This is a genomic window from Hymenobacter sp. HDW8 (genome assembly GCF_011305775.1).
Taxonomy (GTDB): Bacteria; Bacteroidota; Bacteroidia; order Cytophagales; family Hymenobacteraceae; genus Hymenobacter; species Hymenobacter radiodurans.
This window is the reverse complement of the sequence record NZ_CP049907.1, coordinates 1,605,172-1,835,857: the sequence shown is the minus strand read 5'-3', so window position 1 is coordinate 1,835,857 and position 230,686 is coordinate 1,605,172. Positions and strand designations below refer to the sequence as shown.

General features: G+C 52.7%; 175 protein-coding genes, 1 tRNA gene and 6 pseudogenes (2 of these 182 running past the window's edge). 87 read left to right on the top strand and 95 right to left on the bottom strand.

The genetic code is table 11. The features are described 5' to 3' along the window. The 4 genes from G7064_RS07510 to G7064_RS07495 form a co-directional block, all read left to right on the top strand. Positions 1-338, top strand: partial view of a winged helix-turn-helix domain-containing protein gene (locus G7064_RS07510; protein ID WP_166073109.1) — the 3' portion only. Its footprint begins 22 nt before the window's first position; the window shows 338 of its 360 coding nt (coding positions 23-360); its start codon lies beyond the left edge, outside the window; it ends in the stop codon at positions 336-338. A gap of 72 nt (positions 339-410) precedes the next feature. Beyond that, positions 411-674 (top strand): hypothetical protein, encoded by a 264-nt coding sequence (locus tag G7064_RS07505; protein WP_166073108.1) that lies wholly within the window; start codon positions 411-413, stop codon positions 672-674. A gap of 45 nt (positions 675-719) precedes the next feature. Next, on the top strand, positions 720-3,389 hold the full coding sequence (locus G7064_RS07500) for a TonB-dependent receptor (protein ID WP_205711192.1): 2,670 nt from the start codon (positions 720-722) through the stop codon (positions 3,387-3,389). Between the two features lie 179 nt (positions 3,390-3,568). Beyond that, positions 3,569-4,996: a glycoside hydrolase family 30 protein gene (locus tag G7064_RS07495; protein WP_166073107.1), complete on the top strand. Its 1,428-nt coding sequence runs from the start codon at positions 3,569-3,571 to the stop codon at positions 4,994-4,996. A 13-nt stretch (positions 4,997-5,009) separates the two neighbouring features. Here G7064_RS07495 and G7064_RS07490 read toward each other — a convergent pair whose 3' ends face one another. After that, complete coding sequence (locus G7064_RS07490; protein WP_166073106.1) at positions 5,010-7,004, bottom strand: OmpA family protein; 1,995 nt, start codon at positions 7,002-7,004, stop codon at positions 5,010-5,012. Between the two features lie 318 nt (positions 7,005-7,322). Here G7064_RS07490 and lon point away from each other — a divergent pair, with 318 nt between their 5' ends. The 4 genes from lon (at position 7,323) to G7064_RS07470 (ending at position 13,486) form a co-directional block, all read left to right on the top strand. Beyond that, positions 7,323-9,782 carry an endopeptidase La gene (gene lon, locus G7064_RS07485; RefSeq protein ID WP_133271899.1) on the top strand — a complete coding sequence of 820 codons (2,460 nt, stop codon included), beginning with the start codon at positions 7,323-7,325 and terminating at the stop codon, positions 9,780-9,782. 152 nt (positions 9,783-9,934) lie between these two features. After that, positions 9,935-11,008, top strand: coding sequence for a type IX secretion system protein PorQ (gene porQ, locus G7064_RS07480; RefSeq protein WP_166073105.1), 1,074 nt, complete (start codon positions 9,935-9,937; stop codon positions 11,006-11,008). Between the two features lie 226 nt (positions 11,009-11,234). Next, on the top strand, positions 11,235-12,653 hold the full coding sequence (gene hslU / locus G7064_RS07475) for an ATP-dependent protease ATPase subunit HslU (RefSeq protein ID WP_166073104.1): 1,419 nt from the start codon (positions 11,235-11,237) through the stop codon (positions 12,651-12,653). Between the two features lie 155 nt (positions 12,654-12,808). Then, positions 12,809-13,486, top strand: coding sequence for an SDR family NAD(P)-dependent oxidoreductase (locus tag G7064_RS07470; protein ID WP_166073102.1), 678 nt, complete (start codon positions 12,809-12,811; stop codon positions 13,484-13,486). A 135-nt stretch (positions 13,487-13,621) separates the two neighbouring features. Here the strand turns inward: G7064_RS07470 and G7064_RS07465 are convergent, their stop codons facing one another. The 13 genes from G7064_RS07465 to G7064_RS07405 all read right to left on the bottom strand — a co-directional run bounded on the left by G7064_RS07465 (position 13,622) and on the right by G7064_RS07405 (position 40,931). After that, positions 13,622-14,179, bottom strand: coding sequence for a hypothetical protein (locus G7064_RS07465; RefSeq protein WP_166073101.1), 558 nt, complete (start codon positions 14,177-14,179; stop codon positions 13,622-13,624). 49 nt (positions 14,180-14,228) lie between these two features. Continuing rightward, on the bottom strand, positions 14,229-15,848 hold the full coding sequence (locus G7064_RS07460; protein WP_166073100.1) for a SusD/RagB family nutrient-binding outer membrane lipoprotein: 1,620 nt from the start codon (positions 15,846-15,848) through the stop codon (positions 14,229-14,231). A gap of 36 nt (positions 15,849-15,884) precedes the next feature. Beyond that, a complete protein-coding gene (locus G7064_RS07455; protein ID WP_166073099.1) occupies positions 15,885-19,118 on the bottom strand; it encodes a SusC/RagA family TonB-linked outer membrane protein in 3,234 nt (1,077 codons plus the stop codon). 523 nt (positions 19,119-19,641) lie between these two features. Beyond that, positions 19,642-21,075, bottom strand: coding sequence for a RagB/SusD family nutrient uptake outer membrane protein (locus G7064_RS07450; protein ID WP_133271906.1), 1,434 nt, complete (start codon positions 21,073-21,075; stop codon positions 19,642-19,644). 20 nt (positions 21,076-21,095) lie between these two features. Beyond that, a complete protein-coding gene (locus G7064_RS07445) occupies positions 21,096-24,278 on the bottom strand; it encodes a SusC/RagA family TonB-linked outer membrane protein (RefSeq protein WP_166073098.1) in 3,183 nt (1,060 codons plus the stop codon). Between the two features lie 312 nt (positions 24,279-24,590). Continuing rightward, positions 24,591-25,952 (bottom strand): RagB/SusD family nutrient uptake outer membrane protein, encoded by a 1,362-nt coding sequence (locus G7064_RS07440; RefSeq protein ID WP_166073097.1) that lies wholly within the window; start codon positions 25,950-25,952, stop codon positions 24,591-24,593. Between the two features lie 22 nt (positions 25,953-25,974). Next, on the bottom strand, positions 25,975-29,073 hold the full coding sequence (locus G7064_RS07435; RefSeq protein WP_166073096.1) for a SusC/RagA family TonB-linked outer membrane protein: 3,099 nt from the start codon (positions 29,071-29,073) through the stop codon (positions 25,975-25,977). Positions 29,074-29,395: 322 nt separating this feature from the next. Next, positions 29,396-29,833: a hypothetical protein gene (locus G7064_RS07430; RefSeq protein ID WP_133271910.1), complete on the bottom strand. Its 438-nt coding sequence runs from the start codon at positions 29,831-29,833 to the stop codon at positions 29,396-29,398. A gap of 72 nt (positions 29,834-29,905) precedes the next feature. Next, positions 29,906-31,396 (bottom strand): SusD/RagB family nutrient-binding outer membrane lipoprotein, encoded by a 1,491-nt coding sequence (locus G7064_RS07425; protein WP_166073095.1) that lies wholly within the window; start codon positions 31,394-31,396, stop codon positions 29,906-29,908. A 19-nt stretch (positions 31,397-31,415) separates the two neighbouring features. Beyond that, complete coding sequence (locus tag G7064_RS07420; protein WP_166073094.1) at positions 31,416-34,565, bottom strand: SusC/RagA family TonB-linked outer membrane protein; 3,150 nt, start codon at positions 34,563-34,565, stop codon at positions 31,416-31,418. Between the two features lie 287 nt (positions 34,566-34,852). Further along, positions 34,853-36,112: a cytochrome c gene (locus G7064_RS07415; RefSeq protein ID WP_166073093.1), complete on the bottom strand. Its 1,260-nt coding sequence runs from the start codon at positions 36,110-36,112 to the stop codon at positions 34,853-34,855. Between the two features lie 163 nt (positions 36,113-36,275). Beyond that, entirely contained in the window at positions 36,276-37,784 is a 1,509-nt protein-coding gene (locus G7064_RS07410; protein ID WP_240935803.1) for a SusD/RagB family nutrient-binding outer membrane lipoprotein, read from the bottom strand. A gap of 21 nt (positions 37,785-37,805) precedes the next feature. Further along, positions 37,806-40,931, bottom strand: a complete 3,126-nt coding sequence (locus G7064_RS07405; RefSeq protein WP_133271915.1) for a SusC/RagA family TonB-linked outer membrane protein — start codon at positions 40,929-40,931, stop codon at positions 37,806-37,808. A gap of 388 nt (positions 40,932-41,319) precedes the next feature. Here G7064_RS07405 and G7064_RS07400 point away from each other — a divergent pair, with 388 nt between their 5' ends. Further along, the gene (locus G7064_RS07400; protein ID WP_166073092.1) at positions 41,320-44,337 is read left to right on the top strand and encodes a SusC/RagA family TonB-linked outer membrane protein; all 3,018 of its coding nucleotides are present in this window, start codon (positions 41,320-41,322) and stop codon (positions 44,335-44,337) included. Positions 44,338-44,360: 23 nt separating this feature from the next. Next, positions 44,361-45,776: a RagB/SusD family nutrient uptake outer membrane protein gene (locus G7064_RS07395; protein WP_166073091.1), complete on the top strand. Its 1,416-nt coding sequence runs from the start codon at positions 44,361-44,363 to the stop codon at positions 45,774-45,776. Between the two features lie 66 nt (positions 45,777-45,842). Here G7064_RS07395 and prfB read toward each other — a convergent pair. From prfB to G7064_RS07355, 8 genes and pseudogenes are all read right to left on the bottom strand, one after another. Next, positions 45,843-46,920, bottom strand: a protein-coding gene (prfB, locus tag G7064_RS07390) for a peptide chain release factor 2 (RefSeq protein WP_166073090.1) whose coding sequence is annotated in 2 segments (ribosomal slippage) — positions 45,843-46,859 and positions 46,861-46,920 — 1,077 coding nt in all. Because the reading frame shifts where the segments join, the coding sequence is not laid out codon by codon here. Between the two features lie 118 nt (positions 46,921-47,038). After that, complete coding sequence (locus tag G7064_RS07385; RefSeq protein WP_166073089.1) at positions 47,039-48,103, bottom strand: branched-chain amino acid aminotransferase; 1,065 nt, start codon at positions 48,101-48,103, stop codon at positions 47,039-47,041. Positions 48,104-48,289: 186 nt separating this feature from the next. Next, positions 48,290-48,837 (bottom strand): annotated as a pseudogene (locus G7064_RS07380) (cob(I)yrinic acid a,c-diamide adenosyltransferase). Positions 48,838-48,914: 77 nt separating this feature from the next. Next, on the bottom strand, positions 48,915-49,643 hold the full coding sequence (locus G7064_RS07375; RefSeq protein WP_133271920.1) for an ABC transporter ATP-binding protein: 729 nt from the start codon (positions 49,641-49,643) through the stop codon (positions 48,915-48,917). A 15-nt stretch (positions 49,644-49,658) separates the two neighbouring features. After that, the gene (locus tag G7064_RS07370; protein WP_166073088.1) at positions 49,659-52,718 is read right to left on the bottom strand and encodes a tetratricopeptide repeat protein; all 3,060 of its coding nucleotides are present in this window, start codon (positions 52,716-52,718) and stop codon (positions 49,659-49,661) included. A 6-nt stretch (positions 52,719-52,724) separates the two neighbouring features. After that, complete coding sequence (gene gatC, locus G7064_RS07365) at positions 52,725-53,012, bottom strand: Asp-tRNA(Asn)/Glu-tRNA(Gln) amidotransferase subunit GatC (RefSeq protein ID WP_133271922.1); 288 nt, start codon at positions 53,010-53,012, stop codon at positions 52,725-52,727. A 25-nt stretch (positions 53,013-53,037) separates the two neighbouring features. Beyond that, positions 53,038-53,934 (bottom strand): lysophospholipid acyltransferase family protein, encoded by an 897-nt coding sequence (locus tag G7064_RS07360; RefSeq protein WP_240935801.1) that lies wholly within the window; start codon positions 53,932-53,934, stop codon positions 53,038-53,040. Positions 53,935-54,119: 185 nt separating this feature from the next. Continuing rightward, positions 54,120-54,698 (bottom strand): NUDIX domain-containing protein, encoded by a 579-nt coding sequence (locus tag G7064_RS07355; protein ID WP_166073087.1) that lies wholly within the window; start codon positions 54,696-54,698, stop codon positions 54,120-54,122. A gap of 418 nt (positions 54,699-55,116) precedes the next feature. On the opposite strand from G7064_RS07355, the gene G7064_RS07350 reads away from it, so the two are divergent. Both G7064_RS07350 and G7064_RS07345 read left to right on the top strand, forming a co-directional pair. Continuing rightward, positions 55,117-55,362, top strand: a complete 246-nt coding sequence (locus tag G7064_RS07350; RefSeq protein WP_133271923.1) for a hypothetical protein — start codon at positions 55,117-55,119, stop codon at positions 55,360-55,362. Between the two features lie 136 nt (positions 55,363-55,498). Continuing rightward, positions 55,499-56,074 (top strand): ribonuclease HII, encoded by a 576-nt coding sequence (locus tag G7064_RS07345; protein ID WP_166073086.1) that lies wholly within the window; start codon positions 55,499-55,501, stop codon positions 56,072-56,074. 38 nt (positions 56,075-56,112) lie between these two features. Here the strand turns inward: G7064_RS07345 and G7064_RS07340 are convergent, their stop codons facing one another. From G7064_RS07340 to G7064_RS07330, 3 genes are all read right to left on the bottom strand, one after another. Beyond that, positions 56,113-56,559, bottom strand: coding sequence for a response regulator (locus G7064_RS07340; RefSeq protein ID WP_166073085.1), 447 nt, complete (start codon positions 56,557-56,559; stop codon positions 56,113-56,115). 65 nt (positions 56,560-56,624) lie between these two features. After that, entirely contained in the window at positions 56,625-58,157 is a 1,533-nt protein-coding gene (locus tag G7064_RS07335) for a sensor histidine kinase (protein WP_166073084.1), read from the bottom strand. A 21-nt stretch (positions 58,158-58,178) separates the two neighbouring features. Next, positions 58,179-58,559 (bottom strand): CZB domain-containing protein, encoded by a 381-nt coding sequence (locus G7064_RS07330; protein ID WP_166073083.1) that lies wholly within the window; start codon positions 58,557-58,559, stop codon positions 58,179-58,181. Between the two features lie 217 nt (positions 58,560-58,776). On the opposite strand from G7064_RS07330, the gene gcvT reads away from it, so the two are divergent. Together gcvT and G7064_RS07320 are read left to right on the top strand one after the other, a co-directional pair. Then, complete coding sequence (gene gcvT / locus G7064_RS07325; protein WP_166073082.1) at positions 58,777-59,880, top strand: glycine cleavage system aminomethyltransferase GcvT; 1,104 nt, start codon at positions 58,777-58,779, stop codon at positions 59,878-59,880. A gap of 177 nt (positions 59,881-60,057) precedes the next feature. After that, complete coding sequence (locus tag G7064_RS07320; RefSeq protein ID WP_166073081.1) at positions 60,058-60,771, top strand: 2-phosphosulfolactate phosphatase; 714 nt, start codon at positions 60,058-60,060, stop codon at positions 60,769-60,771. Between the two features lie 82 nt (positions 60,772-60,853). Here the strand turns inward: G7064_RS07320 and G7064_RS07315 are convergent, their stop codons facing one another. Further along, positions 60,854-61,180, bottom strand: coding sequence for a nucleotide pyrophosphohydrolase (locus tag G7064_RS07315; RefSeq protein ID WP_166073080.1), 327 nt, complete (start codon positions 61,178-61,180; stop codon positions 60,854-60,856). Between the two features lie 24 nt (positions 61,181-61,204). After that, positions 61,205-61,654 carry a D-aminoacyl-tRNA deacylase gene (gene dtd / locus G7064_RS07310; protein WP_166073079.1) on the bottom strand — a complete coding sequence of 150 codons (450 nt, stop codon included), beginning with the start codon at positions 61,652-61,654 and terminating at the stop codon, positions 61,205-61,207. 129 nt (positions 61,655-61,783) lie between these two features. Between dtd and G7064_RS07305 the strand changes: the two genes are divergently transcribed. Then, complete coding sequence (locus G7064_RS07305; RefSeq protein WP_166073078.1) at positions 61,784-62,815, top strand: hypothetical protein; 1,032 nt, start codon at positions 61,784-61,786, stop codon at positions 62,813-62,815. Next, the gene (locus G7064_RS07300; RefSeq protein ID WP_166073077.1) at positions 62,797-63,255 is read left to right on the top strand and encodes a hypothetical protein; all 459 of its coding nucleotides are present in this window, start codon (positions 62,797-62,799) and stop codon (positions 63,253-63,255) included. Before G7064_RS07305 ends, G7064_RS07300 begins: the two co-directional genes overlap by 19 nt. A gap of 97 nt (positions 63,256-63,352) precedes the next feature. Here G7064_RS07300 and mltG read toward each other — a convergent pair whose 3' ends face one another. Genes mltG through G7064_RS07285 form a run of 3 tightly spaced genes read right to left on the bottom strand, consistent with a single transcriptional unit; the run spans position 63,353 to position 66,761 of the window. Then, positions 63,353-64,426, bottom strand: a complete 1,074-nt coding sequence (mltG, locus tag G7064_RS07295) for an endolytic transglycosylase MltG (protein ID WP_166073076.1) — start codon at positions 64,424-64,426, stop codon at positions 63,353-63,355. 39 nt (positions 64,427-64,465) lie between these two features. Then, on the bottom strand, positions 64,466-65,245 hold the full coding sequence (locus tag G7064_RS07290) for a class I SAM-dependent methyltransferase (protein WP_166073075.1): 780 nt from the start codon (positions 65,243-65,245) through the stop codon (positions 64,466-64,468). Positions 65,246-65,273: 28 nt separating this feature from the next. After that, positions 65,274-66,761, bottom strand: coding sequence for a helix-turn-helix domain-containing protein (locus tag G7064_RS07285; protein ID WP_166073074.1), 1,488 nt, complete (start codon positions 66,759-66,761; stop codon positions 65,274-65,276). A gap of 180 nt (positions 66,762-66,941) precedes the next feature. Between G7064_RS07285 and aceB the strand changes: the two genes are divergently transcribed. Both aceB and aceA read left to right on the top strand, forming a co-directional pair. Then, positions 66,942-68,570: a malate synthase A gene (gene aceB, locus G7064_RS07280; protein WP_166073073.1), complete on the top strand. Its 1,629-nt coding sequence runs from the start codon at positions 66,942-66,944 to the stop codon at positions 68,568-68,570. 104 nt (positions 68,571-68,674) lie between these two features. Continuing rightward, positions 68,675-69,961, top strand: a complete 1,287-nt coding sequence (gene aceA / locus G7064_RS07275; protein WP_166073072.1) for an isocitrate lyase — start codon at positions 68,675-68,677, stop codon at positions 69,959-69,961. 85 nt (positions 69,962-70,046) lie between these two features. On the opposite strand, the gene G7064_RS07270 is transcribed toward aceA, so the two are convergent. The 4 genes from G7064_RS07270 to argB form a co-directional block, all read right to left on the bottom strand. Next, positions 70,047-71,240 (bottom strand): ribonuclease D, encoded by a 1,194-nt coding sequence (locus G7064_RS07270; protein WP_166073071.1) that lies wholly within the window; start codon positions 71,238-71,240, stop codon positions 70,047-70,049. A gap of 107 nt (positions 71,241-71,347) precedes the next feature. After that, entirely contained in the window at positions 71,348-72,667 is a 1,320-nt protein-coding gene (argH, locus tag G7064_RS07265; protein ID WP_166073070.1) for an argininosuccinate lyase, read from the bottom strand. Positions 72,668-72,670: 3 nt separating this feature from the next. Further along, a complete protein-coding gene (locus G7064_RS07260) occupies positions 72,671-73,738 on the bottom strand; it encodes a M20 family metallo-hydrolase (RefSeq protein ID WP_166073069.1) in 1,068 nt (355 codons plus the stop codon). After that, on the bottom strand, positions 73,726-74,508 hold the full coding sequence (gene argB, locus G7064_RS07255; RefSeq protein WP_166073068.1) for an acetylglutamate kinase: 783 nt from the start codon (positions 74,506-74,508) through the stop codon (positions 73,726-73,728). The genes G7064_RS07260 and argB overlap by 13 nt, the downstream gene beginning before the upstream one ends. A 583-nt stretch (positions 74,509-75,091) precedes the next feature. On the opposite strand from argB, the gene G7064_RS21905 reads away from it, so the two are divergent. The 12 genes from G7064_RS21905 (at position 75,092) to G7064_RS07205 (ending at position 90,488) form a co-directional block, all read left to right on the top strand. Continuing rightward, positions 75,092-75,673, top strand: coding sequence for a GNAT family N-acetyltransferase (locus tag G7064_RS21905; RefSeq protein WP_205711191.1), 582 nt, complete (start codon positions 75,092-75,094; stop codon positions 75,671-75,673). Further along, positions 75,670-76,860 carry an argininosuccinate synthase gene (argG, locus tag G7064_RS07250; RefSeq protein WP_205703535.1) on the top strand — a complete coding sequence of 397 codons (1,191 nt, stop codon included), beginning with the start codon at positions 75,670-75,672 and terminating at the stop codon, positions 76,858-76,860. Before G7064_RS21905 ends, argG begins: the two co-directional genes overlap by 4 nt. Continuing rightward, the gene (argC, locus tag G7064_RS07245; RefSeq protein WP_166073067.1) at positions 76,847-77,830 is read left to right on the top strand and encodes an N-acetyl-gamma-glutamyl-phosphate reductase; all 984 of its coding nucleotides are present in this window, start codon (positions 76,847-76,849) and stop codon (positions 77,828-77,830) included. Before argG ends, argC begins: the two co-directional genes overlap by 14 nt. After that, positions 77,830-78,993, top strand: a complete 1,164-nt coding sequence (locus G7064_RS07240) for an aspartate aminotransferase family protein (RefSeq protein WP_166073066.1) — start codon at positions 77,830-77,832, stop codon at positions 78,991-78,993. The genes argC and G7064_RS07240 overlap by 1 nt, the downstream gene beginning before the upstream one ends. Positions 78,994-79,118: 125 nt before the next feature. Further along, positions 79,119-80,195, top strand: coding sequence for a glutamine-hydrolyzing carbamoyl-phosphate synthase small subunit (gene carA / locus G7064_RS07235; RefSeq protein WP_166073065.1), 1,077 nt, complete (start codon positions 79,119-79,121; stop codon positions 80,193-80,195). A 125-nt stretch (positions 80,196-80,320) separates the two neighbouring features. Then, positions 80,321-80,686 carry a hypothetical protein gene (locus G7064_RS07230; protein WP_166073064.1) on the top strand — a complete coding sequence of 122 codons (366 nt, stop codon included), beginning with the start codon at positions 80,321-80,323 and terminating at the stop codon, positions 80,684-80,686. 98 nt (positions 80,687-80,784) lie between these two features. Beyond that, positions 80,785-81,063, top strand: coding sequence for a hypothetical protein (locus G7064_RS21900; RefSeq protein ID WP_205711190.1), 279 nt, complete (start codon positions 80,785-80,787; stop codon positions 81,061-81,063). Positions 81,064-81,077: 14 nt separating this feature from the next. Beyond that, positions 81,078-84,014 carry a carbamoyl-phosphate synthase (glutamine-hydrolyzing) large subunit gene (carB, locus tag G7064_RS07225; protein WP_205711189.1) on the top strand — a complete coding sequence of 979 codons (2,937 nt, stop codon included), beginning with the start codon at positions 81,078-81,080 and terminating at the stop codon, positions 84,012-84,014. A 244-nt stretch (positions 84,015-84,258) separates the two neighbouring features. Further along, complete coding sequence (locus tag G7064_RS07220) at positions 84,259-84,492, top strand: hypothetical protein (RefSeq protein WP_166073063.1); 234 nt, start codon at positions 84,259-84,261, stop codon at positions 84,490-84,492. Positions 84,493-84,538: 46 nt separating this feature from the next. After that, positions 84,539-85,483, top strand: coding sequence for an N-acetylornithine carbamoyltransferase (locus tag G7064_RS07215; protein ID WP_166073062.1), 945 nt, complete (start codon positions 84,539-84,541; stop codon positions 85,481-85,483). A gap of 591 nt (positions 85,484-86,074) precedes the next feature. Further along, positions 86,075-89,053 carry a SusC/RagA family TonB-linked outer membrane protein gene (locus G7064_RS07210; RefSeq protein ID WP_166073061.1) on the top strand — a complete coding sequence of 993 codons (2,979 nt, stop codon included), beginning with the start codon at positions 86,075-86,077 and terminating at the stop codon, positions 89,051-89,053. A gap of 19 nt (positions 89,054-89,072) precedes the next feature. Then, positions 89,073-90,488 (top strand): RagB/SusD family nutrient uptake outer membrane protein, encoded by a 1,416-nt coding sequence (locus tag G7064_RS07205; protein ID WP_166073060.1) that lies wholly within the window; start codon positions 89,073-89,075, stop codon positions 90,486-90,488. 69 nt (positions 90,489-90,557) lie between these two features. On the opposite strand, the gene G7064_RS07200 is transcribed toward G7064_RS07205, so the two are convergent. Together G7064_RS07200 and G7064_RS07195 are read right to left on the bottom strand one after the other, a co-directional pair. Next, positions 90,558-91,466 carry a prohibitin family protein gene (locus G7064_RS07200; RefSeq protein ID WP_166073059.1) on the bottom strand — a complete coding sequence of 303 codons (909 nt, stop codon included), beginning with the start codon at positions 91,464-91,466 and terminating at the stop codon, positions 90,558-90,560. A 125-nt stretch (positions 91,467-91,591) separates the two neighbouring features. Further along, the gene (locus G7064_RS07195; RefSeq protein ID WP_166073058.1) at positions 91,592-92,074 is read right to left on the bottom strand and encodes a hypothetical protein; all 483 of its coding nucleotides are present in this window, start codon (positions 92,072-92,074) and stop codon (positions 91,592-91,594) included. Between the two features lie 224 nt (positions 92,075-92,298). On the opposite strand from G7064_RS07195, the gene G7064_RS07190 reads away from it, so the two are divergent. From G7064_RS07190 to G7064_RS07175, 4 genes are all read left to right on the top strand, one after another. Next, the gene (locus G7064_RS07190) at positions 92,299-92,562 is read left to right on the top strand and encodes a hypothetical protein (RefSeq protein WP_133271955.1); all 264 of its coding nucleotides are present in this window, start codon (positions 92,299-92,301) and stop codon (positions 92,560-92,562) included. Positions 92,563-92,922: 360 nt separating this feature from the next. Then, on the top strand, positions 92,923-93,558 hold the full coding sequence (locus G7064_RS07185; RefSeq protein WP_166073056.1) for a (2Fe-2S)-binding protein: 636 nt from the start codon (positions 92,923-92,925) through the stop codon (positions 93,556-93,558). Further along, the gene (locus G7064_RS07180; RefSeq protein ID WP_166073055.1) at positions 93,555-94,544 is read left to right on the top strand and encodes an FAD binding domain-containing protein; all 990 of its coding nucleotides are present in this window, start codon (positions 93,555-93,557) and stop codon (positions 94,542-94,544) included. The genes G7064_RS07185 and G7064_RS07180 overlap by 4 nt, the downstream gene beginning before the upstream one ends. A 55-nt stretch (positions 94,545-94,599) precedes the next feature. After that, on the top strand, positions 94,600-96,885 hold the full coding sequence (locus tag G7064_RS07175) for a xanthine dehydrogenase family protein molybdopterin-binding subunit (protein WP_166073054.1): 2,286 nt from the start codon (positions 94,600-94,602) through the stop codon (positions 96,883-96,885). A gap of 79 nt (positions 96,886-96,964) precedes the next feature. Here G7064_RS07175 and G7064_RS07170 read toward each other — a convergent pair whose 3' ends face one another. Next, positions 96,965-97,417, bottom strand: a complete 453-nt coding sequence (locus G7064_RS07170) for a DUF2721 domain-containing protein (RefSeq protein ID WP_166073053.1) — start codon at positions 97,415-97,417, stop codon at positions 96,965-96,967. 43 nt (positions 97,418-97,460) lie between these two features. Next, a complete protein-coding gene (locus G7064_RS07165) occupies positions 97,461-99,359 on the bottom strand; it encodes a CocE/NonD family hydrolase (protein ID WP_166073052.1) in 1,899 nt (632 codons plus the stop codon). 210 nt (positions 99,360-99,569) lie between these two features. Here G7064_RS07165 and G7064_RS07160 point away from each other — a divergent pair, with 210 nt between their 5' ends. After that, on the top strand, positions 99,570-102,182 hold the full coding sequence (locus tag G7064_RS07160; RefSeq protein ID WP_240935799.1) for a M14 family metallopeptidase: 2,613 nt from the start codon (positions 99,570-99,572) through the stop codon (positions 102,180-102,182). Between the two features lie 79 nt (positions 102,183-102,261). On the opposite strand, the gene G7064_RS07155 is transcribed toward G7064_RS07160, so the two are convergent. From G7064_RS07155 to G7064_RS07145, 3 genes are all read right to left on the bottom strand, one after another. Then, positions 102,262-102,591, bottom strand: coding sequence for a hypothetical protein (locus G7064_RS07155; protein ID WP_133271959.1), 330 nt, complete (start codon positions 102,589-102,591; stop codon positions 102,262-102,264). 103 nt (positions 102,592-102,694) lie between these two features. Next, the gene (locus G7064_RS07150; RefSeq protein ID WP_240935797.1) at positions 102,695-104,047 is read right to left on the bottom strand and encodes an S-adenosylmethionine:tRNA ribosyltransferase-isomerase; all 1,353 of its coding nucleotides are present in this window, start codon (positions 104,045-104,047) and stop codon (positions 102,695-102,697) included. A gap of 6 nt (positions 104,048-104,053) precedes the next feature. Further along, positions 104,054-104,836 (bottom strand): class I SAM-dependent methyltransferase, encoded by a 783-nt coding sequence (locus tag G7064_RS07145; RefSeq protein ID WP_166073051.1) that lies wholly within the window; start codon positions 104,834-104,836, stop codon positions 104,054-104,056. Between the two features lie 226 nt (positions 104,837-105,062). On the opposite strand from G7064_RS07145, the gene G7064_RS07140 reads away from it, so the two are divergent. Further along, complete coding sequence (locus G7064_RS07140; protein ID WP_166073050.1) at positions 105,063-105,665, top strand: hypothetical protein; 603 nt, start codon at positions 105,063-105,065, stop codon at positions 105,663-105,665. Between the two features lie 81 nt (positions 105,666-105,746). Here the strand turns inward: G7064_RS07140 and priA are convergent. The 6 genes and pseudogenes from priA to rpsF form a co-directional block, all read right to left on the bottom strand. After that, positions 105,747-108,283: pseudogene (gene priA / locus G7064_RS07135) on the bottom strand (primosomal protein N'). 159 nt (positions 108,284-108,442) lie between these two features. Further along, positions 108,443-110,482, bottom strand: a complete 2,040-nt coding sequence (locus tag G7064_RS07130; protein WP_166073049.1) for a thioredoxin domain-containing protein — start codon at positions 110,480-110,482, stop codon at positions 108,443-108,445. Positions 110,483-110,547: 65 nt separating this feature from the next. After that, positions 110,548-112,371 (bottom strand): GSCFA domain-containing protein, encoded by a 1,824-nt coding sequence (locus G7064_RS07125; protein ID WP_166073048.1) that lies wholly within the window; start codon positions 112,369-112,371, stop codon positions 110,548-110,550. A 222-nt stretch (positions 112,372-112,593) separates the two neighbouring features. Next, on the bottom strand, positions 112,594-113,037 hold the full coding sequence (gene rplI / locus G7064_RS07120; protein WP_166073046.1) for a 50S ribosomal protein L9: 444 nt from the start codon (positions 113,035-113,037) through the stop codon (positions 112,594-112,596). A 109-nt stretch (positions 113,038-113,146) separates the two neighbouring features. After that, positions 113,147-113,398 (bottom strand): 30S ribosomal protein S18, encoded by a 252-nt coding sequence (rpsR, locus tag G7064_RS07115; protein ID WP_086593116.1) that lies wholly within the window; start codon positions 113,396-113,398, stop codon positions 113,147-113,149. A gap of 7 nt (positions 113,399-113,405) precedes the next feature. Next, entirely contained in the window at positions 113,406-113,783 is a 378-nt protein-coding gene (gene rpsF / locus G7064_RS07110; RefSeq protein ID WP_133271966.1) for a 30S ribosomal protein S6, read from the bottom strand. 451 nt (positions 113,784-114,234) lie between these two features. On the opposite strand from rpsF, the gene G7064_RS07105 reads away from it, so the two are divergent. The 18 genes from G7064_RS07105 (at position 114,235) to G7064_RS07020 (ending at position 138,908) form a co-directional block, all read left to right on the top strand. Continuing rightward, the gene (locus G7064_RS07105; RefSeq protein WP_166073045.1) at positions 114,235-115,584 is read left to right on the top strand and encodes a c-type cytochrome; all 1,350 of its coding nucleotides are present in this window, start codon (positions 114,235-114,237) and stop codon (positions 115,582-115,584) included. Positions 115,585-115,729: 145 nt separating this feature from the next. After that, positions 115,730-118,771 (top strand): TAT-variant-translocated molybdopterin oxidoreductase, encoded by a 3,042-nt coding sequence (locus tag G7064_RS07100; RefSeq protein ID WP_166073044.1) that lies wholly within the window; start codon positions 115,730-115,732, stop codon positions 118,769-118,771. Positions 118,772-118,842: 71 nt separating this feature from the next. Continuing rightward, a complete protein-coding gene (gene nrfD / locus G7064_RS07095) occupies positions 118,843-120,309 on the top strand; it encodes an NrfD/PsrC family molybdoenzyme membrane anchor subunit (RefSeq protein ID WP_240935795.1) in 1,467 nt (488 codons plus the stop codon). Continuing rightward, a complete protein-coding gene (locus G7064_RS07090; protein ID WP_133271969.1) occupies positions 120,302-120,829 on the top strand; it encodes a DUF3341 domain-containing protein in 528 nt (175 codons plus the stop codon). The genes nrfD and G7064_RS07090 overlap by 8 nt, the downstream gene beginning before the upstream one ends. After that, a complete protein-coding gene (locus G7064_RS07085) occupies positions 120,829-121,554 on the top strand; it encodes a c-type cytochrome (RefSeq protein WP_166073043.1) in 726 nt (241 codons plus the stop codon). Before G7064_RS07090 ends, G7064_RS07085 begins: the two co-directional genes overlap by 1 nt. Positions 121,555-121,559: 5 nt before the next feature. Next, positions 121,560-122,876 (top strand): quinol:cytochrome C oxidoreductase, encoded by a 1,317-nt coding sequence (locus tag G7064_RS07080; RefSeq protein ID WP_166073042.1) that lies wholly within the window; start codon positions 121,560-121,562, stop codon positions 122,874-122,876. Between the two features lie 94 nt (positions 122,877-122,970). Next, complete coding sequence (locus G7064_RS07075; RefSeq protein ID WP_166073041.1) at positions 122,971-124,038, top strand: cytochrome c oxidase subunit II; 1,068 nt, start codon at positions 122,971-122,973, stop codon at positions 124,036-124,038. Positions 124,039-124,065: 27 nt separating this feature from the next. Continuing rightward, positions 124,066-125,922 carry a cbb3-type cytochrome c oxidase subunit I gene (locus G7064_RS07070; RefSeq protein WP_240935794.1) on the top strand — a complete coding sequence of 619 codons (1,857 nt, stop codon included), beginning with the start codon at positions 124,066-124,068 and terminating at the stop codon, positions 125,920-125,922. 162 nt (positions 125,923-126,084) lie between these two features. Then, complete coding sequence (locus tag G7064_RS07065; RefSeq protein WP_166073040.1) at positions 126,085-127,161, top strand: COX15/CtaA family protein; 1,077 nt, start codon at positions 126,085-126,087, stop codon at positions 127,159-127,161. 52 nt (positions 127,162-127,213) lie between these two features. Next, positions 127,214-128,065, top strand: a complete 852-nt coding sequence (gene cyoE / locus G7064_RS07060; protein WP_166073039.1) for a heme o synthase — start codon at positions 127,214-127,216, stop codon at positions 128,063-128,065. A gap of 12 nt (positions 128,066-128,077) precedes the next feature. Beyond that, positions 128,078-128,665, top strand: coding sequence for a heme-copper oxidase subunit III (locus G7064_RS07055; protein ID WP_166073038.1), 588 nt, complete (start codon positions 128,078-128,080; stop codon positions 128,663-128,665). Positions 128,666-128,686: 21 nt separating this feature from the next. Further along, the gene (locus G7064_RS07050; protein WP_133271975.1) at positions 128,687-129,460 is read left to right on the top strand and encodes a cytochrome c oxidase subunit 3; all 774 of its coding nucleotides are present in this window, start codon (positions 128,687-128,689) and stop codon (positions 129,458-129,460) included. Between the two features lie 82 nt (positions 129,461-129,542). Further along, a complete protein-coding gene (locus G7064_RS07045) occupies positions 129,543-129,884 on the top strand; it encodes a cytochrome C oxidase subunit IV family protein (protein ID WP_133271976.1) in 342 nt (113 codons plus the stop codon). 3 nt (positions 129,885-129,887) lie between these two features. Further along, positions 129,888-130,565, top strand: a complete 678-nt coding sequence (locus tag G7064_RS07040; protein WP_166073037.1) for an SCO family protein — start codon at positions 129,888-129,890, stop codon at positions 130,563-130,565. After that, on the top strand, positions 130,537-131,094 hold the full coding sequence (locus G7064_RS07035) for a DUF420 domain-containing protein (protein ID WP_166073036.1): 558 nt from the start codon (positions 130,537-130,539) through the stop codon (positions 131,092-131,094). Before G7064_RS07040 ends, G7064_RS07035 begins: the two co-directional genes overlap by 29 nt. Positions 131,095-131,134: 40 nt before the next feature. Then, positions 131,135-131,386, top strand: a complete 252-nt coding sequence (locus tag G7064_RS07030; protein WP_166073035.1) for a hypothetical protein — start codon at positions 131,135-131,137, stop codon at positions 131,384-131,386. A 118-nt stretch (positions 131,387-131,504) separates the two neighbouring features. Continuing rightward, entirely contained in the window at positions 131,505-135,230 is a 3,726-nt protein-coding gene (locus tag G7064_RS07025) for a sensor histidine kinase (protein ID WP_166073034.1), read from the top strand. Between the two features lie 126 nt (positions 135,231-135,356). Next, positions 135,357-138,908: a hypothetical protein gene (locus G7064_RS07020; protein WP_166073033.1), complete on the top strand. Its 3,552-nt coding sequence runs from the start codon at positions 135,357-135,359 to the stop codon at positions 138,906-138,908. A gap of 6 nt (positions 138,909-138,914) precedes the next feature. Here G7064_RS07020 and G7064_RS07015 read toward each other — a convergent pair whose 3' ends face one another. From G7064_RS07015 to G7064_RS06985, 8 genes are all read right to left on the bottom strand, one after another. Then, positions 138,915-141,014, bottom strand: a complete 2,100-nt coding sequence (locus G7064_RS07015; RefSeq protein ID WP_166073032.1) for a beta-N-acetylhexosaminidase — start codon at positions 141,012-141,014, stop codon at positions 138,915-138,917. Between the two features lie 200 nt (positions 141,015-141,214). After that, the gene (locus G7064_RS23005; RefSeq protein WP_317172840.1) at positions 141,215-141,637 is read right to left on the bottom strand and encodes a hypothetical protein; all 423 of its coding nucleotides are present in this window, start codon (positions 141,635-141,637) and stop codon (positions 141,215-141,217) included. Further along, entirely contained in the window at positions 141,634-142,563 is a 930-nt protein-coding gene (locus G7064_RS07010) for a DUF58 domain-containing protein (RefSeq protein ID WP_317172839.1), read from the bottom strand. The genes G7064_RS23005 and G7064_RS07010 overlap by 4 nt, the downstream gene beginning before the upstream one ends. Before the next feature lie 50 nt (positions 142,564-142,613). After that, positions 142,614-143,675, bottom strand: coding sequence for an AAA family ATPase (locus G7064_RS07005; protein WP_166073031.1), 1,062 nt, complete (start codon positions 143,673-143,675; stop codon positions 142,614-142,616). A gap of 104 nt (positions 143,676-143,779) precedes the next feature. Then, complete coding sequence (locus G7064_RS07000; RefSeq protein ID WP_166073030.1) at positions 143,780-145,054, bottom strand: DUF4350 domain-containing protein; 1,275 nt, start codon at positions 145,052-145,054, stop codon at positions 143,780-143,782. Then, a complete protein-coding gene (locus G7064_RS06995; protein ID WP_166073029.1) occupies positions 145,051-145,776 on the bottom strand; it encodes a DUF4129 domain-containing protein in 726 nt (241 codons plus the stop codon). Before G7064_RS06995 ends, G7064_RS07000 begins: the two co-directional genes overlap by 4 nt. Positions 145,777-145,829: 53 nt before the next feature. Then, complete coding sequence (locus G7064_RS06990; protein WP_166073028.1) at positions 145,830-146,840, bottom strand: hypothetical protein; 1,011 nt, start codon at positions 146,838-146,840, stop codon at positions 145,830-145,832. A 19-nt stretch (positions 146,841-146,859) separates the two neighbouring features. After that, the gene (locus tag G7064_RS06985; protein WP_166073027.1) at positions 146,860-147,813 is read right to left on the bottom strand and encodes a stage II sporulation protein M; all 954 of its coding nucleotides are present in this window, start codon (positions 147,811-147,813) and stop codon (positions 146,860-146,862) included. A gap of 268 nt (positions 147,814-148,081) precedes the next feature. Between G7064_RS06985 and G7064_RS06980 the strand changes: the two genes are divergently transcribed. Beyond that, entirely contained in the window at positions 148,082-148,687 is a 606-nt protein-coding gene (locus tag G7064_RS06980; RefSeq protein ID WP_166073026.1) for an RDD family protein, read from the top strand. 179 nt (positions 148,688-148,866) lie between these two features. On the opposite strand, the gene G7064_RS06975 is transcribed toward G7064_RS06980, so the two are convergent. Further along, positions 148,867-150,576, bottom strand: a complete 1,710-nt coding sequence (locus tag G7064_RS06975; RefSeq protein WP_166073025.1) for a carbon-nitrogen hydrolase family protein — start codon at positions 150,574-150,576, stop codon at positions 148,867-148,869. A 325-nt stretch (positions 150,577-150,901) separates the two neighbouring features. Here G7064_RS06975 and G7064_RS06970 point away from each other — a divergent pair, with 325 nt between their 5' ends. Beyond that, positions 150,902-151,150, top strand: a complete 249-nt coding sequence (locus G7064_RS06970) for a hypothetical protein (RefSeq protein ID WP_166073023.1) — start codon at positions 150,902-150,904, stop codon at positions 151,148-151,150. A gap of 78 nt (positions 151,151-151,228) precedes the next feature. On the opposite strand, the gene G7064_RS06965 is transcribed toward G7064_RS06970, so the two are convergent. The 9 genes and pseudogenes from G7064_RS06965 to G7064_RS22285 form a co-directional block, all read right to left on the bottom strand. Continuing rightward, a complete protein-coding gene (locus G7064_RS06965; protein ID WP_410505549.1) occupies positions 151,229-151,888 on the bottom strand; it encodes a 3-oxoacid CoA-transferase subunit B in 660 nt (219 codons plus the stop codon). A gap of 22 nt (positions 151,889-151,910) precedes the next feature. Beyond that, positions 151,911-153,218: a serine hydrolase domain-containing protein gene (locus G7064_RS06960; RefSeq protein WP_166073021.1), complete on the bottom strand. Its 1,308-nt coding sequence runs from the start codon at positions 153,216-153,218 to the stop codon at positions 151,911-151,913. Between the two features lie 84 nt (positions 153,219-153,302). After that, positions 153,303-154,004: a CoA transferase subunit A gene (locus G7064_RS06955; protein ID WP_166073020.1), complete on the bottom strand. Its 702-nt coding sequence runs from the start codon at positions 154,002-154,004 to the stop codon at positions 153,303-153,305. 70 nt (positions 154,005-154,074) lie between these two features. After that, complete coding sequence (locus G7064_RS06950) at positions 154,075-155,028, bottom strand: bifunctional riboflavin kinase/FAD synthetase (RefSeq protein ID WP_166073019.1); 954 nt, start codon at positions 155,026-155,028, stop codon at positions 154,075-154,077. 27 nt (positions 155,029-155,055) lie between these two features. Next, positions 155,056-155,871 (bottom strand): tRNA pseudouridine(55) synthase TruB, encoded by an 816-nt coding sequence (gene truB / locus G7064_RS06945; protein ID WP_166073018.1) that lies wholly within the window; start codon positions 155,869-155,871, stop codon positions 155,056-155,058. Continuing rightward, the gene (locus tag G7064_RS06940) at positions 155,868-156,656 is read right to left on the bottom strand and encodes an undecaprenyl-diphosphate phosphatase (RefSeq protein WP_133271997.1); all 789 of its coding nucleotides are present in this window, start codon (positions 156,654-156,656) and stop codon (positions 155,868-155,870) included. The genes truB and G7064_RS06940 overlap by 4 nt, the downstream gene beginning before the upstream one ends. A 3-nt stretch (positions 156,657-156,659) precedes the next feature. Continuing rightward, positions 156,660-156,929 (bottom strand): DUF3098 domain-containing protein, encoded by a 270-nt coding sequence (locus G7064_RS06935; protein ID WP_240935791.1) that lies wholly within the window; start codon positions 156,927-156,929, stop codon positions 156,660-156,662. A 113-nt stretch (positions 156,930-157,042) separates the two neighbouring features. Continuing rightward, positions 157,043-157,942 carry a cell division protein FtsX gene (locus tag G7064_RS06930; protein WP_133271999.1) on the bottom strand — a complete coding sequence of 300 codons (900 nt, stop codon included), beginning with the start codon at positions 157,940-157,942 and terminating at the stop codon, positions 157,043-157,045. Between the two features lie 120 nt (positions 157,943-158,062). After that, a pseudogene (locus tag G7064_RS22285) lies at positions 158,063-160,482 on the bottom strand (translocation/assembly module TamB domain-containing protein). Between the two features lie 2,453 nt (positions 160,483-162,935). Here G7064_RS22285 and tsaD point away from each other — a divergent pair. The 6 genes from tsaD (at position 162,936) to G7064_RS06890 (ending at position 167,798) form a co-directional block, all read left to right on the top strand. Then, positions 162,936-163,946, top strand: coding sequence for a tRNA (adenosine(37)-N6)-threonylcarbamoyltransferase complex transferase subunit TsaD (gene tsaD, locus G7064_RS06915; protein WP_166073014.1), 1,011 nt, complete (start codon positions 162,936-162,938; stop codon positions 163,944-163,946). Positions 163,947-164,115: 169 nt separating this feature from the next. Next, complete coding sequence (locus tag G7064_RS06910; RefSeq protein WP_166073012.1) at positions 164,116-164,529, top strand: thioesterase family protein; 414 nt, start codon at positions 164,116-164,118, stop codon at positions 164,527-164,529. A 28-nt stretch (positions 164,530-164,557) separates the two neighbouring features. Next, positions 164,558-165,028 carry an SsrA-binding protein SmpB gene (gene smpB / locus G7064_RS06905; RefSeq protein ID WP_133272003.1) on the top strand — a complete coding sequence of 157 codons (471 nt, stop codon included), beginning with the start codon at positions 164,558-164,560 and terminating at the stop codon, positions 165,026-165,028. Between the two features lie 138 nt (positions 165,029-165,166). Beyond that, complete coding sequence (locus tag G7064_RS06900) at positions 165,167-165,958, top strand: C40 family peptidase (RefSeq protein ID WP_240935789.1); 792 nt, start codon at positions 165,167-165,169, stop codon at positions 165,956-165,958. A 141-nt stretch (positions 165,959-166,099) separates the two neighbouring features. After that, positions 166,100-166,591, top strand: coding sequence for an HNH endonuclease (locus G7064_RS06895; protein WP_166073011.1), 492 nt, complete (start codon positions 166,100-166,102; stop codon positions 166,589-166,591). A 142-nt stretch (positions 166,592-166,733) separates the two neighbouring features. Then, positions 166,734-167,798 carry a fatty acid desaturase family protein gene (locus tag G7064_RS06890; protein ID WP_166073010.1) on the top strand — a complete coding sequence of 355 codons (1,065 nt, stop codon included), beginning with the start codon at positions 166,734-166,736 and terminating at the stop codon, positions 167,796-167,798. 82 nt (positions 167,799-167,880) lie between these two features. Here the strand turns inward: G7064_RS06890 and G7064_RS06885 are convergent, their stop codons facing one another. Continuing rightward, a complete protein-coding gene (locus G7064_RS06885; RefSeq protein WP_166073009.1) occupies positions 167,881-168,792 on the bottom strand; it encodes an exostosin family protein in 912 nt (303 codons plus the stop codon). Positions 168,793-168,972: 180 nt separating this feature from the next. After that, positions 168,973-169,812: an alpha/beta fold hydrolase gene (locus G7064_RS06880; RefSeq protein ID WP_166073008.1), complete on the bottom strand. Its 840-nt coding sequence runs from the start codon at positions 169,810-169,812 to the stop codon at positions 168,973-168,975. Positions 169,813-170,210: 398 nt separating this feature from the next. Here G7064_RS06880 and rpsA point away from each other — a divergent pair, with 398 nt between their 5' ends. The 3 genes from rpsA (at position 170,211) to cphA (ending at position 175,550) form a co-directional block, all read left to right on the top strand. Beyond that, on the top strand, positions 170,211-172,349 hold the full coding sequence (gene rpsA, locus G7064_RS06875) for a 30S ribosomal protein S1 (protein WP_240935786.1): 2,139 nt from the start codon (positions 170,211-170,213) through the stop codon (positions 172,347-172,349). A 196-nt stretch (positions 172,350-172,545) separates the two neighbouring features. Further along, a tRNA-Cys gene (locus G7064_RS06870) sits at positions 172,546-172,616 on the top strand. A 294-nt stretch (positions 172,617-172,910) separates the two neighbouring features. Beyond that, positions 172,911-175,550 (top strand): cyanophycin synthetase, encoded by a 2,640-nt coding sequence (gene cphA, locus G7064_RS06865; RefSeq protein WP_166073007.1) that lies wholly within the window; start codon positions 172,911-172,913, stop codon positions 175,548-175,550. A gap of 86 nt (positions 175,551-175,636) precedes the next feature. On the opposite strand, the gene G7064_RS06860 is transcribed toward cphA, so the two are convergent. Then, on the bottom strand, positions 175,637-176,584 hold the full coding sequence (locus G7064_RS06860; protein ID WP_133272007.1) for a hypothetical protein: 948 nt from the start codon (positions 176,582-176,584) through the stop codon (positions 175,637-175,639). A 131-nt stretch (positions 176,585-176,715) separates the two neighbouring features. On the opposite strand from G7064_RS06860, the gene G7064_RS06855 reads away from it, so the two are divergent. Both G7064_RS06855 and kdsA read left to right on the top strand, forming a co-directional pair. After that, positions 176,716-177,315 (top strand): methyltransferase domain-containing protein, encoded by a 600-nt coding sequence (locus tag G7064_RS06855; protein ID WP_166073006.1) that lies wholly within the window; start codon positions 176,716-176,718, stop codon positions 177,313-177,315. A 16-nt stretch (positions 177,316-177,331) separates the two neighbouring features. Further along, positions 177,332-178,156 carry a 3-deoxy-8-phosphooctulonate synthase gene (gene kdsA / locus G7064_RS06850; RefSeq protein WP_166073005.1) on the top strand — a complete coding sequence of 275 codons (825 nt, stop codon included), beginning with the start codon at positions 177,332-177,334 and terminating at the stop codon, positions 178,154-178,156. Positions 178,157-178,175: 19 nt separating this feature from the next. On the opposite strand, the gene G7064_RS06845 is transcribed toward kdsA, so the two are convergent. Both G7064_RS06845 and apaG read right to left on the bottom strand, forming a co-directional pair. Further along, positions 178,176-179,006: an O-methyltransferase gene (locus G7064_RS06845; protein WP_166073004.1), complete on the bottom strand. Its 831-nt coding sequence runs from the start codon at positions 179,004-179,006 to the stop codon at positions 178,176-178,178. Between the two features lie 58 nt (positions 179,007-179,064). Further along, complete coding sequence (apaG, locus tag G7064_RS06840) at positions 179,065-179,451, bottom strand: Co2+/Mg2+ efflux protein ApaG (protein ID WP_133272011.1); 387 nt, start codon at positions 179,449-179,451, stop codon at positions 179,065-179,067. Positions 179,452-179,558: 107 nt separating this feature from the next. On the opposite strand from apaG, the gene G7064_RS06835 reads away from it, so the two are divergent. Then, positions 179,559-180,224 carry a uracil-DNA glycosylase gene (locus G7064_RS06835; RefSeq protein WP_166073003.1) on the top strand — a complete coding sequence of 222 codons (666 nt, stop codon included), beginning with the start codon at positions 179,559-179,561 and terminating at the stop codon, positions 180,222-180,224. Between the two features lie 86 nt (positions 180,225-180,310). On the opposite strand, the gene lepB is transcribed toward G7064_RS06835, so the two are convergent. From lepB to G7064_RS06805, 6 genes and pseudogenes are all read right to left on the bottom strand, one after another. After that, positions 180,311-181,471, bottom strand: a complete 1,161-nt coding sequence (gene lepB / locus G7064_RS06830; protein ID WP_166073002.1) for a signal peptidase I — start codon at positions 181,469-181,471, stop codon at positions 180,311-180,313. Between the two features lie 149 nt (positions 181,472-181,620). Next, positions 181,621-182,340 (bottom strand): 4-hydroxy-tetrahydrodipicolinate reductase, encoded by a 720-nt coding sequence (gene dapB / locus G7064_RS06825; RefSeq protein WP_166073001.1) that lies wholly within the window; start codon positions 182,338-182,340, stop codon positions 181,621-181,623. Next, positions 182,337-182,945, bottom strand: coding sequence for a DUF5683 domain-containing protein (locus G7064_RS06820; RefSeq protein ID WP_166073000.1), 609 nt, complete (start codon positions 182,943-182,945; stop codon positions 182,337-182,339). Before G7064_RS06820 ends, dapB begins: the two co-directional genes overlap by 4 nt. Before the next feature lie 55 nt (positions 182,946-183,000). Beyond that, positions 183,001-183,946, bottom strand: a pseudogene (locus G7064_RS06815) (ParB/RepB/Spo0J family partition protein). 170 nt (positions 183,947-184,116) lie between these two features. Continuing rightward, positions 184,117-184,923 carry a ParA family protein gene (locus G7064_RS06810; protein WP_133272017.1) on the bottom strand — a complete coding sequence of 269 codons (807 nt, stop codon included), beginning with the start codon at positions 184,921-184,923 and terminating at the stop codon, positions 184,117-184,119. Positions 184,924-185,022: 99 nt separating this feature from the next. Beyond that, on the bottom strand, positions 185,023-185,703 hold the full coding sequence (locus G7064_RS06805; RefSeq protein WP_166072999.1) for a metal-dependent hydrolase: 681 nt from the start codon (positions 185,701-185,703) through the stop codon (positions 185,023-185,025). A 93-nt stretch (positions 185,704-185,796) separates the two neighbouring features. Between G7064_RS06805 and G7064_RS06800 the strand changes: the two genes are divergently transcribed. Then, positions 185,797-187,464 (top strand): ABC transporter substrate-binding protein, encoded by a 1,668-nt coding sequence (locus G7064_RS06800; protein WP_166072998.1) that lies wholly within the window; start codon positions 185,797-185,799, stop codon positions 187,462-187,464. 75 nt (positions 187,465-187,539) lie between these two features. Here G7064_RS06800 and yidC read toward each other — a convergent pair whose 3' ends face one another. Both yidC and G7064_RS06790 read right to left on the bottom strand, forming a co-directional pair. After that, positions 187,540-189,387, bottom strand: coding sequence for a membrane protein insertase YidC (gene yidC / locus G7064_RS06795; protein ID WP_166072997.1), 1,848 nt, complete (start codon positions 189,385-189,387; stop codon positions 187,540-187,542). A 254-nt stretch (positions 189,388-189,641) separates the two neighbouring features. Next, complete coding sequence (locus G7064_RS06790) at positions 189,642-191,291, bottom strand: CTP synthase (RefSeq protein WP_133272020.1); 1,650 nt, start codon at positions 191,289-191,291, stop codon at positions 189,642-189,644. A gap of 259 nt (positions 191,292-191,550) precedes the next feature. Between G7064_RS06790 and G7064_RS06785 the strand changes: the two genes are divergently transcribed. Then, positions 191,551-192,927: a D-alanyl-D-alanine carboxypeptidase/D-alanyl-D-alanine-endopeptidase gene (locus tag G7064_RS06785; protein ID WP_166072996.1), complete on the top strand. Its 1,377-nt coding sequence runs from the start codon at positions 191,551-191,553 to the stop codon at positions 192,925-192,927. 3 nt (positions 192,928-192,930) lie between these two features. Here G7064_RS06785 and serA read toward each other — a convergent pair whose 3' ends face one another. The 5 genes from serA to G7064_RS06760 form a co-directional block, all read right to left on the bottom strand. Further along, positions 192,931-194,832, bottom strand: a complete 1,902-nt coding sequence (gene serA, locus G7064_RS06780) for a phosphoglycerate dehydrogenase (protein ID WP_166072995.1) — start codon at positions 194,830-194,832, stop codon at positions 192,931-192,933. A 160-nt stretch (positions 194,833-194,992) separates the two neighbouring features. Beyond that, complete coding sequence (locus G7064_RS06775) at positions 194,993-195,709, bottom strand: DUF421 domain-containing protein (RefSeq protein WP_166072994.1); 717 nt, start codon at positions 195,707-195,709, stop codon at positions 194,993-194,995. A gap of 87 nt (positions 195,710-195,796) precedes the next feature. After that, a complete protein-coding gene (locus tag G7064_RS06770) occupies positions 195,797-196,696 on the bottom strand; it encodes a YitT family protein (protein WP_166072993.1) in 900 nt (299 codons plus the stop codon). A gap of 124 nt (positions 196,697-196,820) precedes the next feature. Further along, complete coding sequence (locus G7064_RS06765) at positions 196,821-197,993, bottom strand: serine hydrolase domain-containing protein (protein ID WP_166072992.1); 1,173 nt, start codon at positions 197,991-197,993, stop codon at positions 196,821-196,823. 75 nt (positions 197,994-198,068) lie between these two features. Beyond that, on the bottom strand, positions 198,069-198,560 hold the full coding sequence (locus G7064_RS06760; RefSeq protein ID WP_166072991.1) for a DUF1440 domain-containing protein: 492 nt from the start codon (positions 198,558-198,560) through the stop codon (positions 198,069-198,071). Between the two features lie 195 nt (positions 198,561-198,755). On the opposite strand from G7064_RS06760, the gene G7064_RS06755 reads away from it, so the two are divergent. The 5 genes from G7064_RS06755 to G7064_RS06735 all read left to right on the top strand — a co-directional run bounded on the left by G7064_RS06755 (position 198,756) and on the right by G7064_RS06735 (position 203,139). Then, a complete protein-coding gene (locus tag G7064_RS06755; protein WP_166072990.1) occupies positions 198,756-199,955 on the top strand; it encodes a helix-turn-helix domain-containing protein in 1,200 nt (399 codons plus the stop codon). A 152-nt stretch (positions 199,956-200,107) separates the two neighbouring features. Next, entirely contained in the window at positions 200,108-200,614 is a 507-nt protein-coding gene (locus G7064_RS06750) for a hypothetical protein (protein ID WP_166072989.1), read from the top strand. A gap of 68 nt (positions 200,615-200,682) precedes the next feature. Continuing rightward, positions 200,683-201,252, top strand: a complete 570-nt coding sequence (locus tag G7064_RS06745) for a YceI family protein (RefSeq protein WP_166072988.1) — start codon at positions 200,683-200,685, stop codon at positions 201,250-201,252. Between the two features lie 71 nt (positions 201,253-201,323). Beyond that, positions 201,324-202,514 carry a serine hydrolase domain-containing protein gene (locus G7064_RS06740; protein WP_166072987.1) on the top strand — a complete coding sequence of 397 codons (1,191 nt, stop codon included), beginning with the start codon at positions 201,324-201,326 and terminating at the stop codon, positions 202,512-202,514. 46 nt (positions 202,515-202,560) lie between these two features. After that, positions 202,561-203,139, top strand: a complete 579-nt coding sequence (locus G7064_RS06735; RefSeq protein WP_166072986.1) for a YdeI/OmpD-associated family protein — start codon at positions 202,561-202,563, stop codon at positions 203,137-203,139. Between the two features lie 142 nt (positions 203,140-203,281). Here the strand turns inward: G7064_RS06735 and G7064_RS06730 are convergent, their stop codons facing one another. Together G7064_RS06730 and G7064_RS06725 are read right to left on the bottom strand one after the other, a co-directional pair. Then, on the bottom strand, positions 203,282-204,238 hold the full coding sequence (locus G7064_RS06730; protein ID WP_166072985.1) for an aldo/keto reductase: 957 nt from the start codon (positions 204,236-204,238) through the stop codon (positions 203,282-203,284). A 150-nt stretch (positions 204,239-204,388) separates the two neighbouring features. After that, complete coding sequence (locus tag G7064_RS06725; protein WP_166072983.1) at positions 204,389-207,190, bottom strand: TIM-barrel domain-containing protein; 2,802 nt, start codon at positions 207,188-207,190, stop codon at positions 204,389-204,391. A gap of 385 nt (positions 207,191-207,575) precedes the next feature. Here G7064_RS06725 and G7064_RS06720 point away from each other — a divergent pair, with 385 nt between their 5' ends. Further along, on the top strand, positions 207,576-207,926 hold the full coding sequence (locus G7064_RS06720; protein WP_133272030.1) for a hypothetical protein: 351 nt from the start codon (positions 207,576-207,578) through the stop codon (positions 207,924-207,926). A 98-nt stretch (positions 207,927-208,024) separates the two neighbouring features. Next, positions 208,025-208,366, top strand: coding sequence for a hypothetical protein (locus tag G7064_RS06715; protein WP_133272031.1), 342 nt, complete (start codon positions 208,025-208,027; stop codon positions 208,364-208,366). Between the two features lie 87 nt (positions 208,367-208,453). Here the strand turns inward: G7064_RS06715 and ggt are convergent, their stop codons facing one another. Then, the gene (gene ggt, locus G7064_RS06710; protein ID WP_166072982.1) at positions 208,454-210,205 is read right to left on the bottom strand and encodes a gamma-glutamyltransferase; all 1,752 of its coding nucleotides are present in this window, start codon (positions 210,203-210,205) and stop codon (positions 208,454-208,456) included. A 249-nt stretch (positions 210,206-210,454) separates the two neighbouring features. Between ggt and G7064_RS06705 the strand changes: the two genes are divergently transcribed. Together G7064_RS06705 and G7064_RS06700 are read left to right on the top strand one after the other, a co-directional pair. Beyond that, a complete protein-coding gene (locus G7064_RS06705; RefSeq protein WP_166072981.1) occupies positions 210,455-212,497 on the top strand; it encodes an alpha-amylase family glycosyl hydrolase in 2,043 nt (680 codons plus the stop codon). A gap of 150 nt (positions 212,498-212,647) precedes the next feature. Next, positions 212,648-213,082, top strand: a complete 435-nt coding sequence (locus G7064_RS06700) for a VOC family protein (protein ID WP_133272032.1) — start codon at positions 212,648-212,650, stop codon at positions 213,080-213,082. 76 nt (positions 213,083-213,158) lie between these two features. Here the strand turns inward: G7064_RS06700 and G7064_RS06695 are convergent, their stop codons facing one another. Continuing rightward, the gene (locus G7064_RS06695) at positions 213,159-213,644 is read right to left on the bottom strand and encodes a DUF1905 domain-containing protein (protein WP_133272033.1); all 486 of its coding nucleotides are present in this window, start codon (positions 213,642-213,644) and stop codon (positions 213,159-213,161) included. Between the two features lie 41 nt (positions 213,645-213,685). Next, positions 213,686-214,615, bottom strand: a complete 930-nt coding sequence (locus tag G7064_RS06690) for a glycosyltransferase (protein ID WP_166072980.1) — start codon at positions 214,613-214,615, stop codon at positions 213,686-213,688. A 194-nt stretch (positions 214,616-214,809) separates the two neighbouring features. Between G7064_RS06690 and G7064_RS06685 the strand changes: the two genes are divergently transcribed. The 3 genes from G7064_RS06685 (at position 214,810) to G7064_RS06675 (ending at position 218,752) form a co-directional block, all read left to right on the top strand. Next, the gene (locus tag G7064_RS06685; protein ID WP_240935784.1) at positions 214,810-217,239 is read left to right on the top strand and encodes a TIM-barrel domain-containing protein; all 2,430 of its coding nucleotides are present in this window, start codon (positions 214,810-214,812) and stop codon (positions 217,237-217,239) included. Between the two features lie 164 nt (positions 217,240-217,403). Next, positions 217,404-218,195, top strand: a complete 792-nt coding sequence (locus G7064_RS06680; RefSeq protein ID WP_166072979.1) for a hypothetical protein — start codon at positions 217,404-217,406, stop codon at positions 218,193-218,195. Between the two features lie 173 nt (positions 218,196-218,368). Next, the gene (locus tag G7064_RS06675; RefSeq protein ID WP_166072978.1) at positions 218,369-218,752 is read left to right on the top strand and encodes a GNAT family N-acetyltransferase; all 384 of its coding nucleotides are present in this window, start codon (positions 218,369-218,371) and stop codon (positions 218,750-218,752) included. Positions 218,753-218,901: 149 nt separating this feature from the next. Here G7064_RS06675 and G7064_RS06670 read toward each other — a convergent pair whose 3' ends face one another. From G7064_RS06670 to G7064_RS06650, 5 genes and pseudogenes are all read right to left on the bottom strand, one after another. Next, positions 218,902-220,008 (bottom strand): esterase/lipase family protein, encoded by a 1,107-nt coding sequence (locus tag G7064_RS06670; protein WP_166072977.1) that lies wholly within the window; start codon positions 220,006-220,008, stop codon positions 218,902-218,904. Next, positions 220,005-220,958, bottom strand: coding sequence for a T9SS type A sorting domain-containing protein (locus G7064_RS06665; protein ID WP_166072976.1), 954 nt, complete (start codon positions 220,956-220,958; stop codon positions 220,005-220,007). The genes G7064_RS06670 and G7064_RS06665 overlap by 4 nt, the downstream gene beginning before the upstream one ends. 164 nt (positions 220,959-221,122) lie before the next feature. Further along, positions 221,123-221,281: pseudogene (locus G7064_RS23230) on the bottom strand (rhomboid family intramembrane serine protease); the annotation flags it as partial. 122 nt (positions 221,282-221,403) lie between these two features. Continuing rightward, positions 221,404-221,735 (bottom strand): annotated as a pseudogene (locus G7064_RS23225) (rhomboid family intramembrane serine protease); the annotation flags it as partial. A gap of 247 nt (positions 221,736-221,982) precedes the next feature. After that, positions 221,983-222,807, bottom strand: a complete 825-nt coding sequence (locus G7064_RS06650; RefSeq protein WP_166072972.1) for a hypothetical protein — start codon at positions 222,805-222,807, stop codon at positions 221,983-221,985. A 139-nt stretch (positions 222,808-222,946) separates the two neighbouring features. Here G7064_RS06650 and G7064_RS06645 point away from each other — a divergent pair, with 139 nt between their 5' ends. The 4 genes from G7064_RS06645 to G7064_RS06630 all read left to right on the top strand — a co-directional run bounded on the left by G7064_RS06645 (position 222,947) and on the right by G7064_RS06630 (position 225,992). Further along, on the top strand, positions 222,947-223,270 hold the full coding sequence (locus G7064_RS06645; RefSeq protein WP_166072971.1) for a hypothetical protein: 324 nt from the start codon (positions 222,947-222,949) through the stop codon (positions 223,268-223,270). Positions 223,271-223,320: 50 nt separating this feature from the next. Further along, on the top strand, positions 223,321-223,641 hold the full coding sequence (locus tag G7064_RS06640; RefSeq protein ID WP_166072970.1) for a hypothetical protein: 321 nt from the start codon (positions 223,321-223,323) through the stop codon (positions 223,639-223,641). 123 nt (positions 223,642-223,764) lie between these two features. After that, positions 223,765-225,066, top strand: a complete 1,302-nt coding sequence (locus G7064_RS06635) for a serine hydrolase (RefSeq protein WP_240935780.1) — start codon at positions 223,765-223,767, stop codon at positions 225,064-225,066. A 311-nt stretch (positions 225,067-225,377) separates the two neighbouring features. Further along, positions 225,378-225,992 (top strand): M15 family metallopeptidase, encoded by a 615-nt coding sequence (locus G7064_RS06630; RefSeq protein ID WP_166072969.1) that lies wholly within the window; start codon positions 225,378-225,380, stop codon positions 225,990-225,992. Positions 225,993-226,010: 18 nt separating this feature from the next. Here the strand turns inward: G7064_RS06630 and G7064_RS06625 are convergent, their stop codons facing one another. After that, positions 226,011-226,433: a response regulator gene (locus G7064_RS06625; RefSeq protein ID WP_166072968.1), complete on the bottom strand. Its 423-nt coding sequence runs from the start codon at positions 226,431-226,433 to the stop codon at positions 226,011-226,013. Positions 226,434-226,460: 27 nt separating this feature from the next. Then, a complete protein-coding gene (locus tag G7064_RS06620) occupies positions 226,461-229,307 on the bottom strand; it encodes a PAS domain-containing protein (RefSeq protein ID WP_166072967.1) in 2,847 nt (948 codons plus the stop codon). Between the two features lie 554 nt (positions 229,308-229,861). Between G7064_RS06620 and G7064_RS06615 the strand changes: the two genes are divergently transcribed. Then, positions 229,862-230,686, top strand: the start of a protein-coding gene (locus G7064_RS06615; protein ID WP_166075063.1) for a glycoside hydrolase family 10 protein. It continues 837 nt past the right edge of the window; 825 of the gene's 1,662 nt are visible here — the first part of the coding sequence; its start codon is at positions 229,862-229,864; the stop codon falls past the right edge of the window.

Here is a 230,686-nt window from a genome sequence, read left to right as displayed (position 1 = left end):
GCGTGCCGTTTCGCTTTGATGGCCGGCTGTGGCTGCAAGGCCCCGACGACCGGTTTATGGGCATTGGCCGCTTGGAGCTGCTGGAACACATCGCGGCCCTGGGCTCTATCTCGCAGGCGGCCCGCGCTATGAACATGTCCTACAAGCGCGCCTGGGACCTAGTAGCTTCCATGAACGCACAAGTGCGTACGCCCCTAGTGCAGACCCAGACTGGCGGCAAGCGCGGCGGCGGGGCAAGCCTCACTCCGGCGGGAGAACAGGCGGTGGCCGATTTTCGCGCTATGCACGCCCGGTTCGCCGCATTCCTAGCCGACGAGACAGCTCGACTATATTCTTAGCCCCTCCCCAAAAAGTAGACAAGTTTAAGGCGTGGTCATCGTTATATTTATTTAAATATAACCGTTAACTGCATGTCGAAACGATACCCTTGCCGCGTGAGCTTTCAAGTACTGGCTACCGGCTGGCTGGTGTTGATGGGTGGCGCCGACGGTTACCAAGCCGTGTGTGCCCTGCCTGAAATTGACACTGCCTTTGCGGTCCAAACCATCCTGCTGGCCGATCAGCTCGACGGGCAGCCCTTGCCAGCCAAAAATGCCCCCTACCAGCTTGTCGTACCCTTGGAAAAGCAGCCCCGTCCGCTGGGTGCTTCAGCTCACGGGTCTGCGCGTGGTTAATGTGCACGAACCAGTAGCTCCCCCACGTTGCCCTACCTCGAGCTAATGAAAAAGACGTTACGTTTCATTCCCCAGGTGGCGCTCGGCCTAACGGCGCTGGCCCTGGCGCCTGTCGCGGCGGCTCAGACCCCGGCTCCCGCCCGCCGCACTACCCCGACGGATACCGTGCGCAGCACCCTGAATGAGGTGGTGGTGTCGGCCTCCCGGGTGGAAGAAAGCTTTCTGCAGTCGCCAGTCACGGTGGAGAAGCTAAATGCCCGCGCTATCCAGCTGACGCCCGCGCCCTCGTTTTTCGACGCCTTGGAGCATCTAAAAGGCGTGCAGGTCCTGACGCCCAGTTTGGGGTTTCGGGTCCTCAATGCCCGTGGCTTCACCAACACGACCAACGTGCGCTTCGCTCAGCTCGTGGACGGCGTCGACAACCAGGCCCCGCACATCGGCGGGCCCATTGGAAATGTATTGGGTCCCAGCGACCTGGATATCCAGAGCGTGGAAGTGGTGCCCGGCACGGCCGCGGCCCTCTACGGCCTTAACGCCATCAACGGGCTGGCTAATTTTCAGACCAAGAACCTGTTCTCCTTCCAAGGGCTGAGCGTGCGCCAGCAAACAGGGCTCAACCACCTGAATGACCCCAATGTGCGGACCCTCGGTCTGGGCGGTTCGTCGGAAAAACTCTACTCGGAAACCAGCGTGCGCTACGCCCAAGTGCTGGTGCCCGAGAAGCTAGCCTTTAAAGTCAACGGTACCTACCTGCGCGCCAACGACTGGATTGCCAACGACAAGACCGACCTGTTTGCCCAGGGCAACGCGACGACCGGGCTCTTCGGCGTCAACAACCCGGCCCGTGACCCGGTGAACAGTTACGGCAATGAATCCTCGGACCGCAGCACGCTCACGCTCGGGGGGCGGCAGTACACAGTGGCCCGTACCGGCTACGACGAGCGGGATTTAGTGGACTATACCATCAAAATCCTGAAGGCCGACGCGGCACTGCACTACCGTTTCGAGCCCGGCGTGGAGCTGGCTTACACCTACCGGGTGGCCGGCTTCGACAACGTGTACCAGCGCTCGAACCGCTTCCGCCTGCAGGACTACTTGTTGCAGCAACACGCATTAACCCTGACCACGCCCGTGGTGCAGGCCCGGGCCTATGCCACGCTGGAAAATACCGGCAAGAGTTACAACCTGCGCTCCATGGGCGAGAACCTAGACCGCAGCTTCCAACCCGACGCGGTTTGGAACAACGAGTATGCCATGGCGTGGAACGAGGCGGTAGTGGCCGGGCAAACCGTGGCCCAGGCCCACGCCAGCGTCCGCTTCGCCGCCGATGCCGGCCGCTTGCAACCCGGCACGCCGGCCTTCAACCAACGCCTCGGCGAGCTGCAGGACATCAACAACTGGGATCAGGGCGCGGCCCTGCGTGTGAAGGCTAACCTGCTGCACGCCGAGGCCCAGGCGAACCTGGCCGAAGCCTGGCGCCGGAAAAGTGGGAAGCTGCCGGCAAATATAGATTTGTTGGCTGGGGCAGACCACCGCACCTATGTAGTGGTGCCCGACGGCAATTACTTTATCAACCCCGCGCCGGGCCAGGACCCACTGCAAGACGACCTGATCTATTCGAAGAACGGCGGCTTCGTGCAGGCCGGCGGCCGTTTCTTGGCGGAAAAGCTTCGCCTCACGGCCACGCTCCGCGTGGACAAAAACGACTACTTCGACGTGAAATTCAACCCGCGCTTTACGGCCGTGTTCTTGCCCACCCAGCAGCAGAACTTTCGCCTCAGCTACCAGAGCGGCTACCGCTTTCCCAGCTTGTTCGAAGGGTTCTCCAACGTGAACAGCGGCCAGGTGAAGCGCATCGGCGGGTTGCGGGTCATGTCGGACGGGGTGTTCGAGAACAGCTACCTGCGCACTAGCATCGACGCGTTTAATACGGCCGTGACGGCGGCCATCAACGCTAATACTTCGGCGCAGACAGCCGCCCAGAAGCGCCAGCAGGCCATCGCCGACAACCAGGACCGCCTAGTGAAGAATCCCTATTCCTACCTTAAGCCGGAGTACATCCGCTCGCTGGAAATCGGCTATAAAGCAGGCCTGCTGCCCCAGGGCCGGCTGCTAGTCGATGTGGATTTCTACTATAACGCCTACCGCGACTTCATCGCCCAGGTGGAAGCCTACGTGCCGGTCACGGCCACTGGGGAGCTCCTGACCACGGCGGACCTGAACACCGTGGCCACAACGCTGAATGCCCGGGCTGGGCAGGCCCGCTACCGCCTCTGGACTAACTCGCAGAGCCGGGTGACCAACTACGGGAGCTCGGCCGGGGTGCGCTACGAGGTGGGCCGTGGCTACCTGCTGGGCGCCAATACCACCTACACCCGCCTGCGCCGCACCCAGAACGGGGACGGCCTGGAAGACGGCTTCAACACCCCGGTTTGGGCCTATAACCTGAGCGTGGCCAACGAGAACATCGTCGGCAACGTCGGCTTTGGGCTTCACTATCGCCACCAGAATCGCTACTTCTCCCAGACGTTTCTAGTGGTGGGTACCGTGCCGGCCTATGGGACGCTCGATGCTCAACTTAGCTACCACATTCCCGCCGCGCAGGTACGCCTGAAGCTGGGCGCCAGCAATGTGCTCAACAACTACTACGTCTCGTACCTGGGCGGGCCGAGCGTGGGCGGTCTGTATTACCTAACCGTGGCCTACGGACTATGAATCAGCCCGGTATGGCGAGCAACAACCTAGTAAGTATAACCCATCGGGTTAAGTAGCTTGGTTATGCCAGAGGAGATAATTTGCGGTAGGGCTTAGAGTAGTTTTATTCCCCCGCTGCGATAATAAGACCGTAGAGGAGTAGTGAGTAGTCCAGCTGGTTATTTACTACTTTCACCACTATGCGGTATTCCTTAACTCTGATTATTCTAAGTGCCGGGCTACTGGCCTTTGCCGTTGGTTGCGGTGTGTTGCCTGGCTCAAATAGTGGCCGTGCCACTACTGGTTCCGTGCAAGTATGGCTGACCAATCCGACACAGTCGGAGCGCTTCGCCGCGCAACCTGATTTGCGGGTGGAAGCAACGCTTGCCCCTGATATTCCCGTCATTAGGATTGATGAGCAGCAGCGCTTCCAAACCATGGATGGCTTTGGGTATACCCTTACGGGTGGCAGCGCCATGCTCCTGCATAAAATGGCCCCCGGTGCCCGCAATAAGCTATTACGTGAGCTTTTTAGCACCAATGGCGACGCAATCGGTGTAAGTTACCTGCGCTTGAGTATCGGTGCCTCCGACCTCGACGACCGGGTATTTTCCTACAATGATTTGCCCCCCGGCGAGACCGATCCGACGCTGGCACGCTTCAGTCTGGCCCCTGACCAAGAGCATCTGCTTCCGGTGCTGAAGGAGATTCTGGCCATCAGCCCAGCTATTAAACTACTTGGCTCGCCCTGGTCGCCGCCCACCTGGATGAAAACCAATGGTGACTCCAAAGGTGGCAGCCTTAAGCCCGAATGGTATGATGCCTACGCGCGCTACTTCGTGAAATATGTGCAGGGCTACGCGGCGCAAGGTATTCGCATTGATGCCATTACCGTGCAGAACGAGCCGCTGCACCCCGGCAATAACCCAAGTTTGCTGATGCTGCCTGAGCAACAAGCCAGCTTCATCAAGAACAATCTGGGCCCCGCCTTTAAAGCCGCGAAGCTGGATACCAAAATTATCATTTACGACCACAACGCCGATAAGCCCGAGTACCCACTTACCGTTCTTAACGACCCACAGGCGCGCGCTTACATCGATGGCTCGGCTTTCCACCTGTATGGGGGGCAAATTGAGGCGCTGAGCAAGGTGCACGATGCCTACCCCGAAAAGCACATTTACTTCACTGAACAGTGGGTAGGCTCCAAAACGAAGTTTGCCGATAACTTCGGCTGGCACATCAAGAACCTCGTTATCGGGGCGCCGCGCAACTGGGCACGCACCGTGCTGGAATGGAACCTAGCCGCCGACTCTCAGCAAAACCCACACACGCCCGGCGGCTGCACGGAGTGCCGGGGGGCAATTACCATCGACAAAGATTCGGTACGGCGCGAAGACGCGTACTATATCATCGCTCACGCCAGCAAATTCGTGCTCCCTGGTTCGGTGCGCATAGCTTCCTCGGAAGTGTCTGGCTTACCAAACGTGGCCTTTCGCACACCTGCCAACAAAGTTGTACTTATCGTCCTGAACGAAGGCAGCGAGCCTAAGACTTTCGGTGTCCGCCGCGGGCAGCAAACCGTGAGTCATACGTTACCGGCTGGCGCTGCTGCTACGTATGTGTGGTGAGGCAGGCCGCGAGCTACCAGCCCGCGCCCGCGTCTTTACTTTCTTCGGGCTTAATCAATCGAAACTCCACTCGGCGGTTAAAGCGGCTATCTTCTTCGGTTTTCTCTTCTCGTAAGGGCTGCGTGCTACCGTACCCCGTATTATCGATGCGGTTGGGCTTGAGCTTGCCCTTCTGCTCAATGTAGTTGCGAATGGCCTGGGCTCGATCCTGCGAAAGGGCCACATTCACATCAGGGTCGCCGCTGGAGTCGGTGTGGCCTGAAATGCTGAGTCGGAACGTGGGATGATCGACCATATACAACGTAATCTGATCCAGCGTCTTATGCATGGATGGAAGGATCGTAGATTTACCCTGGTCGAACTCAATATTGCGGAAAATTAGGGGCAGGCGATAGTCAATCGAGTTGGTAAGCAGGCGCATCAACGTGTCACCTTTCAATTCAAATTGCTTCTCCACGCTGAAGAAATCTGGGCTTTGAATCAGCATTACATAGCGCGAGCCTTCAATTAAATCAAAATCGAATGAGCCGTCGGGGCGCAGGTATTTACTGGCTACCTCAATGCCATTATCCGTGTCGATAATGCTGACAATGCCCCCCAGCGGCTTCTTTGTAACAGAGTCGGCTAGCACGCCTTCCACGTGCGTAGTAGCCAGTGGTTGCGCCTCCATCGGGAGCGGGAAGGAGTAGAGGTCAAGGTTTTTGAGGTCTTTTACCTCCGAGCGGGCGTAGTACAGATTCTTGGAGTCGCCATCGATGGTGAAGTAATACTCCGAGCCTTTGCCATTCACTAGCGGCCCCACGTTGCGCGGCTCCTGCCAACGACCTTGCACACGGTAGCTCTTATAAATATCGAAGTCGCCGTAGTTTAATAATTGCCCCCTAGAGCTGAAATACAGCACATTATACATGGGGTGGTAAAAAGGACTGACTTCGCTTTCGCGGGTATTTATCACTGGCCCTAAGTTTTGCGCTTTTCCCCACTGCCCGTTTTTTTGCTTAGCTGTATACCAGATGTCCGATAAGCCAAAGCCCCCCAGCCGGTCGGAAGCGAAGTAAAGCGTGTCTTCTCCCCGCGACAATGTCGGCTGCGAATCCCATGCTGTTGAGTTCACATTGGCCCCCAAGCTCTTCGGCACCGACCATTGCCCATCCTGAAAGGTCGACTGAAACAGGTCGCAGTTGCCGTGGCAGTTTGGGCACTCACACCGGGCAAAGTAAATGGTGCGGCCATCCTTGGTAATACACGCCGACCCTTCGTTATAAGGCGAATTGATAGGCTTAGGCAGCGGTTCGGCATCGGTCCAATACTCGCCTTCCTTACGCGACGTGTACAAGTCTTCATCGACGACGGGGCTGGTAATGCCGCGGGTTTTGCGCTTGGAAGAGAAAATAAACAAGCCCGCTTCCGAATTCAGCGTCGGACCATAGTCTTCCACGTCGGAGTTGATGCCGTCGCCCATGCTCGTATACACTCCCTTGGGCGGGTGAAACGTGACGATGTTTTTGCGATATTCTACTAGGTCGTAATAGGTCTTCAGGGGTACGTACAAGTCCTGGGTTTTCTGCTCCAAGGAGTCGTAGTAGAGTTGAATTTTGGTAATATCCTGCCGATGATGCTTGAGCGCCAGACGGTAGTAGGCTTTGGCGCGCGCCTCATCACCGGTGCGCTCACAAAGCTGGGCTAAGCGCCAAAGCATCGGAGTATCCTTGATAAAGTTTTGAATGCCAAACTGATGGACGTAAGCTTCCAGCAGCTTTCGGGCCTGCGTCCAGTTTTTGCGTTTCTCCGCGCGCTGAATTTCTTTGAGCGCTTTCTTGTCCTGATAGTATGCTACCCGATTTACGTTGGGAAAGCTAGGTGTCGCATCGGGCCGTAGGCGTAGCTGGGGGGCTTTTTTGCCGGTGAGGGGCCGTACCTGCAAAGGCTTGTCCGTAGGCTGCTGCCCGTACGTAGCCGAAACGGCTAAAAACCAAAGCAGTAAAACCAGACCCGATAAGCGATGCATACGACGTTTTTTGAACCCTAAGAGCCGCTACAATTGCCGCGCCAGAGACCAAAAATAGAAGTTTTTCAATCCAAGTACTAAGCTTATTATCTGCCTCATTGGCTCGCCGCCATCTGGTATTTATGCCGATTTGTCGGCGCGAGGCCGATGGGGTTTAGTGGCATAGCACTTGTCAAAGCCGTACCTTCGGACTACCGTTGCCCCTGGGGAGCTACGGAGCGCTGCAATTCTGTCATTCTGGCGCCGCCAGCTTTCCCCTATTGTATTATTATGAGTGAAAACCGCAATTCGCGCCGTCCCAAATCATCCGTTTTGCTAATGGCTGAAGATCCCGCCGAGATGGTGTCCATCATTGCCACTGATCCAGATCAGACCCTTTCCGGGCAGGATGCGCCCGACGTATTGCCCCTGTTGCCCGTACGAAACACTGTGTTGTTTCCGGGTGTGGTATTACCCGTGACCGTAACGCGCAAAAAGAGCATCCGGCTGGTACGCAAAGCGTACCGCGGCAATAAGATTGTGGGCGTTCTGGCCCAAAAGAACACCCAAAGCGACGACCCCACGCTCGCCGACCTGTATGAAGTGGGCACAATGGCCCGCATCCTGAAACTGTTGGTGTTACCCGATGGCAACACAACCATCATTATCCAGGGGCAAAGCCGATTTAAGGTAGAAGAGGTGCAGCAGGACAGCCCTTACCTAACGGCTCGCGTCAGCTACTTCCCCGAAACGTTTCCTAACAAGACCTCTAAGGAGGTAAAAGGCTTGGTGGCGTCGCTGAAAGATGCGGCTGCGAAGATGCTCAAGCTCAATCCTGAAATTCCACAAGAGGCCCAGGTAGCGTTGGATAACATCGAGTCGCCGGCTTTCCTTACCCATTTTCTGTCCTCGAATATCAACGTGGAGGTGGGGTTGAAGCAGAAGCTGCTGGAAATCAATGATGGCGTGGAGCGGGGCACGCGCCTGCTGGAAATGATGATGAAGGAGATTCAGCTTTTGGAAATCAAGCACGAGATCCAGAGCAAGGTTCATACAGACATCGATCAGCAGCAGCGGGATTATTTCCTGCGCCAGCAAATCAAGGTGCTCCAGGACGAGCTTGGCTTTGATGGCCCCGACCAAGAGCTAGAGAAGCTGCGTGCTCGTGCGAAGGATAAAAAATGGCCCCCAGCCGTTGCCAAGCACTTTGCCAAGGAGGTAGATAAACTAAGTCGCGTAAACCCCGCAGCGGCTGAGTACCCGATGAGCGTGAACTACGTAGAGTTTCTCCTCGATTTACCCTGGTCGGAGTACACTAAGGATAACTTCAATCTGACTCGTACCCGTAAAATCCTTGACCAAGACCACTATGGCTTGGAAAAGGTAAAGGACCGCATCATTGAGTATCTGGCCGTGCTGAAGCTGAAGCAGGACATGAAGGCGCCGATTTTGTGCCTCTATGGCCCTCCTGGCGTGGGTAAAACCTCTTTAGGACGCTCGGTGGCGAAGGCACTCGGGCGTAAATATGTGCGAATGAGCCTGGGCGGTGTGCGCGACGAGGCCGAGATTCGTGGGCATCGCAAAACGTACGTGGGCGCCATGCCCGGCCGTCTTATTGCCCAAATTAAGAAGGCGGGAGCTTCAAACCCGGTTATTATTCTGGATGAGATTGATAAAGTAGGCGCTGACTTCCGCGGCGACCCACAGTCGGCGCTGCTAGAAGTACTCGATCCGGAACAGAACTCAACCTTCACTGACAACTATCTGGAGGTGGAGTACGACTTGTCGAAGGTGCTGTTCATTGCTACCGCTAATGCGTTGGATACCATTCATCCGGCCCTACGCGACCGGATGGAAATCATTGACTTGACAGGCTACACGCTGGAAGAAAAAACGCAGATTGCTAAAAAGCACCTGTGGCCCAAAGTGCTCCACGAAAACGGCTTGACGCCAAAGGATGTGAGCATCACCCAGCCCGCTTTGCAGCGTGTTGTCGATGACTATACCCGCGAGTCGGGAGTGCGTGGCTTGGAGCGCAAGCTTGGATCGGTAGCCCGCAACATTGCTAAAAGCAAAGCCTTGAAAGAAGCACACGTTGCGGTGCTAGAGCCGAAAGATATAAGCCGCATTCTCGGGGCCGCTACTTTCGACCGGGACCTGTATCAAGACAACGAAACGGCTGGCGTGGTGACGGGCTTAGCCTGGACGTCGGTAGGGGGTGATATTCTCTTTATCGAAAGCCTGCTGAGTCGTGGCCGGGGCAAAGTGACGCTTTCTGGTCAGCTGGGCGATGTAATGAAAGAATCGGCCGTTACTGCCTTGTCGTATTTGCGCAGCCGCGCCGATTCGTTGGGCATCGACCACCGGCTTTTTGATCAATACGATCTGCATATTCACTTCCCGGAAGGTGCCGTTCCCAAAGATGGACCGAGCGCGGGTATTGCTATTTTCACCAGCATTGCCTCGGTGTTTACGCAGCGTAAAATCCGTTCGCACCTAGCCATGACGGGCGAAATTACCCTGCGCGGTAAAGTGCTGCCGGTGGGCGGAATCAAGGAAAAGATACTGGCTGCCAAGCGCGCCGGCATCCGGGACGTGATTCTCTGCGATAAGAACCGGAAAGACATTCAAGAGATTTCGGCCGAGTATCTCAAGGATCTGACTATTCACTACGCTGCCCGCGTCGATGATGTGCTGAAGGTGGCGCTGCTGGACGAGTTGGTAGCTAATCCCATTAAGCTTACCGTGCGCGACGAGCCTGCGCCAGCCTTATATGGCCCAAGCGTAGAGGTATCATAAGAAAATAGAAAGAGCAGTGGCCCCAGAATGCTTCCTTACTGTGTCGGCGAGAAATCTCCAACTATTGTAAGGAAACATTCTGGGGCCACTGCTCTTTCCAATTCATACATTGAAGTAAAGCCAGAGTAGCCTAATCGCTGTATCTTGGAACGATGATTCGATTGCTGCCCTCTCGTTTATTGCTCGGCTTCTCTAGTTTGGTGCTGGGAGCAATCTTAGCCAGCCAGCCAGCGGCCGCGCAGATTGGGGGCCAGCAGGCGTTTACTTTTCTGAATTTGCCCCCCAGTGCCAAGCTAGCTGGGTTGGGCGGCGTAAACGTCAGCTCCCGCGACGCCGACGCGACCATGATTTATGGCAACCCCGCCCTGCTCAACGCTGACATGGATGGCCGCCTGGCGCTCGGCTACGTTGATTACCTGTCTGATATCAAGCAGAGTACGGCCGCTTACGTTTTCAATACCAAATCATTTGGCCGACTGGGCGTTGGACTCACGTATTTGAACTACGGCAGGTTCGAGCAGTTTGATGCTGCTGGTAATAGCCTAGGTGAATTCTCAGTCAATGAATACGCCCTCGGTGTGTCGGATGCTTACACCAGCGGCAACTTCACGCTGGCCGGTACGCTCAAACTCGCCGTGTCTGGTATTGCCGGCAATCATTCGCTGGCCGCTCTGGCTGATGTGGGGGGCATTTTTAAACATCCATCGCAGGATTTTACGGTCGGCCTCACGGTGCGCAATGTGGGCTACCAACTCCAGCCGTATGCCGGCGCCGACCGCGAACCCATGCCGCTGGACGTGCAACTGGGCGCATCCTTCAAGCCGGAATACATGCCTTTGCGCCTCTCTATCACGGCGCACCATCTCCAGCAGCTGGATATAGTATACCTCGACCCAAACCAGCGCGGACAGCTCGACGATAATGGCGTGGAAATCAAGCCTAAAAAGTCGCTGGGGGACAAAATAGCCCGCCACTTTGTGGTGGGGGGCGAAGTATTGTTCAGTAAGAACTTCCACCTGCGCGCGGGCTACAACCATTTGCAACGCCGGGAACTGCGCCTCGAAAACACGTCGGCGGGAGCAGGGTTGAGCTTTGGAGCGATGCTGCGTATCAGCGAGTTTCAACTCGATTATACCCGCGCTTACTATCACGCATCGGGGGCAGCCAACTACTTCACTGTGGCCCGTAATCTGGACTCGCTTTTTAATAAGCAGAATAGCAATTGACCTTGTTATCAAATTCTTACAACACCTTTTTATTTGCGCCAACAGGTAGCCCTTGACCAGTCGGCTTCTGAAGCTAGCTACACTCTTTTTCTACGGTAACTCGTTTGGTAAGCGGAGTAACGCCGATAGCCTAACCCGTTAGCACGACGTATAAGAGTCCCGCTCACAAGCAGCAGTCCAACCTCACCACCTGTGGGTTTACACCTGCCCACGTTTCTTCTATCCCATGATTGAATCAGCTTCTTTTCTTACTCCGGCGCAAATAGTAGCCGAACTCGATAAGTACATCATTGGTCAGCATGATGCCAAGCGCCACGTGGCTATTGCGCTACGCAACCGCTGGCGCCGTTTGCATGCCCCTGCTGATATGCAGCGTGAAATTGTGCCCAACAATATTCTTATGATTGGCTCGACTGGGGTAGGCAAAACAGAAATTGCCCGCCGCCTAGCCAGCATTGCCGACGCGCCCTTCACGAAAGTAGAAGCTTCCAAGTTTACGGAAGTTGGCTACGTGGGTCGCGACGTGGAAAGCATGGTGCGCGACTTGGTAGAGCAATCGGTGAATATGGTGCGCATGCGCCGCAAGGAAGAAGTAAAGGTGCAGGCAGCTCAGGTAGTAGAAGATATTATTCTGGATGCGCTTATTCCGCCTATTTCCAGCGGCGCCACTACTACGGTAGCTAAGCCTTCCGTCGGCTTTGGTGGTGAGGGCAGTGCCATGCCCGACAGTGACCATGAGCTAAACGAGCGTACCCGCGAGAAATTCCGTCAGAAAATTCGGGCCGGCGAGCTCGATGACCGCAAGATTGACATCAAGGTCCAGCAGAATAATACGCCCGGTATTGGCGTAGTAGGTGGACCCGGCGGCATGGACGAAGCCTCGATGGCCGGCCTTCAGGATATGCTTAGCAGCATGATGCCCAAGAAAACCCGCAAGCGTAAAGTCACTATTGCCGAAGCTCGAAAGATTCTGCTCGATGAGGAAGCAGCTAAGCTCATCGATATGGATGAGGTGAAGGACGAAGCCATTCGCAACGCCGAAAATGCGGGCATCATCTTCATTGATGAGATTGATAAAGTAGCTAGCCGCAACGGCAAAAGTGGGGGCGGTGGGCCCGACGTAAGCCGCGAAGGCGTGCAGCGCGATCTGCTGCCCATCGTGGAAGGCTCGGCCGTCAGCACCAAGTATGGCGTCATCAACACCGATCATATCCTGTTCATTGCCGCCGGTGCGTTTCACGTAGCCAAGCCCAGCGACCTGATTCCCGAGCTGCAAGGTCGCTTCCCGATTCGAGTAGAACTGCAAAGCCTCACTAAAGCCGACTTTTATCGCATTCTTAAGGAGCCGAAAAATGCCCTCACCAAGCAATATGAGGCACTCTTGATAGCCGAGGAAGTACAGCTAACTTTTGATGACGCCGCTCTAGAGCGCGTAGCCGAAATAGCTTTTGAAGTGAACGAGGAAGTCGAAAACATTGGGGCGCGGCGCCTGCACACTGTCATGAGCCGCTTGCTTAACGACATCCTGTTCGATGTTCCCGATCGTATCGGCGCCAATGCCCATATCCTCATTACCCGCGAGCTAGTGGAAGAACGCCTCAGTGATATGGTTCGCAACCGCGATTTATCGCAATATATCCTCTGATAAAAGGTAGCGCCGACTGGGCAAGCTATCGGCTTCATACTTACTGTAGAAAAGGCGGCTTCCAGGAGTCGCCTTTTTTGTTGGGTTTCCTCTGCAGATGATTTGCCCGTATAAGAACTTCCTTTCGACGGTCTCACCTCTACTTCCAATACCCAATGCATTATTACATCATTACGGGCGCAAGCCGAGGCTTAGGCAAAGCGCTAGCTGAAGAAGTGCTGCGCCAACCCGATACGACGGTCATAGGAGTATCACGTCATGCTACCATTGAGCATGCGCGTTACCACCATCGCCCCCTCGACTTATCGGATATTTTGGCCGTGGAGGCCAATTTGTACACCGTATTTGCCCCCCATCCCGATGCAGCTAGCCTCACGCTGATAAACAATGCCGCGGTATTAGGCCAAATCGGGTACGTGGGTGAGCTTCCCAATGAGCACTTCACCTTTGCCTTCAATGTGAACTTGGTGGCCCCGGCTATGCTCATGAATACCTTTCTGAGTAACTATGCTGACATGACTTGCCCGCGCACTATTCTCAATATTAGTAGCGGTGCGGCCCAGCGGGCCGTAGATGGTTGGGCAGCTTATTCGGCCTCCAAAGCGGCCCTCGATGCGTTGTCGCGCGCTATTCAGAAGGAGCAGGACTTGCGAGGTACGGGAGTGCGCGTGCAAACTATCTCCCCAGGAGTACTCGACACAGGGATGCAGGAGCAGATTCGGAACACCGACAACCGGCAGTTTAGTGAAGTCGATAAGTTCGTAGCGTTTCACACCGAAGACAAACTCGCAGACCCAGCCGAAGTAGCCCGCAAGATTTTATCCTCGTTATAAGTGCACTAGCTTCTGCATTATAGGCTCTACGAATCAGCCCTACCACGGCTATGAGCCGGTTCAACTCAAATAAGAAATAAAAAGCCCCCCAGATATCGTCTGGGGGCTTTTTTGCGACTAAACTTTCAGGCAGCATTACTGAATAGTTACGATGCCCGAGAAAGGAGCATTCAGGAAAGTGGGATTATACTCGATGCGTGTGCCATCTTTCAACAGCAAGGCATACGTGAAGCGGAAGCCTTCTCCGGTCCGCAACGACGCTCGGGTGAGGGCAGTGCGAGCACCTGCTTGCGTAGCGCCCGTAGCCCGCGTCAAGCCTTGAATTACCTCGTCAATTGTCAGTTCAATCGTGCCCGAAGTGGGCGGAACTGTACGAAGCAATACCGTAGGACCACCCACGCCTAGTGCGGGAGCCGTAGTGCCAGCGGGTACGTTGAACCCCACAAACTGGCGGTATACTTGAATGGCTTCCACCTCATTCGCATTGCCGCCTTGTACCTGTATATCAAAACGAGCGGCGGCATTGCCCGTGCCTTGTACCTCTGTGAGCTTAAAGGCATTCTCAGCCGTTACGTTGGTATAGATCTGCGGATATTCCTTGGTTTCCGGGAAAGGTAAGTCTGGATCATCCTCGCAGCCCGACGCGCCTAGCGCTGAAATCACTACCAGCAAAGCAAAAAGAACCTTTTTCATAGTCTTAGTGAAAAATGGTGATGCTACTACTTTATATAAAAGCAGGAGCTTATCTATCCCAGAAAACTTTGTCTGTGGTTACGTTTGGCTGCGCAGGAGCATTCTGATTCGTGAGCAGGTCGTTGTTACGATACGTGAGCCGAACCGGAAAAGCCCCCGTCTGCACAGTGCCAGGGTACGCAGGCAGGTCTGAATATGGAATGCGCGGGTAGCCCGTACGCCGGTAATCGGTGTACACATCAGTGCCCGTGCCATAGTTGGCAATGTACTTTTCCGTCATGATAACGTTGAGCTTAGCCTCATCCCCAACCGCCGCATCGTACCGAGCCAGCGCCGCCGTAACGTAAGCGGTGATGGTAGCCGCCGGAATTTGGGGTACAGTATAGGACTGCGCCGCATCCTGGGGGTTAGTCGTCGTGATGATAGAGTTGATCTTGTTGAATGAAGCCGTTACCGCGTCGCTAAAGGCCGTTCGGGCAGCAGCCTGGTTACCCAACACCATCAACTGCAACTCTGCCTCGATGAACTTACGCGCGAAGAAGGTGATAAAGCGCTGCGGTACGTTGCCTCGGGCTGAGGCACCCGTAGCACCAGCCGCCAAACCGGCACCATTGTCATAGCGGCCACCTATGGGGTACAAGCCCTGCAGTGTGCGCACGTTTGCATTGTTGGTGTTGGCCTGTGGGCCATTACTGCCAAACTGCACTGTAATGAAGCGACCTTCCTGGTAATCCGCAATGGCGGAGGGAGTGTTCAGCGTATACTGATTGAAGAAGTAGTAAGGAATCCGCGGATCTGGCGTAGCTCCTCCGGTAGTTCTCATCAGATCATAAAAGAACCGATTAACCCCATTCTCCCGGCCACTGCCCGCATAATCGCCTTGGAAGCCAGGATGGCGGTTTTCGGGGCCACTGCCTGTACTAAAGCGAAACTCAAAATCGTCGGCGGCGGTAATCAGGTTTTGTGCCAGCAAAGGCGTAACCTGCGCTCGAACGTCCTGCACAAGACGCACTTGGTTGTAGAGCTTCAGCTTCAGCGTATTGCCCAGCCGAATCCACTTGTCGCGATTACCTCCGTAAATCAGATCGTCGCCGCCCAAGGGCCGACTAGCATCGGTCCGCTGCAGATTGGCGATGCCCTCGTCGATTAGACGGAACAGGTCGGCATAGATTTCCGCGTCGTCGTCGAAGCGGGGGGCATTAAAATTGGTCGCTGATGTTTGGGAGCCACGTAGCGCTTCGGAGTAGGGAATATCACCCCACATATCCACCATTTGGCTGACTACATGGGCCTTTTGAATCTGTGCTACGCCCACGTGCGTCCAAGCATTGGTAGCGGTACCCTTTTCAATTATAGCCTCATTATTAGACAGTGTGCTGATGTACAAGCCCTGCCAAGAGTTATTAAAGGTCTCGCCCGTAAGGCCATAGGTACCAACCCGACCATTAATAATCTGCTGCATAAGAGCGGAAGTATACTGACTTAGGCCTAATACATTATGACCCAGGTAAATACCCATCGCCGTCTGAGTTGTCGTCATGAGCAGGTCGATGTTGACATCTACCGGGTTGATGGGATCAGTGTTGACATCCAAAAACTTTTCGCATCCAGCCCCACCTGCCAGCACCCCAAGCAACGCCAGGGTGACAGGGATTTTAGATATTTTCATGAGAAGTAAGTTCTAAGTTGAACAGGAGGAAAATGCCTAGAACGTCACGCGCAAGTTGACCCCATAGCGCCGCGAAGACGGAGCATTTGTGAAGTCAAAACCCTGCGCGTTGCCAGCGCCATACGAGCTGGTTTCTGGGTCAAAATTCATGTACTTAGGCAGGTTAGGCGTGATATAAAACAGGTTACGCCCCGACAAGCTGAGATTGGCCGCCCGGAATAACTTTGTTCTTTCGAGCAACTTGCTAGGCAAGTCGTACCCAAGCGTTATCTCGCGCAAGCGAATAGTAGTGGCATCGAAAACGACAAACTCGGATGCTGCACCACTAGCGAAAGAGCCCGCACCGAAGTACAAATCGTTATAGGAAATAGCGGTCGTGTTTGGAGTAGCACTGCCATCGCTATTCAGAATAGGCTGGAAGGTGTTTGGGTTGCCGTACACACCGTCAATCACTACCGTCTTCTCGCGGTCTTCGGTGTCTTTGGTTACCCCTCGCAAGAAATAGCTCTGGATTGTTTGAGACCAAATGTCCCCACCTTGGCGGTAGTCAATAACCCCTTGCAACGACAACCCTTTGTAGGTAAAGGTGTTGGTGAAGCCCAAGGTGAAGTCGGGGTTTGGATTGCCGATAACATCCACGGTGGGTGAAATAATCATCCGGCCCGTAGCCTGGTTGATGAGCACCTTACCCGACTGCGGGTCGCGGGCGGCCACTGAACCAACGAGCAGACCATAGGGCTGGCCAGGACGATGAATCGATTGGGGATCGGAGAAAAAGGCCCCCGTAACCCCATTCAACTGCTGCTGTACGCCCTCGGCTAGCTCCTCCACAATGTTGCGGTTACGGGTAAAAGCGGTGAACGTATTCCAGCGGAATCCGCCAGCATCAATGGGCACTACGGTCAGCGCAAGCTCAACGCCTTTGTTGGATACTTCCCCGGCATTCGTAAGGAAAGAGGTGAAGCCCGTGGCAAAGGGTAGCGTTAGGTTAATGATCTGATCGGTCGTACGACGGTCGTAATAGGTGCCACTCAGCACGATGCGGTCTGAGAAGAAGTTCAGGTCAGTGCCAAACTCCACCTCCTTGGTAAATTCGGGTGTCAACTCAGGGTTGCTCACTCGTCCGCCCCGCGCTGCACCAGCCACGCCATTGAAGGGGAATGTGATAGAGGCGGCGTTATTACCAAAAGTTGGGTTTACCGTGAATACATTGTTGAGGGCGTTAATGGGCGCGTCGTTACCTGCTTTGGCCCAGCTAGCCCGCACCTTACCCATGTTCAGTATGTCCGACTGGATACCAAAGGCTTCAGTGAAGATCAAGGAGCCGCTGAAACTCGGGTAGAAGAATGTATTGCTGCCAGGCGAGAGTGTCGATGACCAGTCATTCCGACCTGTCACGTTCAGGTACACAAAGTCTTTATACCCCAGGGTAACGTCTCCTAAGACGCCAAACAAGCGACGTCTTTGTTGAATCGTGCCGTTTTGGGATACGTTACGAGCATTCGTAATGTCATCGATATCAAACAGAATGTAATTGGTACCGAGTACGGAAGAGTTGTTGTAAACGCGCTGGTTCACATTGTAGCCGGCAATAGCGCGTAAGCTGATATCTTCCGTTAGGTTGTCATTGAACGTCAGCAACGCCGTGCCCTCGAGTTCAGTGTTAGTGATGTAATCCTGAATGATCTGGCCCGTACCGTTGGCTCCCGTTGAGCCAGGACGAATTACGGAGCGACGCTTATCATTATAGGTGTTCACGCCCCCAGTGAAGCTGAAGCTCAACCAATCAGTGAAGTCATAGCCCAGATTTAAGTTGCCCAGAACTCGGTCAACGCGCGAATTATATGTGTTGTAACGTACTGACCAATAAGGGTTATCTGCTCCTGTTTGCCCTGTTAGCCAGCCTAGCTCGGAGCCACGGGTGATGGGGTTTTCAGACGGTAGCCCTGAGAGGTCAAGGTTGCGGGGCAGGAATAGCAAACGGTTAAGGAAAGAAGCATTACCGACAGCGTTGGCGGCTCCCAGCGTCGGCCCATCCTGTTCGCTATTTACATAGGTTACGTTAGCGCCAATGGTGAACTTATTAAACTGGCCTGAGCCCCCTGTGCTGATGCTGGTGCGGTCAAAACTCGACTCTGGAATCATCCCATCCTGGTCGGAGCGCGATAGTACCGCAGAGAACTTCGCGTTTTCACCCGTACCAGCAACGGTGACAGAGTTTTCAAATAAGGTCCCTGTTTTAAAGAAATCCTTAACGTTATCATCAAAGGCCTGATAAGGATAACGTGCGCCAACGAACTCCGGAAATGCCTGATTGAGTCGTGGTACATCGAATGGGTGCGGTACATCAACGGGTGCTTGTATACTGCCAAATGCGGGCCCCCACGAGCCATTCGCTTGAGAGTAGACACCATTACCGCCTGAGCCATACTTGTTCTGAAACTCCGGTAGGCCCGATATCTGATCGGCCGAAAAAGAGGCATTATATGTTACCTGCAACCCTTTATCACCGCGGTTCCGACTGCCAGTTTTCGTTGTTATGACAACCGCGCCATTTGCTGCCCGCGAACCATAAAGAGCTGTGGCGGCAATGCCTTTCAGCACGTTGATTGACTCAATATTATTGGGGTCGATGTCAACGGCGCGGTTGGAGTAGGGGGCACTGTTGCCAAGGGAAGCAACCGATTGATCTGAACGGTTGTCGAACGGAATGCCATCAATAACGAACAGCGGCTGGTTTTCATTAAGCAGCGACGAGTTACCCCGAATCGTGATACGGGTCGAGGCACCCGGAGCGCCGCTGGAGCCGCCAATATTGACGCCAGGAACCTTACCTTGGAGAGTCCGCAGCACGTCCGGCTCCGATTTCTGGACTACTTGCTCGCTTTTAACCTCTGAGACGGCGTAGCCTAGTGCGCGCGACTCGCGCTGAATGCCTAGTGCCGTCACCACTACTTCACTCAATTGCTTGGTGTCGGTTGCTAAGGAAACATTAATCTGATTTTCAGTTCCAATTGGCTGGTTGACGGTGACGTAACCAATAGAGCTAAAGGTGAGCGTACCCCCGCTGGCTGGCACAGTCAACGAGTAAGAACCATCTGCATTAGTTGAGACGCCATTGGTTGTGCCCTGAAGCAGAACCGTAACTCCGGGTAGGCCATCCCCAGATTGTCGATCAGTGACTCGGCCGGAAATGCTCCGGTCCTGAGCCCAAACTTGCTGTAGCAAGCCAAACATGAGCAGTAAGCTCATGAGTAAGGTTTTTTTCATGCACCAAAGAGTTTAAAGTGAAAGCCTCTAGTGTGAATAGTATTTTGTTTTTAAAATATTTAAATTTTAGTTGATAATTTTGTGCCTTTTGCATAGCCATATTACCCGTCTTCAAGATGGTTTTTGCAATCATTTTTATTGAAAATATTTTTGTAATACATTATCGTTCAGCTTGTTTGGTAACAAGTTGTTAGGTTTTGAACCTATATGACACACAGGATTTCTTACCTGTTGCTTGGCTCGAAGAATAATTTTTGGAAAAAGTCTGGCACAATAAAAAAGCCCCCAGAGCATTCCGGGAGGCTTTTTTTATTGTGCCGCATTACTACAGAGTAGTTATGTGTGTTTTGCTTGTATTTTAAGGTATCATATAGTTGATTATAAGCGGTTTGATGATTTTAATTTCTATGTGTTGGCCCACTTAATTACCGCTTGCAGCCAGCTAATCAATACAGAAAAGAAACCAATGAAAATAAAAAAGCCCCGGCTATGCAGCCGGGGCTTTTTGTTGAACCTAACCTGATTAGTACCCAGGGTTCTGCACTAGATTGGGGTTCTGTTGAATATCTACCAAGGGAATGGGTAGAATTGCTCTTTCTGCACCATACGCAATACGGCTGGAGTTACGCTTATAGCGCATCAGGTCGTAGTAGCGGTGGCCTTCGAAAGCTAGCTCCAAGCGGCGCTCCAACAGGATAGCTTCAATCAAAGCAGCCTTATTAGCAAAGTCAGCAACTGTGTAAGAAGGCGCAGTTGCGGGCTTCGAACGGTTGCGTACCAGATTCAGGAGTGTAACAGCCTCAGCACTTACGCCAGTGGCTGTTTGAGCTAGTCCTTCAGCACGGTTGAGCAAGGTCTCTGCATATCTTACTATCGGCACATAGTCAGCCGAGGCTTCGTTGTACTTCTTGGTAAAAATCAGAGGGCTGCTGGTGGAAGCAGGAATAGTGGTAGGCGTGAGCAACAGCAAACGGCGACGGTCATCAGCAGGGAACTGGCTAGTCGGAATCAAAGCATAAGGGTTTACGCTTATGTCTGCGCGACGACCATAGTGCTGTCCCAAGGCGTTGTTCGTATTCGGGTTATCCGATACGTTCATGGCCACCGAGAAAATTGACTCAGCGTTTGAGAAGGTAGCAAGAGTAAACGGCACAGCGGGAGTAGCAGCCAAAGAATGACGTGCTCCGGTTACTACTTCACCTGCCAAGCGAGCAGCATCAGCATACTTACCTTCGTAGAGATACACGCGGGAAAGCAATGAGCGGGCGGCATCCTTAGTGGCACGCGCCGTCTTATCGAAGTTGGTGGTGTAAGTTTCTGGCAGCCCTGCAATGGCATCTGTCAAATCCGCCTCAATTTGAGCATAAACTTCCCGTACTGTAGAGCGAGGCTTGGCTTGGGTTGCATCGAAAGCAGATACAGCATCAGGTGCATCAAGCTGTAGAATTACGCCAGGGTGAGAAGCATCAGCCGTGAAATTGTAGGGTTGAGCAAACAGATTCACTAAGTGAAAATACACCAGCGCCCGAATGAACTTGGCTTCACCTATGTATTGCGCCTCTAGCTCTGGTGCCACTTTGCCCGTGTTCTTCGTCATATTTTGTATGAAGAAGTTAGCACCGTACAGGCTCCGATAACCGCCTGTCCAAGCGTTGGTTACAGTACCATCGTTGGCCAGCGCATTCAAAGTGCCAATACCACCGAAGAAGCCGGTGGGATTGGTGTCATCACTGCGTATATCACTATAGATTAGTGCGCGGCCACCCAAGAACTCGGCGTTCTGTAACTGGTCGTACATGCCAGTTGCGGTTTTTTGAATGCGGTCGGGGTTTGCGAAAGCATCTTCCTGAGTTAATGCTTGCGGTGGAGTTTGTTCTACAATATCCTCACAGCTGGTAGCCGTGGCTAGCAGCAAGGTGCAAAGTACAAGCTGCCGTAGAGTGGAGTTATTAAACATGATTCTAAGAGAGAGCAAAATTAAATACCCAAGTTGATGCCGAAGGTGAAGCTCCGCGTAGGAGGAACAGAGCGGCCATCTGTGCCATAGGCAATGTTGGAAGTGATGTTAGAGTTCACCTCAGGGTCAAGGCCACTGTATTTCGTGAACGTATACAGGTTTTGCACAAGGCTATAAATCCGCACGTTGTTTAAACCTAAACGCTGAGCCACAGAAGCAGGCAAGTTGTAGCCTAAGCTAACCTGACGTAAACGCAGGAAATCACCTTTCTCCAACCAGCGAGTAGAAGCCTGAGTTGATACTACGTCACGTAATACAAGCTTTTGGATATCCGTCTCTTGACCAGGAGTAGTCCAACGATCCTTGATCTCTACGATATTATTCTGGAAGCTATTGCTTAGCATAGCAGAGCGGTAACCATTGTAGATATAGTTGCCAGCACTGTATTGCATGAAAATACCCAACTCAACGCCCTTGAAGGCAAATGTGTTGTCAAAGCCACCAAAGAACTTGGCATAGCCTGTTTTGCCATCCTGATACTTAAAGTCAGCTGCACCAATAGGAGTGGTAGCCTCGCCATTTGCATCCAGCCAACGACCAGTTGTAAATACAGTACCGTTGCGAACAGTATAAGCAGCATCATACTGCTTAATGTTACCATCCTTATCGTAGAACTGCGCATTGCCATTCTCAGGGTTTACACCGGCCCACTCAGGCAGATAATAGATACCAAGTGCCTTATCAACGCTGGCGCGCTGAACACCAGAGATAATATCGTTTGGCGTTGCCAACTCAGTTACGCGGTTCTTGATAATCGAGCCATTGAAGGAGGAACTCCAAGAGAAGCCATTATCCAACTTTACGTTTACCGTGTTCAATGTCAATTCGAAACCACGATTATACATCGAGCCGATGTTCCGGTTGATAGAGGCTCCGGGTACGCCCGTGCTACGCAATACAGGGGCTGCTAAGAGCAGGCCGCTGATATCATTGTTGAAGTAGTCAAAAACGACATTCACCCGATCATTGAATAGAGAAGCATCGAGGCCGATGTCAAGCTTCTTAGATGTTTCCCATCCCAAAGCCGGATTGCCTACCTGCGAGATAGTGAAGCCGTTTACGTCAGCATAAAGACCTCCACCCACTAGGGTACGAGAAGCATAGTTGCCTATACCATTAGAGTTACCTACCAAGCCATAGCTAGCGCGGACTTTCAAATCGCCAATTGCAGAAATATTCTGTAAAAAGCTCTCTTCTGAAATACGCCAGCCTACAGAACCACCTGGGAATACACCACGACGGTTGTCTTCTCCGAATGCAGACGACTCATCTGCACGCAGCGAGAAGTTAGCATAGTACTTATTGCCGAAGCTGTAGTTTGCGCTACCGTAGTAGGATTTGAAGCCAAGATTAGACAGCTGTCCTCCACCGGGAGCCTGTGAGGTGAAAACGTTGTCGATGATAGACTGGAACTTGTCGTCAGAGAAACCACCGGCAACCGTGTAAATACGACGGAGCTTCGTCTCTTGGTATTCAACACCAGCAATCAACCCAACAGTATGGTTTTCACCAAAAGTGCGGTCGTAGTTGGCGTAGTTTTGCCAGTTATACTGAGTACGGTCTGTGTTGTAGTCCTGTACCAAGCCAAGCTGACCCGCGCCGAGAATGTTCCGGCCTAAGCCACCTAGAATACCGCTGCTATACTGCTCCTCAAAGTTGGTAGTATAGTCAATACCGTACTTTGTGGTTAGGTAGAAGCCTTTAAAGGGCTCAACCGTCAGATAGCCGTTGCCTAATGTACGCTGCGACGTGTTGTCGTTTTTGTTTAGCGAGAGCGTACCTGGGATATGATAGTAAGCGTTAGGAGCAATAGCAGCATTTGGAATAGCGTTATTGCCATTGCCTAAGTTGCCCAAGTTGTTCAGATAATACGTGCCGTCAGGATTGAATACGGGTACGTTTGGTGGAGCAGTGTAGCCCGATACCGTAGCACCTGCTAGAGCACCCTCGCCGTTGATGCCTTGGTTATACGTCTTAGCATAGCTAAGGCTAACACCCGACTTCAACCATTTCTTCGGAGTTAGATCAAGATTCAAACGTCCGGAGCCGCGACGCAGACGGTTTTTCATGATAATACCTTTCTGGTCATTCCAGTCGCCTGAACCGTAGTACTTAGCGAATTCATTGCCGCCTGATAAAGCTACTTGGTAGTTCTGCTGAGTACCAGTTTGGAAAATCTCATCAATCCAGTTTGTCTCATCATCGATACCATCACCATTTACGTCAATTGGCTTTGCGATGTCGATAGGGAAGGTAGTATTGGCGACGCCGTTTGAGCTGCCGAAGCGGCTGTTATTAGCCTTTTCGTTGCTGATAGTAGCGAAGTCAGCTCCATTCAGTACTTCAGGCTTGCGGATAGCTTGCTGAAAACCATAGAATGAATTCAGCGAAATACGGTTTTGACCCGATTTACCACGCTTAGTAGTAATTACAATTACGCCGTTAGCCGCGCGCGAACCATAGATAGCTGCTGCTGAGGCGTCTTTCAATACGTTAACTGACTCAATATCATTAGGGTTGATATCGGCCAGGGGATTGTATCGCGTGCTGAGTACGTTGCCTTGGTTAGAAGTATTCAATGGAATACCATCAACCACATACAGCGGATCGGAGCTACCTGAAATAGAGTTGGCACCCCGGATACGAACTGCTGCCTGGTCGCCTAGGGTTCCGCTGGTTGTGTTAACGTTTACACCGGCCATACGGCCTTGCAATGTCTGGTCAACACTCTGTACAGGCTGGAGAAGCAATTTCTCTTCCTTAACCTGAGCAACGGAACCAGTGATGTCTTTCACTTCCTGTGAACCGCCATAGCCTGTTACAACTACTTCGCTCAGTGCTTTAGTATCAGCGGCCAACCCTACGTTGATCTGGTTGTTTGTGCCAATTGACTGCTCTTGTGTAACAAAACCAATCGAGCTGAACGTTAATATTCCGCCTGAAGCCGGGACGGATAATGAAAAAGTACCATCCGAGTTGGTTGAAATACCATTGGTGGTACCTTTAAGTAATACAGTTACGCCGGGTAGACCTTCACCTGTCTGCCGATCTGTAACCCGACCGGAAATGCTCCGATCTTGTGCGCTCACCTGCTGCAACAGAGTGAGAATGAGTAAAAAACTCATTAATAGAATTCTTTTCATGCAATAGATTTGTTAATGAAGGGTGAATACTAAAGACCAAGATATGCATAATTCAAATCTCATAACATTCTCATAACATGCTTTATGCAGAACGTTATATCGTATATGTTATATTTATTAGCTACATATGTATGATATAAGTGCTTTGCTAATTTTGTAGTTAATACATATAGTTGTGATTAACAATGATTTAAGTTAAGGAATTGACTTCCAGACTTTGGCTAGAATCAAGAATCGCTACATAGAGTTGGGTATAAATAAAAAAAGCCCTCCATAAATTATGGGGGGCTTTTTTTACAATCTGATCAAACTCTAATAACCAGGATTCTGAGTTATGTTCGGGTTATTAACAGTTTCGCGGAACGGAATGGGGAAAAGCAATCGGTTAGGGTCTACAATACCTAGTAGCGATTGGGCTCTACCTGTACGCACTAAGTCAAACCAGCGGTGTCCTTCCATGGCCAACTCTACTCGGCGTTCCTGCGCAATAGCATCCAATAGTGCTGGTTGAGTTAAACCAACTCTGGGGGCTAGACCTGCACGTACTCGTACTCGGTTTAAGAGTGTAAGCGACCCTGGTAGGTCTCCAAGCCGAGCTTTTGCTTCTGCTCCAATCAGCAGGATTTCGGCAAAACGGATAGCACGGAAGTTATCAGTACCTGTACCTGGGTCGGTATATTTAATACCCACGCCTGCTGCAACAGGTCGTGTGCCTAGTATGAAAGTGCCGTTAGAAATTGATGCATCCTTGCGCTGGTCGCCGGTTTCGTACGCTGTTGGCAGTGTACTGGCTGGGCCAGTGGGGCTCACCTCATTTCGTCCGCCATTTATACCGGGTAGAAAGAAAAAAGCAAGAGAGCTCTGCGTATTGGCATCAAACTGAATTTCCCAAATAGACTCCGCCGAATTCTCAGTTGTAAAGACGCTCCTGTAGCTGGGTAAAAGTTGAAAACGATTACTAGCTATAATCTGATCAGCTGCTGCGGCTGCACCTTGCCAGTTTTCACGATACAATTCTACACGTGCTCGTAGCGCTGTAGCAGCCGATTTTGTAGCTCGGCCTACATTTACCTCAGGTAAAGATGGTTCCGCGGCCGTTAAATCAGCAAGAACTTGCTCGTATACAGCAGCACGGGGCGAACGGGCTACATTTAATGTAGCGTCAGGCGTAGAGGTAGGGGTGAGTACCAACGCTACATCACCCCAATACCGAGTAGCATCAAAGTGGGCATAAGCTCGCAAAAACAAGGCTTCAGCCAGAAATGCATTGCGCTGCTCTTCGCTGATACTGGCTATAGCCGGAACCTGAGCGATGACGTTATTGGCGCGGTTGATCGTACGGTAGATGGCGAAGTATATATCCTGATTATTAACGTTATCGGTCAGAATATTACGGTTTTTGGTTTGAGCGTAAGTCGGGAAAGTACCGATATGAGCCAAATTATCGGCTGCTAGGTCAGCGAAAACCGGATAAAGAAGGCCTAGGTAGTTAGCGCTCGTCAGAGCACCGTAGATACCGATTACTGCCCCTCGCGCACCTTCTAAGTCAGTAAATACATCGTTTCGGTCAACGGAAGTTTGGGGAGTAGGTTCAAGAAAATCAGAGCAGCTACCTGCACTCAGGCCCAACAGCCCAAGCATTGCCAGCGTTGCAAATTTGGAACGAACAGTCATATGATCAGAGAGTAAAAACAAGTTAGAGACCCAGGTTAATGCCTACCTGAACGGTACGGGCTTGTGGGAAAGTGAGGAAGTCAGTACCCAGTGACGTGTTACTGCCACTGAAAGTATTGATCTCAGGATCTAGGCCAGAGTAGTCTGTAAAAGTTAATAGGTTCTGACCTGAGACGTAGATACGAGCAGTTTGCAACCGCATCACTTTAGTAATGCCTTCTGGAATGTTGTATCCCAACGTTAGCGTCTTTAAGCGTAGGTAAGACCCATCTTCTAGAAAGCGGTCAGAGGTACGACGGTTATTGTTGGGGTCCCCCTGAGCGGCCCGGGGCATCGTAGTGCTGGGGTTCGTAGGCGTCCAACGGTCATTCACAGTTGCAAGCTGTCCAAACTGTCCATTCATTCCTTCTGCAAACGAGCGGGTATTGCTGTATATCTCGTTGCCGTACTGAAACTGGAAGAAGAAGCCTAAATCGAAGCCCTTAAAGCTTAACTGGTTGTTAATGCCACCGAAAAAGTCAGGCTGTGCTGAACCAATTATAGTTTGGTCAGCTGCAGTAATAAGGCCATCAGGTTGTCCATCTGGACCCCCAGCAATATCGCGGAAGCGAATGTCACCAGGCCGAGTTCCTTGAACCTGATAAAAAACCGTTTGACGACCAGCCGCTTCACGGGCAGCAGCATTGTCAGCATCAATTTCCGCTTGGGTTTGATATATCCGGTCTACCTCATAGCCATAGAAGCTGCCTAGCGGGGACCCTACTTGGACGCGGTTAGCAAATCCAGAAAGGAAAGGTGCGTTATTCACCAACCCTGTTACTTCGTTACGAATAAAGGAAAGGTTGAAATTGGTAGTCCAAGAAAAGGCATCACTTTTTACGTTCTGCGAGGTCAACTCAAGCTCCAATCCTTTATTCTCAAGACTACCTATATTCTGGGTAACATCAGTAAAGCCAGAAGTTAGCGGTAGCTGGCGGTTGAGTAGCAAAGCATTTGCCTGCTTTTTGAAAACGTTAGCTGAAAACATCAGGCGGCTATCCAAAAAGCCTACGTCTAATCCAACGTTTGTTTCTTTCGACTTCTCCCAAGTCAAGTCACTTACGCCAATTTGCGTGGGTACCAAACCCGCGAGCTGATTGTAGTTGGCTAGGTTGCCTGAACCTACTCCATAAAGATTACGCGAAGCAAAGTTGCCAATTTCGAAGTTGCCTGTCTCACCATAACCGCCACGTAGCTTCAACTCGTTTACGAATATCTCTGGGAAGAAAGCTTCTTCTGAGATACGCCAGCTACCAGAAACTGCTGGGAATATGCCATACTTATTCTCCGAGCCAAAACGCGACGAACCATCGCGGCGTAAGGAGCCACTCAGGATATAGCGTCCCTTATAGTCATAGTTAGCGCGTCCAAAGTAAGAGAGCAGGGTCCAGAGGGTACCGTCCGACGAAGCTTCAGTTCTAACCGAGCCAGCCGCTAAGCGGGTGATTTTATTGGTCGCAAATCCCGAGACAGTAGTAGTAATACCTTCCTGAGTTGACTTGATTGCGCTTTGTCCGGCTAGCAACGTAAGGTTGTGGTCACCGAATGATTTATTAAAGGTCAACGTGTTTTCCGTCTGCCAGAGCACATCGTAGCGGCTGTTTGCATTACCTAAGCCATTACTACCTGTTGCCTGCAGCAAGGTGCTAGGTAAAAACCGGTCTTCTTTTAGGTTTAGATAGTCGGCCCCTAACGTAGTGCGAAACCGTAGGCTCTTTAGAATATCTGCTTCCGCATACACACTACCGATTAGACGATTGTTTCGCGCTTCCAGAATAGGAAGAGTAGCGGCTGCTACAGGGTTTTCAACGGAGGAAAAACGGTCACGACCAAAGCTGCCATCGGCGTTATAGATAGGCGTCTGGGCACCCAACAGAATAGCTGCACTAAGAACGCCGTATATATTATTATCGTTGGCAATGCGGTTGTTGAGCGAGCGGCTGCCTGTCACATTCATCCCGATTCGTACCCGATCCGAAATTTTGTTGTCAAGGTTAAAGCGTACGCTGCCACGCTTGAAGCCCGAACCAATGATGATACCTTCTTGATCAAAGTAGCTGCCCGTAACTAGAAAGCGCGTCCGCTCGTCGCCCCCAGATGCTGTTAGAGTATAACTGCCTATGCGAGCTGTGCGGAAAATTTCATCCTGCCAATTCGTGCTGGCTCCTGTGAACAAAGATTGATTTGCAGTAGGATTAGCTTCTACGTACAAAGGAGCCTGCCCTACGTTTGCGCGTTGTTCATTAATCAAATCCTGCGATTGTTGTCCGTCGAGAACATCCAAGCGCTTGATGGTCTGTTGCACCCCCTGATATGCATCAAGTGTGATTTTAGTGCGACCAGCTTGGCCACGCTTGGTTGTAATAAGAACTACTCCGTTCGCAGCCCGTGAGCCATAAATGGCGGCAGCTGCGGCATCTTTTAAAATTTCGATTGAAGCAATATCATTAGGATTGATATCCGACAGGGCGTTCAACTGCTGGTTGCCTACGCCAATATTGGAGTAACTACCAGTATTGATAGGTACACCATCTACTACATATAGCGGGTCGCTACTAGCTGATATTGAGTTATTACCCCTGATACGCACGGCAATGCCACCACCTGGTGTTCCTGAGTTGGCTGTAACCTGTACCCCCGACGCCCGACCTTGCAACGCTTGGTCAACTCCCGCGATTGGTTGCCCCTGAAATTCTTTCGCGTCAACCGATGTGATAGCGCCGGTAACAAGTGCCTTAGACTGACTGCCATAACCGACTACAACTACTTCGCTCAGAGCTTTCGTGTCACTGGCAAGCGCCATATTTACCTGGTTGCTTGTGCCAATAGCTTGCTCCTGGGAAACGAAGCCAATCGAGCTGAATGTCAGCACACCTCCAGAAGCCGGAACTGATAGCGCGAAGGTACCATCAGAGTTAGTTGATACACCATTGCTGGTGCCCTTAAGTAAGACCGTTACGCCAGGTAGTCCCTCTCCCGTCTGCCGGTCAGTGACCCGGCCAGAGATGCTTCGATCTTGGGCTGTCACCTGCTGCAACAGGGTGACAATGAGCAGAAAGCTCATAAGTAAGATTTTTTTCATGCAAAGGGTGAAATGGTTAATGAGGTGAGTATCTGACTAATATATAAATTAAGTATTGGTGTATAACATTAAAAAAATATGTTTTTTATTAATTGCCACAACTTTTTTTATATGTATAATTATATTTAGTGTAAAATTAAATTATTTTGATAAATCACATTTAACTTAGTGTCAGTACTTTGCTTAACGAGTATATCTATGTTTAATCGATATAAGTCACAGGTAACAGTAAAGCTTAGAAGTAAAAAAGCCCCCCAGGATATCCTGGGGGGCTTTTTTACTTCTAAGCTTTACTGTTACCTGTGACTTTCTATCCGCCTTACTATTGTACAATTACAGCAGTAAAGTAGCGTGTGGCCACGCTAGCATCTGGCATAGTTGCATCAACTTTAAAGGTATAAGTGTTCGCAGCACGAGTCGAGGTAGGATTAGATCCTGCACCCACCACAGTGCCAGTAGTACGCACCGATCTTGCAGGGATACTCAGTGTAGCGCTACCATTAGCTATGGCTAGTGTGCCCAAGTCCTTTGAGCCCCCGGTATAAGTGCTTAGAATACGCACAGTGCTCGCGCCAGGTGCAGAGATTTTCAAGTCAATATTGCCGGTTACTTTATAGTCAGCTGTGTTTTTGTCGATGAAGTCGTCAAAAATGATTTGAGTAGGAGGAGTAACTCTAAAGTTTTCTTCCTCTTTCTCGCAGCTGGCTAGTGTTATTGCTGTTACAAGCAGCAATAGCAGGTGATAAATGGTTCTTTTCATGAAATTAATCTTATTAAAGAGGAGGGAAAGTGCCTCGTGAATAGGTACATCTATTCACGAGGCGACTAATTATTAGCGGCCTGGATCCCAGAATACAGCTGGCGCCGTCAAGTCGGTGCGCTCAGGAGTGTTCGCTGGATTCGCAACGCGCTCCAAATCTGAGTAGGGCAGAACCCGGGGAATCTGAGGAATGACAGCGTTCGCAGCCGGGTTCAACGCAGGGTACTTAGTGCGGCGCCAATCAGTCCAAGGCTCCACAGCTACACCATAGTTGGCTACATATTTCTCCTCGATGATAGTGCGAAGAAGGCCTTCAGCTCCGCTAGAAGCAGTATTAGCAGCAATTTGAGCTGGTAAGCCCGCTACATACGTGTCGATTGCAGCAGTAGCTACGCCTGCCATTTGCATAGAAATGCGAACACCAGCCGTAAGTGAGGTAGTAGCACTGGCTACGTTACCCGTACGAGAATAGTATTCAGCCAGAATGAAATGATACTCAGGAGCAATCAACATTCGGATGGGAGCAGCTCCTGTATAGGTAGTCGTTGTTCCTGTTGTTGTTGCTTCACCCCGTAAGTAGGTATGCATCCGAGAGAAAGCAGTCGCAGGCGCACCAGTTGCTCCTGTTCCATTGCCAGCACCCGTATACTGACCAGCAACTGGGGAAGCCGTGAAGTAAGTAGCACGACGTGGATCCGACTTGGTATTCATCAAGCCAACTAATGTTGAGCTCGGGAAAAACTGGTTAGGACGACGGCCTTCGAACTGATGAATGGGGTTTTCGTTGTTAGAGATACCAGCGAAGTCCATCTGAAAGTTATCAGCAGCCGTGCTGATAAAATTCGCAGGTCCTTGTGCAATCAGTGTAGCAATATTGCTGGTAGCAGTAGCTGATACTTTGGGGTAGTAGTGCACATACAACCGTAATTTCAGCGTATTAGCAAGCTTTCTCCATTTAGTTACGTCTCCACCATAGATCAGGTCGTCGGTGAGAGGAGTAAACTCAGAGGCTTTTGCTAAATCCTCAACCCCTGAATCGATAAGAGCCAGAATGCTGGTGTACACAGCTTCTGAGTTATCGTACTTCGGCTGTACGTTACTAGCGAACTTTAGCGCGTCTGTTAATGGGATATCACCCCAGGCGTCTGTTGTTACAGCGAATGTAAATGCCTGCATGATCTTGCTGATACCAGCATAACGCGGGCTGCTCGTTTGCGTCTGCTCAACGAGCTTCTGCAGATCAGCTAAGGCACCACCATAGATGTTTGAGCGCCAGACGTTGTTCATGTCTGTTGCAGTTACATTGTAGCGGTCGTACTCAGCATTCTGAATACCTGCGCCACCCTGACCCGCGAATTGCTGGACGAATAGAGAACTGTAGCGGTGAATATCAGAGCCCATCAAGAAACCAAGGTGAGTCTCGGCAGCTACCAACACGTTAGGTGCCGGAGCGGCCAGTACCGCGTTTGGGCTCTGGTTCACGTCTAGAAAATCGTCGCATGCACCCAGCAGCCCTAATGTGGCTGTGAATGCGACATATTTAGTAAAGCGGAAAAATCGCATGTTATGAGAAGTTAATCAATTAGAAAGTAAGGCGAATCGAAGCGCCATAAGTGCGTGCCTGTGGCAACGCGTTGAACTCCAGACCTTGCGAATTGCTTTGGCCCTGAGCGTTTACCTCTGGATCAATGTGAGGTACATTCGGAGCATACAAGAATACGTTGCGAGCATTGATGCCCAACTCAACATTACCTAGGAAGGTTCTGTCGGTCAAAGCCTTGGGCAGAGAATACGTTAAGGCAACCTCACGCAGGCGAATCCATGAAGCATCAAACACAACTAGCTCTGCTTTGCCGAAACCATAGAGGTCTTCGAAATAGTCTTCAGCCGTGATCTGAACATTGTTTGGAGCAAAGCTTCCGTCTGCCTGCTGAATTACACCCTTAATGACATATACATTGTCGCGGTCAGCAGTTTCTTCTGCTGCACCTTGACGACGCAAGTCACTTACGTTACGAGAAATGATGTCGCCACCATAACGAACGTCCAACAGGGTGTTCAAGGTAAGACCCTTGAACGTGAAAGTATTTGTAAAACCACCAGTCCAGTCTGGGTTTGGATCACCAACAATTTGGTTATCTAAAGCTAGCTGGGTACGACCTTGAGCATTCAGCAACAAGTCGCCTTGGGGCGAACGCTGGAATACGCTGCCAAAAAGAACACCATAAGGCTGGCCAGCAATCAGGCGCGTGCTTGGCGATACGAAACCACCCAGAGTAATTTGGTCTACACCTGGCGCTAATGATACAACTCTGTTACGGATGCGCGACCAGTTGATTGAGTTGCTGTAGGTGAAGCTACCTACCTTAACTGGAGTAGAGGTAACAAGAATTTCAACTCCTTTTGCTTCTGACTTACCAATGTTCTGGAAGATGTTGGTGAAGCCTGACGCACCAGCTACTGGTACTTGGAAAATGATGTCCTTACTCTGTTGGTTATAAATAGTTCCTTCGAAGCCTAGGCGGCCACCAAAGAAGCTCAGGTCAAGACCACCTTCATAGGTAGTCGTAAATTCTGGACCCAGATCAGGGTTACCACCTACGTTACCTAGCGATTGACCCAACTGACCACGGAAAGGGAAGTTGATAGCAGGGCCGAAGCCGTCTGATGGGTTATTGGTAGATGCGTAGTATGTATCTGTGGAGTAAACAGGAGCTTCACGGCCTACAGTGGCAGCAGCACCTCTGATCTTACCTGAGGTGAAGATCTTGTTGTCTTTCAAGCCAGGTATGGCATCCGTGAATACAACGCTGGCAGATACACCAGGGTAGAAGTATGACCGGTTCTCTCTGCTGAATGTAGAAGAGTAGTCATTACGACCCGTCAAGCCAATGAAAGCAAAGTCTTTGTAGCCAACGTTTAAGTCACCATAAAAACCAATCAGACGCGTTGCAGTCTTGTTGCCGAAAGGAACGAAGGTTCTAGTGTTTGTGATGTTATCAAAGCCGCGTACTTGAATATCGCTACCCGTAACACCTACATCGCTTGTCCGACGCTGGTTGATCTCATTACCTAACAACAAACGTACACTCAGATCTTCCGTGATGTTACGGTTCAGGGTGAGGTTCAAGTATGAGCTAACCTCGCGACGAGTGAAAGTCTCATCCAAGATGTTACCTACAACGGTGGGGTTCGTGTTAGATATGCTGGTACCGCGGCTATCCTTGGCGTTTACATATTTAAACTCCTGCGAATAAGTATCAGTACCGAGTTTGTAGTCCAATGACAACCAATCAGTGAAGTCATAGCCAAGGCTAACGTTACCTACAACACGGTTGATTTCGTCGTCGTACGTGTTATTCTTGATAGTCCACAAAGGGTTATCATCGTTGCTGTACCAAGTGTTGGAAGGAATAAAAGTTCCTGTTACGGCTGCACCTTGCTGACCACCGTTAGGTAGCTCGAACGGATATTTATTTACGTCGAAGCTACGTGGTAAGAACCAGGTCCGGAAGAAAGGATTGGACAACTGGTTGCCTTGAGGAGTACGCTGAGAAACGCTATTAGAGAAGATGACGTTTACACCAGTGCGCAACTTCTCAGTGAGCTGTGCATTACCGTTGAAAGTGACAGTATTACGCTTCAAGTCATTTCTGTCAAGTACACCTACTTCGTGCAAGTTGCCATAAGAAGCGAAATAGCGAGTGCGCTCAGTAGCTCCTGACAAGGAAACGTTGTTTTGGAAGTTAGAGCCTGTTTTGAAGATGTCTTCAATAACGTCAGGGTTGATCGTCAAAGCTTCCTCTTCACCGCGGAAGTTAGTGATTGTCTGACCCGTTGCGCGCGGACCCCATGAGCCTTGGCTAACTACGTTGAACAGGCCCCGGTTACCTTGACCATAGGTGTTCTGGTAGTCAGGCAGGCGACCCACTTTTACTACATTGTAATTTGAGGTGAAGTTTACCGACTGCTTCTTCGAGCCTAAAGTTGCGCCTCTTTTGGTGGTTATAAGGATAGCACCTGATGCAGCACGCGAGCCATAAAGAACGGCAGCAGCAGGTCCTTTCAGGATAGAAACGGTCTCGATATCATCCTGGTTGATGTCAATAGCGCGGTTAGAGTTCGAAACACCACCCTGCAGACCATTGGTGCCGCCGCTGTTATCGATCGGAATACCATCAACTACGAACAAAGGCTGGTTGCTGCCATTGAACGTGGTTAGACCGCGAATGAAGATGTTAGAAGAAGAACCCACCATGCCGTTAGAAGCCTGAACGCGTACACCAGCTACCTTACCGGCTAGCGAGTTAACTACGTTGGTTTGACGAGCTTGCGTTAGTTCTTCAGCTTGAACCTGAGATACTGAGTAGCCCAAAGACTTCTTTTGTGTTTCCTGACCAAGTGCTGTTACAACTACTTCGCTAAGCTGTTTGGTATCGCCGGCAAGAGCCACATTGAGCTGGGTATTCGTGCCTATCTCACGCTCTAGCTGTATATAACCGATAGAGCTAAACACGAGAATGCCTCCAGTGGCAGGTACGGTTAAAGTGAAGGTACCATCAGAGTTCGTCGAAATGCCATTGTTGGTGCCTTTTAACAATACTGTTACACCTGGCAATCCTTCCCCTGATTGACGGTCTGTGACCCGTCCCGATACATTTCGGTCTTGAGCCGTGACTTGCTGTAGCAAGGTGAACATGAGCAATATGCTCATGAGTAAGATTCTTTTCATGCAAAAAAGATTTGGGTAAGAAGAATGGTGAAACTTAACTTTTGCTCGCTAAAAATAGCGATGAATTATGGAAAACAACATTTATAATAATTTTCCGTAGCGGTTAAATAATTGAGGTATTGTATTTAAATGGCATAAAAAATTATCTTAACTATAATTTATCATAGCGAAAATTGTCAAAGTTATACAAGTAGGTTTCAGACTTAATTAGATTCGTTTTTCTTCATCTCCTTTTTCATAGGGAAGAAAAAGCATTATTAGATTCAGCATTTCGCTACGGCTCTCCATTAAATCCTGTGAAATAATGGTTCTGGGGGCGAAAAGGGATTATTGGGATTGTTTGTCGTATTATCATAAGTACCCTCCACGTGAATTACTGATCCTTTAGGAACTAGCGTTAACCGTTTAAATTGATAAGATTCCTGCCAGCGGAAGTCCCATTCCGGAATACTTACCAATGGAATTTGTTTTCCTTCAGGAGTTGTTGCCCACGCCTTGAATTTTTTACCAACCAAATGCATATGCGGCCAGACGTAGAGCAAGGATAAGTCGGTGCTAGTCTTCAATTGAACCCGAAACTTTTTAACGCTATCAGCTGGGATTACCAGCGGTGGCTCAATGGTGCCTAAGCCGCCTGAACCGATACTAGTAGCTTGAATCTCCCTCTTGATGGGTGTCTTAGTGAAGTAGAGCTTAAGTTGAGACCAATCGGTGGTATCCACGCCAGACGGGCCGTAGTGAGCAGTGAGGAGAATGACCCCCCGCTTAGGCATTGTAAAACCAATACCGGACGGAAATTCCTGCTTGCTGGCCCCGGGTATCCAACCACCATAATAAGCCACATGCTGCATAAGCGGTTGAAACTCCTGCAGGTTAGTGAGGAACTGATCAGATAGCACATAATCTTGGCCGGCGTTGATGTCAATTTCGGGGCCCACCGATTGCACAGCGTAATTGGCGTGATGCACGAGAGCACGATTGCCGGGTACAAATTCTACTGCCTGCACATTCTGGTTGGCAGGTATCTCAAATGGAATTTTGAACATGACAAAGTTCTCGGCTCCATTCCCGCGAATAGCAAAGGCCTTTTTAGGTCGTAAAATCAGGTCAGGTTTACGCTGGGGGGCTTTTTCGGCGGTTGGGGCAGGCGTTGCTCCCGTTACTTCAGACCCACGCTTGGCTCCTGACTCGGTCCAGCGGCGAATGAGGGCAATCTGCTGCTCGGTCAGCCGCCGTTCATTGGCAAAGGAAACGTAATGCGGATCTGCCTTCCAGGGGGGCATATACCGGCTTTGCGTCACCGACTGAATGGTACGCGCACGTCGGGCCACATCCTGAAAGGTGAGTAATGAAAAAGGAGCAGCCCCGCCAGGTTTGTGGCAGGGCGTACAATTGAGCTGGATGATAGGAGCAATGTGCTCAGTATAGGTTACAGCATTCTGCCCCAGAGCACCTGAGTGACTTATGAAATTGAGCAGAATAAGAAGTCCTAGATAGGTAGCGCGTGTCCGACACTGAGCCGCACGACTAAGAAAGGGAAGATACATAAGGGGGAAGCAATTCTAGCCAGAAACAACAGCACACGGGAAATTTACGGACAAAAATTTAGGCTTCTGTTTTCCATTAGTTCATACAGTTATGAGATTGAGGTTAAATAGCACAAAAAAAGCCCCCCAGTTAGCTGGGGGGCTTTTTTAAGAAGTGAGAGGATTAAAACTTATCCCACCAGAGTTTAGTCGTTAAGTTGTCAGCGCCTTGGTTAGCAACTGCCGCTTTATAGTTTGCCAAGTTTACCGACTGCTCGTTACCAGGATAGATGAAACGAGTTGGGAGCTTAGCTAAGGCAGCTTCTGGGCCGGGCTTCAAATCATTTGGGTAATCCAAACGACGGTACTCCGACCACGCTTCCAAACCTTGCTGGAACAGTGCAATCCACTTCTGGTTGCCAATGCTTTGCTTGTAGTTGGCTGCGTTATAAACAACAGCTGGTTGAGCTAAATAAGCCGTAATAGCTGCATTATCCGTAATACCAAACTGCTCCATAGACGCCCGAATAGCAGAGGTATAAGTAGTAGCAGCATTACCAGCAACGAGGCCACGAGCAATTGCTTCCGCTCTGAAGAACAACACCTCTGCGTAGGTCATCAGTACACCAGGTGCATCGGCACGTGTAAAGTAGTTGCCAAGTCTGGAAGTTTTGCTCAGACCTAAGCCGTTGGCGGTTTCAGCGTCAATTCCATTTGGTACACCCACATAATCACCGCCAGCTTCAGGCTTCTCGGCATAGATTGCCAAACGAGGATCCTTTAAAGCCGTGAGCTTACTCACCAACGTCGTGCTTACCCGGTGATCATCGCGTGTTTTGCGGTTTTCATTGATCGGGTTGTTGTTCGGAGCAGCAGTACCGTATTGAAGCTGTGCGTTATCGGCATTGCTTTGAAATAAAGTAGCAGGGCTAGCTAATACTTCTTTGATGATAGGATCAGCTGTGGCTGGATCAGCATCTACAATACGCATTGCTAAGCGCAGGCGTAGCGAATTGGCAAACTTCAACCAATGCGTCATATCACCATCAAAAAGGATATCGCCAGAAATAGCGCTTCCCGATGGGTCAATTAGCGTAGTAGCTTGCTTCAATTCTCCCAAGATGCCTTTGTATACATCCTGTTGCTTGTCATACTTAGGTTGCAATACTCCCTCTTTTGCACGCAAAGCATCAGAGTAAGGAATGTCACCATAAATATCGGTGAGCAGGGAGAAGGTATAAGCCCGCATGATCAGACCAACCGCCTGATAATTAGGATTCTTCTGCTCTACACCCAGTTTTGAAATAAGGTTAAAGTCCTCTAGGCCTTGGGCATAGAAACCATTCCAAATATTCTGGTAGGTACCGGTGCGGAAGAAATATGCATCCTCATCTGGATACTGAATCTTCGCCATGTGCTGAACGATGATGTCGCCACCATCCATGCTGGCTTCTACTCCAAACTGACGGTCAATCGTCGACTCAAGTGCATTGGTCAGGACAAATGACGGCGTAGCAACCTCCGCTACGTTAGGGTTCTTATTGAGTTCTTCGAAGTCTTTTTCGCAAGCCCCCAATCCCAACATAAGTGTAAAAGGGACTATCAGAGTTAGCTTCCGATACTTAGAAATGTTCATATAATATTTGATTTTAGAAGTGATAACTAATTGTTGAGCTGGATCAATCGCATACAACAATCAGCCATTTATGATTCCTTACAGCGTGAGGTTTATGTTGAAGCCAAGGCTGCGTGTAGAAGGAATCTGACCGAACTCCAAGCCTTGAGCGTTGCCGCTGCTGAAAGAAGTCTCGGGGTCAATGTTAGGAGCGTTTGACTGCAGGATAGCTAGGTTACGGCCAACTACAGAAACTCCAATAGTGCTGAAAGGAGTTTTGCTGATCAAACCCTTAGGCAACTGGTAGCCAACCTTAATTTCACGGAGCTTAACGAATGAAGCATCGTAAATGCTAGACTCAGCAACGCTATTGCTATAATAGCGCTTCGTGTAGCTTTCAGCAGCTCTGCTAACATCATTCGGACGATAGGTGCCATCAGCGTTTGCAATTACGCCTTCGCCAATAATGCCAGTCTCACGGCCGCGCAGAGAGTTCTCAAACGTGCCAGCATAGTTACCCCAAGTGTTGCTTACTGAGTAAACATCACCACCCTGACGGGTATCGATCAGTACGCCGAGGTTGATGCCTTTAAAGCTGAACGAGTTGCTAATACCACCCGTCCAGTCTGGGTTTACATTACCCAATACCTTACGGGTTGGGTCAATGATCGGACGACCAGTGGCATCATTGATGATTTCACCTTTATATGGACCCTCTTCTACGCGGCGGAAGCCGTTACCAAACAGTACACCATAAGGCTGGCCTACGCGAGCCTCTACGTTTGCATTCCACTGCCCACCAAGTACGAGGGTTTGAAGATCACCATTCAACTCCTTCACCTCATTGCGGTTCAACGCGAAGTTTGCAGTCACATTCCACTGGAATGGGTTCTCTGGGTTCAAAGGAGCGAAGTTCAAAATAGCCTCAATACCCTTGTTTTGAATAACACCGGCATTAACAAGTGCAGTTGCAAAACCCGTTGAAGAAGACACTAGCTGATTGAAAATCTGGTCAATAGAGTTGGTGTTATAACCAGTCACTTCTAAACCAATACGATTCTCAAGGAAACGCAATTCAATACCAGCTTCCAACGATTCCGTACGCTCGGGCCGCAGATCTGGATTCAGCAGGTCGTTGCTGGTAGTAATAGCTGGGTTGCTGCCGAAAGGCGTGTTGAAAGGGTAGATGTTAACCAATTGGTATGGCTCTTGGCCACCATTACCCACCTCTGCATAGCTAGCACGCAGTTTGGCAAACGACAGGAACGAATTCTCAATACCAAGTGCTTCCGTCACGATCAAGCTACCGTCGATAGAAGGGTAAAACAGGCTGTTGTTCGCGTCTGCAAGCGTTGAATACCAGTCATTACGACCTGTTACGCCAAGGAAAGCAAAGTTCTTGAAGCCCAATTTAGCTGAGCCGTAGACGCTGTTTACACGCAGTCTGTTGTTTACGCCAGAAGGCTGAGTAGCAATACCAGAGTTGGACAAGTTGTAAATTCCGGGTACTGCTAGTTCTGGAGCAACACCGCTAATCCGTTCTACTTTGTTGTCGCGACGGTTAGCACCAAGAGCGAAGTCGATATTGAAGTTTTCATTCAAATCTTTGTTAGCAGTAGCCAAAATTTCCGAGTTACGCTCATTCACGTAATACTCATCTTCAGCGTAGCTACCCTTCAGGTTCTCGATATCACCTACAGCAATACGACGCTGACGCTTTTCAGTGTAAAGGTCGTTGCCAGTCCGTGCTGTAAGATTCAACCAGCTAGTCAACATGTAAGTTGCCGAAAGCTGACCGTTGATGCGGTCACGCCGATCATCGTTGGTGTTCTCGTTGAGCGTGAAGTATGGGTTGTTATGGTAGTTGTAGTTCCAGTTATACTTTTCTCCATCACGCTCGTAGTCTTTCAACTGCGAAATGTCTACTTGGCGACCAAACCAGCTGAACTGCTGCATTACGTTTTGGCCGCTATAGCCTAGGCCAGGACGACGACCACGGTTCTGGGTATAAGTAATGTCAGTCGATACTTTGAATTTCTTGGTGATATCTGTGCCACCACTTACTGTAACGGTATTCCGCTTTAGAAAAGTGTTTTCCAAGATACCCGTCTGATCTAGGTTAGTATAGGAAAGACGGAAATTAGCCTTCTCAGAAGAACCCGATAGGGATACGTTGTTATTGAGGGTACGGCCAGTGCGGAAGAAGTCACGCACGTTGTCAGGGTGAGCTACCCAAGGAGTAGGAACCAAGTTACCAGCAGCATCTCTAGGTGAGTTGAATTGTGGGATCAAACGACCGTCGAGGCGTGGGCCCCAGCTTTCGTCCGAGCCGTCATTCGTACCACCACCAGCGCCATCAACGAATTCAAATTCGCCGCCGTTACCTTGGCCGTATTCATTCTGGAAGTCGGGTAATTTTAATACAGAATCAAAGGTAGTCGTACTGTTTACGCTGATACCTAAGCCCTGCTGCTTACGACCTGATTTAGTCGTGATTAATACTACACCGTTAGCAGCGCGTGAGCCATAAAGAGCAGCTGCGTTGGCACCTTTCAGTACAGTGATAGACTCAATGTCGTCAGGGTTGATATCTGAGGCGGCATTGCCGTAGTCTACACCACCGTTACCGTTGGCAGGAGCAAAGTTGGAGTTATCAATTGGCAGACCATTTACCACGAAAAGTGGCTGGTTGTTACCAGTAATCGAACGGTTACCGCGGATAACGATACGCGAAGAACTACCAGGGGAACCACCATTACTGTTGTTGATAGCAACACCAGCTACACGGCCCGCTAATGAGTTAACTACGTTTGACTCACGCGCTTGGGTTAAAACCTCACCCTGAACGTCCTGTACGGAATAGCCCAGAGACCTTTTTTCTTCAGTCCGACCAAGCGCCGTTACAACTACTTCGCCCAGTTGCTTGGTGTCTGTGCCTAAGCTAACGTTGATAACTGATTCAGTACCAATAGCGCGCTCCACATTTACATAACCGATAGAGGAGAAAGTTAAAGTAGTAGCTGAAGCAGGTACGCTAATAGAGAAAGCACCATCAGAGTTGGTAGAGCCTCCTACAGACGTACCCTTCACAAGCACCGTAACGCCCGGCAAGCCTTCATTAGTGGTACGGTCCGTAACTCGACCAGTAACGGTTCTATCCTGCGCGACAGCTTGCTGCAACAAGCTGGTCATCAGCAGAATGACCATAAATAAGAGTTTTTTCATTGGGTTGATAATTTGGTGAGAGAAAGGGAAAATTGAATTAGTGAGTGAATAACTATAGCAAGTATAGGTTAAAATGATAACTCAACAAAGGTTAAAAGCTAAGGACTGTATTAACAGAGGCACTTTTCAGATTAAAAAATGCCAAGTTTATACATAGTATATAACTTAATGAATATTGAATATTTTAAATAATTACTAACCAGCTTAATATAACTTTCACTCGTCTCACCAATGACCATATAACTGAAGATTGAGGGGAAATATTAGAACAGCGGGATTCTCGCAAACTTTTGCTTAGCTTGTCAAAGAAAACCATACTTTTTACTTATTTACTTCCATTCCTCCCACTAAACAGCTTTTTTACAAAATTTAAACAATCTAAACTCACATGAAAAAAACTCTATTAATCATCTTCTTGATGGTCACCGCCTTGTTGCAGCAGGTGGTGGCTCAGGATAGAAGTATTTCCGGAAGGGTAACCGACGCATCAAGCGGCCAGGGTTTACCCGGTGTAACGGTATTAGTGAAGGGCACAACTGTAGGTGTCTCAACTGATGCAGATGGAAGTTTTAGCGTAAATGCGCCAGCTTCAGCTACTACTCTAGCTTTCTCCTCTATCGGTTATCTAACTGTAGAGCGCGCTATTGGAAACGCTAGCACTATTAATGTACAACTCGCAACTGATACTCGCCAACTAGAAGAAGTAGTTGTAACTGGTCTGGCGACCTCTATTAAGCGGTCTAACTTGGCTAACGCTGTAACTACTATTTCCGCGAAAGAGCTAGTGGGCAGTACGCGTCCTGTAACAGTGGACGCTGCACTGAACGGTAAAGTAGTAGGTGCCAATATTTCTCAGACATCGGGTGCACCAGGTGGCGGCGTAGCTATTCAGTTACGTGGTATCTCCTCACTTACTGGCGGTACGCAGCCACTCTACATTATAGATGGTGTGTATGCAGTAAATGCTGAAGTTGGTAATGGCGCCGGCGCTGCTGCGTTCTCTGCTGCTGCCTCAACTACTGCAGGTCGTAGCACGCAAGATAACCCAGTTAACCGCCTTGCTGATCTAAACCCTAATGACATTGAGAGCATTGAGGTGCTAAAGGGCTCCAGCGCAGCAGCTATCTACGGTACTCGTGCTAATGCTGGAGTAATTATCATCAAAACGAAGCGTGGTGTCGCTGGCCAAACCCGTGTTAGCTTCAACCAAGATCTAGGCTTTGCTAAGGCATGGAATCTTTTAGGTAAGGAAGACTGGAGTAACGAGAAAATTGACCGTTTTTATACTAACGCCGCACGCGCTACTCTCGAAAAGCAGCGTTTGGCAGAAGCTCAAGCAAGTGGTCAGGTATACGATTATGAAAAGCAGATTTTCGGTAATACCGGTTTCCTGCGCAATACCTCGTTGAGTGTTTCGGGTGGTTCAGAGAAAACGAAATTTTACGTAGCTGGCACCAGTACTGACGAAGGCGGTATTGTTGATCGTACAGGATTTAAGCGCAACTCAATTCGAGCCAACCTTGACCAGAAAATTGGAGAGCGTATCGATATAGGTATTACATCCAGTTTCATCCGTTCGCAGAACCGTCGCGGCTTTACCGGTAACGATAATCGCGGTGTAAGCTTAGGCTACACACTTGCTTCTCTACCCAGCTATGCTCAACTGCAGCCAAATGAAGCAGGTATTTTCCCTGACAACCTGTACGGTGGCGACAATCCTTTGGCTATCGTAGCGCGCGGTGTGAACGAAGAGAACACCAATCGTACGGTGCAAGCTGTAAACGGTACTTTACGCATACTTGAGAGTGAGAAATCCTCACTCCGTCTGGCTGTACAGGGCGGCATTGACTATTCAAATAGTGATGCGCTATTGGCGTTGCCTTCTGACTTGCAATCGCAGCGTAGTCTGCCTAACCCAGGTGCAGTACGCGTGCTGAAAAACCAGTTCTTCAACTATAACCTGCAGGGGTTCTTAGTCTATGACTGGCGCTTGGGAGAAACTATTAATCTTACCTCGCAGGTTGGAACAGTGCGCTTAGGTCTGGATCGTAACTTAAGCTACAGCCAAGGCCAGAATTTGGCTCCTGGCGACCCATTGACTCCCAACCGTAGCTCACTGGTAACCCAAGAAGTGGAACTCGGCTCAGAGCGTGACATTGGTCACGTAGCGCAGCAGGAGGTTAATTTCAATGATCAAATCATTGCTACAGCTGGTGTGCGCTTCGACAAATCGAGCCGCAACGGTGATCCTAACAAGTACTATGCTTTCCCCAAGGCCTCTTTGGCTGTAAATATTGCCAAGTTTGGGTTTTTTGATCTACCATCAGTGAACTTGGTGAAGCTCCGCGCAGCTTATGGTGAAACCGGTGCTCCTGGCTTCTTCGGCTCTACTTTCTCACCCTTAACTAACACGAGTATTGGCGGCCGCGTAGGCTTTTTGCCTTCAACACTTGTAGGTAATCCGGACATCGGGCCAGAGCGCGCCACTGAGTTTGAAACCGGAGTAGACCTTGCCTTTCTCGATAGCCGCATCAGCTTTGAGGCGACCTTCTATAATAAGGTAGCAAAAGACCTTGTCAATTCGTTTGTACTGGCCCCAAGCACTGGCGTAACTTCTATTCGGGCTTTCCCAGTGGGTGACCTACAAAACCGCGGTCTAGAACTGTCACTCGGTGTTACTCCGATACGCAGCGAAAACTTCAACTGGGTGTCAACTACTCAGTATTGGTTTAACCGTACGGAAGTAACCCGCATCGTCGTACCAGCTTTCAATACCGGTTTAGGTTTTGGTAACGCTTATGGCCGCAACGTATTCACTTTAGGCGAATCGCCCTCACGCTGGTACGGCTCACCAACTAGCGCCGTCGACAACCCTAATAATCCTAGCTTCCTGACGCGCTATGAGGAGGCCCAGCCTAAGTTCCAGATGTCATTCCTGAACAATTTCACGTTGTTTAAGAATGTAGAAGTATCCTTCCTGCTTCACTGGCGCAAGGATTCGTATACAAGCAATCTCAGCCGCTTACTACAAGATGAGGGTGGCACTACTGAGGACTGGAGTGAGGACAGTGGTGAAGTTGATGAAGCTGGTAACGTTTTAACTAACGGACAATACCGGGCAGGACTAACAGCTCGCGAATTCATTCAGAATTCGGGCTACGTACGGTTACGCGAGGCCAGTATTTATTATTCGGTACCAGCTAGCATTCGTACTGCACTATTCAAAGACTTCGTACGCAACATTCGGATAGGGGCTTCTGGGAACAATTTGATCACCTGGACTGATTATGTGGGTTACGATCCGGAAGTTTCCAACTTTGGTGCTACCTCTAATGGTGCTCAAGTGGATGTAAGTAGCTTCCCCAATACTCGGCGCGTGTTCTTTCACCTGAGCCTTGATTTTTAATCTTCACTCGCTTCAATCTTCCCATGAATATTATATTAAAATTTCAAGCGCGGCCCTTCCTGATGGCAGGCGCATTGGCTACTTTGCTTAGCGCGAGCAGTTGCAGCATTTTTGAAATTGATGAAGTAACTGATCCTAATAATGCGAGCATTGAGAGCGTGGTCGCTAATGCCAGCCAAGCTCAACTCAACGCATTGGCAGTAGGGGTGGAAGCCTCGCTTCGGCTTGGCCACGCAAATAATAGCTCCTACAACCAAGTAGTAGGTACGATGGGCCGAGAGGTAACTGTACTGAACCAAACGGAAGGACGTTGGTACTTAGAACTTCAAGGCCGGCGCGGAACTACTAATACTGTAGATGTACTCGATGATGCGGCATATTACAACGGGCAGTATACTGATTTTGCACGTGTAGGCCGTGCTGCCCGAGTTTTCCGCGCTTCCGCTGATGCAAGTAATGTCATTAATGCCGAGCAAAAGAGTGGTGTTGCTGGTTTTACCCGTACCTATGAGGCACTAAGCAAATTGCATCTGCTCAATTTACAGGGTGAGAATGGTATTCGAGTCGATTTGGACGATATCAGACGCCCTGGCAAATTTGTGACTCAAGCCGAAGCTTTAACTAATATTCGTCAACAACTCGATCAAGCCGACCAAGACTTGGCTGCCGCTGGTGCTGCATTTGCATTCCCGCTGTCAAGTGGTTACACTGGTTTCAATACGCCCGCTACCTTCCGACGTTTCAACCGGGCACTAGCTGCTCGCGTGTCATTGTACCAGGCTGACTATGCTGCTGCTTTAACAGCTTTAAACGCCTCATTTTATGATCGGGCTGGTAGCCTTACGTTGGGTCCCAAAATGACATTTAGTCCAACTACGGCCAGCGACGTGGGTAACCCATATTTTCAGGTGCCAGATGGTGAGCCAAATAACTTAGTAACAGTACCTAGCAACTTTGTAACAGAAGCAGAAGCAGGCGATTTGCGTTTAGCCAAGGTTGCCCTACGTACTACTCCTCGCACATTACAGGGTATAACCGGCAGTTATGAGGCTCGGGTATTTGCTTCGCAAAGTGCTACCCTCGATATTATTCGCAACGAAGAGCTTATCCTAATAGCAGCTGAAGCGCGGGCTAATACGGGGGATCTGACCGGGGCTCTGGCTGACATTAATGCTATTCGGACTCGGGCTGGAGGCTTACCTGCTCTCACGGCTGGTTCGCTTGCGGGACTACCTCAGTACATCAATGAAATTCTGAAGCAACGCCGGTATTCCTTATTCTATGAAGGCCACCGCTGGATCGATCTGCGTCGTTTGAATCGGTTGAATCCAAACCCGGCTCCTGGCCAGACGTTGGCTTTTACAGCATCTCCTTACAAATTGTTTACCCGCCTTGAGCGGCCGGCTGCTGAGAAGCAATGGGACATTGCTAATCCATAATCTGTAGCTTGTAATAACAAAAAAGCCCCCCAGAAATTATCTGGGGGCTTTTTTGTGTCTACCATTTTACTGTTCCATCAGGAAGCCCTTGATGTACTCATCAAGGTCACCATCCAACACGTTCTGCACATCAGTGCGCTCTATGCCGGTACGCAGGTCTTTGATGAGCTTATATGGATGCAACACGTAATTCCGGATTTGTGAGCCGAAGTCGATACGCTTTTTGCCCGCTTCCACCTTGTCACGTTCTGTGTTGCGCTTGTCAATTTCAATCTGGTACAGCCGTGACTTCAGCATACGGAGCGCATGCTCTTTGTTCATGAGCTGGCTGCGCTCAATCTGGCATTCGATGACGATGCCGGATGGCGCGTGTTTCAGGCGAACAGCCGTTTCCACTTTGTTCACATTTTGCCCCCCAGCACCACCGGCCCGGTACGTATCCCAGGTAATGTCGGCGGGGTTTATCTGAATGTTGATGGTATCATCAACAACTGGGTAGGCGAATACCGAGGCGAACGACGTATGGCGCCGACCGCTAGAGTCGAAAGGAGAGATGCGCACTAGTCGATGCACGCCAATCTCGCTTTTCAGGTAGCCGTAAGCAAAGTCGCCACTGATTTCCAGCGAAGCCGATTTGATGCCGCCACCTTCACCGGGCTGGTAGCTAACCTGCCGTACCTCAAACTTGTGCTTCTCGCCCCACATGATGTACATGCGCATGAGCATCTCAGCCCAGTCCTGGCTTTCGGTGCCGCCAGCGCCGGGGTTGATGTCAATAATGGCAGAAAGCTGATCCTCTTCATCAGAAAGCATGCGCTTGAACTCAAGCTCCTCCACCGCTTTCTGAGCCTTCTCGAACTCCCGCTGCATCTCCTGCTCGGTAGCTTCACCTTCGCGGTAAAAGTCGAACAAGACCTCCGTATCGGCGACGGTGTGAGCTACGGCTTCGTAGTCATCGGTCCAGACTTTAATTGACTTAATGTCTTTCAGAATAGCCTCAGCCTTTTTGGAGTCATCCCAGAAATCGGGTGCCGTAGTTTGCTGTTCAGCTTCTTCTATTTGGGCTTTGCGGTTATCGTAGTCAAAGATACCTCCTCAGGGCCTCAGCGCGGCCCTTCAATTCCTTAACCTGATCTTGGGTCATGTGGGAACAGAAAAATGAATACTACTTATGAAAGCGGCAAAGGTCCGCAAAATAAAGCGGTCAGCCTTGTTATAGACTGACCGCTTTATGAATAAGCTGTAACTACCTGACCAGCGTATTATACGCTTACCATCCAGCCGTGGGCATCGGCCGCCTGGCCGTTGCGAATGGCATCCAGCGCCTTGGAAACCCGCTTGGAGATGGACTCGGGGCCGGTGGGGGGCAAATCGTAGTCTTGATTGCGGTAGCCAATGGTTGCAATGGGGGCAATTGTGGCCGCTGTACCTACACCAAATGCTTCCTGCAATGTGCCTTCGGCCTGGGCTTTTAAAATCTCGTCAATAGAAATCTTACGCTCTTCTACAGGTAGATTCCAGTCGCGGGCTATCTGCAGCACGCTTTTGCGCGTGATACCGTCCAGAATAGAGGTGCTGAGGGCAGGCGTAATGATGCGGCCATCAATGACAAACATTACGTTCATCGTACCCGATTCTTCTACGTAACGATGCTCTGAGGCATCGGTCCACAGCAGTTGCTGATAACCTTCTTGGTTGGCCTTTTTGGTGGGCAACATAGAGGCTCCATAGTTGCCGGCTGCTTTGGCATAGCCCGCACCACCTTCGGCCGAGCGAACGAACTTCTCTTCAAACCGAACCCGCAGCGGCTTATTGTAATACAAGCCCACGGGGCAGGTAAAAATCATGAAGCGGTAGGAATTAGAGGGCCGAACCCCCACAAACCCATCGGTAGCAAACATAAACGGCCGGATATAGAGCGCACTGCCAGGGCCATCAGGAATCCAGGCAGAGTCGAGGCGCACGAGCTGGGTGAGGCCCTGCATGAATAGCTCCTCGGGAATAGTAGGCATGCACATGCGCTCGGCTGAGGCATTCAGACGGTGAAAGTTGTCGAGGGGACGAAACAACGCTACCTCGCCATCAGCATTTTTGTACGCTTTCATGCCCTCGAAAATTGCCTGCCCATAGTGTAGGGCCGAGTTTGCGGGGCTGACAGCCATGTCGCCGTAGGGCACGATCTGCGGTTCCTGCCACTCGCCGTCGTGGTAGTCGACCGCGAACATGTGGTCGGAGAAAATCTTACCGAACTCGAGCGTACTGGCATCGAGGTTCGACAGGCGAGAAGCTGTGGTACGCTGGGTCCGAATGGTCAAGGTATCAAGCATAGGGTGAGTAATAGAAAGGGTGGGTGGGTAAGGTATCAAACGGCGGACTGGGGTGGGCAGTTGCCGCCGCTCGGGGTGCAAAGATAAACGAAGATCAAGCCACGATCGGGGAGGCGTAGCAGGCAGCCAGGAATAGGATTGGGCAAGTGAGCTAACTACAATTGCCCCCCAGATAAGTTAACGCGGTTACAGCCGTGCTTTCCAGGTTACTTCTTCAGAACCAAGCTCTTGGGCCATCTTCCGACTGAGTACAAATAAATAGTCAGACAGCCGATTCAGGTACATAACCACTAGCTCAGCCACAAACGATTCTTCACTTAGATGAATCACTAATCGCTCGGCGCGCCGACACACGCAGCGCGCTACGTGGGCATACGACACCGCTACATGGCCGCCGGGCAGAATGAAGGCGCGTAGCTCGGGCAACTCCTCATTCATCCGGTCCATCTCGCTTTCCAACAGCAACACATCTTCCTCGTGCAAATCAGGGATCTTCATCTTCGACTTCTCAGGGTCGGAGGCGAGTGAAGCGCCGATGGTGAACAGGCGATCCTGGATTTCCTTGAGCAAGTCGCGGCGGGGGCATTTATTTCCTGATCACGAACCAAGCCGATATAGGAATTGAGCTCATCCACGGTGCCGTAGCTTTCAATGCGTAGGCTAGCCTTGGAAACTCGGGTGCCGCCGATAAGAGAGGTAAGCCCTTTATCGCCGGTTTTGGTATAAATCTTCATGCTTGGTCAATCAACAATAGCGCAACAAGTAATGCCCTTATAAGAGTACCGGGGGGCAAAAAGTTACTTGCTTGTCGCTACTTGTTCATTGTTAGCTGGTTAGCGTGGGTGGCAATTTCGGTATTCTCTACATCCGACTCCACTAGTCCATCGCGCAGACGCACGATGCGGTGCGCGTAGTGGGCAATGTCCTCTTCGTGCGTCACCATAATAATGGTGTGCCCTTTGGCGTACAGCGCCTCAAAGAGGTCCATGATTTCGTGACTGGTTTTGGTGTCGAGGTTACCCGTTGGTTCGTCGGCCAGTAGAATACTGGGATTATTAACCAAAGCACGAGCAATAGCTACCCGTTGCCGTTGACCACCCGATAGCTCATTAGGCCGGTGCTTGGCGCGAGTATCGAGGCCCACACTCCGCAGTGATTCCATGGCTTTTTCTTCCCGGTCGCGCTTGTTGTAGCCCGCATAAATGAGCGGCAGGGCCACGTTATCCAGAGAGCTGGCGCGGGGCAGCAGGTTAAACGTCTGAAAAACGAAGCCTATTTCCTTATTGCGTACTTCAGCCAGCTCGTTATCCGACATCCGGCTTACATCCTGACCATTAAGAATATACGTGCCATCAGTGGGCGTATCAAGACAGCCGACGATGTTCATGAGCGTTGACTTGCCAGAGCCCGAAGGACCCATAAACGCTACGTACTCGCCCCGCTGAATGCTAATCGTAACCGACCGGAGCGCGTGAATACGCTCGGCGCCCATTTGATAGATTTTGGAGATGCCAGTAGTTTCAATAACAGGAGGTAGCATGTGCAGCAGGGCAGGTTAGTTCCAAGGAGCAAGAGCAGCGGCCTGAGCGGCCCGCTGCGCCTCGTATTTACTACGAAAGGTAGCATATTCCGCTGGTGCGAGCAATGTGCGCAATTTCTCGAGAGGTTCCTTGGCATAGGCCTCCAATCCTGCCTGTACAGCCCCTGTTACATAGGCCTGTAGCAACGGCGTTGATTCCGGGTTGTAGTCCAGTCCTTTGAGCAGTACATCGTATGCTCTGGCATAATTCTGCTGGCGGGCATGGAAATCGGCGGCGGCCAACACTCCTTCTGTAAGGAAAGGTGCTTCCTGCACAAGCTTCGCATAAAGACGTGCAGCATCAGCAGGCTTGTTGGCGAGGGTAGCCTGAAAATAAAGCCGGTGCGGCTGGTGCTGGGGGGCAAAATAAGCTGTGCTTACCAATTGGCGAAGGTCGGCAGGCTGCTTGTCTTGCACGTACAACTTGCCGCGCAGCACATTCCAGTCAGAGGCTATTGCATTTTTAGTGGTCGGCGAAGGTGCGTGTCGCTGTAAAGCTGCGCGCACTGCTTCTGCGTTGCCTGAGGCTAATACGCGTGGCAGTTGAGCCAGTAAAGCTGCTTGCCGCGCCGTAGGATCAGAGATAGCTTCGGCGGCCCCCAGCAAAGTCAGATGATCAGCATTTGGAACTGCGCCGCGCAGTATGATATACTGAGCTTTTATAGAGTCAGGAGCCGACGGGTATTGGGTGGCAAAATCCAGCGCAAGAATGTTTCGTAACCGTTGGCCCTGCCGAGCTAATGTAGGATTTGGGTCGCGGGCGGCCACGGCAGCTTGTGCTTGGGCCGAATCAGGCTGACCGGCTAAAGCGAATGCGTAGGCACGTGGGAGCGCGGCCTCGGTAAATCCATTTCGGGCAGCTTCCGCAAAATAGGCCGCTGCCGTAGCGTAAAGCCCTTGGTCCAGCAGCCACATAGCCCGCACTTGCTGGTAATAGGCCGCGCTGGGTGAGTTGCCAATAACTAGTGGAAGCAGCGTAGCCTGTGCCGCTACCGGTCGGCCACCATAATATTGCGTTAAAGCGCGCAAAAACGTGAGTTGCTCGGAGTAGGCACTATTACCAGCACGACTATTTGCCTGAGTGAGAGCTGGGAGCAGCGCCGTATCGCGGGCGGCGAGTCGGCGAAGGCCCATATGGTAAAGACGACCAAACTCAGCAGCGCTTAGGTCCTGAGCAGTATCGGCAGATGTTGGGGTTGGGGTACTTGCCTTATCGCCGGTAAGGTGGGCCAAAAGGAGCGTATTGCTTTGTAAAGCCACATCATCGGTCTGGGGGGCATTTTCTCGCAAAAAGTCCTGCGCGGCTTTCAGTTCTTGATTTTGCACCAAAAAGGCTAACTGGTTGGCTTGCACAACGGCATTATCGGGAGACAGCGCCGCGGCTCGCTGCTGATAAAACAAGACGGAGTCGGTGAGGGCGGAGCGGGAGTATAGTTGTGCCAGGTCGTTTGCCAGCCGCGCACTCTGGGGGGCATTTTTGATGCCTTCCTGCAACGTTTTCTGACGGTCGAAGAAGTCGGTAGGCTCGTTGAATAAAGCGGCTAACCGCAAAGATATTTTCTCCGAAGGTGCACGGCTTAAGGCCCGACGAAGGGCGTTGATTTCATTCTGACGCTGACTCCGAAACCGGTAAAGTGCCGCCCGGCCCAAGCTAGCGCGATGGTTGAAGCGGTCGTACACGTCGCTCTCGGCATAGTAGCGCTCCGATAAAAGGGCCAAACCATCGTTTGTCGGCTGTTCTTCGCTTTGCAGCCGACTTAAGTCGCCGAGGTTATTGTAGAAAGCCGCTCGTACCTGATCGAGCACATAGAAGTTATTGCGCATCGATACAATCCCCAATGCCCCAATGCCAATGATATAAACGGTATAGAAGGGCAGCCGACGCGGCTCGTACACCACGCGGTACACGCGCAGCCGCTGCCGGATAAGAGGGGCGAAATTGAGTAATATATACAGCAGAAAAGCTCCCCCACAGGTCAGCAGGGCCAAAGCCGTGAAGTCGCGACCAGCAGTGATTAGAGGGTCATTGGCCGTAGCAAGCGCATAGCCCAAGCTACCGGCGGCCAGCGCCACCAGCACCAGATAAATATGCGCGGCGCCGGGCCAGTAGCCAACCCAAGTGCCGTAGGTAGCTGCCCGCCGCCGCAGCCCCAGCCAGCCCACCAGCACTGCTGGCAGTAATAGCAAGTAGGGCTCTAAACGGACGTTGGGCAGAATCATAAGTTCGCCGTTGTTCAGATAATACAGAAGCAGGGTGCCTAGATAAAGCACGCTAGCCAGCACAAATGGTAACAAGCCAAACCGGCTACCCGGGTTTTCAGCCTGCGTATTCAGCCACAATAGCCCGTGAATATTCTCGAAGGCCACCCACAGCACCAGCAAAGCAAAAGCCACTGCTCCACTAATGGTCGCGTAGCTAGTCAGATGCAAGGCAGTGAAAGCAGGTGAGAAGTTGCTTTGTAGAAGTAGAATGGCGCTCAGCGCGCCTACCAATACCGCAAACGTGAGCAGCCGCTGCCCAAGCGAGGCAGCGGGCCAGAAGGCGTGAAAAGCAAAAGCCGGTAGCCCTAGCATCGCCAATGCCAGTACTAGGAAATACTGTTGCAAGGAGTCGAACACACCGAGTAAATCGGCATTGAGCGACATGAGCAGGAAGATAACCAGCGCCATGCCCACAACGAAGGCCGGGCGGGCCAGGGTACTGACTACCGCCAGAAAATATACGAGACAAACCGCCAGCAGACCCAGCCAGGCCATAGCTGCCTCGGGCTGAATATATGGCCCCGCTACATCATACGTCTGCGTGACCAGGTAGCTGTTAAGCCGTAGGGCTAGCTCGTCGAGGCCAATTTTGAGTGGCGCGAGCGTGGTGGGTACGGCCGTGAGTTGAGGCACCGTAACCACGGGCAGCGTCCGCTCAGAGCCGGTAAAGTAATGAAACAAGGCTAGGCCAACGGCCAGCAATGCCACTAAACCTAGAAGTAGCAGGGCAACACGCCGGCGCGGAGCGGGCGGCAAAGCAAGGGGAGTAGGCACCAACGGTTATTCCAACACTTTTGGAACGCGGAAGTAATCCGAATCTTTGCGCGGGGCGTTACGCAGCCCATCCTGATGATTGATGGTGTTCTGTGCTTCGTCGGGGCGCAACACGTTGATTTCTTGAGATAAATGCACTAAAGGCTCCACATCAGTGGTGTCGAGTTCGCGCAGTTCAGCTACCCAATCCAGAATTTTATTCAGGTCGCCGAGCATTTCCTGCTCCTTAGTAGCGTCAAACTCAAGGCGAGCCAGATGGGCAAGTTTGCGTAGGGTGGCAAGATCAGTACTCACTATAGAAAGAAATTAAGAGGGATACTTATGAATTGGGGAGGCTAAGCTCGGCGTTGCCGTTCGTTAGCGTATTATCAGTATTCGGCCCTGAGGTAGTAGTCTGCTGGGGGGCTTTTTTAGTTGCTTCCGATTTACCGGAGCGCAAAAACGGTCGGGGAGAAGGTTCTGGCAGGCCCGCTGCATCGGGGTGAAACTCGCTAGCAATAATAGCGAATGCGCGCTGTTTGAGCGTTTCTACGTCAGCCAGCGTCAGGCCATGCGTCGGAATTGGGTCGTGGAGGACGATGCGCAAGGGCGAGTAGCGCACCCGTAGTTCTCCATCCAAGTCAGGCAGAAAACGATGATTAAGAGGCATCGAGACAGGTACAATAGGAACGCCCGCGCTGATAGCGAGCTGAAAAGCGCCGTCTTTGAAGGGCAGCATTTCCTCGCCGGGCTTCTTTGAAATAGTGCCCTCCGGAAAAATAACTACCGAGCGACCCTGTGCCAGCCCGTTGCGAGCGTGCACAATAGCTCGCCCCCGGCTCAACGCACTCTCTCGGTTTACAGTGATATACACGCGCCCAAATAATGGCCCCCAGAACGGCACTTTGGCCAATGAGCTTTTACCCACGATGTTCAGAAAGCCAGGAATAGCCTTGAACAGCATCGGAATATCGATGTACGAGCTGTGGTTAGCCACATACACGCAGGGTTGGCTGGGGGGCAATTGATTTTTACGCACCACCTCCACGGGCATACCCCACATCCGTATCGAAATAATCGACCAGCTCCGATTAAACGTGTGCAGGTGCCGGTACCAAGCAGGCCGCCGCCCCAGCACCCACTGTGCCGGGTACGTAACCACGAAGGGCATCACAAACCAAAACGTACTCCAGGTAGTGTAAAGCCGATGTCCGAGAAAACGCAGCAGGTCACGCATAGCGCAAATTTAGGAGATAGGAGTTAGAAGCGCGGAGGTAAGCTTCTTTTTAGGAGAACGAGAGCAAGTTTACTCCCCTTTGCCCACGCGGATTACCGAGCGAATCAGGGAAATAGTTCCTAGCTAAGCATTAACGAGAAAACTACCGTATTCAGCATGTAACCTCAAGCATGGGCTTTCGCAACCTACTTTCTACTGGCCAGTACTCTCTCGGCTTTAAGCAAGCCAGCTACGCTGATAGCATCGGTGATGCGGTCGTCCATCACCATCTGGATGGCTTCGGCTAAGGGTAGCTTCCACAGCCGCAGGTCTTCGGTTTCCTCCGGCTCTACTTCGCCCTGCTCCAAGTCTTCAGCCAGAAAAATGAAGCCTTCCTCATCCGTAACTGAGTTGGAAGTATGAATGCGCGAGATAGTAGTCCAGCGCTTAGCAAGCAGGCCGGTCTCTTCGCGCAACTCCCGCTGCGCCGATTCCAGCACATCCAGCTCAACTGGTCCGCCACCCATCGGTATTTCCCAAGAGTACTCATTCAGGGTATAGCGGTATTGGCCCACCAGCCAGGTATTGCCTTCCGCATCCACCGGAATAATACCGATGGCTTTGTTTTTCATGCTTACTACCCCATAAATTCCCCGGCCGCCCCCCGGGTTTATTACCTGGTCCTCCCGAACCGTAATCCACGGATTCTGGTACTGCAGCGCGGTGCTTATTACTTGCCAGGGATTATGATTTGGATCGAAGTCGGAAGATGAGGAGTGCGACATGGGGTAGAATAAATACAACGTATAGAAGCGCAAAGGTAAGACAAGCCCCTAAGAGGGACCAAGTAAGAAGTCTATCGGGGGAAAGAGCCGGTTGGGCGAGCAGTAGCCGGAGTTGATCCAAAACATTTGGGTTAAATGGCTGATGGATAGTACTTTTACATCAATATTATAAGTACCTGCGGGAGGAGGTTGTGGAAAGGAAGAATCTTCCCGTGGGGCGCCGATCGGACCTAGGAGTAGGGTGAATAACAATAAACCATCGACGCACAAAAAAGCCCATTGCATTATGCAATGGGCTTTTTTGTATTTAAAAGCCAGCTAGCCGGGTGGCCGTAATCGTGCACTAACCTCGCGTAGGGGATGCGCGTACCAAGTATATAATCGCCCGCTTACATCCCGGGCGGTCCCCTATATTTTTATGGCTAACCAACCCAAAAAGCAAGCAGCTCAGCCCCAGCCCGGCGACCCGCTTTTCAACCTCAAACACGCGCAAGCAGAAGCCGAACTGGCCCAGAAAACCGGTGGCCTCGGCCCTCTCACCAACGAGTATATTACCACTGACGAAGATGAAGCCCTCGACGAAGGCCCACGCGATAGCCAAGGTTTCCGGCGTGGCGAAAATGACGCTCCTGTAATCGGTAGCAACGCCGGCGACCATAAATAAACTTATCTGCCCTGCGGCAGAAACATAAATGATTATCTAAAAAGGCTTTCCCCGCGGCGCTACTGGCCGTAGGGAAAGCCTTTTCTGTGGGCCTGAATGCCACAACCAACGTTGGGTTCTTACTTTCGCGGCTACTATGCTTCTCATTTCTCACACGCACGAGCCGCTCGAAGCTGGCATCGACGAAGCTGGCCGGGGCTGTCTGGCCGGGCCGGTGTTTGCGGCGGCGGTAATTTTGCCCCCCAGCTTCACCTCCGCATTCCTCAACGACTCTAAACAGATGACGGCCCGTCGCCGCGAACTAGTAAAGGCGGAAATATGCGCGGGGGCGGTGGCCTGGGCGGTAGCTGAAGCTTCACCAGCGGAAATTGCTAGTATTAATATTGCGCAGGCCAGCTATTTAGCCATGCATCGGGCGGTAGCAGCGCTTCCAATGGTACCTACGCATCTGATTGTGGATGGCAACCGGTTTCGGGCCTACCCAAGTATTGAGCATACGTGTTTTGTGGGCGGCGATGGGCGCTATGCCAGCATAGCCGCCGCTTCGGTGCTAGCCAAAACGTTTCGAGATGAGCGAATGCGGACCTTAGCGGCAGAGTTTCCGGAGTATGGTTGGGAGCAAAATGCGGGCTACCCCACCAAAACGCACCGCGACGCTATTCGGAAATACGGGCCCACGGAGCATCATCGAATGGGCTTCCGGCTATTGTAGGGCAATTGATTTAGCAGTCTGAAACAAAAACTGAAGTTCTAGCTCTTCATCTGCAGCAAATCCAGAAAAAGGCTGAACCCATCAACCGTAGTAGCGCCTTCTCCAAATTTGTCAAAGCTCAGGGGCTTTACGATGTAGCCGCTTACGGCCAACTCGCTGGCTTTGAGCCGGTCGGCTTCGAGGTCGGAGGTGGTCATAATGAACACGTTCAAGCCCACGAATTCGGGATCGGAACGGAGAGTTTCGAGCAGCTCCAAGCCGTTCATGCGTGGCATATTAATGTCGAGCATCACCACGTTGGGCTTGGCAATTTTGTCCTGGCCATTTTCGCCGCGCAGCAAATTAAGCGCCTCACGGCCGTTGCGAGCTAAGTGAAGCGGCACGTCGATATCATGCTTACGCAGTTCACGCTGCACGTTCATGACGTCCATCTGGTCGTCTTCAACGAGCAGGATACTGGGGGTAGTAGTGGTTTCGAGCGACATAGAACACAGAAACTAAAGCGGTAAAACAGACTCGTTTCTGGCTCCCTATACGACTGGGGGGCAAATTAGGCTGTCCGAATGCCAGTTTCGATAGCGCGGCCTGTTTCGGGTACGGCCAATTTGGGCCACGTAAACGTGAAAATTGCCCCCTGACCTTCCGCCGATTCTACCTTGATAGTGCCTCCCTGGCGCTCCACTATCTTTTTTACGATAGCCAGCCCTACGCCGGTACTCTCCAGCGTATCGCGGTCAGTGAGGGTCTGAAAAATCACAAATATCCGCTCATGGTACTCCGGATCGATGCCCGGCCCATCGTCGGCAATGGAGAAGGTGTATTGTTGGCGGTCTTCGCGGCAGCCAATGCGAACGGTACCTGTTTCTGGGTGGTCGTGGTACTTGAAGGCATTGCTAATCAGGTTGGTGAATACCTGCTGTAGCTGCACCCTGCTAGTAATAAGCGTGGGCAGATAACTGGGCAAATCAACTGTAAACCCATCCGGGGGAGCCAAAGAGTCGACGATTTCGGTAAGCAGCTCCCGCACGTTTACGCGCTCCTGAGCCTGAGTCGTGCGGCCTACGCGGGCTAACTCCAGAATCCCGCTAATCAGGTTTTCCATACGGTGCACGCGAGTTCGCATAAGCTGCAGGAACTCGCGGATATGATCGGGCAGTTCCTGTCCCAAGTCTTCCTCAATCCAGCGGGAAGCGCTTTCAATGCCGCGCAACGGCGCTTTCAAATCGTGGGAAACGACGTAGGCAAATTGGTCCAGCTCGTTGTTGCGCCGCTCCAGCTGTGTAATGGTAGAACCGATGGTGCGCGACATCATATTGAGCGACGTTACCAGCTCGCTCAGCTCATCCTGGTCGGTGTCCTTCAGCTGGGTCTGATAATCGCCCCCCGCCACGCGCCGCGACAAGTCCAGCATCATGGCAATGCGCTGAGCCAGCAGCCGGGTGATATAGGTAGCCCACACAATGCCCATGGTAATAGCAATGATGGTGAGCGAGATAGACAGCATGCGCGTCTGCTGAATACTATCGGTGAGCTTATCGCGCCGCTCCAAGCGGGCTGCCAGCTCATCGGCTTCAAACCCGTTAAATAAGGCTCGAATCTGGTCCATGAGCAGCTTGCCCGTCAGGCCTTCCGCCAGCAATCTGTGCTCTAGGCCTTCTAGGGCCACCTGATCGGGGTTGCGGCGCAACGCTTCTCGCTTCTCACTGATCATTAAGTGGGAGTAAGACGCCCACTGTTGAAATAAGCGCTGTGCCCGCTCTAGGCGGCCGCGCTGGGGGCTGTCTAGGGGCATTTGTTGGCGCAGGTTCACAAAGCGGCCTAGCAGATTGCGCTCACCCATGTGGTAAGGCTCCAGCATAGCCTCATTGCCCACCAGCATATAGCCGCGAAAGCCCGTTTCCATGTCAATAATATTGCGGAGCAGCGTGGTGGCTTCTTCCGTCCGCAGCTGCGACTCTTCCACCCGCAACGAGTTGCGCAGCACTTTGCGCGACAGCTGATAATTGATAATTACCACTGCCGCAAACAAAACGGAGATGGCCAGAAAGCCGGCGAAGAGTTTGGTAGAAAGCTTGAGCTTCATGCGGGGCGGTAACAAGAGGAACTACCGGCCCAGACCTGGGCTTTCGGCGCGCAATTTCTGCTCCATAGTACGTAGCAGGCGCGTAATTTCGTCGACGTAGCCTTGTACGGAGGTCAGGCCAGCAATGGCTTGCTCCACCTTGCCCTGTTGGCGCAAATCAAGTAGGCGGTTGGCTTCCTGATGAATCTGCTGATGCACTTTATCCAGTTCGCGGCTTTCGGGCAGATGGGCATAAGTTATTAAAGCCCGCTCCCGAATCCAGACACCGAGCGCGCAAACTTGCGCATCGCGTATGGGTGCCTCATCGGTGCCGCTGCCGTAGAGGGCAGAGCGGAGCTTGGACTTAAACAGCAGGTGCCGAACCTGCGCCATTTCAAAGTCCTGTTTTAGATCTTCGTGCATAGAAACCTTGCCCATGAAATGCCAAAGTCTCACTGGGCTGATGCAGACTTTCCATACAGATGCGCCCCGACCAACGAGAAAAACAAGGTCTTTGTTCACGCGTTGGGCACTCTGGCTATAATAACTCAAAGGTAGTGGACGCGCGTACGCAGCCCAGCCGATAGAATTGGCTAGTTTTGCCCCCAGAACCCACCCTCGTACCTCTACTTATCTACCGATGGCCGAAGACCTCAAAACCGTTACCCTCAACGACGTACACCAGCAGCTGGGGGCCAAAATGGTGCCCTTCGCGGGCTACAACATGCCCGTACGCTACTCTTCCGACCTCGACGAGCACCACACGGTGCGTCGGGCCGTCGGTATTTTCGATGTGTCGCACATGGGCGAATTCCGGGTGCGCGGCCCCAAAGCCCTTGACCTAATTCAGCGCGTGACCAGCAACGACGCCAGCAAGCTCGTGGACGGCAAAGCTCAATATGCGTGCTTGCCGAATAACGAAGGCGGTATTGTGGATGATTTGCTCGTGTATCGCTTGGCCAAAAATGATTATCTGCTGGTGGTCAATGCCTCCAATATTGAGAAAGACTGGAACTGGATCAGCCAGCATAATACGGAAGGCGTGGAGATGGAAAATATTTCGGACCAGATCAGCCTGTTTGCCGTGCAAGGCCCCAAAGCGGCTGCTGCGCTGCAAAGCCTGACCGATGTTGATCTGAACAGCATTCCGTACTACTCTTTCGTGCAGGGAACGTTCGCTGCTGCTCCTAATGTCATTATCTCGGCCACCGGCTACACCGGAGCGGGCGGCTTTGAGCTGTATGTGCCCAATGAAAGCGCCCGCGACGTGTGGGAGAAAATCATGGCGGCCGGCAAAGAATTTGGCATAAAGCCCATCGGCCTCGGTGCCCGCGACACGCTCCGCCTCGAAATGGGCTACTGCCTCTACGGCAACGACATCGACGATGCTACTTCGCCCTTGGAAGCGGGTTTGGGTTGGGTAACCAAGTTTACCAAAGACTTCACCAACGCCGAAAACCTCAAAAAGCAGAAGGAGCAGGGCGTGAGCCGCAAGCTGGTTGGCTTTCTGATGGATAGCGGCGGCATTCCGCGCAGCCACTATGAGCTGGTAGATGAGGCTGGAACCAAGATCGGGGACGTGACCTCTGGTACGCAATCGCCTTCACTGGGCAAAGGTGTTGGCTTAGGATATGTAAAAACGGAGCTCAGCACGCCCGGCAGTAAGGTTTTTGTACAAGTACGCGGCAAAAACTTGCCTGCTACCGTAGTGAAGCTGCCTTTTGTAAAAGGCACGGAGGAGTAAAGAGGACCTCGTCAGAACAGTATAAAAAAAACGTTTGTCATCCTGACGAAGGAAGGACCTTATCGCGGTTGAACGTGTCGTTGTTACTAGTTGTGCCAACGTGATAAGGTCCTTCCTTCGTCAGGATGACAAACGTTTTTAGATGATAACCGAACTATATAACGTACCCATCTATTAATGCCCACTCTCGACGTTTGTTTTTCGCCTGAGCTACTGTCGCTATATACTCTGCGGGGGAAGGTGGCGGTGGTGGTCGATATTCTGCGCGCTACATCCTCTATGGTTACGGCGCTGGCGGCGGGCGTTACGCATATTATACCCGTAGCGGAGTTGGCTGAATGCCGCGAATTTGCCCCCCAGGGTTACCTGACCGCCGCCGAGCGTGATGGCGTACAAGCCGATGGCGTAGATTTAGGCAATTCCCCTTTTGGTTATCTCGATGGCAAGGTGTCAGTAGGTGAGCGGGCCGTGGCGATTACGACGACAAACGGCACCCGTGCCATTCATCTTTCTTTGAGCGCCGATGCGGTGGTACTGGGAGCCTTTTTGAATCTGGAAGCAGTAGCCCAATTTCTACGCCAGCAGAACAAAGACGTAGTAGTGGTATGCGCCGGGTGGAAAGGCATGTTCAACTTAGAAGACACCCTTTACGGTGGCGCTTTGGCCGAACGCTTAGCTGATGACTTCGATACCAGCAGCAGTGACGCGACGCTGGCCGCGCTACATCTGTGGCAGCTCGCTAAACCGGACCTCGCGGGCTATCTGCTGCAATCGTCCCACGTCCGCCGCCTCAATAGTTTGGAAGTGAATCAGGATATGGAATTCTGCATTCGCCTTGATGAATACAACATCGTTCCTATCTGGCAGGATGACCGAATTGTAGCTCTTTAACGCGAAACTTCAATTTCGCAGTAAGTAAAAGCGAGAAGCCATGCACCTGTAGTGCATGGCTTCTCGCTTTTATAGTCTATCACTAACGCAGCTTCTCGTTGTCGTGGTGACGCGTGGCGTCGCGCTTTGTTTTCTTCTCCAGATTCTTCGCTAGCGCTTCAGTCAGATTGACGCCGGTTTGATTTGCCAGGCAAATCACCACAAACAGTACATCGGCCAACTCATCAGCCAATACTTTGTCTTTGTCGGATTCTTTAAACGACTGCTCACCGTACTGCCGCGCAATGATGCGGGCTACTTCGCCCACTTCTTCCGTGAGCATAGCCATATTGGTCAACTCGTTGAAATAGCGCACGCCCGTAGTCTGAATCCAGGTATCGACGGTTTTTTGGGCTTCTTCGATGGTCATAAGGGAACAAAAGGTTAAGTTTGATTAGCTCGGGGGCGAATCGAGCACGAGTGTTACGGGTCCATCGTTAAGCAAACTTACCTGCATATCCGCCCCAAACTCGCCAGTGGGCACGGGCTGGCCTAGCAGGCCTTCCACTTGCTGCACAAACTGCTGATACAGTGCGTCGGCCAGTGGAGGCGGGGCGGCGCCTATGTAGCTGGGGCGGTTGCCTTTGCGGGCATCAGCGAGCAGCGTAAATTGGCTGACCACCAATATTTGCCCCCCAGTGTCCTGCACGCTACGATTCATCTTGCCTTCCTCGTCGGAGAAAATGCGCAGCTGCACAAGTTTACGCGCCATCCAATCGAGGGACTTTGTGTCGTCGTGGGGGGCAAATCCGGCCAACACCAGCAGCCCTGGCCCTATTTCCCCTACTGTTCGGCCCGCCACTACCACGCGGGCCTCCCGCACCCGCTGTACTACTACACGCATCTGAATTTCTGAATTAAGATAGAGGCAATACGCCCCGAGTCGCAACTGATAAGCAAGTAAACCCTTAATCTTGCCTTCTCAAATGAAAGGGCCTGATTTGGGCCGCTCATCGCTAACCGTTCGGCGTCCTTGAATCAGCGTTCGTGGCTACTTTTCCTGGCTTTACTGGTGGTAGCGGCCGTGCGGCTGTACGGACTGGCCGGTGCCGCGCTGCCCGATTATGACTCGGTATACAATTGGCAAACTGTACAGGAAGTAGCGTCGGGCAACCTTACGCATTTATTTCATCAGGGCGCTCCGCTGTTTTATCTGGTTTTCGCGCCTTTAGCCTGGCTGGGGGGCAATTTCCATATTTTACAATACGCCAATGCCTTATTGGCCGTGGCGGCAGTTGGCAACCTGGCCGCCTTTGTGGGGCGCGAAGCTCGGTTATCGGCTTGGCAAACGGCTGGCTTAGTGCTGTTTATTGGCACCTCCGTATTCCTGACTTTTTCTGGCCGCGACTTCACCATGAACTCCGGTAATCTGCTACTGTTTGCCGGCCTGCTACGGGCTTATTATCGTCGTTTGCAAACGCCCAACCGCCAAAGCCTGCTGCGCGCAAGTATCTGGCTTATGCTGGGAATCAGCTTTAATTACCGCTTTTTATTTACCGTTCCGATTTTGGTTGCCTTCGAGTTGCTGGCCGCCGATGGCTTGCTGCTTCGGCGCGGGAATGCATGGCGAGTATTGGCAGTTTTGGCTGCGCCCTTTGTGGTGCTGGGCTTGGTGAGCTGGCTGGTGGAGTTGCCCTTGCAGCGCCAATGGCCAGCGGTGTATTACGGCCTCATTATGCGTGGTGAGCCTAATTTGGCCGGCAACGTCGGCATCTTTCGCTTCGATATGCTCTACTACATTTACTTCCTGCGCGATTTTGAGGTGCCGCTGGTGCTGCTGACGCTGCTGATTACGCCGGTGCTGTGGCGGCGCGAGCTGTTTCAGCAGCTGCGGCAGCCTAATCTGGTGCGTTACTTGGCCGTGTGGGGCTACTGCTTTCTGGCAGGCATGTCGGTGCTTATAAAAGCCCCCGCGGGCTCCTGCTGGCTTACGGCGTGCTCTACGCCCTGGCCTTTCTTAGCCTGCGTCGACTGGTTTCTGGTAGCATGTTGGGCGTATTGGTAGCGCTGGCGATAGGGTTCAATTTGTACCGCATTGAACGGGAGGTGTATGCATATACCCCCACCAATTATCCGCAGGTGGCCGCGTGGCTACAGCATCAACGAGTTGATACGCTGATCAGTACGATAGGGCAGGGCGCGGCACCCTTCGTTGCGCCAGTGCCAGTAGCTGTTATTACGGATGAAAAACAATTGCCGGCGTTGCGCCGGCAAGGTCACCAGTATGTGCTGCTAGATGCTTATTGGCGCGTAGCGGGCGTTCATCGGTTTGAGGCATTGCGTCGCCAGCGAGTGGTAGCGGCTTGGCCCGAGTTACAGCTCACCTCCCCTTTGCTTTTCCTCGAACACTCGGAATATACCGGCCTCACGTATCACCAAACGCTAGCCCGCCAGCAAGCCGCCGCCCAAGATTCTTTTCAACTGCGGCTGATTAAGCTTGATTGAATAGATAGTGAGAAGCTAATTAAAGGCCGTCATGCTTCGCTACCGCTCTGCATGACCGTTAGGAGTGTGATTCTAGTGATTACGATCTTCAGATAATCTACCGCCGAATCTTTAAGCTGTCGAGCGTGCGTTGGTAGCGGCGGGCGTTGCGGCGGTGTTCGGCGTAGGTGGCGGCGAAATCAGAGTAACCGCTAAAGTCGGGGCGGGCGCAGAAGAAAAGGTAATCGTGCGCGGTGGGCTTGAGCACAGCATTCAAACTCTGTCGATTGGCTGAAGTGATAGGGCCAGGAGGCAAACCTTTGCGCTTGTAGGTGTTGTAGGGCGAATCCACAAGTTTGTCCTTATTGAGCACACGGCGCACTCCAAAGTTGCCAATGGCCCAGAGTAGCGTTGGGTCGGCTTGTAGGCGCATGCCCTGGCGCAGCCGGTTGAGATACACGCCCGCAATAATGGGCTTATCCTCCGGCTTGGCCGTTTCACGCTGCACGATGCTTGCTAGCACGTGCACCTCCACGGGTGAAAGCTTTAAAGAGTCGGCTCGTTGGCGGCGCTCAGCTGTCCAAAAGCGACGATGCACGGCCGCCGCTGAATCCAAAAATTGCTCGGCCGAAGTATTCCACAGGAAGCGATAGGGGCCAGGCAAAAACATGGTCAATACCGTCGTGGTGTCGAGTTGATAGCGGCGACGTAGAAAGCTGTTGTCCTGTAACAAAGCACGCAGCTTTGCCGAGTCGGCTTCTATCTGGGGGGCAATTTGACCTACTAGCTGCGGCTTGTATTTGAACGCGTTCAGCTCAAAAGCTACCGTATCCTGCTGGCCATTCATCAGCTTATCGAGCAAGGCCGCATTGCCAAGGCCAAACTCCAGCCGGTAGCGGCCTGGTTTTACCTGCCGCGGATACTCCCGATGCTCGGCCAGCCAAGCAAAAGTCTCCGTATCAATGAGTAGCTCTTGCCGCTGAATAGAGTCGAGTACCGCCTGAAACGAGGAGCCCGTTCGGATGTATAAATAAGCGGGCCCGAAAGGTGAAACGGCCACGTTGGGTTTCCACCACACGCGCCAGGCTGCAATTAGCCCTGCGCCACCCAACACTAAAATGATGACCAATAAAAAGCCCCCCAGCCAGCGCCAGCGCCGTAGTGAGGAGTGGGAAGAAGCTACTTTATTCAAACCTAATGGGTATCAACTAATGCGTACAAGCATGGGCAGTTAGCCAAGCTTTTCTGCTTTCGCAACGAGGCGCTGCCACACAAAAGTATAATCATCGGGCGGTGCTACCCGAATCTGAAACGCCTCTACAGCTGCGGCCGGCGCTTCCGCAAAGGCCTTTCGCACAGCAGCGGCTGGCTCGTTCACACAGCCCGCTTTCTCCAGCCAGTCGTTCAGCGACATAGGTATAGTGCTGCTAGCTAAAGTCATTGCCTGCACCGTAAGGCCAGCATTGGTCAACGCCTGCTGCCACTCGCTCGGAGCCAGATTGCGGGCGTGTGATGGGTCGCGGATGGCTTCCACACGGTTCTGCCATTGGCCCGTTGCGGGGGCATTGTCGGGAATAGTCGTGTCAGCCAGCAAAAAACGTCCCCCAGGCATCAACACCCGATTAACTTCAGCTAAAAAAGCCGGTACGGACTGGAAATGGTGGGGCGCAATCCGACACGTAACCACGGAGAATCTGGCGGCCGGAAAAGGCAGCGCTTCCGCCGCACCTTCCTGCCAGCGCACATTCGTAAGGCCGCGGGCAACTTGGTTCTGCTGTGCCTGCGCCAGCATCCCTGATGAGACGTCTACTCCTACCACCGACTGCACGTGGGGGGCAAACGCTAGGGCCGTGAAGCCCGTACCGGTGGCCACATCCAGTACTGTATCGGTGGGCTGACATGCGGCCTGCGCCAGCAGCCAGTCGAGCGAAGAAGCAGTCCAAGAGTTCCACTGTGCATTGTAGTGGATTGCTTGGCGGTCAAATTGTTCTTTTGCGGAAGTAGTGGGCATCGAATTAAGCTTTAGGCATTATTCTCTTTTACGCGCCGTGCACCAGCGCGGCTACAGCTTCAGCGAGTTGCTGTTGCCGTTGCTGCCGCTCAATTTCCACGGGTGGGGCCGAGCGCACTTCGCAGTCAGGAATGGGGCACCGCTCACAGGTTTCGTTCACGATGCGCAGCGGAATGGCCGGGTCGTCGATAAACCGAACTTTACGCTTCAGATTTTCATCGCAGAGTAGCCCAACTGTTACGCTTACGGCCGGTTCGGTAGCAGTCGACGCCCGAGCCAGCGTCAGGCAGATATACTCGTTCTCGGTACCATAGTAGCGGGAACGCTGAGCGCCAATGGCTATAGTGGGTGCACCTGGCTTCGCCTGCAGACGCAGCTCGGCCAGCAGGCGCAACGAAATCCAGCGCCGGCAGTAGTGCTCATGCAACTCGTTGCCGTGAGGATTGTGCAGGCGGGAGAGGTGCAGTTCCTTAGTCAGCTCGTAAGGCGCAGCAGCATCTGTCTGATCAAAACGGAGGAAAAACAGGCTTTGAAGGCCAAAATGCCGCGGGAGCAGATTGGTGAGGCGCTGCATGAACATCTCCGGCGATACATTGTACTTGGTCAGCAGGCCCAGCCATTGGTTTTCATCCCATTTGGTGGCTTCAAACAGCTTTTGCAGGTCTCGTACCAATGCTTCTTCCTCCATCAAGAGCGCCCCGGCAAAGTAAGAGGCTTTGAAATTATTGAGTACTTCATCAAATGAGCGCACCGGGAAGCTCGCATTCACATAAGGCCGCTCCCGCAGGTTGAGGTAGTGAAACGCCACCTCCCGACCCAGCACGAAAGCCTCCTGCGCACTGCTCAGGCCAGGCCGGAGCAATAATCGACGGGTTTTGGGCTGAAACACCGACCGCAGCCGCCCCAGCGAAGCGTATTCACCCAGCAGCGTTCGGTCCAGTGAATAGCCATATTTATCAGTTAACACGCGCTCCAATTGGCTTGTGTCGAAAGGAGCAGCGGCGTTGAGCTTTTGCTCCACGGTAAATGTGCGGATGTCCTGCTCCAACTCCTCGAAATAGTTGTCGTGCATCTCCTGGTAGGAGCGCAGCGCCGCCAGAAAAAAATGCTCTTGCCGCATTTCGTAGTTGCGCCCTATCTCAAATAATGTGCTGATGAAGGCGTTCATTTTGGCCGGTGCATCCGCAATTAGTTCCACAATACGCATGGGGTCCAGCCCAAACATCTCCAGCGGAAACTCCTTGAGCAAGTCTGACTGGAGCAGCTCCGAAATGGGCTCCAGCTTCCGGCTCAGCGTGAGCGATGTAAGCTGATCATAGCTCACGCCCAACACCTTGCTCAAGCTCAGAATCTTGTCCGCCTTTGGGTACTTCTTGCCTTTCTCAATCTCGTTGAGGTAGGAAACCGACACATCGCAGGCGCGAGCCATCTCGGCGGGAGTAAGGCCTCGCTCTTGCCGCAACTCGCGGAGCTTCAGCCCAAAAATCAAGCGTACTATCTGGCCGTGACTCAGCATATTAATATATATAAAGCGGTCAAAATCAGTGGTGCCGCCTTACTTCTTAGCGTGAAAAGGTTGACAAATCTACGCTTCTTAAGCGATTATAAAATATTAGCGAATATTCGCTTGTTTTATAAAATTCGCTTACGTATTTTTGGTGAGTACTATATCAAGTTCACCACATCTCCTTCAGCTATGACTTTCTCCGAGCCACACACATTAGTTTCTCATCCGAAGTATTTGGCCCCCGAGCGTGTGAAAGTTCTGGGCGCTTACACGTCGGAGTTTGCCGAGATTATAACTCCTTCAGCACTAGCTTTTGTAGCCGAGCTGCACCGCCGCTTCGACCGCACGCGGCGCGATTTGCTGGCTCGTCGGGTGGCGCGCCAACGAGAGTTTGCAGCGGGTGTTTTGCCCGATTTTCTGCCCGAAACTCGTCTGATCAGGGAAAAGCCGTGGACGGTAGCGCCCCTGCCCACCGATCTGCTCGACCGTCGGGTAGAAATTACTGGGCCCGTGGAGCGGAAGATGATCATCAACGCTCTGAACTCAGGCGCCAAAGTGTTCATGGCTGATCTGGAAGACTCAAACGCGCCTACCTGGTCCAACGTCATTGGGGGGCAAATTAACCTGCGCGATGCTGTGCGCCGAATCATCTCGCTTAGCACGCCTACGAAAGAATACCGATTGAATGAGGAGGTCGCCACGCTCATTGTGCGGCCACGGGGCTGGCATCTACTCGAAAAACATGTATTGGTGGATGGAGAGCCGATCAGCGCTGCGCTGTTTGACTTTGGCCTGTACTTTTTTCATAATGCCCATGAGCTGCTGGCGCGGGGTAGCGGGCCTTATTTCTACCTACCCAAAATCGAGAGCCACTTGGAGGCTCGGCTATGGAATGACGTGTTTGGCATTGCCCAATGGTCGCTCAAGATTCCGAAAGGCAGCATCAAAGCAACTGTATTGATCGAGACGCTGCCCGCTAGCTTCGAGCTACACGAAATTCTGTATGAACTACGCGAGCACTCGGCTGGCTTGAATTGCGGCCGCTGGGATTATATCTTCTCCTACATCAAGCGCCTAGGTCTGAATCCAAACTATCGTTTGCCCGACCGTGCTCAGGTAACCATGACGGTGCCTTTTATGGCCGCTTACTCCCAACTTGTTATCCAAACCTGCCACCGTCGGGGTGTGCACGCCATTGGCGGTATGGCCGCCCAAATTCCTATCAAAAACGACCCGGAAGCCAATGAAGCCGCGCTGGAAAAAGTACGTCAGGATAAAGTACGTGAAGCTAAAAATGGCCACGATGGTACGTGGGTGGCGCATCCTGGCCTAGTGCCCATAGCACTGGCGGTGTTTGATGAGCTGATGCCCGGTGCCAACCAAATTGAGCGCAAGCGGGAAGATGTAAGCGTAACCGCTGCCGACTTAGTGCAGGCGCCCGAAGGCACCATTACCGAGGCTGGCTTGCGACTTAACATTGATGTGGCTATTCGCTACCTCGAAGCGTGGCTGGGGGGCAATGGGTGCGTGCCGATTTATAATTTGATGGAAGATGCCGCTACAGCCGAAATCTCGCGGGCGCAGGTGTGGCAGTGGCTACACACGCCCGGCACCACATTGCAGGATGGCCGCCCCGTTACGCTGGAACTGTACCGCTCCCTTATTACCGATCAGATAGCCCAGATGCGTAAGGCAGTAGGGGAGGAGCAATTCACAAAAGGGCACTATGAGCAAGCTGCCCGCCTCTTCGACCGCCTCGTGACCAGCCAGGAATTCACCGAGTTTCTGACTTTGCCCGCCTACGAACAGTTGGCGTAAGCTCGCCCAAACTTCCGCTTTGTATCGCTAAAAAAGCTGCTCTACTGAGTAGCCTGGGCATGCTATGCCCCATCTCATCGCCACTTTCTAACCTATAAACTGCCATGAACAAGCTCGAACGCATCGCCGCCATTAACCACGACTGGACAACCAATCCACGCTGGAAAGGCATTACCCGGCCTTACACTGCCGAGGAGGTAGTGAAGCTGCAAAACTCTATTAAAATTGAGTACTCGTTGGCCCGGCAAGGTGCGGAGCGTTTGTGGCGGCTCTTGCACTCTGAGGAATATGTAGCCGGACTAGGGGCGCTCACCGGCAACCAAGCCGTGCAGGAAGTACAGGCTGGGCTAAATGCTATCTATCTCAGCGGCTGGCAGGTAGCCGCCGATGCTAACGGCGCTGGCCAGATGTATCCCGACCAAAGCCTCTATCCCGCCGACAGCGTGCCCAATGTGGTAAAACGCATCAATAATGCGCTGCTGCGCGCTGATCAGATTCAAAACCTAACGGGCGATGGCAATGTGCATTGGCTGGTGCCCATTGTGGCGGATGCCGAAGCTGGTTTTGGCGGCAACCTCAATGCGTTTGAGTTGATGAAGATGATGATCGAGGCGGGTGCCGCTGGGGTGCACTTCGAGGATCAGCTGTCATCGGCGAAGAAATGCGGGCATCTGGGGGGCAAAGTTCTGGTGCCAACCCAAGAAGCTATTAACAAACTGGTGGCTGCTCGCCTGGCGGCCGATGTGCTGGGTGTACCAACGCTGGTAGTAGCCCGCACCGACGCTGATGCCGCCGACCTCATCACCAGCGACGTAGATGAGCGCGACCAAGCCTTTGTAATTACGGAGGATGGCCGCACCAACGAAGGCTTTTACCGCGTGCGCCCCGGCGTAGAGTCGTGCATTGCCCGCGGCTTGGCCTACGCACCCTATGCCGATCTGCTGTGGATGGAAACGTCGTATCCTGATCTGGGACAAGCGCGGCAGTTTGCGGAAGCTATTCATGCGCAGTATCCGGGCAAGCTGCTGGCTTACAACTGCTCACCTTCCTTCAATTGGGCCAGCAAGCTGAGCGTGGAGCAAATGGAGAGTTTCCGGGAAGAGCTTGCGGCGTTGGGCTACAAGTTTCAATTTATTACGCTGGCTGGCTTCCATGCGCTGAACACCAGCATGTTTGAGCTTGCCCAAGCCTACCGGGAGCGCGGCATGGCCGGCTACTCCGAACTCCAGGAGCGGGAATTTGCCTTGCAGAAGTCTGGCTTCAAAGCTGTTAAACATCAGGCATTCGTGGGAACGGGCTACTTCGATGCCGTGCAAAATGTGGTGTCGGGGGGCAAAACCAGCACGGCCGCATTGGTTGGCTCAACGGAGGAAGCGCAGTTTCACGGGTAATATTAAGCGACAGTTAACTGTTGCTAATTCAAAAAGGGCGTCCGGTACACACCGGACGCCCTTTTTGAATTAGCGAAAAAATTGTTCAAGACTGATTGGCATGGTCAAAAGGCTGGGCAATCTGGCTGTAATCCAGCGAGTGACGCTGGGCCGTTTCGCGCAGAATGGTTTGTTGCCAAGGACGTAAAACGTGTTCAGTGCCCAACTCAATGATATCCGCTACAAGTCGATTGGATAGCACGAGGTTCGCCACGTAGCTATTCATATCAGCCGTGATATTATTCTTCAGTTGCATCAGCAATTGTTCGCGTGCATCGGCGCGGGCGGCTTTTTCTCCGCTGAGTCGGCGCCGAAACGGGAAGCGCCGTTGCTCGCCAGTAGCGGCGGGCTCTGGCACGGGCACAAACGTATCAGACGAAAGCGCCGCCAACTGATCCAGATAAGGTGCACGCTTCAATTCGGGATGTAAACCACGGGCCGCTTTCCAGTCGCTGAGGTCGCGGGGCGTATCGCGCACTAGCTCCGACAGGCGGTCGTTGGCAAATACCATGTAAGGCGGCCGATCCAGTTGCTTCGCCACTTGGTCGCGCAACATATACAGGTCGCGAAACAAAGGTAGCTCACCCGGCAGAATACGGTATTTGCCAGCAATACGCAGGTACGGACGCTCGTCGCGGGTGAAGCGAACTAGCTCAAGGGCGGCATTTTCTTCGTCAGCCCAATGAGCACGGCCCAATGCTTCCAGCTTGACCTTGAGCCGGTCAGCCAGTTCAAAAAGATAAATAACGTCGTTGGCTGCGTACACCTTTTGGGCATCCGTCAGCGGGCGCTTCAGCCAGTTTGACTTCTGCTCGCCTTTATCTACTTCCAAGCCGAGCTCTGCCTGAATCAGACGACCCAGCGAGATGTTGTTGTCGGCTTCTGCTAACAACGTGTACTGCACGCTGGTATCGGTGATGTGGCGCACGTGCACGCTATATAACTCATCCAGCAGCAGAATATCCGACTTGCAGCTGTGGAATACCTTCTCAATAGCCGGGTCGCGCAGCAATTCCCAAATTGGCTCCAGCTCTTCGGCCGGATTGGTAAGCGGTAGCGGGTCGATCAGATAGGCGGTTGAGCCGTCAAAGATTTGAATCAGAGCAAGATTGCGGCCGTAGCGGTGGCGCATGTCATCAAACTCCAGATCCACGGCCAAGCGTGATGCTTTTCGCATGGCATCGGCCGCGTCCTGTACGGCGCCATGGGTGGTTAGGTATTGTATATCAGGTTGTAACATGGAAAAGCAAAACGAAAAACGAGCCGCGAAAGTCAGGCAGTAGGCCGGGGGGCATTTACCCAAAGGTAGGCAGGACTGGGGGCAAAAGCAACGTTGTTGCCCGGCCGCTAAGCGGCACGCTGGGGGCGCTGCAACACGGCGTTACGCTGCTGCACTTGCTCTGCTTTTGCCCGAATTTCGGCCAGTCCCAGGTTGTGCACACTGCCTAAGTGCGTGGTCGTAAAGTCCCGGTGTGGCACGTAGCTACCATCGTTTACTGCCCGCCCTACCTGCTGATACGCCTCGCGGAAAGGCACTCCAGCCTGGATAAGCTGATTGATATTTTCTACGGAGAAAACACCGTCGTATTTGGCCTGGTTCAGCAAGTCGGGCTTGATTTTCAATTGTGGCAAAGCGAACAGCAGCATGTCCAGAATATCCACGAACTGCATCATCGGCTCGAAAAGCAACTCCTTCAAGAGTTGGAAGTCGCGGTGGTAGCCGCTGGGCAGGTTGTTCAGGCACAGCGTGATGGTGTTGGGCAAACCCTGCAAAGCATTGCAACGGGCCCGCACTAACTCAAATACATCCGGGTTTTTCTTGTGGGGCATGATGCTGGAGCCCGTGGTGAAGGCGGGGGGCAATTCTACAAACGCCAGATCCTGACTGTTGTAGAGCACTAAGTCATACGCCAACTTGGAGAGCGTAGCCCCCACACCGGCCAGCGCAAAAGCCACCGTTTTCTCGGTTTTGCCGCGTAGCATCTGCGCGCCCACGGCGCTAACCGCTAAGTGGCCAAAGCCCATCTGCTGAGTTGTCAGCTGCCGATCTATCGGGAAACTGCTGCCAAAACCGGCCCCAGAACCTAGAGGATTCTGATCGGCGACGGTGTGGGCGGCTTCAAACAGCGCAATATCCAGCAACAAATGCTCGGCGTAGGCGGAGAACCACAAGCCGAAGCTGCTGGGCATAGCGGCCTGAAAGTGCGTGTAGCCGGGCATTAAATCGGCCTGGTGGGCCTCAGCCTTTTGCAGCAGAATATCCACCAGCGCCATGATTTTGGCGGCAGTTTGCTCCGTGTAGTCTTTCAGGAAAAGCTGAATGGCAGTCAGCACCTGGTCGTTGCGGGAGCGGGCGGTATGAATCTTCTTGCCGGCATCACCGAATTTCTCCGTCAGGTAGAACTCGATTTTGGAGTGAACGTCTTCAAAGCTATCCTCGATGACGAAGCTTCCGGCCCCAATTTCCGCTTCCAATTCATTGAGACCCTGAACTAACTGGTCTTTTTCCTCGACGGAAATCAGCCCAACCTGCGCCAGCATTACCGCCTGCGCCTTGGAAGCCAGCACGTCGAAATGAGCCAGGTACATATCCAGCTCTCGATCTTTACCGACGGTGAACCGCTCTATTTTTTCGTCAACAGCTATTCCCTTTTCCCAGATTTTCATGTCTTAAAAACTAAAGCCTTCCAGCAATTCGATATAGCCCTTGATGCCGGCTCTCACCTCGCTAAGGTAAATGTATTCGTCGGGGGTATGGGAGCGGGCCGAATCGCCGGGACCCACTTTGATCGTGTCAAACGGCATAACTGCTTGATCAGAAAGCGTAGCGGACCCAAACAGCTTACGGCCCAAATTTGCCCCCCGCTGCACCAGCGGGTGCGTCGGATCGATGCGCGAAGAGTTCAGATGCACCGACCGCGGCGTCACGTCGGCTTGCACATGCTCCCGCACGATGCGCACTATGTCTTCATTGGAGTACAGCTCGTTGGTGCGCACATCGACCACAAACCGACAGGTATCCGGCACCACATTATGCTGCGAGCCAGCCTGTATCTGCGTCACCGTCATTTTCACGGGCCCCAGAAATTCCGACTCGTTTGGGAAACGGTAGCTCCGCAACCATTGTATATCGTCCAGCGCTTTGTAGAGAGCGTTTTCGCCTTCGTCGCGGGCAGCGTGGCCGGTACGACCGTGGGCTACGCAATCCAAGACTACCAACCCTTTTTCCGCAATAGCCAAGTCCATTTGAGTTGGCTCACCAACAATACCTAAGTCGATTTTACCTAGTTGGGACAAAATGCTACGAATGCCGTTCGCGCCCGAAATTTCTTCCTCAGCCGTAATGGCGCAGATGAGATTGAAGGCAGGTGGATTCTGCTCGAAATAAAGAAATGTGGCCAGCAAGCTCGCGGCTGAGGCGCCCGCGTCATTGCTACCCAGCCCAATGAGCTTGTCGCCTTCCAACACAGCACCAAAAGGATCGGCAGTCCAGCTTGCGCCGGGCTTCACAGTGTCGTGGTGGGAGTTGAGCAGGATGGTAGGCTTGTGGGGGGCAAAATGCTTCGATACCGCCCACACATTGTTTCCCAATCGGTTAGGCTGAGCGCCATGCGCTGTCAGAAAACCGAAAAGCACATCAGCTGTCTTGTCTTCCTCCCGCGAAAAAGACTGGGTTTGAATCAGCTGAATCAGTAAAGCAATGGCATCTTCGGAAAGCTGCTCGATTAGTCCCGGCATAGAATCGTTTTTACCGGTTCGTTGATTTTTAGTGCATTCTCAATAATCACTTTCGATACGCCCTCATCCAGCGCTGCAAAGGCATTGTCAAGCTTGGGTAGCATACCGGCCGCAATGGCCCCGCTGGCTTTCAAGTCGGCGTAGAGCGAGGGCGTGATTTGCGGAATCACTGAGCTTTCGTCGTTTACATCAGCCAGTACACCGTCTTTCTCGAAGCAGAAATGCAGCTCTACTTGGTAACGGCTGGCTAACGCACGGGCCAAGGTGCTGGCAATGGTATCGGCGTTGGTGTTGAGCAGCTGGCCCTGACCATCGTGGGTGATAGCGCAGAATACGGGCGTCAAATTGCCCCCCAGCAGCAGTTCTATCAACTCTGTATTGATACTTTGCTTCTGCAAGTCGCCCACGTAGCCGTAGTCAATTTCTCCCACGGCGCGCATCGTCGCCTGAATAACGTTACCATCAGCACCGGACAGGCCCAGCGCATTTACGCCGGCTTGCTGGAGCAGGGCCACAATTTGCTTATTGGTTTTGCCGGCATAAAACATGGTCACTACGTCCAACGTGGCAGCATCAGTGATGCGGCGACCGTTCACCATGTTGGGCAGCATGCCCAGCGTCGTCAACAGCTCATTGGCGCCTTTGCCGCCGCCGTGCACCACAATTTTTTTGCCCCCCACTTGTGCCAACTCCTTTAAGAACTGAGTAAGCTGAGCCGTATCGTCAATAATTCCACCACCAATCTTAAATATTTTCAGGACTTCGCTCATTCGGTTAAAAAGTAAAAAAGGGGCACTGTGACCCATGGAATCCGAGAATTTCTATATACATAAACTCTCCGCTCACTCCAAGCTGGCGATACGCAGCAGGTTTTTTAGAGCCGGGCGGGTAAAGTTTCCAAAAAAAAACATCTAGTTTTGCAACGATTTAGCGGTCTATTCAATTTAAACCGCATAAACCCACACCGTGTCCCGGTAGCTGTCATGATTCTTCTCTCTTCTATTGCACTTCAGCCGCGGCCCACATTGGCCCTGCGAACAATGCCAGCTTGATAGCTGGCTTGCAATATTTCGCCTGCGTTTTTCAGAACGATAAAAACCGGCACCGGGGACTTGAAATACCCCAGTAAAGAGAACTTCTACTGAATCATTGATTGACACGAGTGTAAGCCAAAGCGTGCCCTTTCCCGGCTAATTCCCGTAATAACCTCCTATAGTCGGGTTCCCAAGCTGGATCCTTTTCTTCTGGGTCTCTCTTACCGCCGGTTTCGGTTGCTGCGTAGGCTTGTTCGTAAGCTGCGCTTTTCTACTACATCCTTTCCTGCCTGTCTATCAGGCATCTAGTAGTTATCCCATGGTAATACGAGTAGCCAATGCCGCCGATGCGCGGTATGTGGAAACACTTTGTCAATGGTACGAGGAATCGGCCAAACAGCGGGGCGTAGGCATTGCCAAGCGCGACCCCGAATACGTGCGCAAGAAAATGCTGAAAGGCGACTCCATCATTGCCTTTATCGACAATGAGCTGGCTGGTTTCTGCTACATCGAAACCTTCGAGGACAACAAGTTTGTGGTCAACTCGGGCTTGATTGTGAACACTGCTTTGCGCAAGGAAGGCTTGGGCCGTGCCATCAAGCACGAGGTGTTCAAGCTCTCGCGCACCAAGTACCCAGCCGCCAAGATTTTCGGTATTACCACCAGCTTGGCAGTTATGAAGATCAACACCGAGCTAGGCTATAAGCCCGTGACCTTCACGGAACTAACGCGGAGCGACGACTTCTGGAAGGGTTGTTCTAGCTGCAAGAACTACCCGATTCTCATGGAGAATGAGCGCAAAATGTGCCTGTGCACCGGCATGGTCTACGATACCCTGAACGACCAATACAGCCAGCAGGCCCAGGAAACCATTGATTTCATCGAACCTCGTAAGCAATAATGAAAAAGGTAGTTTTAGCGTACAGTGGCGGTCTGGATACGTCGTACTGCGTGGTGTATCTGACCAAAGAGTTAGGCTTGGAAGTACACACGGTCATTGTCAACTCGGGGGGCTTTTCTGCTGAGGAATTGCAAAGCATTGAGACGCGGGCCTACGAGTTGGGTTCGTCCAAGCACGAAGTAATCGATGTCACGGAGCGCTTCTATAAAGACTGTCTGCGGTTTTTGCTGTTCGGCAACGTCCTGAAAAACGACACCTATCCGCTCTCTGTTAGCGCCGAGCGCATGTTTCAGTCGCTGGCACTAGCCGAGTATGCTCGAGAGCATAAGGCCGACTACATCGCCCACGGTAGCACCGGCGCCGGCAACGACCAGGTGCGCTTCGATGTGGCTTTCTCCGTGATTGCGCCCAACACCGAAATCATTACGCCCATCCGCGACCAGAAGCTCTCCCGTCAAGCCGAAATCGAGTATCTGCGCAGCCACGGCGTAGAAATGAGTTGGGAAAAGGCCAAATATTCCATTAACAAAGGTATCTGGGGCACGAGCGTGGGCGGCGTCGAAACGCTGACTTCGAATCAAGCGCTGCCCGAAACGGCTTATCCCACCCAGTTGCAGCAAGCAGAACCTACTTCTATCGAAGTTACCTTCGAAAAAGGTGAGCCTGTAGCCTTGAACGGCCAGAAAATGCCCCCCGTGCAGCTTATTCAAGAGTTGAACGAGCTAGCCGGTCAATACGCTATCGGCCGCGACATCCACGTGGGCGACACGATTCTGGGTATCAAGGGCCGCGTAGGCTTCGAAGCTCCGGCTCCGCTGATTCTGATCAAAGCGCACCATTTGTTGGAGAAGCACACCTCATCGCGTTGGCAGCTACTGCATAAGGACTACATCGCCAACTGGTACGGCACGCTGCTGCACGAAGCCCAATACCTTGATCCAGTTATGCGCGACATGGAAGCTTTCTTGGAGTCGTCGCAGGCGCGCGTGTCGGGCACGGTGTTTATCAAGCTGAAGCCATATCAATTCGAGCTGCAAGGCATTGATTCCAAGTATGATATGATGCGCTCCAAAGTGGCCACCTACGGCGAGGAAAATGACGCCTGGGATGCCCGCGACGCGCAAGGATTCATCAAAATATTCAGCAACCAGCTTAAAATTCACAGCAGCTTCAATGGCGAAGGTTAAGGTAGGCATCGTGGGCGGGGCCGGCTACACGGCCGGCGAACTGATCCGCATTCTGCTGAACCATCCGCAGGTGACGATTGGCGCGGTGGTTAGCTCCTCCAACGCGGGCAACCCCGTCTACCAAGTGCACGATGATCTGGTGGGCGAAACCGACTTGCGTTTTCAAAGCGACCTGAACGGCGATGAAGAGGTAGTTTTTCTATGCCTAGGTCACGGCAATTCGCGCAGCTTTCTGGAGAAAAACGCCGTGCCAGCAGGAGCTAAAATCATTGACTTAAGCAATGACTTTCGGCTGAATGCGGATAAAGAAGTAGCCGGACGCAGCTTTGTGTACGGACTGCCTGAACTGAACAAAGCCGCTATTCAGTCGGCGCAGAACATTGCCAATCCTGGGTGCTTTGCTACGGCTATTCAACTGGCATTGCTGCCGCTGGCGCAAGCCGGGCAGCTTACCGATGATGTGCACGTATCGGCTATTACGGGCTCAACGGGTGCTGGACAGAGCTTATCGGAGACGGTGCATTTCTCCTGGCGTACCAGCAATATATCCATCTATAAGCCCTTCACTCACCAGCACTTAGGCGAAATAGGGGAGAGCTTAGCGCAACTCCAGCCGCAGTTGGAAGGTGATATGCATTTCATTCCGTACCGCGGCAATTTCTCGCGCGGCATCTTCGCCAGCGTGTATACGCCGTCTAACTTAAGTCAAGACGAGGCGCGGCAGTTGTTCAAGGATTTCTACGCTGATGCTCCTTTCACAACTGTATCGGACAAGGAAATTCACCTCAAGCAGGTAGTAAACACCAACAAGTGCGTGCTACACGTGCAGAAATTCGGCAAGCAACTGCTCATCACGTCGATTATCGACAACTTAGTAAAGGGAGCCTCCGGGCAGGCCGTACAGAATATGAACCTGCTCCTTGGGTACCCCGAAAACGAAGGACTCCAGCTTAAATCAGTCGCTTTCTAATGGATTTATTCAACGTTTACCCGCTCGTTAACATCACGCCGGTAAAGGCGCTGGGCGCAACGCTTTGGGACGAAAACGGCCAGGAATATCTGGATTTTTACGGCGGCCACGCTGTTATTTCTATCGGTCACAGCCACCCGCACTACGTCCGCCGCATCAGTGAGCAACTGAACCAGATCGGGTTTTACTCTAACTCCGTTCAAATCCCAATTCAGGCGGAACTGGCGCAAAAGCTGGGTGAGGTGTCGGGCTATCCTGACTACAGCTTGTTCCTGTGTAACTCCGGTGCCGAAGCCAACGAGAATGCACTGAAGCTGGCTTCGTTTCATACAGGCAAAAAGCACGTCATTGCCTTCAAAGGTGCCTTCCACGGCCGCACCTCCGGCGCTGTAGCTGCCACCGACAACGCCAAGATTGTCGCGCCCTTCAACGCGGGCCACGGCATCTCCTTCGTTGGCTACGACTTGGCCGATGCAGAGCGCGTCATGCAGACCGAAGAGGTTTGCGCCGTCATCGTGGAGCCAATCCAGGGTGTGGGGGGCATTATTATGCCTTCTGACGAATTTCTGCAAGGCTTAGCTGCGCTCTGCAAAGCCCATGGTGTAGTATTCGTTGCTGATGAGGTGCAGAGCGGCTACGGTCGTAGCGGACGCTTCTTTGCCCACCAGCATGCTGGCATTCAGCCCGATATTATTTCGGTAGCCAAGGGCATGGGCAACGGCTTCCCCATCGGCGGCATCCTGATTTCGCCGGAGTTGAAGGCGTCGTATGGCTTGCTGGGCACTACGTTTGGCGGTAACCATTTGGCCTGCGCCGCAGCGCTGGCAGTATTAGAGGTCATTGAGCAGGAAAATCTGATAGCCCACGCCGACGAACTGGGGGGCTTTTTACGGGCCGAATTGGAAGCCCACGCTGGCGCTCAGGAAATCCGTGGCCGTGGCCTGATGGTCGGCATCAAGTATGATTTCCCCATCAAAGACCTGCGCGACAAACTGCTGACGGAAAAGCACATCTTTGTAGGTAATGCCTCCGACCCAACGGTGCTCCGCCTGCTGCCGCCGCTCAACATCACGAGAGCAGAAGTAGACCAGTTCCTGCAGGCACTGTTCGAATTGACAGAGAAGTCAGTCGATGTTATTCACCAGGCTTCGGCGCTGGATTAGAACAGTGTAGAAACGCGACACTTTGCGTCTCGTATTGGACGGCTCGCACTAAATTGCAGGCTCGACAACGTCAGCAACGCTTGAGACGCGAAGTGTCGCGTCTCTGTATCCCAACGACACGATAAATGAAGCAAGTAAAGCTGGTGCTCGAAGACGGCACCGAAATCGAGGGTACATCCTTCGGCGCGTTTACGTCCGCTGCGGGCGAGGTGGTGTTCAGTACAGCTATGACCGGCTACCCCGAAAACCTAACAGATCCATCCTTCGCCGGCCAGATTCTGGTACTTACTTACCCCATGGTGGGCAACTACGGCGTACCAGGTGAGGAACTATATGAGTCTATCTCTCGGATTTTCGAGTCTGATAAGATTCACATTGCCGGCCTGGTGGTAAATTACTACTCCGAGGAGCACAGCCACTGGAACGCCGCCAAAAGTCTCGGCGACTGGCTGAAGGAATACAACATTCCCGGCATTTTCGGCGTCGATACCCGAATGCTCACCAAGAAGCTGCGCGAAAAAGGGGCCATGCTGGGTAAGATTGTAGCCGAAGTCGACGTGCCACTCCACGATCCTAACCAAGAGAACCTGGTAGCCCAGGTAAGCCCTGCTGGCGTGCAGCATTACGGCAACGGCCAGCACAAAATCGTATTAGTTGACTGCGGCACCAAGACGAACATCATCCGCTGCTTCCTGGAGCGCGACGTAGAGTTAATCCGTGTGCCGTGGGACTACGACTTCACCACGCTCGACTACGACGGCTTATTCCTCAGCAATGGCCCCGGCGACCCAAAGATGTGCACCGCCACCATCGGCCACCTCCAAACCGCCTTGCAGCAGGATAAGCCCATCTTCGGCATTTGCCTGGGCTCCCAGCTCATGGGCCTAGCTGCGGGCGGCGACACGTTCAAGCTGAAGTACGGCCACCGCAGCCACAATCAGCCGGTGTTACTTACGGGCACTAAGCGCAGCTATATCACTTCTCAAAACCACGGTTTCGCGGTAGATACTGATACGCTGCCCGCTGAGTGGGAAATGCTGTTCGAAAACCTGAACGACGGCACTTGTGAAGGTATCAAGCACAAGACAAAGCCGTTCTTTTCCACGCAGTTTCATCCCGAAGCTGCTGGCGGCCCCGAGGATACAGAGTATCTATTTGATGATTTTTTGAAGGCCGTAGCGGAGTATAAAGCAGCGAAGTAAATGTCCTAGGCGGTTATACTATGCGCTAGCTTGAGTATTAACATAGGTAAGTATTCCCTCATTTTTGATGATAGAATCGAAGGTTCATTGTGAACATTATTCATAAAGTCTAACGCACTACTCTTATGCAATCCAAAGGTAGAGGTTTCCCAAACTGGGGCTATATACTATTAGGAGCGATAGCATTTGCGGCGTTCTATTTCATCAAGAACCTCAAGGAGGAAGATTTCTTTAAACTGGCCGGCAAGAATCCCGATATGGTCCTTTCGGCTATGAGCGGAAAGAATATCTCTCCCAGAATACTTAGCCGTACTGGCAAGATTGTTTCTAAAAACTTTCAGGTCGATAAACCCGGATCTAAGCGAGATTCGCTCACATTTCGAGTCATCCTGAAGGGCGAAAAATCCACCGCAACCATCAAAACCAGGGTGGTGATGCAGCCATCTGGTGAGTGGAAGATGGTTAAGAGCGACACTGTTTTTACTGATTAAATCACTAACACCAACCTGCCTACATACTCTTTTGGCAGGCTCCGCACCAATGCCTTTGAACATGACCGCACCAGTGGTCTGTTACCTCAACTCTAAGAATGGAAAAACCCAACAAAGTCCTCATCCTCGGTTCTGGCGCACTTAAAATTGGCGAAGCCGGAGAGTTCGATTATTCTGGTTCGCAAGCCCTGAAGGCGCTGAAAGAGGAAGGCATTCGTACTATCCTTATCAACCCCAACATCGCCACTGTGCAGACGTCGGATAACATTGCCGACGACGTGTACTTCCTACCCGTGACGCCCTACTTCGTGGAGGAAGTCATCAAAAAGGAAAAGCCCGATGGCATTCTGGTAGCCTTTGGGGGCAAACTGCGCTGAATTGCGCTGTTGCGTTGTTCCGCGACGGCGTATTTGACAAGTATAATGTGAAAGTGCTGGGCACGCCCGTGCAGTCCATTATCGACACCGAGGACCGGGATATTTTCAAGGAGAAGCTGGAGCAGATTGGCGTGCTCTCGGCACGCAGCGTGGCTGTGACAAACATGGCAGACGCGCTGGCGGCGGCCGAGAAAATTGGCTTCCCAATAATTGTGCGGGCGGCGTTTGCGCTGGGTGGCTTGGGTAGCGGCTTCGCCAACAACATGGACGAGTTGCGGGCCTTGGCTCAGAAATCTTTCACAACGTCGGACCAGATTCTGGTGGAAGAGTCGTTGAAGGGCTGGAAGGAAGTGGAGTACGAAGTGGTGCGCGACCAGTATGATAACTGCATCACGGTCTGCAACATGGAGAACTTCGACCCCATCGGTATCCACACCGGGGAGAGCATTGTGGTGGCGCCTTCGCAGACGTTGAGCAACCGTGAGTACCACAAGCTGCGCAGTATCGGCATCAAGACCATTCGTCACCTCGGCATTGTGGGCGAGTGCAACATTCAGTACGCCCTCGACCCCGTATCGGAAGACTACCGCGTGATTGAGGTGAATGCCCGCTTGTCGCGCTCCTCAGCGCTGGCTTCTAAGGCCACGGGCTACCCACTGGCGTTTGTGGCAGCCAAGTTAAGTCTGGGCTACTCGCTGTCAGAGCTGAAAAACAGCGTAACGCAGACGACTTCGGCCTTCTTTGAGCCGGCGCTAGACTACGTGGTAGTGAAGCTGCCACGCTGGGATTTGGGCAAGTTCGAGGGCGTAAACCGGCAGATTGGCTCCGCTATGAAAAGCGTAGGCGAGGTAATGGCCATCGGCAAATCCTTCGAGGAAGCTATTCAGAAAGGCCTACGCATGCTGGATACCGGCAAGCGTGGCTTTGTGGCCAATAGGCCCGAGGATATCGATATTGCTACTATCGACAAGCTGTTGAGCGAGCCAAACGAGGAGCGCATCTTCGCCATCAACCTGGCGTTTGAGGCCGGCTATACCATTGGGCAAGTGCACGATCTGACCAAGATTGACCACTGGTTCTTGCAGCGCCTGCTGACCATTTTCGAGCTGGGCAATCAACTCGCCGCTAAGCGTGGCAACGGCTTGGATGCTCTGGAAACTAGCCTGCTGCGCAACGTGAAGAAAGCTGGTTTCTCGGACCAGCAGATTGCCGTGAAGGTGCTGGGCGAAGGCGACGTGAAAGCCGACGAGCTGCTGGTGCGGGCCCGCCGCAAGGCCCTGGGCGTGCTGCCGGTCATCAAGCAGATTGACACGCTGGCCGCCGAATTCCCGGCGAAAACCAACTACCTCTACAGCACCTACCACGGCACCGAAAACGACCTCGTGCCGGAAACCAATAAGTCGGTGGTGGTGCTGGGCTCGGGCGTGTACCGCATTGGTAGCTCCGTGGAGTTCGACTGGTGCGGCGTAAATGCCGTGCAGACGGCCGCCGAAGAGGGCTACAAAACCATCATCATCAACTACAACCCCGAAACCGTTTCTACGGACTACGACGTATCGGACCGGCTGTACTTCGAGGAACTGAGCTTCGAGCGGGTGATGGACATTCTGGAGTTCGAGCAGCCCAACGGCGTGATTCTGAGCACTGGGGGGCAAATTCCGAACAACCTCGCTACCCGCTTGGCTGATGCCAACGCCCCCATCTTGGGCACGGCTCCGGCCCGCATTGATGAGGCCGAGAACCGCCACAAGTTCAGCAGCATCATGGATGAGCTGGGCATTGGGCAGCCCCGCTGGAAGGAACTGACATCCTTGGAGGCAATGTTCGAGTTTGTGGGCGAGGTAGGTTACCCCGTGCTGATTCGCCCGAGCTACGTGCTGTCGGGAGCGGCCATGAACGTGGTTTCCAACGCGTTTGAAATGGAATCGTTCCTGAAAGCAGCTACCGAAGTAAGCGCCGAATACCCAGTGGTAGTGTCGGAGTTTATCCAAGAAGCCAAGGAAATTGAGCTGGACGCGGTGGCCGACAAAGGCGAAATCGTGAGCTACGCTATTTCCGAGCACGTGGAGTTTGCCGGCGTGCACTCCGGCGACGCTACCATGTACTACCCGCCTCAGCGCGTGTATGTAGGCACAGTGCGCAAGCTCAAAATCATTGCCGAGAAGATTGCTAGGCGCTACGAAATCAGCGGTCCGTTCAACATCCAGTTCCTAGAGAAAAACCGCGAAATTCGGGTGATTGAGTGCAACATCCGCGCCTCTCGCTCCTTCCCGTTCGTGTCGAAAGTATCGGGCAACAACCTAATCAAGAAGGCCACCCAGGTGCTGCTGGGCAAGAAAGTAGAGCGCGACGCGAGCGAGCTGGTCTACGACCTGCCCTTCGTGGGCGTGAAGGCCCCGCAGTTCTCGTTTACTCGCCTGCCTGGCGCCGACCCCGTGTTGCGCGTAGACATGGTGAGCACCGGCGAAGTAGGCTGCCTAGGCGACACAGCCGAGGAAGCCCTGCTAAAATCGATGCTGAGCGTAGGCTACAAGATCCCGCAGAAGTCGGTACTGATTTCCAGCGGCCCCATCATCTCCAAGATAGCGCTGCTGGAATCGGCGCGGCTGCTGGTGCAAAGCGGCTATAGCATCTACGCCACGCAGGGCACGCACCGCTTCTTTGCCGAGCACAACGTGCCCAGCTCGCTCGTCTTCTGGCCCGACGACCACCAGGAGCCCAACGTGCTGACCTATCTGAAGGAGAAGAAAATCGACTTGGTAATTAACATCCCCAAGAACCTCTCGAAGGGCGAGCTGGACAACGACTACAAAATCCGCCGCACCGCCGTGGACTTCGGAGTTGGCTTGCTAACCAACGCCCGCTTGGCCAAAGCCTTCATCCAAGCCTTCTGCACGCTGGAAATGAAGGATTTGAAGATCAAGAGCTGGAACGAGTATAAGGCGATGTAGCATAAGAACGATTATAACAGAACGTCATGCTGAGCTTGCCCATGCCTCCCTTACGCTTCGGAAAGCTCAGCATGACGGTTTTTAACTTTAAAATCACAGGTGCATTATTGAATGAATGGTAGGCAACCTATACAGTAAGGTTTCGTGGGCTTTTATCTTTTTGGTGACTGCCTTTGGCATAGGAGTAATATTATATATAGTCTACGTCAAAACGCCCAGCTTTTTGTCAGTTATCAAAAATGACTTGATTGACAATACCGAGATAATGCAAGCCATAGGAGATGAACAAGGATATCAGGTTTATTTTTCTGGCGATACTGAGACAGAGAGGAAGTTTCACGTAATAATCCACGGTGCATGTGATAATGCTTTTGTGACTGTTAATGGTGTTTATGCAGACAATAAATATTCGATCACAGATACTTTAATCGTTGATTGCAAAGGCGATACATCATACACTCTTTTAAGTAATCGATAAGCTAACACTCAGAAGAAATTCAGCTTACGAATACTCAAAAATTTACATGAAAAACTTCACCTCCTTCGCCGATGCGGGCGACTATAAAGCCCTGTTGCAGCAAGCTCTGGAAATCAAGGCGAATCCTTACGGCTACCAGCACATTGGCAAGAATAAAACCGTCGGTCTGATCTTCTTCAATCCTAGCCTGCGCACCCGCCTCAGCTCTATTAAAGCTGCCTATAACCTCGGCGCGCAAGCCTGGGTGCTCAACGCCGGCGCCGATTCCTGGACGCTGGAAATGGCCGATGGCGCGGTGATGAACGGCGGCACTCAAGAGCACATCAAGGAGGCCATTGCCGTGATGAGCCAGTACTGCGACGTACTGGGCGTGCGAACCTTCCCCACGCTTAAGGACCGCGAGGCCGACTACAGCGAAGAGGTTTTCAATAAGATTCTGAAGTACGCTACCGTGCCCGTTATCAGCCTGGAAAGCGCTACGCTGCACCCGCTCCAGTCATTCGCCGACCTAATTACGGTAGCCGAGCACAAGCAGAAGGAGCGCGTGAAAGTGGTCCTGACCTGGGCTCCGCACGTGCGCGCTCTACCCCAGTGCGTGCCCAACTCCTTCGCCGACTGGTTCTCGGAAATCGATTGGGTTGATTTCGTCATCACCCACCCCGAAGGCTACGAATTAGCCCCCCAGTTTACCAAAGGTGCCCGCATCGAGTATGACCAGAAGAAGGCCCTAGAAGGCGCCGACTTCGTGCAGGCCAAGAACTGGAGCAGCTACCTCGATTACGGCCAAGTCATCAGCAACGACCCGAGCTGGATGATCACGCCTGAGCACCTGGCCGGCACCCACGATGCGAAGTTTCTGCACTGCCTGCCCGTGCGTCGCAACGTGGAAGTGTCAGACGCTGTTCTGGATTCGCCAAATTCGTTGGTAATTCAGGAAGCTGGCAACCGCGTGTTCTCAATGCAAACCGTGCTACACGAGATACTGAAGTAGCCACTCACTGCTGAACTATACACAAAAAAGCCCCCCAGAGTAGTTATGGGGGCTTTTTTATGTAGGTGCTTACCAAAAAAGTTGTTCATAATCATCTATATGATTACTTAGTAGACGACGACCTAGACCAAGCACAACAAGTAAGAGTACAGCATATTACTTGCGATTTTCATTAAATAGTTAAAATAATACCAGGATTGAGTAACTTTATACAAAGCCAGTGCAGCCGTTGGATAAGTCGATTGGATGACAAATGGGGCTTTTAAACTCACCTATCTGGAGCTGTTGGGCTTGAGGCTGTTTATTCAGAGGGGTTGAAATAGAAGGGACGAGCCTGATTCAGTGATCAGAGAAGTAGGTGTCAAATGGCCGAAAACAAGAATTGATGCTTTCTAAGGCGACGGCTGTTGCATCTAACAGGAAAGAAAAAGCATTTATTCTTTAATTTAAGCGCCACATACGCTGATGCCTACTTGCCCTGGCAAAAAATGGTAATAACATTTTTTCACTTTTTTACTCTTTCACATGCACACTGCCGGTTTGGCAAATCGGTAATCTTTCACTCTAACTAGGCCTAAAGCCAACCCCTAAATGAAACAAAAATTTTTACTCTCTCTTGTCTGGTGCTTGCTGCTGGTGACAACCGCGTGGGCTCAAACCCGGACGGTGACCGGTCGGGTAACCGACGCTGACGGGTCAGGCCTGCCCGGCGTAACGGTGCTGGAGCGCGGCACCACCAATGGCGTCAGTACGAGCGCTGATGGCGCTTTCTCGCTCACTGTGCAGCCTAATGCTTTTTTGGTTGTCAGCTCAATCGGCTACAACACCCAAACTATTTCAATAGGCAACCAATCAGAAATTAATGTGCGCTTGGCTACCAATGAAACGGTACTCAATGAAGCCGTAGTAGTGGGTTATGGCAGCCAGTCCAAATCAGAAGTGACCGGCTCCGTAACGCAGCTCAGCAGCAAAGACGTGGAAAACGTGCCGGTAGTAAGCTTTGAGCAAGCTATTCAGGGCCGTACGCCCGGTGTTACCATCAACCAGACCTCCGGTAAACTCGGAGCCGGCGTTCAAATCCGGGTACGGGGAGCCTCGTCGGTAACGGCGTCTAACCAGCCTTTGTATGTGATTGACGGCATTCCCGTAACATCACAGGACGTAGGCACTGATGTTGAGCCTCTGAACCCGTTGGCTGACTTGAACCCCAATGACATTGAGTCAATCACTATTCTGAAAGATGCTGCTTCGGCTGCCATCTACGGCTCGCGGGCTTCGAATGGTGTGGTGCTCGTAACTACCAAAAGCGGCCGCCAGGGCCAAACGAAGGTGAATGTTGGCTATTACGTAGGTACCAGCGAAACCACCAGAAGGCAGAAGTTCCTGAATGCTGCCCAGTACAAAGAGCTGTTCACAGAATCTCTTGGCAACATTGGTATTACTGAGCAGGAGGACTTAGAAGCAGTTTTCGCCGATTTCGGAATGGATCTTAACACTGATGTTGACCAGAATTGGAGTGAAGAGGCTTTCCGCACTGGTAAAGTATCGCAGTATGATGCCAACGTAAGTGGAGGTGATGCCAAAACCCGTTTTTACTTGAGCACGACCTATAACGATCAGACTGGTGTTATCATCGGCAACCGTTTCCGTCGGGGCAGCGCCCGCATCAACCTGGATCACTCGATCACAGAGAAGGTAAAGGTAGGCTTGAACTTGTCGTTGACTCGCTCGGTAAACGATCGTATCCCGAATGACAACGCCTTCACCAATCCAGTGCAGTTGAACGCATTACCGCCGCTTCAACCCAAGATTGACCCCGAAACGGGTGAGCTGAACCAGCGGACTCTTTACACCAACAACTTGGTCGATATATCGCGGGTAACCAACAGAGCTGGTACTTATCGCTCCTTCAGCAACGCTTATCTGTCGTTCAATCCAATCAAGAACCTGACTATCCGCACTGAAGCCGGCGCTGACTTCCTGAACCTGAACGAAGACATATATGCTCCGGCAGGTACATCGAGCGGCGGTAACACCGGGGAAGGCTTTAGCAGCCAAACGCAGGTGTTGAACTACACAACCAACAATACAGCTAACTATCTGCTGACGCTGAACGAAGCCAATACGATTGAAGCCTTAGCTGGATTCTCCTTCCAGCGCTCCGATCTTAAGCAAACTTCTGCGGAAGGACGGGGCTTCCCAAACGATGAGTTTACCAGAATTGCCAGCGCCGCTATCAAGACGGGTGGCTCAAGTTCTTCGCGGGACGAGTTCTCGTTTGTTTCGTTCTTCGGGCGCGTTAACTATGCCTACCAAGGCAAATACTTGCTGTCCGGTAGTGTTCGTCGCGATGGCTCGTCACGCTTCGGTGCCAACAATCAGTATGGCACATTCGGCGCTGGCTCAGTGGGCTGGGTAATTTCGGAAGAAGGCTTCCTGCAAGACAATTCCATCGTTAATTTCCTGAAGCTGCGGGCCAGCTACGGCTTGACTGGTAATGCGGAGATTGGCAACTTCCTCTCCCGCGGCTTGTTCACAGCTCTGCCCTACGCCGACCAGGCTGGTATCCGCCCGAGCACCGTTGTTGGCAACCCTGATCTATCGTGGGAAAGTACGGCTCAAACGGACATCGGCTTAGAGTTCGGTTTCCTCGACAACCGTATTTCTGGTGAAATTGACGTTTATCAGAAAAACACCGATGATTTGCTGCTAGGCCGCCAGTTGCTTTATGTAAACGGCTATAGCACCGTAACCGAAAACGTTGGAAAGCTAGAGAACCGCGGTCTGGAAATTTCCTTGAACACGCGCAACTTCGATAAGGAGTTCAAGTGGAACACCAACTTCAATATTTCCTTCAACCGCAACGAAATCACGGAACTGACGGCCCCTATTCAGAGCGGTCAGCTGGCTAGCGTGCGTGAAGGTGAGCCAATTGGTGTTTTCTGGGGCCGTAAGTACGCGGGCGTAGATCCTGCTAACGGTGATGCCTTATACTACGCCGAGGATGGCTCTACTACCAATGATATTACCGAATCGCCTCTGCAAGTAGTTGGTAACCCAAACCCTGACTACACGGGCGGTATCACCAACACCTTTTCGTTTAAAGGCTTTGATCTGAGCGTCCTGGGTCAGTTTGTATACGGCAACGACATCTACAACTCAGCTGGTATCTACCAATCCGTCAACGGTGACTACTTCGACAACCAGACGATCGACCAATTAGACCGTTGGCAGAACCCAGGTGATATTACCGATGTTCCCCAAGCCCGCTTTGGTGACGCGAATGGAACACAGGCTTCTTCGCGTTGGGTAACAAAAGGCTCATTCCTGCGGGTGAAAAACGTAACCTTCGGTTATACGCTGCCTTCTTCGGTAGCCAAGCTAGGGTTTTTGCAAACTGCCCGCTTGTATGTACAGGCCCAGAACTTAGCCACCATTACCAACTATGATGGCTATGATCCGGAAGTGAATACTGCCGCGTTTGGCCAAGGCAACTACGTGCTGGGTGTTGACTTTTACACCCCGCCGTTGGCCAAAACCTTCCTGGTAGGTATCAATTTAGGCTTTTAATATTCTGACGTAACTTCTGATGAAAACGATATTTTTTCGGTCTGCCGCTTTGCTGGCTCTGGGCTTGAGCCTGGGTCTTAGCTCATGCGATGACAAACTCGATATTGATCCTTCCCAATCGATAGATGCCACTACGGCGCTTGCTAACGAAGCGAATGTAGGAAGCGCGGTAGTTGGGATGTATGCCCAATTGGGTGGCCCAACGCTGTATGGTACCGACCTTATCTTGGTGCCAGAGATAGCAGCTGCTGACAACTACATCCAGTTTCAGGGCAGTTTTGCCAACTATCGGCAATTCGTTCTTAGAACCACAAACTCATCAAACTCCACGGCTGAAACCACTTGGCGTGATGCGTACGAGGCTATCAACACCGCAAACATCATTATTGATGCGCTGCCGGTAGTCACTACGCCTGAGTTGAAGAGCCAGTATGAAGGAGAAGCGCGCTTTGTGCGGGCTATGCTCTACTTCGAACTGGTACGCCTGTATGGCAAGCAGTATGAGCCAGGTGGAGCTAACGCACAACTGGGAGTGCCCATCAACCTGATACCCGTGAAAACCTTACAGCAAGCCTCTGCCACACAGCAGCGGGCTACTGTAGCGCAGGTGTATACTCAGGTTGTTGCTGACCTGACCTCAGCTATTGCTTTACTGCCTGAAGAAAACCCCACCCGGGCTACCACCTTCACTGCTAAGGCTCTCCTGGCTCGCGTGTATTTGCAGCAAAGCAACTTCGCGCAGGCTCGCATTCTGGCAGATGATGTTATCCGGAATAGCGGTAAGACACTGGCCCCAACGCTTTCTTCGGTATTTACGGGTCGTAACACGTCTGAAACGTTACTGGAGATTCAGCAAAACGACCAGAATAACGCCGGTACGGCGAATGCGGGTCTGGCTACTTTGTTTTCCAGCATCGGTCAGCAAGGTCGGGGCGATGTGCGGGTACTGGCTGCCTTTGCTAACCTCTACGGAGCAAATGACGCTCGGGGAACTGCTTCCCTGCTCTACGAAGGCACTGGTACTAACCGGGCCGCTGGGCAACTGCGTACAGGCAAATGGATAGCATTTGGCCAGAACATTCCGCTTATTCGTTTGGCTGAAATGTATTTGATTCGGGCAGAAGCGGCCTTCAGAGCTGGTGATATTCCGGCTGCCCTGGTGGATATAAACCGTGTTCGGACCCGCTCGGGCGCCACTCCGCTTACGGCTCCTGTGTTGTCGTTGGCTACTATTCTGCGGGAGCGGCAACTGGAGTTGGCATTCGAAGGCTTCCGGCTGCATGACTTGAAGCGTACCGGAACCAATATTTTTGTTCCTGCAGCCGGTTCTAGCCCAGCCTCTGAAGTTCCAATTACAAGCGACAGATTGGTGTTGCCAATTCCACTACGTGAGATAAACGTAAGTCCTGGCTTAATACAGAATCCTGGATATTAGTCTGCAAGACATAATGCATTAAAAAGCCCCCCAGAGAATTCTGGGGGGCTTTTTTGTGATACTTAGTAACTATTTATCCGTCAGCAATACTTGGGGGGCATTTTGGCTATTGCCCATGATGATGACCTTGCTATTGGCCGAAGTGGCAATAGCCTGGTTGGCCTTGATAGTTTCGTACCGCAATAGCCGGTCGCTGAGCTCGGCGCTGATAATTTTCTGATAGTCGGCGATGCCTTGGGCTTCAAGGCGTTTTCGCTCGGCTTCCTGACGCTCTTTCTGCAATACGAACTGCATTTTTTGGGCTTCCTGCTCGGCCGAAATCTTGCTTTCAATGCTGCGCTTGACGGGGGCGGGGAGTTGGATATTGCGAATCAGAAGCTGCTCCAGCTGAAGGCCACGCTGCTGGAAGTCATGGTTGATGGTGTTGTAGATGCGGTTTTGAAATTCGTCGCGGCGGGTGGAGTAAAGCGCTACAGCATCGTAATACACGGCATTGTCGCGGATGCGGGTACGCGTAACTGGCCGCACAATGGCATCTTGGTAGTTGGGGCCGATGGTAGAGAGAATATGCGGTGTGCGGGCGGGTACCACGCGGTACAGCACCGTCAGGTCGATGACAACTTCCAGCCCGTCGGCCGTGAGCACCTGAATGGCATCGTCGCCGGCGCGCTGGCCTTCCTCGCGCTGCACCGACATGGTGTAGTTCTGAGTGCGCGTGTCAAACTTGGTCACATTTACTAAAGGGTTCACCACATTCAGGCCACTGGTAAGAATGCGCGGTTGCACCTTGCCAAACAAGGTCTGAACGCCTACCTGCCCGGCCTCAATCTGCACTACGGTACTCACCGCCAAGCCCAGCGCCACCAGTGTCAACCCGGCGAACAGCAGCAAACTGCGAAACCGATGAACGGAATACGATATCTTACTCGCATTGTACCCGACAATAAGTAGCACGAGGCCAACGAAAACCAGGGTCATAGCCGAGCGAGTTGGGTGGAACAGGACACGGTGACGTCGGCGCAAACTGCCCCTCAGCCGCTACCAAAAGATAAGCTTTTGCTGGCGAGTTTGGAAGCGAAAGGACCACGATTTGCCTATTCTAGCTACTCATCCTCATCGTCGTCATCGTGCAGGGCGTCGAAGTCGATTTCCTGCGCCAATTCCAGCGCTTCTTCAATAACAGCATCCATCATCTCCTTGGTATCGGCATCGAGGGTGCGCTCGAAAAGCTGCAAAATCTGCTCGCCCTCGTCGTTCACGTATAGGTTGGTGTAAAGGCGCTCAAACAGTTTGGCGTCGCGGGTAATGACGTTGTCGATGTCGGCCACGGAGCGGGCACTTAGCGCGCGGTGCAGCACATCGAGCACCCGGCGACTTTCTTCGTGGTCGCCCAGGTCGGTGAGCAGCTTCAGCAAGGACATGGCCACGCCCAAGCGCACACGCTCGAACCGAAAAGGCACATCGGCGCGGGTGGCGTGCTCAAAAGTGGCATACGCGGCCGTATCGGGCTCAGTGAGGTAGTAAGCCGCGTCGGCGTCGGTGCGGAAGGCAGCGCGCAACAGTTGTTCGTAGCGGAGAGCACTCATGGTGGTAGTAAAATGTGGAAACAAAGGGGAGTTGAGGCAGACTTGAGTTGGACTCGAAAAAGCCCCCCGGCCGTTAAAGACGTAACCTAAAGGGCGAAAGGTACGATTGAAGAAAAGACGCGGACGTTTTTCAGTCGTCACCTCACCCCAGCCTGCCATTCAGAAGGCTAGGGGCCGGAGCACGATTTCTTCATTCTAACTCTATTATTTTAACCCTACCACTGATGACACATAAGAAAAAATGGCTGCTATTTGCCCCTTCCGGGCTCATGATTATTGGTTTCGGAACCTGCCTGATTCAATGGGCTACCGCTTTGCAGCGCAAACAGGTGCCGACTGGCGAGTGGGTAGCTGCCGGAACAGTAGCACTAGGCGTGTTTAACGCCGGGCTCTGCGTATTTGGCCGCGGTGTGGCCGAAAGTGTACTCTACGAAATTCGGGAGAAAGGCCCGTCGGCTGTCGTGGCCGCTGAGATTCCGCAGGAGTAACCCAGAGTAAGTGACCAGAAAGCCACAGCGTGAGGGCCATTATAGCTCGTCATTCTGTGGCTTTCTGCTGTTAAAAAGAGTACTATAACCCTTTTATTGCGAGCCTGAATCATACTAAAACCAGCCTGTAAAGGATGGCTTTAGCTGAACATTAGCCAAAGAGAACCGTAGGCAAATTGTTGTGTGGCCCCAGCGGGGAAAATAGATATAGGCTATTGTTAATCTGTTGATTACTGATTATTCAATTTGGTATTGTTCCAAATAACCAGGCTGCTCCGGCCTTGTTACACCTCCTGTAAGTGCTTACGGGCAGCCACACCACGGATTGCCTCTCCCGTCCTATAAAACACTGTCCTTTCCATGACAAACGATTCTTTACCCGACCAGTCCGGCGCGGCACCGGACGATGGCTCGAGGCGCAGCTTTATGAAGCAGGCGGGGGGCATTTTGGGCCTAGCTCTAGCGCCGCCCTTCATTAGTCAAGCTGAGCGCCTCACGGCTCTTTCCAAGAAAGTGCAGGGCGTATCCGAAATGCAACTGAAGGTGAACGGTACCGTGCGCACGCTGCGCGCGGAGCCCCGCGTGACTCTGCTCGATGCCCTACGCGAATACCTCGACCTGACCGGCTCTAAAAAAGGCTGCGACCTCGGCCAGTGTGGGGCTTGCACTGTGCTCGTGGATGGTCGCCGCATCAACTCCTGCCTGACTTTGGCGGTAATGAACCAAGGCAAAGAAATTACGACCATCGAAGGCCTAGCCAAAGGCGACGATTTGCACCCCATGCAGGCCGCTTTTATCAAGCATGATGGTTTCCAGTGCGGGTACTGCACCTCTGGCCAGATTATGTCGGGGGTAGCCTGCGTTAATGAAGGCCACGCTACCACGGATGCTCAAACCCGCGAGTGGATGAGCGGCAACCTGTGCCGTTGTGGCGCTTACCCGAATATCGTGGCGGCAGTACGCGAAGTACAACAGAAAGGAGGCGGCAAAGCATGAACAATTTCGCCTATCAGCAGGTCGGGAAGGTCAAGGGCGCCACCGCCATTCTGCGCGAAGACAAGCAAGCGGCTTTCATCGCCGGTGGCACCACGTTGCTAGACCTGATGAAAACCAACATCGAGCAGCATTCGCAGCTCGTTGATATTAATATGCTGCCTTTTAAAGGCATTGAGCAAACTAGTGACGGTCTGCGCATCGGCGCTTTAGAGCGTATGAGCGACGTGGGGGAGAGCAAATTAGTGGTGGAGCAATATCCGGCTATTTCGGAGTCGCTGCTGCTGGCCGCCTCGCCCCAATTGCGCAACATGGCTAGTATAGGGGGCAATTTGTTGCAGCGCACCCGTTGTGGATACTTCCGCGACGTGGCTTTTCCGTGCAACAAGCGCAACCCTGGCTCCGGCTGTCCGGCCCAAAAAGGCGACAACCACAACTTAGCCATTCTGGGGGTCAGCGACAGCTGCATAGCCAATAGCAACCCCGGAGACCTTGCCGTAGCTCTAATAGCGCTCGATGCGGTGCTGACGCTGGAAAATGCCAAGGGCAAGCAGCGCCGGGTACCGCTCACCAACTTCTATCTGCTGCCGGGCGCTACGCCACACAAGGAAAACGTGCTGGAGCCCGGTGAGTTGATTGTAGCCGTAACGGTGCCCACCGCGGCGCATGCCCGCCGCTCTACTTACCTGAAAGTGCGGGAACGGGCTTCCTACGCTTATGCGCTGGCTTCGGCGGCCGTGGGTCTGGATGTGCAAGGGGGGCAAATTCGCTCGGCCCGTGTAGCGTTGGGCGGAGTTGGAGCCCAACCTTGGCGCTCCCCCGAAGCAGAGAAAATACTGACGGGCGCTCCGGCCACGGAAGCTACGTTCCGGGCGGCCGCAGCCGCGGCTTTACAGGGCGCGCAGCCCCGCGAACACAACCAATACAAGGTGGAGCTGGCCAAAAATACTCTTGTGCGTGCCCTGCTTGACCTCACTGCTAAAGCTTAACTCCCGCAGACATGAACGAACCAAATTTCTTTGAGTCGCCCGGTGCGGGGGCAGCGTGGGCCAACCCCTCGACCGGGTAGATGGCCGCGACAAAGTGACGGGCAAAGCACGCTACTCAGCTGAATTCCCGCTGCCCGGCCTCACTTACGGCGTGCTCAAGACCAGTGACATCGCCAAAGGTAAAATCACGAGCATCGATACCACGGCGGCGGCCAAAGAGCCGGGTGTAATAGCGGTGCTCACCCACCTGAATCTGCCGAAACTAGCTCAGACGCCGAACACGCCGGAGGGCAAAAAGGCCATTGGCGCACCTATGGGCTTCATGCCACTTACTGGCGATGAGATTCACTATGCCGGTCAGCCGGTGGCGCTCATCGTGGCTGATACCTTTGAGCGAGCTACACACGCGGCCTCGCTGGTGCGCGTCAGCTACCAAACGGCGCCCACTATTTCTTCTTTCCTCGATCCGAAAGCAGAAATATTTGACCCGTTGAAAGTACAGGATGGCAAGACTCCTGGCCACACCCGTCGGGGCAATCCACAGGCGGCGCTGGCAGCTTCTGCTGTGCAGCTAAAAGCCACTTACAACCACGCTATTAACCACCACAATCCGATGGAGCCGGGCTCGACGACGGCCCATTGGGAAGCTGCTGACCGGCTGACCGTTTATGAATCAACGCAAGGGGTAACGCGCACCCAAACAGCGCTGTCGCAGATGCTGGGCCTACCGCGGGAGCAGGTGCGGGTGGTGACCAAGTACATTGGCGGCGGTTTTGGCTGCAAAGGCTCCTGCTGGCCGCATACGCCGCTCACGGTGCAAGCGGCCAAAGCCGTGGGTCGGCCGGTAAAGCTGGTACTAACGCGTCCGCAGATGTTTACTTCCATGGGGCATCGGGAAGACCAGACCCAAACCCTGACGCTGGGGGCCACGAAGGAGGGCAAGCTCACGGCACTGATTCACGAGAAAACGTCAACCACGTCGCCTTGGGATAACTACGCGGAGCCCAACAGTCGAATTATCAATTTGCTGTATGCGTGCCCCAACTTTGAGGCAACGTATCAGTTGGCCCGCGCCAATGTGATGACCTCCACGTTTACCCGCGCACCAGGCGAGGCGCCCGGTTCGTTTGCCATCGAGTGCTCCATGGATGATCTGGCTTATCAGCTAGGCATCGACCCTATCCAGATTCGGCTGCTTAACTATGCCGATAAGGACCCGACAAACGGTAAGCCGTGGTCGAGTAAGTCGCTGAAGCAGTGCTACGCCCGTGGTGCCGAGCTGTTTGGCTGGAGTAAGCGCAATGCGAAAAACGGCGTTACCCGCGACGGCCGCTACTTGATAGGCATGGGCATGGCCACGGCTAGCTACCCGGTGCATAACTCCCAGGGTACGGCCCGCGTGCGTCTTTACGCCGATGGCCACGCCGTAGTGCAGAGCGGCGCTACCGACCTCGGCACCGGCACCTATACCGTGATGACGCAGGTAGCCGCCGATTCGCTGGGCTTGCCGGTTGATAAGATCCGGTTTGAGCTGGGCGATACGCGTCTGCCGACAGCCCCAAATTCGGGTGGCTCAGTGGCGGCAGGCACGGTGTCCTCGTCGATTTATATGGCGGCGCAGGATGTGTGGCAAAAGCTGACCAAGCTGGCTATTCAGGATAAAAGGTCGCCGCTGTTTCGGGCTAAGCCGGAAGACGTGATAAATGAAAAAGGCCGTTTAGTGCTCAAAAAGGATACGACCAAGGGCGAAGACTTCGCTGCCCTGATGAAGCGCATTGAGCTAACAGACATCGAAGGTACAGGCAATGGTAAGTACGGCGCCGGCTACGAATCGGGGATGGCAGCTAGTCCCGCCGACTCGGGTCATAAAGATGATACTGCCGGACACTCCATGCACTCTTTCGGAGCCCATTTTTGCGAGGTGCGCGTTGATCCAGAGTTAGGCACGGTGCGCGTGTCGCGGTGGGTGAGTGTGCACGCGGCCGGCCGCATTCTCAACGCCAAAACAGCACGGAGCCAGATTATAGGCGGCAGTATTTTCGGTATTGGCTCTGCTTTGATGGAAAGTACACATCGCGACGACCAATCGGCCCGCTACACCAATGCTACGCTCGCCGATTATCATATACCCGTAAACGCTGATATTCCGGATATGCAGGTCGAGTTTATAGAGGAACACGACCCTTATATTAACGCAATGGGCGTGAAGGGCATTGGCGAAATTTCCATGGTAGGCGTGGCTGCTGCCGTAGCCAACGCGGTATTCCATGCCACGGGCAAGCGAGTGCGCGACCTGCCTATCACGCCGGATAAGATTCTGGGCGCTGGCGTCAACTCCTAATCAGCGTACATTTTAGTTATACAAAAAAGCCCCCTAGAAGCAGTTCTGGAGGCTTTTTATAGCAGCTTGAAAGCCTGACCTACTCTGTTTCGTCAGGGTTTTGCAGCGGGGAGAGGTTGGCAGCTTCACGGCGTCGCTCCTCGTCGTTTTCCATATCGTTGAGCTCGATATTAAGTGCATCACCAGAAATCTGGATTTCGCGTAGCGACATTGCCAACGACACCAGCAATGCCAGCAAACTCGCGCCAAATATGAACTGACCAGCCTGCACGAAGCCCGCAAACAATAGAAACATACACAGCACGCAGCCAAACATACTGGCAATACCCACCGCCTGCATATTGCGCACAATCACGAGACGCTGGCGCAGGTTCTGAATCTGAAGCATCAGATGAGAGCTATGCGTGGTCTGATACTGCGATTTGAGGGTGCGCACGCGGTTGGCCAGCGCCATAAAGCGGTTGGTGTAAGCCAACAGCAGTAGCGATAAGGCCGGAAAGAGTAAAGCCGGTGTGGTAAGCGTGATTTCCATAGCAAAAAGTCAGAGCAGATATCTGGTAGTGGCGCTAGCTGTCCTACAACACCTTCACCACGAGTTGCGAAGCGTGCTCGGGCGAATGATAGAGACGGTGCGTGGCTTTCTGAAAATCTTCCTCCTTTGCTTCGTAAATATTGGGGACGAAGGTCTGCGGATTACGGTCAACGAGCGGAAACCAAGAGCTTTGCACCTGCACCATCAGGCGATGGCCTTTGCGGAAGGTGTGGCACAAGTCCTGCAGGGCAAAGGGAACCGCAGTCACCTGGTTGGGCGTGAAGGCTTTTGGTTGAGAAAAGCTCTCACGAAAACGGCCACGCATTACCTCAGAGCGCACTAATTGCTGGTAGCCAGCAAGTTTGACATTGGGTAAATTACGTGGATTGTCGGGCGTGTCGTTGGGATAAACGTCGATGATTTTGACAATCCAATCAGCATCGGTGCCGGTGGTGGCTACTTGCAAAAGGGCTTGGATGGGGCCAGCAAGAGTCAGATCTTCCGTAAGTACGTCGGTTTGGTAGGTGAGCACATCAGGGCGGCGGCTGGCGAAACGCTGGTCGTCGGTCATGTACTCGCGCGTCATGCCGGTGGCGGTAGCTTCGGTGAAGGGCACAGGCTTGGCAGGGTCGCTGAGGTATTCGTCAAAAAGCCCCCCAGGTGCAGTAGTGGTAGGTTTGTTGAATGAAATTTGCCCCCCAGGCTGGAAAAATAAGGTGCGCTCCTGCGCCTGTTTGGGTGGCCAGGCATCGAAGGTGCGCCAGCGGTTGGTGCCACTCTCGAAGATGTAGGCTTCGGGCAATTTCGGGTCAGTTGGCTTCTCGGCCTTTAGATGCGCGCGAAAAAATGGCGCCTCAATGCTATCCTGATAGAAGAGCGACGGCGATGCACCGTAGGCCACATTACCCACCATTTCGCCAGTGCCCCGCGCCCAGCCACCGTGTACCCACGGCCCCATCACGATGCGATTGGAAAGTTTAGGGTTCTGGTTTTCGATGGTTTTATAAGTTTGCAGCGCACCAAAGAGGTTTTCAGCATCATTGAAGCCGCCTACAGTGAGCACGGCCGTTTTTGGGTTCAGGTCTTTCAGATGCGGGCGCAGATTGCGTGCTTGCCAGAACTCATCGTAGTTGGGGTGCGCCATCAGGTCGTTCCAGAAGGCGACATTATTCTTGAAATAGCGCTCATTGGCATTTTTGAGCGGACCCAAACGCAGGAAAAAGTCGTAGCCATCGGGGGTGCCGTGCTGGAACGAGGGGTTGCGGTTGGGCGTGGGCTGGGGGCGAGGCTGACCGAAGCTAGCCAGGAAGTTAAATGCGTGGGGCAGGAAGAAAGCGCCGTTGTGGTGAAAGTCGTCCCAAAACCAGTCCGCAATAGGCGCCTGCGGGGAAGAGGCTTTGAGCGCCGGGTGACGGCTAGTGAGGCCCACCGACGTGTAGAAGCCCGGATACGAAATGCCCCACTGACCTACGCGACCATTGTTGCGGGGGCCTTTTTTGACCAGCCACTCAATAGTATCGAACGTGTCAGTGCCTTCGTCAATGTCCTGTTTACCGCGTGGTTTATCCTTGGCTGGGCGCATGTTCACAAACTCACCCTCCGACATATAAGCCCCCCGCACGTCCTGATACACGAAAATGTAGCCCTCACGCATCATCGTGGGCGATGGGCCCAGCGCTGTTTTATACGTGTCGGGGCCATAAGGGCCGGCCGAGTACGGCGTGCGGTTCATGAGCACCGGGTAGCGCTTGGTGGCCGCATCGGTGGGAGCATAGATGATAGTGTGCAGCTTGTGGCCGTCACGCATGGGTACTAGCTGCTCCGTTTTGGTGTAATGCTGGCGCACGTACACCGAGTCAGCATTGATTTTCTGACCGTATGCGGTGGTGCTGGTGAGCAGCACGGCGGTAGTCAGTAGGCGAAAAAATAACGGTAGCTTCATCGGCGGAGGAAAAAGTGGACAGTCGGCAGAAAGAATACGACGAAAGTAACAGAGATTCGCGCACTGCTACCAGCGGAATAGTACCTTGCCTTGAAAGTAGCGCGCTAGGTTTGGCTCTGCCTAAGAGTTGAGCCGTCGGGCCGAGTGGTGCTAGACGTTGTGTTACGTGTCCTTTTTTTTATTCCAGCGCTGGCTGGTCATTTCTACTCTATGATGAAACCTGCTACCTGGCGGCCTCATTTCTGCGCTGGCTCCTTCCAAAACCTGCTTTTACTGTTGCTGCTACCGTTTTGGAGCCTGACTTCAACCCAGGCCCAAACGACTTCGCCTGCTCCAGCCGCGGGCACTCTGCTTACGCCTTCCCAGTTTCTGGGCTATCCGCTGGGGGGCAATTTTACGCCCCACTCGGAGCTGCTGCGCTACGTCGACCACGTGGTGCAGAACTCCGGCGGTCGGATGCGCTTGCAGCCCTACGGTCGGACTTATGAAAATCGGCCATTGGAAGTTGTGCAAATCGCTTCGCCCGAAAATCTGAGCCGCTTGGACGAAATTCGGCGCAACAATCTGCGGCGAGCTGGCTTGGAAAGCGGTGCAGCGAAGGCCTCTGACCCAGCCATCGTGTGGCTGAGCTATAATATTCACGGTAACGAAGCCGTGTCGTCGGAGGCCATGATGCAAGTGCTTTACGACCTGGCCAACCCCCAAAACCAGCAGACGCAACAGTGGCTACAGAACACAGTGGTACTCTTAGATCCGTGCGTGAACCCCGACGGACGAGAGCGGTATGCGCAGTGGTACAACCGCGTGCGCAACCGCACGCCGAATGCTTCGCCTTATGCCTGGGAGCACCACGAGCCTTGGCCTGGGGGGCGTTTTAACCACTATTACTTCGATTTGAACCGCGACTGGGCTTGGCAAACGCAGCAAGAAAGCCAGCAGCGGGTGGCATTGTATAGTCAGTGGCTGCCCCAAGTGCACGCCGACTTTCACGAGATGGGCGTAGATAACCCGTATTACTTTTCGCCCGCGGCTAAGCCTTTTCACGCCGACATCACGCCTTTTCAGCGGGAGTTTCAGAATACAATTGGCGAGTACAACCGCAAGGTGTTCGACCAAAACAACTGGCTCTACTTCACCCGCGAAACCTACGACCTGTTCTACCCTAGCTACGGCGACACGTATCCGTCGTTCAATGGCGCTATAGGTATGACCTATGAGCAAGGCGGCTCGGGCCGGGCCGGAGTCCAGATCCTGAAATCTGATGGCGACACCCTCACGCTCGGTCAGCGGATTTCGCACCATCATGCCGCCAGCTTGGCTACTATCCAAGCCACGGCCGAGCGCCACGACCCGTTGGTGCGGGAGTTTGAGAAGTACTACACTACTGCTCGCACCAAGCCCGGCGGTGACTATAAAACGTACGTGCTGGCCGCCTCCAACGACCCTGGCCAGTTAGAAACCCTCCGCAAATACCTCGAACGCCAGCAGATTAGCTATGGCTATGCGCCGCGTAAAATGCGCACGAAGGGCTTCAACTTTGCCAGCGGCAAAAACGAATCGGTGGAAATTCAACCCCGCGACCTCGTGATAAGCATGTACCAGCCCAAGTCAACGCTGGTGAAAGTGCTGTTCGAGCCCAAACCAGCGCTGGAGGATTCCTTGACTTACGACATCACCGCCTGGGCTTTGCCCTATGCCTACGGTTTGCAGGCCTACGCGCTGAAAGAGCAGCTAAAGGGCAGCGAGCCGTCGACTGCCAAAACTCCAGCAACACCAGTTCGCAACGCAGCGACTACTGGAACTCCATACGCCTACGTGGCGCGCTGGACCAACATCCAGGATCTTCGTTTCCTAAGTCAGCTGTTGCAGAAAAAGGTGAAAGTGCGGGTAGCGGAACTGCCTTTTGAAGCGGAAGGGCAAAAGTATCAGGCGGGTACACTGGTGATTACCCGCACCGGCAACGAAAATATGGGGCCGCGCTTCGACCAAATTGTGCGCGCGCAAGCCGACTCGATGGGGGTGATGGTGCAAGCCGTACGCTCGGGCTTCTCTACTACGGGGGCTGATTTTGGGTCTAACTCGGTGCGCTACGTGAAGCAGCCCACGGTGGGCCTGGTGGCGGGTGAAGGTATTTCGCCAACCGCGTTTGGTGAAATCTGGCACTTCTTTGAACAGCAAATTGGCTACCCCGTTACTGTAATAGGCACGGACTACCTGAGTAGCATTCCGCTGCAAAAGTTTGACGTGCTCATTTTGCCTGATGGCAACTACGCCGACATCTATCCTGAAAAGAGCCTCGAAAATCTGAAAGTCTGGGTGCGAGCCGGCGGCAAGCTCATTGCGATGGAAGGTGCCGCCGCTTATCTCGCCAACCGCAAAGATTTTCTGCTGAAAACGAAGCCAACCGACACCGCTGCTGCTAAAAAAGCGGCTCCGTACGCGCCCCTACGGCGCTACGCCGATGCCGAGCGCCGGCAAATAGAGGAGCGCGTGCAGGGCAGCGTGTACCGGGTGCAACTCGATAATACCCACCCGCTGGCCTTCGGCTACGGCTCCACCTACTACGCGTTGGTGCGCGATACGCTGAACTACCGCTTTTTGGGCGATGGTGGCTGGAACGTGGGTATTCTCAAAAAAGATGGCTCCGCAGCGGGCTTCACGGGGCGTCGGGCCCGCCAGAAGCTTACCGATACATTCGTGCTGGGTACTCAGGAAATGGGCCGAGGCCAAGTGGTTTACTTAGCCGATAATCCACTGTTTCGTGGGTTTTGGCAGGGAGGCAAGCTGCTATTTGGCAATGCCTTGTTTTTTGTTGGCCAATAGTCTAAAAGCTACTAATTGATACACAAAAAAGCCCCCAGAAGTTCTGGGGGGCTTTTTAATGCACAAAAATTAAATAAGACTAATCAACAACGTCTTCTACTTTGTTGCCGACTTTGTTAGCGCCTTTCTTCACGGCTTTGCCGGTTTTCTTGGCGCCTTTCTCAACGGCTTTGCCAGTTTTTTTGCCAGCGCGCTTTACGTCCTGAGTCGTGTTGTAACGCTTCTGACCAACTTCGGTGCGGCCGGTGCGGGTAGTGGTTTCTGACTTTACGGTACCATTGTCACGCACGTCAACTTCCGTTTTGGTGGTGTTGCCGGTAGCTTCGTTGCCAGTAGTAGTGGTAGTAGTCTGCGCGAAGGCAGCGGTAGAGAAAGCTGTTGCGAAGAACAGCAAAAGAGCCTTTTTCATAACGAATTTAATAGTTGAGGGAGAAGACAACTGTGTCTTACGGGGCCTTATACGGCAGGCCTGCAAATAAGGCTGTCCTATTTTCCTCTTTCTTTCGGTTGAGCTACAACTTGGGCTCCGGTGGCAGCAGCAATGAGCTGTCACCGTAGCTCAAAAACCGATAGTTGTGCGCTAATGCGTGGTCGTAAACTTGCCGCCAATCGGGGCCGATAAGTGCCGCTACAAGTAGCAAAAGCGTACTTTCTGGTTGATGGAAGTTAGTTACCAAGCCATTTACTACCCGAAACTGATAGCCCGGCGCAATAAGCAATTGGGTGGTAGCCCGCAGAAAGGAGGTACCCGTGCTTTCCAGATGCTGAAGCAGCTTTTCTAACGCCTCCGCGAAAGAAACGGCGGTTGCTTCCTCATAAGGCTGCCACTGCGCAACGTGCAACTCAGTAGCTGACGCGTCGGCCGATTGATTAGCCAGCTTCGCGCCCAGCCAATACATGCTTTCTAGTGTGCGCAAACTGGTAGTACCCACCGCTATAATAGGTTGAGGCGCATGTGACAGCAACTGCCTGAGCACGGCTGCTTCTACCACAAAATGCTCGCCGTGCATGGCGTGGCCGGCCATTAGCTCTGCCTTCACCGGTTGAAAGGTACCTGCGCCCACATGCAGCGTTACGCGCGCCGTTTGAAAGCCGCGCGCAGTCAGGTCGGATAGAACAGAGTCGGAGAAGTGCAGGCCGGCCGTCGGAGCGGCTACAGCGCCCTCGTTCGCCGCATATACCGTCTGGTAGCGCACGGCGTCCACATCAGTGTCCTCCCGGTTGAGGTAGGGCGGCAGGGGCAGATGTCCGGCGTAGCGCAATACTTCTGCGAAAGGCAACGCGGCTGGCTCCCAACTAAACTGTATAAGCGAATAGCCTTCGGCGGCCTCCACGCGCTCGGCCGTAAGCATAGCCGATTGCTTACCGGCCGTAAAAGCCAGCTGTACGGGGCCACTTTTCCAACGTTTGCCATTGCCGACCAAGCATTTCCAGATGCAACTGCCGGTTTGCTGCATGGCCGGCTCCACCGCCCGGTGGGGCGCTACGGGCTCCAGGCAAAATAACTCTACGATGCCGCCCGTAGGTTTTTGGCAAAACAGCCGCGCCCGTACCACTTTCGTGTCGTTGAAGACTAAGAGGGCGCCAGGGGGCAATTGTGAGGGTAAGTCGTGGAAGCGTTGATCGGAAATTTGCCCCCCACGATACACCAGCAGCCGTGATTGGTCGCGGTTGGGCAAGGGCTCCGGCGCGATGCGGCCAGGGGGCAAATCGTAAGTAAAATCCTGAATAGAAAGCTGACGAGGATCGGAGTAGGCAGACATGGCGGCAAAGGTAAGCAGGCCGTCGGCGGTGGGCGCAAAAGTCAGCCGCCCCAACAGAAGTGCTAATGCGCTACGTTGGGGCGGCTTGTTCTCTAAGCTCACAACAAGCTAATCGGCTCGTTGGAAAAACATCATATGCTGCTGGGGCAGGCTTTCTACACTTTCAATAAACTCAAGCCCCACAGCCGCCATTTCTTTGCGCGCCTGTTCTACACTCATTTTGTGAATACGCTTGATGGGCACATTCACGTCTTCGGCGCGATACTCTACCAGCGCCAGCCGCCCGGTAGGCGTGAGGCTCTTCCGAATAGCCGTCATCATTTCGCGTGGGTGGTCAAATTCGTGGTAAGCATCCACGATGAGCACCAAATCAACGCTATTGGGCGGCAAATTGGGGTTTTGCTTCGTGCCTAGCACGGGCTCCACGTTCGACACTTTGTTGCGGGCCTTATTTTCCTTCAGGTAAGCAATCATCTCAGGTTGAATATCAACGGCGAGTACTTTGCCCTGTGGCACCAACTGGCTCATCTGAAAGGTGAAATAACCCGTGCCCGCCCCGATGTCGGCCACTACATCGGTGGGCTTCAGCTTGAGCTCGCGCAACAAAATGTCGGTGCCTTCTTCTTGCCGCCGATCATCGCGCTCCAGCCAGCCCGCGCCCTCATGGCCCATTACGTGCGCAATTTGGCGACCCATATAATACTTGCCGATGCCGTTAGGATCGGTGGGGGGCTTTATTTGGTAGCCGCTGGTGTCGCGCGAAACACTGAGGCGCTGCTCCGTTTCGAGCGGGAAACGGCTTTCGGTGGGAGGCTGCGTGCAGGAAGTGGTCTGAATTAGCAGCGCGGCTGGCAATACAACCCACGAAAAAAACAGCGAAACGATATGCATAGAAAACAAACAGGGATGCTACGGATGAGCTAACAGCCAATAGGCCCGAAGCGTTCGGAAAATGACTTCGACCGCATATTGATGCTCCGCTACACGGGTAACTAAATAGTATAACGTCGGCTAATTCAGAAAAAATATATTCAAAACGACGATTTTATCCACCCCTTTCTACCTTTGGTCCGTACAAAACATCGTTTCTGTTTCTTTTAACCACATTTCACGCTCTATGAAACACTTATCCGGACTCTGGCACAAGCTAACGATGGTTGTAGCCGTAACCGCCGCTTTGAGCAGCTGTAATCGCGCCGAATACGCTATGCTGCCCAAAACAACATCGTATCATGGCACTGCACAGCGCGCCGTAACGGTAGCCCCGGCCACGGAGACTGTTGCCGTAACCGAAGCTGCTCCCGTTGCCGAAGCCCCCGCAGCAGTTTCAGAAGAAGTAGCTATTGCTCGCCCAGTTGAAGCACCTGCCGCCGCTGTAGCCACAACAGAAGCTCCTGCTACTCAGGTAGTAGCTGTTGCGCCCGCAAAGGCTGCCGTAGCTCCCAAGCTGAACCTGATGCAGAAAGCCCTTGTGCAAAAAGTTGTTGCTAAAGCTGATAAAATGGCCGGTAAGATGGCTTTCAAGCAACGTTCGGAAGTAGCTTCTGCCGATGATACGACGGCGCTCAATAGTAACATCCGGAATGGTCTCATTCTGTTGCTGGTTGGTCTGCTAGTGTCATTATTCACTGGTATCAGCGGCATTTTTGGCGTGTTGGGAGGTATCATCTCCATCATTGGTATTGTCTTGATCATCCTTGGCTTGCTCGATTCGTTGTAAGCCAATTGCAGTATTGCTTCAATCACAAAAAAGCCCCCAAAAAGATTCTGGGGGGCTTTTTTGTGATTGAAGCAATCGAAACTACATTGGGTCCACGTCGGCTACGATGCGGGCCTGCTTAAATTCCTTTTGGTCTTTCACCACGTGTATAGCTGCCAAAACATCCGCCTTAGCTTGCTTTAATACGGTGTGTTCGCGGTCAATCTTTACCGTGATTTCCTGTAAATAGAAGTTGCGAATACGGAAAATATAGGGCGCTTCAGGCCCCAAAACAGCTTCCCGGCCTAACCTTTCAACCAACTCTTGGGTGAGGAGAATGGCCGCTTGTTCTGCCAGCAGTTGATCTACGTGCTTCACCGTAAGCCGAATTACACGCATGAACGGCGGAAAGCCGTACTCGCGGCGCTGCCCGATTTCGTACTCGTAAAATTCGAGGTAGTCGTTGCGGATTACTTTGTCGAAAATAACCTGCGTTGGGTCGGCGGTCTGAATAATGACTTTGCCCTTTTTGCCCTTGCGCCCGGCCCGGCCGCTCACCTGCACAAACATCTGGAATGCCCGCTCGTGCGCCCGAAAATCGGGGTAGTGAATTATGCTGTCGGCATTGATAATGCCCACCAGACTCACGTTAGCGAAGTCCAGACCCTTAGTTACCATCTGAGTGCCCACCAGCACGTTCGTTACTTGGTTCTCAAAGTCCGCAATGATTTGCTGATAGGAGTTCTTGGCGCGCGTCGTGTCCAGGTCCATGCGCTGCACGTTTGCGGCCGGCAGCATGATTTTGAGGTCGTCCTCTATTTTTTCGGTGCCGAAACCTACAGTTTTAAGAGCGCGAGATCCGCACGCGGGGCATTCTACGGGCATGCGGTCATTGTAGCCGCAATAATGGCAGCGTAGCTCGTGGCTGTGCTTGTGGTAGCTTAGGCTCACAGCGCAGTTCTTACACTTCGGAATCCAGCCGCAGTCGAGGCAGTTGATGAATGGGGAGTAGCCGCGGCGGTTCTGAAACAGAATTACCTGTTCTTTCAAGCCCAGCTTGCGCTCAATTTCACTGAGCAGTTCGGGCGTGAAGTGGTTGTGCATCTTCTTCGCCTCGCGCTGCTTGCGCGTATCCACCAGCTCTATTTCAGGTAAACCAGCTTCGCCGAAGCGCTTGGTGAGCTGCACCAAGCCCCAGCGGCCGGCTCGCGTCTGGTAATACGTTTCGACGGCCGGCGTGGCAGAACCCAGTAGCGTTTTTGCCCCCTGAAAGTTGGCCATCATCAGAGCCACTTCGCGGGCGTTGTAACGCGGGGCCGGCTCGTACTGCTTGTAGCTCGACTCGTGCTCCTCGTCCACGATAATGAGCGCCAAGTTATCGAACGGCAAGAATACCGCTGAGCGCACGCCCACCACCACCTGAAACCGCCCCGAAAGCACCCCATTCCACACTTCCACCCGCTCGTTATCCGAGAATTTAGAGTGATACACGCCCAAGCGCGTCCCAAATACACGCATCAGACGGGTCACTATCTGGGCAGTAAGGGCAATTTCGGGTAGTAGATAAAGCACTTGCCCACCGCCATCTAAGGCGTTGCGGATAAGGTCGATGTAGATCTCCGTTTTGCCTGCCCCTGTTACGCCGTGTAGAAGCACGATGTCGCGCTGGCTGAATTGGGTTAATACCTCGTCGCGAGCAGTTGTTTGAGCTTCACTCAGCGTAAAATGAAGCTTAGCTTCAGGCTCATCATCCAGCGGAAAGCGTGACACAATCACGTCGAACTGCTCCAGTACACCGTTTTTAATAAGCGTGTTCACCGCCGAAGGCGAGAGGTGCGGACTGCTGGTCAGGGCATTCTTCTCCAGCCCTCGATGGTTGGCGTGAATATTTTGGTACACTGGTACGCGCTGCAAATAGCGCATGAGCACGTCGAGCTGCTTGGGCCGGCCGGCCAGTTGGCCAAATAGTGCTTCTAAAGCGCTTTCCTCAATAAAGTGATGCGCCAGCCGAACCTTCTTCACCACTTTCGGGGAGTATTTATCGGCTAGGTGCTCAAACAGAAAGATAATATCCTTCTGCATCAGAGACTTAATCACCTTATGGAAATTGCTATTGCCGAGTAGCTCACCCACTTCAGTAAACGTCATCGACTTGCCGTCTTCGGTGCTCAGCGCTGTCAGAATCTGCTGCTCCTGCTCGGAGATAGGGTATGGGCTGCCATCGGCGATATACGCTGGGTGTAGCTGAATGCGCGACTCGGAGCTGAGCTTAAGCGCAGAAGGTAAGGCCGCGTTGATGACTTCGCCCAGCGTGCACATATAATAGTCAGCCATCCAGCGAAATAGCTTTAGCTGCGGCTGCGTCACGACGGGTGCGTCGTCGATGAATTCGAGAATGTATTTGGCTTGGTACTGAGCCGGCGGGGTTTCGTGTACGGCGGCTACAATGCAGCTAAGCGTTTTTTTGGCTCCAAACTGCACAATTACCCGCCCCCGATCACGACTTCGTCGTTCATCTCGTAGGGCACGCGGTAGGTGTACAGCTTGGGCAGGGGCAGGGGCAGAATCACGTCGGCAAACAGCGTGACGCGGTCGGTAGCCGCCGGCTCCGGCGAAACAAAATCAAAGGTGAGGCTCAACGGAAAGAATAGGCAAAGTCGGAAGGTAAAGATAACAGGAGATGCGGCGCGGACACGCGCTTGCTCCCTTCTATTCGTAAGAATGAGGGAGCAAGCCTGCTTCTTTTAAAGAACAACCACCGGAGGAAAATACCCTAAAGCACTAGCTGCTATCCTTGGCTACAACTGCGCTAATGCCTCAGCCACAGTGTGAACCGGCTGTTGACAGGCCCGGTTAAAACATACATAAAGAGTAGTTTGACCGTCAAGCGCCGTCCGGTGCTGCAACAATGGAAGCTCATCGGTAGGAGTGGGGCTACCAGCTAACACCGCATTGGGCAAAAAGTGCTGACTTAGCTCTTTTCGGATAGCTTCCGCCTTCGGGCCAACGATGGCAATTTCGGCCGCTGGCCGTAGGGAGGCAGCATATAAACATGCCCAATTGGTGAGGTGTTGGGGCTCTTTTATTAGTAAATCCTGCACTTGCGCAAGCATAGTTGTGGCCAACTCGCTTTGGGGGGCTTTTTCTAAGTGCAGGCCCAGCCGGTGTAGGTTATGCGCCATAATTGAGTTCGACGCAGGAATTACATTATCAAATAGCTCCTTTTTGCGAGCAATTAGAGCCTCACCATTGGCATCTGTGTAGAAAAATAAATGCTCTTCTGAGTCAAAGAAATTCTCCTGTACGTAGCCGGTTAATGTCTCCGCCTCGCGCAGCCATTGCACGTCAAAAGTGGCTTCGTACAGATTGATATATGCTTGAATAACCAAGGCGTAATCTTCCAGAAAGCCTACAATAGTAGCTCGGCCAGCCTTATAATTACGCCATAAGCCCGATCCATTCCGCAGCTTCGATTGGATGAAATGGGCATTGCTTAAGGCTAAATCCAGAAAATCGTTGTCGCCAAAAGCGCGGTATGCATCAATGAGTCCGTTAAGCATAAGCGCATTCCAGCCCGTCAGGATTTTGTCATCCGTCCCCGGGCGGACACGTTTTGCGCGCGCTGCCATTATCTTCTTTTTCCAGCCTTTCACTAGCTCCGCGAGCACCTGGGGGGCAATTTCGTGGGCTAACGCAAAATCTTCATTCGATTGGCGGCGGTGCAGAATATTCTGGCCATGCTCCCAATTGCCGGTCGCTGTACAGTTGTAATAGGCAGAAAATAGCAGCTCTTCATCGCCCAAAATGTCGCGCAATTCATCTTTGGTGAATACATAGAACTTGCCTTCCACGCCCTCGCTATCAGCATCCAGGGAAGAGTAGAAACCTCCCTCCGGGCTCGTTAGCTCACGCTGTACAAACTCGACTGTATCGTACACCACCTTACGGTATAATTCGTCTTTGGTCACCAGGTATGCCTCGGCATACAGACTTACAAGCTGCCCATTATCATATAGCATTTTCTCAAAGTGGGGCACTAGCCACTCCTCATCAACGGAATAGCGAGAAAACCCGCCGCCTACCTGATCATAAATACCGCCCCACGCCATTTCACGCAAGGTTCGATTGATTTGATCGAATATACTTTGACCCCCTATCAGATGATGGGCCCGTAACAGGAGGCGCCAGATACTAGGCATCGGAAACTTCGGTGCCCGGTTCATACCACCCCATTCGCGGTCAAATTTGCCCCCCAGGTTGTCTACTAGCAACTCAAATTGCTCGTCCGAAACCGCGGCTGCTGTAGGTCGCAAGCTATACTTGGCCAGGTCGCTGACCTGCAAAATGTTGGCAAACTGCTCGGCTGATTCATCCAATTCTGCCCGATGCTCTCCCTGATACGCTTGACCTATACTGGTAAGCAACTGGGTCCAGTTACGCGGTGGGAAATAGGTGCCGCCATAAAATGGCTTTGCATCAGGATTCAAAAACACATTGAGCGGCCACCCACCTTGCACACCCATCGCATGCACGGCATCCATATATACCTGGTCCACGTCGGGCCGCTCTTCCCGGTCTACTTTAATACACACGAAATACTCATTCATCAGCTCTGCTACGCGCTCGTTTTCAAACGATTCACGCTCCATTACGTGGCACCAATGGCAGGCTGCATAGCCTATGCTTACTAGTATCGGTTTCTGCTCGGCTTTAGCCTTTTGCAATGCCTCCTCACCCCACGGATACCAGTTTACCGGATTATGCGCGTGCTGCAGCAAATAGGGGCTAGTTTCGCGGCTAAGAAGATTAGTATAAGCGGGCGTTTGGGAACTAGACATATTTGATAAGGCAAAATATGATGCTCTCTAATGAAGAAACCCGGCTATTGTAGCCGGGTTTCATTTTACGTTTCAGAAGTTGATTGGTCAGCCGATGTTGTTGGCTTTTTGCGCGGAGGCCTTGCACGGCGCTTCTGTGGTGCTTTAGCAGGTTTCCTCTCCGTTGTAGTAGGCGTTTCCAATGCTGGTGCTTTTGGAACTTCTAGTGCCGACGAGTCAGCTGTGGACGTAATGAGTGTTGGCTGCTCTGCGGTAGGTGGCGCAAGCGTAACAGACGGCTTACGTCGGGCCGGACGAGCAGTTCTTGGCTTGCTTTCCGCTTTTGCTGTTACCGTTTTAGTGGGTTTGCGAGAGGTTTTGGCAGCTTTCACCTGGGCTGCTGTTCGCCGCTTAGGGCGCGCTGATACAGGCGTAGGCGTATCAGCAGCGGGTGTTTCCGCCTCACGTATCTCACCGAATGGTAATTCTTCCCCAGTATCGCCCTGAAGAGATACCTCAACTGTTGTGTCCGTATACTCGGTATTAGTTGGTGAGCTGGAGGAGCTTTCTGCAGCAGCTTCCGCTATATCCGGTTGCTGTGAAGAGTTATCAGCACCCAGGATTTCATCATTCGCTGCGCCAGCCAGTGCCGCTGCCAACTGAGCAGCCTTTTTACGGCCGCTGCGCTTAGCGCCACCCCGCGACCGACGTTTTTTCTTGAATGGGGTGGCTTCTGTTGTCTCAAGTAATGGTTCCTCACTGAGTGCTTCCTCCTGGGTTGGAGCTAGGGCAGCAGGGGAGTAGGAAGCAGCTGGAGCATCTGCCCGAGCAGGAGCATTTGCCAGCTGGGGGGCATTTTCAGTCTCTCCTATGTCAATGCGCTCTTCTTCATCAGCCTCCGGTACGGGAGCCGGACGAGGCTTAAGTGGTGCTGGAAGTGAGTGAATCTGTTTCTGCACCTCCCGAATCTCGGGCCGTACATCTACTTGGTTGCTAAGTCGCTGTAGTCGAGCGAGCGTTGCCTCCAAGAATTGGCGGTGCTCAGGAGCGGCCGGGTACAACGGCCGATGAGCCATTGCCTGGCGCACTGCATCCCATTCCTTCTGGAAGCGCCCAAAGTTGCTATCGAAATATTCGCGCGAGAAATGCTCCCAGATATACTCTTCCGCCACCGCTGAAGGGTGAATCATGTCAGCGGCATAGAACCGATAATCTCGCAAATCATCCGTTAGCAGCTCATACGCTGGAAAATAAGTCACATCAGGCAACAGTTCGCTCAGATAGTGACAAGCTACCCGCAATATCGATTTGCTGACTGCATTCAGTGGCAGCGTGTCCTTTATATGCCGTACGGGACTAACCGTTAGTACGAAGCGCAATTTTGGATTGCGGCGGCGCAACAAAGCATGCGTCTCAGCTATGGCATTAATAATCTCGTCGGGAGTAAGAAGCTCTTTCTCGAATTGGTCAGCAGCTACCTTATGGCAATTGCTCACTATTTCTTGTGTTTCACGCAACCGATAAGCGTAAGCTGTTCCTAGGGTTAAAACAACTACATCGGCCGTTTCGAGAAACTGGCCAGTACGCTGTAATAGCTCTTGAATATGCTGTAGTAGCTCCACAGGGGAGTCTGAGCCTATTGTAGCATGCAGGTCGTAGCTCTGCCAGCGGCCCCGTGCAGGTACCAAGTGCTGTTGCCAATCCGTATCTTCCCCAGCCGCGGCCCGTAACAGTTTGCAGGCCGACAGCGGATTAAAGACTGTACCAAATGGGTTAGTAAGCGACTGTACTTTGTAGTTATTCAGGCGATTCCCCAGTACATCTGAAAAGCAGGAACCTATGGTCAGCACGCGAGCCGCGAGCGATAAGGGGGAAGGATTAGGCGTGAGCGGTATTTCAGTACGAAACATCAGAATAATAAATGACCAGAAATAGGTCAATGGGTAAGCAACCTACTCAACTCTCCTCTTTTAGCCAAAACAGCAGCTTGCCACTTAGCCAGTGCCAGCCCTTTAGTTAGGCAATGCATATGGCATTCAAAATAGTACACCCTTTGACGTAAGGGGTGATAAGTAGTAAGAAAAAAGCCCCCCAACACAGTGCTGGGGGCTTTTTTCTTAATGCGAAGCAGCTTACTCAGCTACAACATTGAAGCGAATCTGATGCTTTACTTCTTTGTGCAGGTTGACAGTAGCAGTGTACTCACCAACTGCTGTCGGCTCCTGATCAAAAGAAATACGCTTGCGATCCACGTCGATGCCTTTGGCTTTCAACGCCTCAGCAAGCTGAAGTGTAGTCACGCGACCGAAGATTTTACCGCTCTCACCTACTTTGGCGCGAATGTCGAAAGCCACTTCACCAATTTGGTTAGCTACGCTTTGAGCTTCGGTTTTGATCTTTTCAGCCTTGTGCGCCGCTTGGCGTACGTTCTCAGCTACAATCTTCTTGTTAGTCTTGTCGGCTAGAATAGCCAATCCCTGCGGGAGCAGGAAGTTGCGACCATATCCAGGCTTTACCGTCACGATGTCGTTCTTGTAGCCCAGATTCTTTACGTCGTCTTTCAGAATTACTTCCATTGTCTGTATAAGAAGTGAGAAAGAAGAAAATAAAGTCAGATTGTCCTGCTGCTGCTAGGCCTCAGCAGGAATTCTAGTCTCTCATTTCTGCCCTTCTCAGGTCTACAATCTATTTCAAAGAGTCGGTTACGTAGGGCATAAGAGCTAGGTGACGGGCTTTCGCCACGGCCTGAGCCACTTTGCGCTGGAATTTCAGGCTAGTGCCTGTGATGCGGCGGGGCAGCACGCGGCCCTGCTCATTTACGAACTTCAATAGGAAGTTCGGGTCTTTGTAGTCCACGTACTTAATACCGTTCTTCTTGAAGCGGCAGTACTTTTTGCGGGTATCCTGCTTGTGGATCTTTTCGTTGGCGAGGCTCATCTTCTTATTATTGGGCAACTGCTTCCGATTGTTTCTGGGCTTTCTGCTGATTCATTTCTCCGTTGCGGCGGCGCTCGTTATACGCTACTGCATGCTTGTCTAGCACCGTAGTCAAAAAACGAATCACACGCTCGTCGCGGCGAAATGCTAGCTCCAGCTGGTCCACTATGTTACCTGAGCCAGAGAATTCTACCAAGTGATAATACCCAGTTGATTTCTTCTGAATTGGGTAAGCAAGCTTTTTGAGGCCCCAGTTTTCAGTGTTGATAATGTCGGCGCCATTTTCCTTAAGCACCTGCGAGAACTTCTCGATCGTCTCTTGCACCTGACCTTCGTTCAGAACGGGCGTCAGGAGAAAGACCGTCTCGTAATTTCTTACTTCCATTAGACGGGATGAAAAAATTTAAGTGAAAAACTAAATTAGGGGGCAAAGGTAGCTAAATTAGAGGATATCTGTATCAAGCGACATGCTTATTTTTCCTCCAAAGTGTAAAATCAACTTCCTGCCAAACAACTATATAGAAGAAGGAAGCACTAATTTTTGCTAAAACATTACTTACCATAAACTAAGTAAAACCTTTCACTGAAAACAGTAGTTGGAGTACTAACTGGCTACGATAATTGCCAAGAGTGCTAGTATATTGGACGTATGTCTGGCTGGTTGAGCTACAACACCTTATTCGGTGTCAAGGTGTTGTGAAGTGGGTTTTTGATGGGTTTTGCTGTGTTTTCCTTTCCCAAAAATTAGAAGTGACGCTTTTGTTTCCTGCGTTTCCCGACCTACATTTGTGGCCTTAAGGCACCCCTGCGTTTCTTTTCCCCAGTGAATTTGTGCTATGGATAGCATCCGACTTCGTACCCTTCCTCATTTCTTTCTTGCTCTGTTTCTGACGTTTGCCTCCGTCGGCCGTGCCTCGGCACAAGACGTTGGCGCCGCCCCGGCCGTGAGTAAAGAAGGAGTAGCTCCCGGGGCTGCAGCTCAGGCTGCGCCCGCTGCCGCCGCAGGCGCTACTACCGGCGACGCCGCCGCAATCGCCGCTGGTGATGCCTTATATAAAGGTAACTGCGCCCAATGTCACGCCATAAATGAAGTGGTGGTAGGTCCCGCACTGAAGGATGTGCATAAGCGCCGCCCAATCTCTTGGCTGATTCCCTGGATTAAGAATTCCAGTAAGATGGTAGCCAGCGGCGATGAATACGCGGTTAAGATCTTTAATCAGTACCAGAAGCAACAGATGCCCAGCTTCGCGCTTACTGATGCTGAAATTACCTCTATCATATCTTATATCGCCGCTGAGAGCGAGAAGCCTTCTCAAGTTACCGCAGGTGGTGCTACTGCCGGAAATGCTGGCCAAGCTGATGGTCAGGATACTGGAGGGGCAGGTGCTGACGCTAGTACTGGGGCGGGTCAATATGTTGATCTACTCTTAATCGTACTAGTAGTAGTCCTAATAGTATTGGTCGTAACACTGGTTATTATCGCCAATATCATGGGCGATGTACTGAAAGGCCGCAAAGACCTGGATGGCCGCGACGTAGAGTTACTTGATCAAAAATTTGACTTCAGCAAAATATACAAGTCCAATCTCGTACGCGGTTTAGCTGTGGGTCTATTTGTACTTGTAGTTCTATATGAGTCGGTTCAAGGTGTAATGGCCATTGGTTTGGATCAGGGCTATCAGCCAACCCAACCTATTGCTTTCTCGCATAAACTACACGCTGGCGAGAACCAGATTAACTGTGCCTATTGCCACACGAGCGTATATAAAAGCAAGAGCGCGAATATTCCTTCGGCTAACATCTGTATGAACTGCCACTCGCAGATTAAAACAGAATCGCCTGAAATCAAGAAGATTTATCGTGCCATCGAGCGCAAGCAGCCTATCCAGTGGGTACGAGTGCACAATCTGCCAGATTTGGCATATTTCAATCACTCTCAGCACACACAAGTAGGTGGGATTGAATGCCAGACTTGCCACGGTCCTATCCAGAATATGGAAGTGGTGTACCAATATTCGCCCCTGACCATGGGCTGGTGCATTAACTGCCACCGTGAGCAACCCCTTAATACTAAAGGCAACGGCTACTACGACAACCTCGTGAAACTACATGATGCTGCCAATCAGGGTGCTGCATTCACTGTTTCGTCGAATGGTGGTACCGAGTGCTCTAAATGCCATTATTGAGTTATTGCATAGCTTAAGCGCTACTACGTTTACTGATAGCATTTAAGTCTTTAAACTCAGAACCTTAAAATAATACGTCTTACTTATAGGTCGAAGCTGAGCTGCTCTCATGCTTTTGGATCTCTAAGAATATAAGTCAAACAAAATGCAAGAGTCGCCTAAATACTGGAAAGGAATCGAAGAGCTAGAGAACTCACCAGAGTTTGCAAAGAATGCTTTCAGCGAATTCGCCGATTTCCTGCCGGTGAGCGAAAAAAATAGCTCTACTGACGCTACTGTTTCCCCCCGTCGTGACTTCTTGAAGCTAATGGGCTTCAGCTTAGCTGCTGCTACTTTAGCTAGCTGTGAGGCTCCCATTCATAAGGCAATTCCTTACCTAAACAAACCAGAAGAGGTTGATCCAGGTATTGCCAACTTTTATGCTTCAACTTATTTTAATGGTTCGGACTATAATAGCGTCTTAGTAAAGACCCGTGAAGGACGGCCAATAAAGTTAGAAGGCAATCCAGAGTCGCCAATCACGCGCGGTGGCCTGTCAGCACGGGCTCAGGCTTCTGTTTTGAGCCTTTACGACAGCGCACGATTACAGCATTTCGCAATCAAAGGCCAGCAAGCCGATAAGGATCGTGTTGACCAAGAGATCCGCAGTAAGCTTGCTGCTACACGGGGCAAAATTGCTATCGTATCACCAACCATCATTAGCCCTTCTACTAAAAGAGCTATTGCTGAATTTGCTTCGCGCTATCCTACCACGGAGCATGTGATGTACGACGCTCAATCGCAGTCGGCGTTAATTCAAGCGAACGGAGGTGTATTACCGTCTTTCGATTTTAGCAAGGCCAATGTGATTGTGAGCTTAGGGGCCGATTTCCTAGGTACTTGGATATCGCCAGTGGAGCATGCTCACCAGTATATCACCAATCGCAAAGTGTCGAGCGACAAAAAAACAATGTCGCGTCATTTCCAGTTTGAGACCAATCTTTCTCTAACTGGCTCCAACGCTGATGTACGTGTGCCACTCAAGCCTTCAGAAATGGGGCAGGCTACATTAGCATTGTATAATGAGGTGGTTGGTGGCGGTGCTGCTTCTACGTATAACAATGCACAATTAAAGAAGGCTGCAGCCGAATTAAAAGCCAACAGAGGACGTAGCTTAGTAGTAGCTGGCTCTAATGATCTAGCTATCCAAACGCTTGTTGCAGCTATTAATCAGTCGTTAGGTAATGTAGGTGCAGCAATAGATACTGCTAACCCTTCGATGGTTCGCCAAGGAGATGATGCTCGCATGCTCCGTCTTGTAAACGAGATGAATGCAGGCAGTGTCGGTGCTGTTATATTCTATCATGCTAATCCTGTTTATGATCATCCATTAGCTGCGAAGGTGAAGTCAGGGATTGCCAAAGTACCTTTGAGCATTTCCTTGAATGACCGCTTAGATGAAACAGGAACCCTTTGCTACTATGCCGCTCCTGATCATCATTATTTAGAGTCATGGAATGACTATGAGCCCAAGCGTGGCTCGTTGAGTTTGGCCCAGCCTACGATTTCGCCATTGTTTGCTACTCGCCAAGCTCAAGATAGTTTACTGACATGGGCTGATAATCCGCAGAGTTACTACAATTTCTTGCGTGCAAACTGGCGGAGTATTCTGGGGGGCAATTTTCAGCAAGGCTGGGATAAAGCCGTTCATGATGGAGTTGCTAGTGGCACACTTATGCCTGCATCTGCTGCTCCAAGTGCCGCTGCAATTGATGCTACTCAAGCTATTAGTTCTATAAGCCGCGCACCCAAAGGTTCAGGTATTGAATTCTCGCTTTACGAGAAAGTGGGTATTGGAAATGGTTTCGAAGCTAATAACCCTTGGCTACAAGAACTTCCTGACCCAATATCGAAAGCCACTTGGGGTAATTATGTGTCCGTGCCACGAGACATGGCTGTGACCAATGAGTGGGAGCAGGGTGATGTGGTTAAGCTTACTGCTAACGGTATATCGATTGAACTTCCTGTTCTTATTCAACCTGGTCAAGCGAAGGGCACCGTTGGTGTCGCTGTAGGATATGGCCGTGAATTAGCTGGCAAAGTGGGGAGCAAAGTGGGAGCTAACGCTTACCCATTAGCAACCGTCCGCGATAATTCATTACAGTATGGTGGTACTGTTACTTTAGAGAAGACAGGTGCAAAGTCACCGATAGCTCAAACACAGACGCACCATACAGTCATGGACCGTAAGCCAGTAGTTCAAGAAGCTACGCTGGCTGACTATATCAAGAACCCGAAAGAAGTAACTGAATACGATAAAATTGCCACTCCTGATGGCCTAGAGAAACCCAATAAGGTTTCTCTGTGGCAAGATTATGAGTACAAGAACCACCACTGGGGTATGGTCATCGACCTAAACTCTTGCATCGGGTGTGGCTCATGCGTGATTGGTTGTCAAGTAGAAAACAACATAGCAGTAGTAGGTAAGCAGGAAGTAATCAATCGTCGTGAGATGCATTGGTTACGTATCGACCGCTACTACAGCTCCGATACTACAAAGGAAGATTTCGCTGAGAAGGGTAAATTAGATACTTACGCAGCTATGGAAGATCCATCGGAAAATCCGAGTGTGATTTTCGAACCAATGCTATGCCAGCACTGCAACCACGCTCCTTGTGAGACTGTTTGCCCAGTACTTGCTACGACTCACAGCAGTGAAGGCTTGAATCAAATGACCTACAATCGTTGTGTGGGTACACGCTATTGCGCTAATAACTGCCCTTACAAGGTGCGGCGCTTTAACTGGTTTTCGTACTATACAAATGAAAAGTTTGAGGCTGTGAACGGACATATGTTCACAGACCTGGGCCGTATGGTCTTGAACCCAGACGTAACTGTACGTGCACGCGGTGTAATGGAGAAATGCAGTTTCTGCGTACAGCGAATCCAACTTGCTAAGCTGGAAGCCAAAAAAGAGCGTCGTCGTCCAGTAGATGGTGAAGTAGTAACGGCTTGCGCCCAATCTTGCCCAACACAAGCTATTATTTTTGGTGACCTACGGGACCCTAATTCTCGGGTTTCGCAGGTGACGCGTCGGGAAGATGGCGAGCGTGGCTTCCATGTACTTGATGCTATAAACGTGCAGCCAAACATCACGTATCTAACTAAGATTCGTAATGTGGAGCCAAGCAAAAAGCTAACAGTTTAGAAACAGCGAAGGGACAAGATATTATAACACTGATATAAGAACCTGTCTCGCCACTTTTTACATTCAATATTATGCAGCACGTATCGCCAGTAAGAGAGCCGCTCGTAACGGGGGGCAAAACTTACCACGACATCACGGAAGACGTGTGCCGCCAGGTGGAAGCTAAGCCAAACATCCGGTGGATGGCAGCCCTGAGCGTAGCGCTCTTTTTTCTAGGCATCTTTTTCTATTCTGTATATCGGACCTTATGGTATGGTATAGGAGAATGGGGCCTGAACAAAACGGTTGGCTGGGCTTGGGACATCACCAACTTCGTATGGTGGGTGGGTATTGGTCATGCTGGCACTTTGATCTCAGCGGTACTGCTGTTGTTCCGTCAGAAATGGCGGAGTTCAATTAACCGTGCAGCTGAAGCCATGACTATCTTCGCTGTAATATGTGCTGCCATGTTCCCGGTTTTGCACATGGGCCGTCCTTGGTTGGCCTATTGGGTATTTCCGTTCCAGAATACGTTTGGCTCACTGTGGGTGAACTTTAATTCCCCACTTTTGTGGGACGTATTTGCAATCTCCACATACTTCTCGGTTTCCTTAGTATTCTGGTACATCGGACTTATTCCTGATTTTGCCACCATTCGGGATCGTGCAAAAGGACCTATTGCTAAGCGTGCATATGCTTTATTAAGCTTCGGTTGGAAAGGATCGGCTAAAGCTTGGTCACGTTATGAGACGGTTTCTCTGATATTGGCTGGTGTTGCAACTCCTCTGGTGCTTTCAGTTCACACTATTGTATCGATGGACTTTGCTACCTCCGTCGTACCTGGTTGGCACACTACCATCTTCCCGCCTTACTTTGTTGCAGGAGCTATCTTCTCGGGCTTTGCAATGGTATTAACCCTAATGCTTATCACGCGGGTTGTATTCAAGCTTGAGGACTACATTACGATAGAACACATTGCTCTCATGAATAAAATCATGATGATCACAGGTTCTATTGTAGGTGTTGCCTATATCACAGAGTTCTTTATTGCCTGGTACTCACAAGTGGAATTTGAGCAATACGCCTTCATTAACCGGGCTACAGGGCCGTATTGGTGGGCATATGCCTCAATGATGACATGCAACGTAATCACACCTCAATTGGTATGGTTTCGTCGCATCCGCTATAGCATTCCGGCCACGTTCATTCTATCCATTATTGTGAACATCGGTATGTGGTTCGAGCGTTTCGTAATTATCGTTACTTCCTTACACCGTGATTACTTGCCCTCTAGCTGGGTAATGTTCTCTCCAACATGGGTTGATATTGGAATATATGTAGGCACATTAGGCTTGTTTTTCACTCTCTTCTTACTGTTTGCTAAATTCTTCCCAGTGGTGAATATGGCTGAGGTGAAGACTATCCTGAAATATGGGGTGGATAATGGTCCAACGTACACCGGTAACCATAATCACGGCCATCAAGTAGCTCCAGCTCATCAACCTGTTGCTCCAGCTCTACCAGCTTCAGCACCCGTAAATTATAATAAGCATGACTAAGCGCTTCGCCCTCGGCATATTCGACGACGAGGACGTGCTACTGCACGCCATCGAGAACATTCGCGCCGCTGGGGTTAAGATCCACGATGTGTTCTCGCCTTACCCTGTTCATGGTATTGATGATGCTCTCGGTATTGAGCGCTCACGCTTACCTATTGCAGCCTTTTTCTTTGGTCTAACGGGATTGTCGTTTGCCCTCTGGATGCAGATTTATATGTTGGGTTTCGACTGGCCAATGATTATTGGTGGCAAACCTCATATAGCCTTACCTGCATTCATTCCTGTAAGCTTTGAAATGACGGTTCTCTTCTGTGCTCATGGCATGGTGATTACCTTTTTCACCATCAGCAAACTATACCCACGTTGGAAAGTGCCAGTAATGGATGTGCGTGCTACTGATGATAAATTTGTAATGGCCATCGAATTGAAAGATGATGCTTCTGAATTGAGCCGCCTAACTCAACTGCTTCGTGAAAACGGTGCAACAGAAGTCAACGAAAAAGAAATGACCCAGAAATAATGACGCACTGGCTGAAATTAAGTCTTCAGGGTTCGACAATGCTCTTTGCTGCTGTATTAGCTACAAGCTGCAACCGTGCTGATGTTCCGGCTATTCAATACGCCCCCGAAATGTATGAGCCGATTCCTTATGAGGCGCTCAAGCAGACAAATGTTAATGTAATTAACCCGATGGGTACTAACGAACGTGTTCCAGTAGTAGGAACTGTTCCATTAGGTAAACTAGATTATTATACTCATATCCCTAAGGATAGTGTAGGAATTGCAGAACGCACATTACGCAATCCTTACGCTTATTCAAAAGCTAACTTAGAAGAGGGCAAGGCCCTATATACCAGAGTTTGCTCTCATTGCCACGGGGAAGATGGAAAAGGTCAAGGCCCTGTAGGCATAAAGTTTAAAGGCGTTCCGGATTACTCAGCAGGCGCTTACAAAACTATGAATGACGGGCATATCTATCATGTCATTCAATGGGGACGTAATCGCATGATGCCCCATGGATCTATCGTAAACCCAGAAGAGCGCTGGAAAATTGCTATGTATGTCCGTGTGCTACAACAAGGTGAAGGCCCTGATGGCTTAGCTAAGCTAGTAAACGTTAGCAAGGATTCAACCGAAATGACGGATCGTGCTAATCAAAGTCCAATAGAAGAAGCTCAGGCTGATAAAGCATCAGAGACTCCAGGGCAAGGTGGTACGGAGGCTAGAAACGGAACGTCGAACTAATAATTATGGCAACTCTGACGCATCAAGACAGTGTTACGACTGAACATTTACAACTTCCGTCTAGCACTCGTAAAAAGTTCATTACAATAATAGCGGTAGGAATTATCCTGTTGATCATAGGGGCTGTATTAGCTGCCTTGGGGATAGGAGAGGAGCATGCTGCTACGGCTGGTCATGAAGTTGGCACTGGAGCAGGAGCTTCTGCAGAACACCATGAAGGCAGCCCTACTTGGGTTAAGCGGATTCTTGTAAGTCTTTGGCATAGCAATGTTTACTTCATTGGTATTGCTGTAATTGGTACGTTCTTCGTGGCCCTACAGTACGTCGCTTACGCTGGCTGGTCAGTCTTAGTCAAGCGTATTTCGGAGGCATTAAGTGCTTGGTTACTGCCAGGTGCTATAATCATGCTTATCGTGTTCTTCGTAGGACGCCATGATCTATTTCACTGGACCCATGATGGCATTATGACTCCCGGTCATGAAAACTATGATGCGATAGTTGCTGGTAAAAGCGGTTTCTTAAATCTGCCATTCTACGTTATTAGAATGGTTATTTACCTAGGGATCTGGTGGTTCTTCTCGGAAAAGTTAAGAAAGCTTTCACTTGAAGAAGATCTCAACGGCGGAACTGAGTATTTTCATAAGAGCATCAATGTAGGAGCCCTTTTCCTAGTTCTTTTTGCTGTTTCATCATCAATGGCGGCATGGGATTGGGTTATGTCAATTGACGTACACTGGTTCAGTACGATGTTTGGTTGGTATGTATTCGCCAGCTGGTGGGTGTCTGGCTTAGCAGCTGTAACCCTCACTGCTATTTATCTTAAGCAAGCAGGCTACCTACGATTCTTAAATGCTAACCATCTGCACGATCTTGGTAAGTTCATGTTTGGCTTCAGTATTTTCTGGACATACATCTGGTTCTCACAGTTCATGTTGATCTGGTATGCCAACCTTCCTGAAGAGGCTGTTTATTTTAATCAGCGCTTGGGAGGCTTTAATGGTCATTACACTTGGATCTTCTATTTCAATTTGGTCATCAATTTCGCTTTCCCATTTCTCGTGATGATGACACGGGATGCTAAGCGTCAGATGATCATGCTAAAAATTGTGTGTATTGCTATTCTAATAGGTCACTGGTTCGATTTCTATTTGATGATCATGCCTGCAACCATGAAAGGTGAAAGTGGGTTTGTAATTGAGATTGGTATTGCACTGATCTTTTTGGGCTCTTTCCTGTTGTTGTTTACAAAGCGTCTGTCTCAGGCGTCATTGGTGCCCGTGAATCATCCCTTTCTTGACGAAAGCGTGCATCATACAACCTAAAATTGATTTGAGTATTGGGTGGCCTAGCATTCTAACTAGCTAGTAACGCTATCTACATGCTCATAATCGCTGTATTCACATCTATCCCTAGATAATGATTGCTCTTGGTATCCTGCTGGTATTGGTGCTACTTCTGGTCGTGTTCGGCTTGTTGTTCCGCCTCCAGATCCTTACTTCCATCTTTTCTGGTAGCTTGACTCGTGAAATCGGGATGAGCAACCGAGTCAATGCTATCCTTATGATCATCTTCATGGTGGTTGGTGGAGGAGCATTCGCTTGGTCATTCATCGACAACTACGATAAGATGAATCCTCCTATTGCATCTATTCATGGATACGCAGTAGAGAATATGTTCTGGACTACAATGATCATTTTGGGTGTAGCATTTGCTCTCACCCATCTTATGCTGTTCATCTTCTCTTATCGTTATCAACATAAGGATGGACGTAGAGCTTTCTTCTTTTCTCATAACAACAAGATTGAGATAATCTGGACGTTGATCCCAGCAATCGTGATGGCAAGCTTGGTGTTTGCAGGCTGGAAAGAGTGGACCAAGATCACAGGGCCAGCTCCGAAGGACTCTATCGTTTTGGAAGTAATGGGTAAGCAATTCAACTGGCTGGTTCGTTATCCCGGTCGCGACCAAAAATTAGGTGTAGTTAACTACCGCTTAATTGATGCTACCAACGAATTCGGATTTGATCTGAATGACAATAATGCCATGGATGATTTCACTGTTAATGAAATCCATGTACCCAAAGGACATCCCGTATTGCTCAAGATTCGCTCACGCGATGTACTACATGGCGTTTACATGCCAAACTTCAGGGTTCAGATGTACGCTGTGCCAGGTATGCCAACCAAGTTCTGGTTTACGCCTACTAAAACTACTGACGAAATGCGCGCTCAGTTAGGTAACCCAAAGTTTAATTATGAGTTAGCATGCTCCCAGATTTGCGGACGTGGTCACTTCGCTATGAAGGCAATAATAGTTGTAGATGAACCGGACGATTACGTAGCCTGGTTTGCTCAACAGAAATCGTTTTCAGAACAAAACCCTGATGTTTTGGCTAGTTTCAAACAGAAGTCTGACAAATTGGTTAAAACTAAGAATGCTGATGCGGCCGCTGTCTTAACTCCGGCTAACAAAGCTTCGCTCTAACTTACCTTATAACGCACGCTCAACTGTATGGCTGCTAATATTCCCACCAACGCTCCCGTGCATGGAACGCCCACAGTGCCTCATATTGAGCACGATGAGCACCTGCATCATGATGAGCACCACGAGCAAAGCTTCCTGACCAAGTACGTTTTTAGTCAGGACCACAAAGTAATTGCCAAGCAATTTCTCATTACTGGTATTTTTTGGGCCATTTTGGGAGGTGCACTTTCTAGCCTCTTCCGAATTCAGTTAGGTTGGCCTGAGTCAACTATGTCATGGTTGACCCCTGTATTGGGCAAATGGGTTGAAGCGGGTAAACTTAATCCTGAGTTCTATCTTGCTCTTGTTACAATGCACGGCACTATCATGGTGTTCTTTGTGCTAACAGCTGGACTGAGTGGAACATTTTCCAATTTCTTAATCCCGCTACAAGTTGGAGCCCGCGATATGGCTTCAGGATTTATGAACATGCTTTCATACTGGTTTTTCTTTGCCTCCAGTATTATCATGTTTGTATCAATTTTTCTTGAAACTGGTCCTGCTTCAGCTGGTTGGACAATTTATCCTCCGCTGAGCGCATTACCTCAGGCAATTCCAGGTTCAGGAGCTGGAATGACACTTTGGCTAGTGAGTATGGCTCTATTCATCATATCTCAGTTGCTGGGTGGAGTTAATTATATCACAACAGTGATTAATCTCCGGACACGTGGGATGTCAATGTCCAAATTGCCACTTACAATTTGGTCGTTCTTTTTGACAGCTGTTCTAGGCTTACTTTCTTTTCCAGTATTATTCTCTGCCGCTTTACTGCTAATATTTGATCGTTCGTTTGGCACTAGTTTCTTTTTGTCAGACATATACATAGCTGGTCAAGCATTGAGCAATACAGGTGGTAGTCCTATCCTGTTTCAGCATTTATTTTGGTTCTTGGGACACCCTGAAGTGTATATTGTTATCATGCCTGCAATGGGTATGGTTTCAGAAATTCTAGCTACCAATTCACGTAAGCCAATCTTCGGCTATCGCGCAATGATTGGTTCACTATTGGGTATTTCATTGCTTTCCTTCGTCGTATGGGCTCACCATATGTTCGTGACAGGTATGAATCCCTTCTTAGGTTCAGTGTTTATGTTTCTTACACTGATCATTGCCGTACCTTCTGGAGTTAAAGTATTTAACTGGTTGGCTACTTTGTGGCGTGGAAATATCCGTTTTACTACAGCCATGCTATTTTCAATTGGCTTTGTATCACTGTTTATCTCAGGCGGCCTGACTGGTATTGTATTAGGCAATGCCGCTCTAGATATCCAGATGCACAATACATATTTCGTAGTAGCTCACTTTCACCTTGTGATGGGTAGCTCAGCGTTCTTTGGATTGTTTGCAGGTGTATATCATTGGTTCCCAAAGATGTTCGGACGTATGCTTGATGAAAAGCTGGGTTACGTTCACTTTTGGCTCACCTTCATCGGTGTATACTTGGTGTTCATGCCAATGCACTATGTTGGCATTGCTGGTTTTCCTCGTCGTTATTACGCCTTCACCGGATTTGATAGCTTCAGCCAATTTGCTGATTTAAATAAATTTATTTCTGCCGCTGCCATATTTGCATTCCTTGGTCAGTTCATTTTCATCTTCAACTTCTTCTATAGCATCTGGCGTGGTCGTCGTGCTACTGAGAATCCATGGAACTCGAACACATTGGAATGGACCACTCCTATTAATCCTGGTCATGGTAACTGGCCTGGCGCTATTCCAGCCGTACATCGTTGGCCGTACGATTATAGCAAACCTGGTGCTGAGAAGGACTTCATTCCCCAGAACGTACCATACTCACAAACCCAATCATCCAACTTGCCTAATGAGCGGGAAATGGCGGAGTAGTTATTCCGAATTTTAAAAATGGAGCTGCCGTAACTACGGCAGCTCCATTTTTCATTAAAAGGGAAGTTCAGTATCGGCTGGCCGACCTGAATTTCCCTTTTTTTGGGTAGAAAAGTAATTCTGTTTGTTGTATACATAACAATCAGACAATCCTTCAGCATAATGAAACCTGCCTTCGTGCGCCGCTTTCGCTTTATCGGTATCCTTACGGTTGCTGCTGTTTACTTACTTATTCTCGTAGGTGGAGTAGTAAGAAGCACTGGGTCAGGGATGGGGTGCCCTGATTGGCCTAAGTGCTTTGGTTCTTGGGTGCCACCAACTCATATCAGCCAACTCCCTGCTGACTATAAGCAAGTGTATACTGCGCAGAGAGTAGCCAAAAACAAACGATTGGCAGCTACGCTACACTTGTTCGGATTTAAGCAAGTGGCCAGCGACATATTCTCGCACCCTACCCAATACATAGAAACTGATTTTAACGTTACTAAAACATGGATTGAGTATCTGAATAGGTTATTAGGCGCACTGATTGGATTATTTGTTTTTCTGACTTTGATTTTTGCACTCCCTTACAGGCACCATGATAAGACAGTTTTTTGGCTTGCCTTCGGAAGCTTTATTCTGATAGGAGTGCAAGGGTGGTTAGGGTCATTGGTTGTATCTACCAACCTATTGCCAATAATGATAACGATCCATATGGGCTTAGCACTAGTGATAGTAGCTATGCTCATTTACGCTGTTGATCGCTCGCAACAAGCCACAGAACACACCGAAATGATACCTTTTTCACCGATGCTAACGGCTGGGCTGTGGACGGTGACTTTGTTGACTTTCATACAAATAGTATTGGGTACACAAGTGCGGGAAGAAGTGGATTTAGTAGCCTCAGCTATGAGTTATGATAACCGTGCTAACTGGATAGATCAACTGGGGGTCGTTTTCAAGGTGCATCGCACATTCTCTGTAGTACTCCTACTATTGAATATATACGTTGCGTATCATATGTATCGGCTGCCATCCAAACGGTTGCATGCCTTAACTACTGCGGTGCTTGGTTTCTTAGGATTGGAAATCCTGGCTGGTATTGTACTCGCTTACTTCGCATTGCCCGCTGCTGTACAGCCTGTACACCTTATGGTAGCTACGTTATTGTTTGGGGGGCAATTTCTGACATTAGTAGCCTATCATCGAATGGCTAAATCAGTAGCGAAGGCCACTTATCCGCATGTTGTTGCGTAACTTTGCGGCCCCGTTTGACAAAGTTCAGACGGGTGTTTTGTACCCATCCTTGATGACGAAACTCAAAGCTTATTTTCAGCTGCTCAAATTCCGGCTTTCAATCACCGTGGCCTTCTCCAGTGCTATCGGCTACCTACTAGGTGTTCACGAATTGGACTGGAGTCGTGCCTTGCTAGTAATGCTTGGCGGGTTAGCCGTAACAGGGTCGGCCAATACCATAAATCAGATTCATGAGCGAGATTTAGACAAGCTCATGAAGCGTACTGCTAAACGGCCTTTACCTACAGGAGTACTGAGTATTTCAGAAGCTTGGGTGTTCGCAATAGTATTAGGACTAGCAGGTTTAGGCTTGTTGGCTACTTATTTCAACCTGCTAACCGCCGCTCTATCTCTATTGTCTCTCATCCTGTACGGCTTCATTTACACCCCACTCAAAACTATCTCCCCAATCTGTGTTTTTGTAGGAGCTATTCCAGGTGGTATGCCGCCTCTTATAGGCTGGGTAGCCGCTACAGGTGTATTAGGAGTTGAGGCTTGGGTATTGTTCGGGATACAGTTTATGTGGCAGTTTCCGCACTTTTGGGCCATTGCGTGGGTTCTAGATGAGGACTATAAGCGAGCGGGATTCAAGATGCTACCTACTCCGGGGGGCAAAGATTTGCGCACAGCTTTCCAAATTATGACTTACACGCTTTTGCTCATTCCACTAAGCCTATTGCCTCTTCAGTTTGGAATGGCGGGTAAGGTATCAGCGATGATTTCGGTGGTGTGCGGAGTATTGTTTCTCATGCAAACTTTTTACCTGATGCGCACCTGTTCCAAAAAGGCGGCGATGAACATCATGTTTGGGTCTTTTTTGTACCTGCCAATTGTTCAGATTGCGCTGGTGTTCGATAAATTATAATGCTTTTGCTGTATGCATCCTTCTGAAACGCTCACCGATAAAGAGACTGGCACCGGCCTGCATCCCTTACGGTTACTGCTCATTCTGCTCATTATTAGTATTCTGATGATGTTTGCGGGCTTAACAAGTGGCTATATTGTGCGCCGTGATGAGGGCAACTGGCTAGAGTTTGATCTACCTACTGGGCTGCTGTTTAATACAATTATTATTGCCATTAGCTCTGCCACAATGCAATGGGCTTGGTTTGCTGCCCGCAAAGACAATCTGCGCCAGGTTAAAATTGGAATGCTGGTAACCCTGACTTTAGGGTTGCTTTTTCTGATTGGTCAGTGGCAGGTGTGGAGCGAATTAGTGAGCAATAGGGTATACTTTGGTGGGGCTGATTCTAATCCATCAGGCTCCTTTATGTATGTACTCACGGGGCTTCACGGATTTCATTTAATCACTGGACTTATTTTTCTCGTACTGGTAGTAGTTAAGAGTCTGCGCTATCAAGTGCATTCTCGCCAAATGCTGGCTATTACGAATGGAACTATCTACTGGCACTTCTTAGGAGCGCTTTGGTTGTACTTGTATTTGTTCCTACTTTTGAACCACTGATTTCGTCCTTACCCGCTTTATATGGCCACTACCTCCACGACACAGACTCTATCCTCGCCATCTACCCAGGAGCAGCCACGCACCGGCACTTGGGATGGGGGCAATGAGCCTTTCAAGGCTAGCTATGGCAAGCTGATGATGTGGTTCTTCCTGTTGTCGGATGCCTTTACGTTTGCTGCCTTTCTGACCACTTATGGCCTGATGCGTCATCGCCATTTGGCTTATACCGGTACCAATGAGGCGTTTGAGTTTTCCACGGCTTATTGGCCTATTCCAGATAAAGTTTTTAACGCTTTTCCTGGACTTCACGGCATAGATTTGCCTCTAGGATTCGTGGCACTCATGACCATGATTCTCATTTTCAGCTCTGTCACAATGGTATTAGCTGTAGAGGCTGGCCATCGTATGGATAAGAATGATGTTCAGAAGTGGTTGCTATGGACGATTTTGTTTGGTGCCACCTTTTTAAGCTGCCAGGCTTGGGAATGGTCTCACTTTATTGCCGGAACAGATGAAGGTACGTTAATGGAAGACGGCACGCGTTTCTTCGGGGCCAACCTGCAAAGAAACCAATACGGTCCAGTACTTTTCGCTGACTTGTTTTTCTTTATTACTGGTTTCCATGGTACCCACGTATTTAGTGGTATCTGCCTGTTGATTTGGTCATTCATTGCTACTACCAATGGCACCTTCGAGAAAAGAGGCCACTATGAGATGGTAGAGAAAATCGGTCTGTACTGGCACTTTGTAGACTTAGTATGGGTGTTCGTCTTTACTTTTTTCTACCTCGTTTAATTTCTTCAAAGCGCTACTCCTCATAAGAACGATCTGCATACTTGCATTTAATCGTTTGAGTTAAGATCTAATTTCAAAAGTTATGGCTCAACATAGCAGCAACCAGCCTCAACAGCTAGGCGAGATCCCGAAGCCCAATACGGGTTGGATTTGGAAGACATTCTGGGTACTTGTAGGTATTACAGCACTTGAGTTCGTATTCGTATTCCTTATGGATCCGGGTACCCTGCGTAATACAATATTTATTATTCTTACGATTTTCAAAGCCTTCTTTATTGTGGCTGAATTCATGCACTTGAAGCATGAAACGAAAGGACTAATCTGGACTATCCTGATTCCTATGGGCCTCCTGATTTGGCTATTAGTAGCCTTGGTTAGCGAGGGCTCATATGTAGGAGAGTCGATTCAAAATGCTCTTAAGTAATTAATGAGGCCTAAACAAACATTGTTTCTGGGCCTCATTCTTTTGGTACCGGTACTGACTTTTTTATTTCTTAAGTCATTCGGTACAAACCGTTACGCGTTGCCATTTTATTTACCTGATCGTGTTGATTCAACACTAGTTGGTGATAAGTGGCAACGCGATACTGTTTTTCATCAGTTAAAGGATTACAGCTTCTTCTCTCAAACCGGGCGAGTTATTGGCCAGAAAGATTTAAAAGATGGCCTTTATATAACGAGCTTCTTTTACACAGCCTGCCCTCAAGACTGTGCACAGCGGTACAGCCAACTCACGCGTGTACAAGAGAAGTTTCGCCTAGAGCCAAGGGTTCGGCTAGTTTCTTATACCGTAAATCCAATGCAGGATTCAGTGCCTGTGTTGGAGCGGTATGCGGAGCAATACGGGGCTATAGCCGGTAAATGGTTCTTTCTGACTGGTGACAAAAATCAACTTAACCGGTTATTAACGGAAGAGTACCGACTTCCTGTTCTGGAGGGGGAGCCATCAGCTATACAGCACAGTCAGCAGCTGTTCTTAGTAGATCGTAACCACCGGATACGAGGCATTTATGACGGTACGAAAGCGAGAGAAATTGACCGCCTGATTACCGAAATTACCGTGTTGCTTTACACTTATGACCACAACAACGAACCCCGCTCTTAAGCCGGGTGATTTTACGAAATACAAAATCATCTTGGGGATTCTGGCAACTGTAGTGCCCCTGCTGGTTGCTGTTCTGCATTACTTCCCCAATACATTCCGCGTTCCAGGTGCAGAAGTAAAGTTTTTGCCGGCTCTCAATGCCGTGTTAAACTCACTAACGGCAATATGTTTACTACTTGGCTTCTACTTTATTAAGAACAAGCAAGTAGCACGTCACCGGGCCATGATGGCTACTGCATTCACGCTGGGGGGCATTTTTCTGCTCTCCTATGTAGTGTATCACTCTCAGGTTGATTCTACTCGTTTTGGAGGTGAGGGCAGCATCCGGTACGTATATTTCTTTTTGCTGCTGACACACATTGCTTTAGCTGTAGTAACGGTAGGGCTTGTGTTATTTACGCTTTACTTTGCTCTGACTGAGCAGTTTACCAAACACCGTAAGATAGCTCGTTGGGCATTTCCGGTTTGGCTTTATGTATCTGTAACGGGTGTCATCGTATACTTTATGATTTCGCCCTACTATACCTAAGAATAAAGAAACTTTGTCTTGAAGAAAGTGTTGAAATAGTATGAAAAAGGCAGCTATTCCCGTTTTGTTTACCTTTCTGTTGAGCTTATTGCTTTGTATCGCCCCCATTTCAACACAAGCTCAATGCTCAATGTGCAAAACGCAGGTTGAGTCGGCGCGAGGCAATAAAGACGAATATGATGCTTCTGGCCTGAACAAAGGTATTTTGATGCTTATGACAGTGCCTTATGTACTGATGGGAGTTGTTGGATTTATCTGGTATCGGCATAGCCAGGCAAAAAAACAAGGGTAAGAGTACTGACGTCCTGATAGAAAGCAGGGATTTTAATAGAATAGGAAATGCCGCCGAATGGCGGCATTTTTGTTGAAAGCCTATTCTCATCTGTAGTGCTTCAGCATCCTAATTGCCTTTGAAGTTAGTCCGTTCGTCTCCACTGGTTTTGCTGCTGGCCGCCACGCTTTGCTTTGTGGCCGCTTACCTGAGCAATCGCTATGGCCAAGTGCCGGCAGTACTATTGCGCGCCGAAACGACGCGTCTGCAAAACCTAGTTATTGAGGCGCAGCGCACAGCAGAGCGCGAGGCTGACGAAGTTGCTGAGCGCTTACAGGGACAAACTCTCAATTTCAACTCCCTTGTTGGTTTAACAACGTATCCGTGTTTCGTATTTGAGGGCGAGAAGCTGCTATATTGGTCTGATCATACAATTCGGCCGGAGGTCGCTAATGTGGTTCAGAACTTCCGTGAGAAGCTGGTGGATATGCGGTTTGGGCAATACCTGGTACTGCGCCGCCCCGTTGGTTCGCATATTATCCTAACCTATATCCCGCTGGAAAAGCGGTACGGAATCAGTAACCGCTACCTGCGCGAGGGCGCTGAACAAGCTTTGTTTCGGGGGGCAAATGTTCGGCTGGTGGTCAACAACAACCCCCGATTACCCCGCCTGTTTTCTGAGGAGGGCGACTACCTCTTCTCCATTGAAAGTTCTGCTCCCGATCCGGTTACGGGCAAATATCTGCCTGTAGGGTTTTTGCTGTTGGGTTTCGGGTTATACTTAGCGGGCTGGCTCCGCTTGGCTATTGGCTTCTTTTCCACAGGCAAGGTATTAGCCGGAGTAGGCTCCGTCGTATTGTCGCTCATGGCAATGCGAGCAGCTTTGCTGTTTTTAGGGCTTCCCTTCTCGCTGGTAGAAGTTCCTCTGTTTGATCCGCGCCTATACGCTGCTTCGTGGCTTTCGCCGTCACTAGGCGACCTGCTAATCAATGCCTTCCTGTTTGTGGCATTGTCTTACTACGCCCTGCTATTATTCCGACGCTACGGCATAGTGCGCCGGGTACGGCAGATCCGTCGTTTTTACTTGCTATTCATTATTGGCACCGCGGCGGTCTTGAGCTTTTATGGCTTATTACAGCTACTGTTTAGCTTTTACTCCAATAGCTTCAATAACTCCCAGCTTGTACTCGACGTGACCCAGAGTATCGACGTGTCGGTATTCAAGGGGCTACTATGTCTAGCCATTATACTGCACACTGGGAGCTACTTGGTCGGTTTTTACATGCTGTCGCAGCTATTTATTGCCTCCGTTCGACCGGCTACGCGCAGTGTAGGCATCATATTGTTAGGGCTGACTACGCTTACAATCCTGCCTTTGGGGCTGGCCTTCAGCCTGACCAGCGGAATTCTGCTAGGACTTACGTTGCTCTTCTTCTTCATCGTGCGGCTGACGGGCTTACGTCAAGTAGCGTCGGTGGTACCATATCAAGTGTACCTATTTATCTTCTTGATGCTGGGCGTAAGCTCCGTAGTAGGAGCTTTGGCCTTGTATGAGCACTTTGATCGGCAGCTAGTTATAAATAAGCAGCGGATTGCTAGCAACTTGTTGGTGGATAATGACTTGCAAGGTGAGTACCTGCTAGCAGAGCGTTCGCGCCAGATGGCCGCCGACCCATTGATCCAGACAATGTTGGCGCGCCCCTTCGCCAACCAGGATGTAGTGCGGCAGAAGATCGTGAAGTATTATTTGCGTGACTATTTCGATAAATATGAGATTGTAGTCACGCTCTTTGACCCGGCCGGCCGCTCGCTGGACGGTAATGAGGAGACACTAAATTTGCCTCAGCTCCGGCGGCGCCTTTTGCGTACGGCCCTTTCTACGGACCATCCCGACCTGTATCTGATTCATAACAGCAACTCCTTTAGCTCCCGGCGCTATGTGGCTTTTGTGCCGGTCGTGACTTCCGCGGGAGGCACAAGTACCGTTCTGCTGGAGCTTTCACTTAAAAAGCTGACAGCCTATAGCGTAGTACCTGAGCTGTTGGTCGATCAGAAGTTTTTTCAGCCTGGTCTCGGCTCCGACTTAAGCTATGCCGGTTACGAAAACGGACGTCTTGTTTATAAGGAAGGTGATTTTGATTACGTAAACCAGCTTACTCCGGCTCAGCGACAAGATCCGCGCTTATACAGTGTGGGGTTATCAGTTGATGGCTTCCACCATCTGGCCGTTCGGGGTGCTCAGCATCGCATGGTGGTAGTGACAACGGCCACGTATGCTTTCGACGATTGGTTGGCTAACTTCTCCTTCCTGTTTTTGCTGCACACTTTCTTTAGTCTGCTGGTGCTGGGGGGCTATATGCTGGCGCGGGGACAGTATTTCCAAGTATTTCGTACCACGTTCAGCACCAAGATTCAGCTGTTTCTCAACTTTGGTATTCTCGTTCCACTCCTTATTGTGAGTATCGCGACGGCTAGCCAGGTGACCTCGTCGTACCAGCGAGATTTGCGACGCACCTATGAGCGAAGGGGCAAAACGGTGCAGGAAAATCTGCTGAAAAATCGGGCGCTACTGGCTGATTCGTCTGGCCGGACCGCCCTGATTGATTTGGCCGAAAACGTGTCAGATCTGACCGAAACCGATCTGAATCTGTATGGCGCCGATGGTAGCTTACAAGTGAGCAGCCAGCCCTTGATTTTTGAGTCAGGGCTGCTGAGCACCTTGATGCACCCGCGAGCTGTAGCTGAGTTGTCGGAAAAAGGACAGCCGCAAGTATTGCTTACCGAAACAGCTGGCTCCCTATCTTTTAATACTCTGTATCTGCCGCTGCGAGCGGTGGTGCGGCCCGGCCGCCCCGATGTAGTGGTCGGTTACGTTGGAATTCCCTTCTTTGACTCCGAGAAAGAGCTTGATAATAAGCTTATCGAGTTGATTTCTACCATTCTGAACATCTTCACGGTGATGTTCATCATCTTTTTGGTGCTGGCATTCGTCGCCTCCCGAATCCTGACAGCTCCCCTCAAGATCATTACGGAGAAACTCAAACAAACCACGCTTACGGGCCAAAACGAGATGCTGGCCTACGAGTCGTCGGATGAAATTGGGCTGCTGGTGCGGGAGTATAATACGATGCTGCTGAAGCTGGAGGAAAGTAAGCAGGAGCTGGCAACTCAGGAAAAAGAAGCAGCGTGGCGCGAAATGGCGCGCCAAGTGGCCCATGAAATCAAGAATCCGCTGACGCCCATGAAGCTTTCGCTCCAGTATTTGCAGAAAGCCATTGCCGAGCGCCGCCCTAATACGGAAGAGTTGATTGGTAAAATATCCCAAACACTCATCACGCAAATCGATGTGCTCAGCGACATTGCTACGTCGTTCTCTACCTTCACCAACCTGCCCGCCATGCGGCCCGAACGGCTGGATGTAGTGCCTATTTTACGACGTTGCGTGAGCCTACACAAAGGTGGAGTGGGAGAGGGCAGCATTCGACTAAAAGTGCCAGCTGACGCGAAGAGTGGACGGTACGTAGTCTTTGCCGACGAAAACCTATTGGTTCGCACGTTCAACAACTTGCTTATCAACGCCATGCAATCGGTGCCGGAGGGAAGAAAGCCGCAAATCAATGCCAGCCTGGAGCTTCGCGGAACCGACCGCATCGTAATTTGTATCGCCGATAATGGCGCCGGTATTCCCGAGGATGTGCAGGCGAAGGTGTTCGTGCCCAACTTTACAACCAAAACTTCCGGGTCGGGAATTGGCTTGGCCGTGGCCCGGCGAGGAATTGAAAGCGCTGGGGGGCAAATTTGGTTTGAGACGGAGGAAAATGTGGGCACACAGTTCTGTATTGAGCTGCCATTGGCACCGGAGTAAAAGTTGAGTATGGTGTCGCGTATCTTTTATCCGCTTGCTTAGCTGTATTCTAGCATAGCGGCACGAATCTCGCGGCTTCGCACGTTGTGAAGCTGAAAAAAGCCCCCCGCTTGAAACATACGTAGCATGAGTAGCAGCTTTACGCAAAGTCTTCCGCGTTTCAGCCTGCTGCTCACGTTTTTGCTGTTGGCTCAGATGGTGGCAGCGCAGCAAATAGGCCCGCCTACTACACGCCGGTGCCGTTGGGTGCGCCTGCTGGCTAATCGTGATACGACAGACTTTTCCTTGCCAGATACCCTGACGATTGTTCCGGCGTCGGTAACGGCAAATGGGCGCTCCGTTGGCTACAATCCCAATACCGATCAATATCGGATTATCCGGCCGTCGCGGCGTTTTCCGGCCCCTGATCCTGGTCAGCCGGATATCATATTTCAGCCCACTGGGCCCGATTCGGTGCTGGTCTGTTACCGGGTGCTGCCGCTGCAGTTGGCGGCCCCAGTAGCTCGCCGCCCGCGCACGCTCATCGACAGCGTTAATTTTGCCCCCCGCTCATTCGGTTACAATGATTTTGCGGTGAAGGAGCAGATTCTGGCGACGCCGGGTATCAACAAAACGGGTAGCTTGGCGCGGGGTATTTCCTTTGGTAATACGCAGAACGTATTTGTGAACTCGGCCCTGAATCTGCAATTGGAGGGCAAACTCACCGATCAGATTAACCTCACGGCCGCTATTTCCGACCAGAATGTGCCGTTTCAGCCCGAAGGCAATACCCAGCAACTACAGGAATTCGACCGACTATATATCACCCTTACCCATCCGCGCTGGAGCCTGACAGCCGGTGATGTCGTGCTGCGCAACCGCCCCGATTATTTTCTGCGCTTCTACAAAAACGTGCAGGGCGCCGCTGTGGAGGCAAAGCTGACGCAGGGTGTCGGTAAACGCAGCGTAACTACTGCTGCCGCCGGTGTTGCCAAAGGAAAGTTCGCTTCTATCGAATTGCCGCCTCTGGAAAACGTACAGGGGCCATACCGATTGCGCGGCACAAATGGCGAGCAGTTTATCGTGGTTCTGGCTAATTCCGAGCGGGTGTACCTCGACGGCCGGCTGATGACGCGAGGCTTCGATTTCGATTATATCATTGATTACAACCAGGCTGAGGTTACGTTTTCGCCCCAGCACCTCATTACCCGCAACTCGCGCATCCGGGTTGATTTTGAGTATTCTGACTTCAATTATGCCCGCTCGCTTTTCGATCTGAGTCATTATCAGGAGCTAGGCAAGCTGAGCTTGCATCTGAATTACTACCGTGAGTCGGATAATCCGGACAACTCACCCAACCTGATTCTAAACGAAACCGACCGTGAGCTGCTGCGCAACATCGGCGACAACGTGAGCTTAGCTACCACTCCCGGGGCCGACTCAGTTGCCTACGACCGACGCCAAGTACAGTATCGCCGCGAAGTCCTGACGCTGCCCGGCCAGGAGCCCGTGCCCATATTTGTGTACAGTACCGACTCCACGCGGGGCGTGTACAATGTGCGTTTTACGAATGTAACTCAAGGCGAAGGGGATTACATTCTGAGTACCAGCGCAGATAATATTAACGCAAATGGGCGCGTATTTCAGTACGTAGGAGCGGGGCAGGGTAATTACCGGGCAGAGCGTCGCTTGCCCACACCTTTGCAAAAGCAGCTCGTGACGGCCGGCGCCAGCTACCGCGTCGATTCGACCACTACCGTGTTTATGGACTTAGCTTCCTCGGAGCTGGATTTAAACCGATTCTCGCCGCAGTCAGATCAAGGACGGGCTTTTCGGGTGGGCTATGCAGTGCTGGATAAGCCGGTGAATCTGCCATTGTTCAAGCAATACAATCTGCGCTCGACGATGGACTACGAGTACAGCAGCCGGCAGTTTGCGCCCATCGACCGTTACCGCGACATTGAGTTTGACCGTAACTGGAGCACGGCCAGCACGGTGCAGGGCAACGCGGCTTTTCGGCCCGCCCGCGAGGATAACATCTTTAACTTTTCGGCTGGCCTAGTGAAGAACGAGAAGAATGCTTTTTCCTACCGTCTAAGTCGGCGCTACCGGGCCGGCGAGGTGAGCGGTCTGCAGCACTGGGTGGATGCGGCCCAACAAATTGGCGACGTAGAGCTGCGTGGGGGGCTTTTTGTGTTGAATTCGGAGGCAGGAGCGCGCCAATCGAACTGGGCGCGGGGCGAGGCAACGGCTCGATTTGTTCGGGGGTCAATTGTGCCGGGCTACGCCTATCGTTTCGACAAAAACCGGGTATCCTTGCCCGATGGCACTTCGCTCACATCGGCCAATTACTTCGATGAGCACTCTGTATTTGTGCAAAGCCGCGACAGTGCTACCACGCGCTTTCGCCTCGACTATACTTACCGCCGCGACCAAGCGCCACTCAATGACGAGCTGCGCACGCGTGGCCGAGCCCAAACTTGGCAAGGAATGTTTGCGAGTCGCTTGGGCAAAAACCAGGATTTATCGGTTCTGCTTACCTACCGCGACCTCGCTGCCCGCGACAGCGCCCGCCAACGCACCGTGCTGGGTAAGCTCGACTGGAATGCTTCTTTCTTCGATAATATGCTGCGCTCGGAGCTAAGCTACAGCGTAGCCACGGGCCGCGAATTACGCCGTGACTACTCTTTTCTGCCCGTGCCGAATGGGCAGGGAACTCACTTTTACGCGGGCGATGCTAACGCTAACAATCGGCAGGACAAGGAAGAGTTTTTTGAGGCCCAAACGCCCGACGCGCAGTATCGCACGCATATCAAGGTATTTCTGCCCACCGATGACTACATCATCGCCTTCACCAACCGCTTCAGCTACCGGCTCACTAGCAGCTTGCCCCGGCAATGGCGCGATCAGCCAGGCATTCGTGGTTTCGCAGCGCGGTTCACCAGCATCAGCACGGTATCGTTGGATCGGCGCACCACCGAGCGCGACCTTAGCTCTCGCCTCAATCCATTTGCCTTTCAAACTGAAGATGAGTTTTTGCTCTCGTTGAATAAGCTGCTGCGCAATACGCTGTACTTTAATCGGTCCAATCCTATTTTTGGGGCTGAATTCACAGTGCAGCAAACCCAGCAGAAGGCGCTGCTCACCCAAGGCACGGATATTCGCAATCTGGCCAGCCAGTCAGTGCTGTTGCGGCGGACGCTGGCCCAGTCGTTTACGGGTCGCCTGATCACCACTCGCAGTATTCGGGAAAACACGTCGAACTACCTCGAAACCCGCAACTTTCGGGTACTGCTCTACGAAGTAGCGCCCGAATTGAGCTACCAGCCAAATCCTGCCTTGCGCTTTACCGGTACCTATCTGCATGCCAATAAGCGCAACACCTTCGCCGGGCCTGATGAGAATACGCGCGGCGTTTTCGACGAATTGGGAGTAGAAACGCGCCTGAGCCAAGTGAGTAAGCGCACGCTCACAGCGGCTACACGGTATGTGCGCATTGATTTTGAAGGAAATCAAGCGTCGGTAGTAGCCCTGGAAATTCTGAATGCACTGCGGCCCGGCAACAATCTGACTTGGAACCTGAACGTGGAGCAACGCCTGAGCAACGGCCTGAACGTAACCGCAGCCTACGACGGCCGCAAGCCCAATGGCCTGAGTGCCGTGCATACGGGTCGGATGCAAGTATCCGTGCTATTTTAGAATAGCTTATTTGCTCTCAATCAACTTCCGAACGCTGGCTACCATAGCTAGCTCCGCCTGCCCGGCCGGCGCTTTCGCCACGTCGAGTTGCTTGAGGGCTGCGTTTTGCCAGGCAACGGGGGGCTTTTCGCCCTTCTCCATTTGGCGCAGCCGCTCCAGCGCCAGCACCGAAATGCTGCTAAGTTGGGCCGAAAGCGGCGCATACTCTTGCAGGCTGGGCTGAGTAAGAAGCAACGGGCGCACGAGCGCGTCGTTCAGCTGCCATTGGCGTAGCGGCGTCGCGACGGCCACAGCGGCCACTTTACCTTCGGGAGTGAGAGCAGTAGATGTCTGGGGGGCATTTTGGCGTAGCCGCAGCAGATTTTCAACCGCTACGCCAAACTCGCGAGCCGCGTCCGATTCGGCGGGTGCGGCATCTACCAACCGATTTAAGGGCGTCAGGGTTGTGTACTTCATGCCCTGAAAGTGCCGCTTATATTCCTTCACCGGCTCCAATACGCTGGCCAGGGTGCGCAACGGAGCTACCTCTTGGCCAGCGGCCAACTGCGTTAGCAGTTTCTCCGGCGCACGCCGATGCTGCAGCCCCAATGTTTCGAGCAGGGCAGAAATGCCCCCCAGTCGGCGGTACATATCCGGCACGTCCTTCACGGTAGCCGGTGACCAAAGCCGTTCGGCAATAGCCGCCGCGCGTGGCCAGATACGACTATCGACAATAACCGAATCGGCAAACTCCGCCCACATCGTAGCCTCCCCACCCAGGATGCGCTGCTTTTCAACGGCGGTTAGCGGTGCATCGGCCGGCAACGGGTCGTTGAGGTAATGCGAGGCGGCGCTGTAGTTTAAGTCGATGTAATAGCCATTAGAGAGGATAGTGGTGTGACCGGCTTTTGCGGCCTCATAGAGGCCTTTACGGCCGCGCCAGCTTTGAATAACGGCGTTGGGGGGCAAACCGGGCCCAAGGATTTCGTCCCAACCCACCATCTTCTTGCCTCGTGCTGTTACCATCTGCAGAATACGACGATTGAAGTAGGTTTGCAGGGCATGTTTGTCAGGCTGGCCTTTCGCGGTCATGAAACCTTTTTCCTTCATAAACTCTACGATGCGCGGATTGCGCCGCCACTGCCGCCCGTCGTTTTCATCGCCGCCAATGTGGAAATACGGGTCAGGAAACAGCGTCGTCATTTCCCCAATTAAGGTGTCGAGAAGCTGGTAGGTCGTTTCTCGGGTCGGATCCATGGCGATGTTGAGCACTCCCCAGCGTTGCGCCACGCCATATATAGAGTCGTTGCTGGCCAGCACGGGGTAAGCGGCCAGCCAACTAGTCGCATGGCCAGGCATATCAAACTCCGGGATAACCCGAATACCGCGCGCTGCAGCGTAGCTTAGCACGTCGCGCACCTGGGCTTGGGTGTAATATTGTCCTTCGCTTCCTATTTCATGAAGACGGGGCAATGTCTTACTTTCTACCCGAAAGCCCTGATCATCTGATAAATGCCAGTGCAACACGTTGAGCTTCACCGCCGCCATGCCATCTAGGTTGCGCTTAATGACGGCTACCGGCATAAAGTGGCGGGCCGCGTCAATGAGCAAGCCCCGCCAAACGAATCGGGGCTGATCGGTGATATCTACTTCGGAGAAATAGAAGTTCTTTTTCTCCTTGGTCAGCAGTTGGCGCAAGGTTTCCAGCCCCCGCAAAGCCCCTAAGCTGGTAGGGGCATCCAGCGCGATTCCCGCCGGGGTTACCCGCAGGCTATAGCGTTCCTCGTCGCCGGCCTCCACGCGTCCCGCACGTCCGTAGCGTATGGTAAGATCGGCGGCTCCAGAGGTTGTAAACTCGGGAATTAGGCGTTTGCCATCGGTTTGCTGAACCAGCCAGGTGCTCAGACGCTGCGCGGCTGCGCGCACGGCAGAGTCGGGCGCGGCAGGGGCATTAAGCTGCGTACGCCACGTATTTTTCAACCCAAAACGACTTGTGCCCCATTTTACCTGGGCCGGCACCGGTAGTAAGTTGCGCGTTTGCGTCGAAGGCTGGGCGAAGCCGCTATAACTACAAAACAGGAAGAAACAGATAAGGAAAGCGGAAGGCAAATAGAAGGGACGAGGCATACCAAAGCTGGAGCGGATGTGCGCTAAAAATACCAGGTTATTTTATCCCGCCCCATCAAGCTCCGACTTTAGACCATCGCAGAGACATGTATTCGCGCCTGCCTCACTGCTGAATTTGTTGTTGGCGCGCGGCTCCTGTCGTCCAACGGTTAGAAGTAAGGTTGAGCCTTTATCTAAAACACGACAGGAGGTAAAGATTTCTAAATCAGCCCGCGCGCTTTAAATTCTAGGTAGCGGTTTAATGTATTCACCGTTAATTTTTCGGGCGGGGTAAGGAGAGCGTGAATCCCGTAGCGCTGCAACTCGCGTACAATCTGACGTTTTTCTTGGGCAAATTTTTCCGCAATAGTTTGGTTATAGACATCTTCAGTAGTGGCGGCAGGCGTGTCGAGAAACTGCCGAAGCTCGGTGTTTTCGAAGAAAATGACCAGTAGCAAATGGTCTTTGGCCAAGCGCCGCAGGTAGGGCAACTGACGCTGCAAACCGCTGAGTGTTTCAAAGTTGGTAAACAGTAGTAGCAGACTACGCTGCCGGATACGGGTTTTGACGTTGGTATACAGCAGCTCGAAATCCGTTTCTAAGTACTTCGTGCGCTGCTTATATAGTACCTCCAGTAGCTTCAATAAATGCCCCCACGGCGGTCGGCGGGCACAATAGCGCCTATGCTATCGGAGAAAGTGACAAGGCCCGCTTTGTCGTGCTTGAGCATAGCAATATTGCTCACCACCAGCGTGGCATTGATGGCATAATCGAGTAGGCTCAGGCCATCGAATGGCATGCGCATCACCCGACCTTTATCGATCAGGCAATACACCTGCTGAGCGCGCTCATCCTGAAAGTGGTTGACTACTAGTGTGTCTACGCCGCCGCTCGCTCGCCGGGCGGAAGCCTTCCAGTTGATGCTGCGTGGATCGTCGCCGGGCACGTAGGGACGTATTTGTTCAAACTCCAGGCTGTGGCCCACGCGTCGAATACGCTTGACGCCTACTTCGCTGAGCCGATTGCTCAGGGCCAGCAGCTCGTACTGCCGCATCTGCAAAAACGACGGATATACCGGTACCACTTGGTCTTGCTCATACCGAAACCGCCGCCGAACCAACCCCACTGGCGAAGCTGCAAACACATTGACGACACCGAAGTGGTATTCGCCGCGCTTTACTGGCCGCAACTGGTAGCGAATGACCTGCGTTTCGCCCGATTGAAGCTTCAACTGAAACAGCACATCGCGGCGCTGAAACTGATGCGGAATTTCATCGATCACCTCTGTGCGGATGGTGAAGCGGTAATGATTTTCGAGATAGATGGCTACTTCGTTATCGCTGCCGTTGGCCAGCTTACTACCAATTACCCGCCGCCCAAATACGTGCCCGGCGCCCAAAGTGCCCGGCGCATATAGTAACAAACCATCTAGCAGCGTCAGGGCCGTAAGGATGGCCAATACTGCTTGGGTTGGAAGTAGTAGCACTGGCAGGAAAAACGCTACGACAAACCCGATCACGGTAAGTGCGAGGGCTAGAAAGAAGCGCCGGCTGAGAAAAAGCGTTTTCAACTAAGTAGGGTCGTTCAAAAGTTTACCTGGTAGATCTAAGCCTCCTGCATCTACCGTGGTACTTCAATCTGCTGCATAATCTGTTTCACAACTTCATCCGGGGTGCCGCCTTCCATCTCGCGCTCGGGGGTGAGCTGAATCCGATGGCGCAAAACAGGAGCTGCCAGAAACTGTACATCCTCGGGCGTTACGAAGTCGCGGCCACGCAGGGCCGCTAAGGCTTTAGCACCGTTGAGCAGGGCCAGCGAAGCGCGAGGTGAAGCGCCCAGGTACAGGGCTTTGTGCGCGCGGGTCTGGCCGACGAGGCGAGCGATGTAGTCAAGAAGCTTCGGCTCCACATGCTGCTGACGAACCTGCCGACGCAACTGCGCAATATCGGCGGCGGAAAGTACTGGCTGAACCGCTTCCAATGGTGCGCCACCAAATCCGGCGTGATGGCCCTGCAGAATGGCTATTTCCTGCTCCAGATTAGGATAATCAACACTGATTTTAAACAGAAAACGGTCGAGTTGGGCTTCCGGCAGACGATAAGTACCTTCTTGCTCAATCGGGTTTTGAGTGGCTAACACCAGAAACGGCTCCTGCATGGGATACGTGACGCCGTCTTGGGTGATGTGGTGCTCTTCCATTACCTCAAATAATGCCGCCTGCGTCTTGGCTGGGGCACGATTGATTTCGTCAATGAGCACAATGCTGGCGAAAATGGGACCAGGACGAAATTCGAATTCAGCCTTATTTGGGCGGAAAACGGAAGTGCCCAGCACATCTGAAGGCATCAGATCGGGCGTAAACTGCAGGCGGCTGAAAGGCACATCGAGGGTGCGGGCCAGTAGCTTGGCGGTGAGCGTTTTGGCTACACCGGGCATGCCTTCCAGCAGAACATGGCCATCAGCCAGTAAGGCAGTGAGCAGCAACTCTACCACCGCCTCTTGCCCCACGATAACCTTACCCAACTCCCGGCGGACAGCCTCAGCGCTGTTGCTCAAATGACTGAAGTCGCTGCGGGGGGCAAATACTGGGTTTGGCTCAACCGCTGGGAGGGTAGTGGGGGGCAAATTTTCTGCTGGAGCCGAAGCGGCACTAGAGGTCGGGGAGAACGATTCTGATTCCATGAAAGGATTTGGGAAGAATATGTAGCGGCTAAGCTTTTAACACGATAAGCTCCTGCGCGATTAGATGGTTATATACCTTGATTTGTTGGTAACTCACAACATAACTATCGGCTCATGCGCCGAAACTCGCTAATGGCATGACTCAGTTGAAGTAACTGCTGATCTGATACTTGTGGCGCGGTTCGAGTAAAGTTAATCAGGCGCAGTAGCTTGTCGATACCCTCGCGCGTCACCCCAGACTTATGAGCTAGTCGGTCCCTGAAATGCTCATCGTTGAGGTCAAGCTCGGGCTCGTGAAAGCGGGTGCGCAGGTATTCCAAAAACAAGTTTATCTTCTTGTCTGCCAGTTGGGTGTGGTCATTGCCCTGACGGTAAAGCGCCGCTACTGTGCGAGTGAAAAGCAGCGTCGTATTGGGCAAAGGCTTGAGGATGGGAATAATGCGTTGGCGGCGCTTAGCCTCAAAAAAGATAAACAACAAACTACCTATACACGTCAGGTAAAAGGCCGCGCGCAACGCCGGATAGCGGAGCAGCACCCCTAGTAAGGATTTGCCCCCTAAGCGGCCCTGCTTCTGATATTCGTCCCACCAGGCCGGTCGGTCGGCGGGCAGATGGGAGAGGCTGGCAAAGGCGAAATCGCTGGTTTGAGGGCGAAGTACAAAGACGTTGGTAAACGCAATGGGCACCGAACACAGGTAAAAATGCCCCCCACCATGCGCAACGCGTACCAGTACCGGGCGCCGCCGCTCATCACTAGCCAGCACGGTTGCTCCAGGCGGCAGACTATCGGTTACAAACCGCGTAGCCGCCAAGGTAGCAGGGTAGCGAAACCGACGAAGTGGTGCTAAGCCCAGCGTTTGAAAGCGCAACGTCACGGAGTCGGGCCGAACAGCAATAGAGTCAGATTGGCTGCCTGTCCTGAAGCGTGGGCGAAAGCTGAGGGCTTCGGCCGTGTCGAAGTGCAGGGTGTCGCGTAGGTCGCGGTCAAATTCCTCGGCCGCAATAAAGACATCATTGCCCTGAGCCACAAAGCGCAGGAGCGCGTGCGCATCCAATGAATCGAGGCGAAAAGTAGGCTGAATGAACACGTATGAAACTGCTGCCCTGCTGGCATTTGCCTTCCCCGAATTCCTGTCAGACTGCTTTTCTTTCCAAGCAGTTAGCTGGTTAAATATGGGTTCTCGCACCGTCTGCACGGAGTCGCGTAGCAGGTCGGGCAATAAGTCGTAGAGGGCGTAGGTGCCGTAAGGAATCTTGTCGCGGTTAATGAACGTCTGGGTGCGGTCTGCTGGCTTTGGCCGGTAATAATCGACGGCTATGTATATGCCAAACAGAACTAGAAGCCCCAGCAGGTACAGTTGAAATTGACGATTCTTCATCGGACGACAGTCTGAGGTACTTTCGTAATCAGGCCTACCTGGGCGGCGCGCACCTCGGCGTACTGGGCCGGGCTTAACTCCCATTCCCCATACCATGCGTACTCAAACTGCCTGGCCACCGTAATGAAAGCGGGCCGTAAGGCGTTGGGGGGCATTTCTGCGATGTAATCTGCGTTGGTTTTCTCCGGTCGCCAGTCAAGCAGGCCAAGGTCGGTAAGCTGCTTCAGTACGCTTAGAAAACCTAGGCGCACAGCCAGGCGGTAATTACCCGCTTCTTCAGCGGCCACCAGCCGGGCCATGAAGTCGGGTGCGTAAATATCGTCGGCCTCCGCCATGTAGGTAAGGATAGCCCGACGGGGTGCCCGGCCGAATGCGCCCGTAAGATCGACCTGCAACAGGCGTAGCACAATGAACACAAACGCTGCTAAAAAGCCGCCGTAGATGATATAGCGCCAGCCGTTTTTATAAGCAGGTGTTTGGTACCAATTGCTTATCCAACGCAGAAAGCGCCGCCATAGCGATTGGCTGGTATCGACAACGGGTGCTTCTTCCTCATACTGTAGCTCACGCTGCTGCCGTAGTGCTTGCAAGCGCGCCGGAGCTGGCCGCCGTACCTGCACACCACTAACAGCGGAATCTACTGGCTGAAGGGCGCGCGGGGTTGCCAGTAGTGGCCGCAGCACCAACAAACTCAACAGCAAAAAGATAGCCCGGAGCGACAAGGAGCAGAAGTGAAATAAGGGTGCTGAAAATCAGTGAAATTTGCCCCCCAGCGTTAATACTCGCCTTCTTCTTCGGCGCGGTAACGGGCGGCGGCTACGGGCTGATCTACGACGGCTGGCTGTCCGATGCGGCCCACCAGTCTATGTAGCCCTTCACCTTCTTTGCGCTCTACTAAGTTGAAATACTGAAAAGCAATAGCCAGAAATAGCAACGGGTAAAGCATCATCAGGGCCATTGAACTCATCGTGTTTACGGCCACCACGAGCAGCGCATTGGGGGATGCAGCGTCCGGTGTGATAATAGACGTTATGTTGAGGAACGATTGGGGAATGAAAAATACGATAGCCATCATTCCAATAATCAGGAGCATGACCATAATCAGCCCAAACGTAGACCACCATTTACCCCATACAAGGTAGAAGCACCGGCGCAACGTGGCAAAAAAACCGAGCTCCTCTCGCACCCAAATAATGTGAAACAGGCTTAAGCTAACCATTACATAAAATGTAGCTATGTAGGCTACAGGCAAAAGCAACCCCGCCATCGACCCCAATACGGATAATAATCCGAATACCCCTAGAATCGGCAAAGTCGCGGCTATCATCACTACCGCCAGGCCAAGCGTAGCGAGCAGTGTACCAAAGAATCGTCGGCGCACGAGCGCCCATACATCTGCCACTTCGATGTCAGCAGCTGAATCAGCTTTCGACAAGGTAAGTGTCATGTAGCCGTAAGTAGTCAGAATAAGCAGCATGAAAGTTAAAAGGCTGCCTAGAATAGCCAATACATACTCCGGGCTACCTATAAAGTCTACTAGTGGGGCCATAGACGCGTTCCCAGTTCTAGCAGCAGTTTTTACCTGCTGCATATACAGCTGCAAGCGTGATTGCATCAGCCCCGTGCCAATGCCGGTAAGCAAGGCCGCAGGTAGCACGATATACAGCATGCACTTACCAAAGGGGCGAAAATGGGCGCGGACGAAGTCAAAAGATGCTTCGATTTTTTGGCCGAAATCGCGCTCTTTCAGGAAGTCGGCTGGTTGAGTAAAGGCAAGACGGGGCATAGTAGAGAAGAGTATAGCATTAGATAACGCGGCCAGTACGCCGGTGCAGCCACCACGGATACACCACGAAGTAGCCCAGAATAAAGGTTAATGAACCTCCAATGATAAGCAGGCTTAGCGCCAATGGCATCTCGGTGTGGCGGGTTACAAAGCTTTCCAAAAAGCCGGCCACTACAAAAATGGGGACCAGGCCCAGGGCCAGCTTTAGGCCGTCGCGGGCACCCCGTCGGAAGGAATCAGCGCGCGAGTAGGTACCCGGAAACAACAGGCTGTTGCCCATCACGAAGCCCGCCCCACCAGCCAGCACAATGGCCGAGATTTCCAGGGTGCCGTGAATCCAGATGGTGAGCACCGACTGCGCGCCGACGCCCTGGGCAAAAAAGAAGTATTGGAAAGCGCCCAGCATTATACCATTCGTGAACAGAGACCAGGCCGTACCGAAGGATAGTAGTGCGCCCATGGCGAAAGTGCGTAGGGCCACGAAAATATTATTGCTGGTAATCATCAAAAACATCTCGGTTTGGCCCATACTCTTGTACACAGCCATTGGGTCGCCCCGGCGGATGTTGTTGAGGGTCTGGTTCACGTACTGATCCCCCAGAATTAAGCGCACAAATGTGTCGTCATAAGCTGCCGACAAGGTGCCGATAGCCGCCGACAGGCAAAAGAAAGCAAGGGCCCAGAGTAGCGGCCGATGCGAGCGAGCCACTAGCAAGGGTAACTCAAAGCGCCAAAACCGCCCAAAACGACCTGTATTCTCCTTTTTGTTTTTGTATAACGCCTGGTGTAGCTTGCCAGTCAGCTCATTCAGGTACTGCGTGGTGGTAGAATCGGGGTAGAAGGTACGCGCGTACGATAGATCGTCGGTGAGTTCAATGAAGCGCGCCGCCAACTCATCCGGATCGGTGGTAGGCTGATTGGTATAGCGCTGCCACTTCTGAGTATTTTGCCGCAAAAAAACCGCTTCACGCATACTGGTTATAGGGCAGCTAAGGAGAAATTGAGAATAGTGGAAAGCAGCAACACTCGGCAGCGGGCACTCTGGCAAATATATTGATTATCATCAGCGGGCCGTACGCACGGTACCTTTTGTTTTGTACTTTTTTTAGCATGCGCACCATTCAGGTCCAAACCCCCCAGAACGTCACCGTCGAGTATGAAATCGGGGGCATTGGCGACCGCATCTTGGCGGCCTTCATCGATTACCTGGTCCTGTTCGTTTGGGGGTAGTCTGCTTTGGGGTGGGAGCGGTCTTGCTAAGGACAGCATCAATTTCAAAAGCTGGTAATAGCATAACAGTGTTTTTGATTGCTTTTCTGATTGGGATTCCGTGGGTGTTTTATCACCTGCTCAGCGAGATATTCTTAAATGGACAAAGCATCGGTAAGCGCGCCCGCGACCTGAAAGTTATTCGCCTCGATGGCACCCAACCTGGCCTAGGCGACTACTTCTTACGCTGGCTTCTGCGTCTGATTGATATCAGCTTGATGTCGGGCGCGGTGGCAGTTATCACCATTCTGATCAATGGTCGCGGCCAACGCCTGGGCGACCTGGCAGCGGGCACTACTGTTGTGCGCGTTAAAGCCAGCACACGGCTCGACGAGACCATTATGCTGCCCGATGCCAACTATCAGGTAGTATTTCCGCAGGCCGCTAGCCTCACTGCCGAGGATGTTACGCTTATTCGACAACTCTTTCAGCAAGGTATGCAGCGTCAGAACTATCTGCTGCTTAACGAAGTGGCTAATAAAGTAAAGAGCCTGACGGGTATCAGAACCGATTTGCAGGACGAGCCTTTCCTACGCACTGTGCTCCGCGACTATGCCCACCTGCTAAATCAGGTATAAACTGGCTGGGGGGCTTCTTAGCAGACTACCTGCCGTTATTAAGCGCCTAACGAAAGAAGGAAGGATTCAGGTTAAGTGTCATCACTGTGAGCCGCCATATACACCTGTTGCATGTCTATTCAAAAAAGCCCCCAGAAACGTTTCTGGGGGGCTTTTTTGAATAGACATGCCAGCAAAAGCTAGCCAGCTGCAATAGCCTTGCGCTTCCCCGTTCGAGGCATACGCTCCTCGCCTTGGCTGAGCAATTCGTCATCGCGCTCCGCTTTCTTCACCACCCAGCTTACTGAATACAAATCCTTGCGACGGTCGCGGAGGTTACGCACGGCGCCGCTACTGTTCAGGTCTTTGAGCAAGTCGAGGTCGAGGTCAGCAATGAGGGTCATCTCGGTGTTTGGCGTTGCCTCGGCCACAATGGCATCGTGAGGGAAGGCAAAGTCGGAGGGGCTGAATACGGCCGATTGCGAATACTGAATATCCATGTTCTCAACGCGGGGCAAGTTGCCCACGGAGCCTGTAATGGCTACATAACACTCATTTTCAATGGCCCGCGCCTGCGAACAGAGCCGCACCCGCTGATAAGCATTCTTGGTATCGGTCCAGAAAGGCACAAATAGGATTTTCATGCCCTCATCGGAGAGCATGCGAGCCAGTTCGGGAAATTCTACGTCGTAGCAAACAAGAATGCCAATTTTGCCAAAGTCAGTATCGAAGCACTTTAGCTTGTCGCCGCCGCGCATACCCCAATAGCTAGCTTCGTCGGGTGTTACGTGGAGCTTATACTGCTCGTCCATGGTGCCATCGCGGCGGCAGAGGAAAGCCACGTTGTACAGCTTGCCATCTTCGTACACGGGCATAGATCCAGCCACGATATTGATGTTGTAGCTTACTGCTAGCTCCATCATCTTAGCTTTGATGGGCTCCGTAAATGCTGCCATAGCCCGAATGGCCACTGAGGGTGAATCTTCGTTGGTAAGCGCCATCAGCGGAGCGTTGAAAAACTCCGGAAACATCACGCAGTCCGACTTATAGCCGCTAACGGTATCTACGAAGAACTCAATTTGCTGCAACAGGTCTTCTAGGCTACGAGTAGCGCGCATTTGCCACTGTACAATGCCAATGCGCACGTTACTTTTCTGGTTGCCAATAAGCTTTTCCTCTTCCTCGTAGTACACATTCAGCCACTCCAACAACGTTGCAAAGGCTTTCGACTCAGAATCGTAGGGCAAGTAGCCACGAATGATTTTGCGCACGTGAAACTCATTGGAGAGCTGGAAAGTCAGGATTGGGTCGGTGATTTCCTTGTTGCGCACCATCTCCACGTATTTAGCCGGGGTCATTTGGTCGGCGTAGGCTGCGTAGCCCGGAATTCGCCCCCCAGCCACCATGGCGCGAAGATTCAGGTTTTCGCACAGCTCTTTGCGAGCATCGTAGAGACGACGCCCCAGGCGTAGGGAGCGATACTCAGGATCAACGAATACATCGACACCATAAAGCGTATCGCCATCAGGATTGTGGGTATCGAACTTACCGTTGCCCGTTATCTTGGCGTAGGTATGCCGGTCGCCGAAGTCGCTGTATTGCACAATAATAGCCAACGCCGCTGCTACTAAGGTGCCATTGTCTTCAATACCAATCTGCCCCTCCGGAAATTTGCGAATCAGCGCCGCATACTCATCCGACGACCAGGAGCCCTCCATGTTGGAGTACACCTTATCCATGATGCCTTTCACCGCTTTAAAGTCGGAGCGGCGTAAGGTGCGGAGTACCAGCTTGTGCGCTGGGATAGCCGTGGGCGTAAGCAACTCCGGAATTGGCAGTGCTGGTTTGTCTGTTATTTTTTTGGCGTGGCTGCCACCGGTGCCGGTTTTGCCATTTGAACTGGTTGCCATAGGTAGTATGTGATATTGTAAACGAAATCGAAAGAAAAGGCCATTATCCAAGCAGCAGTGAGCTGCTAACAGACGACTTTACGGGTAGGGTACTCCGCATCGGGGCTTAAGGTTTGTACAAGGCTGCATTCAGCACCTGAATGGTCGCCGCCTTGCCTCGGCTCCGCCTGCAAGAAAACTGCTTCTAAGGCTGACTACCCCAGATGGAAAAGCGCATACTCGCCTAATAGGCCCTACACAAGATAAGCACTTGGCCGTGGCAGATAACTACTAGGGTATAAGATTCGTTTCTGGTAGTACAAATTCACCCTTAGCCTTTAGCCCCATGAATGCTGCGCGCCTTTTTCTGCTCTTTGCTGTTGCCTCTGTTGGGGCGTGTACCTCCGATCCGGCTGCTTCAGATGCCCCTACCACTACGGCTGATATGACTCCTTCGGATCCTTCAGCTGCTACTGATACGTCAGCTGTTGCTGAGCGAGTTGACTCAGCTGGCCCCGTGCGCCCCATCCCCAAGAATGTACCGTCGACGGAGTATTCAGCGCCAGCTACCAAAACCACAACAACAGGCAATTAGCATCAGTTGCCGTTCGGTGTACACGGGAGAAGCGGGCCATATAACCCGCTTCTTGCAACACATTCAGAGAAAACGTAGCTACAACTGCATTTCAGGTACGTCGCCTTCAGGAACTACTAGCTTGCCGGCTGTTGCGGCCTTAATCTGCTCTACAGTTACGCCAGGTGCCCGCTCACGCAGCACAAAGCCATCGGGTGTGATGTCAATGACGGCTAGTTCTGTCACAATCTTTTTCACGCAGCGCAGGCCGGTAATAGGCAGCGTACAATCGGTGAGGAGCTTGCTGCTGCCGTCGCGGGCTAAGTGCTGCATGGCTACGATGATGTTTTTGGCCGAGGCCACCAGATCCATAGCGCCGCCCATTCCTTTCACCATTTTGCCCGGAATCTTCCAGTTGGCAATGTCGCCGCGCTCGGATACTTCCATTGCTCCCAGGATAGTCAAATCGACGTGCTCGCCCCGAATCATACCGAAACTATCGGCTGAACTGAAAAGACTGGAGCCGGGTAGCGTGGTTACGGTTTGCTTGCCCGCGTTGATAAGGTCAGGGTCAACTTCGGCCTCTGTGGGGAAGGGCCCCATCCCTAACAGGCCGTTTTCAGATTGTAGTTCGACGTTGATTCCGGCCGGAATATAATTGGCGACCAGCGTTGGAATACCAATGCCTAAGTTGACGTAGGAACCATCGCGCACTTCCTGGGCGATACGTTTGGCGATACCGTGTTTGTCTAACATGATGGATGTGGGAGGAGAGGGCGGATTAGTTAGCGGAACCGGAAGCGGCTGGCGGTCCAGCAACTGCCTGCCGCACTTGCAGCTTGTATTTGCCGGCCAAGTCGCGGGCAGTAGTGTTGGGGTATTTTTGGGTATAGAGTAAGGCTACAATCTTTAGCTTGGGGTCAACCCAGTACGTAGTCCCAAAAATGCCCCCCCATTCGTAAGAACCCTCAGACAGGCCGGATACTTCCGTGGTTTTGGGAGTCGTAATGCTGAAGCCCAGCCCAAACTTATTCTGGCCCTGCTCAATGGCCCCTATTTGATTACTGGTCATGAGGCGCACGGTGGCTGGTTTCAGGTAGCGTCGGCCGTTATATTCACCCTCGTTGAGGAGCATTTGTAGGAAAGCGGCGTAATCATCAATGGTTGAGGATAGGCCTGCTCCGCCCGAGAAATACTTGCCGGCTTCTTTGGGGTAGTCGGGATTCATGCCGTACAGGCCGGTTTGTTTTACCGTGGCTTTCGCGGCATCCTCGGTGTAAAGCGCCGCCAGGCGGCTCTGCTTGTCGGCGGGTAGGTAAAAATAAGTATCGCGCATACCCAGCGGCTCAAATAGCCGCGTGCGCAGGTACTGATCAAGGGTTTGCTTACTGAGCACCTCAATGAGGTAGCCTAATACATCCACGCTCAAACCATACGTGAATCGCTCGCCTGGCTGGTGCATCAGCGGAAGGGCACCCAGCGCGTTCATAGAGGTAGCCAACGTGCCATTTGGCGTACCAATACCGCTCGGAATGCGGGCTTTCGCGTAAATAGCCTTCGCTTCCTTCGAGCCGATAACGGGGTAACTGATGCCCGAAGTGTGCGTCAGGAGCTGACGGATGGTAACCTCTGATTTGGCTGGTACAGTGGTGTAGCTGGAGTCTTTTTCGTTAAAACTAGCCAGCACCTTAGGGTTTCGGAACGCTGGTAGGTATTTAGAAATAGGGTCGTCGAGCTGGAATTTGCCTTCATCGTAGAGTAGCATCAGCCCGACGCTGGTGATGGCCTTGGTTTGGGAAGCAATCCGGAAAATGGCGTCGGGCTTGAGGGGCGTTTTGGCCCCCGTATCATCAAAGCCAAAAGCTTTACGGTAGATGATTTTCCCATCGCGGGCAATCAGGGCAATAGCACCGGGCACGCGGTTATCGGCCGTGTATTCCTCCAGCAAGCGGTCGATGCCCGGTAGGGGGGCTAAGCTGGTAGTAAGAGTTCGCGGCTTGGTAGACTTCTGTTTCGGCAACGTGGCCGTTTGGGCGTAGGTGTGGCTGCCAAAAGCCAGCGTAAGGAAAAGAAGAACCGTGTTTTTCATAGCTAGCGTAGAGGCTTCTGCAGTTTGCGGAGGTGAGGCGGCTTCGTATTGGACTCGGGTGTCGGCATAGAGCAAGCCCAGACCTTAGCTGACGGTCCGTACAGTCCGTTGCTCAATACGCTTCTCGTAATTTTTGCCCTCAAATATGCGCTGCACGAAGATGCCGGGCGTATGAATCTGGTTCGGGTCTAGCTCGCCGGCGGGCACCAGTTCCTCTACTTCGGCCACGGTAATTTTGCCGGCCGTGGCCATCATCGGATTGAAATTGCGGGCCGTGCCTTTATAGATAAGGTTGCCGGCCGTATCGCCGCGCCAAGCTTTCACAAACGCATAGTCGGCGGTGAGGCCGGTCTCAAGCAGATACATCTTGCTTTTGAATTCCCGGCTTTCCTTTCCTTCGCCTACCTCGGTGCCATAGCCTGCGGGCGTGTAAAAAGCCGGAATGCCTGCCCCACCTGCCCGAATGCGCTCAGCCAGCGTGCCCTGCGGAATGAGCTCTACTTCTAACTCACCGGATAATAATTGCCGCTCAAACTCCGCGTTCTCCCCCACATAGCTCGATATCATCTTGCGCACCTGCTTGGTTTGCAGTAGAAGCCCAATACCAAAATCGTCGACGCCGGCATTGTTACTGATACAGGTCAGCTCTTTTACTCCGAGGCGCAGCAGCTCCTGAATAGCATTCTCGGGAATGCCGCATAGGCCGAAGCCGCCGAGCATGAGCGTCATGCCGTCGGTGATGCCGTGCAGGGCCGCCTGGGCGTTGGCTACAACTTTGTTTATCATATCAGGTGGGTGGGGTAGTTGGGAGCGGGAAGTTAAAAGGATAATAGGTTTCGCGGAAGCAGGCTATAAATTAGCCCCCCACCAAGTGCTGACGGGCCGCATCGGCGTCCTTGGCCAATTGCGCCTTCAGCTCATCCAAACCCGCAAATTTCTGCTCATCGCGCAGGCGAGCTATCAGTTGTATAGTCAGCGGCTGGTCGTATAAGTCGCCCGAGAAATCCAGCAGATGTACTTCAATGGTCTGCGCCAAATTGCCCCCCACGGTAGGGCGTACCCCGATATTGAGCATGCCCTGCTCTACGCTGCCGGCGGCAGTGGTAGCCAATACGGCGTACACGCCCTGAGCGGGTACGAGCTTGGAGTCCTCGGCCAGCTCCAGATTGGCGGTAGGAAAACCGATGGTGCGGCCGAGCTGCTTACCGCGTACAACAGTGCCAGTCAGGGAGTAAGAGTAACCGAGGTGGCGGTTGGCGGTGGCAATGTCGCCGCTAAGCAGGGCGCGGCGGATACGGGTACTACTCACCCCAACCGCGTCCACGTCTTCGCGCGGAATCTCTTCTACTTCCAGCCCGTAGCGGGCGGCGTTTTTGCTGAGGTATTCAAAGCCTCCTTCGCGGTTTTTGCCAAACCGGTGGTCATAACCAATCACCAGCTTTTTGGCGCCTACGGTGCGCAGCAAGAGTTGCTGAATATATTCCTCGGAGGTCAATTGTGCGAACTCGCGGGTAAAGGGCACAATGAGCAGGTAATCAACGCCAAACTGTTCGAGGCGCTCAATTCGCTCATCCAGAGTGGAAAGCAATTGCAAGTCGAGCGGCTCCGGGTGCGTGGGCGGCGGGTCCAGCACTAGGCGCGGGTGAGGCCAGTAGGTAATGACCACGGCGGGGCCGCCACTTTGCCGGGCCACTTCCAGCAGCCGGTGCAAAATTTTCTGGTGCCCTACGTGTACGCCATCGAAGGTACCGCTCGTTACGACGGCTTGACCTAGAAACGGGAAGTGCGCCGGGTCACGAAAAACTTGCATCTGCTGGATGGCTAAATGGCGGTAGAATTATTCCTGGGGGGCTTTTTCGGTGTCGGTGGCGGAAGCTGCCGCAGCGGTAGAAGCGTCGTAATACGCTAAACCCTGGCGCACTGGCCGGCGTCGTTCGCCGGCCGGGCGTGTTGGCTTGGCTGGGTCAGCTTCGGGCCGCGGGGGGCGCAGTGCCTCAAGATCTGCTATGGTGAGAGCGTCCGATAAGGCGTACTCTCCAATGCGAGTGCGAGCGAGCTGAGTAAGATGCGCGCCACAACCAAGTGCTGCCCCAAAATCGCGGGCGAGGCTGCGGATGTAAGTGCCTTTGGAGCACACCACCCGAAACTGCACGTTGGGCAAGTCTATGCTCGTGAGCTCAAACGCGGTAATGGTAATCTGTTTGCTCTTGATTTCGGCGGTATCGCCGCGGCGAGCTACTTCGTAGGCCCGCTCACCGTTGATTTTTACGGCCGAGAATAGCGGTGGCGTCTGCTCAATAAGACCGATGAAAGGCGCAGTAGCAGCTTGCAGATCAGCTTCAGTGAGGTGAGCGTAGGGAAGCTCCGCATCGACGGGCGTTTCGAGATCGAAGCTGGGTGTGGTCTGGCCGAGGCGAAAGGTGCCAGTATATTCTTTCTCCTGCGCCTGAATGGTATCGATGTCCTTGGTTTTCTTGCCGGTGCACAAAATAAGCAAGCCCGTCGCCAACGGATCGAGCGTGCCCGCATGCCCGATTTTCTTGATGCGCAGCATGTTTTTCACCTTGCGCACCACGTCAAACGACGTCCAAGTAAGCGGCTTATCCAGCAACAGAACCTCGCCGGCTTCGAAGTCAAACTCCTTCTGCTTCATATCAATTGCAGATCAATACCCAACCCTATCATTATCAGAATAATAACGCCAATGCCGATGCGATAGATGCCGAAAGACCGGAAACCAAAGCGCGAAACGAAGTTTACAAACGAATTGACCGCCAATAGCGCTACCACAAACGCCACCACGTTGCCAAAGGCCAGTACTTGCAAATCGCCGGGCTGTAGCGGGGTGATTTTGTAAGCTTTATAGAGTTGATACGCAGTAATAACAAACATGGTAGGCACCGCCAGCAGAAACGAAAAGTCGGCAGCGGAACGGCGGTCGAAGCCTTGGCTAAGACCACCCACAATGGTGGCCGCCGAGCGCGACACGCCCGGAATAAGGGCGATGCACTGAAACAACCCAATCTTGAACGCCTGCTTGAGGTTGGGTGTCGTCACTTGCTTACGCTCTCCACTGAACCACTGATCAACAAACAGTAGAATAATGCCCCCCAGAACCAGGGAAATGGCTACTACCGTCACGCTTTTCAATAATTCGGTGATTACGTCTTTCAGCACGAAGCCCAGAATGCCAAACGGAATGAAGGCAACGGCCAGCTTGAGATAAAAATCGAAGCTCTGCAAAAAGCGGCGCCAGTACAGCGCAACCACCGACAGAATAGCCCCAAATTGAATGGAGGTAATGTACACTTCCGTAAAAGGAGCCTGCCCGATACCGAGCAGATTGGCCACAATAATCATGTGGCCGGTGCTTGATACCGGTAAAAACTCCGTCAGACCCTCCACAATAGCGAGGATCAGCGCATGCCAATAATTCATCTATTAACGCTTATAAGTAGGGCGCGCCGCCGGGGTAGGAGCCGCTACTGGTGGCGCGACGCTGGCCGTTGAGGCCGCCTCCACTGAAATTGTCTCGGTAGGAGTCGAAATTTGCCCCCCAGGCTTGGCCATAATGGCGAAAAACTCAATTACAAACCCGACAACCAATAAAATGGGACCGAGTGTGATGCCCAGAAACCCAAGGCCGTAGTCCGCAGTATCGAGGGTCATGGTGATAAAGCCCGCTACCAATACGGCCAAGCCTATAAACATGAGCCGATAATTACGGGGCCCAAATGCGAAATGGGAAGTGGGGCGTTGTTCCATGGAATCCAAATGGGGTTTCAAGCGGTGGTTCAGGCCAGCTTGATAAAAGTGAATTGATGTTAATATAAATCGTCGAGCGACATGCCCAGATACTTACGCACGGCGCGGTAGGAGCTAAAAAAGCCAATAACACAGCCCAACACGACCATCAGCACCAGCAAAGCGCCGATTAAACGTTCGTCGAGCAAAAGGCGAAGCTCATCTACCTGCAAGTACGCGTATTGCTGCAGCGCCAGCAGAATCAGAGCCGCCAATGCGCCGCTAACGAAGCCTTGCCAGGTAGCGCGCCGCAAAAACGGACGTTGAATAAAGAAGGAAGTAGCGCCTACTAGCTGCATGCTCCGAATAAGGAAACGCTGGGAGAATAGCGCCAACTTGATGGTATTGTTAATCAGGATGGTTACAACGAGCGTGAGTACTACGGCAAAGCCAAGCAGGACCAGGCTAAGCTTGCGCACGTTCTGGTTGATGCTCGTAATCAGGCTCTGTACGTATTGTACCTCGTGCACGCCGCTTTCGGCGCGTAGCTCCTGCTCTATTTTGCGCAGGTTGAGCGAGTCGGTGTACTCGGAATTGATCCGCAGGATATAGGCATCGCGCAACGGATTATCGCCCAGAAATTGCTGAAAATCTTCGCCGGTTTGTTCAATGAACTGACGGGCACCTTCTTCCTTAGACAGGAAGCGCACTTGAGGCTGCCGGTCGCGGAAGGCGATAAAGGGCTTGCTCGAAAAGGCTTGCTGCAAGCGCAGAAGCTGTGCCTCGGGCAAGTCGCGGTCTAGGTACACCTGCATTTCCAGGTTCTCTTTTACTAGGTTGGAAAGCTTGTGGGCATGAACCAGCAGCAGCCCAAAAAGCCCAATTACCAGCAACGCCAGCGTGATACTAAACACGACCATCGTGTGCGGGTAATTACCCAGCTTTTTCTTACGAGTGGACGAACGGGGAGGGGAAGCCATGCCGCAAAGGTAGGATTAGCAATTAGCAATGAACGCAATTACCCAATTTGAATTCGAAAAAAGCCCCCCAGGACCATCACAACGCAATCGTAGCCTTTCTCGATACAGCATAAATGCCGCTTACATAATGGTGCGAGGATCATCGTCGACGATGAGGGCTTCGCGGGCTTTCCGGGCGGCTTCGTCGCGGCGACGGACGCGCTTACGGGCAAAAAGCTCCTGCAACGAATCAAATTGCTCCGTATGCAGCAAGCTGACGGCCGCGCGGGGCTGGTTGATGGTTTCTAAGTCGCGGGGCGTAGTCTGGTAGCGGAGGCGAGCCCGAAAACGGCCGTCAGCCTGGAGATAGTATTCTAGGCTTAGGTCGCCGAGCAGGGATGTTTGGGCCGTCTGATCGATGTCGCCGGAGCCTGGTACGGTACCTAGGTTGGTAGAATTGGTAAAGCCCCCTTCACGGGTCACGCGCAGCCGGCCATTCATAAAGCTGTAACTCAGGCGCACTTGCAACGCCTGAAGCTGCTCTTGGGAAAGCCCGTTGAGGTTGAAGTCAATCTCCAGGTTCTGGTCAATTTGAGAGGTAAGCAGACCTAGCTGCGTCGAAAGAACTTGGCCTAAACTATTGCCTACCGTATTGTTGCTGCCGCTCAAGGAAAGCTGCGCGAAAGAGCCGGGGGGCGAAAGCTGCTTGAAGACCAGTAAGCTGAATACTTGGCGGTTCAGCTCCTGTTCATCATTGCGCAAAGAGTTCGTAAACGAAGCCAAATCGCCCTCTAGTGCGGAAGGAGCATCATTAAACTCAAGCCCTAGCTGAATGGCCGGTAGCAGCAACGGGCCCGTCAGGTTCATAACGGCCGTAACGGGAACCACCGCGCCCGCGCTGGGAGTAGCCGTGCCGAGCACTGGGGCCAATGACGTGCGCTGGGTGTAGGCTGCCGTTACGTTCATCTGGCCGTCCAGTGGGTTGCCGTTCCAGGAAATGGTGCCGCCCGGCCGGACCACAAATTCCTTGTTAATCAGACCTTGCAATGTGAAATTATAAGCCCCCGCACGATTTCAATCTGACCGTACATATTGAATTCGCCGCGGGTATCCACGTTTAGGCGCAACTGGCCCACAGCCGTGCCCCGAATTACGTCGCCAGTGCTTTCGTCGAGAATAATCTCCACGTAAGCATCCTCGGTTACTGTCAGGTTGAAGTTGAGTTGCAAGCCCGAAAGATCCACGCGGCCAGCCGCTGCCGCTACGATGGGCACGGTGGAGGTAGTATCGGTGGGCAGATTACGATTCACGAACTTGATATAGCTGGCCTGCTCGGCTTTGGCTGCATTATCGAGGGGGAGCGAAACCCGGGTGCCGGCCTCGCTGCGTGCCGTAACGTTCACAGTTAAGTTATCGACGGGGCCGAATACGCGCGCCTCGCCTGTGCCGTAAGCGCGGCCGAAGTAGAGCTCGTTCTCTTTGCGGGTAGTATTGAGTAACTGGAGCTTTCGGAAATCGGCACTCAGATTAAGCACCATGTTCTGAAAGCCTTGGTGTCGAATCTCCCCGTCGAGCGTGCCGGTATTGCCAAACACATCCCGCAGATTCACGTCTCGGAAGACAATACGGTCTTCGCGGAATGAGATGCGGTCGGTGAACCGGTAGGTAGTGCCCAGGTAAATAAACTTGAAGCGGCCATTACTTACATCCACATCGCCCACAAGATTGGGCGCGGCAAGCGGACCAGTCAGCCGCAGCCGACCAACGGCCGTGCCACGCATATTGTCGAAGAGCGTGCTTAAGAGGGGCTCCGTTATTTTCACCGGTGCACTATCCAGCACCGCGGTAAGGTCGAGCTGGCGGATTGGCTCGCGCGGCGCGACGGTGCCTGTCACTGTAAGTACCCGCTGTTGGCTGTTCATCACATCCAGGTTCACGCCCAGCTTACTGGTGGTATTATCCCAGTCGCTGCTGCCGGTGACGTTGCCGATCAGGATATCATCAAACCGAAGCGAATCGACGGCCAGCGAACTGTTCACGACTAAAGCTCCAAAAACGCCACTTACGGTTCCTTGCGCGTTGGCTACGCCCGTAACATTCTGCTTGGTAAGAGAGCTAAGCGTAGCCAATTCCAGATTCTGAACGGCCAACTGTAATGTTTTGGCCGGATCGGTGGAAATGAAGCCTTGGGCACTCACTTGTTGAGCGCCATTCGAAAGAGTGAGGCTGCGAATGTCAATCTCTTTGCCTCCATTAGAAATCAAGACTACGTTTTCAGGCGCCAGCGTCCAGTCTTTGCCCAACAGGTTGACGCCCGACTGCCGAAATATCACCTGCACGGCTTGTGGCAGAAAAGCCACTGAGCCATTAATTGCCCCCCGGTTAGTGGTGCCGGTTTGGGCGAGCGAAGTCGAAAAATTAATCTTGTCCTGATCCCAGACGCCTTCCACGTAGAAGTTCTCCGTCTCCTTCAAGAGCGGAAGTTTTTGCTTTGCGGAAGTGATGTTAGCCTGCGCGAGTATTTCGGGTTGATAGGGCAGCTTGGAGGTGAGCAGCTCCATCGACGTATTTATGGCCCGAATGCTATCGTAGCGCAGGCTGTCAAATTGCCCGGCGAGCGTAAAAATAGAAGTGGGACCATTGCGAAAAGAACCGTCAACTCGTGAGTAGTCGGATATCTCCAGCTTTGGCACAAATAGCTGAATAACCGGATTCGCACGCTTCAGATAAAGATCTAAGTCGATAGCATACTCAGGAATTGCCCCCTGACGCTTCCGGCGGTAGTAGTTAGCGGTTTCAGTGTCGTTGCTCTCGAAGTTGAGCTGATACTCCTTGATGAGCGTTTGTACGTCGCGGGCTACGGTCGTGAAATTGAAGTCGCCGTTGGCCGTAAGATTCAATACTTCGGAGCGCACGGCCACGTTGCGCTGCCCATTCTGGCGTTGGCTTACGATGTCGAGCGTATCAATGGCCACGTTGCGGCCGGCGTAGCCCACTTTGGTTTCGCGCAGGATAATGCGGCCAATCAGGTCATCGAGCTTCAAGCCTTGGAAACGCAGATCCGCTTTGGTGGCAACGGTCACGGCCTGATCGGTGAGGCCGAGGGCGCGCAGATCGGCGCGGCGTACCTGCGCGCGCACGTCGAAGGCTTGGCGGGCTTTGTTCAGGTCTACGCGGCCGTCGGCGGATATTTGCAGGGCAGGATCATTCACAGCCAACTTACCCTCAAAGGTTTCGCGGCTGAACTGGCCATTGGTGGTGATGTTGCGGAGACGGTAGCCTTTCAGCCAAATGCTTTGCACCGTGGCATTGGCGCGCAAGCGGGCCCCTTCCGGCGTAAACCCAACGCCCTCTACCCGGCCGCTGAAGGCAATGTCGCGCACGGTGCTCTGGTCGCCCAGAAACTTGCCCAGCTGGAAGCCCGTTGTTTTTACCTGGCCTTCATAAGTAGAATAGCGAGGATCGGTTTTGAACTTGATGTTCACGTCCGACACCACGTTGCCAAGAGCAGTATTGAAAGAGCCGTTAGCGACGAAATCGTTATAGAAGCCCAGAAATTGCCCTTTGAGCTGCACGGTACCTAAGCGCTGCACATAAGCCCAACCCTTCGCAGGTACGAATTTGCGGATGTCGCGCCCATCAATTACGGAGGGCTGCAAGCGCATTTCCACGAAGCTTTCCTTCAGGTTGGGCAGCCCTTCCACGTTGATGTTGCCCACTACGTGCGTGTTTTGCCCGTAGCGCACATCAAGGTTACGCGTTGTGAAATTGGTGACGTAGCCTTTGGCCTCGCCGGAGAACAGCACCGTTTCGTTTAGGTCGCGGAGCTGGGGGGCAAAATGGGCGATGTCATCGGAGAAAAGTCGCGTAGGTCCCAGCCGCGCCGTTACGCGCACCGAATCGTTGAAGTGCGTGAAGTTGATAAAGCGCTTATAATCGAAACGTACGTAGTCTTTGAGGTAGCTGCGGCCCACGCGCAGATCGGTGTTGGCAAACTCCCAATAGGTGGGCGCAAACGTCATGTCAGTGTCCCAGTGCTGCACGCGGGTTTTCGAAGGCGTTTCCACGGCACGCATATCCCGAATTCGGGTGATGATGGTGTCGCCGTTCATTTTGATGCCCGAGAAGTCAGCATAGATGCTGTCGACCTGCATGTGCGCGTAATCGATGCCATATTTGACGCGCGGCTGGTTCTGCCTCTCCAACACAAAGCGGCCGTTGCGGAGCCCAACGCTTTGAATCTGAAAATCGAAGGGCTTCTTGACTTTGGTGGTGTCGGTGGGGCCGAGAAGACGGCGCACAGCGGCTACAAACTGGCTTAGGTTGGTAGAGTCGGGTGCGTCGGCGTAGGTGACTAGGGCAAAGCGCGGCTCATTTAACACGAGTTGGCCCACGTGCAGATGGCGCGGATTTAACAGCGAAAACAGCTGAATGTCCGCTTCTGCCTGCCCGATGTGAAACAGCTCGCCTCCGCGCCGGTCCAGCACCTGCACATTCTGGAGCAGCACCCGCGAAAACGGCCGCACATCTACCCGCCCGATGCTAACGCGCTGACCCAGCTTATCCGACAAAAATGTGGCTGCTCGTTGTGCTACCCGCGTCTGCACGCTTGGTATCCGCAATGCCACCAACACCGTGCCCACAGCCAGCACCACAAGCAGGAGCAGCCCCAGCAGGATTTTGAGCAGTACGGAGATAAAACGGGGCACGGGAAGTAAATGAACGAGAAGGAATGTAACGACGAAGATGCTGCTTTTCAGCTAATCGTTGTCCGGCCTTGGCTGTAGGCTGGGGGAAGGGATAAAAAAGCCCCCCGCTTCGCCACAAGCGCCACTGGTAGTAAAAGCTGAAGTTGAGTACGCGTCAGACCATTTAACAAGTCAGAGGTTTAATGATTTAAACGACCTTTGTCTTAAAATATGCGGCCACAGACAAAAGTAATCCGTGCCCATTTGATTTTTTATGTTGTGTTTCCGGCCCAATGCACCACGAGGGCTTTGATTTTCTGCACGCTATGTCATATCCTATAATTCTGGCCATCGAATCATCCTGCGACGATACCTCGGCTGCCGTGCTGGCTGGGGGGCAAATTCGCTCCAACGTAGTAGCCACCCAGCGTGTGCACGAACAATACGGCGGCGTGGTGCCGGAGTTGGCTTCGCGGGCCCACCAGCAGCACCTGATTCCGGTGGTGCAAGAGGCGCTGCGCCAGGCCGGCGTGACTAAAGCGGACCTCGACGCGGTGGCTTTCACACAAGGGCCGGGGCTGCTGGGCTCGTTGCTGGTTGGGAGCATGTTTGCCAAAACCTTCGCGCTGGCATTGGGTAAGCCGTTGCTGGCCGTGAATCATATGCGTGCCCACATTTTGGCGCACTTTATTAATGAGCCACGGCCCACGTTTCCCTTTTTGTGCCTCACAGTAAGCGGCGGCCACACCCAACTGGTGGTGGTAAAAAGCCCCCCAGACATGCAGGTAATCGGCCAAACCATCGACGACGCGGCCGGCGAGGCCTTCGACAAAACTGGTAAGCTACTTGGCCTGCCGTACCCGGCTGGTCCGCACCTCGATAAGCTAGCCAGCACCGGCAATCCCACGCGTTTCCCGTTTCCGGTGGGCGCCATGCCCGGCTACGATTTCTCGTTTAGCGGCCTCAAAACGGCTGTGATGTACTTTCTGCGCCAGCAAACGGCCAAGAACCCGGAGTTTATCCAGGAAAACTTACCCGACCTCTGCGCCAGCATTCAATACACCATTATTCAAACCTTGCTGCGTCAACTCCAGCGCGCCGCCGCCGATTTGGGCTTGACACAGATTGCGCTGGCTGGAGGCGTGGCCGCGAATTCTGGTTTGCGTGCGGCCTTACAGGCGTTGGCTGTGGAGAAAGGTTGGGCGGTATTTATTCCCGAGTTTCAGTACTGCACTGATAATGCCGCAATGGTTGCTATAACGGCTCACTTCCAGTTTGAAGCCGGTGATTTTGCCCCCCAGCTCGTTAGCCCTGACCCACGGTTGAAACTGGGGTAGAAACGGAGCGGGTAAATAGATAGACCGTCATGCAGAGCGGAGCGAAGCATCTCGCGTGCTGACGAGAGGTTAGTAATCCAGCTAAACACGCGAGATGCTTCGCTACCGCTCGGCATGACGGTTTGTTTTAAAAGGTCATTTTCATAAATGCGCTGCTCTCTAATATTCAATGAAAAACCCTTTCCAACCGGGCGACGTCAAAACCTATTCCTTCATCGTCACGGCGGCTGACTTTGCTACGATGGAAGGCCACACAGTGCACGACGTGCTAAGTACGTTTTCCCTGGGGCGAGGCATGGAGTGGGCGGGGCGGCTGTTTGTGCTGGAAATGCTGGAGGCAGGGGAGGAGGGGATCGGGACGATGCTGCACGTGGAGCACCACGCGCCAGCCTTCGCGGGCGAAACCGTTGAATTTCGCGCTACTTTTGCCGCCCTGGAAAATCGGGAACTGACTTGCGCCGTAGAAGTCCGAGTGGGTGCACGGCTGGTCGCAACTGGTCGCACCGGACAGCGCATCGTACAGAGCGAAAAACTGGCGGCTCGTTTTGCTGCCTTGCGCGCCGGTTCCCCAACATCTGCTTAATCAGCGCCTCACCGCGCTTTCTATTAGTATGGCCAAAGAAAAAGACGCTCCGCGCAAAGTTAATATTGTGAATCGCCGGGCCAGCCACGAGTATTCTTTCCTGACGAAGTACGACGCGGGCATGATGCTGCAAGGCACCGAAATAAAGAGTATCCGCGACGGCAACGTGAACATGCAGGACGGCTTCTGCATTTTTCACCCCGATGGCAGCCTGTGGGTGCACAATCTGTCCATCTCCAAGTACACCGAAGGCACTTACAACAACCACGAGCCTACCCGCGAGCGGAAATTGTTGCTCACCAAGCGTGAGCTGCGCCAGCTTTCTGACAAAAGCCAGGAGCAGGGCCTTACCATTATTCCCATCCGTTTGTTTGTAAGCGACCGGGGTTTTGCGAAGCTCGAAATTGCGTTGGCTAAAGGCAAAAAGCTCTACGACAAGCGCGAAGACATCAAAGCCAAAGACCAGAAGCGCGAAATGGATCGGGCGCGCGACTACTAAAGTTTAGAGCTAAATAGGGTGCATTTCCCTTATTAGGAATATAGCTTTGTCTGTGGTTGTTAGAAAACCGTTGCTACCAGACCGAATGGCCGTTAGCAGCTAGCTTTCTGGCTTCAAAACTTAAACTTTCGAACTTCCTTGGAATACGGAATTTGCCCCCTGAGCGTGGTGCCGGTGCGGGCCGAGCCTAATGATCGGGCCGAAATTGTCACTCAGCTCATTTTTGGCGAGTGCTACACTATCGTGCTCGTTCAGGGCAATTGGTGCCAGGTGCGCATTGCCGCTGACCAATACGTGGGCTGGATGGACGTGAAGCAACACCTACCCGTGACCAGCACCTACTTCGCCGAATGGGGCGCACATGCCCACCCGCGCAGCCTCGATGTGGTGCAAATGGTAAGCGATTCCGACACGCGCCAGCCTATTTCCTTGGGCGCTCGCCTGCCTTTTTTCGATGGCATGACCCTGCGTTTGGGTGAGCGGCAACTCTTTTATAATGGAGCCGCTACCAATCCGACGTCTAACGGCGACCCGGGGCGCAAAGCCGCGCTGCTTCAGAAAATGGGCCAGGCCTTTTTGAAAGCGCCATACTTATGGGGGGGCAAAACGCTTTTCGGCGTCGACTGCTCTGGCCTCATGCAGCAGTTGTATGGCTTAGTTGATATCCAACTGCCCCGCGACGCCCGCCAGCAGATTGACCACGGCCGTACCGTTCATTTCGTTTCGCAGACCCAGCCCGGTGATCTTGCCTTTTTTGATAATGCTGAGGGCAGCATCGTGCACGTAGGCATGCTGCTGGAAGAACAGCAGATTCTGCACGCCAGCGGGGAGGTTCGCATCGATCCTCTTGACCACAATGGCATCTATAACCGGCAGCGCCAGAAATACTCGCATAAGCTGCGCCTGATTAAGCGGCTATTGCCGGATTGAAATAGTACCAAGCTCATACTTGGTGCTATTCCTTTAAAAAAAGCCCCCCACAGCCCGGAGCTAAAGGAAACTTAACCCGGCGGCTGTTGTTAATGCGCTAAGAATCACCTAGCTTTCGCTAACTGGATTCTCCCTGAGCGTATGGATCAAAAAGTGCTTGTCTTAAACGGTGATTACACCGCGATTACGCTTTGCAGCGTGCAGAAGGCTTTTGTGTTGCTTTTTTTGGACAAGGCTGAGATGATAGCCAAGTCGGATGGTACGCTGCGCTCCATTAGCCATTCTTTCCCGAAGCCTAGTATTATCCGCTTGCAGCGCTATGTGCGTGTGCCTTACAAAGGCATTGCCCTGAGCCGTCACAACATCATGAAGCGCGACCATTTTGAGTGTCAGTACTGCGGCTCCACTAAAAACCTCACGCTGGACCACGTATTGCCCCGTTCTCGCGGTGGCGAGTCGTCGTGGACTAATCTGCTCACGGCGTGTGCCCGCTGCAACCACGCCAAAGGGCATCGCACACCACACGAAGCGGGGCTCACGGTGCGTCAGCAACCCAAGAAGCCTACCTTGGCGGGCTTCCTGAAGCTCTCGGCCGGTACGATAGATCAGAACTGGCACGATTACCTGAATTGAGCTACGAATGGGGCGGTAAACGAAGGTTTGCCGCCCTATTTTCTTCTCGTACCAAAAGGAATTACTGCTCTGCTTTAAACTAACCGTCGCTGGTTGAGGTTAGAGGCATACCTTTGCCCCCCATTCCACCCAATCAGCGTTCATGTCAGTTCCTAAGTTTGCGGCTTCCCGCTCTTTTCACACCGAGCTAAAATCTCGGATTAACGCCTACTTCGAGGAAGCGGGCAAATCGCAAACCGGCAATTCCGGGCTTTTTGTAAAGGCGCTTATCCTGACGACGGCTTTCGTGTTGGTGTATCTGCACTTGGTATTTTTCACACCAAGCGCCTTTTTAGGTATTCTGGAGTGTATTCTGCTCGGCGGCATTGGAGCGGCTATCGGCTTCAACGTCATGCACGACGGCGCCCACGGCAGCTTCAGCAAGTCAAAGTGGCTCAACCAGTTCGCTGCCTTTACCCTGAACGTGCTGGGCGGCAATAGCTTCATGTGGAATATGAAGCATAACCTCATTCACCACATGTACACCAATGTGGACGGTGTGGATGACGACCTCGATGTGCAGCCGTGGATGCGCATGAGCAGCACCCAGCCCCGCCGCAAACTCCACCGCTTTCAGCACTTATATTTCTGGTTTCTCTACGCCCTGCTATACATCGCCTGGATTTTCTTTATGGATTACCAGAAGTATTTCAAGGGTAAAATCGGGGGGATGCCAATCAAGAAAATGACGGCCACCGACCAGTCAGTCTTCTGGGGCTTCAAAGTGATTCATCTATTGCTTTTCATGGCCCTTCCAATTTACACGGTAGGCTTTGTGTCATGGCTGGTAGGTTTCGTAATCTTCGCGGCCGTAGCGGGTTTTACTCTGAGCTTGGTATTTCAGCTGGCGCACACCGTAGAACATGCTGCCTTTCCCATGCCCGATGAAATCACGAACAAACTGGAAGACGAGTGGGCTATTCATCAGATTAAGACTACCGCCAACTTCGCCACGCATAACAAAGTGATTAGCTGGCTCGTGGGTGGTCTGAACTTTCAGGTAGAGCACCACTTATTCCCCAAGATTTCGCACGTTCATTACCCTGCTATCAGTAAGATCATCAAGCAGATGTGCGAGGAATTTGACATCACTTACAACGAGTATCCTAAGATGCGCTACGCTGTGGCATCGCACGTATCCTACCTGCGCGAGATGGGCAGAAAGTAGATTGTTTATCATATAAAAAAGCCCCCCAGAAACACTTCTGGGGGCTTTTTTTATGCCAGGTTGAGTGAGCGTAGTTACCCACTTAGTTTATTCTTGTGAGCTTTCTTATTTTATTAAATACCCTTTGAGGAACAGTCCAATTATTACTCCAGTAAAAGTTAAAGGAACGCCATCGTTTTAATTCAGCCTCTTGCGAACTAGCGCTATTTAAAACCAGGAGCGAGTGTAATGATTGAGTATAAAATTCATTTATTTTTTCAGGGCTGAAAAAACGATTCCATTCTTCTTGCGCTTTACTGCCCAGTATCTGGTGTGATTCCTCATGCTGTAATAAAAAGGAATACAAATTTGCGATATGTTTTTCTGGAAAAAATAACGCAAAATCCGACCAGTTAGGTCCCTTCGGTGGTACAAAGTTATCTGCAATAATAACCGGGCATTTGCCAAGCGCCATGCTCTCATATATTCTGAAACTCACAGGTGCCCACCCTGCCGGACAAAGAGAAAACTTAGCCTGCTGAATTAACTCAACATAAGTTTGCTTCTCCTCAAATGAGTGATTTAGCCAGCTGTCTGTTTTCTCTAGGTGGATAGAAGGTATAGAACTCAGTGCTCGAAATAACTTCGATCTAACCGAATTAGACTTTGTGTTTCCTCTCCAACTAGCTAAATAATTTGGCTCTATCTCCTGCTTATTATTTAAGAAGACAAGCTCATTAGGATATTTAAGGTAAGGAACGGCTGCGTATAAATTTGAATTGAATCTGGACTTAGGAAGGCTGGTATACAATCCCCGGAACAAGCCAGTGGCGCAGTCATCAGTATTAATAGTATAAACCTTGTGATAGCAATTACATAATAGTGGGTCTTCTAAAATACTGGTAATATAATTAAAGTTTTTAAAAGAGTTATTTTCTTGAATCAACAGAATATCTGCGTCAGTTGGTGATTTTACCTCCTCTACGTCTGGAAAACATAGGAGCAAAGGCTTCATACTCTGAATAATTAAGGAGTCAACGTCAGCAAGCTCTGAGTGCGATCTTTCGATAAAAAATATCTTCATATAGTATATTTTTTATCGAAAGATCGCATTTCAAATTGTTAAGTGCTTTAACCTAGAATTAAATTTGGTATTCAAATCACATTTTTGAATGTGAAAGACTGAGATTGGTACTTACTTCTTGTTTATAAATTCCAACAAGTCACGGTTTAGCTTGTCTTTATCGGTAATAAATACACCGTGTGGGCCTCCGCTATACTCAATATAGGTAGCATGTGGCACATATTGATGCATCCGCGCACCACTATTTTTTATGGGCACTGTCTGGTCGTCTTCGCCGTGAATCACCAGTGCGGGTACCTGTATAGCCTGCAAATCCTGTCGGAAGTCAGTGCCACCGAAGGCGCGTACGCACTGTTCCGTCGCGCGGGGCGAGCCGAATTGGGCCAAAGCCTGCGTCCAGTCAAGCGTGGCTTGGCTGACGGGGTGGCTGATAACGCCCACCCCGTAGAACTTCTTGCCAAACGAAGACAGGAAGTCGAACCGGTCTTTGTTGATATTTTCAATCATATCATCGAACACCGACTTATCCACGCCGTCCGGGTTGTCGTCCGTCTTGAGCAAGTATGGCGTCACGGCCGATACGAACACGACTTTGCTCACGCGAGCCCCGCCGTGCCGGCTCATGTAGCGGGCTACTTCACCGCCGCCCATCGAGAAGCCGACTAGCGTCACGTTATCCAGGTTCAGCTCGTCAAGCACAGCCTTCAAATCATCAGCGAAGGTGTCGTAGTCGTAGCCATCCCAAGGCTTATCGGAGTTGCCAAAGCCGCGGCGGCTGTAGGCAATTACGCGCAGACCGTGCTTAGGCAACTCGTTCAGTTGGTATTCCCACGACTCGTAGCTCAGCGGCCAGCCGTGAATAAGCACCACAGGCGTGCCCTGGCCCAAATCGGTGTAGTGTAGTTTAACGGGGTTGCCTTGGGCATCTGGCCCAGCTTTGATGTAACTCATAAGAAGAGGGTTTTGGGAGTGAATAGGGTTGTATTCACTCCTTACTGATCTTGCCTTTTATGGGTTACGGAGGCGTCTGGGGGGCTTTTTTTAGGTTTGTAGAGTTCGCGCTATGAATTAGGAAAACCGCACGATGAACTAAGCGAGACGCTAGCCAAAGAATTAATGAGGAAAGCGCATTTATAGTAATGGAGCGTAGAGGGGAGTTAGGTCTTCATGGAAAAGCAAATAGCTTTAGCATATTGCCATACTAATTATATAACGTGCGCTAAAAACTCCGTACCTTTGCCGCCCCGCCAGGGTGGCGGGTCTGAAGCCTCAGCTTCAGCGAGTTACTCATAACGCGTTCCGGTAGGTGGCCCTGAGCCGGACGTGTAGATAAGGGCCAAACAGTAACTATGGCAGAAGTAGCAGATAACTTCGACTGGGACAACGTCGGAGCGACCGGCTTTGGTGGCAATTATAGCCCCGAGCAGCGCGCCGAGATGGAGAAAATGTACGGCGACACGCTGACCACCGTCCAGGAGGAAGAAGTAGTAAAGGGCACCGTAGTGGGCATCACCGACCGCGACGTGATCTTGAACATTGGCTTCAAATCCGACGGCCTCGTGCCCCTGTCCGAATTCCGCGACTTGGTTGACCTGAAAATTGGGGACCAAGTTGAGGTGTTCATCGAAGATCAAGAAGATTTGAACGGCCAGTTGATTCTTTCGCGCAAGAAGGCGAAGATCAAGCAGGCTTGGAAGTCGATTTACGATGCTCTGGAGTTCGATAACATCCTGGAAGGCGTAGTAAAGCGTCGGACCAAAGGTGGTCTGATCATGGAACTGGATGGCGTAGAAGCCTTCCTGCCCGGCTCGCAGATTGACGTGAAGCCCATCCGTGACTTCGACATCTATGTTGGTCGCCGCATGGAAGTGAAAGTGGTAAAAATTAATGCCGCTTTCGACAACGTAGTTGTTTCGCACAAAGTCTTGATTGAGAAGGACCTGGAGAAGCAGCGCGAAGCTATCCTGAACAACCTCGAAAAAGGTCAGATTCTGGAAGGTGTTATCAAGAACATGACAAATTTCGGTGTGTTCATCGACCTCGGCGGTGTCGACGGTCTATTGCACATCACCGATATCTCGTGGGGCCGCATCGCTCATCCGAGCGAAGTATTGCAGCTTGACCAGAAACTCAACGTGGTTGTTCTTGACTTCGACGAAGCTAAGAAGCGTATCTCGTTGGGCTTGAAGCAGCTGACTCCTCATCCATGGGATTCGCTGCCCGCCGATATGGGCGTAGGCTCGAAAGTGAAAGGCCGCATCGTGAACGTAGCCGACTATGGCGCATTCATGGAAATCGTGCCTGGCGTAGAAGGCCTGATCCACGTTTCAGAAATGAGCTGGAGCCAGCACCTGCGCAACCCGCAAGACTTCATCAAGCAGGGCGACGTAGTTGAAGCGCAAATTTTGACGCTGGACCGCGAAGACCGCAAGATGAGCCTTGGTATCAAGCAATTGAGCGAAGACCCATGGACTCGTGGTGACTTCGGCGGCAAGTACGCTGTCGGAACCAAGCACAACGGCCTAGTGCGCAACCTAACCAACTTCGGCCTGTTCGTAGAACTGGAAGAGGGTGTAGACGGCCTAGTGCACGTATCCGACCTGTCATGGACTAAGAAGATCAAGCACCCATCCGAAGTGGTGAAGGTGGGCGACCGTCTGGACGTGCTCGTATTGGAGCTGGACGTTGCTAACCGTCGTTTGGCCCTTGGTCACAAGCAATTGGAGGAAAACCCTTGGGATACGTTCCAGACGGTATTTACCCCCGGCTCGGTGCACAAAGCCACTATCACGGAGAAAAACGACCGTGGCGCGGTACTCGAGTTGCCTTACGGCATCGAAGGTTTTGCTTACCCCAAGTCGTTGGTGAAGGAAGATGGTTCGAACGCCGAGAACGGCGAGTCGCTCGACTTCCGTGTAGTTGAGTTCTCGAAGGATGATCGTCGTATCGTGTTGTCGCACACTGCCGTCTTCAATCAGGCGCAGCAGGAGGAAGACACTCGTGCTTCGAAGTTCGCGAAGAAGAAGCCAACTGCTGGCCAAGCTGCCGGTGCTGCTCAAGGCGAAGGCAAACTGAGCGACCTCAAGAAGCCGGCTACCGCCGACAAGTCGACCCTCGGTGACCTAGATGCGCTGTCCGCTCTGCGTGACAAGATGATGGGCAACGAGCGCGACGCTGGTGTTCAGAAGCTGGAAGCGCAAGCTCCCAAGGCTCCTAAAGCCGCTAAAGCCGAAGAAGCTCCTGCTGCTGAGTCTGACACTACCGAGGAGGCTCCTGCTGCTACTGGTGGTATTCTGGCTGCCGTAACCGGTGCTGCCTCTGCTGCCTTCGATAAGGTATCGGAAGTAGCTGGTGATGTAGTAGACACCGTAGCTGATTCGGCTGCATTCGCGAAAGCGAAAGAAGTAGCTGGTGATGTTGTTGAAAAAGCAAAGGACTTACTGCCCGGCAACGAAGAGGCCGACAAGAAGGACGAAGAGAAAGCCTAGGTTTTCTTAGCTTATGCTTAAGAAAAGGCCCTGACATTCGTCAGGGCCTTTTTTATGTGTTGTTGGTAGCTTAATAATAGTAGTGTTCTGATTCTACTTCGCACGCAACCAAGAGCTTAGACGGAACAGAGCTGAAAAAAGCCCCCCAGGTTTGGCGAACCTCAGATAATGGCGTAAGTTTGCACCCTCATTACCCGGTGACGTGACCGAGTGGCTAGGTAGAGGTCTGCAAAACCTCCTACGGCGGTTCGAATCCGCCCGTCACCTCTTTCCTGTTCCTGTTTTCTTTTGCTTAGTACCCCGGTTGATTAGCCCCAACCGGGGTTTTTTGCTTTATTCTCTGACTGTTATAATAGCTAAGCAGTTAAGCTAGCTCTTGTACAAAGCCTTGAGCGCGGAAAGAAGCAGACACACGCTATCGAAAGGCCACTATATTGGCTGAACGCTAGTCTAAGGGCGTATTTTGCGCGGCGATAAATGACTTTATGCGCGCATTATCCCTACATTTCATTTGTGCGTACAACTGCCCGCTAGCATTACCTCTTTTCGCCTTAACTTCCTATGAAAATTACCGACCTCCGCACTATGCGCGGCCCAAGCTATTGGTCTGTCAAGCACCTGAAGCTTATTGTGATGAAAGTAGACCTGGAGGATCTGGCCGATAAATGGTCTAATGCCATACCAGGCTTGGCGGGTCGGCTCACGAAGTTGCTACCTGGAGTAGGCCAGCCTTGTGCTTCACCCGACTCATCCAAACAGGCTATTAAGCACCCCCCATTAACTCAAGAGCAGCTTACTGATGGTGAACCACTAGGCCATGTGATTCAGCACGTAGCCCTTGAACTACAGCGTCTTGCTGGTATGCCAGTGTACTGGGGCAAATCATATCCGGCCACGCAGGAGGAAGGAGTCGAATATGTTGTATTTACATATCAGGAAGAGCGCGCCGGGCGTGTAGCCGCAAATGCCGCAGTAGAGATTGTAGATGCTTTATGCCATAAGCAGAAAGTAGATGTAAAGCCCATTATTGCGGAGCTACACAATATTCGGGAGGAAGAATTCTTTGGGCCGAGCACCTACAGTATTGTGTCGGAAGCAGTGTCACGTAAGATTCCTTATATCCGGCTTAAGAACACGTCGGTTATACAATTGGGCTACGGGGTGAATCAAAAGCGCATTCAAGCCACCACCTCATCTTACACAAGCTATTTCTCCGTTGATATTGCTGGCAATAAGAACCGCACCAAAGCGATGTTGGCCGATGCCGGGGTGCCTGTACCGCGTGGTACCACAGTATATTCACTGGATGGTCTGCGCGATGCTATTGAGGAACTAGGCTTTCCCATCGTGACGAAACCATTGGATGGAAATCACGGCAAAGGAGCCAGCATTAATATTCAAGACTGGAAATCGGCTCAAAGTGGTTTTAAAGAGGCGCAGGAATACTCTCGCGCTGTGATCGTAGAGCAATTCATTGAAGGATTTGACCATCGACTGTTGGTAGTGAATGGCAAGTTGGTAGCCGCCGCCAAACGTACCCCAGCCGCCGTGGTTGGTGATGGACACAGCACCATTCAGGAGCTGATTGATCAGGTAAATCTGGACCCACGTCGGGGAGAGGGACATGAGAAGGTGCTTACCAAAATCAAAGCAGATAAGCACACGAATGCCATCCTCAAGGCTCGCGATTTGACTCTGAAATCGGTGCTTCCGGAAGGAGAGGAGTTGTTTTTGAAGAGTACGGCCAATATTAGTACGGGTGGCACCGCTACCGATGTTACCGACTTGGTACATCCGTATAACGTATTGTTGGCTGAGCGCGCGGCCGGAATTATCGGCCTTGATATCTGTGGTATCGATCTGCTGACTTCTGATATTGCCATCCCGCTGAATGAGGCGCGCGGAGCTGTGATTGAGGTGAATGCTGCCCCTGGCTTCCGTATGCATATTTCTCCTACCAAAGGCTTGCCACGCAACGTAGCAGCGCCCGTTGTAGATATGCTTTTCCCGCGCGGCTCTACTTCGCGTATCCCCATTATTGCTGTTACGGGCACTAATGGCAAAACCACCACGACACGCCTGATTGCGCATATGGTGGCGGCCCAAGGCTACAAAGTAGGCTTTACAACCACCGACGGAATTTACATTCAGGGCAACCAGCTACAGAAGGGCGACTGCACGGGCAGTCAAAGCACGGAGTTTGTGTTGCGTGATCCTACCGTAAACTATGCTGTGCTGGAAGTAGCGCGCGGCGGCATGCTCCGCTCCGGGCTAGGATTTGATACCTGTGATATTGCCGTCGTTACCAACGTAGCCGCCGACCACCTAGGCATGCGTGATATTTATACGGTAGAGGAAATGGCGGCTGTGAAGGGCGTGCTGCCTCGTACGGTGCACAAAAGCGGCTGGGCTATCCTAAATGCCGACGACGACTTGGTATATGCCATGGCCGAACGGTTGCAGTGCAAGGTGGCGTTTTTCAGCATGAACGAAAATAACCCCCGCATTCTCGATCATGTGGAAGCGGGCGGTGTAGCAGCGGTCTATGAGGAAGGCTATGTAACCATTTACCAGAACAGCTATAAGCTGCGCATCGATCGGGCGGCGGAGTTTCCGGTGACGCTGGGCGGACGCGCTGGCTTCAACATTGAAAACTGCCTTGCTGTGGCACTAGCTGGCTATGTAGCCGGCTTTGAGCGCGACGATATAAAGACGGCGCTACGCACCTTTGTGCCGTCGGCGGCCAAGACGCCAGGCCGGATGAACGTGTTCAAGTTTCCCCATTTCGAGGTTATTGTCGACTATGCGCACAACACGGCAGGCATTAGCAAGTATGCTGAATTCCTGAATAACACGCCGGCTACGCACAAAGTCGGGATAGTGTCGGGGTTGGGCGACCGGCGCGATGAAGACACACTAGGCTTTGCGCGCATAGCGGGAAGTATCTTCGATGAAGTGGTATTGCGCCAAGACCGTGACTTGCGCGGAAAAACAGCGGAATACCTACAGGAAATTATGATGCGAGGCCTGCGCTTGGATAAGCCTGATCTGCCAATTACCTACATCGAAAACGAAGTGGACGCCATTCGTCACGTGCTGACCACGGCCCGCGAAGGATCGGTTGTTACTATTTTCACGGAAAACATCAGTGCTACAATCAAGCAGATTGAGGAGTTTGAGGCGCAAATTATGCAAGCCTAGAAAACCGATTCACTTTACTATTTGGAATAAAAAAGCCCCCCAGAACTAATCTGGGGGCTTTTTTATAAGCGAGAATGCTTTGTAATCTACTTCAGAGTAAAAGTTGATTTGCCGATCATTACGCCGCCTTCATACAGCTCAACGGTGTGAAGACCGGTTTTGTAGGCTGCACCTTTCGCGTACACAAACTGTACGGGCTGACGCGTGTTGTCGTACACGATGTCCTGCTTAGCGGTGTAGAAGGCTTCTGAGCCATCAATCATGAAAGTGCCACCACCAGTGCTCAGGTTGTACAGGGCCGAGCCATCAGGCTCCACGAGGCGCATCATAATCTGCTTGGTTTCCTTGGGCGATACGTCGTTGCGAGCAAGGTTGAAAGTAACCTTGATTTTCTCCACGCGCTTAGCCCGAAACTCGTTATCGTCGTCGTCCTTCTCTTTGTTGCGAGAGTTAATCACGTTCACCCGAATATTATCGGCCTGAAGGCGGGAGGCTACCGCTACCTTCTCCGTAAGCTCTTGGTTGGTGCGAGCGATGGTCGAAATCGTGTCAGTAAGCTTGTTCTGACGCTCTTTCAGCGTGGTAGTCTCGGTATACAGCACCTCATTATCAGCTTTGAGCTGAGCAATTTCCTCGTCTTTCTTCCGTAGTTGCTGCTCCAAGTTGGTAGCGCGGTTGCGGAAGCGGGCTTGCTCAGCCAGCGAGAAGCTGCCTTTGCGGAAGGAGCGAAGCTTGAGCAAATCAGAGTTGATTGTAGCAATGCGAGCTTCCAAGGAGTCATTCGCCAAGCCCATGGCTTGTACTTCTTGGCTTTGACGCTCAAAATCGGCTTTGAGGGTCTCGTACTGTTTAATCTGTTCTTCCAGCCGAACATCCTTTGCTTTTACCTCGGCTGTCAGCTGCTCATTCTGCTTGCCTTTCTGATTGTTCATGTAGAAAAGCAGGGCATTAATACCGGCCAGAACCAGAAATAGAGCCACTATTAGCAAAAGACGGCTCTTGTTTTTAGGCTCCGTGTTTTCGTTTTGTTCCATTGAGGAAGGGGATTGGTTAATTAATGTGGAAGTACGCGGCTAGTTAGGACGGTACGCTACCTTTACGCACAAAAATAAAGGACTTACCCACGTGGGCAAGTTTCGGCACTAAATACTCCATTTGAGCAAATATGGATTTACTGCTTGATGAGGCCTATTGGCGAACCCGTTATGCCACCGGCCAAACAGGTTGGGATGTGGGAGCCATAACGCCTCCACTACAGGGTTATTTTAAGCAACTAGGTCCGCCCGATGATCGGCGTATCCTCATTCCAGGCGCGGGAAGGGCGTATGAAGCCGAATACCTACACAATCAAGGATTCGGTGAAGTGTTTGTAGTTGACCTAGCGTCAGAGGCGCTGGAAGCATTACAGCAACGCGTGCCTGGTTTCCCTCGGGGGCATTTAGTGCAGCAAGATTTTTTTACGCTGTCGGCTGAGCCACCTTACGATTTAATTATAGAGCAGACGTTTTTTTGCGCTCTGCCCCGTGCGCTTCGTTCGGAGTATGCCCGACAGTGTGCGCATTTATTGCGGCCGGGGGGCAAATTAGTAGGACTACTTTTCGAAGCAGATTTTGGTCCCTCATCCGAACCACCTTTCGGTGGCACCCGCGATGAGTACCGCGCGTACTTTGAACCGTACTTTGAGTTCGTGCATTTTGAGACTGCCTACAACTCCATCAGGCCCCGTCAGGATAGAGAGTTGTTTATTTGTTTGGAGAAAAAGTAAACCTTATAATCTACTCATGTTTGACTCACTCGCCAACGCGCTACCCCATTTCCGTAACACCAACTCCGGTCAATTTTTTCTGATGGCTGGTCCCTGCGTAATTGAGGGAGAAGACATGGCCTTACGCATCGCGGAGCGTGTGCGTCATATCACGGATAAGCTACAAATCCCCTACATCTTCAAAGGCTCTTACCGGAAGGCCAACCGCTCCCGTCTCGATTCTTACACGGGCATTGGAGATGAAACGGCGCTGCGCATTCTGCAGAAAGTAGGACGCGAAATTGGGGTGCCGACCGTCACGGATATTCACGAATCGGATGAAGCTGCTTTCGCGGCCGAGTACGTTGATGTCCTCCAGATTCCGGCCTTCCTATGCCGCCAGACGGATTTGCTCATAGCAGCGGCCAAAACTGGGAAGGTGGTCAATATCAAAAAAGGCCAGTTCTTGTCGGGCGAGGCTATGCAGTTTGCGGTAGACAAAGTACGCCAGTCGGGCAACGAGCACGTGGTGCTCACCGACCGTGGTAACTCCTTTGGGTACGCCGATTTGGTAGTCGATTTTCGCAATCTGCCCGTGATGCAGCGCTTTGACGTACCCGTGGTGATGGACGTAACGCACTCACTACAGCAGCCTAACCAAGCCAGTGGCGTCACGGGCGGTCAGCCGGCTCTCATTGAAACTATCGCCAAGGCTGCTATTGCGGTTGGCGCTGATGGTTTGTTTATCGAAACGCATCCTACGCCAGCCACTGCCAAATCGGATGGGGCCAATATGTTGCCTTTGGATCAGCTGGAGGCGTTGATGGTAAAGCTCACGCGAGTTCGGGAAGCCGTTCGGTAGTCAACAGTCTACCTCTAGTTTACGCAGACAAGCGGCGGGCTCGATCTAACAAATTGTCCAACACATTATCGAAGCGAAGCGAGAAATGCTGTTTCGGCTGATTTTTCCTGAAAAACACTAACCCCATAAAAAACAGGTCTACGGTCAACATCACTTCCGGATGCGCTTTAATGGTTTGCCAAGCCCTCTCCATTTCCGCTGACCAATGAATGTCGTCAAAGACGAACACGCTTTGATCGGTGCGGCGAGTTAGGCACTGCTCGAAGTAGTGTACCGTTGGCTCGTAGCGGTGGTTGCCATCGAAAAAAACGAAGTCGATGGGTGTAGATAGGGCAGCTAAGGTAGGAGCAAGGGTAGCATCCAGGTTGCCTTCGATGAGCTCCACATTGCGTAGCCCCAAACTGCTAAATGTTTCGCGGGCCACAGCAGCGGTAGCTGGGCAGCCCTCAAACGTAATGACCCGGCTGTGGCTGTTTGGGGTAGCTAAGTAGGCCGTAGTGAGCCCCAGCGACGTGCCTAACTCCAGCACCGTGCGCGGCTGAAAATGGTTAACTAACCGAAACAGAAGCTGTCCAAGCTGCCGCGACTTGGCGGCGGTACGCGCAATATCGCGTACGCGGCGCTGTCGGCCGGCGCCCGTATGAGAGCCAGCACCGAAGTCGGTTACGTTTATCGTTTGCTGACTGGCTTGCAATTCAGTGCGGCGGTGCTCCACAGCCTCATAAGGAGTAAAAAAGCCCGTGTGGCGTACCACATGGTTGTAGAGGGCAAAAACGAACGGGGAATGCAGTCCGTGTGCATTCCCCGAGCGGAGCAAAAATCGGATGTAACTGAATGCTTGGTAAAGCAAGTACTTGGGGTTGCGGGTTGAAAGAAGTGAGTTAGAAAGTGAAACCCACAGCTTGCCGCTAATTTAGGCGATATGGTACAACCAGCGTGAATTCAGGAATCTCAACTGTGAATTCGCGGCCGTCGGCGAGGCGCTCCATCTGATAGGTGCCCCGCATCTTACCCAGACCGGTCTTAAGATTACAGCCCGATACGTACTGATGTGCCTCGCTGGGCTCCAATACGGGTTGCTGGCCTACCACACCTTCGCCCTCTACTTCGCGCACGACGCCGTTGGCATCATATATATACCAATGGCGACGGAGCAACTTTACGGTATACTCGCTGTTGTTGCGAATATCGATTTTATAAGCAAACACGTAATGTTCCTGGCCGGGGCTGGAATAATCGGGTAAATAGTTGGTCGTAACACTTACGGTCACTCCCTGCGTAGTGGTAGTATTCATGGCGCCTGTGCGGTTCGGTGGATAACTAACAGCCGTTCTCGGAATTTGGTTTATCTACGCAAGCTATCCACAGAAAGGCTTGCCGAACCTGTAAAAAACTTTTCCCTATGTCCATAAAGATAGAAGAAAGCTGGCGCAAAGTACTACAAGACGAGTTCGAAAAGCCCTATTTTCAACATCTTACTGCCTTCGTCCGGGGCGAGTACGCCACGACTACTGTGTATCCGCCCGGGGGGCAAATTTTTCATGCTTTTGAGGCGTGCCCTTTCGATAAAACCAAAGTGGTGATTCTGGGCCAGGACCCATACCATGGAAAAGGTCAGGCGCATGGTTTAGCGTTTTCCGTGGCAGAAGGAGTGCGCACCCCGCCTTCCTTGCAAAACGTTTTTAAGGAGTTGCAGGCCGATTTACCCGAAACGCCGCCTGCCCCCAATGGCAACCTCGACCGCTGGGCCGAACAAGGCGTGCTTTTGCTTAACGCTACGCTTACTGTTCGAGCTGCAGAGCCCGGTTCGCACCAAAAAAAGGGCTGGGAGCAATTCACCGATACGGTTATTCAGCGCGTTTCGGAACAGAAAGAACACGTCGTATTTATCCTGTGGGGCGCCTATGCGCAAAAGAAGGTAGAGCTAATTGACGAGAAAAAACACTTGGTGCTTAAAGCTGCGCACCCGTCGCCTTACGCCGCTGACCGTGGTTTTTTTGGCTCTCGACCTTTCAGCAAAACCAACGAATACCTGCGCCAGCATGGGCTAGAACCAATTAAGTGGTAAAACAACGTTTGATATTTAATCCATATATCAAAAAAGCCCCTCAGAATGATTCTGGGGGGCTTTTTTGCTTTCAACTTAAAAGTGATTTAGTGAATCACGTCGAAGAGGCGGTTCCAACGGATTTTGCTGAAGAAATCAGCATAAGGGTCAACTGAGAGCCATATCAGAACGGCTTTACCTACGATGTGATCTTCGGGTACAAAGCCCCAGTAGCGTGAATCAAGCGAGTTGTGGCGGTTGTCGCCCATCATGAAGTAGTAGTTCTGCTTAAACGTGTAGCTCGTGAGCGGCTTGCCATTCTGCGACAACACACCATTCGCATACGTCACGCCTTCATTGCGCTCGTAGCGCATAATGATTTTCTGATAGATAGCCGTATTCTGGGACGTAAGCTCCACTGTCTGACCTTCTTTCGGGATTTGCAGCGGACCATAGTTGTCCCGATTCCAGGGGAAGGCGGCCGTAGGAGTACTGTGTGGGTAATCAGGATTGTTCGGGAAAACCTCCGATTCAGCTTGGCCGGGCTGCGCTACTTCTTCCACTACCCCTTTGATAAAGGGCTGCTGCTTGAAATAAGCCGCAATAGTAGACGTGGTATTGACCACGTAGGCAGGTCCCATAGCTGTCGTCTGCGCTTGTGGAACTCCATTCGGCGTGTTGGAGTCGGTTACACCCAAATCCTGAAATACCTTATCACGCACGGGCTCAGCTACCTGTAAGTAGTAGCTGGATTGCATCTGCGGCGGGTTCGCCAGCGGCTGCCCGTTGATATACACCTGCGTCTTCTTTATTTCCAGTACATCGCCGGCTACGGCTACACAACGCTTGATATAGTTGGTGCGCAGGTCGGCGGGGTGTTCGCTTTCAAATGGAATATTAAAAACTACAACATCACCTCGCGTCACTTCTGAAAAGCCAGGCAAGCGGTAGGAGGGAAGCTGGATAGCGTCGGAGTAGCTCTTAATATTGGTGCCCCAGATGGTCTGGTGAGTAAGCGGCACTTGCAGAGGCGTTTGAGGCGTACGTGGGCCATAGTGCAGCTTGCTCACAAATAGATAATCGCCGACTAGCAAGGAGCTTTCCATGGAAGGCGTCGGGATGGTATACGCCTCAAAAGTGGCCCAGCGAATAAGCGAGGCCACCACCACAGCAAAGAGAATGGCGTCGCCCCACTCCCGCAAAAAGCCCTTCGGCTTCTTCGGTGCTGCTTCGGTAGTGGAGGTTTTCTCCCAGAATTTTACGGCCATAAATCAAGACGAAAACGGGCAGCACGCTGCCCAAGCAAAGCAAGGATACAATTGAATGATTAAATATCCGAATTAATGTAGGAATGTGCTTTGTAGAGGTCAGACACTGGATAATCGCCTGATAACACACATCATAACTGGGTGCGTTCCTACAATCCGAGTAGCTCCTTCATCCCAAATACACCCTTGCGCCCCGGCAGCCATTCGGCAGCTAGCAGCGCTCCCTGAACAAAGCCATCCCGCGTATGTGCTTCGTGCTTCAGCTCAATGGTATCGGCGGGTGAGGAATACGTAACAATGTGTGTACCAACTACCTGACCTGTGCGCTCCGAAAGTACAGCCAGCTCTTGCGGAGCAGTAGTAGGTTCGTTGCGCCAGATGGTCTTGGTCGGAAAGTGACGAATGATAGATTCAGCGGCGGTAAGAGCTGTACCGCTGGGCTGATCTACTTTCTGCGTGTGGTGAATTTCGCGAACCTGCACATCGTAACCCCCAAAGTGGTGCATTTTGGCGGCGATGTACTCATTGAAATGAAAGAACAAGTTTACGCCCACGCTGTAGTTGGAAGAGTAAAAAAGCCCCCCACCCATCTCCTTACATAGGTCGCGGGCTTCCTGAAAATGATGGAGCCAACCTGTAGAGCCACAAACCACTGGCAACCCTTGGCGCAGGGCAGCGCTTACATTGGCGAAGGCAGCATCAGGATGGGTGAACTCAATGGCCGCGTCAACGGTCGTAGCGTCGAAGTCGGAGATGCGTACACCGGGCCGCGAGGGATCCACGATACCAACAATCTGGTGGCCTCGGGCAATAGCCTGGGCCTCAATGGCCTGGCCCATCTTGCCGTAGCCAATCAGCAGCAATTTCATTTCGTTGAGCGGGAAGTAGACTTCAAGTTTAAACTAAGGTTGACGCCGGCCGTGGGCTGCGCCGTGGGCATATAGAGCATCGTGGGCTCCCAGCGCAGGCTCAGATCGTCGCTGACGTCAAAGTCGCGTAAGTGGGCATCAACAAGGGCATCAACCACGCCTATGGCATACGCCACGGCGGAAAAGGCAATCCATTTGTCGCGGTTGCGACGGTAGATAATTAACCCTCGATCTATCGTCGCATTGTCTTCAATGGTGCTGGAAAGAGGCCCAGTATCAATGGTTAACGGGTCGTTGTCATTGCGGGCTATTTTGGCTTCCCGAAACTCTTTAAAGCGACTTTGATAGAAAAATTCCACCGTAAGCGCCGTGCCTAACACGCCGTACACAATAGGTAGCTTCCAATACTTGCGGTTGTAAATCTGGCCAGCACCAGGCACGAGCGCCGATAGCATGGCTGCTTTGGCTGGCCGCGTCAGGTGAAGTCCGAACAGCCTTTCGGTGCGCCGCGTGGTATCAGCTACCGCTGGCGTACTAACGCGGGTCGAATCGGGTCCAGTTGTTACCACTTGGGCTTGCGCCGACTGGGCTAGTGGAGCTCCCACTAAGCAAAATAAAAGCGCTGCTTTATAATACCCAGTCATCTGCCGTTGCTACGTACTAAGACGGTTGAAGAATATGAAGAATACGCTGCATATCCTCCACCGAGTCAAACGCAATTCTGATCTCGCCATTGCCCTGGGGTTTGGCTTCACCTGTACCCGGCTGCCGAAGCGGTCGGATAGGTGACGCTCGGTGCGGCGCAGTTCGGCTACAGGAACCGGCTGGGGGGCATTTTCGGGCGCTTTCTGACCAGGCGTCGAGGCTGGAGCAGTAGCTGCGCCGCCACCACGCACAATCTGTTCTACACGACGCACCGACAGATCTTCGGCCACAATGCGACGATAAAGCATCAGCTGTTGCTCGGCATCCTCAATGTTGATAAGGGCACGGGCGTGGCCCATCGAAATTTCAGCGTCGCGCAGACCAATCTGAATGTCGGGGGCAATTTTAGCAGCCGCAGATAGTTGGTTACCGTCGAGCGGTTCTTGCCTACCCGGTCGCCGAGTTCTTCCTGCTTTAGGCTGCACTCACTCACCAAGCGCTGGTAGCTAAGCGCAATTTCAATTGCATTCAGATTCTCGCGCTGAATATTCTCAATCAGGGCCATTTCCAGCATCTGCTGGTCGTCGGCTTTGCGAATATATGCTGGAATCGTATCCAAGCCCGCCAGCTTAGAAGCTTGCAAACGCCGCTCGCCGCTGATGAGCTGATAAGAATTGGTGCCTAACTGACGCACGGTTACGGGCTGAATGATGCCCTGGATCCGAATAGACTCGGCCAATTCCTGCAGTGCCTGTTGGTCAAAGTGAGTGCGAGGCTGATACGGGTTCGCCTCGATATGATTCACCGAAATGAAGCCTACCGAATTGACCGGATGCGGCACCAGCCGTTCGCCTTTTTTCTCGTAGCTGCCTTCAATAAGGGCATTTAGCCCGCGACCCAAGCCGCCAATTTTGCGCTTCGGAACTGATGCGGGAGTTTTTTCTTCGTTCTTCTCTGACATACCTACTAACAGCCTAAGCCCAGTACCGGGCCAAAGCGGGATTCAAAAATACACAAACGCCGGGGAAGGACCGGAAATTTTACTCACTACTATCGTCATTGGCCTTAAACGAAAGCTGGCAGATGGAATACCACCTGCCAGCTTTCGTTTCTTTATCAAGAAGTCAGACGTTAAGCTGCTTCATCCTCAGCCGCTTCCGGGTCGGCCGCTACCGAGTTCTTCTCCACAATCTCGCGGGCTAAGTTCAGGTAACTGATAGAGCCTTTGCTGTCGGCATCGTGCAGAATAACCGGGATACCGAAGCTTGGCGACTCGCTCAGCTTCACGTTGCGCGGAATAATTGTATCAAAAACCAGCTGCTGGAAATGCAGCTTTACTTCTTCTACTACTTGGTTGGAGAGGCGCAGGCGCACATCGTACATAGTCAGCAGAATACCTTCAATTTCGAGCTCAGGATTGAGTCGACTCTGAATGATTTTGATGGTATTCAGCAATTTGCCCAAGCCTTCCAACGCGAAGTATTCGCACTGCACCGGAATAATGACGGAGTGAGCGGCCGTAAGGGCATTCACTGTAATCAAACCTAAGCTAGGTGAGCAGTCGATGATTATGAAGTCGTACTGATCGGCCAATGGCCGCAACGCCTCTTTCATTTTCTCCTCCCGATTGGGGAGATTGATCATCTCTACTTCCGCTCCCACCAAATCGATGTGAGAAGGCATGAGGTCGAGGTGAGGCAAGATGTTGGTTTGCAGAATGATATCCTGAGCATTGATGCCATCCACCATGCACTCATAGATGCTGTTCTGAATATCCTTGGGGTCGAAGCCAACACCGGAAGTAGCATTGGCTTGCGGGTCGGCATCTACGAGCAGAGTACGGTATTCCAAAGCTGCCAAGCTAGCCGCAAGGTTGATGGATGAGGTGGTCTTGCCCACTCCACCCTTCTGATTGGCTACCGCGATAATTTTTCCCATGTGGGTTAATTCTTACTTGTTTAATAGTTGATGGTTTAAGTAGTAAAAGGCTGAATGCTGATGTTATAGATCAATGATTCAGCTATTTAACTAGTCAAATTACAACTCCATTGTCGACCCGATGGCCATCAACACTAATTCTTTTCCGGCTTGCGTGGCCTGTTCACGGGCCGCGTCATGGTCGATTTTAATAGGCGGGAAAGTGTCGTAATGCATGCCGATAAACTGACGAACTCCTACCCAGTTGGCTGCCTCAATTGCATCGTCAATGCCCATAGTGAAGTTATCACCAATAGGCAGAATAGCAAAATCCAACTCATGCCGCTCATTTATGAGCTTCATGTCGTAGGTAAGGGCGGTATCGCCGGCGAAGTAAAAGTTTTTCTCGGCGGTTTCGATCACAAAACCAGCTGCCAAACCTCCATAGGAGCCATCGGGCATAGAGCTGGAATGGGCGGCTGGAACTAACTTCACTGTGCCGAAGGGCAGCTTTAATTTACCCCCTAGGTTCATTTTGTAGTTGGCTTTCAGGCCCTTTGCTTCAAACCAACTTAGCACCTCAAACATGCCTACCAATTCGGCGCCTGTGCGCTTCCCAATTTCCTCGACATCGGCTACGTGGTCGCCGTGGCCGTGGCTGAGGAGGATAAAATCAGCCTCAATTTTCTCAACGTCAATATCCTTAGCCAACTCATTGGGGCGGATAAAAGGGTCGAAGAGCACCTTAGTGCCCCCAATCTCAGCCAAGAAGCAGGAGTGGCCGTAATAGGTCAGTTTCATAAATAAAGCGAAGCGGAAAGGAGCGGTCGGACGCCAATTTAGCGTTACACTTGCACCGAACTTAGCACAAATATACACTGTTTCGCCTTTCTCATGTTTCCGTTTTTGCGTCGTTTTGCTGGTTTTGCCTTCCCGTTGCTCACGGCATTAGCTAGCTGCGGTGGCCCAAGCGGCTCCACCGACGAGCGCCGCGTTTTTCGATATAACCAGCCGGAAGCGCTTACTTCTCTTGACCCCGCTTTTGCCCGCAACCAAGCGAATACTTGGGCCGTGACGCAGTTATATAATGGCTTGGTTGAACTCGACGACCAGTTGAAGCCCGGACCGGCCGTGGCTCGGCACTACGATATCTCGCCCGATGGTCGGCGCTACACGTTCACGCTGCGTCCCAACGTGTTTTTCCACGACAGCGAGGTGTTTCCAGGGGGTAAAGGCCGGCGCGTCACCGCTCAGGATTTTGTATACAGTTTTAAGCGTTTGCTCGACCCTATGACGGCCAGTACTGGTGGCTGGATTTTTCGAGGGAAAGTGCTGGAAAACGCGGCGGGCGAGCCCTCAGATACCGCTTTTGTGGCTGTGAATGACAGCACCTTACGTATTCATTTGCAGGAGCCGTTTATTCCCTTTTTGAGCATCCTGACTATGCCGTATGCCTATGTAGTGCCTCGTGAAGCGGTGCAGCGCTACGGCAAAGATTTCCGGGAGCACCCAGTAGGAACGGGCCCCTTTCTGTTCAAGGATTGGGACGAAGGCAATGCCATCGTGTATCATCGCAACCCGCATTATTGGCGCAAAGATGCGCAGGGCCAGGCGCTACCGTATCTCGATGCCGTTCAGATATCTTTCATCCAAGACCGAAAAACGGAGTTCCTGACGTTTCAGCAGGGTAAGCTGGACTTTGTAAGCGGTATCCGAGCCGGCTCGCGCGACTTGATTCTGCACCCCGATGGTACTGTTCGTGAGGATTTTCAGGGAAAATTCCGCTTTGAGAAAGTGCCGTATTTAAATACGGAATACCTGGGCATACAGCAGGACCCTACTAATTTGCGGGGGGAGGGTGCCAATCCGGCGTTGCGCGATAAGCGGGTGCGGCAGGCCCTGAACTATGCGCTTAACAAACCCGAACTGATTGCTTACTTCTTGAATAATGTGGGCCGACCGGGCAACTCGGGATTTGTGCCCGCTTCTTTGCCGTCTTTTAGCGAAAAGCTGGTGCCTGGCTACACTTATCAGCCCGAAAAGGCCCGTGAACTATTAAAAGCTGCTGGATATGGTGCTGGCAAACCGTTGCGCCTGCGCCTCGGTACGGTGGCCGAAACCAAGGAAATAACCGAGTACCTCCAGAAGAAATGGGCTGAAGTAGGTGTGCAGGTGACCATCGATGTGAGTCAGGGAGCCGCGCATCAGGAGAACGTGGATAACGGCCGGGCAGCATTTTTTACCAAATCATGGCTGGGCGATTACCCCGATGCAGAAAACTATCTGGCGCTATTTTACAGCAAGAACTTCTCGCCGGCCGGCCCTAATAAAACGCACTTCAAAAGTGCCGCCTACGACCGTTTGTACGAGCAGGCTCAACTAGAGCAGGACACTGAAAAGCGCTACGATCTGTACCGCCAGATGGACCGTATTATTGTAGAGGAATGCCCGGTTATTCCCATGTACTATGATGAAGTAGTGCGTCTTACGCAGAATAACGTGCAAGGCCTGAAACCCAATCCGATGAACCAACTAGTGCTGGAGCGGGTCCGGAAGCTATAACGGCACGTGGCAATACAAGGCATAAAAAAGCCCCCCAACGACTCGTTGGGGGGCTTTTTTATGCGCTAAGATGCTTTACTTATTTTTTGATTTGGCGGGGCCTTGCTTGCGGGCTTCGGCTTCGCGCTCTTGGGCCGTTTTCATGGCTTCCGCGAGGCGGGCCTGGAAACCGCCGGGCTTTTTATCCTTGTTCTTTACCTTGTTGGCTTCGAGCTGGGCACGCAGCTTGGTCTCATCCACGAAGCGACGAGTGAGCGCCTGCTGACCAAAGGTGATGACGTTGGAAACGAAGTAATACCAAGTGAGGCCGGCGGCAAAGCTGTTCAGCACGAACAGGAAAATCAGCGGCATCAGGTAGCTGTAGAACTTCATCGGGCCCTGCATGGCGGTGTTGAGCTGGTTGCTCTGCCAGGTCATAAGCAGGGTAGAGGCCGTCATGAGCAAGGTGAACATGCTGATGTGGCTGCCATAATAAGGAATGGCGAACGGCAGCTTAGCAAATACATCGTAGCTGCTCAAGTCTTTAGCCCAGAGAAACGCTTCCTGCCGCAGCTCAATTGAGTTGGGAAAGAAGTTAAACATGGCAAACAGGATCGGTAGGGTAAGCAACGTAGGTATGCAGCCAGCCAGCGGACTCACCCCCATAGATGTGTAGAGCTTCATGGTTTCGCTCTGCACTTTTGCCTGGTCGTCACCGTACTTTTCCTTGATCTCGTCTAGTTCCGGCTTCAGCACCTTCATGCGTGCCTGCGACACATATGTTTTGTAAGTTAAAGGCCAAGTAACCAGCTTGATAAGCAGCACCAGTAGCGCGATAATGATACCGTAGCTGCTGATGAATTGCTCCAAGAAATGAAACACTGGAATCACGATAAAGCGGTTCATCCAGCGGAAAATGCCCCAGCCCAAGTACACGTTGCGGTCGAAGCCGGGCGCTACCTCCTTGAGAATTTGGAAGGAGTTTGGGCCGAAATAATACCGAAACTGGCCTTTCCCCCCCAGCACATCGGCGGCTGGAATGGTAAGCGTAGAGCTAAGAGTTTTAATGAATTTGTTGGTCGAATCGGCTGCGGCGGGTACATTGGAGTTGAACTTGCCCGTGCTAAACTGATTCTGGGCAATCAGGCCGGCCACGAAAAAGTCGTGTTTGTGCGCGGCCCACTTCACGGGCTCGTTAATGACGATTTCCTCGGGGTCTTCGCTGGTTTCGGACAAGGAACCTGGATCATCATTAGCTAAATAATGATTGATGGTCGTATGGTTGCGGTTCTGAGCGCGGTCTTGCTCCGTCTGGCGCACACGGTCGAGGAAGGTGAGTGTCATCGGCTCTTGGGCAATAACATTGCCCAGACCAGCAAAGCGCATCTCGTAGCCAACTTCGTAAGAATCATTGTAGAGCGTATATACTTGCTCAATTTGCCCCCCGGCCACGGCAGCCGTAAAAGTTAGGCGCTGGCCCTGGCGGTTGCCCTCTGTGACAGATTGCGCGGCGCTAGGCTGAAAGTACAGATCGGAGAAGCGCACCGTGCGGCCGTCGGTGGTACGAAAGCGAGTATCGATTTTGGCGCTTTCCTTATCCAGCAAGTCGAAAGGCTGCCCGAAAAAGGTCTTGTACTTATTGATGCGCACGGCTTGCACCTGGCCACCTTTAGTGGAGAAGGTAATGGTCAGGTCGTCGTTGGCAAGCTGCACATCTTGGGCTGTGCCCTGAGCCGCCGCAGCAAAATTACCCAGGGCCTGTGCCATCGCGGCAGAGTCGAGGGGAGCAGGCGTAGCGGTGGCAGCTTTGGCGGGAGCAGTACTAGCAGTAGCCGCCGGCTTTGCGGGGGCTTTTTCCGGCTCCGACTTCGGCGCGAAGAAAAACAAATAGATGAGGAGCAAGGCCGAAATCAAGAATAGGCCGGTTGCTGAGTTCTTGTCCATTGAAGGGTAAATAAATGCGTAGGTATTCGGTGCTAAGAAAAGAGCTGGAAAAATGCGCCCAGCGCGCTGTTGTTGCCAGCAAAAATTCGGCAGCGCTGCTACAAAGGTCGGTAGTAGCAGCTTATTTTATGCAGAAGCAGAAAAATCGGACGAGGTGGCAGGAAAATGGACCCGTTGTACAAGCAAGAGAGGAATCTGGCTGAGTAGTGAACATGAACTCGACCAAATTCCTCTCTATGTTAGCAATCAATTAGTTACACCTCATTCTTGTGGTGCTGAATAGCGGCCCGCACGAAACGTACAAACAGAGGATGAGGGTTCTCTACGGTGCTTTTTAACTCGGGGTGAAACTGTCCGGCTACAAACCAAGGGTGGCCATTCAGCTCTATTACTTCCACCAGACCTGTACCGGGGTTCACGCCCGAAGCTATCATACCCGCCGCCTCGAAGTCCTTCAGATACTCGTTGTTGAACTCGTAGCGGTGGCGGTGGCGCTCGCTGATGTGGTTACGGCCATAGGCTTTCGCCGCTTTGGAGCCCCGACGCAGGTCGCAGTCGTAAGCGCCCAGGCGCATAGTGCCGCCTTTCTGTGTGATATTTTTTTGCTCCTCCATCATGGCAATGACGGGCGTAGGTGTTAAAGGGTCCATTTCGGTGGAGTTGGCGCTGTTCAGTTGCAATACGTGCCGAGCAAACTCTACCATGGCCACTTGCATTCCCAGACAGATACCGAAAAAGGGAATATTGTTCTCGCGGACGTAGCGCACCGCGCATACTTTGCCCTCGAAGCCCCTTTCGCCAAAGCCAGGTGCTACCAACACCCCATTTACACCCTGTAGCAATTGAGCAACGTTCTCGGGCGTAATATGCTCCGATTGGATGCTGCGCACCGTGACTTTACACTCATTATGTGCCCCGGCGTGCACGAAAGACTCATTGATTGACTTGTAGGCGTCGGGTAGCTCCACGTATTTGCCTACCAGTGCAATGGTTACTTCCTCCGTAGGATTTTTGAGTCTGCCCAAAAAGTCCTTCCAAACTTCCAGATCGGGCTGCTGGGCGCCGCCCGTCAGCCGCAGGCGTTTGATAACCCGCTCGTCGAGCTGCTCCTTGAGCATGAGCAGCGGCACAGAGTAGATGCTTTCCGCGTCGAGGCTTTCGATTACGGAGTTGATCTTGACATTACAGAAAAGCGCGATTTTGCGGCGCATTTCCGGTGGAATAGGGTGCTCGGAGCGGCACACCAGAATGTCGGGCTGCAGGCCGGCTTCGCGCAGGTCGCGCACGGAGTGCTGCGTGGGCTTGGTTTTGAGCTCGCCGGCCGCCTTCAAGTAGGGGAGCAGCGTGAGGTGAATCACTAGCGAGTCGTTGGGGGGCAATTCCCAGCGCAACTGGCGCACAGCCTCCACAAACGGCAAGCTTTCAATGTCGCCGATGCAGCCGCCAATTTCGGTGATGATGATGTCAAATTCATCGCCCTGACCCAGTAGCAGCATGCGCCGCTTGATTTCGTCGGTGATATGGGGCACCACCTGCACGGTTTTGCCCAGGTAAGCGCCTTCGCGCTCCTTGCTAATCACGTGGTTGTAGATGCGGCCCGTGGTGACGTTGTTGGCCTGGGATGTAGGCGTGTTCAGAAACCGCTCGTAGTGGCCCAGGTCAAGGTCGGTTTCAGCTCCATCATCCGTCACGAAGCACTCGCCATGCTCATAAGGATTGAGCGTACCGGGGTCGATATTGATGTAGGGATCGAACTTTTGGATGGTGACCCGGAAGCCGCGGGCTTGCAGGAGTTTGGCTAGGGAGGCGGAGATGATGCCTTTGCCCAGGGAGGAGGTGACTCCGCCGGTGACAAAGATGTACTTGGCCGTCGCAGTCGGAGAAGAGATATTTCGGTCTGGCATAACGGGAAACAAAGTTAGGCGGAATATCCGGGGCAGCGAAGCTTTCGGCCATCGAATCCCAACTTTAGCTTGCTTTGACCCCGGCAGCGCGGAGATTAGGCTGCCAACGGCGCAGTTGTTGCGGGTGCAGCTTCGGGCTCAACTGTGCCCAGCACAAATATTGCTGCCCACAGTAAGGGTCGTTGAGTAGTAAAAAAGCCCCCCAGCGCTTCCTTTCCGATATAATGCTGTGCAAATTGCATAGATAACTGCTTGCACCATGCCGTCTTTCCTGCGTTCACTGCCGTTTTTGTTTTTGTTGCTGTTTCCGCTGAGCGCCGCCGCACCGCACTCTGGTATGGCCAGCGATGACGAAGAGGAGGAAATGAGCGCGAATCGGGGGAAAGGCCCCCGATGGCTAAACAAGATGATTGCCGATTCTCCGGTGCTACGCCAGCATCAGGTGGGAGTTTCTATTAGCGAGGTAGCGTCGGGCGAAAAGCTATATGAGCTCAACGCCGACCGCTATTTTACGCCGGCCAGCAATATGAAGCTATTCAGCTTTTACGCCGGTTTGCACTTGCTCGGCGATTCCCTGCCCAGCCTGCGCTACGTCGTGCGCGGCGACTCCCTGCTGTTCTGGGGTACCGGCGACCCTACGTTGCTCCACGGTGACGTTCCTTCGCGCAATGCCTTTGATTTCCTGCAAAATCGCCCTGAAAAACTGGTTTACCGCGAAATCCCGATGGCTCAGGCAGCCTTTGGGCCGGGCTGGAGCTGGGACGACTACAACTATTACTACCAGCCCGAGCGCTCGGCTTTTCCCGTGTATGGCAACGTTATTCGCTTCTATGCGGGCCCAAACCGGCGGCCCGCCGTGCGCCCACGCTTCTTCAATCCCGTTGTGAAGGAAGCCCCGGCCGGGTTCCCGCACCCAGCCGATGACCACGTGCGCCGCGAGCTAACGGACAATCGCTTCGTGTACTTCACGTCGCCCAAAAAGTGGATCGACGAAACGCCATTTCGCCCCAGCTCGCAGCTAGTGCTTCAACTGCTACAGGATACTCTGCGTCGGCCTGTGCTAAATGCCCCCTGGCGCCCTGTTCGGCCGCAAGAGGCGGTGCGTACCCTCGCTGGCTTGCCCGCTGACTCGTTGTATCGGCGGATGCTGCAAGTCAGTGACAACCTGCTGGCCGAACAGCTGCTGCTCATGTGCTCTGCTCGCCTGCGCTCCGATTCGCTGAGTACGCAAAGCGTTATTCGGGCCGTGCGCACGCAGTATTTGCAGGATTTGCCTGATGCTCCGCATTGGGTAGATGGCTCCGGCCTCTCGCGTAAGAACCTGATTACGCCCCGTACCTTATCTGCCTTGCTGCTCAAGCTGCACCAGGAAGTGCCGGAACCTCGGCTGCTGAGTTTGCTGGCAGCTGGCGGCGGCCACGGCACTCTGCGTCGCGTGTACCGCGATGCAGCCGGGCCGTGGTTTTGGGGCAAAACCGGTACGCTCAGCAACAATCACAACGTGTGCGGTTATCTAAAAACGCGCAAGGGTAAGCTGCTGGCGGTCAGTTTTATGAATAATAACCACGTAGCTGAAACTACCGTCGTGCGCCACGAAATGGAGCGGGTGCTGAAAGAAGTACGCGAGCGGATGTAAGGGCTAGTAAAGCACCCGAAACTTAATTGTGTGCTCTACTTTGCGCAGTGCCCCAATTACTTCCGGCGCGTATTCCTTATCAATATCAGTAATCACATAGCCAATGTGCTCGTTGGTTTTGAGGTATTGACCGAGGATGTTGACCTGATGGTCTGCCAATACATTGTTGATGCTGGCCAGTACGCCGGGCACGTTGGCGTGCAAGTGAATGAGACGATGCGCCTGCTGCACCGGAAGTTGGATGTTGGGCAGGTTCACACTTTGCTGAGTGTTGCCGGTATTCACGTAGCCCATAATGCGCTCGGGCACAAACTCGGCGATGTTGCGCTGAGCCTCGGCCGTACTGCCACCTATGTGAGGCGTGAGCAGGACATTGGGCAAGCCTCGCAGTTCACTTTCGAAGGTTTCGTGATTGGTTTTCGGCTCGTAGGGGAATACGTCGATGCTGGCACCGCCAAGATGACCGCTACGCACGGCGTCGGCTAGGGCTGGAATATCCACGATGTGGCCGCGGCTGAGGTTGAGAAAAATGGCCCCTGGCTTCATTTGCGCAAATTCTTCGGCCCCGATGAGATTCTTATTCTCGGCGCGGCCGTCTACGTGTAGCGTCACGACGTCGGCCTGCTGTAAGAGCTCCTGCAACGTGCGGCACTTCACGGCATTGCCTAGTTGAAGCTTCTCGGCTATATCATAGTAAAGCACTTGCATGCCTATAGCTTCGGCCACCACCGAAAGCTGGCTACCGATGTTGCCGTAGCCCACAATGCCCAGCTTTTTACCCCGAATCTCGAAGCTGCCACGCGCCGATTTGTCCCATTCACCCAGGTGCATTTTGGGGTTTTTGTCGGGGATGCGGCGGGCCAGTACGATGATTTCACCTAAGGCCAGTTCCACTACGGAGCGAGTGTTGGAAAAAGGCGCGTTAAACACGGCCACGCCCTTTTTCATGCAGCTTACCAAGTCAATCTGGTTGGTGCCAATGCAAAAGGCTCCTACGGCAATCAGGCGGTTGGCCGCTTCGAGGACGCGGGGTGTTACCTGCGTTTTGGATCGGATACCGAGGATGCTCACGCCTGCAATACGCTCTACCAGTTCATCTTCATCGAGGCCGCCGGGCACACTTTCCACCTGGTAGCCTTCCTGCCGGAAAAGCTCGGCGGCGCGGGCGTCGGGGTTTTCAAGCAAGAGTACGCTGATGCGGTTTTTGGGGTAGCTGAGCGTCATAGGAAGCTTATTTTGGTAGAGAAACTCGTCGAAGGACGGAATAACTTCGTCGGCCTGGGCCACGACGGCGGCGCGGGCCACGTTTTCGGTGAAGGCATAGAAGCGGTTGGCTAGGCCGGCCTCGCGCATCTGATAATCGGTGTAGCCGTCGCCGAGCACGTACACGTCGCCGGCCAGATCGAGCTGGCGGAGCTGCTCAATTTTGCCTCCGTCGCGGGTCAGCACGTTGTCGGCGTCGAAACCCGTAATTTGCCCCCCAGTATCGTAGGTGAAAGTATTAGCGAGCACGTGGTCGGAATCAATGCCAAAGTCAGCCACCACGGGCTCGATAAACTCCCGGAAGCCACTGCTCACGATATAGATGCGGCCCCGAAACCGCTCAAAAAAGCTGCGGTTGCGCACAATGCTGTCTGATACCTTGGTTTTGAGCTGTGCCACCAGCAGCGGCAAGTGCTCGCGCCGCGCTTCCAACAGTGCCAGACGTTGCTTCAGCGACTCGGAGAAGTTCAGCTCCCCGCTCATGCCCCGATCCGTGAGGCTGCGAATCTGCCCCACGATTTTTTCCCGCTCCGGGTGATGCTGAAGGGCAATATCCGCCAGTTCGTCCAGGCCTTCAACTTGGGTAAAGGTGCTGTCGAAGTCGATGATAAGATAAGGCAGAGGCTGAGTTGCGCTGGACATGTTGGGGGACAAATTAGCGCCGTCGATACGATTGAACAGCACTTAAAGCAAAGATGATAGGCTGGCTCAAGCAATAGAGTAAGCAAGGCCAATGGCTACAGTCGCTTGACTGTGAAGCCGCAATAATACCACATGAAGTAAAGGCAGGCGCAAAAACTTCTTACGCGATTCGCAAAGCAGAGCAGGCCACTACCCAGGAATCGTGCTGGCAGACGCGGCATTTGGTTGCTTCGCCGCGCGCTAGCTCCTGCACATGTGCGCACTGAGCGCAGGCATGAGAGCCAGCTTCCTGAACCCGGCGGTGCGTGTCGGCCACCCTTTCCGGCCAGATGGGCAAGCCGGCCTTCACATCTTTATCCTCAAAAAAGTAGAGACTTATATCGCCGGTGGCTTCAATGTAAGCGCGCCGCACCTGCCCCAAGTGTTCAACCTGTAATTGGCGCATTTCGCCGAAAAGCTCCTTCTGAGTTAAGTTTTGCTTGGTAAAATTCTCTAGATGGATTCGGCCATCTTCCACCAAAAGCACGGGCGCGCCCTCCAGCCAATCACTGAAGCGAGGAAAACGCTCGGTTAGACGGTTGAAGAGCAGATATAGGCCCGACACCATCAAGAATACCACGAGTACGTGCAGGATAGGCACATCATCGTAGAACATGGCATCGCCGGCCGCCGAACCCAACGCCAGGATAATGCTCAGCTCAAAGAGGGAAAGCTGCCGTACGCCACGCCGGCCCGTGACGCGCAGGGCGCCAATAATAAACAGGTAAGTAAGCAGGCAGCGGAAAGCTATTTCCAAGAGAAATAGCGGCGGCATGTCCTCGGACAGGAAAATACGGTTCCAGTCAAAGGGCTCAATAGGGGCAGCAAGGAAAAGCATAGGGAGAGATGATTTCTGCTACCCTAACGCGACAAAGTAGCTTAGTGTTGAGCTAAACCTCCTGACTGTCTGGCTTCTTTCGTATTCTTAATGGAATGGACGCTTTTTAACCATGCCACCTTCCGCATCATCAATGTGGTGCTGAACCACGAAGGCCTGCGGATCGAGGCGGCGGATTTCGGCGCGAAGGGCAGGAAGCTCTAGACGCGTAACGACGGTAAACAGGATATCCATTGCCAGGTCTTGGTGCCCCCGATGGCCAAAGCCACGCTTGCCCTGATAGATAGTTACGCCCCGCCCCAGATTGGTGGTAACAGCCTGCCGGATGGCCTCGCTTTGGGCTGAAATGATGGTGACGCCCGTGTATTGTTCTATACCATTGAGCACAAAGTCAAGCGCTTTGGAGGCTGAAACATAGGTTAGAATTGAATACAGCGCCACCTGTACGCCCAGGATAAAAGCGGCCACGCCAAAAATTACAATGTTGAGCAGCAGAATAACGTCGCTGACCTTAAGCAAGGAACTGCGCTTGCTAATGAGGAGCGCAGCTACCTCCGTGCCATCGAGCACGGCCCCGCCACGCATGGCCAGGCCAATACCCGCACCAATAAATACCCCCCCGAAAACGGAGGTCAGGAAGAAATCGGGAGTGACATCGGGGAAAGGCATCACGGCCAAACACAACGCCAAGCCAGCAATAGCGACGGCGCTTTTTATCGCAAAGGCCATCCCTATCTGGCGATAGCCCAGCAGCAAAAACGGAATATTGATGATAATAAGCAGAAAGGGAAGGGGAATGCCTAGCGTAGATGACAGCAGCATAGAAACTCCCGTGACGCCCCCATCGATGAAATGACTAGATAACAGGAAGCCTTTCAAGCCAAAGCCCGCCGACAGAATACCCGCTATTACCAGACTAGTATTCTTAATGCGGCGGCTCAATGATAAGGCTGGAATATCAAGAGAAGTGGTTTGGGTAGCAGGCATAAAAGAAAAGGAAATGATACTTGAGAAGTTCGCTAGTGCCTAGCGACTTGTCTGAGGCGGATGTGGTTCTTGAAATTGTTGAGCTATGGTACGTAGGCGTTTTACAAATCCTATATAGCGGCCGTTATTCCCGTACTGCCGCCAGCACCCGCTTAATGAGTTCATCAGGCTTGCCATCGTGCCAACGCCACACGATGACTATATCGTGCTCGGGGTCGATCCAGATAGTGTTGGAGCCGGCGCCGAGAGCTGCATAGCTGGTGGCCGGGGCGCTGGGCCACGCTTTCTGCTCCGTGTTAAGCCACCATAAATAGCCGTAGTCGGGACCGACGGGGCCGCGGGTGGTTGCCTGCTTTATCCAACTGGCGGGTACGAGCTGTTTTGCCCCCCAGCGGCCTTGGCGCAGCATGAGGTAGCCAAAGCGTGCCTCATCGCGGGCGCTGATCCAGAGGCCGCCGCCCCAGCGGGTGCCGCCACTCACTGAAGGCATCGCCTTACCATCAATTTCGACGGTAGAATTGCGGTACGGTACCCACTGCCATGTTTTTGACGCTCCGATGGGGTTCATTATTTCATCACGAAATACTTCGGGCAGCGGCTTGCGCCAGAGCTGCAGCAACGACAGCGCCATGCGGTTGATGCGCACATCGTTGTACTCGTAGTAGGTGCCGGGCGGCTGGAGAGCCCGGGGCTTGCGCTCACCCTGGCCAAAGGCTTCCCTGCCAAGGAAATTAACATTCTTGCCCCATAGTTCCCCAGCCCACTCGCTGGTCTGGCGCAGGTGGTGCTCCCAGGTAATTGGCTGGTTTTGAGCCGAGGCATAGCTGCCATCTTTGATGTAATTGGCTACAGGGTCGCGCACATCTTTGATGATACCTTTCTCTACGGATAGCCCCACAATAGTCGACAGCACGCTTTTGGCCACGCTGTAAGTGGGGTCGGCTGCTTTGGTGTCGCCCCACTCGGCCACGATGTAGCCGTGACGTAAAATTAGGCCATTGGTAGCGGCGCGAGTGGTGGGCAACGGACCAAGTGGCTCGCCAAAAATCTCCTTTTGGGTAGAGAAATCAGGCTTCATCTGGGTGGTTTCCTGCTGCTTGGCAAAGGCTACGGCCTGTTCCAGCAGGGCGGCATCCATGCCTACTTGTGCGGCCTCTTTGCGCTGCCAAGCATCGTCGGCGGCGGGGAAATAAAAGCTATTAGAGGTCTGAGTGGTTTGCTGCGCGGTTTTGGAAGGAGTTTTGGCGCAGCCTAAAAAGGCGAAAAGAACGAAAAGGTAGTAAGGTGTTAGACGCATAGATGGCAGGTTCGAGACTGTCAAAGATGCTTATCTTTCCCCGTTCAGTAAAGTGGTGAAGGCTTTCTATTAGGCTTAAGACGAGCGGCGCTGATAGTATCGATGAGCCAGTAGGGAAATCGGTAGCCCAATGCAAAGCATCAGAATTCCGGCGTTTATAACTGCCTGCGTAGCATTGAATGGTCCCGTAGACACCTGCGAGAGCGGCACCACTACCCGGTTCATTACCAGCCACACGCCTATCCCATAAAGCAGGCCGCCCAGCACCGGATGCCTCCCCAGCCAGGCCAAGCGTGGGTAGAGCCAAAAGAAAAAGACGGCAAATACCAGCGCAATACTAAAGTGGAATACCAGGCCCCAAACCAACATGATAGGGCTGCCGCTAAAGGCTGCTTTGCCAAACACGCCACTGGCCACATAAGGCAGCACCCGCAACGGACTTCCACCCGTCGAAACAGCGAAGTTGGTCATGGCCGCGCTGATATCGAGAGTGCCGGCCAGCAGCGCCGTGCCAGCAATATAGGCCACTCGGTTGGCGAAAAAAGGAAGCGCAGAGAAGGGTGGCATAGTGATTCTTCGAACAGTAAAATAGCGAAATGATATATTACTTCATTATTCTCGGGATTAAGCTATCTGCGCTGGTTTCAGTGAATACCAGCTTATAAATCACTTCGAAGCTAGTGCTGTTAAGGGCATAAGGCGGAGGTAATGGCCGGTTGGAAATACGTTACCAATGATGTTCTGAACTACAGAATTCACTTTATGCAGCTCACTATTACCCCGGCAATTGTTCTTCTGTTTGCGGTGCTGGCCCAGGCAGTATTCGCGGCGGGACTGCTGTGGTTTGCCCCCCACAACCAACTCCCAAACCGGTTTCTGGCGTTGCTGCTGCTGGCTATTGCCCTCTGGGTGCTGGACGGATTGTGGCGCGCCGCAGGACTGTATGGCCAGAATGCCAACTGGTATTTTACCCCAATTTACTATTCCCTAGCCTTTGGGCCGCTGCTCTACTTTTATGTCCAAAGTCTAGTAAGTCAGCCCTTTCAGTTGCGTAGGCGGCATCTGTGGCACTTTGTGCCCGTACTGGTGCAGGCAGTGCTTTACTGGTGGCTCCGGTTCGAGCCTTACCAAACGCGGCTGTGGTTTTGGGAGCAGGTGCATCAGCCTTACACGTACCGGATAGAGTTTATCGGTACCTGGGTGTCGCTGATTATTTATCTGGGTTTGAGCTTGCAGTTGTTGCGGCACTACCGGCGCTGGCTACCCGACAATTTCTCGGAACTGTCGCAGCTGCGCCTGAAGTGGTTGCGGGTGCTTTTGCTGGCGCTGGGCGTGGTGAGCGTGCAGTGGCTGGTGGAGGTAGTGCTGCGCGAATTCTTTCATCTGTACTACGCCTACGATTATTCTACTTGGCTGTTAGGCGGGGTGGTGCTGCTGATTGGCGTGGTAGGGCTGCGCCAGGCTGACATGCGAGCTGTGCATTTTGCGCCCCTGCAAGCGGTTGAAAAAGCCCCCCAGCCGGTTGGCGAGACGCTATTGCCTGGGGAGGCGAGCGGGGGGCTTTTTTGTGCCTCCTCCGATGCGGTTGCTGTAGCGCCCACGGTGCGCCAGGTGCCGGCTGCGGTTGATGCGGCGGTGTTGGAGCGCATTCGTCAGGCGCTGGAAGATGAGCAGCTGTATCTGAACCCCACGCTCACGCTGGCCGAATTATCGGCGCATACGGGTCTGGCGCCGCGACTAATTTCATTCACCGTTAATAATGGCTTTGGGCAATCTTTCAACGACCTGGTGAATGGCTACCGGGTGGAGGCCGTGAAGCGCCGCCTCGCTAATCCTGCCGATGTGGCCCGCCTCACGCTGCTGGGAATTGCCTTTGAATGTGGCTTCAATTCCAAGACCACCTTCAACCGAATTTTTAAGCAATTCACCGGCGTGGCGCCCAGCGAATTTGCCCCTCAGTGAACTGCTGCCATTGATTACAGAGCGCGTAAGCCCCTTTTCGGAGCTACTTAGTGCCACATCATGATCTGGTACGCCCCACATCTGTATCTGGGGCGCTTAACGGAACTAGGTCGCCCACCTTTGGATCGTATTCACCTACTCCACTCGTGGTCATGAAAAACATTCTCTTGGTGCTGGCACTGCTGGCCCTTAGCTTCTCAGCAGCGGCCCAAACCGCCTGGACCGATCATACCCGCGCCCTACCCGATAAGCTTCGTCAGGTGCCGGTGGGCCTCACGCTCTGGCACACGCCCAACCCCAACTATCCCAAAGCCGACCCCGCCAAGCCAGGCCAATTTGTGTGGAAGCACAGCACAATGCTGCGCGCTGAGGTGGCCGACCTGGAGGTGGTAGAGTGCGGCAGCTTTATCTGGTACAGCGCCGAGGGTTGGAAGGCCAATATGCGCGAAACGCCCGCCGAGTTTGCCGAGCTTTTCAACTGCCCCAACGGCCAGCTGCGCCAAGGAATTACCTACACGTTCGCCAAAAATTACCGCTATGCCACCAGCGCCCAGCAGCTCTACGGCGGCGACGCACTCTGGTACATCTTGGCCAAAGACAAAAACGGCAAGCTCTACAAAGGCATGGGCCTACTAGAAACCGAGGCCACCGTGCGCTAAGCCGAGGACTCAGCGCGGGCTACCGAATCTGGGGGGCTTTTTCCCTATTTCTATCCAAATTCTTACTTATGAATACGACCATGAAAGCGCTGCTTCTAGCATTCGTTGTTACTATCTGCCTAGCTTTCCGGCCGGCCACTACCACCTACCAGGCACTTCCTGCTGCCAGCCGTCTCACCTGGACGGGCTACGCGGAAGCTGGCTCCTGGGCTCCCAGTGGGCTGCTCCAGCTTCGGCGCGGCACCTTCACTTCCGATGGCGCTACCATACGCCAGGGGCGCTTTGAGTTCGATATGAATACCATCACACATACCGATGCTAAGTTGCAGGAACACTTGCGGGGGGCAGATTTCTTTGATACCGAGCGCTTTCCGGTTGCCGTTTTCGTACTGCGTGAAGTCGTGAAGGGGCAGGCGGTGGGGGAGCTTACGCTGAAAGGCATTGCCAAACCAGTGCGCTTTCCAGTCACTGTTACGCCTCACCCCAAAGGCCTACAGATACAGGGCACCGCCAGCCTCGACCGCACGCAGTTTGGCGTGAATTATAACTCCAGCAGCTTCTTTCAAAACCTGGGTAACTACGCCATCCGCAACGATTTCAGCCTGACGTTTGACATAATCGCCAAAGCTGATAAGTAGTTGGAAAATAGCTAAATAGTGCGTGCTTTGCCATCGTAAAGTATAGGTGATTACGACTAATCAGCAAGCCCATGCACACGGCCCTGCAACTACAGAAGCTACTGCTTGCCTTTACGCTGGTGCTGATGGTGGCTCCGGGCACGCTGGCGCAGAAAGCTACTATCCAGCGGCTTGATGGCAGCCGCATATCGGTGCAGGAAATAGAGCGGCTAGTGCCTGCGCTCATGGATTCGGCGAAGGTGCCGGGCTTAGCGCTCGCTATTTTGGAAGACAATCAGGTACGCTACGTGAAAGCGTTTGGCTACCGCAACGTGCAGAAGCGTCTGCCCCTGGAACCACAGACGGCTATGTACGCTGCATCTTTCAGCAAAGCTGTATTTGCCTACTTAGTGATGCAGCTGGTGCAGGAAGGTGTGTTGGACCTAGATAAGCCACTATATCAATACCTTGGCAAGCCTCTGCCCGAGCTAAAGGACTACCAAGACCTCGCCGCTGATGCGCGCTGGAAGCAGCTTACCGCCCGTATGGCCCTCACCCATACTACCGGCTTTCCCAATTGGCGCTGGTTTGAACCCGATGAGAAGCTGCGGTTTAAGTTTGCCCCCGGTGCCCAATACTGGTACTCCGGCGAAGGGCTACAGCTGTTGCAGGTGGTGGTGGAGAAAATCACTGGAAAGGGCCTGTTGCAGCTAAGTGAGGAGCGGGTATTTACGCCTTTGGGTATGACGCGCACCAGTTATGTATGGCAGCCAGCGTTTGAGAACAACTTTGCCATCGGCTATATGGAAGATGGCAAGGCGGTGCCCAAGGAAAAGCGCGACGAGGCCCAAGCGGCGGGCTCCATGGAAACCACTATCACCGACTATGCTACCTTTATGGCTGCCGTAATGCAGAGCAAAGGCCTGACGCCTAAGGCGAAGCAGGAAATGGTGCGGGCGCAGGTAGCTATTCCGTTCAAGGCGCAGTTTGGTCCGCTGGCCACCGTAGTCACCGACGAGAACAAAGCCATCAAGCTGGGTTACGGGCTAGGCTGGGGGGTATTTGAATCGCCATATGGTCCCGCGTACTTCAAGGAGGGCCACGATGATGGGTGGGAAAACCATAGCGTAGCGTTCGGGGATCGGAAGAAGGGCTTGGTTATAATGAGTAATAGCTCCAACGCGGATAAGCTGTTTAAAGAGCTGCTGGAAAAGCTGCTTGGCGACACGTTTACGCCGTGGCAATGGGAAAACTATGTTCCGTATAATTACTCGGCGAAATAACCGCTGGCCTTTCCAAAATTGCCCCCAGTCCCTTCCGCTTATACATATGGCGCGCATTATTGACAGCTATGAAATTGTGGATGCTCCCGACCCGGCCAGTTGGCGCGCGTGGCTGACCGCACACTATGCTAGTTCGCCGGGTGTGTGGTTGGTGCTGTACAAAAAAGCTAGTGGACGGCGGCAAATGACCTACGCCGAAGCGGTGGAAGAAGCGCTGTGCTACGGGTGGATTGATAGCCTGCCGCGCTTGCGGGATGAGACTTGCTTCCACTTGCTATTCACGCCTCGCAAGCCTCGTAGCGTATGGTCGAAGGTGAATAAACAGCGCATAGAAACGCTACTGGCCGACGGCCGCATGACTCCTGCGGGCTGGAGCAAGATTGAAGTCGCCCGCCAGGATGGCAGCTGGGACACACTTAACGCCAGCGACGCGCTGGAAATGCCCCCCGAACTCACAGCCGCGCTGGCCGCCAATGTAGTGGCCCAACACAACTTTGCCGCCTTCCCGCCTTCCGCCAAACGGCAAATCATTCAGTATCTGAATAGCGCCAAACGCCCAGAGACGCGCCAGAAACGAGTGGAGCAAATAGTAGCCTTGGCAGCCGAAAATAAGCGGCTCAGTTAACCTCCCAAATAGCGCAATAGGGAGCCAGTATCCAGTATTCTACATAAAAAGCCCCCCAGCCAACGCTTTGGAAAAGACGTTGACTGGGGGGCTTTTTTATCGCTATAGCACAAGAGTGAGCTGAATTGTGCCCGTGCTGTAGTTAGGCCGCTACGCTGGCGCCTTCTAGTTGCTCTAGCGCCTCGGCATCCAGCTGTAGATCAGTGGCTTTCAGCAATTCTTCTACCTGTTCGGCGCTCGTGGCGCTGGCAATAGGCGCGGTAAGTCCGGGCTGAGCCATAATCCAGGCCAATGCCACCTGAGCGGGCGTGGCCTTGAGACGAGCACTAACTGCATCGAGGGCCGCCAGAATGGAAAGGCCTTTCTCGTTCAGATACTTCTGGCCAACACCGCCGCCGCGGGCGCTTTTCTTAAGATCGGCTTCTGAGCGGTATTTGCCCGTCAGGAAGCCCGAAGCCAGGCCGTAGTAAGGAATGACGCCTACGTTGTACTCCTGGCACAAAGGCAACAGCTCCTGCTCAAACTCGGCGCGGTCGTAGAGATTGTAGAGCGGCTGCAACGATTCGTAGCGCGGGAAGCCGTGCTGCTCGCTGGCTTGCAACGATTCGCGCAGGCGCTCCGCCGAAAAGTTGGAGGCACCAATTACGCGCACCTTGCCTTCCTTTACCAGCTGAGCATACGCCTCCAGCGTTTCTTCTACCGGCACCGTCAGGTCGTCTTTGTGCGATTGGTACAGATCGATGTAGTCGGTTTGGAGGCGTTTGAGAGAGCCTTCCACGGCCCGCAGAATGTAGTTTTTGGCTAAGCCCTTGTTCTGCGCATTCACTTCCCAGCCTACTTTGGTGGCGATAACCACGTCGTCGCGGCGGCCACGCTGCTTCAGCCACTTACCGATGATAGTTTCGGATTCGCCGCCTACGTGGCCGGGCACCCACACGGAGTAGCCATCGGCAGTATCAATGGCATTGCCACCACCAGCTACAAAGGCGTCGAGCACGGCGAAAGAAGTGGCTTCGTCGGCCGTCCAACCGAACACGTTGCCGCCTAATACGAGGGGAGTTATGGAAAGGGAAGAGTTACCTAATTGACGTTTGTTCATGATAATAGCTTGGGTTTTGCTTGGATAAGCCAGGTTAGAAATGCTTCTGGTTTACGTCGAAAAGTGAGTAGGGGTGATGATGTTTTTATGGACGAGTCATCATTTGCCACACGGTAGCTTTACCAGCCGAGTCACAACCAGGGCCAAGAGTTAGTCTGGGCGAACCAGTACCAGCCGCTGATGCTGGCCCAGCATTTCGGCCGTATATACCCCGCCCGGCAGGCGACGACCATTCTGGTCTTCCGCATTCCAGGATACCGCATGAACCCCCATTTCGGTGGCTGAAGCGAAAGTGCGCACTACCTGGCCTTGGGCGTCGCGAATACGAAGCGTGTACTGGCCGGGGGTGTGTAGCGTGTAGTTGAGCGTAGTGCGGCCGTCAAAAATCCGGTCGCTGGGTGCTGCTAGCGTTAAGCGGTCGGGAGCGGCGGCTGTATAAAAAGTATTCAGGCGCAGGCCCTGTATAGCAACGGTAAGCGGCTGGTTTTGAAAGTGTACCCGCACCTGCAAAGTTTGGGTGGCAGTATCGTAGCGCCAGGTATCAGCGGGCGCCGGCTGGCCAGCTACGAGCACAGCGGCAGGCGCGGCAGCTACGCGCGGAACCAGTAACTCGATAATACGGCTGGGGGGCATTTTGGCGTAGCCCTGGCCACTAGTGCTGATGCGAATATCAGTTTGGGTAGCAGAGGTAGCGCCTGCAAAAGCAAGGAGCTGAAATTGCCCCCCAGCCATCGCCTGCGCCGATTTTCCGTCATCTTCATACACGGTAAAGCTGGATTTGGGAACGGCGTAATCAGCGTAGAAGCGCACGCGCAAGGTATCGGTGTGGTAGCGGGCGGTGGTGTTGACGTAGGGCGCTAACGGTAGAAAAGCACCGGCGCGCACGAGTAGCGGCACGCGCTCAAGTGGGGCATTGCGCCCGACAATTTGCCCCCCAGCCAGGGTTTCATGAGAGTAGAAGTCTATCCAGGTGCCGGCGGGCAGCAGCACGTTGCGGCGGCGCTGCCCTGGCTGAATTACGGGCGCCACCAATAGGTTAGGACCGAGGAAATACTGGTCGTTTACGTTGCCTAATTGCTCATTTTCCGGTCCCGCAGCTGCCTCATAGTTCATTGGGCGGGCTAGGGGCGCACCAGCCTGGGTGTTCTGCCAAGCCAGCGTGTATAGGTAAGGAAGCAGTTCGTAGCGCTGGTGGGCGGCATTGCGCACGATGCTTTTGTAGGGCTCTGGGTAATAATAAGGCTCGGGTGGCACGCCTTCACCGTGGGGGCGCATAATGGGGCAGAGCGAAGCCATTTGCAGCCAGCGCGTGTACAGTTCCGGGTCGATGGGGCCCACACAGAAGCCGCCGGCATCGGAGTGCATGTAGCCCACGCCGCCCATGCCTACGCCCAGCATAATGGGAATCTGGGCCTGAAAGCCCGACCACGACCGGTTGATATCGCCCGACCACGGAAATACGCTATGGCGCTGCATACCCGCCCACCCGGATCGCGCCAGGTTGAATAATCGCTCCTGAGGGTATTCCTGGGCGTATTTCTCGGCAAAAATGCTGGCCCACGCCTGCCCATAGGCATTATGTATCTGGCGCGTCGGGCCCGTGACGTGGTGCATCTCAACGGGGTGATTTTCGGGCTCGCCTAAGTCGCTCCACCAGCCACCCACGCCTTCCGTTTTGCGCTTTTTGTAGTACGACCATAGCCATTCGCGGGCGCTGGGCTTAAACATATCGAGCAACGACGCCGGCCCGGCCCAAAACGAGGCCACCGTGAAAGGGCGCCCCACGGAGTCGGTGCCAATCAGGTTTTGGGTACGCACAACGGAGTCGTTGCGGGAAGCGCGCATCACATACGGCTCCGAAATCAGGATGGTCTTGACGCCCACCGAATCCAGATTGCGCATCATGGTGGCGGGCTTGGGAAATTTCTGGTAGTCCCAATCGAGGTTGCCCTGGTCTTTGGTAGTACCAAACCAGTACAGATCCAGCACCAGCGCATCCAGCGGAAATCCTTCGCGGCGCATGCGTTGAGCCACGGCTTCGGTCTCGGCTTGGGAGCGGTAGCCAAAGCGGCTCTGAATCAGGCCCAGTGCCCAGCGCGGCGGCAACGGCTGCCGTCCAGTAATTGCCGTGTAGCGGTCCAGAATAGTAGCGTACGAATCGCCGGCCACCAGAAAGTACCCGACGGTACCTAGCGCTTCGCCGCCGTATTCCATGACGCTTTTATGGGTAGCGCCAAGGTCGAGGTAACCGGCGGTGTGATTATCAAAAAACACCGCGTAGCCCCGACTCGACATGACCACGGGCAAGGTCAGGTTGAGGTTTTCGGCGCCGTTCTGATAGGCATAGCGGGCTTGATTATACAGCTCCAGGCGGCGTCCGCGGCGGTCGAGTGGCAAGGCCCGCGCGCCGGTACCGTAAAGCTGCTCGCCGGGCCGCAGGCGGAAGCTCACGCCTGTTTCATTTGGATTGGAGGTAGTTGACGGTCGCTGAAAAGCCCCCCAAGCCTCCGTTGCTACGGTGTCGGTGCCTCGCAGCAGGTGCACTCTGAGCGGACGTTTGCTTACCGCTACGCGCAGATTTTCTGGTAGTTCCAGTTCCAGACTTTGCGCGGTTTCTCGCATACCCACTGCCAAATCAGCTGTAGCCGTCGTGACAACACTAATGGAGGAATCGGGCTGAGTGGGGCGGCCTGCGGGAAAGTAGTCAACCCGCACGACGCCCGTAGCCCACGGGCGTACCTGTAGCGTCGCCCCATCGGTAGCCCTGATGCTGAGTTGCCCGGCCGCGTACTGATGGGAGCGATACGCGGCAATGGAGCGAGCTAGCGCATTCGGCCTTGGAAATGGGTCGTTTGTAGGTGGCCCATCGTCGGTACGCTGCCCGTAGCTAGGCAGGCTCAGCGTGGTGGAGAGCGAGAACAGGAGTAGGCAATGGCGTAAGCGTGGCAACATAGGGTGGGAGCGGAGAACAGGCGGCTTTTTGGATAAGCAAAGAAACTCTGTAAAGTGTGCTCGGGGGGTAATACAGTCCTTTGCTTAGACCATAATACAAGCGTAAGGTAGGAAGGGAAGGTTGCGCGGCGAGATTGGGGTACCTGTTAGCTCGGACCCTAAGGCACAGATAAAAAGGTATTGAGTCTGCTAATGGCCGCAAGACCAAGCGGCTAGCAGGGCAGTGCGTAAGGGTTAGGTGGCCGCTTAACAGACTAGTTTTGTGTTTGTTTTAAGTATCTGATAATGAATATTTTGGACATAATTATATACTGCCAAAAACTCAACTGTAGCGAGATGAGTGCGTAAGCCTAATCATCTATCCATTTACCAAAACCCAATCGTTATGCAAGAAGAAAGCAAATCAACCGGTACTGCTCAGCTCGACGCTACTATTCAGGCTCTCCAAGGCGGCAACCTTGCTGGATTAGCCCCCCAGGCTGGCCCTAACATTCAGAGCTGGATCAGTACTCTGCAACACTCCAATAATGGTCAGCTCTCGGGTATTGCCTCGGAGCTGGAGCGCCTAAACGACGCGCTGTCGGGCAGCGCGCCCGACACAATGCAGGTGCAGCAGTCATTAAAAACGTTGGGCGAGCACACGCTGCGTGCTGCCGAGTCGGCTGATCCCGGTTCTCAGGACAAAGTGCGCCAGCTCGGTCAGGCGCTTAGCGCGGCCGCCAGTCAGATTCATTAAGCACAAATTTGCCCCCAGAGATTGGCCCGACGCCGCAAAGGTGTCGGGCCGATTTCCGGTACTCTGTTTTCTACTCTTTTCCGACGCCTTTCTCTGCTATGTCAACATCCCCAAACAACCTATCCCACCTCGATTCAACTCTGAATTCGCTGAATGGCGGCTTGCACGAAGCGCGCCACGGCGCCACGCGCAGCATCAACAGCTGGATTGATACGCTCAAGGTTAGCGCCGATACTAAGTTAAATGGTGTGGCCCGCGAGCTAGAGAACCTAAAGGATCTGCTCGATTCGCCCATGCCCGACACCACCCAACTCAGCCAGTCGCTGACAAAGCTGGGCGAGCATACCACCAAAGCCGCTGCCGGCGCCGACGGTGCTACGGCCGATAAGCTGCAGCAGTTAGGCCAAATGCTTAGTAGCGCCGCCGGTCAGTTGAAGTAAAAGCTGATTAGCATAAAGTAGAAGAGGCTGAGTAAAGACTAATTATAGCCTTTACTCAGCCTCTTCTGTTGTTAACGCAGATTGGTTCTAGTAACCCATCGCTTTATCGTCGCCCCGTGGGTCGGCGCCGCCTTGTAGGTGGCCGTCGGGGAGCACACGGATAGCATCGACCCGACCCCACGCACTGCGTGGATTGATCTTGTAGCCACGGCGCTGGAGCGTGTCGCGGGCGGCGGGAAGGAGGGCATTTTCTTCGGCATCGATCTGGTCGGGGAGCCACTGGTGGTGCAAGCGCGGCGCCGATACTGCCTGCTGCATGGTCATGCCGTAATCGAGCACATGGATAATGGTTTGAAGGACACTGGTGATGATGGTGCTGCCACCGGGCGTACCCACTACCATGAATAGTTTGTCGCCCTGCGTAACGATAGTCGGCGTCATAGACGAAAGCATGCGCTTGCCGGGCTCAATCGCGTTGGCAGTGCCGCCTACCAAGCCATAATAATTGGGCACGCCAGCTTTCACCGAGAAGTCGTCCATTTCATTGTTCAGCAAAAAGCCCGCGCCGCCCACTACCACTTTGCTGCCGTAGCTGCCGTTGAGGGTAGTAGTGCACGATACAGCATTGCCGGTAGCATCCACGATGTTGTAATGAGTAGTTTGGTCGCTTTCGTATACAGGCAGACCCGCGCCGGCTTGCACCTCCGAAGACGGAGTAGCCCGGCCATTATTTTCCAGCGTGCTCATCCGATTTTTCACATAAGTTGGATCAGTGAGCTGGGCTATCGGTACTTTGCCGAAGTCAGGGTCGCCGAGGTAAGTGGCGCGGTCGGCATATACCCGACGCTCGGCCTCCGTGATATAATGCACTGCCAGCGGCGAATGCCACCCAGCGGCGCGCAAATCGTAGGGCTCCAGCATTTGTAGCATTTGCAGCAACGCCACGCCACCGCTGCTGGGTGGGGGCATAGCAATCAAATCGTAGCCTCGGTAGCTGCCGCGCAATGGTGTACGCCACTTGGGCTGATACTTCAGCAAATCCTGCTCGGTAATGATGCCGCCGCCCCGCTGCATCTCAGCTACGATTAGCTTGGCAGTTGGACCTTGGTAGAACCCTGCTCTGCCCTGGTCGCGGATACGCTCCAGAGTGCGAGCCAGGTCGGGGTAGCGGATAGTGTCGCCGGCCTGCCAAGGGCGCGTATCGCCATCGGGCCGCACATAAGCGGGTAAGTTTTTGGGGTTGTACTTTATGAAATCTGGCCGGGTGCGGTTGAGTCCAGCGGCTTCTTTGGCTGTGAGCACCACGCCCCGACGAGCCAGCTCTACGGCGGGCTGTACAAGGTCAGTCCAGGGGAGTTTGCCCAGCTTTTGGTGCACCGTTACCATGCCAGCCACGGTGCCCGGCACGCCTGATGCCAAGTGACCTGCCGTGCTCAGATCAGTGATGACGTTGCCTTGCTTATCCAAGTACATGTCGCGGCTGGCGGCAGCGGGGGCCATTTCTCGGAAATCGAGCGCGCCTACGCTGCCTTCATACCCCCGATATAGAAAGAATCCGCCGCCGCCGAGGTTGCCGGCCGTAGGAAAGGCCACCGCCAAAGCAAACTGTACGGCCACGGCTGCGTCGTAGGCATTGCCGCCTTTCTGCAACACTTCCAGGCCAATGCGCGACGCTTCCGGGTGCGCCGACACAACCATAGCCTGCGCCGTAATGAGACTCGGCTCGGAAGACGGCAACGGAGCCGCCAGCGTGTTGGCGGGAGTAACTGAAGCGGTTGGGGTGCTGGTAGTGCAAGCCAGCAGTGCCAATAAGGCGAAAGAGTAAAAGCGGGACTTCATGCAGGTAAGATAGGGCATACAGCCGTTACCAAGCTTTGTGCCCCTTTTATGTAATATAGCCACGGTAAAATATATTTTTTAAAAGGCCCCCAAATTTGCCCCCCAGCACCGCATGCTACGTTGAGAAGATAAAAATAAGGCAGCTTTGAGTAGCTTAAGAACCGAACTGCCTCGCTAACACCACTCCCGCAAGAGGAGCCGCTGATAATCCGACGGTAATGATAGTTTTGCCTAAACTCTAGTTGCGCTATGAAAACTCCTGACCTTACTGTTGCCTCAACCGCTATCCTGCCCATCGTGCAGCAGGATTCTTGGCTCGAACCTTTCGAACCCGTGCTGCTGGCTCGGCAAGAGCGCCTGCGTCAGCGTTTGCAGGAAATTGAACAGTCGCATGGTTCGCTGAGCAAATTTGCCACCGCTCACCAGCAAATGGGTCTTAACTACGATGCTCGCCGCCGTGGCTATTGGTACCGGGAGTGGGCGCCGGCCGCTGAAGGTCTTTTTTTGGTTGGCGACTTTAATGGCTGGGACCGCGCCGCTACGCCCCTGAAAAAAGGTGAAAATGGCGTTTGGGAAGTGTTTTTGTCCGATAAAGAGTACAAAGACCGACTCACGCACTATAGCCGCTACAAAGTGCACGTCGTTACCCACCGGGGGGCAAAAGATCGCCTGCCGGCTACGCTGCGGCGCGCTGTGCAGGACCCCGAAACCAAAGATTACACAGGTCAAGTGTGGCGCCCCGAAGCGCCCTATACTTGGACTGATCAGAAGTTTCGAATCAATAATTATGTGCGCGAGCCCTTCATCTATGAATGCCATATTGGTATGGCTACCGAAGAAGGGAAGGTGAGCAGCTACTTGGAGTTTGCCGAAAAAGTGCTGCCACGCGTGCAGGCTTTAGGCTACAATTGCTTGCAGCTGATGGCCGTAATGGAGCACCCGTATTACGGCTCCTTCGGCTACCATGTAGCTAACTTCTTTGCGGTCTCGTCGCGGTTCGGCACGCCCGAGGAGTTGAAGCACCTGATAAACGAAGCGCATAACAGGGGCATCGCGGTGCTGCTGGACGTGGTGCATTCGCACGCTGTGAAGAATGAAGCGGAAGGATTAGCTGATTTCGACGGCTCTGGGGGGCAATATTTTCACGCTGGGCCCCGCGGCAACCACCCCGGCTGGGATTCTAAGCTATTCAACTACGGACAGCCGGAGGTGCAGCAGTTTTTGCTCTCCAACCTGCGCTACTGGCTGGAGGAGTTTCACTTCGATGGCTTTCGCTTCGATGGCGTGACTTCCATGCTCTATCATCATCATGGCGAAGGTGTAGCGTTTAGCTCTTATGCGCAGTATTTTGGTCCGGAGGCCGATGAAGACGCTATCTTATACCTACAGCTGGCCTCCACGCTGGTGCAGGAAATAAAGCGCGGCGCTTTGCTTATTGCTGAAGATATGAGCGGCTTGCCCGGCTTATGCCGGCCCATCAGCGAGGGTGGTGTCGGGTTCAATTATCGCTTGGGTATGGGCATTCCCGATTACTGGATTAAGCTGCTTAAGCACCGCCGCGACGAAGACTGGAACCTGGGTGAGCTATGGTATACGCTCACCAATCGCCGCGTAGGGGAGAAGACCGTGGCTTACGCCGAGTCGCACGACCAAGCCTTGGTGGGAGACAAAACCTTGGCCCACTGGCTTATGGATGCGGCCATTTACTCGCACATGAGTAAAAATGACCCCGACCCCGTGGTGGCTCGTGGTATGGCGCTGCACAAGATGATTCGCCTCATCACGCTGGCATTGGGGGGCGAAGCTTACCTCACCTTTATTGGCAACGAGTTCGGACATCCTGAGTGGGTCGATTTTCCCCGCCAAGGCAACGACTGGAGCTACCACTATGCGCGGCGGCAGTGGTCGTTGGCCGATAACCCCGACCTTAAGTACCAATACTTACTGGCTTTCGACAAGGCAATGATAGGCATGGCCAAATCGCGCCGTTTGCTGGCGGCTGCCCATGCCCATCTGCTCAACAATGACCCCGAAAATCAAGTCCTTATTTTCGAGCGTGGGGGGCTAATTTTTGTGTTCAACTTCCATGTTGAGCGCAGTGTGCCAGACTATCGCTTCTTCGTGCCCAAGCCAGGTCGCTACCGGGTTGTTCTGTCTTCCGATTCGCCCCAATTCGACGGCTTCAACCGCGTAGATGATGCGTTGATTTATGAAACCTTCCAGGAAGATGAGGTAGACAAATTGAGCCTGTATGTGACCAGCCGCACGGCCTTGGTACTAGCGCGAGTGTAATACTGGCTGGAAGTAGGCAGGTGGAAATGTGGGGGGCAAATTGGAGCTAAAATAGTGTCGCAAATGCCCCCTTACATTGTCGCATTTGCACAGTTCCGTTCGCTGGGGTTGCTTTTATCTTTGTTAGGTACTCCTTAAAACCACAACGTTATGGCAACCCAGATCTTCGTAAACCTACCCGTAAAAGACCTCAACAAGTCGGTGAATTTCTTCACTCAACTCGGCTACCAGTTCAATCAGCAATTCACGGATGAAAATGCCACCTGCATGATCGTAGGGGAGAATATCTACGTGATGCTTTTGGTAGAGCCTTTCTTCAAAACGTTTATCAAGAAGGAGATTGTGGACGCTACTAAAAGCACAGAGACTATTATCTGTCTTTCAGCAGATAGCCGCGAAGAGGTAGATGAGATGGTCCGTAAAGCAGTTAGCGCTGGAGGCACTATAACCCGTGAGCCCGAGGTGCACAGCTTTATGTATGGCCATGGCTATCAGGACTTAGATGGGCACCTGTGGGAAGTCATGTACATGGACCCATCTGGCGTGATGCCTGAACAGCCCGTAGCCGAGGCTAGTGCTCACTAGGCAGATAACTACAAGCGAAAGCGCCGTATCCAGCCACGACAGCTGGATACGGCGCTTTCGCTTGTAGGCTGGTTTCTTACCGAAAACGGCGCCCAATTTTAATCCGCTCAATGGCTTCTGCGACCCGCTCGGCCCGCTTTTCGTATTTCTTGGCCCGGGTTATCCACTGGGCGTACTCTTTGCGCTGCGCGTAGGAAAGTTGCTCAAACTTGGCCAGCAAGTCGTTTTGAGCCAGCGCACTCGTCAATTCGGCCGGAATATCCAGAACGTCCTCCTCCGTGTCGGGGGCTAACACAACATGCACCATTTCGCCCCACGTTTTATCAATCGTGTTGCGAATTTGCTTGTGCACGGTCAGAATGTGTTCACCGTCAGGAGTGGGCGTCAGGGGCAAACGAAACGGGAACCCATCGATGGTGCCGCGCACGTGCAGGGTGCCACGCTGCCCATACACTTCCTCAACACTGAAAGGAACGGTCAGGAATACGCCGCCGTCGGAGCGGTGTAGCTCAAGCTGGGCGTCGAAGGTTTGCTCAGAGGCGGTAGGGGAGGGAGTCGTCATCAGTCAATTTTTTGACAAAGAAACAACGCTGCCAGCTACTACTAGTTCCGAGAGATGGATTGTAGCGCCGTAGTCAGAGCTTCCTCATCGTGGGCCGCAACTACTTTTATGCGGTCGGCAGCAACAGAATACGCACTTTGCAGGCGCTCAGCCAAGGCTTCGGACGCGGCCAGAACCAGCGTAGCCCGGCGAAGTGCCAACCGCTCCAGCTCCAAAATCCAGCCGCGGTCATTGAGTGAATCGCGGTCTAGCGCTAGCGAATGTACGTGCAGCACCAACGGCCGACCGGTAAGCTGCCGGATTTCGAGGCCCGCCAACCACACATGCCACTCGGGGGCGTAGATCACGCCAAAATCTTCGCGCAATGCCAGCCGCGTAGCAAAGCGCGTGTACTGAATAATCTGAAAATTAAGGTCGCCGGGGGCTTCGGGTAGTGCCGTAAGCAGGTTGCGTAAGGTTGCACGATCAGCCGAAAACTCGATGGGGGGCAAATATTCTGGTTGAATGGGCTCGGCTGGCTTATCCAGCGTCAGATTATCGCCGGGATGGTCAAGGTCGTGGGCCTCATCGGCACCGGGCTCCGAAGCTTCCACTGCCTGCTCATCGGCCAGAAGAAGGTCTGGGGGGCTTTTTTGCTGTATGTATCCCGTTTCGTTCAGGATCGTTTGGCTTGAGTCCGCCCCATCCGCCTGGTTCTGCGTAGCTCCTATGTAAGGTGTTGCCGGCGACTCCCAAGCACCAACCACGCGCGCGGGCTGCAGCTCGTCCAGATCCGCCAGGGTTAGCGTGTCGAGGCTGGTAATACGCGCATTAGAAGGCTGGCCGGTGGGCAGGTGAGGCAGAATAGCCGTCAGAGTGGTATTGGAAGCTAGGGCTTGCAACAGCGGCAGCGACTCTGGTTGCCCTGAGTTGGAGGCTTGCGTTGTCTCATCCCAGCCTAACAACAACACCTTAAGATTGGGATTTTCCATGGAGAAGGGACGGTGACGGGAAAAAAAAGGTCAGCAAAAAACGCCTGTAGTGGCTGTACAGTCGAGTTTTACTTAATCAGCTCCTAAGGTTAGCTAAATTTCGCGGTAATCAGTTTTACCTTGCAGACTTATGTGAAAAAACTTTCCGGCGCGGCCGGACTTTTTTTTGCTCATCTCTACTGCTGCTTACGCTCATGGCTGATATAATTCAGGAAAACAATTACATGGTAAACGATCTGGCTACCAGAGGGAAGCAAGAGCTTTCGCCCGGCCAGATTGTCTCATGTAAGCAAACAAATAACGAGTTTCTCTTTACCTGCGACAATGGCGTGCAGCTGCGTCTGGAGGTAATTACCGATAAAATACTTCGCTTTCGCTACGCCACCGAGGTTGGCTTCGCGCCCGACTTCAGTTACGCCGTGCCCGCCGATCTGCCTCGGGCCGCACTGGACTTTTTGGAGTTTCGGGAAAAGCCGGACCACTATCGCATCACCACCGACCGCCTCATCTGCACTATTTTTAAGGAGAACCTGACTACCCGCGTGCTCGACCGCTCCGGTACGGTGCTGTCGGCCGACGAGAAAGGGTTTCACTGGGAGCACGACGATGACACCGGCAACGACATCGTGAAGATGAGCAAGCAGGTGCAGGGCGGCGTGCATTACTACGGCCTCGGCGATAAGCCCGACAACATGAACCTGCGCGGCAAGCGCTTTACTAACTGGGGCACTGACACCTACGGCTACGTAAAAGGCTCCGACCCGCTGTACAAGAACATTCCGTTTTATCTGGAGCTGCACCAGAAAATTGCTCACGGCATTTTCTTTGACAACACCTTTAAAGCCAGCTTCGACTTCGCCGCCGAGCGCGCCGACGTCACCAGTTTCTGGGCGCAGGGCGGCGAGATGAACTATTATTTTCTCTACGGCCCCACGCTTACCGAAGTAACCCAGGAGTACACCCGTCTCACTTGCCCGCCCGAAATGCCCCCCATGTGGGCTTTAGGCTATCATCAGTGCAAATGGAGCTATTACCCCGAGAGCAACTTCCGGGCTATTGGCACCGGTTTTCGGGAGCGGCAGATTCCGTGCGACGCGCTGTATCTGGACATCGACTACATGGACGGCTACCGGTGCTTCACCTGGAGCCCCACCCACTTTCCCGACCCCAAAACGATGGTGCGGGAGTTGGCCGCCGATGGCTTCAAAACCATCGTTATCATCGACCCCGGTATTAAGATTGACCCCAACTATTCGGTGTACACCGAAGGCTTGGCCAACGACTATTTCTGCCGGCGCGCCGATGGGCCACTGATGCGTGGCTCGGTATGGCCAGGTCTGTGCAACTTCCCCGATTTCACTCGCCCCGATGTGCGCGAGTGGTGGGCGGGCTTGTTCAAAGGCTTGATTCAGGAAGATGGCGTGCGCGGTGTCTGGAATGACATGAACGAGCCGGCCGTGTTCGAGAAAGGTACCTTCCCGGATGATGTGCGCTTCAACTACGACGGCAACCCAGCCTCGCACAAGAAGGCCCACAATATCTATGGGATGCAGATGGCACGGGCCACGGCCGCGGGCGTGAAGCAGTTTACCTATCCCAACCGTCCTTTTACTATCACGCGCAGCACCTACGCCGGTGGGCAGCGCTATTCCTCCGCCTGGACCGGCGACAATATTGCTTCCTGGGACCACTTGTGGCTGGCTAATATCCAGTGTCAGCGCCTAAGTATCAGTGGTTTCTCGTTTGTCGGCTCCGACGTGGGCGGCTTTGTAGAAACACCCGATGGCGAGCTATATGCCCGTTGGATTGCGCTGGCGGCCTTTCATCCGTTCTTCCGTACCCACTCCAGCGGCGACCATGGCGACCAAGAGCCGTGGTCATTTGGCGAAGAAGTAACTGATCTGGCCCGTAAGTTTATCAGTCTACGCTACCAGCTGCTGCCTTACGTGTACACCACGTTCTGGCAGTATGTGAAGCAGGGTACGCCCATGTTGCGCCCCCTAGCTTTCCTCGACCAGACTGACACGGATACATATCTGCGCATGGCTGAATTCAGCCTGGGCGACCACCTGCTTGTGTGCCCTATTACCACCGCCGGCGCCGATGGCCGCTGGATGTATTTGCCTAAAGGACAGTGGTATTACTGGTGGACCGATGAGGCTCGTACGGGCGGGGCCGAAGTATGGGCCAGCGCCAACCTCGACCGTATTCCACTCTTTGTAAAGGCAGGCGCTGTTATTCCGCTTTACCCTGTGATGCAGTACGTGGGCGAGAAAGTGGTGGAAGAGGTGACGCTGCATGTATACTACAAAAATGGCACCGAGCACAGCGTCCTTTACGATGATGGAGGCGAAGGCTACGGCTACCAGGAAGGCCACGCCACGACGCGCCGCTTCACCGTCATCGGCACTGACACCACGCTCACGCTCCGCCAAGAAATAGAAGGCGACTACACGCCCAGCTTTGCTACCTACCGGGTGGTGTTTCACGGCTTGCCCTTCGCTCCGCTGAAAGGCACCGTCGATACGAAAGCCGCTCCTTTGACGGAAGCTGCGACTGAAACGGATGCTAAGCTGCCTGAAACTATTGTGAAGGCAGGGTTTGCAGAAATTGTGATTAAGTAAGCATAATCTTATTTCTGATAGCGGACATCATCTGACACCATAAAAAAGCCCCCCAGGGTATTCTGGGGGGCTTTTTTATGATGTTTTTCTATTTAATCAGGTCGAACGCAGACGTTTCAATAATAAAAGGCGTTAGCAGGCTTTCTATATACTTATTATACGATATGAAAGGTTGGCTACACGTAGCAGGTTGCCTTGTTGGCATGCTAATGATAAACGTTAATAGTCTTGCTCAGAGCCTTCAAACAATACCTCCTAATCCATCAGAAATTTATGTTGATCCAGCGGCGGCTAGTAAAGCTATAACTAAGCCGATCAGCCGATATCAGTTTTATGCAGGTGCTCAAGCAGCAGCGCACGCTTATAAAGTAGCCTCCACTAGCTACCCAGTTCAACAAGCTGATATCTATCCATTGTATTTATTTGTTGGCTATCATCTACGACCGCAACTAGCAGTGCAGGTCGGATTTTTACAGCGTAATCCGCGCCCCTATGGTGAGAGTACTTCAGGGTTTGGCCCGATGGGACAGCCTATTTCTTCTTCTGACTACAGAGACGAATATGACGCGGCCCTGCCCGTGCTATTGCGCTATCGGCTTACCCGGTTACGCCATCGCCTGTATCTCCAAACATTACTAGGAGTGACAACTGAGTTCAATCGGTATAAGCGTGACTATATAGAGGTGATAGCAGGGCAGGTATATCCACAAGAACAGGTTAACGTTCGGGCCACTAATTTTTATCTGACTGCGGGATTCGCTTTGGGTTACACAGTAGGATCACGTGTAGACATTATGCTAGAAGCGGCTGCCCTGCGCAATTTAACCAATCGCCCGGGCGGCAATTGGGACCCCGCCAAGGAAATTACACCAGCCCTTGGCATAGGTTTGCTCTACAATTTTGATCTCGGCCGCAAGAGGGCCCTAACCGATGCGTTTCACCAAAAAGCTTCCTAGAGTACTATGGGGGCTTTTTGGGCTACATAAAACGTTGGTTTTCAACTTAGGAGTGCCATCTGCCGAGCAAACGAGAGGCACATGCCTGTCTGTCTGCATTTTAAAGCAGCACGGTGTATTTTGTATGTGCGTTTTCCACAAGTTTTAAACGCTTACTCACAAAGCCTAGGCCCATGAACCTGCGTCATGCTACACCGGCTGATGTTCCGATTTTATTTGATATCCGATGTTCCGTGCGCGAAAACCACCAGTCGCGCGAGGAGCTAGCAGCACTGGGTGTCACGGATAGCACTGTGGTCGAAATGCTGCAGGGCGACGGTCCCGGCTGGCTGGCCGAAATAGATGATAAGCCCGTGGGTTTTGCGATGGTAATTCTGTCGGAGCGGACGGTATTTGCGTGCTTTATCCGGCCTGGCTTCGAAGGCCGAGGTATCGGGCGGCGGCTAATGGAAGCCGCGGAAGCGGAGTTGCGGCGGCACAGCATTCAGGAAGCTTGGCTTACAACGGGTGCCGATCCTGCCATTCGCGCTAACGTCTTTTACCAAGCGTTGGGCTAGAAGCCTGATGGCTACGCGCCCGATGGCCAGATTCGCTATATAAAGCAACTAGCTCCCAAAGCGTAAAAGAGCACACCGATGTTGCTCTAACCTCACACGCTAAGCGTCAGGACATCTGTAAGGATAGAATGGCTCTTGGCGGTGACCAGCTACACATTAGTCCGCAGATACTGATACACCTCTGGATTACTTAGAAGCCCAATATGGCTTTGCTGGGCAAATACGCTGGTAGTTACCACCGTCCCGGCTGGGAGCGCCGGGTCGCCGAAGGTGCGCCCGATGGCGCTGCCGCCACCCACGAGGCCGTCGCCGAAGTAATGGTCGAGGGCCGAGCCCATGGTTTTGAGCAGCGAGCCCACCAGCACATGGTAGTGTACGCCGGGCAGGGGCGGAACCATGGTGCGGGGGGCAAAAATGTCGTTGGCGTGCGGGCTTTGCCAATCCTCATCCACCAGCCAGGCATGGCGCAGGTCCTTGATGCCGTTGCTGCGCTGGTCCATGGCTTTGCTGAGAAAGCGCGTGGGCGCTACGTTTATCTTGCGTAGCAGCACGGAAGTAAGGTGGCTGTTTTGCTCTAGAAACGACCCATCGTTGGGTACACCCAGCAGGAACACCGACTTCAGATGCTTCACCCAAGGCGCTTGCTCCTGGCCTTTACGGACGCCGTAGTGGCCCGCGCTGCGAATCACTAAGCCTCCCATGGAATGGCCCACCAGCACCAACTCGCCAATAACTTCAGCGTGATGCTCAAATAGCTCTGTCAGTAATACATTGAGCAGTTGGCCATTTTCCGAAATGTGCAGGCCGCTATTGTAGCGCACATACAGAGACCGCACACCGGCTTCCTTTTGCAGTAGCGGCCCGTAGCGGGGAGTATCGGCCGCGCCCGACTGCCAGATCATCTCGTCGCCCATCAGGCCGTGCAGAAACACTACGGTCTTCTGTGGCTCAGTGCTTAGGCGTAAATCAGCAACGCCAACATCAGCACCGTGCTGGCGAAAGCTCATCTGAATGGCCCGCCGATCCTGGCGCTCGGCTAGCTGGTCGCCGATGGCACCGTTGAGTACTGGCAGGGTAAAGTGACGGTACGCCTGGCCCGTGCGGTACAGAAAATCAAGGCCCGTGCCGGGCAAGGAAGCCGCCCGGCGCATAGCCGACCTAGCCCGCTGCCACCTTGATGAGGACTCTGGTTTGGGCTCTGGATTAGTAAGGTCAGGGTTGGGTGCAGAACCCTCGGGGGGCAATTCTTCGGTCACTGAATCAATAATTTGCGCGTCAGCGTACCCTCCGGCGTGCTTAAGCGCAGTAAGTAAACGCCCGCAGGCTGGCCCCGCAGACTAATAAGCCGGCCACTAGCGGCGCTGATGGGGGCCGCGCCCTGCCGCTGTACTATGCGGCCAGCAGCATCCGAAATGGTAAAAGGCGCCGTGGCTACACCGGGCTTTTGCAAAGAAGCTAGCGAGAAATCGCCGTTGGAACTGGGGTTGGGATAAACAACTAAAGCAGCCTCAAGCTGCGGGTTGCGGTCGGCCGTGACGGTAAGGGGCAATGTCACGTCGTCCACAAACAAAGACGCAGTAGGTGAAGGCGTTGCACCCGTGCCGGCTACAAAGAAAATGCGCAGCGTATCGGGCATGGTGGTGGCGCTGTACGTGATGGGCAGGTTTATCAGACGATAATCCGGTACGCCGCCCATAAGCTGAATAGAAGTCTGCCCCACTATGGTTCCCTCCTTCGACAATACTAGGCCCACTTGGCCCGTCTCCGTGGAGGTGCCGGTATACTTAAACCAGAACTGCATAGCGGTGGGTCGGGCCGTGAACGGGATGCCGCCGGGCCGCAGCCGAAGGATATCCTCCTGTGTGCGCGGCAAGTTATTCGGATTGATTAACGGGGTTTCGGTGCCGAGTAATAACACTGCCGGTATCGGAAAATTACCTACCAACGGAATGCTTATGTTCTTGAAAGTCAGGCGGGCGGCAAACTGGCCGGCGTGCGCTTCCGTCGATTTCGTTACCCCGCCTATTGCTAGCGGTAAGATGGCCGCTCCAATCTCGTCGGAGGTAATCCACTGCGTGGGCGCTTCCACGTTGCTTTGCGTAGCCCAAGCCTCAAAGGTGCCATTAGCCAAGGTGCTTTGCGCGGCAGCCGTGCCCGACCACCATAAACCACCGAGTAACAAAAGAGAAAGTAAAGGAGCCTTCATGCAGGTGTCAGATTGAGGTAGGAGTAAAGAAGAGCAGAACGGCCGTCCACTCGGTTGTAAGTTACGGGTACACTACGTTGCTAATTAGCTATTGGGTTGTTTGTTTAACGCTAATTCGAGTAACAAAATAGTAACTGCCGAGCTTTTGGGGGAAATCCAAAAAATCAGGCGCCGCCAGTAGCGCCAGGTAGCCGCGTGCGGCCGAGCAGCGCTCCGACCAATAAACCGGTAAATAAGCCCCCCAGATGCGCCGCGTGGTCGATATTGCCCCTAGGCTGCCTACTAGTCCGTTGAGCATAAAGTAGAAAACAAACCACAGCAAGGTGCGGCGTTGGGTGCGGCCGAAGGGCACGGCGCGCGTCAGAAGCAAAGCCAGCAAAAGCCCGTACAACCCAAAAATGGCCCCCGACGCGCCTACGGAGTTTACCCCCGCGCTATTCCACCACACACTGGCTAGGCTACCCCCAATGCCGCACACCAAAAAGCCCCCAGCAAGCGCCACCGGCCCAGCAGCGGCTCCAGCAACGACCCCAGAAACAGCAGCCCTAGTCCATTAAGCAGCAAATGCGCCACGCCGCCGTGCAGAAAGCAACTGGTAAGCAGGCGCCAGGGCTGCCCATGCAAGGTGAGCGGCGAAAAATTAGACCCCCACTGCACTAGCTCCTCCCCACTCGGCGCGAGCGGATTGGCCGCGGTAAAGGCCAGCAGGGCATAAATCACTATGTTCAGGTCGAGCAGCAGGGGCGTGACGAAAAACGAACCGGCCGGCCACAGCATGGCCTGCAAGCTCCGCAGCAGGAGACGACCAGTGCTTTCGTCGGGAAGGGATGGAGATGGAGGGATGGGTGACGCGGGCCCTTCTGTGGGCACAAGGCCGCGCCGCTGCAACTCACGCACAGCGGCCTGTACCACTGCGGGCGGGAAGCGCTGCGCCTGCCGGGCTAAAAAGAAGAGTTCAGCGTCGGTTTTCTGGGCGTATAAATCGTGGGAGTTATCGGGGTCCATACGGCCATAGAACTGGTCATCAACGCGCTGCCGTCATGTCGATGTGTCGGGTGGGCTGCTTACCGCCGCGCAACTCGTAGAGCATATCTTCCACCGGAGCCAGGGTTTTGATTACTTCGCCATCCATAGGTGGGCGGCCCAGGGAATAGTTTTCGCGCATTTCCTGCAACGACTGCATCCGCCGGTTGGCGATGTCGTGCATCAGGTTTACCCGCTGCTGCATTACGGGTCGCAGATTATGATTGTAAACCAATACGCGCGTCAGCTCGCGCCATTGGTCGTATACCAGCGCGGTTTTGCCCGGAAACGTGGAATCTATCTTGGCTATGGCTACTTGGTTGGCCAAAAATTCGGCTTGCTTTTCGGCTTTCCAGAAACGGCCCGACAGAATCAGGTACTTGCCCAGAGGCTTCTTGTCGGTGCGCTCGTTGGGGGGCAAAAGGCTGGGCTCCGTCTTTAGCTGCGCGGCGGTTTCAACTTCAAAAGTCGGTAACACATTCAGCTCCACCGACTTTAGTTCGGTAGTGACCTTGGGCACAACCGCAAAAGCAGGAGCGGGCTTATGAAACTGAGTATATACCAAGCACCCAACTACCAGCAGCGCCACACCAATACTGGGAGCCAACCAGCGCCGCTCAACAGGCTCGTTTTCATAGTCGTCGGTTGTATAATTTTCAGTATCAGAAAGATGGGCGCTGGTCGCTACACCACGCCGGTGCAGCTCTTGCCGGGCCGCGGTTACTACAGCCTCGTGGTAGAGGTCAGGATGCTGGAGGAAATAAAGGAGTTCAGGATTGGTTTTCTGGGTAAATAAATCGTTTGAATTGTCTGGAGTCGATGACATGCGTAAGCTGGGTAGCAAGTGAGAAATAGAGAGGATAATAAACTCCCCAAGTTGGCAAAAAAGCACGGCAATGCCACCCTTTTAAAGCCAAACCCGCGTATAGTTCAGCAAGTACTTTTTCGCTCTAACCTCTTCTGCTATGGCAAACGACCAAAACCAACCCGAACAACAATCCACCGATAGCCGCGCTATTCAGCAAGGCACTGTTTCCCAATCCGATCAGCGCCAGCCGGAAGGCCGCCAGGCGTCCGGCGACGGCAACGATTCGCTGCGTGGCCTCAACGCCGACGACAACTCGGGGAGCGGCGGCACCGAAGGCGGCCAGGAAATTAAAGGCAAAAACGTAAGCACCAGCACTACCTATGACGAGCCCGGCAATGCCGCCGAGGGCGACGTGGGGGGCAGCACAACCAGCAGCGGCACGGGTGTATCGGGCGGCGAGACTGGCCGAGTAAACCTGTAGCATAAGCTGTTTTGATATCTCATCTCATTCTTAATCCACTGCATACCATCATGACAAACCACCCACAGAACACCGACTCAACTTCCGAAGACAGCGGCGCAAACCGCGTGAGTACTACCAACAGTGGCCAGGATGGCACCACTAATAATGAGGCATTATCTACCGCCCAAAAGCACGATCAGAAGCAGGCACAACCACAAGGTGGCCAACATGCTACTACTACCAGCACCCAAGGCAATATGGGTGATGGAGCCGGTATCCGTGGCGACTACGGCGACAGCGACCAAACCAACGGCATGGAAGGCGGAGATGGCGCCGACATGCGTCGTGCCGCTGAGGCTGGCGGCGAAAGCGAGAATTCAGGTCGCTAACCCAAAGCGTTAAAGCCACCCTTATTTAGAACAGGAAGGCAAATTTGCCCCCCAGAGGCCCCCAGTACTTACCTACGCATCATTTGATAGGCTGTAAGCACGCACCCGCGTATCTTCCCAGCCATGAAAAATACCAGATGGTGCCAAGACAAGTGGTGGGGGCCTTTTTGTGCGGTAATAGTCGGGGTGAATATGCTAATGAGCCCTATCGCGGTGGCCCAGACAGGCAACCCATTGCGCCGCCTGTTGCACGCTGATACCGCCCGCTTTGGGCGTATTTTACGTGCCCCAAAGCAGTATCGCGTCCAGATTATCTATACCCAAATCAACCGCGACGCCCAAAACAAGCCTCACTTTCGCTCTTACACCTACGGGGGGGCAAATTTGCGGCGCTACTTCTACCCGGCCAGTACAGTGAAGCTGCCAGCGGCCGTGCTGGCGCTCGAAAAGCTGCGCGGCCTGCGCACCCAGCATCCGGCCCTGACGCCAGAATCGCCCGTGCGCATCGATTCAGCTTTTGCTGGCCAAACGCGCGTCGTGCGAGATTCTACTAATTCTACAGGTCGGGCCAGTATTGCGCACTACATTCGCAAAGTGTTGTTGGTGAGTGATAACGACGCTTACAATCGGCTGTATGAGTTTCTGGGTCCGGGGCCGCTCAACGCTGAGCTGCACCGGCGCGGATACCAGCACGTACGGCTGATGCATCGTCTTTCGGTGGGCGACCAAGAACCGGGTTCGCGTCACACAAATCCGATGACCTTTTTCGCCGATTCGTCGCTGCAAATGCCAGTGTATCAGCAGCCGGGGGGCTTTTTTGCAGGTGCCTGGCCTCAGCTTAAGCTGAAAGGGGAGAAGATAGGCAAGGGCTATATGCAGGGCGAGAAACGGATAGAGCAGCCTCTCGATTTCAGCACCAAAAATTACATTTCTCTGGCAAGTTTGCAGGGAGTGTTGCGGGCTATACTTTTTCCGGAAAGCTTACCGGCAGAACGCCGATTTCAACTCGATGCCGCTGATTATCAGTTTCTGAGGCGGTATATGGCAATGTTGCCGCGGGAAAGTGAGGCCCCGCGTTACGACTCGCTGGAATACCCTGATAACTACGCCAAGTTTTTGCTAGCGGGCGGCCCGGCGGGGCCGTTGCCGTCGGGCGTGCGCATTTTCAACAAAATTGGGCAGGCCTACGGGTTTCTTATTGATAACGCCTACATCACGAATGAGGCGCAAGGCGTGGAATTTCTGCTGTCGGCCGTGATCTATACGAATGCAGACGGTATTCTCAACGACGACAAATACGAGTATGATGCAATTGGCTTCCCCTTCATGCGCGATTTGGGACAGGCGGTGTATCAGCATGAACTGAAACGTCTCCGCCGCTATCGGCCCAATTTAAGTCAATTCCGGGAAACGCAACGAAAGTGATTTTCTAAATTATGTAACCTTTTTGGATTAAGCTTTTTTATTGCAAGATGCTGTTTACGATTGTGTTAGCAAAATAAATAAGCGTTGAAGCACGGCTGCTCACCGTCTTTTAATAATGAGCAGCAACTAATAGTCAAATGAAGAGTACACACTAATACTCGAAGCTCAGCCTTGCATTCGTTAAGCCTTTTTGGCGTTCGTCGGCTGTATGGAAAGTGGCCGCTATATTGCATTAGTACAAAGCCTGCCTTCACCTATGGGCATGCAGTTGAGAACAGAAAATGCCCCCCAGCGAGTCCATATCCCCGAATATGCATGGCCTACGCATCATTTCCATGCCCGACGATTACCATCGGCAGGTGCGGGAAAATGCAGATAGCGAGTTAGTTGACCTTGCGAAGTTTATTCCCAGCATCACGCTGGATATCCGCTATGCCACCGCCGCCAACCTACTTGGCCGCCCGCTGTATCAGCAGCCCAAAGCATATTTGCGCCGTCCTGCTGCTGCGGCCTTGCGCGCTGTGCAGGCCGAACTAAATGCCGTCGGAGTGGGCTTGAAGATATTCGATGCCTACCGCCCATATAGCGTTTCGGTAGCTTTCTACGACCATGTGCGCGATGAAACGTTTGCTGCTCCGCCATGGCGCGGCTCCCGCCACAATAGGGGTTGCTCGGTAGATGTAACGCTGGTGAGCTTAAACACGGGCCAGGAACTCAGCATGCCCACCGATTTCGACGATATGACGCCTGCCGCCCACGCCGATTTTTCAGGAGTTCCAACGCTGGCCCTCCTCAATCGGGCAGTTTTGCGGGCCGTTATGAGCCGGCACTGCTTTGAGCAATACACCGGTGAGTGGTGGCATTTCGATCATAAGTGCTGGGAAAACCATGACCTCATGGATCTGGAGTTTCAGGCTTTCGGCTGAACCTGGGGTAGCGTTGGGCTAACTAAGGGGAGAAACCGGTAAGCTTCGCTGAAAATGCAGCAGCAGAATCTGGTCGATTTTCTCTTTGGTGAGAGGCTTGCTCACCAGGCCGGCGATATTTAGTTCTTCCAAGCGGCTCAGGTCGCGGGCGTCCATGGTGGTAGTGAGCATGATAATGACCGTGGCGCGGTGCTTCGTAGCGGGCAATTGCCGATAGGCTTCGAGGAAGGCAATACCGCCCATACCGGGCATCTTTACGTCGAGCAGAATGAGGGCCGGCTCATCAGGACCAGCGGTGTTGACGATGATGTCCAACGCCCGGGCTCCGTCCTCCGCCGTGAACAGGTGGTCAGTGACTTCGAGTTGCTTGAAAAGCAGCTCATTCAAGAAATTATTGGTCGAATCGTCGTCAACCAGCAGTACACTCGAAAGCTTTTCCATAGAGAGTATAGGATAAAAGTAGCCAGCTTAGGCGGGCAGAAAAACGGTGAAAGTAGAGCCGACACCGGGCTGGCTCTCCACAGTGATAGTGCCGCCAGCATTGTCCACGAGGCGCTTAACCATGAACAAGCCCACGCCCGAGCCCTCGACATGAGTGTGCAAGCGGCGGAACATACCAAATAGCTCGCCCTGCTGAGCTGCGGTAAGCCCCAAGCCATTGTCTTGTACAGTAATTACCAAGTGACCAGGCAAGCAGTGTGCCTGCAGCAGCACCTGAGCTGGTCGGTCGGGGGCGCAGTACTTCACGGCATTGCTGAGCAAGTTATACACCACTGAGCGCAGGGTTTTGGGGGCTACGCGCACGGCCTCGCAGCCGTTTACAGTCACGCGCAAGGTAGCGGGCGCCGCTTCTAATATAGGGGCCAGGTCGAGGCGCACACCTTCGATAAGAATGGTTAGGTCTACCATTTCGGGCGCTTCGGCCCGTTGCAACTGGGATATATCCGTGAGGTGACCAATGGTTTGCTGAAAGCGTGTTACCGAGCCCTCCATCATATCGAGGAGGCGCGGCACCAGGGGGGCTTGCTGGGCCTCGGGGGGCAATTGCTGGCGCAAAGCCAGTAGCAGGCCTTCAATATTGGAAATTGGAGCCTTCAGATCGTGTGAGGCGGTATAAACGAAGGTGTCGAGGTCGGCGTTGGTACGGCTGAGGCGGGTGTTGGTATCGTTCAACTCCTTATTGGTGGCCGCTAACTCCTTGTTGAGGGCATGTACCTGCTGGCGGGCGACTACCTGATCGGTTACGTCGATAGCCACGCAGGCAATGCGCACAACATAGTCCTGTGCATCTCGCAAGGGCTCAAACACGAAGCTAAAATACCCCGGGCTATCTGGCTGGTGGTACGGCAATTGAGCCGGCATTTCCTTTACAACAAGGGTTTTACCGATCTGCCACACCTGGTTCAGTAGTTCAGGCACCCCCTGACTGACGAGCTCCGGCAACACCTCAAAGTAGGGCTGCCCTACCAGTTGCTCCCGCCTGCGACCCAAAATCTGCTCCATGAGCGGATTCACAATGTTGAACACATAGTTGGGCCCTTCCACTACAAATATGGCCGTCGGCGACTGCTCAAATACCGATTCAACCAACTGCTGCTGAGCTTCGCGTGCTTGGCGGGCCCGCACCTGCTCGGTTACCTCATGGATAAACACGGCTACACCGGCAATGCGGTCATTCTCGCGGTAAGCCTGATAAGTAAAAGTAATGTAACGAGGTGGTCCGCCGGGCGTGGCCGTACGCAACGGTTGCTCCAGCCCCTGATACATTTCGCCCGTCTGGTACACTCGGTCGAGGCGGCCGATAACATCCGACGTTGCCATGTTAGGATAGACTTCGAGTACGGTGCGCCCGCGCAGGTTGTCGGCCGGGTATAGCTGCGCGAAAGAATCGTTGAAGTATTCGATGCGGTGGTTGGGTTCGCGCAGCAGAGCCACGGCCACCGGTGCCCGCTCAAACAAACTCAGCAGCTCCTGGCGCTCTTGGGCGCGGCGCTGCACTGCTATCAGTGCCTTAGCCTGTAGCGCCTCGGCTTGCCGACGCGTACGCACGGCCTCAGTGGTATCCAGAATGAAGGCCAAAATGCCTTGAGTTTGGCCCTGACTGTCTTTGAGGGGCTGATAAATGAAATCGACGTAGTGCTGAAGAGGCGGGCCAGTGGGCTGGTCCAGCAAAATGGCAATTTCCTTTCCTATGAATGGCTCACCGCTCGAATACACGCGGTCAAGCAACGACAGGAAGCCCTGCTCCACTACTTCGGGCAGCACTTCGGCTGCAGTCTTATACAGAACGGGCCGATTGCCCGTGAGAGTAGAATACTGGTTGTTGAAAAACGCGAATCGGTGGTCGGGCCCGGTGAGCGTGGCCACGGCGGCCGGCACCTGTCCCAGAATCTGGCTCAACAGGCCTTGCTGTTCCTCCAACCGATGGGTGCGCTCCTGCACCCGAACCTCTAGGTCATGGTTGAGCTGCTCCACGCCCTGCCGGGCTTCTACCTGGGCTGTGACTTCGGTGGCCGAGGCAATGATACCAGTAATGGTTTGTTGGATATCGCGCAGGGGCTGATATACAATGTTGAAATACCCCGGAATCAACTCGCCAGTGCCCACGCGGTCTATTTGTACCCACTGCTCGTGCAGGTGATACGGGTTGCCCGTGTGGTACACGTCGGCAAAAATGGCCTCGAAGCCCTGGCCAGTAAGGTCAGGTAAAGCCTCGAAATGCGGCCGACCGATAATCTGGGTTATGGGCCGGCCCCATAGCCAGCCCATGCCCTCGTTGGCAAACGTGACAACGTGCTCCGGTCCGTCCAGGATAGCAATGGCAACGGGCGCCTGCTCCAGCGTGGCTTGTAAGGTGGCCTTCTGCGCATCTGCTTCGGCACGAGCCTGCTGTTCGCGGGCTTGGCTTTCGCGCAAGGCCATAGCCGCTGCTGAGGGCGCATGTTCACCCCCGTCGGAGAAGCTCACCAATAGTCCCTCTTCCAGACGCTGGGCGTAGACCCGAATAAAGTTGTCGCCGCTAGCCTGGTAAAATTGGTCGAACTGAGCTGGCGTGCCGGTCAGATACGTGTCGTGGCAAAAGGCAAAGGCGCCGTTTGCCGCACTATCCGGCCATTGCTCTAGGAATGTAACCGTAGGCTGCGCGGGCAAACCCAGCGTGCGCTGGGCGGTGGCGTTGAGGTAAGCAAAGCGAAAATCAACTGCCCGGCCGCCCGCATCGAGTACCGAAGTGTAGTACACAATGCCGTTGGGTAACAGGTCCAGCAGGGCGGGAAGCGTGGTGGCGGGCAGTCCAGAAGTTGTCAGAGAAGTCATAAACAGGAAAAGAAAGCCGCCAGATAACCTTCCAAGGTACAACAATTAGCGTGAGGGAAGCCAGGAAGGTCGTGTAGCCAGAGCCACAGATTTACGCTGGTTGCTCTCTGGGCTAGGGTTGAGTTCGGCCAGACTGTTCTTCACAACGGTATTTCTTTCGATTTGCCTATCGTGCATGGTTTAAATCTGCCTCCGGGGAGCATGCCGAAGAAAGCCCAATTGCCAGACTGAAAAAGCACAATCGGACATCTGAAGAGCCTGTACACTGAGGCGCGCCACTGGCGGCAGTGCTTCGTGTGAGGTTGAATAAGCCGGCCACGCATACCGCTTATAGCTCGGCCAGCTGGCTGAGCTTGGTTTGAAAAAGTTAAACTAGTGCTGTTGAGCCAAAAGCCTGTACACTTTGCGTGGCTGGTGTGCGTACTTTTGCGCATTCCTCTATAGTTTGTGCTGATGCCCCGTTATTATCAATTCTGGTTTCTTCCTCTTCTTTTTACAATCCTGGTGGCGGGTAGCTCGCCACTTTACGCGCAAAATGCCCCCCGAAGCGGGAACTGCGTGGGGTCTGGATTGCCAGCGTTGAGAATATTGATTGGCCCAGCCGCCGCTCGCTTACGCCTGAGCAGCAGCGCCGCGAGTACACTCAAATGCTTGATGTACAGAAGAAAAATGGCATCAACGCGGTTTTTGTGCAGATTCGGCCCGCCGCCGATGCCTTTTACCAAAGCGACCTAGAACCTTGGAGTAAGTGGCTGACCGGGCAGCAGGGTAAAGCCCCCAGTCCCGCCTACGATCCACTTCCTTTCCTGATTGATGAAGCCCACGCCCGCGGTATGGAGTTCCACGCCTGGTTTAATCCCTACCGCGCCTCCCTCGATTCGGTGACCAGTAAGCTGGCTGCAAATCATCCGTACCGGCAGCATCCTGAGTGGTTTCTGCGCTACTCCGGCAAGCTGCTTTTCAACCCCGGGTTACCCGAGGTGCGGAATTATATCAACAAAGTTATCCTGGACGTGGTGCGCCGCTACGATATTGATGGGGTTCATTTCGACGACTATTTCTATCCTTATCCAGAGGCAAATCAGGTTATTCGTGATGAAGCCGCTTTCCAGCAGCACAACCCAAATCAGCTGAAGCTGGCCGACTGGCGCCGCCAGAACGTGAATACGCTGGTGCGCGATCTGCACACCAATATCCAGAGCACAAAGCGCTGGGTAAAGTTTGGTATTTCGCCCTTCGGTGTCTGGATGAACCAAACCAGCAACCCGGAAGGCTCCGGTACAGCAGCGTTTGAGGGGTACTCGGGTCTGTACGCTGATGCTCGTTTGTGGATGCAGCAGGGCTGGGTCGATTATATAATGCCCCAGCTGTACTGGAGC

Excerpts from the sequence above, each read along its gene's own strand:
- G7064_RS07505 (WP_166073108.1), top strand. The coding sequence starts at position 411 with ATGTCGAAACGATACCCTTGCCGCGTGAGCTTTCAAGTACTGGCTACC.
- G7064_RS07500 (WP_205711192.1), top strand. The coding sequence starts at position 720 with ATGAAAAAGACGTTACGTTTCATTCCCCAGGTGGCGCTCGGCCTAACG.
- G7064_RS07495 (WP_166073107.1), top strand. The coding sequence starts at position 3,569 with ATGCGGTATTCCTTAACTCTGATTATTCTAAGTGCCGGGCTACTGGCC.
- G7064_RS07490 (WP_166073106.1), bottom strand. The coding sequence starts at position 7,004 with ATGCATCGCTTATCGGGTCTGGTTTTACTGCTTTGGTTTTTAGCCGTT.
- lon (WP_133271899.1), top strand. The coding sequence starts at position 7,323 with ATGGCTGAAGATCCCGCCGAGATGGTGTCCATCATTGCCACTGATCCA.
- porQ (WP_166073105.1), top strand. The coding sequence starts at position 9,935 with ATGATTCGATTGCTGCCCTCTCGTTTATTGCTCGGCTTCTCTAGTTTG.
- hslU (WP_166073104.1), top strand. The coding sequence starts at position 11,235 with ATGATTGAATCAGCTTCTTTTCTTACTCCGGCGCAAATAGTAGCCGAA.
- G7064_RS07470 (WP_166073102.1), top strand. The coding sequence starts at position 12,809 with ATGCATTATTACATCATTACGGGCGCAAGCCGAGGCTTAGGCAAAGCG.
- G7064_RS07465 (WP_166073101.1), bottom strand. The coding sequence starts at position 14,179 with ATGAAAAAGGTTCTTTTTGCTTTGCTGGTAGTGATTTCAGCGCTAGGC.
- G7064_RS07460 (WP_166073100.1), bottom strand. The coding sequence starts at position 15,848 with ATGAAAATATCTAAAATCCCTGTCACCCTGGCGTTGCTTGGGGTGCTG.
- G7064_RS07455 (WP_166073099.1), bottom strand. The coding sequence starts at position 19,118 with ATGAAAAAAACCTTACTCATGAGCTTACTGCTCATGTTTGGCTTGCTA.
- G7064_RS07450 (WP_133271906.1), bottom strand. The coding sequence starts at position 21,075 with ATGTTTAATAACTCCACTCTACGGCAGCTTGTACTTTGCACCTTGCTG.
- G7064_RS07445 (WP_166073098.1), bottom strand. The coding sequence starts at position 24,278 with ATGAAAAGAATTCTATTAATGAGTTTTTTACTCATTCTCACTCTGTTG.
- G7064_RS07440 (WP_166073097.1), bottom strand. The coding sequence starts at position 25,952 with ATGACTGTTCGTTCCAAATTTGCAACGCTGGCAATGCTTGGGCTGTTG.
- G7064_RS07435 (WP_166073096.1), bottom strand. The coding sequence starts at position 29,073 with ATGAAAAAAATCTTACTTATGAGCTTTCTGCTCATTGTCACCCTGTTG.
- G7064_RS07430 (WP_133271910.1), bottom strand. The coding sequence starts at position 29,833 with ATGAAAAGAACCATTTATCACCTGCTATTGCTGCTTGTAACAGCAATA.
- G7064_RS07425 (WP_166073095.1), bottom strand. The coding sequence starts at position 31,396 with ATGCGATTTTTCCGCTTTACTAAATATGTCGCATTCACAGCCACATTA.
- G7064_RS07420 (WP_166073094.1), bottom strand. The coding sequence starts at position 34,565 with ATGAAAAGAATCTTACTCATGAGCATATTGCTCATGTTCACCTTGCTA.
- G7064_RS07415 (WP_166073093.1), bottom strand. The coding sequence starts at position 36,112 with ATGTATCTTCCCTTTCTTAGTCGTGCGGCTCAGTGTCGGACACGCGCT.
- G7064_RS07405 (WP_133271915.1), bottom strand. The coding sequence starts at position 40,931 with ATGAAAAAACTCTTATTTATGGTCATTCTGCTGATGACCAGCTTGTTG.
- G7064_RS07400 (WP_166073092.1), top strand. The coding sequence starts at position 41,320 with ATGAAAAAAACTCTATTAATCATCTTCTTGATGGTCACCGCCTTGTTG.
- G7064_RS07395 (WP_166073091.1), top strand. The coding sequence starts at position 44,361 with ATGAATATTATATTAAAATTTCAAGCGCGGCCCTTCCTGATGGCAGGC.
- G7064_RS07385 (WP_166073089.1), bottom strand. The coding sequence starts at position 48,103 with ATGCTTGATACCTTGACCATTCGGACCCAGCGTACCACAGCTTCTCGC.
- G7064_RS07375 (WP_133271920.1), bottom strand. The coding sequence starts at position 49,643 with ATGCTACCTCCTGTTATTGAAACTACTGGCATCTCCAAAATCTATCAA.
- G7064_RS07360 (WP_240935801.1), bottom strand. The coding sequence starts at position 53,934 with ATGCGTGACCTGCTGCGTTTTCTCGGACATCGGCTTTACACTACCTGG.
- G7064_RS07355 (WP_166073087.1), bottom strand. The coding sequence starts at position 54,698 with ATGTCGCACTCCTCATCTTCCGACTTCGATCCAAATCATAATCCCTGG.
- G7064_RS07350 (WP_133271923.1), top strand. The coding sequence starts at position 55,117 with ATGGCTAACCAACCCAAAAAGCAAGCAGCTCAGCCCCAGCCCGGCGAC.
- G7064_RS07345 (WP_166073086.1), top strand. The coding sequence starts at position 55,499 with ATGCTTCTCATTTCTCACACGCACGAGCCGCTCGAAGCTGGCATCGAC.
- G7064_RS07340 (WP_166073085.1), bottom strand. The coding sequence starts at position 56,559 with ATGTCGCTCGAAACCACTACTACCCCCAGTATCCTGCTCGTTGAAGAC.
- G7064_RS07335 (WP_166073084.1), bottom strand. The coding sequence starts at position 58,157 with ATGAAGCTCAAGCTTTCTACCAAACTCTTCGCCGGCTTTCTGGCCATC.
- G7064_RS07330 (WP_166073083.1), bottom strand. The coding sequence starts at position 58,559 with ATGCACGAAGATCTAAAACAGGACTTTGAAATGGCGCAGGTTCGGCAC.
- gcvT (WP_166073082.1), top strand. The coding sequence starts at position 58,777 with ATGGCCGAAGACCTCAAAACCGTTACCCTCAACGACGTACACCAGCAG.
- G7064_RS07320 (WP_166073081.1), top strand. The coding sequence starts at position 60,058 with ATGCCCACTCTCGACGTTTGTTTTTCGCCTGAGCTACTGTCGCTATAT.
- G7064_RS07315 (WP_166073080.1), bottom strand. The coding sequence starts at position 61,180 with ATGACCATCGAAGAAGCCCAAAAAACCGTCGATACCTGGATTCAGACT.
- dtd (WP_166073079.1), bottom strand. The coding sequence starts at position 61,654 with ATGCGTGTAGTAGTACAGCGGGTGCGGGAGGCCCGCGTGGTAGTGGCG.
- G7064_RS07300 (WP_166073077.1), top strand. The coding sequence starts at position 62,797 with ATGTTGGGCGTATTGGTAGCGCTGGCGATAGGGTTCAATTTGTACCGC.
- G7064_RS07290 (WP_166073075.1), bottom strand. The coding sequence starts at position 65,245 with ATGCCCACTACTTCCGCAAAAGAACAATTTGACCGCCAAGCAATCCAC.
- G7064_RS07285 (WP_166073074.1), bottom strand. The coding sequence starts at position 66,761 with ATGCTGAGTCACGGCCAGATAGTACGCTTGATTTTTGGGCTGAAGCTC.
- aceB (WP_166073073.1), top strand. The coding sequence starts at position 66,942 with ATGACTTTCTCCGAGCCACACACATTAGTTTCTCATCCGAAGTATTTG.
- aceA (WP_166073072.1), top strand. The coding sequence starts at position 68,675 with ATGAACAAGCTCGAACGCATCGCCGCCATTAACCACGACTGGACAACC.
- G7064_RS07270 (WP_166073071.1), bottom strand. The coding sequence starts at position 71,240 with ATGTTACAACCTGATATACAATACCTAACCACCCATGGCGCCGTACAG.
- argH (WP_166073070.1), bottom strand. The coding sequence starts at position 72,667 with ATGAAAATCTGGGAAAAGGGAATAGCTGTTGACGAAAAAATAGAGCGG.
- G7064_RS07260 (WP_166073069.1), bottom strand. The coding sequence starts at position 73,738 with ATGCCGGGACTAATCGAGCAGCTTTCCGAAGATGCCATTGCTTTACTG.
- argB (WP_166073068.1), bottom strand. The coding sequence starts at position 74,508 with ATGAGCGAAGTCCTGAAAATATTTAAGATTGGTGGTGGAATTATTGAC.
- G7064_RS21905 (WP_205711191.1), top strand. The coding sequence starts at position 75,092 with ATGGTAATACGAGTAGCCAATGCCGCCGATGCGCGGTATGTGGAAACA.
- argC (WP_166073067.1), top strand. The coding sequence starts at position 76,847 with ATGGCGAAGGTTAAGGTAGGCATCGTGGGCGGGGCCGGCTACACGGCC.
- G7064_RS07240 (WP_166073066.1), top strand. The coding sequence starts at position 77,830 with ATGGATTTATTCAACGTTTACCCGCTCGTTAACATCACGCCGGTAAAG.
- carA (WP_166073065.1), top strand. The coding sequence starts at position 79,119 with ATGAAGCAAGTAAAGCTGGTGCTCGAAGACGGCACCGAAATCGAGGGT.
- G7064_RS07230 (WP_166073064.1), top strand. The coding sequence starts at position 80,321 with ATGCAATCCAAAGGTAGAGGTTTCCCAAACTGGGGCTATATACTATTA.
- G7064_RS21900 (WP_205711190.1), top strand. The coding sequence starts at position 80,785 with ATGGAAAAACCCAACAAAGTCCTCATCCTCGGTTCTGGCGCACTTAAA.
- G7064_RS07215 (WP_166073062.1), top strand. The coding sequence starts at position 84,539 with ATGAAAAACTTCACCTCCTTCGCCGATGCGGGCGACTATAAAGCCCTG.
- G7064_RS07210 (WP_166073061.1), top strand. The coding sequence starts at position 86,075 with ATGAAACAAAAATTTTTACTCTCTCTTGTCTGGTGCTTGCTGCTGGTG.
- G7064_RS07205 (WP_166073060.1), top strand. The coding sequence starts at position 89,073 with ATGAAAACGATATTTTTTCGGTCTGCCGCTTTGCTGGCTCTGGGCTTG.
- G7064_RS07200 (WP_166073059.1), bottom strand. The coding sequence starts at position 91,466 with ATGACCCTGGTTTTCGTTGGCCTCGTGCTACTTATTGTCGGGTACAAT.
- G7064_RS07195 (WP_166073058.1), bottom strand. The coding sequence starts at position 92,074 with ATGAGTGCTCTCCGCTACGAACAACTGTTGCGCGCTGCCTTCCGCACC.
- G7064_RS07190 (WP_133271955.1), top strand. The coding sequence starts at position 92,299 with ATGACACATAAGAAAAAATGGCTGCTATTTGCCCCTTCCGGGCTCATG.
- G7064_RS07185 (WP_166073056.1), top strand. The coding sequence starts at position 92,923 with ATGACAAACGATTCTTTACCCGACCAGTCCGGCGCGGCACCGGACGAT.
- G7064_RS07180 (WP_166073055.1), top strand. The coding sequence starts at position 93,555 with ATGAACAATTTCGCCTATCAGCAGGTCGGGAAGGTCAAGGGCGCCACC.
- G7064_RS07170 (WP_166073053.1), bottom strand. The coding sequence starts at position 97,417 with ATGGAAATCACGCTTACCACACCGGCTTTACTCTTTCCGGCCTTATCG.
- G7064_RS07165 (WP_166073052.1), bottom strand. The coding sequence starts at position 99,359 with ATGAAGCTACCGTTATTTTTTCGCCTACTGACTACCGCCGTGCTGCTC.
- G7064_RS07160 (WP_240935799.1), top strand. The coding sequence starts at position 99,570 with ATGATGAAACCTGCTACCTGGCGGCCTCATTTCTGCGCTGGCTCCTTC.
- G7064_RS07155 (WP_133271959.1), bottom strand. The coding sequence starts at position 102,591 with ATGAAAAAGGCTCTTTTGCTGTTCTTCGCAACAGCTTTCTCTACCGCT.
- G7064_RS07145 (WP_166073051.1), bottom strand. The coding sequence starts at position 104,836 with ATGCATATCGTTTCGCTGTTTTTTTCGTGGGTTGTATTGCCAGCCGCG.
- G7064_RS07140 (WP_166073050.1), top strand. The coding sequence starts at position 105,063 with ATGAAACACTTATCCGGACTCTGGCACAAGCTAACGATGGTTGTAGCC.
- G7064_RS07130 (WP_166073049.1), bottom strand. The coding sequence starts at position 110,482 with ATGTCTAGTTCCCAAACGCCCGCTTATACTAATCTTCTTAGCCGCGAA.
- G7064_RS07125 (WP_166073048.1), bottom strand. The coding sequence starts at position 112,371 with ATGTTTCGTACTGAAATACCGCTCACGCCTAATCCTTCCCCCTTATCG.
- rplI (WP_166073046.1), bottom strand. The coding sequence starts at position 113,037 with ATGGAAGTAATTCTGAAAGACGACGTAAAGAATCTGGGCTACAAGAAC.
- rpsR (WP_086593116.1), bottom strand. The coding sequence starts at position 113,398 with ATGAGCCTCGCCAACGAAAAGATCCACAAGCAGGATACCCGCAAAAAG.
- rpsF (WP_133271966.1), bottom strand. The coding sequence starts at position 113,783 with ATGGAAGTAAGAAATTACGAGACGGTCTTTCTCCTGACGCCCGTTCTG.
- G7064_RS07105 (WP_166073045.1), top strand. The coding sequence starts at position 114,235 with ATGGATAGCATCCGACTTCGTACCCTTCCTCATTTCTTTCTTGCTCTG.
- G7064_RS07100 (WP_166073044.1), top strand. The coding sequence starts at position 115,730 with ATGCAAGAGTCGCCTAAATACTGGAAAGGAATCGAAGAGCTAGAGAAC.
- nrfD (WP_240935795.1), top strand. The coding sequence starts at position 118,843 with ATGCAGCACGTATCGCCAGTAAGAGAGCCGCTCGTAACGGGGGGCAAA.
- G7064_RS07090 (WP_133271969.1), top strand. The coding sequence starts at position 120,302 with ATGACTAAGCGCTTCGCCCTCGGCATATTCGACGACGAGGACGTGCTA.
- G7064_RS07085 (WP_166073043.1), top strand. The coding sequence starts at position 120,829 with ATGACGCACTGGCTGAAATTAAGTCTTCAGGGTTCGACAATGCTCTTT.
- G7064_RS07080 (WP_166073042.1), top strand. The coding sequence starts at position 121,560 with ATGGCAACTCTGACGCATCAAGACAGTGTTACGACTGAACATTTACAA.
- G7064_RS07075 (WP_166073041.1), top strand. The coding sequence starts at position 122,971 with ATGATTGCTCTTGGTATCCTGCTGGTATTGGTGCTACTTCTGGTCGTG.
- G7064_RS07070 (WP_240935794.1), top strand. The coding sequence starts at position 124,066 with ATGGCTGCTAATATTCCCACCAACGCTCCCGTGCATGGAACGCCCACA.
- G7064_RS07065 (WP_166073040.1), top strand. The coding sequence starts at position 126,085 with ATGAAACCTGCCTTCGTGCGCCGCTTTCGCTTTATCGGTATCCTTACG.
- cyoE (WP_166073039.1), top strand. The coding sequence starts at position 127,214 with ATGACGAAACTCAAAGCTTATTTTCAGCTGCTCAAATTCCGGCTTTCA.
- G7064_RS07055 (WP_166073038.1), top strand. The coding sequence starts at position 128,078 with ATGCATCCTTCTGAAACGCTCACCGATAAAGAGACTGGCACCGGCCTG.
- G7064_RS07050 (WP_133271975.1), top strand. The coding sequence starts at position 128,687 with ATGGCCACTACCTCCACGACACAGACTCTATCCTCGCCATCTACCCAG.
- G7064_RS07045 (WP_133271976.1), top strand. The coding sequence starts at position 129,543 with ATGGCTCAACATAGCAGCAACCAGCCTCAACAGCTAGGCGAGATCCCG.
- G7064_RS07040 (WP_166073037.1), top strand. The coding sequence starts at position 129,888 with ATGAGGCCTAAACAAACATTGTTTCTGGGCCTCATTCTTTTGGTACCG.
- G7064_RS07035 (WP_166073036.1), top strand. The coding sequence starts at position 130,537 with ATGACCACAACAACGAACCCCGCTCTTAAGCCGGGTGATTTTACGAAA.
- G7064_RS07030 (WP_166073035.1), top strand. The coding sequence starts at position 131,135 with ATGAAAAAGGCAGCTATTCCCGTTTTGTTTACCTTTCTGTTGAGCTTA.
- G7064_RS07020 (WP_166073033.1), top strand. The coding sequence starts at position 135,357 with ATGAGTAGCAGCTTTACGCAAAGTCTTCCGCGTTTCAGCCTGCTGCTC.
- G7064_RS07015 (WP_166073032.1), bottom strand. The coding sequence starts at position 141,014 with ATGCCTCGTCCCTTCTATTTGCCTTCCGCTTTCCTTATCTGTTTCTTC.
- G7064_RS07005 (WP_166073031.1), bottom strand. The coding sequence starts at position 143,675 with ATGGAATCAGAATCGTTCTCCCCGACCTCTAGTGCCGCTTCGGCTCCA.
- G7064_RS07000 (WP_166073030.1), bottom strand. The coding sequence starts at position 145,054 with ATGAAGAATCGTCAATTTCAACTGTACCTGCTGGGGCTTCTAGTTCTG.
- G7064_RS06990 (WP_166073028.1), bottom strand. The coding sequence starts at position 146,840 with ATGCCCCGTCTTGCCTTTACTCAACCAGCCGACTTCCTGAAAGAGCGC.
- G7064_RS06985 (WP_166073027.1), bottom strand. The coding sequence starts at position 147,813 with ATGCGTGAAGCGGTTTTTTTGCGGCAAAATACTCAGAAGTGGCAGCGC.
- G7064_RS06975 (WP_166073025.1), bottom strand. The coding sequence starts at position 150,576 with ATGGCAACCAGTTCAAATGGCAAAACCGGCACCGGTGGCAGCCACGCC.
- G7064_RS06970 (WP_166073023.1), top strand. The coding sequence starts at position 150,902 with ATGAATGCTGCGCGCCTTTTTCTGCTCTTTGCTGTTGCCTCTGTTGGG.
- G7064_RS06960 (WP_166073021.1), bottom strand. The coding sequence starts at position 153,218 with ATGAAAAACACGGTTCTTCTTTTCCTTACGCTGGCTTTTGGCAGCCAC.
- G7064_RS06955 (WP_166073020.1), bottom strand. The coding sequence starts at position 154,004 with ATGATAAACAAAGTTGTAGCCAACGCCCAGGCGGCCCTGCACGGCATC.
- G7064_RS06950 (WP_166073019.1), bottom strand. The coding sequence starts at position 155,028 with ATGCAAGTTTTTCGTGACCCGGCGCACTTCCCGTTTCTAGGTCAAGCC.
- truB (WP_166073018.1), bottom strand. The coding sequence starts at position 155,871 with ATGAAGCAGAAGGAGTTTGACTTCGAAGCCGGCGAGGTTCTGTTGCTG.
- G7064_RS06940 (WP_133271997.1), bottom strand. The coding sequence starts at position 156,656 with ATGAATTATTGGCATGCGCTGATCCTCGCTATTGTGGAGGGTCTGACG.
- G7064_RS06935 (WP_240935791.1), bottom strand. The coding sequence starts at position 156,929 with ATGTTTATAGGCTTGGCCGTATTGGTAGCGGGCTTTATCACCATGACC.
- G7064_RS06930 (WP_133271999.1), bottom strand. The coding sequence starts at position 157,942 with ATGGCTTCCCCTCCCCGTTCGTCCACTCGTAAGAAAAAGCTGGGTAAT.
- tsaD (WP_166073014.1), top strand. The coding sequence starts at position 162,936 with ATGTCATATCCTATAATTCTGGCCATCGAATCATCCTGCGACGATACC.
- G7064_RS06910 (WP_166073012.1), top strand. The coding sequence starts at position 164,116 with ATGAAAAACCCTTTCCAACCGGGCGACGTCAAAACCTATTCCTTCATC.
- smpB (WP_133272003.1), top strand. The coding sequence starts at position 164,558 with ATGGCCAAAGAAAAAGACGCTCCGCGCAAAGTTAATATTGTGAATCGC.
- G7064_RS06895 (WP_166073011.1), top strand. The coding sequence starts at position 166,100 with ATGGATCAAAAAGTGCTTGTCTTAAACGGTGATTACACCGCGATTACG.
- G7064_RS06890 (WP_166073010.1), top strand. The coding sequence starts at position 166,734 with ATGTCAGTTCCTAAGTTTGCGGCTTCCCGCTCTTTTCACACCGAGCTA.
- G7064_RS06885 (WP_166073009.1), bottom strand. The coding sequence starts at position 168,792 with ATGAAGCCTTTGCTCCTATGTTTTCCAGACGTAGAGGAGGTAAAATCA.
- G7064_RS06880 (WP_166073008.1), bottom strand. The coding sequence starts at position 169,812 with ATGAGTTACATCAAAGCTGGGCCAGATGCCCAAGGCAACCCCGTTAAA.
- rpsA (WP_240935786.1), top strand. The coding sequence starts at position 170,211 with ATGGCAGAAGTAGCAGATAACTTCGACTGGGACAACGTCGGAGCGACC.
- cphA (WP_166073007.1), top strand. The coding sequence starts at position 172,911 with ATGAAAATTACCGACCTCCGCACTATGCGCGGCCCAAGCTATTGGTCT.
- G7064_RS06860 (WP_133272007.1), bottom strand. The coding sequence starts at position 176,584 with ATGGAACAAAACGAAAACACGGAGCCTAAAAACAAGAGCCGTCTTTTG.
- G7064_RS06855 (WP_166073006.1), top strand. The coding sequence starts at position 176,716 with ATGGATTTACTGCTTGATGAGGCCTATTGGCGAACCCGTTATGCCACC.
- kdsA (WP_166073005.1), top strand. The coding sequence starts at position 177,332 with ATGTTTGACTCACTCGCCAACGCGCTACCCCATTTCCGTAACACCAAC.
- apaG (WP_133272011.1), bottom strand. The coding sequence starts at position 179,451 with ATGAATACTACCACTACGCAGGGAGTGACCGTAAGTGTTACGACCAAC.
- G7064_RS06835 (WP_166073003.1), top strand. The coding sequence starts at position 179,559 with ATGTCCATAAAGATAGAAGAAAGCTGGCGCAAAGTACTACAAGACGAG.
- lepB (WP_166073002.1), bottom strand. The coding sequence starts at position 181,471 with ATGGCCGTAAAATTCTGGGAGAAAACCTCCACTACCGAAGCAGCACCG.
- dapB (WP_166073001.1), bottom strand. The coding sequence starts at position 182,340 with ATGAAATTGCTGCTGATTGGCTACGGCAAGATGGGCCAGGCCATTGAG.
- G7064_RS06810 (WP_133272017.1), bottom strand. The coding sequence starts at position 184,923 with ATGGGAAAAATTATCGCGGTAGCCAATCAGAAGGGTGGAGTGGGCAAG.
- G7064_RS06805 (WP_166072999.1), bottom strand. The coding sequence starts at position 185,703 with ATGAAACTGACCTATTACGGCCACTCCTGCTTCTTGGCTGAGATTGGG.
- G7064_RS06800 (WP_166072998.1), top strand. The coding sequence starts at position 185,797 with ATGTTTCCGTTTTTGCGTCGTTTTGCTGGTTTTGCCTTCCCGTTGCTC.
- yidC (WP_166072997.1), bottom strand. The coding sequence starts at position 189,387 with ATGGACAAGAACTCAGCAACCGGCCTATTCTTGATTTCGGCCTTGCTC.
- G7064_RS06790 (WP_133272020.1), bottom strand. The coding sequence starts at position 191,291 with ATGCCAGACCGAAATATCTCTTCTCCGACTGCGACGGCCAAGTACATC.
- G7064_RS06785 (WP_166072996.1), top strand. The coding sequence starts at position 191,551 with ATGCCGTCTTTCCTGCGTTCACTGCCGTTTTTGTTTTTGTTGCTGTTT.
- serA (WP_166072995.1), bottom strand. The coding sequence starts at position 194,832 with ATGTCCAGCGCAACTCAGCCTCTGCCTTATCTTATCATCGACTTCGAC.
- G7064_RS06775 (WP_166072994.1), bottom strand. The coding sequence starts at position 195,709 with ATGCTTTTCCTTGCTGCCCCTATTGAGCCCTTTGACTGGAACCGTATT.
- G7064_RS06770 (WP_166072993.1), bottom strand. The coding sequence starts at position 196,696 with ATGCCTGCTACCCAAACCACTTCTCTTGATATTCCAGCCTTATCATTG.
- G7064_RS06765 (WP_166072992.1), bottom strand. The coding sequence starts at position 197,993 with ATGCGTCTAACACCTTACTACCTTTTCGTTCTTTTCGCCTTTTTAGGC.
- G7064_RS06760 (WP_166072991.1), bottom strand. The coding sequence starts at position 198,560 with ATGCCACCCTTCTCTGCGCTTCCTTTTTTCGCCAACCGAGTGGCCTAT.
- G7064_RS06755 (WP_166072990.1), top strand. The coding sequence starts at position 198,756 with ATGCAGCTCACTATTACCCCGGCAATTGTTCTTCTGTTTGCGGTGCTG.
- G7064_RS06750 (WP_166072989.1), top strand. The coding sequence starts at position 200,108 with ATGAAAAACATTCTCTTGGTGCTGGCACTGCTGGCCCTTAGCTTCTCA.
- G7064_RS06745 (WP_166072988.1), top strand. The coding sequence starts at position 200,683 with ATGAATACGACCATGAAAGCGCTGCTTCTAGCATTCGTTGTTACTATC.
- G7064_RS06740 (WP_166072987.1), top strand. The coding sequence starts at position 201,324 with ATGCACACGGCCCTGCAACTACAGAAGCTACTGCTTGCCTTTACGCTG.
- G7064_RS06735 (WP_166072986.1), top strand. The coding sequence starts at position 202,561 with ATGGCGCGCATTATTGACAGCTATGAAATTGTGGATGCTCCCGACCCG.
- G7064_RS06730 (WP_166072985.1), bottom strand. The coding sequence starts at position 204,238 with ATGAACAAACGTCAATTAGGTAACTCTTCCCTTTCCATAACTCCCCTC.
- G7064_RS06725 (WP_166072983.1), bottom strand. The coding sequence starts at position 207,190 with ATGTTGCCACGCTTACGCCATTGCCTACTCCTGTTCTCGCTCTCCACC.
- G7064_RS06720 (WP_133272030.1), top strand. The coding sequence starts at position 207,576 with ATGCAAGAAGAAAGCAAATCAACCGGTACTGCTCAGCTCGACGCTACT.
- G7064_RS06715 (WP_133272031.1), top strand. The coding sequence starts at position 208,025 with ATGTCAACATCCCCAAACAACCTATCCCACCTCGATTCAACTCTGAAT.
- ggt (WP_166072982.1), bottom strand. The coding sequence starts at position 210,205 with ATGAAGTCCCGCTTTTACTCTTTCGCCTTATTGGCACTGCTGGCTTGC.
- G7064_RS06705 (WP_166072981.1), top strand. The coding sequence starts at position 210,455 with ATGAAAACTCCTGACCTTACTGTTGCCTCAACCGCTATCCTGCCCATC.
- G7064_RS06700 (WP_133272032.1), top strand. The coding sequence starts at position 212,648 with ATGGCAACCCAGATCTTCGTAAACCTACCCGTAAAAGACCTCAACAAG.
- G7064_RS06695 (WP_133272033.1), bottom strand. The coding sequence starts at position 213,644 with ATGACGACTCCCTCCCCTACCGCCTCTGAGCAAACCTTCGACGCCCAG.
- G7064_RS06690 (WP_166072980.1), bottom strand. The coding sequence starts at position 214,615 with ATGGAAAATCCCAATCTTAAGGTGTTGTTGTTAGGCTGGGATGAGACA.
- G7064_RS06685 (WP_240935784.1), top strand. The coding sequence starts at position 214,810 with ATGGCTGATATAATTCAGGAAAACAATTACATGGTAAACGATCTGGCT.
- G7064_RS06680 (WP_166072979.1), top strand. The coding sequence starts at position 217,404 with ATGAAAGGTTGGCTACACGTAGCAGGTTGCCTTGTTGGCATGCTAATG.
- G7064_RS06675 (WP_166072978.1), top strand. The coding sequence starts at position 218,369 with ATGAACCTGCGTCATGCTACACCGGCTGATGTTCCGATTTTATTTGAT.
- G7064_RS06665 (WP_166072976.1), bottom strand. The coding sequence starts at position 220,958 with ATGAAGGCTCCTTTACTTTCTCTTTTGTTACTCGGTGGTTTATGGTGG.
- G7064_RS06650 (WP_166072972.1), bottom strand. The coding sequence starts at position 222,807 with ATGTCATCGACTCCAGACAATTCAAACGATTTATTTACCCAGAAAACC.
- G7064_RS06645 (WP_166072971.1), top strand. The coding sequence starts at position 222,947 with ATGGCAAACGACCAAAACCAACCCGAACAACAATCCACCGATAGCCGC.
- G7064_RS06640 (WP_166072970.1), top strand. The coding sequence starts at position 223,321 with ATGACAAACCACCCACAGAACACCGACTCAACTTCCGAAGACAGCGGC.
- G7064_RS06635 (WP_240935780.1), top strand. The coding sequence starts at position 223,765 with ATGAAAAATACCAGATGGTGCCAAGACAAGTGGTGGGGGCCTTTTTGT.
- G7064_RS06630 (WP_166072969.1), top strand. The coding sequence starts at position 225,378 with ATGCATGGCCTACGCATCATTTCCATGCCCGACGATTACCATCGGCAG.
- G7064_RS06625 (WP_166072968.1), bottom strand. The coding sequence starts at position 226,433 with ATGGAAAAGCTTTCGAGTGTACTGCTGGTTGACGACGATTCGACCAAT.
- G7064_RS06620 (WP_166072967.1), bottom strand. The coding sequence starts at position 229,307 with ATGACTTCTCTGACAACTTCTGGACTGCCCGCCACCACGCTTCCCGCC.